This window comes from Cognatiluteimonas sedimenti, assembly GCF_022808325.1.
Taxonomy (GTDB): domain Bacteria; phylum Pseudomonadota; class Gammaproteobacteria; order Xanthomonadales; family Xanthomonadaceae; genus Cognatiluteimonas; species Cognatiluteimonas sedimenti.
This window is the reverse complement of sequence record NZ_JALGCL010000001.1, coordinates 271,971-495,677: the sequence shown is the minus strand read 5'-3', so window position 1 is coordinate 495,677 and position 223,707 is coordinate 271,971. Positions and strand designations below refer to the sequence as shown.

The 223,707-nt window shown below is 68.8% G+C and carries 213 protein-coding genes, 7 tRNA genes and 2 pseudogenes (2 of these 222 running past the window's edge); 91 read left to right on the top strand and 131 right to left on the bottom strand.

Annotated elements, in window-relative coordinates; all coding sequences use genetic code 11:
* The 12 genes from MQC88_RS02415 to MQC88_RS02360 form a co-directional block, all read left to right on the top strand.
* Positions 1-174 carry the 3' portion of a hypothetical protein gene (locus MQC88_RS02415; protein WP_243318899.1) on the top strand. It extends 537 nt beyond the left edge of the window, so 174 of the gene's 711 nt are visible here — the last part of the coding sequence; its start codon lies beyond the left edge, outside the window; the stop codon is at positions 172-174.
* 66 nt (positions 175-240) lie between these two features.
* Positions 241-1,641, top strand: coding sequence for a replication-associated recombination protein A (locus MQC88_RS02410; RefSeq protein WP_315857056.1), 1,401 nt, complete (start codon positions 241-243; stop codon positions 1,639-1,641).
* Positions 1,642-1,651: 10 nt separating this feature from the next.
* Complete coding sequence (gene crcB, locus MQC88_RS02405) at positions 1,652-2,047, top strand: fluoride efflux transporter CrcB (RefSeq protein WP_243318898.1); 396 nt, start codon at positions 1,652-1,654, stop codon at positions 2,045-2,047.
* Positions 2,048-2,049: 2 nt separating this feature from the next.
* Positions 2,050-2,373 carry a DUF190 domain-containing protein gene (locus tag MQC88_RS02400; RefSeq protein ID WP_243318896.1) on the top strand — a complete coding sequence of 108 codons (324 nt, stop codon included), beginning with the start codon at positions 2,050-2,052 and terminating at the stop codon, positions 2,371-2,373.
* A gap of 10 nt (positions 2,374-2,383) precedes the next feature.
* On the top strand, positions 2,384-2,773 hold the full coding sequence (locus tag MQC88_RS02395) for a hypothetical protein (RefSeq protein ID WP_243318894.1): 390 nt from the start codon (positions 2,384-2,386) through the stop codon (positions 2,771-2,773).
* A gap of 144 nt (positions 2,774-2,917) precedes the next feature.
* The gene (locus MQC88_RS02390; protein ID WP_243318892.1) at positions 2,918-4,327 is read left to right on the top strand and encodes a NarK family nitrate/nitrite MFS transporter; all 1,410 of its coding nucleotides are present in this window, start codon (positions 2,918-2,920) and stop codon (positions 4,325-4,327) included.
* A gap of 88 nt (positions 4,328-4,415) precedes the next feature.
* A complete protein-coding gene (locus MQC88_RS02385; RefSeq protein WP_243318890.1) occupies positions 4,416-8,159 on the top strand; it encodes a nitrate reductase subunit alpha in 3,744 nt (1,247 codons plus the stop codon).
* Complete coding sequence (gene narH / locus MQC88_RS02380; protein WP_243318888.1) at positions 8,159-9,709, top strand: nitrate reductase subunit beta; 1,551 nt, start codon at positions 8,159-8,161, stop codon at positions 9,707-9,709. Before MQC88_RS02385 ends, narH begins: the two co-directional genes overlap by 1 nt.
* A complete protein-coding gene (narJ, locus tag MQC88_RS02375; RefSeq protein ID WP_243318887.1) occupies positions 9,706-10,389 on the top strand; it encodes a nitrate reductase molybdenum cofactor assembly chaperone in 684 nt (227 codons plus the stop codon). Before narH ends, narJ begins: the two co-directional genes overlap by 4 nt.
* Positions 10,386-11,093, top strand: coding sequence for a respiratory nitrate reductase subunit gamma (gene narI, locus MQC88_RS02370; protein WP_243318885.1), 708 nt, complete (start codon positions 10,386-10,388; stop codon positions 11,091-11,093). The genes narJ and narI overlap by 4 nt, the downstream gene beginning before the upstream one ends.
* Positions 11,094-11,096: 3 nt before the next feature.
* On the top strand, positions 11,097-11,996 hold the full coding sequence (locus MQC88_RS02365; protein ID WP_243318883.1) for a peptidylprolyl isomerase: 900 nt from the start codon (positions 11,097-11,099) through the stop codon (positions 11,994-11,996).
* Positions 11,997-12,070: 74 nt separating this feature from the next.
* The gene (locus tag MQC88_RS02360) at positions 12,071-13,408 is read left to right on the top strand and encodes an MFS transporter (protein ID WP_243318881.1); all 1,338 of its coding nucleotides are present in this window, start codon (positions 12,071-12,073) and stop codon (positions 13,406-13,408) included.
* 161 nt (positions 13,409-13,569) lie between these two features.
* On the opposite strand, the gene MQC88_RS02355 is transcribed toward MQC88_RS02360, so the two are convergent.
* The 3 genes from MQC88_RS02355 to MQC88_RS02345 form a co-directional block, all read right to left on the bottom strand.
* Positions 13,570-14,652: a tellurite resistance/C4-dicarboxylate transporter family protein gene (locus MQC88_RS02355; protein WP_243318879.1), complete on the bottom strand. Its 1,083-nt coding sequence runs from the start codon at positions 14,650-14,652 to the stop codon at positions 13,570-13,572.
* Positions 14,653-14,688: 36 nt separating this feature from the next.
* Positions 14,689-15,024, bottom strand: a complete 336-nt coding sequence (locus MQC88_RS02350; RefSeq protein ID WP_243318876.1) for a hypothetical protein — start codon at positions 15,022-15,024, stop codon at positions 14,689-14,691.
* A gap of 64 nt (positions 15,025-15,088) precedes the next feature.
* Positions 15,089-15,499, bottom strand: coding sequence for a ribonucleotide reductase subunit alpha (locus MQC88_RS02345; protein ID WP_243318874.1), 411 nt, complete (start codon positions 15,497-15,499; stop codon positions 15,089-15,091).
* Positions 15,500-16,044: 545 nt separating this feature from the next.
* Here MQC88_RS02345 and MQC88_RS13035 point away from each other — a divergent pair.
* A complete protein-coding gene (locus tag MQC88_RS13035) occupies positions 16,045-16,314 on the top strand; it encodes a BPSL0761 family protein (RefSeq protein ID WP_315857054.1) in 270 nt (89 codons plus the stop codon).
* Between the two features lie 99 nt (positions 16,315-16,413).
* On the opposite strand, the gene MQC88_RS02340 is transcribed toward MQC88_RS13035, so the two are convergent.
* Positions 16,414-17,820 carry a hypothetical protein gene (locus MQC88_RS02340; RefSeq protein ID WP_243318871.1) on the bottom strand — a complete coding sequence of 469 codons (1,407 nt, stop codon included), beginning with the start codon at positions 17,818-17,820 and terminating at the stop codon, positions 16,414-16,416.
* Positions 17,821-17,962: 142 nt separating this feature from the next.
* On the opposite strand from MQC88_RS02340, the gene MQC88_RS02335 reads away from it, so the two are divergent.
* Complete coding sequence (locus MQC88_RS02335; protein ID WP_243318870.1) at positions 17,963-18,412, top strand: Tn7 transposase TnsA N-terminal domain-containing protein; 450 nt, start codon at positions 17,963-17,965, stop codon at positions 18,410-18,412.
* 217 nt (positions 18,413-18,629) lie between these two features.
* Here the strand turns inward: MQC88_RS02335 and MQC88_RS02330 are convergent, their stop codons facing one another.
* Positions 18,630-18,926 (bottom strand): hypothetical protein, encoded by a 297-nt coding sequence (locus MQC88_RS02330; RefSeq protein WP_243318868.1) that lies wholly within the window; start codon positions 18,924-18,926, stop codon positions 18,630-18,632.
* Between the two features lie 177 nt (positions 18,927-19,103).
* Between MQC88_RS02330 and MQC88_RS13105 the strand changes: the two genes are divergently transcribed.
* The 6 genes from MQC88_RS13105 to MQC88_RS02305 all read left to right on the top strand — a co-directional run bounded on the left by MQC88_RS13105 (position 19,104) and on the right by MQC88_RS02305 (position 24,559).
* Positions 19,104-19,520: a CopL family metal-binding regulatory protein gene (locus MQC88_RS13105; protein ID WP_425491527.1), complete on the top strand. Its 417-nt coding sequence runs from the start codon at positions 19,104-19,106 to the stop codon at positions 19,518-19,520.
* A gap of 115 nt (positions 19,521-19,635) precedes the next feature.
* Positions 19,636-21,444: a copper resistance system multicopper oxidase gene (locus tag MQC88_RS02325; protein WP_243318866.1), complete on the top strand. Its 1,809-nt coding sequence runs from the start codon at positions 19,636-19,638 to the stop codon at positions 21,442-21,444.
* A 5-nt stretch (positions 21,445-21,449) separates the two neighbouring features.
* Positions 21,450-22,511, top strand: coding sequence for a copper resistance protein B (locus MQC88_RS02320; protein WP_425491583.1), 1,062 nt, complete (start codon positions 21,450-21,452; stop codon positions 22,509-22,511).
* A 28-nt stretch (positions 22,512-22,539) separates the two neighbouring features.
* On the top strand, positions 22,540-23,601 hold the full coding sequence (locus MQC88_RS02315; protein ID WP_243318860.1) for a c-type cytochrome: 1,062 nt from the start codon (positions 22,540-22,542) through the stop codon (positions 23,599-23,601).
* Between the two features lie 11 nt (positions 23,602-23,612).
* Positions 23,613-24,131 (top strand): DUF411 domain-containing protein, encoded by a 519-nt coding sequence (locus tag MQC88_RS02310; RefSeq protein ID WP_425491582.1) that lies wholly within the window; start codon positions 23,613-23,615, stop codon positions 24,129-24,131.
* Positions 24,132-24,205: 74 nt separating this feature from the next.
* A complete protein-coding gene (locus tag MQC88_RS02305) occupies positions 24,206-24,559 on the top strand; it encodes a four-helix bundle copper-binding protein (RefSeq protein WP_243318858.1) in 354 nt (117 codons plus the stop codon).
* Positions 24,560-24,605: 46 nt separating this feature from the next.
* Here the strand turns inward: MQC88_RS02305 and MQC88_RS02300 are convergent, their stop codons facing one another.
* On the bottom strand, positions 24,606-24,959 hold the full coding sequence (locus MQC88_RS02300; protein WP_243318856.1) for a DUF305 domain-containing protein: 354 nt from the start codon (positions 24,957-24,959) through the stop codon (positions 24,606-24,608).
* Positions 24,960-25,104: 145 nt separating this feature from the next.
* Here MQC88_RS02300 and MQC88_RS02295 point away from each other — a divergent pair, with 145 nt between their 5' ends.
* The 6 genes and pseudogenes from MQC88_RS02295 to MQC88_RS02275 all read left to right on the top strand — a co-directional run bounded on the left by MQC88_RS02295 (position 25,105) and on the right by MQC88_RS02275 (position 30,228).
* On the top strand, positions 25,105-25,503 hold the full coding sequence (locus MQC88_RS02295) for a heavy metal-responsive transcriptional regulator (RefSeq protein ID WP_243318854.1): 399 nt from the start codon (positions 25,105-25,107) through the stop codon (positions 25,501-25,503).
* Positions 25,500-27,923: a heavy metal translocating P-type ATPase gene (locus MQC88_RS02290; protein ID WP_425491525.1), complete on the top strand. Its 2,424-nt coding sequence runs from the start codon at positions 25,500-25,502 to the stop codon at positions 27,921-27,923. Before MQC88_RS02295 ends, MQC88_RS02290 begins: the two co-directional genes overlap by 4 nt.
* A 28-nt stretch (positions 27,924-27,951) precedes the next feature.
* A complete protein-coding gene (locus tag MQC88_RS02285) occupies positions 27,952-28,248 on the top strand; it encodes an EF-hand domain-containing protein (protein ID WP_243318852.1) in 297 nt (98 codons plus the stop codon).
* Between the two features lie 68 nt (positions 28,249-28,316).
* Positions 28,317-28,796, top strand: a complete 480-nt coding sequence (locus tag MQC88_RS02280; RefSeq protein ID WP_243318851.1) for a DUF305 domain-containing protein — start codon at positions 28,317-28,319, stop codon at positions 28,794-28,796.
* A gap of 21 nt (positions 28,797-28,817) precedes the next feature.
* A pseudogene (locus MQC88_RS13030) lies at positions 28,818-28,937 on the top strand (GDCCVxC domain-containing (seleno)protein); the annotation flags it as partial.
* Between the two features lie 13 nt (positions 28,938-28,950).
* Positions 28,951-30,228, top strand: coding sequence for a hypothetical protein (locus tag MQC88_RS02275; protein WP_243318848.1), 1,278 nt, complete (start codon positions 28,951-28,953; stop codon positions 30,226-30,228).
* Between the two features lie 35 nt (positions 30,229-30,263).
* On the opposite strand, the gene MQC88_RS02270 is transcribed toward MQC88_RS02275, so the two are convergent.
* The 19 genes and pseudogenes from MQC88_RS02270 to MQC88_RS02180 all read right to left on the bottom strand — a co-directional run bounded on the left by MQC88_RS02270 (position 30,264) and on the right by MQC88_RS02180 (position 57,444).
* Positions 30,264-31,367, bottom strand: coding sequence for a hypothetical protein (locus MQC88_RS02270; RefSeq protein WP_243318847.1), 1,104 nt, complete (start codon positions 31,365-31,367; stop codon positions 30,264-30,266).
* A 19-nt stretch (positions 31,368-31,386) separates the two neighbouring features.
* Positions 31,387-33,459 (bottom strand): heavy metal translocating P-type ATPase, encoded by a 2,073-nt coding sequence (locus MQC88_RS02265; RefSeq protein WP_243318845.1) that lies wholly within the window; start codon positions 33,457-33,459, stop codon positions 31,387-31,389.
* A gap of 116 nt (positions 33,460-33,575) precedes the next feature.
* Complete coding sequence (locus tag MQC88_RS02260; protein ID WP_243318843.1) at positions 33,576-35,168, bottom strand: ABC1 kinase family protein; 1,593 nt, start codon at positions 35,166-35,168, stop codon at positions 33,576-33,578.
* A gap of 25 nt (positions 35,169-35,193) precedes the next feature.
* A complete protein-coding gene (locus MQC88_RS02255; protein WP_243318841.1) occupies positions 35,194-37,656 on the bottom strand; it encodes a phosphoketolase family protein in 2,463 nt (820 codons plus the stop codon).
* Complete coding sequence (locus MQC88_RS02250) at positions 37,653-38,567, bottom strand: ribose-phosphate diphosphokinase (protein ID WP_243318839.1); 915 nt, start codon at positions 38,565-38,567, stop codon at positions 37,653-37,655. Before MQC88_RS02250 ends, MQC88_RS02255 begins: the two co-directional genes overlap by 4 nt.
* Positions 38,564-40,075: a thymidine phosphorylase family protein gene (locus tag MQC88_RS02245; RefSeq protein ID WP_243318837.1), complete on the bottom strand. Its 1,512-nt coding sequence runs from the start codon at positions 40,073-40,075 to the stop codon at positions 38,564-38,566. Before MQC88_RS02245 ends, MQC88_RS02250 begins: the two co-directional genes overlap by 4 nt.
* Positions 40,072-41,457 (bottom strand): MBL fold metallo-hydrolase RNA specificity domain-containing protein, encoded by a 1,386-nt coding sequence (locus MQC88_RS02240; protein WP_243318833.1) that lies wholly within the window; start codon positions 41,455-41,457, stop codon positions 40,072-40,074. Before MQC88_RS02240 ends, MQC88_RS02245 begins: the two co-directional genes overlap by 4 nt.
* Complete coding sequence (locus MQC88_RS02235; protein ID WP_243318829.1) at positions 41,454-44,594, bottom strand: efflux RND transporter permease subunit; 3,141 nt, start codon at positions 44,592-44,594, stop codon at positions 41,454-41,456. Before MQC88_RS02235 ends, MQC88_RS02240 begins: the two co-directional genes overlap by 4 nt.
* 1 nt (position 44,595) lies before the next feature.
* Positions 44,596-45,975 (bottom strand): efflux RND transporter periplasmic adaptor subunit, encoded by a 1,380-nt coding sequence (locus MQC88_RS02230; protein ID WP_243318826.1) that lies wholly within the window; start codon positions 45,973-45,975, stop codon positions 44,596-44,598.
* Positions 45,972-47,201, bottom strand: a complete 1,230-nt coding sequence (locus MQC88_RS02225; RefSeq protein WP_243318823.1) for a TolC family protein — start codon at positions 47,199-47,201, stop codon at positions 45,972-45,974. The genes MQC88_RS02230 and MQC88_RS02225 overlap by 4 nt, the downstream gene beginning before the upstream one ends.
* Before the next feature lie 223 nt (positions 47,202-47,424).
* Positions 47,425-47,847: a hypothetical protein gene (locus tag MQC88_RS02220; RefSeq protein WP_243318821.1), complete on the bottom strand. Its 423-nt coding sequence runs from the start codon at positions 47,845-47,847 to the stop codon at positions 47,425-47,427.
* Between the two features lie 9 nt (positions 47,848-47,856).
* Positions 47,857-48,135: pseudogene (locus MQC88_RS02215) on the bottom strand (hypothetical protein); the annotation flags it as partial.
* A 575-nt stretch (positions 48,136-48,710) separates the two neighbouring features.
* Positions 48,711-50,981: a heavy metal translocating P-type ATPase gene (locus MQC88_RS02210; protein WP_243320221.1), complete on the bottom strand. Its 2,271-nt coding sequence runs from the start codon at positions 50,979-50,981 to the stop codon at positions 48,711-48,713.
* 67 nt (positions 50,982-51,048) lie between these two features.
* Complete coding sequence (locus tag MQC88_RS02205) at positions 51,049-51,465, bottom strand: heavy metal-responsive transcriptional regulator (RefSeq protein ID WP_243318817.1); 417 nt, start codon at positions 51,463-51,465, stop codon at positions 51,049-51,051.
* Between the two features lie 58 nt (positions 51,466-51,523).
* Positions 51,524-52,024, bottom strand: a complete 501-nt coding sequence (locus MQC88_RS02200; protein WP_243318814.1) for a DUF411 domain-containing protein — start codon at positions 52,022-52,024, stop codon at positions 51,524-51,526.
* 39 nt (positions 52,025-52,063) lie between these two features.
* A complete protein-coding gene (locus tag MQC88_RS02195; protein ID WP_243318810.1) occupies positions 52,064-53,176 on the bottom strand; it encodes a copper resistance protein B in 1,113 nt (370 codons plus the stop codon).
* The gene (locus MQC88_RS02190; protein WP_243318806.1) at positions 53,104-54,855 is read right to left on the bottom strand and encodes a copper resistance system multicopper oxidase; all 1,752 of its coding nucleotides are present in this window, start codon (positions 54,853-54,855) and stop codon (positions 53,104-53,106) included. Before MQC88_RS02190 ends, MQC88_RS02195 begins: the two co-directional genes overlap by 73 nt.
* 101 nt (positions 54,856-54,956) lie before the next feature.
* Positions 54,957-55,376: a CopL family metal-binding regulatory protein gene (locus MQC88_RS02185; RefSeq protein ID WP_243318804.1), complete on the bottom strand. Its 420-nt coding sequence runs from the start codon at positions 55,374-55,376 to the stop codon at positions 54,957-54,959.
* Between the two features lie 55 nt (positions 55,377-55,431).
* Positions 55,432-57,444, bottom strand: coding sequence for an LTA synthase family protein (locus MQC88_RS02180; protein WP_243318802.1), 2,013 nt, complete (start codon positions 57,442-57,444; stop codon positions 55,432-55,434).
* A 152-nt stretch (positions 57,445-57,596) separates the two neighbouring features.
* On the opposite strand from MQC88_RS02180, the gene MQC88_RS02175 reads away from it, so the two are divergent.
* The 4 genes from MQC88_RS02175 to MQC88_RS02160 all read left to right on the top strand — a co-directional run bounded on the left by MQC88_RS02175 (position 57,597) and on the right by MQC88_RS02160 (position 59,827).
* A complete protein-coding gene (locus tag MQC88_RS02175; RefSeq protein WP_243318800.1) occupies positions 57,597-58,298 on the top strand; it encodes a response regulator transcription factor in 702 nt (233 codons plus the stop codon).
* Complete coding sequence (locus MQC88_RS02170) at positions 58,291-59,562, top strand: sensor histidine kinase (RefSeq protein WP_243318798.1); 1,272 nt, start codon at positions 58,291-58,293, stop codon at positions 59,560-59,562. The genes MQC88_RS02175 and MQC88_RS02170 overlap by 8 nt, the downstream gene beginning before the upstream one ends.
* 45 nt (positions 59,563-59,607) lie before the next feature.
* Positions 59,608-59,683 (top strand) — tRNA-Ala (locus MQC88_RS02165).
* Between the two features lie 68 nt (positions 59,684-59,751).
* Positions 59,752-59,827, top strand: a tRNA-Glu gene (locus tag MQC88_RS02160).
* 68 nt (positions 59,828-59,895) lie between these two features.
* Here MQC88_RS02160 and MQC88_RS02155 read toward each other — a convergent pair.
* A complete protein-coding gene (locus tag MQC88_RS02155) occupies positions 59,896-60,375 on the bottom strand; it encodes a DUF1249 domain-containing protein (protein WP_243318796.1) in 480 nt (159 codons plus the stop codon).
* A 125-nt stretch (positions 60,376-60,500) separates the two neighbouring features.
* Positions 60,501-61,322, bottom strand: a complete 822-nt coding sequence (ppsR, locus tag MQC88_RS02150) for a posphoenolpyruvate synthetase regulatory kinase/phosphorylase PpsR (RefSeq protein WP_243318794.1) — start codon at positions 61,320-61,322, stop codon at positions 60,501-60,503.
* 122 nt (positions 61,323-61,444) lie between these two features.
* Between ppsR and ppsA the strand changes: the two genes are divergently transcribed.
* Both ppsA and MQC88_RS02140 read left to right on the top strand, forming a co-directional pair.
* Complete coding sequence (gene ppsA / locus MQC88_RS02145) at positions 61,445-63,835, top strand: phosphoenolpyruvate synthase (protein WP_243318793.1); 2,391 nt, start codon at positions 61,445-61,447, stop codon at positions 63,833-63,835.
* A gap of 90 nt (positions 63,836-63,925) precedes the next feature.
* Positions 63,926-64,855, top strand: a complete 930-nt coding sequence (locus MQC88_RS02140) for a mechanosensitive ion channel family protein (RefSeq protein WP_243318791.1) — start codon at positions 63,926-63,928, stop codon at positions 64,853-64,855.
* 18 nt (positions 64,856-64,873) lie between these two features.
* Here MQC88_RS02140 and orn read toward each other — a convergent pair whose 3' ends face one another.
* The 5 genes from orn to folD all read right to left on the bottom strand — a co-directional run bounded on the left by orn (position 64,874) and on the right by folD (position 70,112).
* Positions 64,874-65,443 carry an oligoribonuclease gene (gene orn, locus MQC88_RS02135; RefSeq protein WP_243318789.1) on the bottom strand — a complete coding sequence of 190 codons (570 nt, stop codon included), beginning with the start codon at positions 65,441-65,443 and terminating at the stop codon, positions 64,874-64,876.
* 65 nt (positions 65,444-65,508) lie between these two features.
* Complete coding sequence (gene tadA / locus MQC88_RS02130; RefSeq protein ID WP_315857050.1) at positions 65,509-65,997, bottom strand: tRNA adenosine(34) deaminase TadA; 489 nt, start codon at positions 65,995-65,997, stop codon at positions 65,509-65,511.
* The gene (gene guaA, locus MQC88_RS02125; protein WP_243318787.1) at positions 65,988-67,571 is read right to left on the bottom strand and encodes a glutamine-hydrolyzing GMP synthase; all 1,584 of its coding nucleotides are present in this window, start codon (positions 67,569-67,571) and stop codon (positions 65,988-65,990) included. The genes tadA and guaA overlap by 10 nt, the downstream gene beginning before the upstream one ends.
* A 97-nt stretch (positions 67,572-67,668) precedes the next feature.
* The gene (gene guaB / locus MQC88_RS02120) at positions 67,669-69,129 is read right to left on the bottom strand and encodes an IMP dehydrogenase (protein ID WP_243318784.1); all 1,461 of its coding nucleotides are present in this window, start codon (positions 69,127-69,129) and stop codon (positions 67,669-67,671) included.
* 92 nt (positions 69,130-69,221) lie between these two features.
* Positions 69,222-70,112: a bifunctional methylenetetrahydrofolate dehydrogenase/methenyltetrahydrofolate cyclohydrolase FolD gene (gene folD / locus MQC88_RS02115; protein ID WP_243318782.1), complete on the bottom strand. Its 891-nt coding sequence runs from the start codon at positions 70,110-70,112 to the stop codon at positions 69,222-69,224.
* A gap of 79 nt (positions 70,113-70,191) precedes the next feature.
* On the opposite strand from folD, the gene MQC88_RS02110 reads away from it, so the two are divergent.
* On the top strand, positions 70,192-70,497 hold the full coding sequence (locus MQC88_RS02110; protein WP_243318780.1) for a DUF1244 domain-containing protein: 306 nt from the start codon (positions 70,192-70,194) through the stop codon (positions 70,495-70,497).
* A gap of 22 nt (positions 70,498-70,519) precedes the next feature.
* Complete coding sequence (locus tag MQC88_RS02105; protein WP_243318778.1) at positions 70,520-70,726, top strand: hypothetical protein; 207 nt, start codon at positions 70,520-70,522, stop codon at positions 70,724-70,726.
* On the opposite strand, the gene MQC88_RS02100 is transcribed toward MQC88_RS02105, so the two are convergent.
* From MQC88_RS02100 to ndk, 11 genes are all read right to left on the bottom strand, one after another.
* Positions 70,712-71,722 (bottom strand): DUF2272 domain-containing protein, encoded by a 1,011-nt coding sequence (locus MQC88_RS02100; RefSeq protein ID WP_243318777.1) that lies wholly within the window; start codon positions 71,720-71,722, stop codon positions 70,712-70,714. The genes MQC88_RS02105 and MQC88_RS02100 overlap by 15 nt on opposite strands.
* A 53-nt stretch (positions 71,723-71,775) precedes the next feature.
* Positions 71,776-72,930 (bottom strand): molybdopterin-synthase adenylyltransferase MoeB, encoded by a 1,155-nt coding sequence (gene moeB, locus MQC88_RS02095; protein ID WP_256451739.1) that lies wholly within the window; start codon positions 72,928-72,930, stop codon positions 71,776-71,778.
* A gap of 12 nt (positions 72,931-72,942) precedes the next feature.
* Positions 72,943-74,193 carry a molybdopterin molybdotransferase MoeA gene (locus MQC88_RS02090; protein ID WP_243318773.1) on the bottom strand — a complete coding sequence of 417 codons (1,251 nt, stop codon included), beginning with the start codon at positions 74,191-74,193 and terminating at the stop codon, positions 72,943-72,945.
* Entirely contained in the window at positions 74,190-74,789 is a 600-nt protein-coding gene (mobA, locus tag MQC88_RS02085; RefSeq protein ID WP_243318771.1) for a molybdenum cofactor guanylyltransferase, read from the bottom strand. The genes MQC88_RS02090 and mobA overlap by 4 nt, the downstream gene beginning before the upstream one ends.
* The gene (der, locus tag MQC88_RS02080; RefSeq protein WP_243318769.1) at positions 74,786-76,186 is read right to left on the bottom strand and encodes a ribosome biogenesis GTPase Der; all 1,401 of its coding nucleotides are present in this window, start codon (positions 76,184-76,186) and stop codon (positions 74,786-74,788) included. The genes mobA and der overlap by 4 nt, the downstream gene beginning before the upstream one ends.
* 105 nt (positions 76,187-76,291) lie before the next feature.
* Positions 76,292-77,449 carry an outer membrane protein assembly factor BamB gene (gene bamB / locus MQC88_RS02075; protein ID WP_243320217.1) on the bottom strand — a complete coding sequence of 386 codons (1,158 nt, stop codon included), beginning with the start codon at positions 77,447-77,449 and terminating at the stop codon, positions 76,292-76,294.
* Between the two features lie 53 nt (positions 77,450-77,502).
* The gene (locus MQC88_RS02070) at positions 77,503-78,138 is read right to left on the bottom strand and encodes a YfgM family protein (protein ID WP_243318767.1); all 636 of its coding nucleotides are present in this window, start codon (positions 78,136-78,138) and stop codon (positions 77,503-77,505) included.
* Between the two features lie 83 nt (positions 78,139-78,221).
* Positions 78,222-79,061: a helix-turn-helix domain-containing protein gene (locus MQC88_RS02065; RefSeq protein ID WP_425491524.1), complete on the bottom strand. Its 840-nt coding sequence runs from the start codon at positions 79,059-79,061 to the stop codon at positions 78,222-78,224.
* Positions 79,062-79,874: a type IV pilus biogenesis/stability protein PilW gene (pilW, locus tag MQC88_RS02060; RefSeq protein WP_243318763.1), complete on the bottom strand. Its 813-nt coding sequence runs from the start codon at positions 79,872-79,874 to the stop codon at positions 79,062-79,064.
* Complete coding sequence (gene rlmN, locus MQC88_RS02055) at positions 79,861-81,153, bottom strand: dual-specificity RNA methyltransferase RlmN (protein ID WP_243318761.1); 1,293 nt, start codon at positions 81,151-81,153, stop codon at positions 79,861-79,863. The genes pilW and rlmN overlap by 14 nt, the downstream gene beginning before the upstream one ends.
* A gap of 17 nt (positions 81,154-81,170) precedes the next feature.
* Positions 81,171-81,596, bottom strand: a complete 426-nt coding sequence (gene ndk, locus MQC88_RS02050; RefSeq protein WP_243318759.1) for a nucleoside-diphosphate kinase — start codon at positions 81,594-81,596, stop codon at positions 81,171-81,173.
* 232 nt (positions 81,597-81,828) lie between these two features.
* Between ndk and MQC88_RS02045 the strand changes: the two genes are divergently transcribed.
* The 4 genes from MQC88_RS02045 to MQC88_RS02030 all read left to right on the top strand — a co-directional run bounded on the left by MQC88_RS02045 (position 81,829) and on the right by MQC88_RS02030 (position 86,689).
* The gene (locus MQC88_RS02045; protein WP_243318757.1) at positions 81,829-82,476 is read left to right on the top strand and encodes a TetR/AcrR family transcriptional regulator; all 648 of its coding nucleotides are present in this window, start codon (positions 81,829-81,831) and stop codon (positions 82,474-82,476) included.
* A gap of 5 nt (positions 82,477-82,481) precedes the next feature.
* On the top strand, positions 82,482-84,854 hold the full coding sequence (locus tag MQC88_RS02040) for a 3-hydroxyacyl-CoA dehydrogenase/enoyl-CoA hydratase family protein (protein WP_243318755.1): 2,373 nt from the start codon (positions 82,482-82,484) through the stop codon (positions 84,852-84,854).
* A 115-nt stretch (positions 84,855-84,969) separates the two neighbouring features.
* Entirely contained in the window at positions 84,970-86,175 is a 1,206-nt protein-coding gene (locus MQC88_RS02035; protein WP_243318753.1) for an acetyl-CoA C-acyltransferase, read from the top strand.
* A gap of 34 nt (positions 86,176-86,209) precedes the next feature.
* Positions 86,210-86,689 carry a hypothetical protein gene (locus MQC88_RS02030; RefSeq protein ID WP_243318751.1) on the top strand — a complete coding sequence of 160 codons (480 nt, stop codon included), beginning with the start codon at positions 86,210-86,212 and terminating at the stop codon, positions 86,687-86,689.
* 28 nt (positions 86,690-86,717) lie between these two features.
* Here MQC88_RS02030 and galU read toward each other — a convergent pair whose 3' ends face one another.
* From galU to cmk, 8 genes are all read right to left on the bottom strand, one after another.
* Entirely contained in the window at positions 86,718-87,635 is a 918-nt protein-coding gene (galU, locus tag MQC88_RS02025) for a UTP--glucose-1-phosphate uridylyltransferase GalU (protein ID WP_243318749.1), read from the bottom strand.
* Positions 87,635-89,545 carry a polysaccharide biosynthesis protein gene (locus MQC88_RS02020; RefSeq protein ID WP_243318747.1) on the bottom strand — a complete coding sequence of 637 codons (1,911 nt, stop codon included), beginning with the start codon at positions 89,543-89,545 and terminating at the stop codon, positions 87,635-87,637. Before MQC88_RS02020 ends, galU begins: the two co-directional genes overlap by 1 nt.
* Entirely contained in the window at positions 89,542-90,543 is a 1,002-nt protein-coding gene (locus tag MQC88_RS02015; RefSeq protein ID WP_243318746.1) for an MraY family glycosyltransferase, read from the bottom strand. Before MQC88_RS02015 ends, MQC88_RS02020 begins: the two co-directional genes overlap by 4 nt.
* 2 nt (positions 90,544-90,545) lie before the next feature.
* A complete protein-coding gene (gene lapB, locus MQC88_RS02010) occupies positions 90,546-91,724 on the bottom strand; it encodes a lipopolysaccharide assembly protein LapB (protein WP_243318744.1) in 1,179 nt (392 codons plus the stop codon).
* 2 nt (positions 91,725-91,726) lie between these two features.
* Positions 91,727-91,981, bottom strand: a complete 255-nt coding sequence (locus MQC88_RS02005; protein ID WP_243318742.1) for a LapA family protein — start codon at positions 91,979-91,981, stop codon at positions 91,727-91,729.
* Between the two features lie 92 nt (positions 91,982-92,073).
* A complete protein-coding gene (locus MQC88_RS02000; RefSeq protein ID WP_243318741.1) occupies positions 92,074-92,376 on the bottom strand; it encodes an integration host factor subunit beta in 303 nt (100 codons plus the stop codon).
* Positions 92,377-92,462: 86 nt separating this feature from the next.
* Complete coding sequence (gene rpsA, locus MQC88_RS01995) at positions 92,463-94,163, bottom strand: 30S ribosomal protein S1 (RefSeq protein ID WP_243318739.1); 1,701 nt, start codon at positions 94,161-94,163, stop codon at positions 92,463-92,465.
* 173 nt (positions 94,164-94,336) lie between these two features.
* Complete coding sequence (cmk, locus tag MQC88_RS01990; protein WP_243318738.1) at positions 94,337-95,020, bottom strand: (d)CMP kinase; 684 nt, start codon at positions 95,018-95,020, stop codon at positions 94,337-94,339.
* Positions 95,021-95,174: 154 nt separating this feature from the next.
* On the opposite strand from cmk, the gene ykgO reads away from it, so the two are divergent.
* From ykgO to MQC88_RS01965, 5 genes are all read left to right on the top strand, one after another.
* Positions 95,175-95,300: a type B 50S ribosomal protein L36 gene (gene ykgO, locus MQC88_RS01985; RefSeq protein ID WP_010342887.1), complete on the top strand. Its 126-nt coding sequence runs from the start codon at positions 95,175-95,177 to the stop codon at positions 95,298-95,300.
* Between the two features lie 190 nt (positions 95,301-95,490).
* Positions 95,491-95,817, top strand: a complete 327-nt coding sequence (locus MQC88_RS01980) for an outer membrane protein assembly factor BamE (RefSeq protein ID WP_243318736.1) — start codon at positions 95,491-95,493, stop codon at positions 95,815-95,817.
* A 7-nt stretch (positions 95,818-95,824) separates the two neighbouring features.
* Positions 95,825-96,928, top strand: coding sequence for an agmatine deiminase family protein (locus MQC88_RS01975; protein WP_243318734.1), 1,104 nt, complete (start codon positions 95,825-95,827; stop codon positions 96,926-96,928).
* Positions 96,928-97,815, top strand: coding sequence for a carbon-nitrogen hydrolase (locus MQC88_RS01970; protein WP_243318733.1), 888 nt, complete (start codon positions 96,928-96,930; stop codon positions 97,813-97,815). The genes MQC88_RS01975 and MQC88_RS01970 overlap by 1 nt, the downstream gene beginning before the upstream one ends.
* Positions 97,778-99,046, top strand: a complete 1,269-nt coding sequence (locus tag MQC88_RS01965) for a TraB/GumN family protein (protein WP_425491523.1) — start codon at positions 97,778-97,780, stop codon at positions 99,044-99,046. Before MQC88_RS01970 ends, MQC88_RS01965 begins: the two co-directional genes overlap by 38 nt.
* Positions 99,047-99,142: 96 nt before the next feature.
* On the opposite strand, the gene MQC88_RS01960 is transcribed toward MQC88_RS01965, so the two are convergent.
* Genes MQC88_RS01960 through MQC88_RS01950 form a run of 3 tightly spaced genes read right to left on the bottom strand, consistent with a single transcriptional unit; the run spans position 99,143 to position 106,922 of the window.
* The gene (locus tag MQC88_RS01960) at positions 99,143-102,247 is read right to left on the bottom strand and encodes an efflux RND transporter permease subunit (protein WP_243318729.1); all 3,105 of its coding nucleotides are present in this window, start codon (positions 102,245-102,247) and stop codon (positions 99,143-99,145) included.
* Positions 102,244-105,762, bottom strand: coding sequence for an efflux RND transporter permease subunit (locus MQC88_RS01955; RefSeq protein WP_243320216.1), 3,519 nt, complete (start codon positions 105,760-105,762; stop codon positions 102,244-102,246). The genes MQC88_RS01960 and MQC88_RS01955 overlap by 4 nt, the downstream gene beginning before the upstream one ends.
* 17 nt (positions 105,763-105,779) lie before the next feature.
* The gene (locus tag MQC88_RS01950) at positions 105,780-106,922 is read right to left on the bottom strand and encodes an efflux RND transporter periplasmic adaptor subunit (RefSeq protein WP_315857048.1); all 1,143 of its coding nucleotides are present in this window, start codon (positions 106,920-106,922) and stop codon (positions 105,780-105,782) included.
* A gap of 267 nt (positions 106,923-107,189) precedes the next feature.
* Here MQC88_RS01950 and MQC88_RS01945 point away from each other — a divergent pair, with 267 nt between their 5' ends.
* Positions 107,190-107,630 carry a c-type cytochrome gene (locus MQC88_RS01945; RefSeq protein WP_425491579.1) on the top strand — a complete coding sequence of 147 codons (441 nt, stop codon included), beginning with the start codon at positions 107,190-107,192 and terminating at the stop codon, positions 107,628-107,630.
* A gap of 11 nt (positions 107,631-107,641) precedes the next feature.
* The gene (locus MQC88_RS01940; protein WP_243318725.1) at positions 107,642-108,094 is read left to right on the top strand and encodes a c-type cytochrome; all 453 of its coding nucleotides are present in this window, start codon (positions 107,642-107,644) and stop codon (positions 108,092-108,094) included.
* A gap of 192 nt (positions 108,095-108,286) precedes the next feature.
* Here MQC88_RS01940 and MQC88_RS01935 read toward each other — a convergent pair whose 3' ends face one another.
* Both MQC88_RS01935 and MQC88_RS01930 read right to left on the bottom strand, forming a co-directional pair.
* Positions 108,287-109,981: a hypothetical protein gene (locus MQC88_RS01935; RefSeq protein WP_243318724.1), complete on the bottom strand. Its 1,695-nt coding sequence runs from the start codon at positions 109,979-109,981 to the stop codon at positions 108,287-108,289.
* Between the two features lie 25 nt (positions 109,982-110,006).
* Positions 110,007-110,600, bottom strand: coding sequence for an NfuA family Fe-S biogenesis protein (locus MQC88_RS01930; protein ID WP_243318722.1), 594 nt, complete (start codon positions 110,598-110,600; stop codon positions 110,007-110,009).
* A gap of 109 nt (positions 110,601-110,709) precedes the next feature.
* Here MQC88_RS01930 and MQC88_RS01925 point away from each other — a divergent pair, with 109 nt between their 5' ends.
* A complete protein-coding gene (locus MQC88_RS01925; protein ID WP_243318721.1) occupies positions 110,710-111,051 on the top strand; it encodes a 4a-hydroxytetrahydrobiopterin dehydratase in 342 nt (113 codons plus the stop codon).
* A 42-nt stretch (positions 111,052-111,093) separates the two neighbouring features.
* Here the strand turns inward: MQC88_RS01925 and MQC88_RS01920 are convergent, their stop codons facing one another.
* Complete coding sequence (locus MQC88_RS01920; RefSeq protein WP_243320214.1) at positions 111,094-112,020, bottom strand: RluA family pseudouridine synthase; 927 nt, start codon at positions 112,018-112,020, stop codon at positions 111,094-111,096.
* 483 nt (positions 112,021-112,503) lie between these two features.
* Between MQC88_RS01920 and rne the strand changes: the two genes are divergently transcribed.
* On the top strand, positions 112,504-115,581 hold the full coding sequence (gene rne, locus MQC88_RS01915) for a ribonuclease E (RefSeq protein WP_425491522.1): 3,078 nt from the start codon (positions 112,504-112,506) through the stop codon (positions 115,579-115,581).
* A 28-nt stretch (positions 115,582-115,609) separates the two neighbouring features.
* On the opposite strand, the gene MQC88_RS01910 is transcribed toward rne, so the two are convergent.
* A complete protein-coding gene (locus MQC88_RS01910) occupies positions 115,610-116,257 on the bottom strand; it encodes a response regulator (protein WP_243318718.1) in 648 nt (215 codons plus the stop codon).
* A 170-nt stretch (positions 116,258-116,427) separates the two neighbouring features.
* Between MQC88_RS01910 and MQC88_RS01905 the strand changes: the two genes are divergently transcribed.
* Positions 116,428-116,517, top strand: a tRNA-Ser gene (locus MQC88_RS01905).
* Positions 116,518-116,862: 345 nt separating this feature from the next.
* Positions 116,863-117,393 (top strand): lipocalin family protein, encoded by a 531-nt coding sequence (locus MQC88_RS01900; protein WP_243318716.1) that lies wholly within the window; start codon positions 116,863-116,865, stop codon positions 117,391-117,393.
* Positions 117,394-117,481: 88 nt separating this feature from the next.
* Here the strand turns inward: MQC88_RS01900 and MQC88_RS01895 are convergent, their stop codons facing one another.
* From MQC88_RS01895 to MQC88_RS01795, 21 genes are all read right to left on the bottom strand, one after another.
* Complete coding sequence (locus MQC88_RS01895) at positions 117,482-118,855, bottom strand: cryptochrome/photolyase family protein (protein WP_243320210.1); 1,374 nt, start codon at positions 118,853-118,855, stop codon at positions 117,482-117,484.
* Positions 118,856-118,880: 25 nt separating this feature from the next.
* Positions 118,881-119,402 (bottom strand): lipocalin family protein, encoded by a 522-nt coding sequence (locus MQC88_RS01890; RefSeq protein WP_243318713.1) that lies wholly within the window; start codon positions 119,400-119,402, stop codon positions 118,881-118,883.
* On the bottom strand, positions 119,399-120,481 hold the full coding sequence (locus MQC88_RS01885) for an SAM-dependent methyltransferase (protein WP_243318711.1): 1,083 nt from the start codon (positions 120,479-120,481) through the stop codon (positions 119,399-119,401). The genes MQC88_RS01890 and MQC88_RS01885 overlap by 4 nt, the downstream gene beginning before the upstream one ends.
* Positions 120,478-121,260 (bottom strand): DUF1295 domain-containing protein, encoded by a 783-nt coding sequence (locus tag MQC88_RS01880; RefSeq protein WP_243318709.1) that lies wholly within the window; start codon positions 121,258-121,260, stop codon positions 120,478-120,480. The genes MQC88_RS01885 and MQC88_RS01880 overlap by 4 nt, the downstream gene beginning before the upstream one ends.
* Positions 121,257-121,796, bottom strand: coding sequence for a DUF2878 domain-containing protein (locus MQC88_RS01875; protein WP_243318707.1), 540 nt, complete (start codon positions 121,794-121,796; stop codon positions 121,257-121,259). The genes MQC88_RS01880 and MQC88_RS01875 overlap by 4 nt, the downstream gene beginning before the upstream one ends.
* A gap of 1 nt (position 121,797) precedes the next feature.
* The gene (locus MQC88_RS01870) at positions 121,798-123,072 is read right to left on the bottom strand and encodes an SAM-dependent methyltransferase (protein ID WP_243318705.1); all 1,275 of its coding nucleotides are present in this window, start codon (positions 123,070-123,072) and stop codon (positions 121,798-121,800) included.
* A complete protein-coding gene (locus MQC88_RS01865; RefSeq protein WP_243318702.1) occupies positions 123,069-123,866 on the bottom strand; it encodes a DUF1365 domain-containing protein in 798 nt (265 codons plus the stop codon). The genes MQC88_RS01870 and MQC88_RS01865 overlap by 4 nt, the downstream gene beginning before the upstream one ends.
* Positions 123,836-125,134, bottom strand: coding sequence for an NAD(P)/FAD-dependent oxidoreductase (locus MQC88_RS01860; protein ID WP_243318700.1), 1,299 nt, complete (start codon positions 125,132-125,134; stop codon positions 123,836-123,838). The genes MQC88_RS01865 and MQC88_RS01860 overlap by 31 nt, the downstream gene beginning before the upstream one ends.
* A complete protein-coding gene (locus MQC88_RS01855) occupies positions 125,134-126,105 on the bottom strand; it encodes an acyl-CoA desaturase (protein ID WP_243318698.1) in 972 nt (323 codons plus the stop codon). Before MQC88_RS01855 ends, MQC88_RS01860 begins: the two co-directional genes overlap by 1 nt.
* Before the next feature lie 177 nt (positions 126,106-126,282).
* A complete protein-coding gene (locus tag MQC88_RS01850) occupies positions 126,283-126,945 on the bottom strand; it encodes a ChrR family anti-sigma-E factor (RefSeq protein ID WP_243318695.1) in 663 nt (220 codons plus the stop codon).
* Positions 126,942-127,457, bottom strand: coding sequence for a sigma-70 family RNA polymerase sigma factor (locus MQC88_RS01845; protein ID WP_243318693.1), 516 nt, complete (start codon positions 127,455-127,457; stop codon positions 126,942-126,944). The genes MQC88_RS01850 and MQC88_RS01845 overlap by 4 nt, the downstream gene beginning before the upstream one ends.
* Before the next feature lie 173 nt (positions 127,458-127,630).
* On the bottom strand, positions 127,631-128,236 hold the full coding sequence (hisIE, locus tag MQC88_RS01840; protein WP_254713186.1) for a bifunctional phosphoribosyl-AMP cyclohydrolase/phosphoribosyl-ATP diphosphatase HisIE: 606 nt from the start codon (positions 128,234-128,236) through the stop codon (positions 127,631-127,633).
* The gene (hisF, locus tag MQC88_RS01835; RefSeq protein WP_243318691.1) at positions 128,233-129,003 is read right to left on the bottom strand and encodes an imidazole glycerol phosphate synthase subunit HisF; all 771 of its coding nucleotides are present in this window, start codon (positions 129,001-129,003) and stop codon (positions 128,233-128,235) included. The genes hisIE and hisF overlap by 4 nt, the downstream gene beginning before the upstream one ends.
* Positions 128,997-129,731, bottom strand: a complete 735-nt coding sequence (gene hisA / locus MQC88_RS01830) for a 1-(5-phosphoribosyl)-5-[(5-phosphoribosylamino)methylideneamino]imidazole-4-carboxamide isomerase (RefSeq protein ID WP_243318689.1) — start codon at positions 129,729-129,731, stop codon at positions 128,997-128,999. Before hisA ends, hisF begins: the two co-directional genes overlap by 7 nt.
* Positions 129,728-130,330, bottom strand: coding sequence for an imidazole glycerol phosphate synthase subunit HisH (hisH, locus tag MQC88_RS01825; RefSeq protein ID WP_243318687.1), 603 nt, complete (start codon positions 130,328-130,330; stop codon positions 129,728-129,730). Before hisH ends, hisA begins: the two co-directional genes overlap by 4 nt.
* Positions 130,327-131,400 carry a bifunctional histidinol-phosphatase/imidazoleglycerol-phosphate dehydratase HisB gene (gene hisB / locus MQC88_RS01820; protein WP_243320206.1) on the bottom strand — a complete coding sequence of 358 codons (1,074 nt, stop codon included), beginning with the start codon at positions 131,398-131,400 and terminating at the stop codon, positions 130,327-130,329. Before hisB ends, hisH begins: the two co-directional genes overlap by 4 nt.
* A gap of 2 nt (positions 131,401-131,402) precedes the next feature.
* The gene (hisC, locus tag MQC88_RS01815) at positions 131,403-132,491 is read right to left on the bottom strand and encodes a histidinol-phosphate transaminase (RefSeq protein ID WP_243318685.1); all 1,089 of its coding nucleotides are present in this window, start codon (positions 132,489-132,491) and stop codon (positions 131,403-131,405) included.
* Complete coding sequence (gene hisD / locus MQC88_RS01810) at positions 132,488-133,786, bottom strand: histidinol dehydrogenase (protein ID WP_243318683.1); 1,299 nt, start codon at positions 133,784-133,786, stop codon at positions 132,488-132,490. The genes hisC and hisD overlap by 4 nt, the downstream gene beginning before the upstream one ends.
* Positions 133,783-134,697, bottom strand: a complete 915-nt coding sequence (hisG, locus tag MQC88_RS01805) for an ATP phosphoribosyltransferase (protein ID WP_243318681.1) — start codon at positions 134,695-134,697, stop codon at positions 133,783-133,785. Before hisG ends, hisD begins: the two co-directional genes overlap by 4 nt.
* Before the next feature lie 8 nt (positions 134,698-134,705).
* The gene (locus tag MQC88_RS01800; protein ID WP_243318679.1) at positions 134,706-135,029 is read right to left on the bottom strand and encodes a YerC/YecD family TrpR-related protein; all 324 of its coding nucleotides are present in this window, start codon (positions 135,027-135,029) and stop codon (positions 134,706-134,708) included.
* 353 nt (positions 135,030-135,382) lie between these two features.
* Positions 135,383-136,345 carry a LysR substrate-binding domain-containing protein gene (locus tag MQC88_RS01795; protein WP_243318678.1) on the bottom strand — a complete coding sequence of 321 codons (963 nt, stop codon included), beginning with the start codon at positions 136,343-136,345 and terminating at the stop codon, positions 135,383-135,385.
* A gap of 122 nt (positions 136,346-136,467) precedes the next feature.
* Here MQC88_RS01795 and MQC88_RS01790 point away from each other — a divergent pair, with 122 nt between their 5' ends.
* From MQC88_RS01790 to MQC88_RS01745, 10 genes are all read left to right on the top strand, one after another.
* Positions 136,468-137,046, top strand: a complete 579-nt coding sequence (locus tag MQC88_RS01790; protein ID WP_243318675.1) for an FMN-dependent NADH-azoreductase — start codon at positions 136,468-136,470, stop codon at positions 137,044-137,046.
* 171 nt (positions 137,047-137,217) lie between these two features.
* Entirely contained in the window at positions 137,218-138,621 is a 1,404-nt protein-coding gene (gene hemN, locus MQC88_RS01785; protein ID WP_243318672.1) for an oxygen-independent coproporphyrinogen III oxidase, read from the top strand.
* A 31-nt stretch (positions 138,622-138,652) separates the two neighbouring features.
* On the top strand, positions 138,653-139,405 hold the full coding sequence (locus tag MQC88_RS01780) for a helix-turn-helix domain-containing protein (RefSeq protein ID WP_243318670.1): 753 nt from the start codon (positions 138,653-138,655) through the stop codon (positions 139,403-139,405).
* 100 nt (positions 139,406-139,505) lie between these two features.
* Entirely contained in the window at positions 139,506-141,782 is a 2,277-nt protein-coding gene (locus MQC88_RS01775) for a nitric-oxide reductase large subunit (RefSeq protein WP_243318668.1), read from the top strand.
* A 132-nt stretch (positions 141,783-141,914) separates the two neighbouring features.
* Positions 141,915-143,141, top strand: a complete 1,227-nt coding sequence (locus MQC88_RS01770; protein ID WP_243318666.1) for an NnrS family protein — start codon at positions 141,915-141,917, stop codon at positions 143,139-143,141.
* Positions 143,142-143,165: 24 nt separating this feature from the next.
* Positions 143,166-143,564 (top strand): SirB2 family protein, encoded by a 399-nt coding sequence (locus MQC88_RS01765; RefSeq protein ID WP_243318664.1) that lies wholly within the window; start codon positions 143,166-143,168, stop codon positions 143,562-143,564.
* A 72-nt stretch (positions 143,565-143,636) separates the two neighbouring features.
* Positions 143,637-143,789, top strand: a complete 153-nt coding sequence (locus MQC88_RS01760) for a hypothetical protein (protein WP_243318662.1) — start codon at positions 143,637-143,639, stop codon at positions 143,787-143,789.
* A gap of 4 nt (positions 143,790-143,793) precedes the next feature.
* The gene (locus tag MQC88_RS01755; RefSeq protein WP_243318660.1) at positions 143,794-144,033 is read left to right on the top strand and encodes a hypothetical protein; all 240 of its coding nucleotides are present in this window, start codon (positions 143,794-143,796) and stop codon (positions 144,031-144,033) included.
* A 7-nt stretch (positions 144,034-144,040) separates the two neighbouring features.
* Entirely contained in the window at positions 144,041-145,966 is a 1,926-nt protein-coding gene (locus MQC88_RS01750) for a pyridoxal phosphate-dependent decarboxylase family protein (protein WP_243318658.1), read from the top strand.
* Complete coding sequence (locus MQC88_RS01745; RefSeq protein ID WP_243318656.1) at positions 145,899-147,014, top strand: PLP-dependent cysteine synthase family protein; 1,116 nt, start codon at positions 145,899-145,901, stop codon at positions 147,012-147,014. Before MQC88_RS01750 ends, MQC88_RS01745 begins: the two co-directional genes overlap by 68 nt.
* A 111-nt stretch (positions 147,015-147,125) precedes the next feature.
* Here the strand turns inward: MQC88_RS01745 and MQC88_RS01740 are convergent, their stop codons facing one another.
* From MQC88_RS01740 to fabA, 7 genes are all read right to left on the bottom strand, one after another.
* Positions 147,126-147,575 (bottom strand): DnrO protein, encoded by a 450-nt coding sequence (locus MQC88_RS01740; protein WP_243318654.1) that lies wholly within the window; start codon positions 147,573-147,575, stop codon positions 147,126-147,128.
* A 60-nt stretch (positions 147,576-147,635) separates the two neighbouring features.
* On the bottom strand, positions 147,636-148,967 hold the full coding sequence (locus MQC88_RS01735; RefSeq protein WP_243318652.1) for a sensor histidine kinase: 1,332 nt from the start codon (positions 148,965-148,967) through the stop codon (positions 147,636-147,638).
* Positions 148,964-149,641, bottom strand: a complete 678-nt coding sequence (locus MQC88_RS01730) for a response regulator (protein ID WP_243318650.1) — start codon at positions 149,639-149,641, stop codon at positions 148,964-148,966. The genes MQC88_RS01735 and MQC88_RS01730 overlap by 4 nt, the downstream gene beginning before the upstream one ends.
* A 102-nt stretch (positions 149,642-149,743) precedes the next feature.
* Positions 149,744-150,358 carry a cytochrome b/b6 domain-containing protein gene (locus MQC88_RS01725; RefSeq protein ID WP_243318649.1) on the bottom strand — a complete coding sequence of 205 codons (615 nt, stop codon included), beginning with the start codon at positions 150,356-150,358 and terminating at the stop codon, positions 149,744-149,746.
* Positions 150,359-150,368: 10 nt separating this feature from the next.
* Positions 150,369-150,647, bottom strand: coding sequence for a PepSY domain-containing protein (locus MQC88_RS01720; protein WP_243318647.1), 279 nt, complete (start codon positions 150,645-150,647; stop codon positions 150,369-150,371).
* Positions 150,648-150,918: 271 nt separating this feature from the next.
* Positions 150,919-152,136, bottom strand: a complete 1,218-nt coding sequence (gene fabB / locus MQC88_RS01715) for a beta-ketoacyl-ACP synthase I (RefSeq protein ID WP_243318644.1) — start codon at positions 152,134-152,136, stop codon at positions 150,919-150,921.
* A gap of 1 nt (position 152,137) precedes the next feature.
* Complete coding sequence (gene fabA, locus MQC88_RS01710; protein ID WP_243318642.1) at positions 152,138-152,653, bottom strand: 3-hydroxyacyl-[acyl-carrier-protein] dehydratase FabA; 516 nt, start codon at positions 152,651-152,653, stop codon at positions 152,138-152,140.
* Between the two features lie 373 nt (positions 152,654-153,026).
* Between fabA and nirK the strand changes: the two genes are divergently transcribed.
* From nirK to MQC88_RS01695, 3 genes are read left to right on the top strand one after another with little or no spacing between them, the layout of a single operon-like run.
* Positions 153,027-154,559, top strand: a complete 1,533-nt coding sequence (nirK, locus tag MQC88_RS01705; RefSeq protein ID WP_243318640.1) for a copper-containing nitrite reductase — start codon at positions 153,027-153,029, stop codon at positions 154,557-154,559.
* A gap of 6 nt (positions 154,560-154,565) precedes the next feature.
* The gene (locus MQC88_RS01700; protein WP_243318638.1) at positions 154,566-155,345 is read left to right on the top strand and encodes a formylglycine-generating enzyme family protein; all 780 of its coding nucleotides are present in this window, start codon (positions 154,566-154,568) and stop codon (positions 155,343-155,345) included.
* Entirely contained in the window at positions 155,342-155,917 is a 576-nt protein-coding gene (locus MQC88_RS01695) for an SCO family protein (RefSeq protein ID WP_243318637.1), read from the top strand. The genes MQC88_RS01700 and MQC88_RS01695 overlap by 4 nt, the downstream gene beginning before the upstream one ends.
* Positions 155,918-155,975: 58 nt before the next feature.
* On the opposite strand, the gene serS is transcribed toward MQC88_RS01695, so the two are convergent.
* A complete protein-coding gene (gene serS / locus MQC88_RS01690; protein ID WP_243318635.1) occupies positions 155,976-157,268 on the bottom strand; it encodes a serine--tRNA ligase in 1,293 nt (430 codons plus the stop codon).
* A 112-nt stretch (positions 157,269-157,380) separates the two neighbouring features.
* Here serS and MQC88_RS13015 point away from each other — a divergent pair, with 112 nt between their 5' ends.
* Entirely contained in the window at positions 157,381-158,052 is a 672-nt protein-coding gene (locus MQC88_RS13015) for an energy transducer TonB (RefSeq protein WP_261347357.1), read from the top strand.
* 9 nt (positions 158,053-158,061) lie between these two features.
* Here the strand turns inward: MQC88_RS13015 and aroA are convergent, their stop codons facing one another.
* The 3 genes from aroA to MQC88_RS01665 are packed head-to-tail and all read right to left on the bottom strand — an operon-like array spanning position 158,062 to position 161,331.
* Entirely contained in the window at positions 158,062-159,342 is a 1,281-nt protein-coding gene (gene aroA, locus MQC88_RS01675) for a 3-phosphoshikimate 1-carboxyvinyltransferase (protein WP_243320202.1), read from the bottom strand.
* Between the two features lie 23 nt (positions 159,343-159,365).
* Entirely contained in the window at positions 159,366-160,451 is a 1,086-nt protein-coding gene (serC, locus tag MQC88_RS01670; RefSeq protein WP_243318634.1) for a 3-phosphoserine/phosphohydroxythreonine transaminase, read from the bottom strand.
* Positions 160,452-160,509: 58 nt separating this feature from the next.
* On the bottom strand, positions 160,510-161,331 hold the full coding sequence (locus MQC88_RS01665; RefSeq protein WP_243318632.1) for an FHA domain-containing protein: 822 nt from the start codon (positions 161,329-161,331) through the stop codon (positions 160,510-160,512).
* 100 nt (positions 161,332-161,431) lie between these two features.
* Here MQC88_RS01665 and MQC88_RS01660 point away from each other — a divergent pair, with 100 nt between their 5' ends.
* On the top strand, positions 161,432-161,704 hold the full coding sequence (locus MQC88_RS01660) for a polyhydroxyalkanoic acid system family protein (protein ID WP_243318630.1): 273 nt from the start codon (positions 161,432-161,434) through the stop codon (positions 161,702-161,704).
* 33 nt (positions 161,705-161,737) lie between these two features.
* On the opposite strand, the gene MQC88_RS01655 is transcribed toward MQC88_RS01660, so the two are convergent.
* Entirely contained in the window at positions 161,738-162,466 is a 729-nt protein-coding gene (locus MQC88_RS01655; protein WP_243318628.1) for a DUF8198 family protein, read from the bottom strand.
* Between the two features lie 87 nt (positions 162,467-162,553).
* Here MQC88_RS01655 and MQC88_RS01650 point away from each other — a divergent pair, with 87 nt between their 5' ends.
* The 3 genes from MQC88_RS01650 to MQC88_RS01640 all read left to right on the top strand — a co-directional run bounded on the left by MQC88_RS01650 (position 162,554) and on the right by MQC88_RS01640 (position 165,774).
* Positions 162,554-163,810 carry a patatin-like phospholipase family protein gene (locus MQC88_RS01650; protein ID WP_243318626.1) on the top strand — a complete coding sequence of 419 codons (1,257 nt, stop codon included), beginning with the start codon at positions 162,554-162,556 and terminating at the stop codon, positions 163,808-163,810.
* A gap of 127 nt (positions 163,811-163,937) precedes the next feature.
* Positions 163,938-164,552: a phasin family protein gene (locus MQC88_RS01645; protein WP_243318623.1), complete on the top strand. Its 615-nt coding sequence runs from the start codon at positions 163,938-163,940 to the stop codon at positions 164,550-164,552.
* Positions 164,553-164,790: 238 nt separating this feature from the next.
* The gene (locus MQC88_RS01640) at positions 164,791-165,774 is read left to right on the top strand and encodes a restriction endonuclease (RefSeq protein ID WP_243318621.1); all 984 of its coding nucleotides are present in this window, start codon (positions 164,791-164,793) and stop codon (positions 165,772-165,774) included.
* 127 nt (positions 165,775-165,901) lie between these two features.
* Here the strand turns inward: MQC88_RS01640 and MQC88_RS01635 are convergent, their stop codons facing one another.
* Positions 165,902-167,893 carry an SDR family oxidoreductase gene (locus tag MQC88_RS01635; protein ID WP_243318619.1) on the bottom strand — a complete coding sequence of 664 codons (1,992 nt, stop codon included), beginning with the start codon at positions 167,891-167,893 and terminating at the stop codon, positions 165,902-165,904.
* A gap of 150 nt (positions 167,894-168,043) precedes the next feature.
* Here MQC88_RS01635 and MQC88_RS01630 point away from each other — a divergent pair, with 150 nt between their 5' ends.
* From MQC88_RS01630 to arsC, 5 genes are all read left to right on the top strand, one after another.
* Positions 168,044-168,301 (top strand): acyl-CoA-binding protein, encoded by a 258-nt coding sequence (locus MQC88_RS01630; RefSeq protein ID WP_243318617.1) that lies wholly within the window; start codon positions 168,044-168,046, stop codon positions 168,299-168,301.
* A 9-nt stretch (positions 168,302-168,310) separates the two neighbouring features.
* Complete coding sequence (locus MQC88_RS01625) at positions 168,311-168,937, top strand: TetR/AcrR family transcriptional regulator (RefSeq protein ID WP_243318615.1); 627 nt, start codon at positions 168,311-168,313, stop codon at positions 168,935-168,937.
* Between the two features lie 89 nt (positions 168,938-169,026).
* On the top strand, positions 169,027-169,878 hold the full coding sequence (locus MQC88_RS01620) for a hypothetical protein (protein WP_243318613.1): 852 nt from the start codon (positions 169,027-169,029) through the stop codon (positions 169,876-169,878).
* A 233-nt stretch (positions 169,879-170,111) separates the two neighbouring features.
* Positions 170,112-170,186: transfer RNA gene (locus MQC88_RS01615), tRNA-Val, on the top strand.
* A gap of 68 nt (positions 170,187-170,254) precedes the next feature.
* A complete protein-coding gene (gene arsC, locus MQC88_RS01610; RefSeq protein WP_243318611.1) occupies positions 170,255-170,608 on the top strand; it encodes an arsenate reductase (glutaredoxin) in 354 nt (117 codons plus the stop codon).
* A 112-nt stretch (positions 170,609-170,720) separates the two neighbouring features.
* Here arsC and MQC88_RS01605 read toward each other — a convergent pair whose 3' ends face one another.
* The 25 genes from MQC88_RS01605 to MQC88_RS01485 all read right to left on the bottom strand — a co-directional run bounded on the left by MQC88_RS01605 (position 170,721) and on the right by MQC88_RS01485 (position 192,915).
* Positions 170,721-172,343: an FMN-binding glutamate synthase family protein gene (locus MQC88_RS01605; protein WP_243318609.1), complete on the bottom strand. Its 1,623-nt coding sequence runs from the start codon at positions 172,341-172,343 to the stop codon at positions 170,721-170,723.
* 61 nt (positions 172,344-172,404) lie between these two features.
* On the bottom strand, positions 172,405-173,685 hold the full coding sequence (locus MQC88_RS01600; protein WP_243318608.1) for a nucleotide sugar dehydrogenase: 1,281 nt from the start codon (positions 173,683-173,685) through the stop codon (positions 172,405-172,407).
* A gap of 76 nt (positions 173,686-173,761) precedes the next feature.
* A tRNA-Leu gene (locus MQC88_RS01595) sits at positions 173,762-173,848 on the bottom strand.
* Between the two features lie 53 nt (positions 173,849-173,901).
* Positions 173,902-173,975, bottom strand: a tRNA-Cys gene (locus tag MQC88_RS01590).
* 100 nt (positions 173,976-174,075) lie between these two features.
* Positions 174,076-174,151 (bottom strand) — tRNA-Gly (locus MQC88_RS01585).
* A complete protein-coding gene (gene pgsA, locus MQC88_RS01580; RefSeq protein ID WP_243318607.1) occupies positions 174,142-174,786 on the bottom strand; it encodes a CDP-diacylglycerol--glycerol-3-phosphate 3-phosphatidyltransferase in 645 nt (214 codons plus the stop codon). The genes MQC88_RS01585 and pgsA overlap by 10 nt, the downstream gene beginning before the upstream one ends.
* Positions 174,783-176,684: an excinuclease ABC subunit UvrC gene (gene uvrC, locus MQC88_RS01575; RefSeq protein ID WP_243318606.1), complete on the bottom strand. Its 1,902-nt coding sequence runs from the start codon at positions 176,682-176,684 to the stop codon at positions 174,783-174,785. The genes pgsA and uvrC overlap by 4 nt, the downstream gene beginning before the upstream one ends.
* Entirely contained in the window at positions 176,681-178,105 is a 1,425-nt protein-coding gene (locus MQC88_RS01570; protein WP_243318605.1) for a thioredoxin-like domain-containing protein, read from the bottom strand. The genes uvrC and MQC88_RS01570 overlap by 4 nt, the downstream gene beginning before the upstream one ends.
* A gap of 31 nt (positions 178,106-178,136) precedes the next feature.
* The gene (locus MQC88_RS01565; protein ID WP_243320200.1) at positions 178,137-178,604 is read right to left on the bottom strand and encodes a low molecular weight protein-tyrosine-phosphatase; all 468 of its coding nucleotides are present in this window, start codon (positions 178,602-178,604) and stop codon (positions 178,137-178,139) included.
* A gap of 30 nt (positions 178,605-178,634) precedes the next feature.
* On the bottom strand, positions 178,635-179,402 hold the full coding sequence (gene kdsB / locus MQC88_RS01560) for a 3-deoxy-manno-octulosonate cytidylyltransferase (protein ID WP_243318602.1): 768 nt from the start codon (positions 179,400-179,402) through the stop codon (positions 178,635-178,637).
* The gene (gene lpxK, locus MQC88_RS01555) at positions 179,399-180,409 is read right to left on the bottom strand and encodes a tetraacyldisaccharide 4'-kinase (protein ID WP_243318601.1); all 1,011 of its coding nucleotides are present in this window, start codon (positions 180,407-180,409) and stop codon (positions 179,399-179,401) included. Before lpxK ends, kdsB begins: the two co-directional genes overlap by 4 nt.
* On the bottom strand, positions 180,406-182,190 hold the full coding sequence (gene msbA, locus MQC88_RS01550; protein ID WP_243318598.1) for a lipid A export permease/ATP-binding protein MsbA: 1,785 nt from the start codon (positions 182,188-182,190) through the stop codon (positions 180,406-180,408). The genes lpxK and msbA overlap by 4 nt, the downstream gene beginning before the upstream one ends.
* A complete protein-coding gene (locus MQC88_RS01545; protein ID WP_243318597.1) occupies positions 182,187-182,624 on the bottom strand; it encodes an ExbD/TolR family protein in 438 nt (145 codons plus the stop codon). Before MQC88_RS01545 ends, msbA begins: the two co-directional genes overlap by 4 nt.
* A gap of 9 nt (positions 182,625-182,633) precedes the next feature.
* Positions 182,634-183,311 (bottom strand): MotA/TolQ/ExbB proton channel family protein, encoded by a 678-nt coding sequence (locus MQC88_RS01540; protein WP_243318594.1) that lies wholly within the window; start codon positions 183,309-183,311, stop codon positions 182,634-182,636.
* 214 nt (positions 183,312-183,525) lie between these two features.
* Entirely contained in the window at positions 183,526-185,964 is a 2,439-nt protein-coding gene (locus MQC88_RS01535; RefSeq protein WP_243318592.1) for a DNA internalization-related competence protein ComEC/Rec2, read from the bottom strand.
* 2 nt (positions 185,965-185,966) lie between these two features.
* On the bottom strand, positions 185,967-186,692 hold the full coding sequence (gene lolD / locus MQC88_RS01530) for a lipoprotein-releasing ABC transporter ATP-binding protein LolD (RefSeq protein WP_243320198.1): 726 nt from the start codon (positions 186,690-186,692) through the stop codon (positions 185,967-185,969).
* 19 nt (positions 186,693-186,711) lie between these two features.
* Positions 186,712-187,968, bottom strand: a complete 1,257-nt coding sequence (locus MQC88_RS01525) for a lipoprotein-releasing ABC transporter permease subunit (RefSeq protein ID WP_243318590.1) — start codon at positions 187,966-187,968, stop codon at positions 186,712-186,714.
* 24 nt (positions 187,969-187,992) lie between these two features.
* Positions 187,993-188,445, bottom strand: coding sequence for a hypothetical protein (locus MQC88_RS01520; RefSeq protein ID WP_243318588.1), 453 nt, complete (start codon positions 188,443-188,445; stop codon positions 187,993-187,995).
* Positions 188,396-188,653, bottom strand: a complete 258-nt coding sequence (locus MQC88_RS01515) for an FAD assembly factor SdhE (protein WP_243318587.1) — start codon at positions 188,651-188,653, stop codon at positions 188,396-188,398. Before MQC88_RS01515 ends, MQC88_RS01520 begins: the two co-directional genes overlap by 50 nt.
* Positions 188,650-189,069: an MAPEG family protein gene (locus MQC88_RS01510; protein WP_243318585.1), complete on the bottom strand. Its 420-nt coding sequence runs from the start codon at positions 189,067-189,069 to the stop codon at positions 188,650-188,652. Before MQC88_RS01510 ends, MQC88_RS01515 begins: the two co-directional genes overlap by 4 nt.
* A 76-nt stretch (positions 189,070-189,145) precedes the next feature.
* Complete coding sequence (locus MQC88_RS01505; protein WP_243318583.1) at positions 189,146-189,982, bottom strand: succinate dehydrogenase iron-sulfur subunit; 837 nt, start codon at positions 189,980-189,982, stop codon at positions 189,146-189,148.
* Positions 189,983-190,088: 106 nt separating this feature from the next.
* Complete coding sequence (gene sdhA / locus MQC88_RS01500; protein WP_243318581.1) at positions 190,089-191,879, bottom strand: succinate dehydrogenase flavoprotein subunit; 1,791 nt, start codon at positions 191,877-191,879, stop codon at positions 190,089-190,091.
* Between the two features lie 6 nt (positions 191,880-191,885).
* The gene (gene sdhD, locus MQC88_RS01495) at positions 191,886-192,281 is read right to left on the bottom strand and encodes a succinate dehydrogenase, hydrophobic membrane anchor protein (RefSeq protein ID WP_243318579.1); all 396 of its coding nucleotides are present in this window, start codon (positions 192,279-192,281) and stop codon (positions 191,886-191,888) included.
* Positions 192,278-192,670, bottom strand: coding sequence for a succinate dehydrogenase, cytochrome b556 subunit (sdhC, locus tag MQC88_RS01490; RefSeq protein WP_243318577.1), 393 nt, complete (start codon positions 192,668-192,670; stop codon positions 192,278-192,280). The genes sdhD and sdhC overlap by 4 nt, the downstream gene beginning before the upstream one ends.
* A gap of 68 nt (positions 192,671-192,738) precedes the next feature.
* Positions 192,739-192,915 (bottom strand): DUF1674 domain-containing protein, encoded by a 177-nt coding sequence (locus MQC88_RS01485; RefSeq protein WP_243320195.1) that lies wholly within the window; start codon positions 192,913-192,915, stop codon positions 192,739-192,741.
* A 39-nt stretch (positions 192,916-192,954) separates the two neighbouring features.
* On the opposite strand from MQC88_RS01485, the gene ygfZ reads away from it, so the two are divergent.
* A complete protein-coding gene (ygfZ, locus tag MQC88_RS01480; protein ID WP_425491518.1) occupies positions 192,955-193,821 on the top strand; it encodes a CAF17-like 4Fe-4S cluster assembly/insertion protein YgfZ in 867 nt (288 codons plus the stop codon).
* A gap of 10 nt (positions 193,822-193,831) precedes the next feature.
* On the opposite strand, the gene MQC88_RS01475 is transcribed toward ygfZ, so the two are convergent.
* From MQC88_RS01475 to MQC88_RS01455, 5 genes are all read right to left on the bottom strand, one after another.
* Positions 193,832-196,132 (bottom strand): thiamine pyrophosphate-dependent enzyme, encoded by a 2,301-nt coding sequence (locus MQC88_RS01475; protein ID WP_243318573.1) that lies wholly within the window; start codon positions 196,130-196,132, stop codon positions 193,832-193,834.
* A 44-nt stretch (positions 196,133-196,176) separates the two neighbouring features.
* Positions 196,177-196,830, bottom strand: a complete 654-nt coding sequence (locus MQC88_RS01470; RefSeq protein ID WP_243318570.1) for a glutathione S-transferase family protein — start codon at positions 196,828-196,830, stop codon at positions 196,177-196,179.
* On the bottom strand, positions 196,827-197,378 hold the full coding sequence (locus MQC88_RS01465) for a GNAT family N-acetyltransferase (protein ID WP_243318569.1): 552 nt from the start codon (positions 197,376-197,378) through the stop codon (positions 196,827-196,829). The genes MQC88_RS01470 and MQC88_RS01465 overlap by 4 nt, the downstream gene beginning before the upstream one ends.
* A 55-nt stretch (positions 197,379-197,433) precedes the next feature.
* Positions 197,434-198,597, bottom strand: a complete 1,164-nt coding sequence (locus MQC88_RS01460; protein WP_243318566.1) for an acyl-CoA dehydrogenase family protein — start codon at positions 198,595-198,597, stop codon at positions 197,434-197,436.
* A gap of 225 nt (positions 198,598-198,822) precedes the next feature.
* The gene (locus tag MQC88_RS01455) at positions 198,823-199,626 is read right to left on the bottom strand and encodes a glycine zipper 2TM domain-containing protein (RefSeq protein WP_243318564.1); all 804 of its coding nucleotides are present in this window, start codon (positions 199,624-199,626) and stop codon (positions 198,823-198,825) included.
* A gap of 170 nt (positions 199,627-199,796) precedes the next feature.
* Here MQC88_RS01455 and MQC88_RS01450 point away from each other — a divergent pair, with 170 nt between their 5' ends.
* Together MQC88_RS01450 and MQC88_RS01445 are read left to right on the top strand one after the other, a co-directional pair.
* Positions 199,797-200,027: a DUF6116 family protein gene (locus MQC88_RS01450; protein ID WP_243318562.1), complete on the top strand. Its 231-nt coding sequence runs from the start codon at positions 199,797-199,799 to the stop codon at positions 200,025-200,027.
* 2 nt (positions 200,028-200,029) lie between these two features.
* Positions 200,030-200,836 (top strand): TatD family hydrolase, encoded by an 807-nt coding sequence (locus MQC88_RS01445; RefSeq protein ID WP_243318560.1) that lies wholly within the window; start codon positions 200,030-200,032, stop codon positions 200,834-200,836.
* Between the two features lie 72 nt (positions 200,837-200,908).
* Here the strand turns inward: MQC88_RS01445 and MQC88_RS01440 are convergent, their stop codons facing one another.
* Positions 200,909-201,703, bottom strand: a complete 795-nt coding sequence (locus MQC88_RS01440; protein ID WP_243318558.1) for a tRNA threonylcarbamoyladenosine dehydratase — start codon at positions 201,701-201,703, stop codon at positions 200,909-200,911.
* A 95-nt stretch (positions 201,704-201,798) separates the two neighbouring features.
* On the opposite strand from MQC88_RS01440, the gene MQC88_RS01435 reads away from it, so the two are divergent.
* From MQC88_RS01435 to MQC88_RS01410, 6 genes are all read left to right on the top strand, one after another.
* Complete coding sequence (locus MQC88_RS01435; RefSeq protein WP_243318555.1) at positions 201,799-202,236, top strand: cytochrome c; 438 nt, start codon at positions 201,799-201,801, stop codon at positions 202,234-202,236.
* Positions 202,237-202,540: 304 nt separating this feature from the next.
* The gene (locus MQC88_RS01430; protein WP_243318553.1) at positions 202,541-203,035 is read left to right on the top strand and encodes a glycine zipper 2TM domain-containing protein; all 495 of its coding nucleotides are present in this window, start codon (positions 202,541-202,543) and stop codon (positions 203,033-203,035) included.
* A gap of 196 nt (positions 203,036-203,231) precedes the next feature.
* The gene (locus MQC88_RS01425; protein ID WP_243318551.1) at positions 203,232-204,332 is read left to right on the top strand and encodes a M35 family metalloendopeptidase; all 1,101 of its coding nucleotides are present in this window, start codon (positions 203,232-203,234) and stop codon (positions 204,330-204,332) included.
* A gap of 115 nt (positions 204,333-204,447) precedes the next feature.
* Positions 204,448-204,939 carry a DUF456 domain-containing protein gene (locus MQC88_RS01420; protein ID WP_425491517.1) on the top strand — a complete coding sequence of 164 codons (492 nt, stop codon included), beginning with the start codon at positions 204,448-204,450 and terminating at the stop codon, positions 204,937-204,939.
* A gap of 188 nt (positions 204,940-205,127) precedes the next feature.
* Positions 205,128-206,393: a phospholipase D-like domain-containing protein gene (locus MQC88_RS01415; protein ID WP_243318550.1), complete on the top strand. Its 1,266-nt coding sequence runs from the start codon at positions 205,128-205,130 to the stop codon at positions 206,391-206,393.
* 504 nt (positions 206,394-206,897) lie between these two features.
* Positions 206,898-208,052 carry a phospholipase A gene (locus MQC88_RS01410; protein WP_243318549.1) on the top strand — a complete coding sequence of 385 codons (1,155 nt, stop codon included), beginning with the start codon at positions 206,898-206,900 and terminating at the stop codon, positions 208,050-208,052.
* 18 nt (positions 208,053-208,070) lie between these two features.
* On the opposite strand, the gene MQC88_RS01405 is transcribed toward MQC88_RS01410, so the two are convergent.
* Together MQC88_RS01405 and MQC88_RS01400 are read right to left on the bottom strand one after the other, a co-directional pair.
* Positions 208,071-208,466 (bottom strand): hypothetical protein, encoded by a 396-nt coding sequence (locus MQC88_RS01405; RefSeq protein ID WP_243318547.1) that lies wholly within the window; start codon positions 208,464-208,466, stop codon positions 208,071-208,073.
* Complete coding sequence (locus MQC88_RS01400; protein ID WP_243318545.1) at positions 208,466-209,980, bottom strand: fumarate hydratase; 1,515 nt, start codon at positions 209,978-209,980, stop codon at positions 208,466-208,468. The genes MQC88_RS01405 and MQC88_RS01400 overlap by 1 nt, the downstream gene beginning before the upstream one ends.
* Before the next feature lie 231 nt (positions 209,981-210,211).
* Between MQC88_RS01400 and MQC88_RS01395 the strand changes: the two genes are divergently transcribed.
* The 5 genes from MQC88_RS01395 to MQC88_RS01375 all read left to right on the top strand — a co-directional run bounded on the left by MQC88_RS01395 (position 210,212) and on the right by MQC88_RS01375 (position 215,233).
* On the top strand, positions 210,212-210,571 hold the full coding sequence (locus MQC88_RS01395; RefSeq protein ID WP_243318543.1) for a hypothetical protein: 360 nt from the start codon (positions 210,212-210,214) through the stop codon (positions 210,569-210,571).
* A gap of 44 nt (positions 210,572-210,615) precedes the next feature.
* Positions 210,616-211,173: a hypothetical protein gene (locus MQC88_RS01390; RefSeq protein WP_243318541.1), complete on the top strand. Its 558-nt coding sequence runs from the start codon at positions 210,616-210,618 to the stop codon at positions 211,171-211,173.
* Positions 211,174-211,209: 36 nt separating this feature from the next.
* Complete coding sequence (locus tag MQC88_RS01385) at positions 211,210-213,081, top strand: ABC transporter ATP-binding protein (protein ID WP_243318538.1); 1,872 nt, start codon at positions 211,210-211,212, stop codon at positions 213,079-213,081.
* 172 nt (positions 213,082-213,253) lie between these two features.
* On the top strand, positions 213,254-214,414 hold the full coding sequence (locus MQC88_RS01380; RefSeq protein ID WP_243318536.1) for a PQQ-dependent sugar dehydrogenase: 1,161 nt from the start codon (positions 213,254-213,256) through the stop codon (positions 214,412-214,414).
* A 57-nt stretch (positions 214,415-214,471) separates the two neighbouring features.
* A complete protein-coding gene (locus tag MQC88_RS01375) occupies positions 214,472-215,233 on the top strand; it encodes an NYN domain-containing protein (RefSeq protein ID WP_243318535.1) in 762 nt (253 codons plus the stop codon).
* A gap of 51 nt (positions 215,234-215,284) precedes the next feature.
* Here the strand turns inward: MQC88_RS01375 and MQC88_RS01370 are convergent, their stop codons facing one another.
* A complete protein-coding gene (locus MQC88_RS01370; RefSeq protein WP_243318533.1) occupies positions 215,285-215,869 on the bottom strand; it encodes a DUF488 domain-containing protein in 585 nt (194 codons plus the stop codon).
* 65 nt (positions 215,870-215,934) lie between these two features.
* Here MQC88_RS01370 and MQC88_RS01365 point away from each other — a divergent pair, with 65 nt between their 5' ends.
* The gene (locus MQC88_RS01365) at positions 215,935-217,641 is read left to right on the top strand and encodes an ABC1 kinase family protein (protein ID WP_425491516.1); all 1,707 of its coding nucleotides are present in this window, start codon (positions 215,935-215,937) and stop codon (positions 217,639-217,641) included.
* Positions 217,642-217,660: 19 nt separating this feature from the next.
* Here MQC88_RS01365 and MQC88_RS01360 read toward each other — a convergent pair whose 3' ends face one another.
* Positions 217,661-218,497, bottom strand: a complete 837-nt coding sequence (locus tag MQC88_RS01360; protein WP_243318530.1) for a universal stress protein — start codon at positions 218,495-218,497, stop codon at positions 217,661-217,663.
* Between the two features lie 136 nt (positions 218,498-218,633).
* Between MQC88_RS01360 and MQC88_RS01355 the strand changes: the two genes are divergently transcribed.
* The 3 genes from MQC88_RS01355 to MQC88_RS01345 are packed head-to-tail and all read left to right on the top strand — an operon-like array spanning position 218,634 to position 220,442.
* Positions 218,634-219,182 (top strand): GNAT family N-acetyltransferase, encoded by a 549-nt coding sequence (locus MQC88_RS01355; RefSeq protein WP_243318528.1) that lies wholly within the window; start codon positions 218,634-218,636, stop codon positions 219,180-219,182.
* A gap of 30 nt (positions 219,183-219,212) precedes the next feature.
* Positions 219,213-219,983 (top strand): SDR family NAD(P)-dependent oxidoreductase, encoded by a 771-nt coding sequence (locus MQC88_RS01350; protein WP_243318526.1) that lies wholly within the window; start codon positions 219,213-219,215, stop codon positions 219,981-219,983.
* A 36-nt stretch (positions 219,984-220,019) separates the two neighbouring features.
* Positions 220,020-220,442, top strand: coding sequence for a universal stress protein (locus MQC88_RS01345; protein ID WP_243318524.1), 423 nt, complete (start codon positions 220,020-220,022; stop codon positions 220,440-220,442).
* 8 nt (positions 220,443-220,450) lie between these two features.
* On the opposite strand, the gene MQC88_RS01340 is transcribed toward MQC88_RS01345, so the two are convergent.
* Positions 220,451-221,692, bottom strand: coding sequence for an MgtC/SapB family protein (locus tag MQC88_RS01340; protein ID WP_243318522.1), 1,242 nt, complete (start codon positions 221,690-221,692; stop codon positions 220,451-220,453).
* Positions 221,693-221,787: 95 nt separating this feature from the next.
* Between MQC88_RS01340 and MQC88_RS01335 the strand changes: the two genes are divergently transcribed.
* Positions 221,788-222,597 (top strand): ferredoxin--NADP reductase, encoded by an 810-nt coding sequence (locus MQC88_RS01335; RefSeq protein WP_243318520.1) that lies wholly within the window; start codon positions 221,788-221,790, stop codon positions 222,595-222,597.
* Positions 222,598-222,700: 103 nt separating this feature from the next.
* Here MQC88_RS01335 and MQC88_RS01330 read toward each other — a convergent pair whose 3' ends face one another.
* The 3 genes in view from MQC88_RS01330 to MQC88_RS01320 are tightly spaced (at most 21 nt apart) and all read right to left on the bottom strand, a layout consistent with a single transcriptional unit that may run on beyond the window.
* The gene (locus MQC88_RS01330) at positions 222,701-223,126 is read right to left on the bottom strand and encodes a hypothetical protein (RefSeq protein ID WP_243318518.1); all 426 of its coding nucleotides are present in this window, start codon (positions 223,124-223,126) and stop codon (positions 222,701-222,703) included.
* Between the two features lie 21 nt (positions 223,127-223,147).
* Positions 223,148-223,543, bottom strand: coding sequence for a hypothetical protein (locus MQC88_RS01325; protein ID WP_243318516.1), 396 nt, complete (start codon positions 223,541-223,543; stop codon positions 223,148-223,150).
* Positions 223,540-223,707 carry the end of a glutathione peroxidase gene (locus MQC88_RS01320; protein ID WP_243318513.1) on the bottom strand. Its footprint extends 315 nt past the window's final position, so the window shows 168 of its 483 coding nt (coding positions 316-483); its start codon lies off the right edge, out of view; it ends in the stop codon at positions 223,540-223,542. Before MQC88_RS01320 ends, MQC88_RS01325 begins: the two co-directional genes overlap by 4 nt.

Here is a 223,707-nt window from a genome sequence, read left to right as displayed (position 1 = left end):
TACCAGCAGTTGCAGGCGAACGGGGTCGCGGATTTCGGTGCCGAAGGTCGCGCTGCGGCCGGGGTGCAGGCACTGTACGACCCGCGCAGCGGCCAGTGGCTGCACGTGCGTTACGAGCTTGGCGCCAGCGCCAACCGCGAGGCCACCCTCGACCGGGCCGTCGCCCGCCGCTGACCAAAGCGCGCCGTGCGGGCGCGCTCTTGCTATCGTGTCGCCGCATCCGCAAGGGATCCCCATGCCGTGGCACGGCGCAGCAACCCGCCCCCGGTCGAATCCGACCTGCTGAGTGTCGACAACGATGCGCTGCGGCCGCTGGCCGAGCGCATGCGTCCGCGCACGCTGGACGAAATGGTCGGCCAACGCCGGCTGTTGGCGCCCGGCTCGGCGTTGCGGCGCGCGATCGAATCCGGCCGCGTGCATTCGATGGTCCTGTGGGGGCCGCCTGGCTGCGGCAAGACCACGCTGGCGCTGCTGCTGGCGAAATACTCCGACGCCGAGTTCCGCGCCATTTCCGCGGTCCTGTCGGGGCTGCCGGAGGTCCGCCAGGTGCTGGCCGAAGCCGGCGCACGCTTCGCGCAGGGTCGCCGCACGGTGCTGTTCGTCGACGAGGTGCATCGCTTCAACAAGGCGCAGCAGGACGCCTTCCTGCCGCACATCGAGCACGGCAGCATCCTGTTCGTCGGCGCGACCACCGAGAATCCGTCGTTCGAGCTCAATTCCGCGCTGCTGTCGCGTTGCCGCGTGCACGTGATGGAGGCGCTGTCGGTGGACGACATCGTGCTCGCGCTGCGGCAGGCCCTGGATGACGACGAACGCGGCCTGGGTGGCCGCGGATTGCAGGTCGGGGGCGCGCAGCTCGCGCTGATCGCGCAGGCCGCCGACGGCGACGTGCGCCGCGGCCTGACCCTGCTGGAGATCGCGGCCGGGCTGGTCGAAGACGGAGCAGGGGAGGGCGGCACGCGCCGCGGCGGCACGATCACCGACGCGACGCTGGCGCAGGTCCTGGCCGACCGCAGCCGCCGCTTCGACAAGGGAGGCGAGCAGTTCTACGACCAGATCTCGGCCTTGCACAAGTCGATCCGCAGCTCCAATCCCGACGCGGCGCTGTACTGGTTCGCGCGCATGCTCGATGGCGGCGTGGATCCGGTCTACCTGGCGCGGCGACTGACGCGGATGGCGGTCGAGGACATCGGCCTGGCAGATCCGCGCGCGCTGCAGATGGCAACCGAAGCCTGGGATGCCTACGATCGCCTCGGCAGCCCCGAAGGCGACCTGGCGCTGGCGCAGGTGGTGATCTACCTGGCCAGCACGGCCAAGTCCAATGCCGCCTACAGGGCCTTCAACGCCGCCCGCGCCGACGTCGGGGAGCACGGTACCCAGGAGGTACCGCTGCACCTGCGCAATGCCCCGACGCGGCTGATGAAACAGCTGGGTTATGGCAGCAACTACCGCTACGACCACGACGCCGAAGGCGGGATCGCGCTGGCGCAGACCGGATTCCCGGAAGCGCTCGGCGAGCGCGTCTACTACCGACCGGTCGAGCGCGGCCTGGAGCTGAAGCTCAAGCAGAAGCTGGACGCGCTGCGCGCGGCGCGCGAGCAGGCGCGGGGCGCGACTGGCGGCGACGGCACCCAGGAGTGATGATTGCCGGATGAACGGGAATGCAGACATGGGCGGTTTCGTCGCCGTCGGCGCTGGCGCCGCGATCGGCGCCTGGGCGCGCTGGGGCCTGGGCCACTGGCTCAATGCAACGCTGCCGCAACTGCCGCTCGGCACGCTCGTGGCCAACCTTGTCGGCGGCTACCTGATCGGGCTGGCGCTGGGCTGGTTCGCGCTCAACGAGGGCGTGCCGCCCGAGCTGCGGTTGCTGATCGTGACCGGCTTGCTCGGTGGCCTGACCACGTTCTCCACGTTCTCGGCGGAGGCCGTGGGCCTGCTGGCGCGCCAGCAATACGCCTGGGCGATGGCGCACATCGGCCTGCACCTGGGTGGATCGCTGCTGGCCACGGTGCTCGGGTTCGCCACCTTGCGACTGCTGAGGGCGTAACCATGGACGACGGCGTCTACTTGAAGTTCTTCGTGCTCGAAACCCAGCAGCATGCCGGGCAACCCCTTTATCAGTGGCTGCTGCGGGAAGCATCGCGGCTCGGCATGCCGGGAGGTTCGGCGTTCCGCGCGGTTGCCGGGTTTGGCCGCCACCACAGGCTGCACGAAGCGCATTTCTACGAGCTCGCGGGCGAATTGCCGATGGAGGTCGTGTTCGTGGCTCCGAAGGGCGAGGCCGAACGGTTGCTCGCCGCGGTCGCGACGGCCAACCTGTCGCTGGTGTACTGGATGCTGCCGGTGCAGTCCGGTGTGACCGGCACCCGTTGAGGCAGCAGGATTGCAGCCGGGGAGGGATCGCACGTCCATGAAACTGCAAATCCATGGCCAGAGCATGAGGCTGCGCATCGACGAAGCGGAACTCGCGCGCCTGCTGGCGGGCGAAACGATTCTCAATTCCACCATGTTCGCGCCGGAGCGGATTTTCGCGCAGTCTCTTGCCCTGCATCCGGCACCGCTCCCGCTGCTTGGCCCCGTGGCGGATGGCTGGGCGCTGCGCCTGCCGCGGGCGGCCGTGGCCGACTATGTGCTGCGACTGCCTTGCCGGGAGGCGCTGGCGTTCGAATTGCCGTTGCCTGGCGATGCCAGCCTGTCGCTGCGCTTCGAGGTGGACGTGCGCGACAGCCTGCAGGCGCGCGGCCCGCGCCGCCGGGCATTACCGGCCGGCTGAGCGGGCGCAGGCTCCCGAGGACCATCGCCCGGGATTGACGCAGGTCAACGCCTGCCGCGGCGATCGCGCCTATTCTGTGACGATGGTCCGCCTGGCCATGCCAGCGCCGGTTCGCGTTCTTCCAGGATTGCACGGAGATGCGGCATGACGGTCACGACCGGGCCACGGCCCCCAGGCAGTCCGCGCATCCTCGACGACTGGCGCCCCGAGGATCCCGGGTTCTGGGAGCAACACGGGCGCAGGATCGCCAACCGCAACCTCGCCATTTCGATCCCGGCCCTGTTGCTGGCATTCGCGATCTGGATGGTGTTCTCGGCCGTCATCGTGAGCCTGCCCAAGGTCGGCTTCGGCTTCACCACCGACCAGTTGTTCTGGCTGGCCGCGTTGCCGGGGCTATCGGGTGCAACCCTGCGCATCTTCTATTCGTTCATGGTCCCGATCTTCGGCGGGCGCCGCTGGACCGCGATCTCGACCGCCCTGCTACTGGTGCCGGCGCTGTGGCTCGGGTTGGCGGTGCAGGACCCTGCCACGCCGTTCTGGCAGTTCGCGATGATCGCGTTCCTGTGCGGGTTGGGAGGCGGCAACTTCGCCTCGTCCATGTCCAACATCTCGTTCTTCTTCCCCAAGTCGCGTCAGGGTTATGCGCTGGGCATGAACGCGGGACTGGGCAACCTCGGCGTGTCCGCGGCGCAGTTCGTGATCCCGCTGGCGATCACCGTCGGCATTTTCGGCGCGATCGCCGGCGCGCCGCAGCAGATGGTCGATGGCGGCGTGCTGTACCTGCAGAACGCGGGATTCGTCTGGGTTCCGTTCCTGGTCGCATGCGCCATCGCCGCCTGGTTCGGCATGCACGATATCGCCAGTGCGCGCTCGAGCTTCGCCGAACAGTCGGTGATCTTCCGGCGCAAGCACAACTGGCTCATGTGCTGGCTATACACCGGCACGTTTGGCAGCTTCATCGGCTACTCGGCCGGATTCCCGATGCTGATCAAGACCCAGTTCCCGGCGGTGGATGCGCTGGGCTATGCCTTCCTCGGGCCATTGGTGGGCGCGCTGGCGCGGCCGTTGGGTGGCTGGCTGGCCGACAAGGCGGGTGGCGCGATGCTCACGTTCTGGGTGTTCGTGCTGATGGTGGCGGCCGTGTTCGGAGTCCTGCATTTCCTGCCAGGTAGCGGGTCGGAAGGCAGCTTCATCGGCTTCCTGGCGATGTTCATGCTGCTGTTCGTGCTCACCGGGATCGGCAATGCGTCGACTTTCCGGATGATCCCGGTCATCTTCCGCACCATGCGCGAGCGCGAGTTGGGGCCGGACGCGGGCGAAGCGCAACGGGCTGCGAGCGCGCGCCAGGCCGGCATCGAATCGGCGGCGGTGATCGGTTTCTCCTCCGCGGTGGCGGCCTATGGCGGCTTCTTCATCCCCAAGAGCTACGGCTCGTCGATTGCGCTGACCGGCGGCCCGGAGATGGCGCTGTACGGCTTCGTCGCGTTCTACGCGACCTGCATCGCAATCACGTGGTGGTGGTATTACAGGCGTGGCGCGGAGGCGCCATCCTGACGTTTGCTATGGTTGGACCTGCTGTGGTTTCCGCGAACCCGGCATCGCCAGTGCCTGTTCGCCTCGTAGCTTCCATGAGGACGTCCAGATGAGCTATTTCCTCGACCGGCTGCAGTTCTTCAAGCGCGAAAGGACGACTTTCGCCGACGGCCACGGCACCACCCGCAGCGAGGACCGGCGCTGGGAAGACGGCTACCGTGCGCGCTGGCAATACGACAAGATCGTTCGCTCCACGCACGGCGTGAACTGCACCGGCTCGTGCAGCTGGAAGATCTACGTCAAGAATGGCCTGGTCACCTGGGAAACGCAGCAGACCGACTACCCGCGCACGCGCCCGGACCTGCCCAACCATGAGCCGCGCGGCTGTCCGCGCGGCGCCAGCTATTCCTGGTACCTGTACAGCGCCAACCGCCTGAAGTACCCGCTGGTCCGGGGTGCGCTGCTGCGGATGTGGCGGCAGGCACGCAAGAGCATGTCCCCGGTCGAGGCCTGGGCCAGCATCGTCGAGGACCCGGACAAGGCGCGCGAGTACAAGACCCGGCGCGGCATGGGCGGCTTCGCCCGCGTGCGCTGGGACGAGGCCAACGAGATCATCGCCGCGTCCAACCTGTACACGGTCAAGCAGTACGGCCCGGACCGGGTGATCGGCTTCTCGCCGATCCCGGCGATGTCGATGATTTCCTACGCCGCAGGCGCGCGCTACCTGTCGCTGCTCGGCGGCGCCTGCCTGTCGTTCTACGACTGGTACTGCGACCTGCCGCCGTCGTCGCCGCAGGTCTGGGGCGAACAGACCGACGTGCCCGAATCGGCGGACTGGTACAACAGCCGTTACATCATCGCGTGGGGTTCCAACGTCCCGCAGACGCGCACGCCCGACGCGCATTTCTTCACCGAAGCGCGCTACAACGGCACCAAGACCGTGGGTATCTGCCCGGACTACTCCGAGTTGGCCAAGCACACCGATCACTGGCTGCATCCCAAACAGGGCACGGACGCGGCGCTGGCGTTCGCCTTCGGCCATGTGATCCTGAAGGAATTCCATGTCGACCGGCCGTCGCAGTACTTCACCGACTACTGCCGGCAATACTCCGACATGCCGCTGCTGGTGCGGCTGGACCGGCGCGCCGATGGCCGCCTGGTGCCGGAGCGGTTCCTGCGTGCCAGCGACCTCGGCGGCCTCGGCGAGGACAACAACCCGGAGTGGAAGACGCTCGCCTACGACGAGAACAGCGGCGGGCTCGTCGTTCCCGGCGGCTCGGTAGGGTTTCGCTGGGGCGAGAAGGGCAAGTGGAACATCGAGGAAAAGGACAGCGCCGGCCGCGACACCCGCCTGCGCCTGAGCTTAGAGGGCTTCAACGAAGGCGTCGAAGCGGTCAGCTTCCCGTACTTCGGCGGCATCGAGCACGAGCATTGGACCGCCTCCCGGTTCGACGAGGTGCTCGAGCGCAATGTCCCGGTGCGCAGGCTCACCCTGGCCGACGGCAGGGAGTGGGCGGTCGCGACCGTCTATGACCTGCTGCTGGCGCAGTACGGCGTGGACCGCGGCTTCGGCGGCGGCAACGTCGCCGCCAGCTTCGACGACAACATTCCGGGCACGCCGGCCTGGCAGGAAACGATCACCGGGGTGCCGCGCGAGGACGTGATCGAGATCGCCCGCGAATTCGCGCGCACCGCCGACAAGACCCATGGCCGCAGCATGATCATAGTCGGCGCCGGCATGAACCACTGGTTCCACAACGACATGAACTACCGCGGCCTGATCAACATGCTGGTCATGTGCGGCTGCGTCGGCCAGACCGGAGGCGGCTGGGCGCATTACGTCGGCCAGGAGAAACTGCGCCCGCAGACTGGCTGGATCCCGCTGACCTTCGCGCTCGACTGGAGCCGCCCGCCGCGGCAGATGAACGGCACCTCGTACTACTACTTCAACACCGACCAGTGGCGCTACGAGAAGCTCAAGGTCGAGGAACTGCTGTCGCCGCTGGCCGACCCGAAGAAGTACTCCGGTTCCATCGCCGACCTCAACCTGCGCGCGGTGCGCATGGGCTGGCTGCCGTGCGCGCCGCAGCTCGACCGCAATCCGCTGCAGGTGGCGCGCGATGCCGCGCAATCCGGCCAGGCGCCCGCGGACTACGTGGTCGACAAGTTGAAGTCGGGCGAGCTGGATTTCGCTTTCGCCGATCCGGACTCCCCGCAGAACTTCCCGCGCGCGATGTTCGTGTGGCGCTCCAACCTTCTCGGATCCTCGGGCAAGGGCCACGAGTACATGATGCGGCACATGCTCGGCACCCGGCACGGCCTGCAGGGCAAGGACCTGGGCGAGATGGGCGAAGTCAAGCCCGAGGAGATCAAATGGCGCGAGCAGGCGCCGGAAGGCAAGCTCGACCTGCTGGTCACCCTCGACTTCCGCATGTGCACCACCGCGCTGTATTCGGACGTGGTGCTGCCGACCGCGACCTGGTACGAGAAGAACGACCTCAACACCTCGGACATGCATCCGTTCATCCACCCGCTGACCAAGGCGGTGGACCCGGCCTGGGAGTCGCGCAGCGACTGGGACATCTTCAAGGGCATCGCGCACGCGGTCAGCGAGATGGCGCCCGGCGTGCTGGGCGTGGAGCAGGACGTCGTGCTGGTGCCGACGCTGCACGACACCCCGGGCGAACTGGCGATGCCGTTCGACGTGCGCGACTGGAAGAAGGGCGAGTGCGAACCGATCCCGGGCAGGACCATGCCGTCGATCGCCGTGGTCGAGCGCGACTACCCGAACCTCTACAAGAAGTTCACCTCGCTGGGACCGCTGCTCGAGAAGCTCGGCAACGGCGGCAAGGGCATGCAGTGGGATACCCGGGAGGAAGTCGAGTTCCTGGGCAAGCTCAACCACGCGGTGCGCGACGAGGGGATCAGCAAGGGGCGTCCGCAGGTGGAATCGGCGATCGATGCCTGCGAGGTGGTGCTGCACCTGGCGCCGGAGACCAATGGCCACGTCGCGGTCAAGGCCTGGCAATCCCTGGGTGGTTTCACCGGCCGCGACCACACCCACCTGGCCAAGGGCAAGGAGCACGAGGCGATCCGCTTCCGCGACATCGTCGCGCAGCCGCGCAAGATCATCTCGTCGCCGATATGGTCGGGGCTGGAAGACGACCACGTCAGCTACAACGCCGGCTACACCAACGTCCACGAGTTGATCCCGTGGCGCACGCTGACCGGGCGCCAGCAGTTCTACCAGGACCACGAGTGGATGGTGGCCTTCGGCGAAGGCTTCATGGGCTACCGGCCGCCCGTCGATACCAAGACCGTCAAGCCGCTGCTCGCCCAGCGCGGCAACGGAAACAAGGAGATCGTGCTCAACTGGATCACCCCGCACCAGAAGTGGGGCATCCACAGTACCTACAGCGACAACCTGATCATGCAGACGCTGTCGCGCGGTGGCCCGATCGTGTGGATCAGCGAGGACGACGCGCGGGCGGCGGACATCGTCGACAACGACTGGATCGAGCTGTTCAACGTCAACGGCGCGATCACCGCGCGTGCGGTGGTCAGCCAGCGGGTGATGCCGGGGATGGCGATGATGTACCACGCCCAGGAACGCATCATCAACATCCCGGGCTCGGAAATCACGGGCACGCGCGGTGGCATCCACAACTCGGTCACCCGCGTGGTACTCAAGCCGACGCACATGATCGGTGGCTACGCGCAACTGTCCTACGGCTTCAACTACTACGGCACCTGCGGCACCAACCGCGACGAGTTCGTGATCGTGCGGAAGATGAAGATGATCGACTGGCTCGACGGCGAAGCGCCGGCCATGGCCGCCGAGGAGATCGGGTGATGAAAGTACGCGCGCAAATCGCGATGGTCCTGAACCTGGACAAGTGCATCGGCTGCCACACCTGCTCGATCACCTGCAAGAACGTGTGGACCTCGCGCGAGGGCGTCGAGTACGCATGGTTCAACAACGTCGAGACCAAGCCGGGTATCGGCTACCCCAAGGAATGGGAGAACCAGGACAAGTGGAACGGTGGCTGGGTACGCACGCGTGGCGGCAAGCTGGTGCCGCGCGCGGGCGGGCGCTGGCGGATGCTGGCCAAGATCTTCGCCAACCCCGACCTGCCGCAGATCGACGACTACTACGAGCCGTTCGACTACGACTACCAGCACCTGCACGAGGCGCCCGACGTCAAGCACCAGCCGACCGCCAGGCCGCGCTCGCGCATCACCGGCCAGCGGATGCAGAAGATCCACTGGGGCCCGAACTGGGAGGAGATCCTCGGCAGCGAGTTCGAGAAGCGTTCCCGGGACGTCAACTTCAACGGCGTGCAGAAGGAGATCTACGGCGCGTTCGAGAAGACCTTCATGATGTACCTGCCGCGCCTGTGCGAGCACTGCCTGAACCCCGCGTGCGTTTCGGCGTGCCCCTCCGGCGCCATCTACAAGCGCGAGGAGGACGGCATCGTCCTGATCGACCAGGACAAATGCCGCGGCTGGCGCATGTGCGTGTCGGCGTGCCCGTACAAGAAGATCTACTACAACTGGAAGAGCGGCAAGTCGGAGAAGTGCATCTTCTGCTACCCGCGCATCGAGATGGGCGAGCCCACCGTGTGCTCGGAAACCTGCGTCGGGCGCATCCGCTACCTCGGCGTGATGCTGTACGACGCCGACCGCATCCAGCACGCGGCGTCGGTCCCGGCCGAGAAGGACCTGTACCAGGCCCACCTGGACATCTTCCTGGACCCGTTCGACCCCGCGGTGATCGAGGCCGCGCGCAAGGAGGGCATCCCCGACAACTGGCTGGAAGCGGCCAGGGCGTCGCCGGTGTACAAGCTGGCGATCGACTGGAAGCTGGCGCTGCCGTTGCATCCGGAATACCGCACCCTGCCGATGGTCTGGTACGTGCCGCCACTGTCGCCGATCCAGTCGGCGGCCGAACGCGGCCACGTCGGCATGTCCGGGGAACTGCCGGATATCGCCTCGCTGCGCATCCCGGTGCGCTACCTGGCCAACATGCTGACCGCCGGCGACGAGGCGCCGGTGGTGCGCGCGCTGGAGCGGATGATGGCGATGCGCGCCTGGCGCCGGGCCAGGAACGTCGACGGCGTCGAGGACACGAAGGTGCTCGAACAGGCCGGCCTGACACCCGCCCAGGCCGAGGACATGTACCGCTACCTTGCCATCGCCAACTACGAGGATCGCTTCGTCATCCCGACCGCGCACCGCGAATATGCCAACGATGCCTACGGCGAGCGCGGCGGCTGCGGCTTCACCTTCGGCAACGGCTGCAGCGGCGACAGCCCTGCGGACCTGTTCGGTGCGCGTCGCATCACCAGCTATGCCGTGCCGCCCCCGCGGCAGGAGAAGGAACACGAAGAGGTCGTGCCGTGAGCCTGCTCAAGCTGCTCGGCGTGCTGCTCGATTACCCGCGCGACGAGATCTGGGAGCATGGCGACGAACTGCTGGCCGCCGCCGACGACCCCGGGCTTCCGCCGCCGCGTCGGCGCGCGCTGGTCGAGTTCGTGCAGCGGCTGCTCGACACGGACCCGCTCGTGGCCCAGGACGGATGGCTCAGCCTGTTCGACCGCGGTCGCTCGATGAGCATGCTGCTGTTCGAGCACATCCACGGCGAGTCGCGCGACCGCGGCCAGGCGATGGTCGACCTGATCGAGGCCTACCGCAAGCACGGTTTCGAGCTGGCGGCCCGCGAGTTGCCGGACTACCTGCCATTGTTGCTCGAGTACCTTTCGCAGCGGCCCCAGGCCGAGGCCCGCGACTGGTTGCACCATGTCAGCCACATCGTGGGACTGCTGGCGGCTCGCGCCGCCGAACGCGGCAGTCCGCATGCGCTGCTGTTCGAACTGCTGGTCGAGCATGCGGAGGGCGAGCTCGAACTGGGCGCGCTGCGCCGCCGCGCGAGCGAGGAGCCGCGGGACGACACCGCCGAGGCGATCGATGCGCTGTGGGAAGAGGAGGCGGTGCGCTTCGGCAACCAGGCACCGGATGAGAACTGTTCGCCGAAGGGCCCGCAGCATGCGCGCCCCGGTGACATTCGCGAGGCACGGTCATGAACCATTCCTTCAACCTGTTCGCCTTCCAGGTCTATCCGTATGTCGCGCTGGCGGTGCTGTTCACCGGCAGCTGGCTGCGTTACGACCGCGCCATGTACACCTGGCGCACGGGCTCGAGCCAGCTGCTGTCCAGCCGCGGCATGCGCATTGCCAGCAACCTGTTCCACGTCGGCATCCTGGCGATCCTGGGCGGCCACCTTGTCGGCCTGCTGACGCCACACTCGGTCTACAGCGCCCTCATCACCGCGCCGCAGAAGCAGTTGCTCGCGATGTGGGCGGGCGGGGTGTTCGGCGGCGTCTGCCTGGTGGGGCTGGTGATGCTGCTGTGGAGGCGTCTGTTCAACCCGCGCGTGCGTGCCACCGGCACCCCGGCCGATACCGTGGTGCTGGTGCTGCTGCTGGCTCAGCTGCTGCTTGGCTTCTACACGATCGTGCAGTCCACCAACCACCTGGATGGCAGCGTGATGATGCTGCTGGGCAGCTGGGCGCAGCACATCGTCACCTTCCGCGGCGGCGCGGCGGAGTTCATCGCCGGCGTGCACTGGGTCTACAAGGCGCACGTGCTGCTGGGCCTGACCCTCATCCTGGTCGCACCGTTCACGCGGCTGGTGCACATCTGGAGCATTCCGATCAGCTACCTCTGGCGTCCGTACCAGGTGGTGCGCAGGCGCCAGCCGCCGCTGCGCTACGGTCCCAGGAGCTAGGCGATGGCTGCGCAGACGCAACGGGTGCTGCCGATCACGGTGATCGACTCCGACAAACCGGTCCCCGAGGACGCCCACCACCACCACGGCAGCGACGGTGACGGCCCGCGCAGCCTCGGCCAGCCGGCGCCCTGCATGCTTTTCGTCGCCGACACCGCGATCAGCGAAGCCGACATCGCGCGCGAGATGCAGCACCATCGCGCGTCCAGGCCCGAGCGGTCCCGCGCCGACGCCGCTCGGGCGCTGGTGGTGCGCGAGTTGCTCCGGCGCGAAGTCGAGCGCCTGGGGCTGGCCGGAACTGCCGCTCCGATCGGTCGCGAGACAGCCGAAGAGGCGGCGATCCGCATCCTGCTGGAACGCGAGCTCGAGCGCCGCGTCCCCACCGAGGAAGACTGCCGACGTTACTTCGAACAGAACCGCGAGCGCTTCCGCTCGCCGGACCGCGTCCGCGCGAGCCACATCCTGCTTGCCGCGCCGGCCGACGACGTCGATGGCCGCTTCAAGGCGCGCAGCGAGTGCGAACGCATGATCGCGGAACTGCAGGCAAACCCGGCGTTGTTCGCCGACTTCGCCATGCGCCATTCGCACTGCCCGTCGAGAGAGCAGGGCGGCGAGCTCGGCTGGCTCGAGCGCGGGCAGACCACGCCGGAATTCGAGCGGCAGGTCTTCCGCCTGCGCGTCGGGTTGGCGGCGTACCCGGTCGAATCGCGCTGGGGCTACCACGTGGTGGAGGTCAAGGAAGCCGCATCCGGCGAGGCGCAGGACTTCGGCGCCGTGCGCGAGCGGATTTCCGACTACCTGGAGTTGCAGGTACAGCAGCGCGAGCTGCAGCACTACCTGCTGGAACTGCAGCAGCGCCACGGCGTGCGCGGGCTGGAGGAAATCGAGGCCGCTGCGGGCTGACGACGGCCGCGCGCGACGAAGGCGGCCCGCGCCGACGCCGGGCCATCCGCGACCCCACGAGCGAAGCGAAGACCATGCAGGATTCCGACATTGCCTCGCCGGCGCAGCAACAGCGCGCGTTGTGGCTCAGCACCTTCGCCTTCACCGTGTGCTTCGCGGTGTGGACGATATTTTCGATCATCGGCATCCAGGTCAAGCAGGACCTTGGCCTCAACGAGACCGCGTTCGGACTGCTGATCGCCACGCCGATCCTGACCGGGTCATTGACGCGCCTGTTCCTGGGCATCTGGGCGGAGCAATACGGCGGTCGCCGCGTGCTCACCCTCGTGATGCTGGCTGCCGCCGTGGCAACGTGGGCGCTGACCTGGGCCCATACCTATCGGCAGTTCATGCTTGCTGCGCTGTTCGTCGGCCTGGCGGGCGGCTCGTTTTCGGTCGGCGTGGCCTATGTCTCGAAATGGTTCCCGCCGGGCCGGCAAGGCACCGCGCTGGGAATCTTCGGCGCCGGCAACGTCGGCGCCGCGGTAACCAAGCTGCTGGCGCCGATGGTGATGGTGGCGGCGGGCTGGGCGATGGTGGCCAAGGTCTGGGCGGTCGGGCTGGCGGTCGTCGCGGTGCTGTTCTACCTGCTCGGCCAGGACGATCCGTCGCTGGCGCAGCGGCGCAGGACCGGCGCCAGGCCGATGTCGTTCCGCGAACAGATGCAACCGCTGAAGAACATCCAGGTCTGGCGCTTCTCGCTGTACTACTTCTTCGTGTTCGGCGGGTTCGTGTCGCTGGCACTGTGGCTGCCGCACTACCTCACCGGCGCCTACGGGCTGGACGTCAGGACGGCGGGCCTGGTCGCCGCCGCCTACTCGATCCCCGCGAGCCTGTTCCGCATCGTCGGCGGCTGGCTCTCCGACCGATTCGGCGCCCGCGTGGTGATGTACTGGACGTTCGGCGTTTCGAGCCTGTGCACGTTCCTGCTGTCCTATCCGGATACGCACTACGTGGTCAGGGGCATCGACGGCGACATCGGCTTCGACCTGGCGATCGGACTGGTTCCCTTCACCGTGCTGGTGTTCGTGCTGGGCTTCTTCATGTCGCTGGGCAAGGCTGCCGTGTACAAGCACATCCCGGTCTATTACCCGGCGCACGTGGGCGCGGTGGGCGGCGTGGTCGGAATGATCGGGGGGCTGGGTGGCTTCCTGCTGCCGATCGCATTCGGCGCCATGAACGACCTGACCGGGGTCTGGACCAGCTGCTTCATGCTGCTTTTCGTCGTGGTGGCCGCGGCGCTGGCGTGGATGCACTACGCGATCCGTCGCATGGAGCGCGCGCACTTTCCGCAGATCGGCCGCGAGACCGACCTGCCGGAGATCATCGATGCGGCCGTGGCCGCGCAGGTGCCGGTCGGCACGCGGCGCTGAGCCTCACGGGCGTGCATCCGACCGGTCGTTCGGCCTGGCGAAAGGGGCAGGGCAGGAGGCCGCCGCGCATCGGCTGGCCCCGTGCGGACATGACTTGGCCGCCGTCTCTCCCGCGTGCCGGGCACGGCTGTCATCGACCAGGCAAGGCTGGTCCGGTGGCCTCATCCGGGCGAAGGTTGGCGAACGGCGGAAAGCGCCCGCGATGCCGCGCGCAACATGCCGACGAACGCACCCATCCACGCGCCGAGGCCCAGCACCAGGAACACCCACGGCAGCCACCCCAGGAACGCGAATCCCAGCGCCCCCAACATCGCGTGCGTCGCGGCCGCATACATGCCCAGCGGGAACACCGCACCCCAGTACAGCGGGTCGTAGCGCAACGGGAACCGCCGGTACACGTGCCGCCACAGCGCCAGCACCAGCAGCATCGGGATCCACCAGGTACCCGTGGCCCAATAGAACACCGTGAAGCCCTTTATGAACGGCTGCAGCGATTGCAGGAACGGCGCGTGCGCGACGTTTGCGATCAGCAGGGCCCCTGCCAGCGCCGAGATCGCCATGGCGCCCATGTTGATCCAGTACGGCGGCGACAGGTCGCCGGGCTCGAAGGTAAAGAAGGCGTAGCGATAGAAGATGAGCGACATCATCCAGATGTAGAGCATCCCGCCCCACAGCCACATCGACAGCGCGAAGAAGTTCATTTCCAGCTTCCACGGCTGGCCGACGTGCGCGGCCAGCAGCGCGCCCAGCACCGCGACCGACTGCGTCGCCACAACCGCCAGCAGCCAGCCGCCGTTGATGCCGCGTTCCAGCGGAGGCTTGCTGCGCTTGACGGTGAGGATGGTGAAGATCGCGTACGTCAGGCCAGTCCACAGCACGATTGCCAGGCCCCACAGCACCAGCGCCAGCCCCAGGTTGCGGCCGAGCAGCAGCACCTGGCTGCCAAGCACGCTGGTGGCGACGACCACGGTGAAGAATCCCGGGCCACGCAGGTGGTCGGCGATATCGCTCATCATCGCGCGCGGAAACCACAGCAGGCGCAGCGCGAACAAGGTCCACAGCACGACGTAGAACGCGATGTTGAGCGCGAACAGCGCGTGCGCGACGGCCGCCATCCCGAGCCGGAACGAGGCCACGGAAAGGATGCCGGTCGACATCACCAGCGCGAAGTAGGCCGGGGAAAGTTCCTCCAGGCCGGGCAGCAGCCGCGCCAGTCGCCCGTCCGGATGCCGGAGGCCTTTCACGTCTTGCACCACGGATGCGAGGCGTCCGGCACGGATTCAGAAGGGCAGGATGACCTTGCCCAGGTGCCCGAGGAACAGGAATATCGACACCATGACCGCGTTGAGCGCCCACGCCACGGTCAACCAGCGCGCAAGGTAGCCCCACATGTCGTTCCTGACGTTGAGGGCATCCACCCAGATGGTGCGCATGATCCATGCCGTGTACAGCAGGAAGGCCCCCAGCATCAGCGCCAGCACCATGGCATCGACCCGCCGGTAGAAATACAGGATCGCACCGAAGAAAACCTGGCTGACCAACACGCCGTAGATCCAGAAGGCCACCCACAGGCGGGTACGGCCGCGCGGCTCGAGGGGTAGCGACTGCGTGTTCATGGCTGGCTCCACTGCAGGGAAGGGCGGTCGTGGGGAAGGCGGGCGCGGGTCAGGTGGCGGCGGCTCATTGGCGTTCCAGCTGCACCAGCTCACCGTGGCGGTCGACCGCGAGGAACTCGCCGATCCTGCCGCCCTTGATCGCCTCGACCATCAGTTGCAGCGGCTGCGCTGCTTCGTCGCTGCTGGGCGGATGGCCGCCGCGTCCCGACATCGCCGCGACGAACAGGATGTCCCAGTCGATTCCGGTGAGCAGCGACTCCTCGGCCAGCGCGGCGAAGTCGCGGATCTCGTCGGGCGACTTGTCGACGCACAGGGCCGGCGCCAGGGCGCCACCTTCGCCACGTTCGAATCGAAGCCGTTCCTCGGCCGTCGCGTCGGCCGGCAACTCCGCCGATGCGAACACCAGCAGCAGGCGTTGCGGCTCGGCTTGCGTGCGCGCCGCCTGCAACAGGCCGGAAAAGTCGTGCAGCGACATGGACGCAACCTCCGGTACCGGAACGTGAGCACGGGAACCTCCGGCCATTGTCCCCGATCCTCAGGATCGTGGGCCTGTCCGCGGCCCATGGCATTGATCCAGGTCATTCCCGGGCCGCGCTTCGGCGTCGAGGGAACGAGATGTCTGCCGCGCATCCGTCATCCGCGCCCGCCGGTAAAGTCGACATGTTCAGTCCGGAGGGCGCCTGGCACCTGCAGGGGTTCCCGCCAGCTGTCGGGGCCCCTTTGAATTTGGCGCGCCCCGCAATCGACTGATAAGCCCATGATTTTTTGGGCCATTTTTGCCGCTCGACCAAGTCGCGCTGACCTATGCCCTGCAAGGGCGCGCCACTTTCAGAGGGGCATTTGTCGGGAAACGACAGGTTCTGAGGGGCAAGCCGACCCACCCACGGACCACGTCGGCCAAGACCACGACGAGGCGGCATAGCTCCATCTCCGAACCTGGTTCTTGGGGCCGTCAGGGGGTCGCAATCGCTGCGACGGTGCCAGCCAACCCTGACCGAACCGCACGTAGAGGACCAGCCGATGACCATGCCAGACGAACGTTCCAGGGCCCTGGTCTGGGCGGGCGGCTTCCTGATTGAGCTAGCGCGGGACAAGTCGCTTCCTCTTCAGACCAGGCGACGCGCAGTCGGCATCGCGCGACATTTTCCGACCATCGAGCAGTTGGACTCGATGGCGATCTCGGATCCGGCCTGTGGGCTCGAGCCCCCATCCAGGCACCCCTCGTGGGTTGAGCAGTGCAGATTCGGTCCCCTCCGGTACAGCACCGGGTTTACCTGGCCCGACGAATAGGGAAGTAGCCGGGTCCTGACGGGGAGCCTCCGTTGGAGGAGCCATCGGACGGAAATGACCGCTGCGACGGCGGGTTCCCTCCATGAAGGTCGTGTGGTTTTATCCATGGGCGAGGTGGCCAAACAGGTCCCCGGTGTGCATGTCTCTCGGCATTCGAAGCCGATCGGGCACCCGGAACGCGTTTTCGTCTTCGGTTTGGTCGCCCTTGAGGTTGACCCCGCCTGATCGTGGAAGGATTCGAAGAACGGGCCCCGTTACGCACCATCCGGCAGCTTCCTGGACATCGAGCACATGAGCGCCTTGCTGCAGGAGATCTCGCGCCTTGCCCAGGCGCATCGAGGAGGGGCTATAGGCGTGTAGATGCTGCCCTTCCATGAACCGCCGAAACGCGTGTTTCCATCTTGCGGAAGTCCATGCGCCTCCTCCCTTTGCGCGAAAGAGTGGGCCGCCTTCGCCTGGCCAAAGGAGGATCGAACGTTCGAGCCACGCCATGGTCGCCTGCGACAGATGCACGCTGCGTTTGCCCTTGCCTCTGGAGTCGGGCTGAAGATGAATCATGCCCCCCTTGCGTAGCCGGCACAGGTCATTTCGGCTTGCTGGAGGAACGATCCACTTTCCTTCAAATTTGAAGCCGAAGATCTGATCGTTCCGAGCCATCGTTTCATAGCAGAGCAACAGCGCCGCGAGTGTTCTGACCTCTTCAGCTGAATATTGGTTGGTCAGCGAAATAGTTCCTTGAATCTGCTGCCAACCCAGCGGAGTAACCAGGCGCGGTTGGAGCTTGCGCGTTTCGTTTGCATACCCGGATGCTCGCCGAACGCGCCGCACCACGGGCTCGGCCGCCGGGTCCGGCCAAGACAAAACCCCGAGCACGCGCCCGATGGCCCAAACGCGGGGCCCCACCAAGGCAGGGAGAGTCCCTTCCTTATCCTGATGGGCGATGTACGCCTCAATCGCGGCGGGCGTTCCCGCCAAGCCACTGCGCTTCTGGGCGTGCCACCAACCCATCCAGTGCCGAAGGTATGTCGCCAGGCTCCGGCGGGTTCGCAGCCCGAGGCCCCGGCAAAGCTCCTGCTGGAGCGAGGCAGACAATTCGTCGGGCAACGTCTGGCCGGTGCAACGCTGATACGCCAGCGCGAAGACTGCGCCCAGTCGATCGGATAAAGATTCCATGTGCCCTCGTTGCGCGTAGCTGGGCATCAACGGAACCATGGATTTGGGCACGACAAAGTTAGACGCGCTCGTTTGCGCCGCATCGCCGTTGACAGTTCCCGCGAAAAATAGGCGTAGATTCGCGGCCGCCAGCCGCCCCTCAGGCCGCTGCCGGGCCCCGCGCTCCGGATCTCGGGCCTCATCCATGACCCGGCGTGCCTCCGCAAAGGCATGCGTTTTCTCGACCGCGTCTAACTTGCCCGCCGCTTTGGATGGGCCAGGGTGGCTGTCCCTCGACGCCGCCGCGGCAAGCAGATTCACGCGCTTGCCGGAGACCTTCGTCGAGTAGCTCAAGGCTGAGCGATCCGCGGCGGATAGGCCGCGCGGAATCCGACATGGACGCCTCTTCAGGAAGGGGAACACCCATGCACATCTAACCGATGGTCAATCTCGGCCCGATTTCGATCGGCTCAATTCCTTTGTCTGAGAAATCATCATGAATCATCAATCGAAAGCTGCGGCGTCCAGCACGGACCCCCGCATTACCTGGTGCGCCCGCAAGATCCCGCTCTCGCACGCACGTCATCTCTGCGGTCGCGTGCCGTGGCGCCCCCCGAGTCAGTCCATCGATGTCGAGAGCGGCCTTGAGGCTCGGGCCACGAGGTTGCTGACGCGTACGCCTGGCCTGATCGCTTTGCACAGCCAGCCGTTCACGCTGACCTACTGGGACGAGGAAAAAGGCCTGCGGCGCCGTTACACCCCGGACCTGCTTGCGGTGTTCGTGGACCAGCCGTCCTGGCTGGTCCGCCTTGGATTCGATCGCTGGACGGTGATCGAAGTCAAACCCGAGTCCAAGCTGGACGACGTCGCTGCGGACCTCGCCCGGCACCACCGCGCGATCCGGGAGCAGCTCGGCTTCGCCACAGTCATCCTCACCGAGTATTGATCCTCGCAGGAGGTTCCCTTTTCACCGCGGCTGTAATGGGGCGGCCGGCTTTGCAATGTCATCAGGCATGGAATGATGCCTTCATGGCGCTCGCGGACTCGCCGGACATGACGCCCAGCGACCGGGAACAATTGCTCGAGGCGCCGAAAAATTCCGTCGCGTGTCAGAAGACCGAAAGTTTCGCCCATCTCCTGGGGTACTAGGGCGAGGAGGCTTGCTAGAACAAGTCCGAAATGTTCTTGCCATCCTCAAAGACGTAGTCCCTGGTCATTTCAATGCTTCGCCGTTCTCCAGTACTTAGCACGACAGTGACAGCGAAACCGCCGGATACAAGCCGGTTTCTGACCTCTTGGAGGATCAGGTAATAAGCGGCAACATTGCCGGCCCTGGATGCTGTTATCAGCCCTGGAAATTGTTTGAACTCCAGACCGAGCCTTCGAACTTCCGGTGCGCCGTTAAGTTCCTTCAGATCATCGATCTGCGTGTTCCAGCCTTCAAAGTCTATTCGCCCCATGTTTTCATCCCAAGCACCTCGAGAGGGTGCGCAACCTGTGCAAATACTCGTTTCCTTGGGCCTGTTACCGACGCTCCAAACTAGACGTTGCCGGCATCGTCGGCCCAAACCCTTGAGGTCATCCAGACTTCATCCGGCCTGTACCCTCCAGGGCGAGACGTGGGATAGAGTAAGCCGATGAAAGCTTGGCCGACCTTGCTGCGTGTGCTTGTCAGCATCGCCCTTATCCTGAATGGGGTAGGGGGCGCGGTGGCGGCCACCCGCATGCATGTTGATCAGGTATCCACGGCGGAGCACGCAGCGTCGCCCAAAGTGGCGAGCACCGGAATGCCGTGTCACGAGCATCAGGTCGCTCAAACGGCCGCCGACACCCAGCACGTTCCCAGTGGCCCTCTTCCGTCAGGAAAGGCCCCTGTTCCGGACTGCTGTAAATCCGGCGCTTGCACCTGCGCGTGCGCGCACGTCGCTGCCGTGGCGCTCCCCTCGCTTCAGCGAGCTGCGCCCGTTCCGAATCGCAATCTCGCGATCCGGCGGCTGCCGATGTCCCATGCAGCCCCCGCGCTGCCGCATCTGATCCGACCTCCCATCGGCTAAGCGTCCCTTCGGCGTCCCTTGGCGCCTGATCATCCCTGTCCGCTCGCGGTATCGCCGTGCGGGCGGGGATCCCCGTAAGGCTCGTCCAGAGCCTGATGCTTTCCGCGGAGTTTCCATGTCATCCGACTTCTCCGGCCGCAAGGCCAATGGTCCCTCTGGGGTTTCCAGGCGCCGTTTCGTCCAGGGCCTGGCGGCCGGCGGGGCAATCGCCGGTCTCGGACTCTGGCCCAAGGCCATCTGGGCGATGAAATCGCCCGGCCAGCTCACTGTCCTCGCTGGCACCGAGTTCGATCTGGCTATCGGCGAGACGCCGGTGAACTTCACCGGGCGCACCCGCCCGGCCATCACGGTAAACGGTTCGTTGCCAGCGCCGCTGCTGCGCTGGCGCGAGGGCACGACGGTCAACCTGCGGGTCTCCAATGCGCTGCCGCCAAACTCGATCCACGGCCACGAAACCTCGATCCACTGGCATGGGATCCTGCTGCCGGCAAACATGGATGGGGTCCCCGGCCTCAGCTTCGCCGGCATCCATCCGGGCGAGACCTATCACTACCGCTTCCAGGTCCGGCAGGCCGGCACCTACTGGTACCACAGCCATTCGGCGTTCCAGGAGCAGGCGGGCCTTTACGGACCATTGGTGATCGATCCGATCGATCCGGAGCCGTTCGCCTTCGACCGCGATTACGTGGTGATGCTGACCGACTGGACGGACCTGGATCCCACCGCGCTGTTCTCGCGCCTGAAGAAAATGTCGGATTACGACAATTACGCCAAGCGCACTGTCGGCGACTTCTTCGACGATACGCAGCGCGACGGGCTGGCCGCTACCGTTGCTGATCGCCGGATGTGGGGTTCGATGCGGATGACGCCGACCGACCTGTCGGACGTCAACGGCAACACCTATACCTACCTGATGAACGGCACGACCTCGCTGGGCAACTGGACCGGCCTGTTCCGTTCCGGCGAGAAGATCCGCCTGCGCTTCATCAACGGCTCGTCGATGACCCACTTCGACGTGCGCATCCCCGGATTGAAGATGACCGTGGTCGCCGCCGACGGCCAGTATGTGCATCCGGTGACGGTCGACGAGTTCCGGATCGCGACCGCCGAAACCTTCGATGTGATCGTCGAACCGTCAGGCCAGGATGCCTTCACCATTTTCGCCCAGGACATGGGCCGCACCGGCTACGTCAGCGGCACCCTGGCCGTGCGCGAGGGACTGCGGGCGCCGATCCCGGCGGTCGACCCACGGCCGATCCTGAGCATGGGCGACATGGGGATGGGTGGCATGGACCATGGCGGCATGTCCGGCATGAGCGAGGGGCACGACATGGCCTCGATGCCGGGCATGACGCATGCCATGCCGTCGATGCCCGGGATGGCCGTGGGCGCCATGGCGATGCAGCAACACCCGGCCAGTGAAACCGGCAATCCCCTGGTCGACATGCAGACGATGGCGCCGACCCCGAAGCTCGAGGATCCCGGCATCGGCCTGCGCGACAACGGCCGCACGGTCCTGAGCTACGCCATGCTGCGCAGCGCGTTCGAGGATCCCGACGGCCGGGACCCTGGCCGCGAGGTCGAGCTGCACCTGACCGGGCACATGGAGAAGTTCGCCTGGGGGTTCGACGGCAAGAAGTTCTCCGATGCCGAACCGTTGCGTTTCAACTATGGCGAGCGCCTGCGGATCGTGCTGGTCAACGATTCGATGATGACCCACCCGATCCACCTGCACGGCATGTGGAGCGACCTGGAGGACGAAGGCGGCAATTTCCACCTGCGCAAGCACACCATCGACATGCCGCCAGGCAGCAAGCGAAGCTACCGCGTGCGCGCCGACGCCCTGGGCAGCTGGGCCTACCACTGCCATCTGCTCTACCACATGGAAGCCGGAATGATGCGGCAGGTACGGGTGGAGGAATGAACACCATGCGCGACTTCAAACCGTCCGGATGCCACTACGCGTTGGCCGCCGTCCTGGGTGCGTTGCTGGTGCCGCTCCCCGCGCTGGCACAGCACGCCGGCCATGCCGGCATGCAGATGCCCATGCCTGCGCCAGCACCTTCCCCGGACAAGCGGTCCGTAGACCAGAAGAAGAAACCGACGGCGTCAGTGCCTGTGACGCAGGCACCGGTCGAGCAGGCAACGCCGCCGGCCGCGTCGACGCAGGACATGCCCATGGACCACAGCGCCATGGGGCACGACATGGGCACGATGGACACGGGTGGCATGACGATGCCGATGGATCACGGCGCCATGAACATGTCGGCGCCCACGCAACCGCGTACGCCGATCCCCGCGCTCACCGATGCCGATCGAGCCGCCGCGGAGCCACCGCCTGCCGACCATCCTGTCCACGACAACACGGTCCAGTCCTACGTCCTGTTTGATCGCCTGGAAGGTTGGTCGGCCGACCCGGGCACGGGCCTCGCATGGGAAGGCCAAGCCTGGTTCGGCACCGACCTCAATCGCCTGTGGCTGCGTAGCGAAGGCGAGCAGGTCGATGGCCGCCTGGAATCGGCCGATCTCGAGGTGCTGTATGGCCACAGTTTCAGTCCCTGGTGGGATGTGGTCACTGGCGTGCGCCACGATTTCAAACCCGGCGGCGCCCAGGATTTTGCCGCCATTGGCGTCATGGGACTGGCGCCGTACAAGTTCGAGGTCGCCGCGACCGCCTATCTGGGGCAGGGCGGGCAGACGGCTGCCCGACTGGAGGCCGAGTACGAAACCCTGTTCACCAATCGTCTGATCCTGCAGGAGCGGGTCGAAGCGAACCTCTACGGGAAGGACGATCCGCGCCGCGGCATTGGCTCCGGGCTGAGCACGTTCGAAGCCGGCTTGCGCCTGCGTTACGAGTTCACGCGCCGGTTTGCGCCCTACATCGGCATCGTCCATGAGCGTGCGTTCGGCGGCACGGCCGACCTGCGCCGCGCAGAGCACGAGTCGACCGAAGACACCCGCATCGTCGCAGGCTTGCGCCTGTGGTTTTGACACGACACTTTCAATGGGGATCATTGCCATGAAGAACCATCAGCGTCACCTACTGGCTGCCGGCATCGCTATCGGCGTGCTCGCCATCGGCATTGGCGGCTTCGTCTGGTCCGGCCTATACAACATCGGTGCGGACGATCCGCACTGGGCACCGACCCGCATGTTGATCGACAACCTGCGCGAACACTCCATCGGCGCGCGGATGGTGGATGTCGCCGTACCCAACCTCGAGGATCCGCAACGTATTCGACTCGGCGCCGTGAACTACAGCGCCATGTGCACCGGTTGCCACCTGGCACCCGGCGTGGAGGACACCGAGATCCGGCCCGGGCTCTATCCGATGCCGCCGAATCTGACGACGCTCGCAAACCAGGACCCGAAACGCAGCTTCTGGATCATCAAGCACGGCATCAAGATGTCGGCCATGCCGGCGTGGGGGAAGACCCATACCGACGATCAGATCTGGGACATGGTCGCCTTCCTCCAGAAGCTGCCCGGCATGACCCCTACGCAGTACGCGGCGCTCGGCGGCAAGCCGCCGGCGGAGGACGAGGACCACATGCATGCCGGCATGGAGGACGAACACGCTGGCGGCGGCGAATCCCATGGCGAAAGCGAACAAGACGGTCATGCGCACGAAGCAGGCGACGCCGGCCATGAGGCATCGGACCCGGCCGCGTCGACCATTTCCATGGCTGGATTGGCGGCGAACGCCGTGCCGGCCGCCGAATCGGCCGCCAAAGCGTTCCACGAGGCGCTCAAGCGCGGCGATCGCCAGGTTGTCCTGGCGCTACTCGCACCCGAGGTAGTCATCCATGAAGGCGGCGAGACCCAGTCGCGAGAGGCCTACGCCGCCAGTCACCTCAATCACGACATCGCCTTCCTGAAGGATGCCGATATCCGGCCCGTCGACATTGGCTCCATGGCCATGGGCGACACCGCAATGGTCGGCAGCCGGAGTCAGGTGCGAACCACGCACCACGGCGAACCGGTGGCCGTGCTCAGCAGCGAAATGCTCACCCTTAAAAAAGCGCCGAATGGTTGGCTCATCACACAAGTGGACTGGGTTTCCCAGCCGCTCCAGCCATGAGGGAGATGGACATGCAACGACGATTTCTCCTCACCGCCGTCGCGCTTGTCATTACGGCGAGCACCGCGTGCACGCGATCGCCGCAATCGCCGGGCCCCGCAACAAACCAACGGTCGCTGCTCGGGGCTGTTCCGGTGCCCGCCGTGCAGGGGCAGTGGCCAGTGATGGTGGTCACCAAGAACGCCAGTTGCGGCTGCTGCGGCGCTTGGGTCGAGCGCATGCGTGCAAACGGGTTCCGCGTCGAGGTCCACGATGTGGATAACCTGGACCTGATCAAGACGCGGCTGGGCATCCCGGCGGGCAAGGGCTCCTGCCACACCGCCGAAATCGGCGGCTATTTCGTCGAGGGCCACGTGCCGGCGGCGGATATCAAGCGATTGCTGGCGGAACGACCAGCCGCCAAAGGACTGGTGCTGCCCGGTATGCCGTTGGGATCACCCGGCATGGAGGTTCCTGACGGAAGCGCGCAGCCCTACACGGTGGAACTCATCGGCCAACAGGGGGAGGCCACCACCTTTGCACAGCATTGAGTGGCCAGTTGTACCGGGGACGGTGACGCGAGCGCGCCGCATTACGCCCGTTTTCGACATGAAAGGAAAACAACATGACGCACCATTCCGCAGAACACCGGCCCCAAGCCATGAACGACTGCATCGACAACTGCACGCAGTGCCATGCGATCTGCCTGGAGACGATCAATTACTGCCTCGAAAAGGGAGGTAAACACGCGGCGCCAGAGCACATCGCATTGCTGACAAGTTGCGCCGATATCTGTGCCACCAGCGCTTCGGCGATGCTGCGTGGGTCCGCGGTACATCCCGTGATCTGCGGGGCCTGCGCGCAGGTGTGCGATCAGTGTGCCGCCGACTGCGAAGCCATGGCCGATCCCGAGATGACGCACTGCGCGGAGATCTGCCGACGTTGCGCCCAGAGCTGCGCGGCCATGGCAGCACAATAGTCGTGAATCGCCTCGTGGTCGGACTTCCGCTACGAGGCGCCTTTGCCTATTTTTTGTGCGGAGCCATTTCGATGATTTCCTTCTGCTGCGCCTGCTTCATGTGCTGCGCCAGCGCCCTGAGTTCGGCGTCATCGCCATGCTGCAGGTAAACATCGATCATGGCGATCGCCTGGCGGTGATGCATGGTCATCATGGTCGCGAAGTCCTTGTCGACATCTCCGGTCATCGGCATCGACATCGACTGGCCTTGCATCATGGCCTTGCGCATCTCCATCGACGCCGCGTTGGACTGGCTCGACAAGGGCGGCGATGCCTTGGTCTGCTGCTGGGCACAGGCAAATGTCCCGAATACGGTCGCGATCAGCAGCACCGCGGCGACGAGGTTGGTCCTAGTGGTCATGGTGTCGGCTCCTTCAGTGGGAAAACATCTCTTCTCACGCAGGACTTGGAGACCGAATGAATCTCTGGCAGCCAGGGCTTGACTCTGGACCATGGTCCAGACTACAGACTACTGGCCTCACCACTGCCAAGGCCCTGAGGTCCACATGAAAATCGGCGAGCTCGCGCAACGCGCCGGCGTCAGCATCGACACCGTGCGGTATTACGAACGCCAGGGATTGTTGCCTGAGCCTGCACGTCAGGCATCGGGTTACCGGAGCTATGTGTCGGGCGACGTGGGGCGTCTTCAGTTTGTGCGCCGCGCCAAGGCGCTGGGATTCACGCTGGAGGAGATCCGCGATCTCCTGGCGCTCTCCGGGCGCCGCGATGACGACATGGGCGGCCTGAAGACGGCAGCGACCGAGAAGCTGGCCGATGTCGAGACCAAGCTTACCGAACTGACGCGTATTCGCGACGGCCTGCAAACGCTGATCACAGCCTGCCCGGGGCATGGCGCCCTGGAACGTTGCCCGATCCTGCACGCCCTGGTGGAGGAACAGCCGTGAACGCTTCGAACCACACCAGCCACGACCACGAGCACGCGGGCCACAGTTGCTGTGCAACAAAGCAGCAAGCGTCGGCAGACATTCCAAAGGTGACCGATCCGGTCTGCGGCATGCAGGTCGATCCGGCCACGACGCCGCACCATGCCGAGCACGTCGGTAGCGAGTACCACTTCTGCTCGGCGCGTTGTCGTGAGAAGTTCATCGCAGATCCGGAGAAATACCTCTCGCCGTCCAAGGAGCCGGCCGCCGCTGCGCCGGCCACGGCGGGCACGATCTACACCTGCCCGATGCACCCAGAGATCCGCCAGGAAGGTCCCGGAACCTGCCCGATCTGCGGCATGGCGCTCGAACCCGAGATGCCGAGCCTGGAGGATGAAGAGAATCCGGAGCTGCGCGATTTCGGCCGCCGCTTCTGGTGGACGTTGCCGCTGAGCGCCACCGTGCTGTTGCTCGCCATGTTCGGCCATTACGTTCCGGCACTGACGACGCCTGCACGGACGTGGCTTGAGTTCGCCCTGAGTGCGCCAGTGGTCCTCTGGGCCGGCTGGCCATTCTTCGAGCGCTGCGTGCAGTCGATCCGCAACCGCAGCCCCAACATGTTCACCCTGATCGGCATCGGCGTGGCCGCGGCGTTCGGTTACAGCGTGGTCGCCACGATCGCGCCGGACCTGTTCCCGGCCTCGTTCCGCGAGCACGGCCGGGTCGGTGTCTACTTCGAAGCTGCCGCGGTGATTGTGTCGCTGACCCTGCTGGGACAACTCCTGGAGCTGCGTGCGCGCTCGAAAACCTCGGCCGCGATCAAGGCGTTGCTCGGACTCGCGCCGAAGACCGCGCGCCGCCTCAATGCCAACGGCACCGAAGACGACATTCCGCTCGAGCATGTACACGTGGGCGACCGCCTGCGCGTCCGCCCGGGCGAGAAAGTGCCGGTGGATGGCGTGGTGGAAGAGGGCAGGTCGAGCATCGATGAATCGATGCTCACCGGCGAGCCCATCCCAGTCGAGAAGACCGCGGGCGACAAGGCGATCGGCGCGACCATCAATGGCACCGGTAGCCTGGTCATCCGCGCCGAGAAGGTCGGTTCGGACACGGTGCTGGCGCAGATCGTGCAGCTGGTCGCACAGGCACAGCGTTCGCGGGCGCCGATGCAGCGCATGGCCGACAAGGTGTCGTTCTGGTTCGTGCTCGCGGTGCTCGCCGCGGCGGTGGCCACCTTCTTGGGCTGGGGCCTGTTCGGACCGGAGCCTTCCTGGACGTACGCGGTACTCAATGCGGTCTCGGTGCTGATCATCGCCTGTCCGTGCGCGCTGGGCCTGGCCACGCCGATGTCGATCATGGTGGCGACCGGCCGTGCAGCGCATGCCGGCGTGCTGTTCCGCGATGCCGAAGCGATCGAGCGGCTGCGGACGATCGACACGCTCGTGGTCGACAAGACCGGCACCCTGACGGAGGGACGGCCGGCCTTCCGTGAAGCGGTTGCCAGCGCAGGATTCGACGAGACGGAAGTGCTGCGCCTGGCCGCCAGCCTGGAACAGGGGAGCGAGCATCCGCTGGCCGCGGCGATCGTCGCCGAGGCCCGACGCCGCGGGCTGCCGTTGTCTTCGGCTGAAGCGTTCGACTCCGTCACCGGCATGGGTGTGCGCGGCGACGTTGAAGGCCGGGCCCTGGCCTTGGGCAATGCCGCCCTGATGGCAGAGGCCGGCGCCAATCCCGCTCCGCTGCAGGACGATGCGGATCGGCTGCGCGGGCAGGGCGCCAGTGTCATGTTCCTGGCGGTCGACGGGCACCTGGCCGGAACCATCGCGGTCGCCGACCCGGTCAAGGCGTCGACCTTGCCGGCACTTAATGCACTGCGTGCCGAGGGGTTGCGCATCGTCATGGCCTCCGGCGACGCCGAGGCGACAGCCCAGGCCGTCGGACGTACGCTCGGCATCGACGAGGTGCACGGCGGCGTCCGCCCCCAGGACAAGGTCGCCCTCATCCAGCGCCTGAAGGCTGAAGGCCGGCGCGTGGCGATGGCTGGCGACGGCATCAACGACGCGCCCGCGCTTGCGGCCGCCGACGTCGGTATTGCCATGGGCAGCGGCACGGACGTCGCCATGTCCAGCGCCCAGGTGACTCTGGTCAAGGGCGATCTGCGGCGCATCCTGCAGGCGAGAGAGATCTCCGAGCAGACCGTGGCGAACATGAAACAGAACCTTGGCTTCGCCTTCCTCTACAACGCGATCGGGGTGCCGGTGGCCGCCGGCGTGCTGTACCCCGCGTTCGGCCTGCTGCTGAGTCCGATGATTGCCGCGCTGGCGATGAGCTTGAGCTCGGTCTCGGTCGTGACCAACGCCTTGCGTTTGGGCCGTGTCCACGCATCTTCCCCGCAAAGTTCTGCGCGCCCCGAACCGGCACGCAGCGGCTCCTGTCACTAGGTTCGCTTTCCCCCAATGGAGTTCATCGATGAAACAGGTTTCACTTTTGCTGCTGACCATGGTGTTTTCCACCGGAAACGCCATCGCATCCCCGCAATCGCACGCCCATGCGCATGCAGCCCCGACGGGGAATATCGCGGCGCCGACCCCCACAGGGTCCGACGACATTGCCAAGGCGTTCGATGCGCTCGACACGAACAAGGACGGCCAGCTGTCCAAGGAAGAGTTGGTCAAGCATCCGATGGCCGCTCATGCGTCCATGGTTGATGCCGACAGGAACGGCAGCCTGAGCCGCGAGGAGTTCACGGCTTTGCAGAAGATGTAGGTCGAGCGGGGCGGTGATCCTTCGGGATTGCCGCCACGCTATTACTTCAACGACACAGGAGGTGGGTCATGCAGCAGCACATGCACGAAGAAATGCAGGGCAAGCAAGGGCACTATGGGCGTTTGATCGCGATGGTGTTGTTGTCGTTCATCGCCATGTACATCCTCATGTACGCGATGGTGAATCGCTTCGAGAACGTCTTCAACAGCGTCAACCAGGCCTACATGGCGGGGCTGATGGCCGCGCCGATGCTGCTCATCGAATTGGCGCTGATGGCGCGGATGTATCCGAACAAGCGTCGCAATGCCTTGCTGGCTGGGGGCGCCGTGGTCCTCATGGTCGGGTGCTGGTTCGGCATCCGGCAGCAGGCCGGTGTCACCGACCGCCAGTTCCTGCGATCGATGATCCCGCACCACGCAGGCGCTATCCTGATGTGCGAGCAGGCCAGGTCGAGCGACCCGGAGATCCTGCGGCTGTGCCAGGAGATCGTCATCTCGCAACGGGCCGAGATCGCGCAGATGAAGGCAATGCTGGCGAAGGGGCAGTAGGCCGATGGCCCGAGCGCAGTAGCAGAGTGCGTCGACTGCGGGACAGTACTGCGCCCGCTGACGGTTGACTGCTGTGTGTTCTGCTCGTTCGGAACAGTGCCATGTCCGCCGATCCAGCAGCACAATTCATGTTGTGGTTGACCGGACCCCGATAATGACTGCACAGGCAGGCTGCGATCTCGACTGCGCCACCTTGGTGGGTGCGCTGCTCAACCAGCGGTGCGCATGCGAAGTGGTCGACATCCTTGGTCTGCACGAGTCGATTCGGGGTGTGTTTCCTGCGTTCACGACAGATCCAAAAGTGCACGCGAACCTGTTTTCACCCTACGCCCTGTTCGTTGACCGCGCGGCGTTGGACGCCATGGGGCGAGTCGCGGCGGCGGTCTTCGACGCCGCCGCCACTCCGCGATACCGCCAGCACGTCCTGCAATGGGCCCCCGAAGTCGCAATACACGATCCGGGCTCAACGGGTGGTGTCCTGGGGCTGGACTTTCACTTGACCGCCGACGGTCCGCGGCTTATCGAGATCAACACCAATCCGGGCGGGTTGCTCCTCAATGCAGTGCTGCTCAATGGCGTGCGGTCTTGCGCGCCGGCTGCGTGGACCACCTGGACAACGACGGCGAAGGCCCGCAACGCGGCTGTCGCCGCCTGGCTGGACGATGCCCGGCAGCAGTTCGGCCGCGCGCCTGCGCGTCAGGCGATCGTGGACAGCGCCCCGCGGGAGCAGTTCCTTTACCCGGAGTTCGAGTTGTACGCGGACGCATTCCAGGAGCATGGGGTGGACTGCGTGATACGCGCACCCGAGGAACTGAGCCTTGGCCCGGACGGGCTTGCAGATGCCCATGGCCGGATCGACATGGTCTACAACCGGTTGACCGATTTCGCGCTCGAGGAAGCTTCGCATGCAAACCTTCGTCAGGCTTACCTGGCGGGGAACGTCGCATTCACCCCGCATCCACGTGCGCACGCGTTGTTCGCCGACAAGCGCAACCTTGCGGTGCTTGGAGACCCGACCTTGATCGGCGGGTTCGGGGTGGATGCGGGCTCGGCGGACCTGCTGGCCCAGGTGATCCCGCCCACGGTTGAAGTGGTGCCCGGAAACCGGGATGCGCTGTGGGTAGCGCGCAACGGCTACTTCTTCAAGCCTGCAGCAGGGTTCGGCAGTCGCGGGAGTTATCGGGGCGACAAGCTCACCCGGCGGACGTGGGAGTCGATGGCGTCGGCGACCTACATCGCACAGGCCTTCTCGCCACCGAGCATGCGGATCGTGCATGGGGGCCAGTCCCTCAAGGCGGATGTGCGCTGCTTCGCGTCCGAGGCGGGTGTGCTGCTGTTCGCGGCCAGGTTGTATCAGGGCCAGACCACGAACATGCGTACCCCCGGCGGTGGATTCGCAGCAGTGCTGACGACGCCACTGATCGGCGAGTGATCGTCGCCTGAGCGGGCGCTGGGATTGTGCCGGGGCTAGAACCAGGCCAGCGCGGATTCAGCCAGTTCGCGCTCCTCATCGATCGCGACGTTCCATATCACCGGTCCGATCCCGCTGTGGATCCTCACGGCTCCAACCTCATTGTCGGCAGGAGCCAGCGCCAGGCCGAGCCAGCTCAAGCGCGCGACGATGCGAGCCCGCAGAACCGGCGCGCGATGGCCGATGCCGCCGGAAAAGACGACATGGTCGAGTCCGCCGATTCCCGTGGCCATGGCCGCGATCGACTGCGCAATCCGGACTGCAAACAGCTCCACGGCAAGCTGGGCCTGCGGGCTGGGATCGGCGAGCAGCACGCGCATGTCGCCATGCCCGGCGATTCCGGCAAGACCTGCAGTGCGGGAAAGGCGATCTTCAATGGCCTGCGCATCCAGACGCGCGTGCCGCAGCAGGTACAGCAACACACCCGGATCGAGATCCCCGGAGCGGGTAGGGCTCGGGATTCCACCCAACGGCGTAAGCGCCATGGTGGTGTCGCGGCTCTGGCCGTCCTGGACGGCGCAGACGCTGCAGCCGCCCCCCAGATGGACGAAGACGGCGCGGCTCGTCAGGATTCCGGCGTCGTGGCTGGCTACGATTCGCAGCGCGGAGGCAAAGGCGAGTCCGTGAAAACCGTAGCGGCGGATGCCGAGCCCATCCCATGTTTCCGGGATGGGCAGGCGCCGACTCCAGGGTGCGAGTGAAGCGTGGAAGTCGGTGTCGAAGGCCACGCCTTGGCGGGCTCGAGGCCATTGCAGACGCGCGGCACGTGCGAACGCAAGGGCTACGGGTTGGTGCAGGGGTGCGAACGGCACCAATGCATCCAGTTTCGCGAGCACGTCTTCGTCGAGTTCGCGCGCCTCGTGCAAGTCACCGCCATGTACGATCCGATGGACCACCACGTCGGGGCCGAGTGCGGGCTCAGACAATGTCTCGAGCAAGGTGGCAAGGCGCTCCTGCGCATCCATGCCGACTGGGATCTCGGCCCGGGAGCGCTCGACCAGACGAGACTGCGCGCCGGTTCCCTCGGCGTTGAACAGATAGGACGCGCCCTTGAGGGTGGACGAGCCCACGTTGAGCGCAAGAAGCCGACGCGTGGTCACAGATGTCGCCAAGTCATGTTCATCGGGACGGCACGGCCCGGCGCAAGAGCTGCGCATTGATCGCCACGACAATGGTACTCAGCGACATGAGCACCGCCCCGAGCGCGGGTTGCAGCAGGATCCCCCATGGGGCGAGAACGCCAGCCGCCAACGGAATGGCGACAACGTTGTAACCGGCAGCCCACCACAGGTTCTGGATCATCTTGCGATAGGTCGCCTTGCTCAATTCGATGATCGCCGGCACGTCGCGCGGGTCGCTGCGCACGAGTACGACGTCGCCGGCCTCGACCGCGACGTCCGTCCCTGTGCCGATGGCGATGCCGACGTCGGACGTGAGCAGCGCCGGCGCGTCATTGACGCCGTCACCCACCATGGCAACGCGCTTGCCCTGCGCCTGCAGCTCCTCGATCTTCGCCACCTTGTCCTCGGGCAATACCTCCGCAAAGACGGTGTCGATATTGAGCTCTTTCCCGACCGCGTTGCCGACTGCCGTGGAATCACCAGTCAGCAGGACAACCTCGAGTCCGCCGTCGTGCAGACGCTTGACGGCCTCGAAGGATTCGGGACGGATGGCATCAGCGATCGCAAACACGGCGAGCACCCGGTCACCTTCCACCAGATAGGTTGCAGACTGACCATCGGCCGCCGCGGCTTCGGCGGCCCGTCGCAGTGTCTCCGGCGGTTCGACGGCGAGCATCCTCAAGAGCCCCGGTCCGCCAACGTGCAGCGGACGCCCCTCGACGACTGCGCGCACGCCGCGTCCCGGCATGGACTCGAAACCTTGCGACATCGGAATGTCGATGCCGTGTTCCTTTGCACTGGTCATCAGCGCCTGCGCGATCGGATGTTCGGCGTCGCGCTGGACGGACGCGGCCACGCGAAGCACCTCGTCGTCGGTGAGGCCATCGGTGGCAGTGGTCTTCACGACGCGGTGCGACCCGAGGGTGAGCGTACCGGTCTTGTCGAATACCACCGTGTCCAGGAGACGAGCCTCTTCGAGGCCGCGTCGATCGCGCACGAGCAGGCCGTTGCGTGCGCCAATCGTGGTCGAGATGGCGGTCACCAGCGGGATGGCCAGGCCCAGCGCATGGGGGCAGGCGATCACGAGCACGGTCACGACGCGCTCGATCGTGAAGCTCCACGGCCGACCGAGGAGTGGCCAGGCGATGGCGGTGATGGCGGCGGAGACGATGGCGATGATCGTGAGGTAGAACGCCGCCCGGTCCGCCAGGGCCTGGGCGCGCGAGCGAGACGTTTGCGCCTGCTCGACGAGGCGCATGATGCCCGCGAGCGCGGTCTCGTCGCCGGTTCCCGTTACCTCGATACGCAGCGAGCCCTGTCCGTTGACGGTGCCGGCGATCACCTGGTCGCCGGCAGACTTGTCCATCGGCTTGGACTCACCGGTGATCATGGCTTCGTTGACGGCACTGGTCCCTTCCTTCACTACGCCGTCGGCAGGAACACTCGCGCCGGGCCTGATGAGCAGCAGGTCGCCGCGTTTCAGGTCTGCGACAGGGACCTCCTTCGTGTTGCCGGCCTCATCCAACCGAACCGCCATGTCAGGCAGCAGCTTTGCTAGCTCCTTGAGAGCGCCCTGTGCCTGGTTGATCGAACGCATCTCGATCCAGTGGCCAAGCAACATGATCGCCACCAGCGTCGCCAGCTCCCACCACAGGTCCAATCCCTCGACAACGCCGAGCGTGACCAACGCGCTGTAGAGGAAGGCGACGGTGATCGCCAGCGAGATCAGCGTCATCATTCCGGGCAGGCGATTTCTCAGCTCGTGGTATCCGCCGCGGAGGAACGGCGAGCCGCCGTAGAAGTACACGATCGTGCCGAATATCGCCGGGATGTACACCGACCCCGGGAACCGTGGTGCGGTGTAGTCGAACCAGTGCTGGATCATTCCGCTCCAGATCACAGTGGGAATGGTCAGCAGCAGCGTGAGCCAGAACTTGTCGCGGAAACTCGCCACGCTGTGGCCGGCATGCTTGTCGTGCCCGGCATGGACGTCGCCATCAGCACCCCTGCGGGAATGCGGCGGTTGCTCGCCACGCGTCTGATGATCTTGATGATGATTGTGTTGCGTCATGGGTCTGCCTTCCTGGATGCACTGATGCAGTGGGCATCAGCGGGGAGTTAGATCAGTGGTTCTATAACAGGCTGCCGGGAGGTCGGGCCATTCCCGATGTTCCGTGCTACGGCTGGTCACAGATGCCCCGATCTGGCGATGGCCGCGACCAGCCGCAGCGAGAGCAACCCTGCCGCGGTGAAGGCCACGACCGCCAGGAAAGGCATGTGGCCGAATACCTGCGGGCCGTCGGAATGCAGGCTCAACAGCGCGCCGCTCACGTAGAGGCCCAGGGTGATCAGTGCCAGCGCGAGCCGGTTGCCGGTGCGCGCGAGTGCCTCCTGCGTGGAGGTCAAGCCATGATGGTGCACGGAAAAAGCGGGCCTTCCGTCGCTCAGCTGCGCCTGCCGCAATAGGTCGGTGGCGATCTGTGGAAGCTGGCGCGCAGTGCGGGCCAGCCGCATGGCGAGCGGCCTGTTGCCGCCGGGGCGGCTGGCATCGGCGATGTCGGCGATCCCGGCAGCCTGTGCCGACAGCGTCCCCAGCAGGTCCAGATCCGGATCCAGTGCCCGCAGCGTGTTCTCGACCAGGAACAACGTCCGGATCAGGGACAGCAGGTGGGCCGGAAGCCGGAAGCCGGCACCTTGCCCAATGCGTGCCACGCGCCAGATCGCCTCGGCAATGGACCACTCCGCCAGCGGGCGGCTGGCCATTTCGGACAGGATCAGATGGATCTCGCGCACATGCGAGCGTCGCTCGACCTGCGGGGGGAAGAAGCCAAGCGCGATCGCCGCATCCAGCACGCCTTCGGCGTCGTCGGCGGCGATGGCCTCGACCATGCTGCCAAGCGCGAGCCGGGATGCCGGGTCGAGCACGCCGATCGAGCCAAAGTCATGCAGGCACAGGCGACCGTCGCCGAAGAAGAACAGGTTCCCCGGATGCGGATCGGCATGGAATACGCCGGCGCCGAAGAGCTGATGCACGTAGGCATCGAGCAGCGCCCTTGCCAGCGCGGGCGCGGCCGCCGTGCCGTACGCGGCCTTCAGGCGGGTGCCGTGGCTTCGATCCTGGACCAACACGTCGCGGCTGGCGTATGGCTCGACGACATGCGGCTGGGTGATGCCGGGCAGGGTATCAAGCACCCTGGCCATGCGCCGCATGTTCTGCGCCTCGTGGCGCATGTCGATCTCGTCGCGCAGGAATGCGCCCAATTCGTCCACGAGTTCGAGCGGGCGGTGTCGCTTCAGTGGCGGCCAGAGCCATTGGGCGACGCGCATCGTGCGCCGCAGGAGCCGCAGATCGGCCTGCACCTGGGCATGAATGCCAGGGCGGGTGATCTTGACGACGACGTCCCGACCGTCATGCATGCGCGCAGGGTGGATCTGGGCCACCGACGCCGCGGCCAAGGGCCTGTCATCGAAGCTGGCGAAGAGCGCGTCGACCGGTGCACCAAACGCCTGTTCGACCATGTGTCTGGCCTGGTCCGCAGGAAATGCCGGCACGTCGCTGTGCAACTGCGACAGCGCATTGCGATAAAGTGCCGGCAGCAGGTCCCAGCGCAGGCTCAAACCCTGGCCCAGTTTGACGAAGGTGGTACCCAGCCCCACCAGGGTGGCGCTGACGTAGGCGGGAAGCCGGTCAGGTGCGCGTCGGCGCAGGCGCAGCACGGCGACTCCGAGCTTGAGTCCGGCCCAGGCGATCTGCCCTCCGCGTCGCACGGTGCCCGCCATCAGCGCGAGGCCCTGGCCGGCCGGCTCACGATGCCGGACCCATTGCAGGGCGCAGGATGGTGGCCGGATCGCCCCGACCATCCACTGCCGCCAGCTCCGCTTCGGTCAACAGGCTGCCACGGGACTTGCCGAGTACGCCTGCGGCCGCGTCGACCACGTGCGCCCAGGTACTGCGGTTGGCGAACAGCAGCCCCGGCACGTCCAGCGTGCCGCCGCGGTTGACGAAGCCCAACGCCGCGGTGGTGGCCGGGCCGGTGTCAAGCCGGCGCAGCGCACCGAGGAAGGGCTCGGGGCGGGTGTGGGTGACGAATACGCGCGGCCGTTCCGCCGGGAACAGCGCCTGGACCGCGCTGTCGGAGTGCACGTACCGCGCCTCCTCCGGATCGCGTGGCGTGCGGAACCGGCCGGGCTCGCCGAGATAGAGGATCGCTGCCGGCACACTGCGTTCGGCCAGACGCACCTGCGCGCGGTGCACTTCCTGCAGCTGATACGCGCCGGTGGCAACCAGCAGGATCGCCGCCGTCGCCGGATCGCCGGCCAGGCACGTCGCTCCGGTATCGGCCAACGCCTTGGCCTGCTGTGGTGTCAACTCATGGGGCACAGGCCGCTTCGGGACCACCAGGGCGGTGACCGTGCCCCGCTGAGCGTAGGCGCGGGCGAGGGCTGCAGCGGCGCCGTTGGCGTCCGGGGGAAACACCACGCGCGAGATGTCGGCCATTTCGCCCAGGAGCGCCTCGGCCATGGTCGGATCCTGGTGGGACTGTTCGTTTTTTGCGTTCTCCCAGGTGTGGGAAGTCAGCACCAGCGGGACGCCCAGCCAGCCGGGCGGTCGCCCCGCCTGGGCCTGATGACGGGCGAAGATCAGTTCCTGGCGCACGGCGCCGAGCATCTTCGGCGCGAACGCCTCGTAGGTCACCACCAGGTTCAGCCCGCCCTTGTTGCCGAGCGCCGCGCAGACGACGGCTTCCTCGTTGAGCGCGGTGATGACCGCGCCGGTCGGCGATTCGGCGACGCCGGGTTCCGGTTCGTGCACCCGGTGCTTCATCGTGTCCAAGGTGCGGTCGAGCTTGTTGCTGCGCAGCTCGTCGGGATTGCCCACGCGCACGCGCAGCCCCGGGTTCGCTTCGGCGATGGCGACGAACTGCTCGTCGAGCGCGATCATTGGCGAGCTCTCACCGCCGACGGTGCGGTCGGCAATCGCCGGAACGCGGGGCGGGTCCACCTGACGATCGGCCAGCGCATGGTCGCGTTCGCGCACGCGCTGCTGGAGATCGTGGCTGTTGAGTGCGGCCACAGCCTCCCCGAGCTCGGACGCGGCCACGAACAGTGCCGCAGCGCCTTCATTGAAGAGTGCGCGTGCCCCGGCATCAATCGCCGGATTCCCGGGCAGCGGCAGGTTGTGCGAGGCGTTTGTGCCTGCGCCGGGGAAGCCGAAGCCCTTCATGGTCTCGGCGATGCCATAGGGTAGCCGCACGTCGGCATCGGGGACGGCGCCCGCCTGCAGGCGCGACTCCATCACGTGGATGCCCCACGCGATGCTGGCCGGATCGCGCCCGTCCAGCGCGATCGGATCAAAGCCGTTCAGTCGCAGGTGCCGGTCCAACCAGCGCTCGCCGCCCTGCTGCGTGATCTGGCTGCGCTGTTCGATGCGCCGCCCGTTGAGGATGATGATGGGGCTGACCAGTCCACTGTCCTCGGCACGCCACCAGCGCGGCGCCCAGTCGCTGCCACGCTGTTCCTCGAACGCACCATCGCTGAGGAACGCCACCAGGCGTTCGTCCTTCAGCGGCGCATGCACGTACTGCAGCTCGGCAAAGCCGAGATAGCCGCCTTCCATCACGCCCCCGGCGGTGTGCGCATTGACGTGGGATCCCAGGGGCGACGCCGGCGTTCCGTCCGGATTGAGGGCGTAGGCGTAGAAGTCGCCGACAAACCGGCTCAGCCCCGCGTCGGACCGGTCGTAACGTTCGGCGTGCCGGTCAGTCATGTTGCCAACCAGCAGGTTCAGCGCGTCGATAGCGGCCACGCAGTGCCCCTGGCCCATTATCCACGCGCGGGTGACGCCATCCAGAGCGTCCATCAACAGGTAGCCGGCATAGGCGGGCACCATGTTGAGGGACCCGCCGGTGTGGCCTTCGGGCGTGGGCTTGAAGTCATCGGCCTCGAGGGCCGCACCGTCGGTACGGACGCGCTGGCTGTAGGTCATGTGCGCCACCAGCCACATGCCGGCGCTGGTGACACGGTCGGCCGCGGCAAGCCGCTGCCATGCGGTGCCGGGATCGGGCGTGCGGCCCAGGACGACCAGCTCGTGCACCATCTGGCGGACGCGCAGCTGGGTAAGCGGGTCATGTCGGATCACCCCGTAGCCGGCCGCCCAGTGAGCGAACTGCGGATCGGCCTGCCGGTGGGCGTCGGCGAGTTCAAGGATCCGCTGGCGCTCGGCGGCCGACAGCTGGTCGGCGGTGCAGCAGTTGAGATGCAGGTTCATGGGTCCTCCGGGGAATCGGTCGAAGCAGTCATCAGGCTCGATGCCGCGGCGGCGAGGTCCGCACCCAGCGCGATCGCGTTTGACGGGTGGGCAATGGTGTCGGTGCTCACGATGCGGGCCAGGCCCGCTTCCTGCAGACGGGTATAGGCATCGCCCGCGAACACCGGATGGATGGCGACCAGCAACGGCGGCGGCAGCGACAATCGACGCAGGTGCGCGAGGGTTTCCAGGATCGTGTTGCCGGACGACACGATGTCGTCGATCAGGACCGGGGTACGGCCGGCCACCGCCTGCGGGTCGGGCAGGCTCACGCGCACGTCGTAGTCGCCATAGCGTTCCTTGGCCAGCACCTGCCAGGGCATGCCGGAGCGGGCGGCGATGTCCTCGACCCATTGCTCGCTCTCGCTGTCGGGGCCGATCAGCACCGCGTCGGGGACCGTCTCTGCGATCCAGCGGGCCACGGCCGGCGTCGCCGACACGTGGGCCGTCGGAATCCGGTACAGCAACTGCAGGCGCTCGACGCGATGCAGGTGCGGGTCCACGGTCACCAGCCAGTCGAAGGCCTCTTCGAGGAACTGCGCGAACAGTGGCGTACTGACCGCCTCGCCGGGATGGAAGCGGGTGTCCTGGCGCATATAGCCCAGATAGGGTGCGATCAAGCCGACCGAGCGCGCCCCGAACTCGCGCGCCGTCCTGGCGGCGAAGCGCAACGGGAGGGCCTGGGCATCTGCGTGGCGCAGGCTGGCCAGGATCGCCACATCGGCGCCGCCCAGCGCGTCGTCCAAGGCGACCAGCGACTCGCCATCGGGGAAATGCCGCCAGGCCACTGGTGAAACCCGCGCGTGCAAGGGCGTGGCGAAGGTACCCGCCAACGCCGCATCGGCCGGGAACGGCATCAGTACACGGTTCATGGGATCTCCGCGAGGGCAAAGGGTTGCAATGTCGGAGCGTGCTCAAGGGCGTAAGCCAGTTCTCCCGGAGACTCCGCATGCAATGTCATCAGGGGCTGTCCGCGCTCGACCATATCGCCGACGCGCAGACCGGTCTCGAGGCCGGCCGTGGGGGAAGTCGGTGCGCCAGCCAGTTTGGCCAGCTTGGCCAGGCTACGGTTGTCGATCGCCGCGATCCGGCCCGATGCGGTTGCCGGAACGTCGGCGGTGAATGCTGCGCGTTGCGGTTCGCGGAAGCCCCCCTGGGCCTCGCAGATCGCCAGGAATTTGGCCAGCGCCGCCCCGGAATCCAGCACGCTGCGCGCGCGCTCCAGTCCGGTGGCGGCGTTGCTGCCCGGTGCCATGTCCAGCAGCGCCGCGGACAGCGCAAGTGCGCGTTCGCGGAGGTCTGCGGGGGCATCGGCGGCGTTGCGCAGCACCTTGAGCACATCGTGCGCTTCAAGCGCCGGACCGATTCCCCGACCCACCGGCTGGGTACCGTCTGAGCGATGGATGCCCATGTGCAATCCAAGCGCGTCCGCGGTGTGTGCAAGCCGTGCGCCAAGGCTGTGCGCCGCGGCCTCACCACGCACCTTGGCGGTCGGCCCTACCGGCATGTCGATCAGCACGTGAGTTGAGCCCGCGGCGATCTTCTTCGACAGTACGCTGGCAACCAGCTGGCCGTCGCTGTCGAAGTCCAGCGGCCGCTGGACCCTGATCAGGATGTCGTCGGCCGGGCTCAGGCGCACGTTGCCGCCCCAGACGATGCAGCCGCCCTCGCGCTCCACCACCCGCTGCATCGCAGCCAGGTCGAGCGCCACCGGCGCCATCACTTCCATCGTGTCGGCGGTGCCCGCGGGCGAGGTGATTGCGCGCGAGGACGTTTTTGGAATGCGGTAGCCCAGCGCAGCCACGATGGCCACCACGATCGGGGTGGTGCGATTGCCCGGCAAGCCGCCCACGCAGTGCTTGTCCAGCACCGGGCCTTCGCCCCAGTCCAGGCGTTGGCCGACAGCGATCATCGCCCGCGTCAGCGCCGTGGTTTCCGCGTGGTCCAGGCGGTCACCCGCACTGGCCGTGACGAACGCGGCAAGCTCCAGGTCCGACAACCGGCTTTCCATCACGTCCTGCACCAAGGCGAGGTACTGCGTGTCATCCAACCGCGCCCCGAACACTTTGGCACGGAGCGCGCCTACCGACGACGCGGGTTCCGCATGCCGCACCGAGGCGAGGGCATCGGACACGGGATCGAGCAGCGTCCACGCGGCCTCCGACAGGGCCACCTCGTCCAGACCAAGCCGGGCGTCGACGACCACGTTCAGCGTCGCCACCAGCGTGCGCGTACCGACGGCCAGCCTCACGCGCGTCATCGCGACAAATCCTTCCGAACGGCAGACTTCGCAGTCGCGGTGCATATAGACCACCGGCTGCTGGTAGGTGTCGATGCCGGCACGGGTGACGCGCAGGCGGGTGTGGCCCGGCGTCGTCACCGCACATCCTCCAGGCCAACCTGCTCCAGGTGCTCCGGCACGCGCGCGCGCCAGCCCAGCTCGCGCTGCACGCGCCCGCGCAGCGTGTCGGCTGCGTCGGGCTCGCCGTGGGTGAGGTAGACGACGCGCGGCGCGGACGGCGCGGTGCGCATCCAGTCGAGGAGTTCCCCGGCGTCGGCGTGGCCGGAAAAGCCCTCCAGCTGCACCACCTCGGCACGAATCGGGATCTCGCGGCCGAACATGCGCAAGGTGCGCTTTCCCGCCGCCAGTGCGGCACCGCGTGTTCCGCCGGCCTGGTAGCCCGCCAGCAGGATCGCGTTGCGGTCATCCTGGCCGAATGCCTCGATGTGGTGCAGCACGCGCCCGCCGGTGATCATGCCGCTGGCCGAGATGATGATCATCGGCCCGCGCTGGCGGTTGAGTGCCTTCGACTCATCCACCGTGTTGACGAAAGTGGCCACGTCGAACATCCGCTGGCAGTCCTCTTCGGACACGTGGTGGTCGGAATGATGGGCGTGGTAGTGCCGGGTCGCGTTGATCGCCATCGGGCTGTTGAGGTAGACCGGCACGCGCGGGATCTCCTTGCGCTCACGCAACCGGGCGATATGCAGCATGAGCGCCTGGGCGCGTCCGATGGCAAAGGCGGGGATGACGATCACACCCCCGCGGGCTGCGACGCGGCGGATGATGGGAGCCAGCTCCGCCTCCTGGTCGATCGGAACGTGTTCGCGATTGCCGTATGTGGACTCGCAGACCAGGACGTCACAGGCGGGCAGGGGCGTTGGCGGATTCATCAGCGACTCCTGCTGTCGCCCCAGGTCGCCACTGAAGTGCAGGCGCTGGCCCTGGACGTCCAGGCTGACGTGGGCAGCGCCCAGGATGTGGCCGGCAGGATGGAAGCGGACCGAGACGCCTGATGCGATCTCGATGTCGCGACCATAATCATGTCCAGTGAGCTGCTTCAGGCTGCGGCGTGCGTCATCCTCGGTGTAAAGCGGTCGTGGTTCCTTGTGCTTGGAGTAGCCCTTGCGGGCCGCATACTTGGCCTCTTCTTCGAGCAGGTGTCCGCTGTCGGGAAGCAGCAGGCCGCAGAGGGCCACGCTACCCTGGGTGCAGTGGATCCGGCCGCGGAACCCCTGCTTGACCAACGCTGGGAGGTAGCCCGAATGATCCAGGTGCGCGTGGGTAAGGACCACCGCATCGATTGACGCCGGATCGACCGGAAACGGGGCCCAGTTGCGCTCGCGCAGCTGCTTGTAGCCTTGGAACAGGCCGCAGTCCACCAGCACGCGCTGGCCGTTGGCCTCGACCAGGTAGCGCGAGCCTGTGACGGTGCCCGCGGCACCGAGGAACTGGAGGGTGGGGTTGGTTTCGTTGTTCATGGACTACTCCTGTGGATTGGTGGCGTCCTGGCCAGTTGCCGCTGTTTGATCAGCGAGTACAGCGCCGGGATCACCACCAGCGTCAGAACCGTAGACGAGACCATGCCGCCCACCATCGGCGCGGCGATGCGACGCATGACCTCGGAGCCTGTGCCGCTGCTCCACATGATCGGCAGCAGGCCGGCCATGATCGCGACCACGGTCATCATCTTCGGGCGCACGCGGTCGACCGCGCCTTCGATGATCGCCTCGCGGAGGTCGCGTGCATCCAGAGAGCGGCCTTCGGCCCGACGCTGCGCGGCACGCGCCTCGAGCGCGTGGTCAAGGTAGATCAGCATCACCACGCCGGTTTCCGCGGCGACGCCGGCCAGCGCGATGAAGCCCACGATCACCGCGACGCTGACGTTGTAGTCGAGCAGCCACATCAGCCACACGCCGCCGACGAGTGCGAACGGTACCGACAGCATCACGATCAGCGACTCGGTGACGCGGCGGAAGTTGAGGTACAGCAGCAAGAAGATCAACGCCAGCGTCACCGGGACGACGACGCGCATCTTTTCGGCGGCGCGCTGCATGTACTCGTACTGCCCGCTCCAGGTCACGTAGTAGCCGGGTGGGAACTGCACCTGTTCGGCGACCGCATTCTGCGCAGCCTGCACGTAACGACCCAGGTCGCTTTCGCGCGTATCGACGTAGATGTAGGCCGCCAGCATCGCGTTTTCGGTGCGGATGCTCGGCGCCCCTTTCGTGACCTCGATTCGCGCCAGCTCGCCGAGGGGCACCTGCGCGCCGCCGGGCACGGGCACCAGGACTTGGCTGCCGATACGGTGCGGGTCGTCGCGCAGCTCGCGCGGATAGCGCACGATTGCGCTGAAGCGCTCACGGCCCTGGAGGATGGTGGTGACGATCTCGCCGCCCAGCGCGGCTGCCACCACGTCCTGGACCTCGCCCAGGGTCACGCCGTACTGGGCCAGGCTGTGCAGGTTGGGGGTGATGTCGAGGTAGTAGGCGCCGGTCAGGCGTTCGGCGAATGCGCTGGTCGTCCCCGGCACCTCGCGCACGACCGCTTCGATCTCGGTCGCCAGGGCATCGAGCTGCTCGAGGTCGGTGCCGAAGAGCTTGATCCCGACCGGCGTGCGGATGCCGGTGGCCAGCATGTCGGTGCGCGCCTTGATCGGCATCGTCCACGAGTTGGCGACCCCCGGGAACTTCAGCGCCTCATCCATCTCGGCGATGAGCTTGTCGGTGGTCATTCCGTCGCGCCATTCGCCCTCGGGCTTGAGGTTGATGGTTGTCTCGAACATCTCCAGGGGCGCGGGGTCGGTCGCTGTCAGGGCGCGCCCGGCCTTGCCGAAGACGGATTCCACTTCCGGGAAGCCCTTGATGATCCGGTCCTGCTGCTGCAGCAGCTCCGATGCTTTGGTCACCGACATGCCTGGGAGCGATGCCGGCATGTACAGGAGCGTGCCCTCGTTGAGCGTGGGCATGAACTCGCTGCCCAGGCGCGACGCGGGCCACAGGCTGGCGAACAGGGCGACCAGCGCGATCGCGATCGTGGCCATCCGGTGCCTGAGTACGACATTGATCACCGGGCGGTAGAGCGCGACCAGGAACCGGTTCACTGGATTCTTCTGCTCGGGCACGATCTTGCCGCGCACGAACAACAACATGAGCACGGGGACGAGCGTCACCGACAGCAGGGCTCCACCCGCCATGGCAAACGTCTTGGTGAAAGCCAGAGGCTTGAACAGGCGGCCTTCCTGCGCCTCCAGGGCGAACACCGGAAGGAAGGAGACGGTGATGATCATCAGGCTGAAGAACAGCGCCGGCCCGACCTCGCGGCAGGCGTCGATGATCACCTGGGCCCGGCTGCGGGAGCCGTCGGAGCGTTCGATGTGCTTGTGCGCGTTTTCGATCATCACGATCGCCGCGTCCACCATCACGCCGATCGAGATCGCGATGCCGCCCAGGCTCATGATGTTGGAGTTCATGCCCAGCGCACGCATCGCGATCACCGCGATCAGCACGCCGACCGGCAGCATGACGATCGCGACCAGCGCGCTGCGCGCATGGAACAGGAACAGCAGGCACACCAGCGCGACGATCAGACTCTCCTCGAACAGTGTCGTGCGCAGCGTCTTGATCGCACGCACGATGAGGTCGGAGCGGTCGTAGACCGCCTGGACGCTGACGCCTTCGGGCAATCCTCGTGCAAGTTCCGCGATCTTGTCCTTCACCCCACCGATCACGGCCAGGGCGTTCTCGCCGAATCGCGCAATGACAATCCCGGCCACGACATCGCCGTCGCCGTTCAGGTCGGCGATGCCACGGCGCTCGTCGGGCACCAGTTCGACCCGGGCGACGTCGCCGATCAGCACCGGTGCGCCTCCTTCGGCGCGCAGCACCAGGCTCTCGATGTCCTTGATGCCGCGCAGGTAGCCACGGCCCCGCACCATGTACTCGGTCTCGGCCATCTCGATCACGCGGCCGCCGACGTCGCGGTTGCTCTCGGCGATCACCTCGGACACCCGTGAAATCGGGATGTCGAACTCGCGCAGCCGGACCGGATCAACGGTGATCGAGTACTGGCGCACGAAGCCGCCGACGCTGGCGACCTCGGCCACGCCGGGCGCGGTAGTGAGCTGGTAGCGCAGGTACCAGTCCTGCATGGCGCGCAACTCGTCCAGCGAGTGGCGGTCGCTCTTGAGGACGTACTGGTAGACCCAGCCTACGCCTGTGGCGTCGGGGCCCAGTGCGGGTGCCACGCCGGCCGGCAAGTTCTTCGAGGCGACGTTCAGGTTCTCGAGCACGCGCGAGCGCGCCCAGTAGAGATCCGTCCCTTCCTCGAAGATGACGTAGATGAACGAGGCACCGAAGAACGAGAAGCCGCGGACGTCCTTCGACTTGGGCACCGAGAGCAGGGCGCTGGTCAGCGGGTAGGTGATCTGGTCCTCGACCACCTGGGGCGCTTGTCCCGGATACTCGGTGAACACGATCACCTGGACATCCGACAGGTCCGGTTGCGCGTCCAGCGGGGTCTGCATCAGCGCGTAGATGCCGCCGGCCACGATCGCCAGCGTCATCACCAGCACCAGGAAGACGTTGCGGACCGACCATTCGATGAGACGGGCCAGCATGTCAGTGCCCCTCGTGGCCGGTGGGGGAGCGCGGAGTCTCCTCCTGGGTGGCCGGCATGGAATGACCTGCGTGCGGATCGGAGACGCCATCGCCGGACTCGGGTTGTGAATCCTCGCTGGTGCCCGAGGGCGTGCCATGTCCTGCATGACCGCCAAGACCCTCCAGCGCCGACTGCAGGTTGCTTTCGGCGTCGATCAGGAAGTTCGCGGAGACCACGACCTGCTCGCCCTCGGCCAGTCCGTCGAGGATCTCGATCCGATCGCCACCGCGGCGACCCAGGGTGACATCTCGCGGTGCGAAGCGGCCAGGACCGGTTTCGATCAGCACCACCTGGCGCGTGCCGCTGTCGAGCACGGCGGAGCGCGGGACGGTCAGGACCGGCCCCGCCCCCGGCTCCTCAAGCAGCACCGTTCCGTAGAGCCCGGGACGCAGGTCGCCGTCGGGGTTGGGCAGGGCAATGCGCACATCCACGGTGCGCGTCTGCGCATCGATGACGGGCTGCACGAAGGTGACTTCGCCCTCGGCCACCTGGCCGGGCAGGGCCACGGTTTCAAACCGGGCCGCCTGGCCGGGCTTGATGCCCGCGGCCTGCGCTGCCGGGACCTTGGCGATCACCCACACCGTCGACAGGTCGGCCAGGCGCAGGATGGTCTCGCCGGGCTCGAAGCGCGCGCCCTGGACCACCGGCTTCTCGATCACGACCGCGTCCGCCGGTGCGGTGAGCACCAGTCCCGTCTTGCCGAGCTGCGCGTCGCTGATTTCCCAGTTTCGCAGACGGGTGCGGGCGGCGGCGCGCAGCCGGACCATCGAGGCCGCGCTCGCGGGGTCGGATGCCGCCAGCCTGCGGGCGGTCTCGTCGGCCAGCCGATATTCCTGCTGCGCCGCGGCCAGCTGCGGGCTGTAAACGGACAGCAGCGGTTGCCCCGCGTGGACCCGCATGCCGGTCTGGTTCGCGTACAGCCGTTCGACCCAACCTTCGAAGCGCGGCGCGATCGCGTACTGCCGGGTCTCGTCGACCTCGACGGTGCCGCTGGTGCGCACGGTCGCAGCCAAGACTGCGTGCCGGACCGCTTCGGTACGCACGCCCAGCGCCTGCACCTTGTCGGGTGGCATCACCACCGTTCCCGGCGTCGCGGCAGGCGCGTCGCCGGCGTAGACCGGGACGTAGTCCATGCCCATCGGGTCCTTCTTCGGCACCGGTGAGGTGTCGGGGAGGCCCATGGGATTGCGGTAATAGAGCACTTTGCGTTCCGCGGCCGGCGCCTCGGCGGACGTGGCTGCGGTCGGGGAATCGTTCGTCGCGCGGCCGGCCATCCAGCCGACGACGAGGGCGGCGAGTGCGACGCCGATGGCGAGCGACAGGGTCTGGACACGGGTCATCGGATATCTCCTTCGATGGCGCGCACGGCGGCGGCGCCCAACAATTCGTCACGCAATGCATCGACCCGTGCGAGGTCGGCGCCCTGCCATTCATTGAGTGCTTCGAGCAGCGTCCCGAAGTCGACTTCGCCGACTTGGTAGCTGGCCAGTGCGGACTGCCAGGTGGCGTCGGCCTGCGGCAGCAGCGTGTTCTCGATCAGCCCGCGGCGCTCGCGTGCGCTGGTCCACTGCGCCCAAGCGGAGGCACCGCGTTCTTCGACGGCGCGCAACGTGGCATCCCTGCGGGCCAGGGCCGCTTCTTCGAGCAGGCGCGATTCGCGCTCGCGTTCGCGGCGTGCACGCTGCTGGAACGGGATCTCGACCTCCAGCATCAGCTCGGTGCTTTCGAGGCCGTTGCCGAGTTGCATTGCGCCCACGCCCACGGTGATGTCGGGAAAGCGGTTGCGACGCTGCAGCACCACGTTCGTGTGCGCGGATTCGGCGCGGGCCTGCTGCGAGCGCACAGCGGGGTGCGCATCGGCGCCATCCAGTGCCGCGGCGAGCGAGGCGCTGTGGACGACGAGGCGCGGCGCCTCATCGGGAGTCGCCAGCGGTGCATCGGACCGGCGCCCCAACACCGCGTTCAAGGTGGCAGCCGCCTCCTGCTTGGTCGCGAGGCGTTCGATCCGCTCGCGCTGGAGGCTGGTCTGCTCGACCTGGGCGCGGATGGCATCTTGCTGCGCCGCGCGGCCCAGGGCGTAGCGCACGCCGGCCATCTCTTCGACCTGGCGGAGCAGGGCGATGCGGCGATCGAGTACAGCCACGGCCTGATCGGCATGCCAGTAGCGTGCGTAGGCCGTCTCGGCGTCGGCCAGCAGGTCGCGCGCAGTTGTGAGGCGATCGAGCCCGATCGCGACCGCGTCCTGGCTGGCCGCGGTGCGTGCCAGGCCGCGCTTGCCCCAGAGGGGGAAACGCTGGCGTACCGCGTAGTCGACCTGGCGCTCGGCACCGGCGGTGCGCCAGGGCTTGTCTGGATCCAGGCCGCGGAATCCAACGGAGGCCATCGGGTCGGGCAGGGCGCCCGCCGGCAGAATCCGTGCTTCGGCGGCTTGGGCCTCGAAGTCCAGTGCCCGCAGCTCGGGGTTGTGTTCGAGGACCCAGGCGCGGATCGACTCGAGACTGTGCCCTGGGACGGGTTCGGTTGCGGTAACGGGCAGCGCCAGCGTCCACAAGGCGCCGGCGAGCACGCAGGGAAGCAGGTGCCGGAGCGGTGGCCGGCGGCGGAACAGCGGGCGAGGGTGCAGGCGCCCGGCCTGCAGTCGATCGAACGGGGATGCCATATCAGTGTCCTTTGGCCGGCGCGACGCAGGTCGCTCGGACGAGGGCAGGAACACATGCCGTGATGCAGCCACGGCGCGAACGCACAGGACTGCGCCGCACGGACGTGCGGAGCAGTCAGCGTCCCGGGCATCAGATCAGCAGGAGCGCCGCTGGATGGGCGGTAGGTCGGTGCCAGGCGGGTCTGGGCGGCGAATCCACCCATGTAGCCGTGACACTTGGCGCAGCATCCGCAATCGCGGCGATTGCAAGCCAGGAGAACCAGGCTTCGGCGAGCAGCGGCGGAATCAAAGGGATGCGTCCACTGTCCGCCGAGAGGTCACCCTCGGTGCAGTGCGCGTCGCACAGTGCCTTGCTCGCCGAGGGGAGCTCGGCATCGCAGCCGTGGCCATGGTCGTGCTGGGTGTCGGTGGCGGCAGCCACAAACGCCGCCGGCGTGCCTGGGAGATCCAGGCACTCGCCGTGGCCTGCAAGCACGAACTGGGACCAGAGCAGCGCCGCCATCGCGAGGAGGGCGGTGCGCTGGAACCAGTTCCGATGGCGGATGCGGACCATGGCGTGAGCTTACCTCTTACCAGAACCGATGCAATTGATCCAAGTCAGTCCTTGGCCAGGCGCAGGGGCCGGCGCGGCACAGATGTGGTCGGCGAGGACGGTACGGCGGTCGACTTGAAGGCGAAGTGCATTGGCCACCACCGATACCGAGCTCAGGCTCATGGCCAGCGCCGCAACCATCGGGCTCAGTAGCAGGCCGAACACTGGGTAAAGAACGCCGGCGGCGATCGGCACTCCGACGGCGTTGTAGGCGAATGCAAACCCGAGGTTCTGTTTCATGTTTCCAACCGGGCGACTGGCGTCATCGACACGATCTCGCACGAAGGTCGGCGATCGAATCACGTTCGAGTTTTCCGCCTCGGGAATGACCGCCCGTCTTACCCAACTTCGACGCGAATGAAGTCAGGCAGGCACGCCGCCCCAAGCCACGGAGTGCCGCCGGAAATTGGGCAAGGGACGCGCCACGTTCAAGGGATTCTTTCGGGCAGCGAAAACGGAAGGCGCCATGTTCACGGGTGCAATCCGACCACAAAGGACGCGCCACGATTACGGGACGCGACACAATCAAGGGAGGGGCGCCAACATGTCCTGGCACCATCTGTTCCACCAGGTATCCGCAACTCGTTGATCTAACCGGGGGCGGGTGTAAGGACGCGCCAGCAACTGGGGTCACGACACGATCAAGCGGGCAGCGCCATCAATGAGGGGACGCCGACACGGCCAAGATCGGACGATCTGTTATCATGCTTTACATAATAGGCATTATGCGAAGTTTCATCAGCCCCCGATCAGGCATGGCAAGTGGTCCGCCAGCAGGAACCGCCGCCCCCGCCGTTCGCGCGGCGGCGAGCTCGGTCCAGGCCTCAGGCGTCAACCCGAGGCCCCGACGCATCCCGCCCCAGGCGCAAGGCATTGGCCACCACCGAGACCGAACTGAGGCTCATCGCCAGCGCCGCGATCATCGGGCTGAGCAGCACGCCGAACGCCGGGTACAGGACGCCTGCGGCGAGCGGCACGCCGATCGCGTTGTAAAGGAAGGCAAAGCCCAGGTTCTGCTTCATGTTGCCCACGGTGTCACGGGAAATCCGGCGCGCGGTGACGATCCGCCGCAGGTCGCCCTTGACCAGGGTCACCTGCGCGGTCGACATCGCCACGTCGGTACCGGTGCCCATGGCGATGCCGACATCGGCCGCCGCGAGCGCCGGCGCGTCGTTGATGCCGTCGCCGGCCATCGCCACGCGCCGGCCCTGCGCCTGCAGTCGCCTGACCAGGGCGACCTTGTCGCCGGGACGGACTTCGCCATGCACCTCGTCGATGCCGAGCGCGTCGGCGACAGCAGCCGCGGTGCCCTGCGCATCGCCCGTCGCCATCACGATGCGTATGCCGTCGGCGCGCAACGCGGCCAGTGCCGCCGGAGTGCTCTTCTTGACCGGGTCGGCCACCGCGACCACGCCCCGGGCGCGGCCATCGGCGGCAAGGAACATGACGCTTGCGCCCGCGCGCCGTAGCGCTTCCGCGCGTGCGCTCAACTCCGCGACATCGATCCCCGCGTCCCGCATCAGGCTGCCGTTGCCCAGCAGCAATGCCTGCCCCGACACCCGGCCGCGTACTCCCTGCCCGGTGACCGAATCGAACTCGTCCACCGGCGACAGCGCCATGCCGCGATCCCGCGCGGCGGCGACGATCGCTTCGGCCAACGGATGTTCGCTGCCCTGGTCCAGGCTGGCGGCCAGGCGCAGCACATCGTCCGCATCGATGCCCGGTGCCGGCAGCACTTCGCGGAAGGCAGCGCGGCCTTCGGTCAGGGTTCCGGTCTTGTCGACCACCAGCGTATCGATTGCCCGCAAGCGCTCGATCGCCTCGGCGTCGCGGAACAGCACGCCGCCGTGCGCGGCGCGGCCACTGGCCACCATGATCGACATCGGCGTGGCCAGTCCGAGCGCACAGGGACAGGCGATGATCAGCACCGAGACCGCGTTGAGCACGGCATAGGTCCACGATGGATCCGGGCCGAACAGGCCCCATGCCACGAACGTCGCCAGCGCGACCGCGAACACGGCCAGCACGAACCAGTATGCGACCTTGTCGGCCATGCGCTGCATCGGCGCGCGCGAGCGCTGGGCCTGCGCCACCATCTGCACGATCTGCGCCAGCACCGTGGCCGAACCGACCTGCTCGGCGCGCATCACCAGCGCGCCGGTGCCGTTGAGGGTGGCGCCGATGAGCTGGTCGCCCTCCCCCTTCCCCACCGGGATCGGTTCGCCGGTGAGCATGGATTCGTCGATGCTGGAGCGGCCTTCGAGCACGGTGCCGTCGACCGGCACCTTTTCGCCGGGACGTACGCGCAGCCGGTCGCCGACGTGCACGTGCTCGAGCGGGATGTCGGTTTCGCTGCCGTCGGCTTCGATGCGCCGCGCGGTCTTGGGCGCCAGCCCAAGCAACGCCTTGATCGCGGCCGATGTCTTCGAGCGCGCGCGCAGTTCCAGCAACTGCCCCAGCAGGGTCAGCGACACGATCACCGCAGCGGCCTCGAAGTAGACGCCCACGCGCCCGTGCTCGTGGAACGAGGCCGGGAACAGGCCCGGCGCCACGGTTGCGACCACGCTGTAGCCGTAGGCGGCGCCGACGCCGGTGCCGATCAGGGTCCACATGTTGGGGCTGCGGTTGCGGATCGATTGCCACCAGCGCTCGAAGAACGGCCGGCCAGCCCACAGCACCACCGGCGTGGCCAGTGCGAACTCCAGCCAGGTGCGCGCGGCGGCGTCCAGCGCCGGGAAGTGCTGCCCGAACATCGCCAGCACCAGCACGATGGCGCTCAGCGGCAGCGTCCACCAGAAGCGGCGACCGAAGTCCCGCAGTTCCGGGTTCTCGCCGTCGTCCAGGCTCGGCATCTCCGGTTCCAGCGCCATGCCGCAGATCGGGCACGTGCCCGGACCCGGCTGCCGGATTTCCGGGTGCATCGGGCAGGTGTAGGTGGTGCCGGCCGGCGCGGCCTCCACAGGTTGCGAATCCCGCGGAGCCAGGTATTTGCCGGGCTCGGCAACGAACTTCTCGCGGCAACGCGGATTGCAGAAGTGGTATTCCAGGCCTTCGTGGGTCGCGTGGTGCGGCGTCTTCGCCGGATCCACGGCCATGCCGCACACCGGATCGATCGTGGTGGCGTGCTCGTGGCCATGGCCATGATGGTGGTGGGCGTGCGGGTCACTCATGTCGTTCTCCGGCGGGCCGGTCACCGGCCAGCGCATCCAGGATCGGGCAGTGTTCGAGCGCGCCGTGTCCCGGGCAGGACGCCACCAGCGCCTCCAGCCCGGCACGCACGCGTTGCAGTTCGGAAAGTTTTTCGTCGATCCCGGCGAGCTTCTGGATCGCGGCCGCCTTCATGCCGGCCATGTCCACGTCGCGGCGGCCGGAAAGGTCCAGCAGTTCGCGGATCTCCTCGAGGGTGAACCCCAGCCCCTTGGAGCGGCGAATGAAACGCAGCCGCGCGACGTCGTCCTTCCCGTGCTGGCGATATCCGGACGCACTGCGCTGCGGCGGCGGCAGCAGTCCCTGCCGCTCGTAGTAGCGCACCGTGTCGATGGCGACCCCGGCTTCCCGGGCCAACGTTCCGATCTTCATGCGTGCAGTCTGCACCCTTGACCATGGTCCAGAGTCAAGCCCTGCGCACCCGGTCGCTTCAGTGCCGGGAAAACGCCGATGTGCCGCCATCGAAACCGACCAGTTCGACCGTGTACGGCTGGCTGCGGCCGTCCGGCGATTCCATGCCCGGCGATCCGATCGGCATGCCCGGCAGGACCAGGCCCCTGGCTGCGGGGCGTTCGGCGAGCAGTCGCTTGATGTCCGCTGCCGGTACATGGCCTTCGACGAAATAGCCGTCAACCTCGGCGGTGTGGCAGGAGCCCTTGCCGAGCGGCACGCCGACCCGCTCCTTGATCGGGTTCAGGTTGACCTCGTTGCGCACCTGTACCCGGAAGCCGGCCGCGCGCACGTGCTCGATCCAGTCGTTGCAGCATCCGCAGGATGCGTTCTTGTGGACCACCACCAGCGGGAGTTTTGCGGCGGCGGTGACGGGCCGCGCGTCGTCGCTAGTGCTGCCCGGCGCGGCGGAGGTTGGCGTACAACTCGCCAGGGCCAGGGCGAGGCCGAGCAACGCGGGTGCAAGCGCGAGGCTTTTCATGTCAGTGATCTCCATTGTTCGTCCCGATATCGCCGGGTGTCAGAACCAGATGCGCACGCCCGCTACAAGGCGGGTATCGTCGGCGCTTTCGCCTTCCGCGCGGCGCAGGTCGGCGGTGCGCCCAAACGCGCGTTCGTGGACCAGCCCGACGTACGGGGCGAAGCGGCGGGTGAATTCGTAACGCAGCCGCAGCTCCGCTTCGACCGTTCCAAGCCCGGAGCCGATACCGCGCCGCGCGTCGTCCTTGCCGAAGACATTGACCTCGACCAGCGGCTGCAGGATCAATCGGTTGGTGAGCAATGACTCGTATTCGACTTCGATCCGGGCCTCCGATTGCCCGGCCTGGCCGATATAGGCGGTCGCCGACACTTCGAACTTGTAAGGCGACAATCCCATCACGCCGACCGCCAGGAAATCCTGCGCAGAACCCGGCTTGAAGTCGTGGCGGATGCCGGCGACGAAGTCCCACCAGGGACTGATGGCGTGTCCATACAGCGCCTCCAGGTCAGCCGAGTGCAGGCGCCCATGGACCTGCTCGCCTTCGCTGCGCAACCACAGCCGGTTGAGGTCGGTGCCAATCCAGCCCTGCCCTTCCCACGCCAGCCCGCTTCCGGGATCGGCATCCCAGGTTTCGAGCCGGTTGAACAGCAGATAGCTGTAGATGCCGTTGTCGTGCACCGGATGGTCGGCGGGTGGAGGTACGGCGGCGGCGCGATCGGCGTCGGTGACCTGCGGGATGGGCGTTATCGGCCTGGTCTGTGCGATGGCGGGCATGGCATCCATGTCGTGCCCCATGGCCGCGTGGTCCATGGTGGCGTGGTCTGGCACGGCCGTTGCGGCCTGGTCCTTTGCCGCATCGTCCGCTGCAGCATGCTCCATTGCTGCATGATCCATCGTGGCATGGTCGGGCACCGGTGCGGGTTGCGTGACTGGCGTCACCTGCGGCGCAGCCTGCGGCGGCGTCGGCATGGACATGGTGGCGTGATCGACCTGCGCCATCGCCGTGAATGGCAGCAGGGCCAGGAGCGCGGCGCCCGGCATTGCCGCCCGGCTTGTCTTTGCGGATGCGTCCATGGCGTTCATTCCTCCACCGACACCTGCCGCATCATGCCGGCTTCCATGTGGTACAGCAGGTGGCAGTGGTAGGCCCATTGCCCGAGCGCATCGGCACGCACGCGATAGCTGCGCCTGCTGCCCGGCGGCATGTCGATGGTGTGCTTGCGCACGTGGAAGTTGCCGCCTTCGTCCTCCAGGTCGCTCCACATGCCGTGCAGGTGGATCGGATGGGTCATCATGGTGTCGTTCACCAGCACGATCCGCAGGCGCTCGCCGTAGTTGAACCGCAGCGGTTCGACGTCGGAGAACTTCCGGCCATCGAAGCCCCAGGCGAACTTTTCCATGTGGCCGGTGAGGTGCAGCTCGATCTCGCGACCTGGCTCGCGGCCATCGGGATCGTCGAAAGCGCTGCGCAGCATCGCGTAGTTCAGTACCGTGCGGCCGTTGTCGCGCAGGCCGATCCCCGGGTCCTCGAGTTTGGGCACCGGCGCCATCGTCTGCATGTCGACCAGCGGGTTGCCGGCCTCGCTCGCCGGGTGCTGCTGCATCGTGGCCATCGCGTGGCCGGCGTGGTCCATGCCCGCCATGTCGTGGCCGCCCTGCCCCATCCCGCCATGGCCCATGTCCGACATGCGCAGGATCGGGCGTGCATCCAGCGCCGGCACCGGCGCGCGCAACCCCTCGCGCACCGCCAGGGTGCCGCTGACATGGCCGGTGCGACCCATGTCCTGGGCAAAAATGGTGAAGGCGTCCTGCCCGGAAGGCTCGACGATCACGTCGTAGGTCTCCGCCGTGGCGATGCGGAATTCGTCCACCGTCACCGGGTGCACGTACTGGCCGTCTGCGGCGACCACGGTCATCTTCAGGCCGGGGATGCGCACGTCGAAGTGGGTCATCGACGAGCCGTTGATGAAGCGCAGGCGGACCTTCTCGCCGCTGCGGAACAGGCCGGTCCAGTTGCCGAGCGCGGTCGTTCCGTTCATCAGGTAGGTGTAGGTGTTGCCGTTGACGTCCGACAGGTCGGTCGGCGTCATCCGCATCCGCCCCCACATGCCGCGGTCGGCCAGCGTTGCCCGCAACCCCTCCTTCGAGGCGTCGCGGACGAAATCGCCGACGGTGCGCTTGTAGTAGTTGTCGTAGTCCGACATCTTCTTCAGCCGCGCGAACAACGCGGTGGGATCCAGGTCGGTCCAGTCCGTGAGCATCACCACGTAGTCGCGATCGAACGCGAACGGTTCCGGTTCGACCGGATCGATCACCAGCGGGCCATAAAGCCCCGCCTGTTCCTGGAACGCGGAATGGCTGTGGTACCAGTAGGTTCCCGCCTGTTTCACGGTGAAGCGGTAGTGGTAGGTCTCGCCGCGGCCGATGCCCGCGAAACTCAGCCCCGGCACGCCGTCCATGTTGGCCGGCAACAGGATGCCGTGCCAATGGATCGAGGTCTCGTGGCCGTGGATCGAACCGGCGGGCAACGCGTTGGAGACGCGCAGGTTGACAGTCGTGCCTTCGCGCCAGCGCAACAGCGGCGCCGGCAGCGAGCCATTGACGGTGACTGCCGCGCGCGTCCGCCCGGTGAAGTTCATCGGGGTTTCGCCGATGACCAGGTCGAACTCGGTGCCGGACAACACGCCGGGCTGGCCGCGCGTGCCGAGTGCCCATGCGGGGCCGGGCCACAGGCCGAGGCTGGCGACGGCACCGCCGGCGGCGATGCCTTGCACGAAGCGGCGTCGCGACGGCAGGCGCGGCCCGTCGTGACTCAACAGGGTGGATGACATGGGAACTCCGTTACAGCATCGGGGTGTCGATCTGCGCGCAGCGACGGCAACCATCGCGGATGCGCGCAGGCGGATGAGCGCCGGTCGGCGCTGCACCATACCTAGGCAATCGGAGGCCGGATCGGGTGGCGCAACGCGGGAGCGCCGTGGGCCAGTGGCAACGCGCCGCTGGCCAATCGAGGGCGGACCCGCTCCAGCGTCATCGCAAGCGCCGGCAGCGCGGCCTGGCCGGGATGCACGCAGGCGCAAGCGCAGGGGCCCGGCGCGCAGCTGTCCGGAGCAGGTTGCGTCGTGTCGTCGGGCGCCGGCATGGCCGCCGACGGGGCAGCCGCGCTCGCGACAGTTGCGTGCCGTTGCTGGTGGCATGGCATGCGCGCCGCCGCCCCATCGCCATGGGCCGCGACGGTCGCTGGCTGTACCCGTGCCATCGGCACGCTGGTCGACGCCGCAACCGGCGCCACCGCGTTCACGACGAGGGCGAGGCTGAGCAGCACGCGCGACAGGAACGGCCAGGGCGACATGCCGCCACTCTAACCGCGGGCCCGGCGCGTCGCTACGTGGACCCGGGCCCAGCCTTCAGCGCGAACTTCCGCGCACGCCGAGGGCCGTCGCCTCGCCTTCCTCGCGCGCCACCCGTGCCGCGCCGCTGTCGTCTGAGGTGTCCACGCCCATGAGCCCGCGGGCGAAGCGGAAGCTGGCAGTCTGGTAGTAGCGCACGGCCTGCCCGGCAAGTTCTGGATCGATTGCGACCGGCGGCTGCTCCCTGTCGTCGACGTAGTCCGGCCGCACCTCGCGCACGCTCTGGTTGGGGCCCAGTTCGACCAGGCGGTCGTGGCTGAGATAGCCCAGTTGCTGGTAGTTGCCGATGAAGGCACGCTCGCGCCCCGGCTCCAGCGCGAACACGTCCTGGCCGTAGAAGCGGGTGGTGTAGTCGAAGCCGAGCAGCCCGAGGATCGTCGGCGGGATGTCGATCTGGCTCAGCATCCGCTCCACCCGTCGCGGCGCGATATGCGCGGGCGAATAGATCCACAAGGGGATGTGGTAGCGGAAGGTCGGCAGCGTTGCGATGCCGCCGCTGGAAGCGCAGTGGTCGGCGGTGATCACGAACACCGTGTCCGCGAACCAGGGCTTGCTGCGCGCGCGCTCGATGAAATCGCCGAGCGCCCAGTCGGTGTAGGCCACTGCGCTGTCGCGCTTGCCCTGCGGGTAATCCACCCTGCCCTGCGGGAACGTGTACGGGCGGTGGTTGGAGGTGGTCATGACGTGGGCGAAGAACGGGGTGCCGCCGGCATGCAGGCGATCGAACTCGCCCAGCGCCATGGTGTAGAGGTCTTCGTCGGCCACGCCCCAGATGTTGGCGTGGTGGATGCTCTTGGCGGGGATGCTCTCGCGGTCGCGGATCAGGTAGCCGTTGTGGGCGAAGAAATAGTTCATGTTGTCGAAGGCGCCGTAGCCGCCATACAGGAATTCGGACACGTAGCCCTTGCGGTTGAACACGCTGGCCAGGCTGAACAACCCTTCGTTGTGCGGGCGCTTGACGATCGATTCGCCCGGGGTCGGCGGCACCGACAACGACAGCGCTTCCAGCCCGCGCACGGTGCGGGTGCCGGTTGCGTACAGGTTGTCGAACACCAGGCTTTGCCTGCCCAGTGCGTCAAGCTGCGGGGTCAGGTCGAGGTTGCCTCCGAAATCCTTCGAAAAGCTCGCCGACAGGCTTTCGACGCTGACCAGCACCACGTTGAGCCGTCGTTGCGGGCGCCGGGCATGGATGCGGCGGGTGATGTCGTAGGGATTGGCGCTGGTGAAACTGCTGTCCGGGGACCTGAGCTGCGCGCGCAGGCCCTCGAACGCCTCCCGGTCGGGTTGGCTGCTGTAGAACTTCGCGTAGTCGATGCTGGCGCTGCGGTAGGCGGCGAAGAACTGGTAGATGCCGTTGCCGGCGAGCGCGTTGACGTACTCGTTGCCGGAACGGTTCTTCATGTCGGCGTCGACCAGCCAGGTGCCGAGCAGGGTGGCCGCCAGCCACGCCAGCGTCACCAGCGTGCGGCGGCCCAGGCGCATGCCGTCCCCGGGCCGCGGCAGCAGCCAGGCCCGACCCCACCAGCACAGCGCGCAGGTCGCCACGAACAGCACCGCCAGGATCGCCGGCACGGGGTAGGACTCGCGGATGTTGCCGATCACCTCGGTGGTGTAGACGAGGTAGTCGACGGCGATGAAATTGAAGCGGGTCTGGAATTCCTCCCAGAACGTCCACTCCGCGACCGCGATGAACAGGCAGGCGGCGACCAGCAGCCAGCCCAGCGCGGCCACCGACCAGCGTCCGGGGCGCGCGCCGTACCAGCGCCGCGGCAGCAGCCACAGCAGCAGCACCAGCGGCCACGCGAAGTAGACGAAGGTCAGCAGGTCGTATCCCAGGCCGATCCCGAACACCGACAACCAGTGGGCCGCACTCGGCGCCACGCCCGCCCCGGTCCGGACCAGCAACACCAGCCGGGTCAGGGTCGAGGCCAGCAGGAACACGCCCAGCAGCCAGGCGAGCGGGCGGTAGCGCGTGGCAAGCGAACGCGCGAAAAACAGGCGCAGCGGCATCGGGCAGGTCCGGGTGGGCGGCGCGTGCGGTGACGCGGCTTCCCGCAGCTTGGCGACTGCGCGGTAAGCTGTTCTCAGGCGAATCTCAGCCGCGCGTTAACCCGCATCGCGACGCCACTGCATCCTTTCCCGCCGACCGCCAGTCTTCCTACATGCCGTCAACCGCAAGCGCGCCGATCGGGCGTGTCCTGGTCGTCGAGGACCAGCACGACATCGCCGCAAACATCTGGGACTTCCTCGAGCGCCGCGGCTACGAGGTCGACCATGCCGCCGACGGTGCTTCGGGGCTGCTGCATGCGATGCGCGGCACCTTCGACGTGATCGTGCTCGACCTTGGCCTGCCGAGGCTGGACGGCCTGGACCTGTGCCGGCGCTTGCGCGAAGCCGGGCGCGGCACGCCGGTGCTGATGCTGACCGCGCGCGACACCCTGGACGACAAGCTCAAGGGTTTTGCCGAGGGCGCCGATGACTACATGGTCAAGCCGTTCGAGCTGAAGGAACTGGAAGCGCGCATCGGCGCCCTGCTCCGTCGCGCCCGCCCACCCGCCGACGCGGCGATGATGGTCGGCGGGCTGCGCTTCGACCCGGCGTCGATGATCGCCACGCGCGGCGGCCGTTCGATCCCGCTGACGCGGGCGCAGGCGGCGATCCTGGAACTGCTGCTGCGCCGCTCGCCCGGCGTGGTCTCGCAACGCGCGCTGATGGAGCAGGTCTGGCCACGGCACGACGGCGACGCGCGCGCGCTGCACACGCACATCTACGAACTGCGTGCGCTGGTGGACAAGCCGTTCGACGGCGCCCTGATCCAGACCGTGCACGGCATCGGTTACCGGCTGGTGGGCGACCATGCTTAGGCGCGCGCTGGCCCTGCCCCTGCGGATGCGGGTCACCCTGCTGTTCATCGTGCTGGGGCTGCTGATGAGCGTGCTGTTCGCGGCGATGGTGTCGTTCATCGCCGAACGCTACGAGCTCCTGCTGATCGAGGAAATGCTCGGCAGCCAGGCGGAGGACTACGCCGCGCGCCTGCGCGGCGAGCCCGACGCGATCCTGCCGCGCAGCAGTCGCCTCAATGGCTACGTGCGCCACAAGGACGGTAGCGGTCAGGTGCCCGACGCGCTGGCGGCATTGCCGCCGGGCGTGCACGAATCGCTGCACGAGGACCAGGATGGCCTGCACATGGGGGTCTTCGATACCGATGTCGGGCGGCTTTACTTCGTCATCAACATCTCCGACATCGAGCGGCTGGAGCGCTACATCGAGGCGGTACTGGGCGCGATCGTGGTGCTCGGCACGCTTGTCGGTGCGTGGCTGGGCTGGCTGTTGTCGGGAGCCGTGGTCGGACCGGTGCGCCGGCTCGCGGACGTGGTCGAAGGATTGCCGACCGCACCGGCGCGCACCGACCTGGCCGCCGGGCTGCCGCGCGACGAACTCGGGCGCCTGGCCAGGGCCATCGACGATTACCAGGCCCGGCTGGTGGATGCGCGCGATGCCGAGCACAGCTTCTTCGCCGACGCCAGCCACGAATTGCGCACCCCGGTCGCGGTGGTGCGCGGTGCCACCGAGCTGCTGGTCGAGGACGCAGCCGGGATGCCGGCGTTGCGGCCGCGGTTGCAGCGGCTGGATCGCGGGGTACGGCAACTGTCGGAGCTGCTCGACGCGTTGCTCGGCCTGGCGCGGCGCCGAGTCGGCGCCAGCGAAACCGTGGCCCTGCGCGACTGGGTGCGCGATCGCCTTGCGGCCGCCGACGCGACCCGCGACGGCCACCTGCATCCGCAGGTCGATGGCCAGGGCGAACCGGTCGTGAGCCTGCCGCCGCGCGAAGCCTCGCTCGTGCTGAACGGGATCGTGCGGCGACTGGTGCCCCCGGGCGTCCCGGGGCACCTCCTCGCCCATGTCGACGCTGCCGCGATCACGCTGGAATTCGTGGCCGGGGATGCCGATGTCGCGCTATCCCCGGAAGTGTCGGGTGATGGCGATCGCGGCCTCGGCATGACCCTGGTCGGCAGGCTCGCGACGCAGATCGGTTGGCGGCTGGAAGAGGACCCGACGCGGAGGTTGCTGCGGATACACCTGCCGGTCGACCCGGCCGCCACCGATCCGGGTGCGTACGCGGCTTGACGCTGGCCGAGGCGGCCGGATAGACTTTCCCGCTTTCCAGCGCGTGGGGCCATAGCTCAGCTGGGAGAGCGCTACAATGGCATTGTAGAGGTCGCCGGTTCGATCCCGGCTGGCTCCACCAATACTGTGAAACCCGTTGCAACGACCCGGCTACGGCCGGGTTTTTGAACTCAACGATCGATGCATCAGGTCCCCATCGTCTAGAGGCCTAGGACACTGCCCTTTCACGGCGGCGACAGGGGTTCGAATCCCCTTGGGGACGCCATCTGCGACATCGACGGGCCCGCTTCGGCGGGCCCGTTTTTTTTGCGCCGTCGTGCGACAGGGACAGGCTCAGGCCGCGCTGAGCGTGCCGATGCGCTGCAGTGTTGCGACACCGTGGCCGCGTTCACCCAGGTAATGCAGCCACTTGCCCAGGAACGTATTCATCCGCATGCGATGGTCGAGCACCGCCGCGGGCGGCGGGTACATGCCGATCACGTCCTGCCAGCGCCGCCCCAGGTAGCAATGGGTGGCCTCGACCTGGCGCGCATCGCGGTACAGGCGCAAAAACGCCGAAGGATCCGCCTCCCCGGTGACCGGGTCTCGCAATGCATAGGTCATCCGCAGCTCGGTGGTGTAGGCGTGTTGCGCCACCAGTTCCAGCCGAAGGTCCAGCCCGTCGCCGATGCTGGACAGGTAGCTGCCGGCCGCCAGGTCCGCCGGTTCGAACAGTCGCGTCAGCAGGGTGAAGTTCTCCGCGTACAGCCCCATCAACCAGCCGAAACGGCTGATCGTGGGGATGCGTGCGACGCGGGAAAGTACCTGGGCCATGGCCCGATCCTACACGCGAAAAAGCGGCTCCGGCAGCATTGACGGATCACGTGCGCGGGCCTAACGTGGCGTTCTATGGCGGTGCAATGCCGCGACTGGCCACGGCACGCAAACGCGGCTCCCCGTCAGTACATCTCGCGGTTGATTCCCAGCACTTCCAGCACCCGGCTCGATATTTCCTCGATCGAGGCATGCGTGGTGCTGAGTGTCTGTATGCCCTCGGTACGCAACAGCGCCTCTGCCTGGGCGACCTCGCGCTTGCACGTATCCAGTTGCGCGTAGCGCGAATTCGGCCGGCGCTCCTGGCGGATCTGCTGCAGCCGCACCGGGTCGATGGTCAGTCCGAAGATCTTGTTGCGGAACGGCCGCAGCCTGGCCGGCAGGCGGTCCGAATCCAGGTCTTCCTCGGTCAGCGGATAGTTCGCCGCGCGCACGCCGTGGTGCAGCGCCAGGTACACGCAGGTGGGGGTCTTGCCGGCGCGAGACACCCCGACCAGGATCAGGTCGGCCTCGCTGTAGTCCATGCTGACGCCGTCGTCGTGCGCCAGCGCGTAGTTCATGGCGTTGATGCGGCGGTGGTAGCTCTCGAAATCGACCATGCCGTGCGCGCGCCCCACCTGCGACTGCCGCTGCATGCCCAGTTCGCGCTCCAGCGGCTCGATGAAGGGCGCGAACACGTCCAGCATCAGCGCACCGCTTTCGGCGAGCACGGCATTGAGCGCCGGGTCCACGCAGGAATTCACCACCACCGGGCGCCATCCGGCCTGCGCCCCGGCCTCGCGGATCTTCGCGGCCGCGGCCTGCGCCTTGTCCAGCGTGTCCACGAACGGGATGCGATCGGTCGCGAAACGGACGTTGGCGAACTGGGTCAGCAGGCTGTGGCCGATGGTCTCGGCCGTGATGCCGGTGCCGTCGGAGACGTAGAACACCGGGCGCAGGTCGGACATGTGGACTCCAGGGGTGGTGCGGCGAGCGCCGCGGCGGGCCGGGTTGCTAAAATAGCGGCTTGGCCGGCGCCTGTCCGGCCTTTCCGCCGCAGCATCCCCGCCTCGACCCCTGGAGTTACGCCTTGAGCGCCCCCGCTTCGAGCAACAACATCCGCTGGCTGCACGACCTGCGCCTGACCGACCTCGCCCAGGTGGGCGGCAAGAATTCCTCGCTCGGCGAGATGATCGGCGAACTCGCCGGGCTTGGGGTTTCGGTGCCCGGCGGGTTCGCGACCACCGCCGACGCCTTCAAGGCCTTCATCGCCCACAACGACCTGCACCAGCGGATCTTCGATCGGCTCGCGTCGCTGGACGTCGAGGACGTGCCCGCGTTGACCGCGGCCGGTGGCGAGATCCGCGGCTGGGTGATTGATGCGCCGCTGCAGCCGGAACTGGACCGCGACATCCGCGACGCCTATGCACGGCTGTGCGCGGACAACGGTGGCGGCGAGGTCGCGGTCGCGGTGCGTTCCTCGGCCACTGCCGAAGACCTGCCCGATGCCTCGTTCGCCGGCCAGCAGGAAACCTTCCTCAACGTCACCGGCGCCGACGACGTCGTGCGCAAGGTCAAGGAAGTCTTCGCCAGCCTCTACAACGACCGCGCCATCGCCTATCGCGTGCACCACGGCTTCAAGCACGAGGACGTGTTCCTCTCGGCCGGCGTGCAGCTGATGGTGCGTTCGGACGTCGGCGCGTCCGGCGTGCTGTTCACCCTGGACACCGAATCCGGCTTCCGCGACGTGGTGTTCATCACCGCCAGCTACGGCCTGGGCGAGATGGTCGTGCAGGGCGCCGTCAATCCCGACGAGTTCTACGTCTACAAGCCGACCCTGCGCCAGGGAAAGCCCGCGATCCTGCGCCGCTCGATCGGCGCCAAGCAACTGCGGATGGTGTATTCGGACCAACCCGGCGAGCGCGTGCGCACCGAGGAGACACCGGCGGACCTGCGCGGCAGCTTCTCGATCAGCGACGCCGACGTGCACGAACTGGCCAGGCAGGCGCTGGTGATCGAGCAGCATTACGACCGCCCGATGGACATCGAATGGGGCAAGGACGGCGTCAGCGGCAAGCTCTACATCCTGCAGGCGCGCCCCGAGACCGTGAAGTCGCGCGGCCACGCCAACCAGATCGAGCGCTACACGTTGCAGCAGCGCGGCGAAGTCGTCGCCGAGGGCCGCGCCATCGGCCAGAAGATCGGCAGCGGCGTCGCCCGCGTGGTGCGCTCGCTGGAGGACATGAACCACGTCCAGCCCGGCGACGTCCTGGTCGCCGACATGACCGACCCGGACTGGGAGCCGGTGATGAAGCGCGCCGCCGCCATCGTCACCAACCGCGGCGGCCGCACCTGCCACGCGGCGATCATCGCCCGCGAGCTCGGGGTGCCGGCGGTCGTCGGCACCGGTGACGCGCTCGAGCGGATGACGGACGGCGCCACGGTCACGGTCAGCTGCGCCGAGGGCGACACCGGCTACATCTATGCCGGCGCCCTGCCCTTCGAGCGCACCACCACCGACCTCGGCAACATGCCGCCGGCGCCGTTGAAGATCATGATGAACGTGGCAAACCCGGACCGCGCCTTCGACTTCGGCATGCTGCCCAACGCAGGCATCGGCCTGGCACGCCTGGAGATGATCATCGCAAGCCACATCGGCGTGCATCCAAAGGCGCTGCTGGAATACGACCAGCAGGACGCGGCCATGCGGCAGAAGATCGACGCGAAGATCGCAGGCTACGCCAGCCCCGTGGACTTCTACGTCGACCGCCTCGCCGAGGGCATCGCCACCATCACCGCATCGGTCGCGCCCAAGCCGGTGATCGTGCGCCTGTCGGATTTCAAGTCCAACGAATACGCCAACCTGCTCGGCGGCGCGAAATACGAGCCGCACGAGGAAAACCCGATGATCGGCTTCCGCGGCGCAAGCCGCTACGTCGACCCGTCGTTCAAGGACGCCTTCGCGCTGGAATGCCGCGCGGTGCTCAAGGTCCGCAACGAGATGGGGCTCGACAACCTGTGGGTGATGATCCCGTTCGTGCGCACGCTCGACGAGGGCCGCAGGGTGATCGAGGTGCTGGCCGAGAACGGCCTGCGCCAGGGCGAAGCCGGACTGAAGATCATCATGATGTGCGAGGTGCCGTCCAATGCGCTGCTGGCGGACGAGTTCCTCGATATCTTCGATGGTTTCTCGATCGGCTCCAACGACCTGACCCAGTTGACGCTGGGCCTGGACCGCGATTCGGCGATCGTCGCCGGGTTGTTCGACGAACGCGACCCGGCGGTGAAGAAGCTGCTGTCGATGGCGATTTCCACCGCGCGCGCGCGTGGCAAGTACGTCGGCATCTGCGGCCAGGGTCCGAGCGACCATCCGGACCTGGCGCAATGGCTGATGGATCAGGGCATCGAATCGGTGTCGTTGAATCCCGACACCGTGGTCGATACGTGGCTGGCGCTGGCGAAGTCCAAGGCAGCGCGATGACGCCAGCGCCGCAAGCATCGCGCTGACCCGGCGCGATCGACCAGCGCCCCGCCCCGCGGGGCGCTGCAGCATACGAACGAGGAGCACGACTTGGAGAGCTGGCTGGATTCCGTGCAACCGGGCAACTGGCACACCCTCGCGATGGGCTGGGGCGTGCGCGCCCTGCTTGCCTTGCTGCTGTTGCTGGTGGGGATGCGCGTGGCGCGCTGGATCGCCGGGATCGCGGAGAAAGGCCTGGCCCGGGCCGAGGTGGAGCCAACCGCGGTGCTGTTCCTGCGCAAGGTCGCCTACGTGGTCCTGCTGGTGGTGCTGGTGCTGGCGTCGCTGCAGGTGATCGGGGTGCCGATGACCTCGATGATCGCGGTGCTCGGCGCAGCCGGCCTGGCGATAGGCTTGGCGCTGAAGGATTCGCTGTCCAACATCGCCTCGGGCGTGATGCTGGTGTCGCTCAAGCCATTTCGTGTTGGCGACATCGTCACCATCGCCGGCGCGACCGGCAAGGTCGAGCAGGTCAGCATCTTCCAGACCCGGCTGCGTGGCGCCGACAACCAGGCCATCGTGCTGCCCAACAGCCTCATTACCGCCGACTCGATCGTCAACCTGACGCCAGACACGATGCGCCGGATCGAACTGGTGGTCGGCATCGGCTACCAGGACGATATCGAGGCCGCGCGCGCCGCGGCGCTGGCGGTGATGCGCGGCGACCCGCGGGTGCTGCCCCGGCCGGAGCCCGACGTCCTGGTCTACGCGCTGGGCGACAGCAGCGTGCAACTGGGCATCCGCTGCCATGTCAGCAACGACGACCATTTCGTCACCAGGTGCGAGCTGACCGAGCGGATCAAGCACGCCTTCGACGATGCCGGCATCAGCATCCCGTTCCCGCAACGCGACGTGCACATGTTCCACCACGCTGCCCCCGACGCGGCCGGCGGCGGCCAACCTCGGCTGTTGCGCGGCGACCGCGCCGAGCGCACCGGGCTCGACAGCCCGCAACACCGCCCGGCTGCCGACCCGGAGTAGGCCCGGGCGCAGACGCGGCTACGGCCCCGCGAAGGCCCCCATCGCGGCGCGGTAATGGCGCAGCTCGTCGATCGAATCGTGCACGTCGCTCAGTGCCGTGTGCGCGGCTTCCTTCTTCACGCCCGCCAGCACCTGCGGCGCCCAGCGCCGTGCCAGCTCCTTGATCGTGCTGACGTCGAGGTTGCGATAATGGAAGAAGCGCTCCAGCGCCGGCATCTGCCGGTGCAGGAAGCGGCGGTCCTGGCAGATCGAGTTGCCGCACATCGGCGAGGCATTGGCCGGCACCCATTGCGCGAGGAACGCCAGCGTGCGCGACTCGGCGTCGGCCATCGCAACACCCTCCTCCAGCACCCGCCGCCACAGCCCGGACTTGCCGTGCTGCCTGCGGTTCCAGTCGTCCATCGCTTCCAGCGCCGCCAAGGGATGGGCGATCGCCAGTTCCGGCCCTTCGGCCAGCACGTTGAGCTGGGAGTCGGTGACCACGGTGGCGATTTCCAGGATCGAATCGCGGTCGGTATCGAGCCCGGTCATCTCCAGGTCGATCCAGACCAGGCGTCCTTCGTGGCTGCTTCCGTTCGGTGTCTGCATGGGCTCGCGGTCGGTGTCCCGGGTCGCGGCATCATACCGCTGCCTCCATGCGCGGCTGCCGCGACTCACGCTCCAGGCTTGGCGCGCTTGCGGCGGAAGTAGCCACTCAGGCGCGTGCCCGCTTCCTTCGCCAGCACCCCGCCCCGTACCTGCACCCGATGGTTGTGGCGCGGGTCCGCGAGCAGGTCGAAGACGCTGCCCGCGGCACCGGTCTTCGGGTCGGGCGCGCCAAACACCACGCGCGCGAGCCGCGCATGCACCATCGCCATCGCGCACATCGCGCATGGCTCCAGGGTCACGTACAGCGTGCACTCGAGCAGGCGATGGTTGCCCAGGCGCAAGCCGGCCTGGCGCAGTGCGACGATCTCGGCGTGCGCGCTGGGGTCGTGCTCGGAGATGTTGCGGTTCCAGCCCTCGCCCAGCACGGCGCCGTCGGGCCCGACCAGCACGGCGCCCACCGGGATCTCGTCGTCCTCGTGCTCGGCGCGATCGGCCAGCGCCAATGCCTGCCGCATCCAGTGCTCGTCGTCGGCCACCAGCGCGCCTACTCCCACTCGATCGTGGCCGGCGGCTTGCCGCTTATGTCATAAACAACGCGAGATATACCACGCAACTCATTGATAATCCTGTTGGAGACCCGGCCCAGGAACTCATACGGCAGGTGCGCCCAGTGCGCTGTCATGAAATCGACCGTCTCCACCGCCCGCAACGCGATCACCCATTCGTAGGCACGCGCATCGCCGACCACGCCGACCGATTTCACCGGCAGGAAGACGGCGAACGCCTGGCTGGTGCTGTCGTACAGGTCGGCCTTGCGCAATTCGTCGATGAAGATGGCGTCGGCCTTCGCCAGCAGCTCGGCGTATTCGGGTTTCACTTCGCCGAGGATGCGCACGCCCAGGCCCGGGCCCGGGAACGGGTGCCGGTAGACCATCTCGCGCGGAAGGCCGAGTTCCACGCCCAGGCGGCGCACCTCGTCCTTGAACAACTCGCGCAGCGGTTCCACCAGGCCCAGCTTCATGTCCGCCGGCAGGCCGCCAACGTTGTGGTGGCTCTTGATGACGTGGGCCTTGCCGGTCCTGCTTCCGGCCGACTCGATCACGTCGGGGTAGATCGTGCCCTGTGCCAGCCACCTGGCATTGGCCAGCTTCGATGATTCCTCGTCGAAGATCTCCACGAACAGGTTGCCGATGATCTTGCGCTTGGATTCCGGGTCGGAAACGCCCTTCAGCTTCTCGAAATAGCGGTCGGCGGCGTTGACGCGCACGACCTTGATGCCCATGCCGCCCTTGTCGGCTTCGTTGGCGAACATCGCCATCACCTGGTCGCCCTCCTGCCAGCGCAGCAGGCCGGTGTCGACGAACACGCAGGTCAGCTGGTCGCCGATCGCCTTGTGCAGCAGCGCGGCGACCACCGAGGAATCGACGCCGCCCGACAGGCCCAGGACCACCTCGTCGTCGCCGACCTTCTCGCGTACCCGCGCGATCTGGTCCTCGATGATGTGCTCGGCGGTCCACAGCGTGGCGCAGCCGCAGATGTCGACCACGAAGCGGCGCAGCAGCGCCTGCCCCGAGCGGGTGTGGGTCACCTCGGGATGGAACTGCACGCCGTACCAGCGTTTCGCCTCGTTCGCCATCGCGGCGACGGGGATGCGTTCGGTGCGCGCGGTGACGATGAACCCCGGCGGTGCCACGGAAACGTGGTCGCCATGGCTCATCCACACGTCCAGCCGCGGTGGCGAGCCCGGCTGGTCCTTGAGGCCCTCCAGCAGCGAATCCTGTGCGACCAGTTCCACCTGCGCGTGGCCGAACTCGCGCTGGTCGGCGGCCTCGGTGGCGCCGCCGAGCTGCGCCGCCAGCGTCTGCATGCCGTAGCAGATGCCCAGGATCGGCAGGCCGGCGTCGAACACCTGCTGTGGCGCCCGCGGCGCGCCCTGCTCCGTGGTGGACTCCGGGCCGCCCGACAGGATGATGCCCTTGGCACCGAACGCCGCGATCTCGGCGGGGTCATGGTCCCAGGCCCAGATCTCGCAATACACGCCGATCTCGCGGATTCGCCGCGCGATCAGTTGCGTGTACTGCGCACCGAAATCGAGGATCAGGATCTTGTCGCTGTGCAGGTCGGTCATGGACGCCTTGGGAGCGGCTTCCGCCGCGAACTCTCGTTGCGATGGTGGTGTCGGGAACGGCTCGCGGCTGGCGCCGCCCCGCACGGACGTGCCGGCCTCAGCTGGCGCGATAGTTCGGTGGTTCCTTGGTGATCTGCACGTCGTGCACGTGGCTCTCGCGGGTGCCGGCCGCGGTGACCTTCACGAACACCGGCTTGCTGCGCATGTCGTCGATGGTGGCGCAGCCGACATAGCCCATGGTCGCGCGGAGGCCGCCGGCAAGCTGGTGGACCACGCCGCTGAGCGGCCCGCGGTACGGGACGCGGCCTTCGATGCCCTCGGGTACCAGCTTGTCGGCATCGCTGGCATCCTGGAAATAGCGATCCTTGCTGCCCTTCTCCATCGCCCCCAGCGACCCCATGCCACGGTAGCTCTTGTAGCTGCGGCCCTGGAACAGCTCGGTTTCGCCCGGCGATTCCTCGGTGCCGGCGAACAGGCCGCCGACCATCACCGTCGACGCGCCGGCGGCGATTGCCTTGCCGATGTCGCCCGAATAGCGGATGCCGCCGTCGGCGATCAGCGGGATGCGGTCCTGCAACGCGGAGGCGACCATGTCGATGGCGGTCACCTGCGGCACGCCGACGCCGGCGACGATGCGGGTGGTGCAGATCGAACCGGGGCCCACCCCGACCTTGACCGCGTCCGCGCCCGCGTCCATCAGCGCCAGTGCGGCATCGCCGGTGACGATGTTGCCGCCGACCACCTGCAGCTGGCTGAAACGCTTCTTTGCCCAGGCCACGCGGTCGATCACGCCCTGCGAATGGCCATGCGCGGTGTCGACGATGATCACGTCCACGCCCGCGGCGACCAGCGCTTCGATCCGTCGCTCGGTGTCGCCGCCCACCGCGACCGCGGCGCCGACCAGCAGGCGTTCGCTGCTGTCGTAGGCGGCGTTGGGATTGTCCTGCTTCTTCTGGATGTCCTTGACCGTGATCAGGCCGCGCAGCTCGAAGCCGTCGTTGACGACCAGCACCTTCTCGATCCGGTGCTTGTGCAGGAGGCCCAGCACTTCGTCGTCGGAGGCGCCCTCCTTCACCGTGACCAGCTTGTCGCGCTTGGTCATGATGTGGCGCACCGGATCGTCGAGCTTCTTCTCGAAGCGCATGTCGCGGCCGGTGACGATGCCCACCAGGTGGCCGTCGCCGTCGACCACCGGCACGCCGGAGATGTTGCGCGCGCGGGTGAGCTTGAGCACCTCGCCGATGGTGGTCTCGGGGCCGACGGTGAACGGGTCCTTGATCACCCCGGCCTCGAAGCCCTTGACCCGCGCGACCTCCGCGGCCTGGCGCTCGACCGGCATGTTCTTGTGCAGGATGCCGATGCCGCCCAGCTGGGCCATGGCGATCGCCAGGCGTGCTTCGGTCACCGTGTCCATCGCCGCGGACACGATCGGCAGGTTCAGGCGCAGGTTGCGGGTCAGGCGCGTGGCGAGCGAGACGTCCCTGGGCAGGACGACCGAATGCGCGGGAACGAGGGACACGTCGTCGTAGGTGAGCGCTTCAGCCTGGATGCGGAGCATGGCCGGTCCGGAGTGGATGAAGCGCGTCATTGTAGCGCTTCGCGGGCAGGCCGGCGCGCATCGCCGGCGTTGCCCGCGCCCGCAAGGAGGACCTAGTTGCCGTCCCAGGCCTCGGCGGCTTCCAGCGTGTTCTGCATCAGCGTGGCCACGGTCATCGGCCCGACCCCGCCCGGGACCGGCGTGATCCAGCTCGCCCGCCGGGCTGCGGCGTCGAAACCGACATCGCCGACCAGGCGCCCATCGTCGAGGCGGTTGATGCCGACATCGATCACCACCCCGCCGGGCTTGACCCATTCGCCCGGGATCAACGCCGGGCGCCCCACCGCGACCACCAGGATGTCGGCGCCGCGCACCGCGGCCTCGAGCACCGCCGGCGGAGTGAACTTGTGGCAACTGGTGGTAGTGCAGCCGGCGATCAGCAATTCCAGCGCCATCGGCCGCCCGACGTGGTTGCTCACGCCCACGATCGTGGCGCTCTGCCCGCGCACCGGCCGGTCGGTGTACGCCAGCAGCGTGGTGATCCCGCGCGGGGTGCACGGGCGCAGGCCGAACTGGCGCAACGCCAGGTGGCCGACGTTCTCCGGATGGAAGCCGTCGACATCCTTGCGCGGGTCGATGCGATGGATCAGGCGAGTCGCATCGCGATGCCCGGGCAAGGGCAGTTGCACCAGGATGCCGTGCACCTGCGGGTCGGCATTGAGCTTGTCGACCAGCGCGAGCAGTTCGGCGTCGCCGGTGTCGGCCGGCAGGTCGAAGTCGATGGCGCGGATCCCGACCTTCTCCGCCGCTCGGCGCTTGTTGCGCACGTACACCGCCGAAGCCGGGTCGTTGCCCACCAGCACCACGGCGAGGCCGGGCCGCGGCTTGCCGGACGCGATCCTGGCGTCGACCTGCGCCTTGAGGGTGTCGAGCAGGTCCTCGGCGATGCGCTTGCCGTCGAGGATGCGGGCCATGTGCTCGGGAACCATCATGCGGTCGGGCATCGCCGGAAGCCTGGATAGGGCATTATCGCCCATACGCATACGCGTGCTACACGACGCCCCGCATGGGCAGGCGGCCAGCATGACCCAGATCGATCACGAGACCACGCAGGTCGAGGCGGCCGCCTTCCGCCGCCTGCTGCGGCACCTGCTGCACGAGCGCGCGGACGTGCAGAACATCGACCTGATGATCCACGCCGGCTTCTGCCGCAACTGCCTGGCGGACTGGTATCGCGAGGCGGCGCAGGCGCGCGGCATCGAGATGACCCGGGACGAGGCACGCGAAGCGGTCTACGGCGAACCGTTCGTGCAATGGAAGCAGCGCCACCAGAAGGACGCGACCCCGGAACAGCTGGCGGCATTCGAGGCCGCCAGGCAGCGGCAGTGAAACGACACGAGGGGGAACAGGCATGTCGATCGCGGGACTGTGCCCGAAGTGCGGGCAGCGGGTATTGCATGTCGACGTCGAGAGCGTCGTCGGGCTGGTAGGCGGGGAAAGCAAGGCCCGCTGCCTGAGTTACAGCTGCATCCATTGCCACGCGGTGCTGGGCGTGGAGATCGATCCGCGCGCCAAGCCGCGGCCGCGGCGTCGGCCGACGACTTCAGCGCCCGGGTAGCAGGCTGCGGCCGGCGCCCTGCGCAGGGCAGCGCGGCACCCCGGAACCGACCACGCAGTTCACGCAGCATTGCGTCGTCGGCGGCTGCGGAAGCGGCGCGCTGCGCAACGGCTGCAGCGGCTTGAGCTTGAGCAGCACCGCCCAGTTCTGGCGGTTGAAGCTGCAGCTTGCTTCGCTGCCGGGCGCGCACCCGAGGTTGCTGCCGCGCGGCAACGCCCAGAACAGGCCGTTGCGATTGAGCGGCAGGGTACGCAGGGTGACGCCCTGCAGCACGTTGCCGCCGACCAGGTAGAGCTTGTCCCGCGCCGGGCTGGCGGCGACGGCGATGTCGCAATGCATCGCCAGCCCCCCATTCGGATCGGCACCGAGGAAGGCCGTCAGGCCGGCGTATCCGGCCACCGTGCTGCTCCCGCGCACGTAGCACAGCAGGTCGCCGATTGCGGGCGCGGTCGTATCCGGGTCGGCGAACGTGTACGGGCTGCTGTCCGGATGCACGTAGGCATCGCGAACGTAATCGACGTGGCTGGCCGAGGGCCGGAATCCCGGGACTCCGGCCTGCACCATCACGTACGAGACGAATGCCGCCGACCACGGCTTGTCGACCAGGAACGCACGGCAGGCCGGCGACGGATAGCCGTCGTTGGTGGCGTAGCCGCATTCCGATGCGCCGGCCGAATTACCCATGCCCCAGAGCAGTCCGCTGCCACGCCAGTAGTCGGCGACCCGCTTCCAGGCGGGGGTGGCGCCGTCGTCCAGGCGCGCGGTCTCGGCTTCGGACACGGTCATGCTGGCCATGCGGCCCTGCGCGTCGATGAAGGGGCTGAACCAGAGGGTGTTCTCCCGGCAGGCGATCGCGGCGATGCGCGCGGCCAGGCTGTCCGGCGTTGCCGGCGCCTGCGTGCACACGCCTGCGGCGGTGGCCTTGCCCGCCGCCAGTGACAGCATCGCCAGCAGCAGCAAGGCTGGAAGAATGCGATGCACGCGGAGCATTTCCATGCGATCTCCTCCCTGAGACGGGTGCGTGGGCAGATTCCCGGCGCACCGATTGGTCACTGCCCGGAACAGAACCTCGCGTAATCAATATAGCCGGGGAACGGCCTGCCGGCCGCGCAGACCGGGCAATCGGGATCCGGCGCCAGCCGCGTTTCCCGGAAACGCATCGCCAGGGCATCGAAATGCAGCAGGCGCCCGGCCAGTGATTCGCCCAGCCCCAGCGCCAGCTTGAGCGCCTCGGTCGCCTGAAGCATGCCGATCACGCCGGGCAGGACGCCGAGCACCCCGGCTTCGCTGCAGTTGGGCGCGGCCTCCGGTGGCGGCGGGTCCGGGAACAGGCAGCGATAGCACGGCGCCCTTCCGCGCTGGCGGCCGGCGTCGAACACGCTGACTTGGCCTTCGAAGCGATGCACTGCACCGTGCACCAGCGGCTTGCCCAGCTTCACGCAGGCATCGTTGAGCAAGTAACGCACCGCGAAATTGTCGCCGCCGTCGAGCACCACGTCGACGCCGTCGAGCACGCGCTCGACGTTGTCGCTGCTGACGCGCTCGGCGAGCGGCTCGACCCGGGTCCGTGGATTGAGCGCCGACAGCGCGGCGGCGGCGGATTCGACCTTGGCCACGCCGATCCGCGCCTCGGTGTGCAGGATCTGGCGCTGCAGGTTGCTGCGATCGACCACGTCGTCGTCGACAATTCGCAGCGTGCCGACCCCCGCGGCCGCCAGGTAGAACGCGGCCGGAGAGCCCAGGCCACCGGCGCCGAGCAGCAGCATCCGCGTCGCCTCCAGCCGCTGCTGGCCCTGCAGGCCCACCTCCGGCAGGCGCAGGTGGCGCGAATAACGTTCGCCGAAATCGGCATCGATCCCGGGGCGCAGCATCGGCAAGTCCGCGGTTTCCCAGGCCGCGGTGCCACCGGCAACCGAGCACAGGTTGCGGTACCCGCGGGCCGCCAGGGCTTGGGCGGCGAGCTGCGAGCGGCGACCGCCCTGGCAGATCAACACGATCTCCGCATCCGGGTCGGGCAGGTACTGCCCGGGCGCGGCTTCCAGTTCTTCGCGGGCGATGCCGCGGGCGCCCGCGGCCATGCCCAGCGCGCGTTCGTGCCCGGCGCGCACGTCGACCAGCAGGGCACCGGCGTGCAAGCGTGCCAGCGCCTGGGCGGGGCTGAGTTCGCGGATCTCCATGCCGGCATTATCCGCCGTTCGGCGCAGGCGTGGCCGCCGTCAGTACGGCAGCACTTCCACCAGTTCGCCGGCGACGAACGCGTGCTCTCCTTCCGGCAGCACGATCAGCGCGTCGGACTGCGCCGCGGCAGCGAGCCGATGCGAACCATCGGCGGGATTGGGCGCCACCTGCAGCGTGCCGTCCGCGCCCGGAAGCAGGCGCCCGCGCAGGAACTCACGCCGCGCGTGGCGCTTGTCGAACGCACTCGCCAGTCGCGCGTGCCAATGCGGGCGCGGTTCCAGCCTGCCCTGCAACCCGTCCAGCAGGGCGCGGCCGAACGTCAGGTACGTCGCCAGTACCGATACCGGGTTGCCCGGCAGGCAGAGCAATTGCGCGCGCTCGAGCTGTGCGAACAGCAGCGGCATGCCGGGCTTCATCCGTACCTTCCAGAAATGCATGCGCCCCCGCCCGGCCGCGGCCTGGTGTTGCAGCAGGGCCGGGATGTGATCCTTCTCGCCGGCCGAAACCGCGCCACAGGTGATCACGACATCGAAGCTCGACGCGGCATCCTGCAGCATCGAGGCCACGCGCGCGGGATCATCCGCCAGGCTCGGCCAGGCGGTCGGCTCCAGTCCGTCCCCACGCAACAGTCCCATCAGCAGTTCGCGGTTGGAGTTGTAGATCTGGCCGGGTTGCAGCGCCATGCCCGGTTCGACCAGCTCATCGCCGGTGGTGAACACCGCGACCGTCGGCCGCCGCGCAACCTCGAGCTGCCCGATGCCCAGCGACGCGGCCAGCGCGATCCGCGCCGGGCTCATCACCCAGCCGGCCTCCAGGACGCGGTCGCCGGCACGCACGTCTTCGCCAGTGCGGCGGACATGCGCGCCAGGGCGGACACTGCCGGCGGGGACGACGACCCGGTTCCCGTCGACGCACGCGCTCTCCTTGATCGCGATGGCATCGGCGCCAGCCGGCAAGGGCGCGCCGGTGGTGATCCGCAGGCATTGGCGCCGGCCGATCGCAAGGCCGAGCGAATGGCCCGCGAACTGTTCGCCCACCAGTTGCAGCGCGCTGTCCGCGTCGGTGGCGAGGTCCGCGTGGCGCACCGCGAAACCATCCATTGCACTGTTGTCGAACGACGGCAATGCCATCGGCGCGACCACGTCCTGCGCCAGCACGTGGCCGTGCGCGCGGGCCAACGCCAGCGTTTGCGAGGGCAGCCGCTGCGCGGCGGCGACCGCGGCCACGATCGCGCGGGCCTGCTCGAACGGCAGGCCGCTGGGGAAGTCAGGGACGATGCTTGGATTCATGGCAGGGGGATGCCCGCTGCGCGCAGGTCATCGGGCGTGTTGAGGTTGCCGAAGCGTACGCCGGCGAAGCGGACGCAGGCCATGCCGAGGCCAGCCTGCAAGCGATGGACCGCCCACTGCCCGGCTTCCAGCGCCTGTCCTGCGGCATCGCGCAGCGCCTGTGTCCGCCACAGTGCCACCAGCGGCTGCAGGCCATCGTCGTCCTGCGCGAACGCACCGTTCCCGCCGGCGCCCGCATGCAGGCTCTGCAAGAGGCATTCGTTGACGCCGACAAGGTCCACAGGCAGGGTCAACAGCCACGGCGTCGTGCACGCGTGCGCCAGCGCGTCGAGCCCCGCAAGCGGGCCACCTTCGCCCGCACGATCGGCTACGACCCGCAGGTCCTGCGCCGCGTAGGCCGCCGGACCGGCATTGGCGCTGGCCAGCACTTCATGGACCTGCGCTGAGAAATGGCGTTGCCAGCGCACGACCTGCGGCACGCCGTCCCGTTGCAGCCACGCCTTGTCGCGGCCACCGAGGCGAGTGGCCCGGCCGCCGGCAAGAATGCCCAGGGTGACCGCGTGCGGCGCCAGCGCCGCCTGGCCGGGCGCGCTCATTTCCCGCGCTTGGCGTGCCGGATCAGGCGTTGCTTCTTCGCCACCTGGCGTTCGCTCAGCACGTTCTTCCGGTCCTTGTAAGGGTTGTCGCCCTCCTTGAACACGAACCGCACCGGCGTCCCCACCAGCTTGAAACGCTTGCGGAAGAAGTTTTCCAGGTACCTGCGATAGCTCTCCGACAGCGTGCGCAGGCGGGTGCCGTGGACGATGAACGTCGGCGGATTCTCGCCGCCCGGATGCGCGAAGCGCAGTTTGGCGACATGCCCGCGCACCACCGGCGGGGGATTGGTTTCGTAGGCGATCTCCAGCGCCTTGGTGACGTCGGCGGTGCTGAACTTGCGCGTCGCCGAGGCGTGGGCGCGATGGATCGCCTTGAACAGCTCGCGCAGGCCGGAGCCGTGCAGCGCGGAAATCCGCACGGCCTCGGCCCAGTCGACGAACGCGAGCTTGCGCGCCAGCAATGCTTCGGTCTGCTGCCGCGTGTAGTCGCTCTGACCGTCCCACTTGTTGACCGCGACCACCAGCGCGCGCCCGGCATCGAGCACTGCGCCGAGCACGGTCGCGTCCTGGTCGGTCACGCCTTCGCCGGCATCGAGCATGATCACCGCGACCTGGCACTGCTCGATCGCCTGCAGCGTCTTGAACACCGAGAACTTCTCGACCGCCTCCTCGACCTTGCCGCGGCGGCGCAGGCCGGCGGTGTCGATCAGCCGGTACTTGCGGCCGTCGCGTTCCAGGTCCACCGCGATCGAATCGCGCGTGGTGCCCGGGACGTCGGAGGCGATCATCCGCTCCTCGCCGAGGATGCGGTTCACCAGCGTGGACTTGCCGACATTGGGGCGCCCGACGAAGGCCACGCGTATCCGTTCGGGATCGTCGTCGAGGATTTCCGCGTCGCCATCGGCCGGCAGTTGCGCCAGCACCTTCGCCAGCAGCGCATCGAGACCCTGCTTGTGCGCCGACGACACGGCCAGCACGTCCTTGATCCCGTAGCGCGCGAATTCCGCGAGCGCGGCCGGGACATCGATGCCGTCGGTCTTGTTGACGACCAGGAAGGTAGGCTTGGCCACCTTGCGCAGCCACGCGAGGATGTCGTCGTCGATGGTCGAAGCGCCTTCGCGGCCATCGACGATGAACAGGATGAGGTCGGCTTCCTCGGCCGCCGCGCGCGACTGGCGTGCGGTGGCCCCCTGCAGGCCCTCGTCGACGCCGGCGATGCCGCCGGTGTCCACCAGCGCGAAGGGCCGCGATTCGTCCAGCCGGCAAACGCCGTAGTTGCGGTCGCGGGTCACGCCCGGGGCGTCGTGCACCAGCGCGTCGCGCGTGCGCGTCAACGCGTTGAACAACGTCGACTTGCCGACGTTCGGGCGTCCGACCAGGGCGACCAGGGGCAACATGACAGGGGTGCGTTCCGGAAAGTGTGGGACGAGAACGATGCGGTTGAAACGCGCGACCCCGGGCGGCAACGGCGCCCGGGGTCGCGATAGACCAGCCTGGGGCGGTTACTGCCCGAGGCGCCAGGCGCTGAGTTCGCCGCCTGTGCTCTGCACGACCAGGATGCCGTCGACCACGACCGGGTTGGCGCGGATGGCGTCGCCTGCGGCGTCCACGCGCGCGGCGAACGCACCATCGGCGAGCCTGAGCCAGTGCAGGTAGCCGTCGTAGTCGCCGACCACGGCGTAATCGCCCTGGATCGCCGGCCCGGTGACGTTGCGGCGCGCGAGCGCGGCCTGTTGCCACAGCGCCGCGCCGCTGGCCTTGTCCAGGCCCCAGACCGTGCCGTCGCGATCGGAAACCACCACGCGATCCGGGGAGACCGCGGCGCGCCCCGAACCGCCGGCGTCATGCGCCCAGACCGGCTGCCCGCTGGGGCCGTCGATTGCCATCGTCTGCTTCTTGTAGCTGGTGGCGTACAGGGTGGTGCCGTCGAGCACCGGGGTGCCGTCGACATCGGCCATGCGGTCCAGTTCGCTGCGGCCTTCGTCGGCGGCCACCGTCTGTTCCCAAAGCATCCGGCCGTCGACCAGCGCCAATGCCGACAGCGTGCCGTCGTCGTTGCCGACGAAAACCAGGCCCGGGCCAAACAGCGGCGCGTCGTTGCCGCGGACGCTCAGGGTCGGGGTCTCCTTTTCCCAGAACCAGCGACGCTCGCCGCTGGCCTCGTCGAAGGCGGTGACGCGTCCATCGTTGGAGCGCACCAGCACCACGCCCTGCCCCACGGCCGGCGCGGCGACCACTTCGCTGCCGACCTTGGCCGTCCACTTCTGCGTGCCGGTCGCGGCATCGAGCGCGACCACGTCGCCCTCCAGGCTGCCAACCACGACCACGCCGTCGCCCACGCCGGGGCCACCGGACAGCGGCAGCTCGCTTTCGTAATGCCACAGGGCCTGCCCTGTCTGCAGGTCGAAGGCGCGCACTCCACCGTGCACGGCGGCGGCATAGACATGCCCATCGGCAATCGCCGGGCCCTGGCGTGCGCCGAGCAGGCCTTCGCCCTCGCCGGCGCTGGCGGACCACAGCTTCCCGACGGTCAGCGTCGGCGTGAACTCCGTAAGCTTGGCGGGCTTCAGCGCATCGCTGCTCTTGCCGCCGAACCAGCCCTTTACCGTGCTGCAGCCACCCAGCGCTACCACGCCGGCGAGCAGCAGCGCGAGGCCCATCCTGGAACCGGAGAACTGCGGGTGCGATGTGGAATGCGTGTCTGCGGGCTTCATCAACTGCGGGCCTCGGGCTTGGCCGGCATGCCGCCGACCTCGGAAAGTTTGAGTTCGACCACGTTGCGTTGCGGCGAGCCGACTTCCAGCCCGGTCAGGGCCTGGGCGTAGGCGGCCTGCGCCTGCAACTGCTGGCCAAGCGCGCTGTAGGCGTCGCCACGGACCTGCAGGGTTTCCGGATCTCGGCTGTCGGCGGGCAACATTGCCAGTGCGTCCTTGGCCTTGCCGGCATCGATCAGGAGCCGCGCCAGGCGCTGGCTGATGATCGCCGCCATGCCCGGATCCTTCGCCTTGGCCGCGCGCAGCGTGGCAATGGCGTCGTCGCGCTTGCCCGCGGCCAGTTGCGCCTTCGCCAGCGCCATCGCCGCCAGCGTGCGGTAGGTGCCTTCGGGCAATGCCGCGACCTGTGGCTGCGCCTTCGCCAGGTTGCCTGCCTTGAGGGTGTCGATCGCGGCCTGGTACTGCACGCCGGCCTGCATGCGCTGGTGCTCGCGCTGCTGCTGCCACCACTGCCAGCCCCAGATCAGCGCCAGCCCCAGGGCCACGCCGCCGATCAGGCCGGCGCCGTTGTCGCGCAGCCAGCCGCGTACGCGCTCGCCCTGTTCGTGTTCGTCGAGAAGATCGTCGATTGCCATGCGGCTGCCATGCTGCCTGTTGGCCGGCGCAGGCGGCTGCTGCCGGGGGTGGACTGGACTCGCGGCCGTGGGCCGCGACGGACTCAGTCGGCGGCGGGCGCGAGGGAACCGTCAGAGGATACCGTAAAGCGCGCAACGTTCGCGCGCAGGTACGGCGCCAGGTCCGCCTTGTGGCCCTGGTTGCGGACCTCCACCGCGGCGGCATCGCCCAACACGATGCGGGCGACTTCGCCGGCGTCGTAATTGCGCTGCTCGCCGGCGCGCAGCAGCCCCTGCTCCAGCACGCGCCCGTCGCGGGCGGTGACTTCCACCCAGCTGTCTCCACCCAGGCGCAGCGACAGCGTCGGCGCGGTCGCCTCCCGGGCCGGCAGCGGCGCCAGCGACGCCACCAGCGGATGCGGATCGTCCGCGACTGCACCGCGGTCGCCGGGTTCGGTGACGGCGCCGAGCGCCGGTACGTCGAGTGGCGCGGCATCGTGCGACACCACCGCCAGGTGCGGGCGCGTCGCCAGCCACACCGGGATCGCGATCGCGATCGTCATCACGATGTAGACGAAGCGGCGCGCGGCCTGCTCGGCGAAGCGTTGCAGCGGGCGCGTGTAGGTGCGCGGGGTGAGCGTTGGTGGCTCCACCGGTGCCACGCCGGACGCCTCGAACATGGGCGAGGTGGTCAGGCCAAGCAGTCGCGCGTAACTGCGCAACTGCCCGCGCACGAACACCGGCGCGCCGAGGCGGCTCCAGTCCTCGATCTCGAGCGAGTCCACGACCCGCAGTGGCATCTTCAGCCGCGCAGCGACTTCGGCCTGGCTGAGGCCGGCGGCTTCGCGGGCCTTGCGCAGGCGCGCACCGCAGCCGCGGTCCCCCTCTGGCACCCTGTCATCCGGCCGGAATTCTCCGGGCTGGCTCGGATTTTCCTGGCTCATCTATTGCCCCAGATCCCCTGACGGCGTCCGCGCTTGCGGAAACTCCGTCCTGATTCGCTGAACATAACGAGCGGCCGCGGTCGTGTCGCCGAGTTTCTGCTCGATTTGTGACGCAAGTTGCAACACCTGCGGCGTGGCTGGTGCAGCGGCGAGCCTGCGCTCGGAGAAGGCGCGCGCCTGCAGGTAGTCCCCGGCGCGGTACTGGAGCAACGCCAGCGCCGCCAGCGCGGTCGGACTCTCGGGGTCGTACTGCAAGGCGCGGCGCAGGTCCCGCTCGGCACGCGCGCCCTGCCCCGCCGTCAACGCGCAGGAACCGGCATTGGCCAGCGCCGCGCCGGGCGTGCGGTAGCCGGGGTCGGCAAGGGCGCGGTCGAACAGCGCCAGCGATTCGCCGGCACGGCCGTTGCCGCAGAGCCATGCCCCGTAATTGTTGAGGACCGTACCGCTTGCCGGGGCCAGGTCCCTGGCCTTGGCGTAATGGGCTCCGGCGTCGACGGCGTTGCCACGCTGCTCGGCGATCATCGCCAGCAGCGTGTGGGCATCGGCCGATGCCGGGTCGGCCCTGAGCGCGGCATTGGCTGCGGCTTCCGCCTGCTCGAGCTGGCCATTGCGCAGGTGGAGTTCGGCCATCGCCACCTGGTCCATCGCCGCCACCCGCTTCTGCTCCCCCGGAGCGGCCCGCACGGTGTACTCCGGTGCCACTCGGGTGTACTCGCCGCGCTCGAGCTTGGGCCTGACGAAGGTCAGTCGCGAGCAGCCGGAAACGACAATCCCGACCAGCACCAGGCAGGCCAGCAGCCTATGCAGCCGCATCACGACCTGCTCCGTCCGGATCGATGCCCTGGGCGGCGAGCTTGTTGCGGAATTCGGCCTGGCGGCGGGTGCGGTCCATGACCTGCCCCTTGAGCTGCCCGCAGGCGGCGTCGATGTCGTCGCCACGGGTGCGGCGCACCATGGTGAGCACCTGCGCGTCGAGCAACAGCTTCTGGAACGCGCGGATGTCGCTTTCCGGTGATCGCTCGAAGCGTGTGCCGGGGAACGGATTGAACGGGATCAGGTTGACCTTTGCCGCGTCCTTCATCTGTACGGCATTGTCGAACTGGCGCATCAGCCTTGCCAGTTGCCGCGCGTGCGCCGGCTGGTCGTTGACGCCCTTCATCAGGGTGTATTCGAAGGTGATCGACGAGCGCGGCTTGCGCTGCACGTAGCGCTGGCAGGCGGCCATCAGTTCGGCGATCGGGTACTTCCTGTTGAGCGGCACGAGTTCGCTGCGCAACTCGTCGTTGGCTGCGTGCAGCGAGACCGCCAGCGAGACGTCGCTCTCCTCGCCGAGCCGGTCGATCATCGGCACCATGCCGGCGGTCGACAGCGTCACCCGCTTGTTGGCCAGGCCGTAGCCGAGGTCATCGCGCATGATGCTCATCGCGCGAACGACGTTGTCGAAGTTCATCAACGGCTCGCCCATGCCCATCATCACCACGTTGGTGAGCTTGCGCTGCAGGTGCGGGACGTTGCCCAGGTGGCGCGCGGCGACCCAGACCTGGCCGATGACCTCGGCGGTGGTGAGGTTGCGGTTGAATCCCTGGGTGGCGGTCGAGCAGAACTGGCAGTTGAGCGCGCAGCCGACCTGGCTGGACACGCACAGCGTGCCGCGCCCCTTGTCGGGGATGAACACCGCTTCGATCGCGTTCCGGGGGTCCATGCCCAGTAGCCATTTATGGGTGCCGTCGGCCGATGGCTTGTCCAGAAGAACCATCGGCGCGCGCACTTCGGCATGCCGTTCGAGCTTGGCGCGCAGCGCCTTGCCCAGGTCGGTCATGTCATCGAACTGCGTGACGTGGCGGTGGTGGATCCACTTCATGACCTGGTGGGCGCGATAGCGCTTCTCGCCCAGCGTCTGCTCGAAGAAGTCCTCCAGCGAAACGCGGTCGAGGTCGAACAGGTTGGTCCGGGCGCCGGCCGGAGCCGGCACCGGGTTGTTGCTGGCCGAATCCGCCAGGCCGTTTCCGGCCTGGTCGAGCACGCGCGCAGGCGACTGCTTCGCCTCGTCGGCGAAGGCAGCGGCTGCCGGGATGTCGCGCGTGGTGGTCATGCCCTCTCGTAACGTGGTCAGCGTGCGTAGACGGCGGTGGCCGGGAAGAAGTATGCGATCTCGATCGCGGCGTTCTCCAGCGAATCGGAACCGTGCACCGCATTGGCGTCGATGCTGTCGGCGAAGTCGGCGCGGATCGTGCCTGGCGCGGCATCCTTGGGGTTGGTGGCGCCCATCAGGTCACGATGCTTGAGCACGGCGTTCTCGCCTTCCAGCGCCTGGATCATTACCGGGCCGGAGCTCATGAAGTTCACCAGCGCGCTGAAGAACGGGCGCTCGCGATGCACCGCATAGAAGCCTTCTGCTTCCTGCCTGGAAAGATGCTTCATCTTCGCGGCGACGACCTTGAGGCCGGCCTTTTCGAAACGCGAATAGATTTCGCCGATGACGTTCTTGGCGACGGCATCGGGCTTGATGATCGAGAGGGTGCGCTCCAGCGCCATGGGGAATTTCTCCGGGCAGGCGGGCCGCGGACAGGCCCCTGCAATCCTGGCAGAGACGTCCGCAACCCAGAGGATAACAGAAAAACCCGCGTCGAAACGCGGGTTTAGCCGACATGGCTGCGGTAATTGTAACGGATGCAACACGCGTCCTGCACGTGTTTTCGACAACGACGATTGACTGGCCCGGGCCCCGGGACTAGCATCAAACAAGCGTTTGATTCAGGATGCCACGATGTCCGCCACCGCCCAGTTCTCGACCAAGGACCGCATCCTCGGCGCCGCCGAGGAACTATTCGCCCAGCATGGCTTCGCCGGGACTTCGCTGCGCCAGGTCACTACCCGCGCCGACGTCAACATCGCCGCCGTCAATTACCACTTCGGCAGCAAGGAGAACCTGGTCAACGAGGTCTTCCGCCGGCGCATGGACGAGATGAGCGGGCGTCGCCTGGCCCAGCTCAAGGCGGCGCTGCAGCAGCACCCGGGCGAACTGGAGCCGGTGCTGGCCGCGTTCGTGGAGCCGGCGCTGGCAATGGCCCAGGACCGCCACGGCGGTGGTGCCTTCATCCGCGTGATCGCCCGCGCCTACGCCGAGAAGAACGACAGCCTGCGCAAGTTCCTGTCCGACCAGTACGGCCATGTGCTGCGCGATTTCGCCAAGGCGATCGCCGGCTGCGTGCCCGCACTGGGCAAGGAGCAGCTGTACTGGCGGCTGGATTTCCTGTCGGGCGCGCTGACCTACGCGATGGCCGATTTCGGCCTGATCAAGCGGCCGGCCGGCTTGCCGGAAGCGGCACACCGCGCGCGCGCCGCACGGGAGCTCATCCGGTTCGCTGCCGCCGGCCTCCAGGCCGACACGACTGATTCACATTCAAAGGCTTGAAGCACATGTCGAAGAATTTGCTTGTACGCAAGGCCGCGGTCCTCGGGGCCGGGGTCATGGGCGCGCAGATCGCGGCCCACCTGACCAATGCCGGCGTGGACACGGTCCTGTTCGACCTCCCGGCCAAGGACGGCGACCCCGACGGCATCGTGCTCAAGGCGATCGCCAACCTGGGCAAGCTCAGCCCGGCACCGCTGGCCAGCAAGGCGGTGGCCGCAGCGATCACGCCGGCCAACTATGCCGACGGGCTCGAATTGCTGCGCGGCTGCGACCTGATCGTCGAAGCGATCGCCGAACGCATGGACTGGAAGCAGGACCTGTACCGGAAGATCGCGCCGTTCGTGCCGGCCCATGCGGTGCTGGCCAGCAATACCTCGGGCCTGGGCATCAACGCGCTGGCCGACGTGCTGCCGGAGCAGTTGCGCCCCCGTTTCTGCGGCGTGCACTTCTTCAACCCGCCGCGCTACATGCACCTGGCCGAGCTGATCCCGGCGCGCACCACCGACGCGGCCGTGCTCGAGGGCCTGGAAAGCTTCCTCACCACCACCCTGGGCAAGGGCGTCGTCTACGCGCGCGATACGCCCAACTTCATAGGCAACCGCATCGGCGTGTTCTCGATACTGGCGACGATGCACCATACCCAGGCTTTCGGGCTGGGCTTCGACACCGTCGATGCATTGACCGGCCCGGCGATCGGCCGGCCCAAGTCCGCGACTTTCCGCACCGCCGACGTGGTCGGCCTGGACACGATGGCGCACGTCATCAAGACCATGGCCGACACGCTGCCCGCGGATCCCTGGCACGCCCATTTCAGGTCGCCGATATGGCTGGAGGGGCTGGTCGCGAAGGGCGCGCTCGGGCAGAAGACCGGCACCGGCATCTACACCCGGCGTGGCAAGGACATCCTCGTACTCGACCTCGAGGCCCAGGACTACCGCGCCAGCGCGGGTGAGATCGCGCCGGAGGTCGGCGCGATGCTGAAGGAAAAGGATCCCGCGAAGAAATTCGCCGCGCTGCGGGCCAGCACGGACACGCAGGCGCAGTTCCTGTGGGCGGTATTCCGCGACCTGTTCCACTACAGCGCCTTCCACCTCAGCGACATCGCCGAGACCGCCCGCGATGTCGACCTCGCCATCCGCTGGGGTTACGGCTGGTCGCTCGGCCCGTTCGAGACCTGGCAAGCCGCCGGCTGGAAACAGGTGGCCGAATGGATCGCCGAGGACATCGTCGCCGGCAAGGCGATGAGCGACGCCCCGTTGCCGGACTGGGTGTTCGACGGCCGCGACGGCGTGCATGGCGCCGAAGGCAGCTACAGCCCGGCCAGGAACGCCAAGCTGCCGCGCTCCGCGCTGCCGGCGTACAGGCGCCAGCGCTTCCCCGATCCGCTGCTGGGCGAGCGCGCGGACCCCGGCGAGACGGTGTTCGAAAACGACGGCATCCGCCTGTGGCACGACGGCGACGGCATCGCCGTGGCCTCGTTCAAGACCAAGCTGCACACGGTCAACGACCATGTGCTCGATGGCCTGCAGCACGCCATCGGCATCGCCGAACGCGACTTCCGCGGCATGGTGCTGTGGCAGCCGAAGGAACCGTTCTCCGCGGGCGCCGACCTCGCCGGCGCGCTCGGCCTGCTGCAGGCCGGCAACCTCGCCGGCTTCGAGGCGATGGTCGCGAACTTCCAGGCCACCAGCCAGCGCATCAAGTATTCGCTGGTGCCGGTGGTGTCCGCGGTGCGCGGGCTGGCGCTGGGCGGCGGTTGCGAATTCCAGATGCACGGCGCGCGCACGGTGGCGCACCTGGAAAGCCACGTCGGCCTGGTCGAAGCCGGCGTTGGCCTGTTGCCGGCCGGCGGCGGGCTGAAGGAACTGGCCGTGCGTGCCTCGCAGGCCGCCGGTCCGGGCGGCGATGTATTCGCACAACTGAAGCGGGTGTTCGAGACCGTGGCGATGGCCAAGGTCGCCACTTCCGCCGTGGAAGCGCAGGAGTTCGGCCTGCTGCGCGATGGCGATGTGGTCGTGTTCAACGCGTTCGAGTTGCTGCACGTCGCCAGGCAGCAGGCGCTGGCACTGGCGGAAACCGGTTACCGCCCGCCGCTGCCGGCGAGGCGGATCCAGGTCGCCGGCGACGTCGGCATCGCCACGTTCAAGATGCTGCTGGTGAACATGCTCGAAGGCCGCTTCATCAGCGAATACGACTTCGAAATCGCCACGCGCATCGCCACCGTGTGGTGCGGCGGCGAGGTCGATCGCGGTTCGCTCGTGGACGAAGACTGGTTGCTGCAACTGGAACGCACCCATTTCATCGAACTCGCGCAGCAGGAGAAGACCCAGTCGCGGATCGCCCACATGCTCAAGACCGGCAAGCCGTTGAGGAACTAGGAAACAGCCGGAGCGGCTTCGGCCGCGAGTCTTTCCACGCGTGCCTGCGCCCAAACGGCGCAAGGCGCAAACCGTTCCCACCGAAGCCGTGGCCTGAATTCCAGAGAGAAGCGCAATGAGCAGACAAGTCCAGGACGCCTACATCGTCGCCGCCACCCGCACCCCGGTCGGCAAGGCCCCGAAGGGCGTGTTCCGCAATTCCCGCCCCGACGACATGCTGGCGCACGTGCTGCGCAGCGTGGTCGCCCAGGCGCCGGGCATCGACCTGGGCCGAATCGACGATGCGATCATCGGTTGCGCGATGCCCGAGGCCGAGCAAGGCATGAACGTGGCACGTATCGGCGTGCTCCTGGCCGGCTTGCCCGACACCATCGCCGCCCAGACCATCAACCGCTTCTGCTCTTCCGGCCTGCAGGCGGTGGCATTGGCGGCCGACCAGATCCGGCTGGGCAACAGCGACCTGGTACTGGCCGGCGGCACCGAATCGATGTCGATGGTGCCGATGATGGGCAACAAGGTCGCGCTCTCGCCTTCGGTGTTCAAGGACGACCACGTGGCCATCGCCTACGGCATGGGCATCACCGCCGAGAAGGTCGCGGAGGAATGGAAGGTGTCGCGCGAAGACCAGGATGCGTTCGCCCTGGGGTCCCACCAGAAGGCGATCGCGGCAATCCAGGCTGGCGAGTTCCGCGACGAGATCAGCCCGTACCAGGTCGTTTCGCATCTCCCCGACCTGGCCGGCAACACCGTCAGGCTGCAGCGACGCCTGGTCGATACCGACGAGGGCCCGCGTCCGGACTCGACCATCGAAGGGTTGGCGAAGCTGAAGCCGGTATTCCGCAATGGACAGTTCGGCGGCACAGTCACCGCCGGCAACAGTTCGCAGATGTCCGATGGTGCCGGCGCGGTGCTGCTGGCCTCGGCACAGGCGATCAAGGACTACGGCCTGGTGCCGTTGGCGCGCTTCGTGAGTTTCTCCGTCGCCGGCGTGCGCCCGGAAGTGATGGGCATCGGCCCGATCGCGGCAATCCCCAAGGCCTTGAAGCAGGCGGGCCTCGGCAAGGACCAGATCGACTGGATCGAGCTCAACGAAGCATTTGCCGCCCAGGCGCTGGCGGTGATCCGCGACAGCGGGTTGGACCCCGCCAGGGTCAACCCGCTCGGCGGTGCGATCGCGCTCGGCCATCCGCTCGGCGCCACCGGCGCCGTGCGCACCGCAACCATCGTCCACGGGCTGCGCCGGCGCCAGCAGAAGTACGGCATGGTGACGATGTGCATCGGCACCGGCATGGGCGCGGCCGGAGTCTTCGAGGCGCTGTAACGGGCCGGAGGGGCGGCGGACGGCAGCACTCGGATTGCAGACCGGCGATCTGTACAACATGGCGCATGCCGCGCCTGATGCGAGCATGGAAATCCACCGCGCCGATCCGTCCTGCCGCAACCGGACGCTGTTGTTGCTGGCGCTGACGGTCTTGCTGTGCGCGGTATTGTTGCTGCTGCTCGATGCCTGGCTGGGGCGCGTCAGTGGCGGATTGGGCAAGAGTGATCCCGACACCTTGAGGAGCTGGCTGCGTGGCTTGCTGGCCGGCGTCGGGATTGCGTTGGCGGTGCCCGCTGCGTTGCTGGGGAGCGGCCTCCGGCGATTGGGCCTGGCGTCGCGGATCGAAGGTCGCTTTCCGCCCCAGGCCTGGAAAACCCTTCGCGATGTCCGCGTGCTGCGCGATGCAGCGGCATCACGCTGGGCGCGCCGCACCGAGCTCGCGGGGCTGGTCGCGATTGCCTTTGCGACGCTGTTGCTGCCCTGGTCGGGCTGGGTTTGGTGGCGATTCGCGTGACCAAACGCAGCTGCAACGGCCAAGCCGGTTATTCCTGATCCACCACGCCCATTTCGCCCAGCGCGCTCTGCATCATCTGCCGCGCCGCGTCGCTGAGCACCTCGTGGTCAAGTGCGTAGCGGATGGTCGCTTCCACCAGGCCGATATGGGTGCCGCAATCGAAGCGGGTACCCTGGAAACGATAGGCCAGAACGGGCTGTTCGCGCAGCAGCGCGGAGATCGCATCGGTGAGCTGGATCTCGCCGCCCGCTCCCGGCGCGGTCGCTTCCAGCAGGTCGAATATCCGCGGGGACAACACATAGCGACCGACCACGGCGAGCGTGCTCGGCGCACTCGCGGGATCGGGCTTCTCCACCATCGCCGTGATCCGTCCCTGGCGCCCGCGGAAATCGTCGGTGGCGACGATGCCATAGCTGCCGGTCTGCGCGCGCGGCACGTCCTGGGTTGCGATCACGCTGGCGCCCGAAGCCTGCGCGGCATCGGCCATCTGCTTCAAGGCGCCCGGGCCGCGATTCCAGATCAGGTCGTCGGGCAGCAGCACCGCGAACGGCTCGTCGCCGATCACGGGGCGGGCGCACAGCACGGCATGCCCCAGCCCCAGTGCCTCGGCCTGGGTGACGAAGACCGCGCGCACGCCTTCGGGCAAGACATGGCGTACCAGTTCGAGCTGCTCGGTCTTGCCTGCGCGTTCGAGCTTTTGTTCCAGCTCGTAGGCCTTGTCGAAATAGTCCGCGACCGCATGCTTGTAGCGGTTGGTCACGAACACGAGGGTGTCGCACCCTGCCTCGATGGCTTCGTCGACCGCGTACTGGATCAGCGGCCGGTCGATGATCGGCAGCATTTCCTTGGGCACCGTCTTGGTCGCCGGCAGGAACCGGGTGCCGAGGCCCGCCACGGGAAACACCGCCTTGCGGATGCGGCGGCCGGCTGGGGGTGCCTCAGCCATCAGGTCTTCCTGGCATTGCGCGCCGGAAATGCAACCACGGTCGCCGAATCCTGTTCGGCGGCGGCATTGTCAACCGGCGCGAACTCGGGCACGGCCTCGCGCAACAACGACGCGAGCTCTTCCAGGTCATAGCGCGCGACCGCGTCGCGCATGCGCAAGCTGGCCGACGCCACCCGCTCGGCGGCGATGCTGCGGGCTTCGGCCTGGAGGATCTTGGTGTGCATCGTGGGGCGATAGCGCTCGTCGGCATGGAACAGGTTCTCATGCAGCTTCTCACCAGGACGCAAGCCGGTGTACACGATGGCGATGTCGCGCTCGGGCTGCTTGCCCGCGAGCCGGATCATCTGTTCGGCGAGCAGCTTGATCGCGACCGGCTCGCCCATGTCCAGGGTGTAGACCGCGTGCTGCGAACCCATCGCGGCAGCCTGCAGGATCAGCTGGCAGGCCTCGGGGATCGTCATGAAGTAACGCGTCACTTCCGCATCGGTGACCGTCACCGGACCGCCGTTGCGGATCTGTTCGCGGAACAGCGGGACCACGCTGCCGGCCGAATCCAGCACGTTGCCGAAACGGACCGTCACCGATCGCGTGGCATGCGGTTCGGCCAAGGCCTGGCACACCATTTCGGCCAGGCGCTTGGTCGCGCCCAGCACGTTGACTGGATCCACTGCCTTGTCGGTGGAAATCAGGACGAAACTGCCGACCCCGGCGCGCTGGCTTTCGCGGGCCACGACTTCGGTCGCAAGCACGTTGTTGCGCACCGCTTCGCGAAGTTGCGTCTGCAGCAGGGGGACCTGCTTGTAGGCGGCGGCGTGGAAGACCGCTTCGGGGGACGAGCACTCGAGCGCATGCCGCATCACCGCGGGGTCTCCGCAATCGCCCAGCACCGGGACGCAACGGACCTGCGGGAAGTCGCGCCGCAATTCCGACTCCATGGTGCTCAGCGCCAGCTCGTCTATTTCCACCAGGGTGATCTGGCGGGCGCCGTGCCGCGCGCATTGGCGACACAGTTCGGATCCGATCGAGCCGCCGGCGCCGGTCACCAGGATGCTGCGCCCGCCCAGCCATCCGTGGATCGCCTTCCAGTCGGGCGTGACCGGCTGCCTGCCGAGTAGGTCTTCGATCGCGACTTCCCGCAGTTCGCCCGGTAGGGACCGTCCTTCGAGCAGGTCGTCCAGCCTGGGAACGCGGCGGAAAGGCAAACCCGTGCGCTCGCATGCCGCCACGATCCGCCGCATCGACGCCGCATCCAGCGAAGGCATGGCGATGACCAGCAATTGCGCGGCGGTCTCCGGCGCGATGCGCTCGATATCCTCGATCCGTCCCAGGACCGGGATGCCCTGCAGGTGGCTTCCGCGCAGTTTCGTGGCATCGTCGAGGAAACCGACCGGTTGGTACGCACCCGCGCGATGCAAGTCACGCACCAGGGCTTCGCCGGCCTGCCCCGCGCCCAGGATGAGTACCCGCAGCACCGCCTGGTCCGAATACGACAACTGGTGGTCCTTCCACGCGCGGTACAGCAGCCGGGGCATGCCCAGCAGCGCCGTCAACAGGACGGGGTAAAGCAACAGGACCGTCCGGGGCACCTGCTCCAGGCGGTTGTAGAGGAACAATCCGATGACGATGGCGAGCAGGCCGAAAACGCAGGCCTTGAGGATGTTGACCAGGTCGGGAACGCTGGCGAAGCGCCAGATGCCGCGATACAGGCCCACGCGCCAGAACACCAGGCCCTGGGCCAGCAGCACCAGGGCGACTTCCGCGGACCAGGGGGACAGGGGCGAGGGCTCGGAGCGCATCGCGTAGCGGAACAGGTGCAGGCCGGTCCATGCCAGCCACACCATGCAAAGGTCGTGCACGACGACCGCCGCGCGAGGCAACCCGATGCCGATGCGATCCTTCCAGCCTGTCATTCCCTGCTTCCCTCCGTGCTGCCAGCCATCCCTTGCAGCTTCCACCACGCCACGGCGGAAAGCAGGTATCCGACTCCGACGGTCGCCATTATAGCCACGGGCGACCAATGCCTCGCGACGAGCATGGCTGCCACGGTGATCGCGGTCCATGCGAAATAGGCGCTCGCAGCGGTGCCATGGCTGCCGATCCTCCGTGTCCAGCGCTGGTAGGCATGTTGCGCATGGGGCGTCCACCAGCGTTCCCCGCGCACCATGCGAGCCCCCAATGTCAACGTCGCGTCAACGGTGAACGCGCCAAGGGGAAGCAGGAGGACAGGCGCGTGAAGCCAGTCCAGCTCGAGCGCAAGCATCGAAAACAGCGCGGCCAATGCAAATCCAAGCGCCCCGCTGCCGACATCCCCAAGAAAGATGCGTGCCTTGGGCAGGTTGAACGGCAGGAAGCCCGCGCACGCGGCGAGCAGTGCCGACCCCATCCATGCCACCGCGCCGTTGCCCGAGAACGCGGCATATCCGAACGCCACCAGGCCCGCCTGGCTGGCCGCCAGGCCATCGATGCCATCCATGAAATTCCAGATGTTCACCAGCACCACGGCCAGGACGAAGGCCATGGCAGCGGTCGCCAGCCCTGCCCCGGCGGCAATCACACCCCAGGCGAGGATCGCTGCCGCGACCGCATGCGTGGCGAGCCGCAGCCACGGCGACAACGGTCGATGGTCATCGATCCAGCCGATCCCGGCGACCAGCACGAGGCCGATGCCGATGGCGACATGCAAGGGCGCCGGCCCCGCGTCGGACAGCGCCAGCCAGGCGAGCGCGAGCAGCAACGACGCGACAATCGCGATCCCGCCGCCACGCGGCGTCGGCGTGTCGTGGCTGCGACGTTCGCCGGGCTGGTCGATCAGCGCATGCCGCATCGCATAGCCCCGCGCCAGCCACGTGCCGGCCAGTCCGATCGCGAAATGCAGTGCGAGCCACCCCGCCATGCCGGGCTCGGGCACTTTCACACCACCGCGTAGTTCAGCAGCGGCTTGACCGTGCCCCATTCCTTGCAGCTCGGGCACTGCCAATGGTGGCTGCGCGCACCGAAGCCGCATCGACCGCAGCGATAGCTCGGATTGCGCACCAGCAACTGGTCGGTGATGTGCTTGAGGTCGTGCAGGGTCGCGACCGGATCGGCGTTTTCGACCAGGGTCAGGTCGATCAGCGCCGCTTCACCGCGCACCGAAGGCCGGTCCTTGAGTTGCTGCGCCAGGTAGGCGCGCGCGGCCCCGACGCCCTCCTCGCCCTCGACCAGCCGGGTCAATGCCAGCACTGGCGAGACGCCGCGATAGTGTTCGGCCATCTCGGCCAGGAATGCACGCGCGCCGGTGGTATCGCCCACGCGCGCGTAGCTGGCCAGCAGGGCCGGCAACAGTTCCGGCAGGTAGTCGGGGTCATGGCGGGCGGCGCGCTCGAAGGCACGTATCGCGGCGGCATCATTGCCGGCCTCCACCTCGATCCGTCCCTCGAGCATGCCGGCGCGCACGGACGTCGAATCGGCGGCGTAGGCGCGCGCGATCGCGGCGCGTGCCGCTTCGATCTCGCCCGCCGCGCGGTGGCGATCGGCCAACTCGCACTCGAACTGCGCGATCAGCTTGCCCATGGGTTCGCCGGTCGCGGCCTCGAAGCGGCTCGCGTTCTCGATCGCCTTCGGCCAGTCGCGTTCGGACTGGTAGATGCCGATCAGGTGCTTCAGTGCCTGCGGCGCGCGCTGGTCGATCCTGGCCAGGTCCGTGAACACCGTCTCGGCGCGATCCAGCAGGCCGGAGCGCATGTAATCCTCGCCCAGCGCGAGCAGCGCCTGCACCTTCTGCGCATCGCTGAGGTCGTGGCGCTGGACCAGCGACTGGTGCAGGCGGATGGCGCGATCGACCTCGCCACGGCGGCGGAACAGGTGGCCGAGCGCGACCTGGGTCTCGAAGGTGTCCTTGTCCAGTTCCGCGATGTGCAGGAACAGTTCGATCGCCTTGTCCGGCTGTTCGTTGAGCAGGTAGTTCAGGCCGCGGAAATAGGTGGTGGAGAGCTTGCTGACCTGGCTGTCGCTGTGGCGCTCGCCGCCACGGCGGCCGATGACCCAGCCGCTGAGTGCTGCCAGCGGCAGCAGCAGGACATACCAGATCCACTGGTCGAGGAAGGCCATGTTCAGCGCTCCGTCCTTGCGTCCGCGGCCGCGAGGGCCTTGCGCAGGCGCTGCCGCAACGGCAGCACGACGCTGGCACTCAGCACCAGGCCGCCCACGACGACCCCGGCCAGCAAGGCCACGAGCACGCTGACGCCCAAGGTCGAACGCCAGGCGGCGAAACCCAGGTCCAGCACGACCGGTTGCGGGTTGAGCCCGCCGACCGCCAAGCCCACGGCAAGGAAAAGGATGGCGAGCAACAGGCGGATCAGGCGCATCGTTCGGCTCCGGGTGCTGCGCTAGCTTAGCCGACGTGCCCCGCGATATTCAGCCGGCGGCCGCTGGCGGCCCGGATCGGGCGCCGATCGACTCAGTCGTCGACGGCCAGGGGCATCGCGCCACTGACGCGTTCGCGCAGTTCCTTGCCCGGCTTGAAATGCGGGACATGCTTGCCGGGCAGCGCGACGGCGTCGCCGGTCTTGGGATTGCGCCCCGTGCGAGGCGGCCGGTAATGCAGGGAAAAACTGCCGAAGCCGCGGATCTCGATGCGTTCGCCATGGGCAAGCGCACCGCCCATCATCTCCAGCAGCGACTTGACCGCCAGATCGACGTCGTCCGCCTTCAGGTGGCCCTGGCGTAGCGTGAGGAGCTCGATCAGTTCGGACTTGGTCATGGGTTCGAAGGCCTTGGCGCGAATGGCTCGCGGTGCAGCAGTGGCCCGGCGACGGATCGCCGGGCCGCTGCAGGTTGCCTTGGTGCTTACTCGGACTTGCTCTCGAGTTGCTCGCGCAGCAGAGCACCGAGCTTGGTGGTGCCGCTCGACGCATCGGCCGCCGACTTGTTGTACTCGGCCAGCGCTTCCTGGGTCTCGGCTTCGTCCTTGGCCTTGATCGAGAGCTGCATCAGGCGGCTCTTGCGGTCGGTGCCGACGATCTTGGCCTCGACTTCATCGCCGACCTTGAGCTTCTGGCTGGCGTCCTCGACCCGCTCGTGGGCGATGTCGCGCGCGGCCAGGTAACCCTCGACGCCGTCGCCCAGGTCGATGGTGGCGCCACGCGCGTCGACTTCCTTGACCGTGCCCTTGACGATCGAGCCGCGGGTGTTGTTCGCCTGGAACTGGCCCATCGGGTCCTGCTCCAGCTGCTTGACGCCCAGCGAGATGCGCTCGCGCTCCGGATCGACCGCCAGCACCACGGCTTCCAGGGTGTCGCCCTTCTTGTAGTTGCGGGCGATGTCCTCGCCGGTGGAGTTCCAGCTGATGTCGGACAGGTGGATCAGGCCGTCGATGCCGCCGTCCAGGCCGATGAAGATGCCGAAGTCGGTGATCGACTTGATCTGGCCCTCGACCTTGTCGCCCTTCTTGTGGATCGCGGCGAAGGTCTCCCACGGGTTGCTGGTGACCTGCTTGATGCCCAGCGAGATGCGGCGACGCTCCTCGTCCACGTCCAGCACCATCACCTGGACCTCGTCGCCGACCTGCACGACCTTGGACGGGTTGACGTTCTTGTTGGTCCAGTCCATCTCGGACACGTGCACCAGGCCTTCGACGCCCGGCTCGATCTCTACGAACGCGCCGTAGTCGGTGACGTTGCTGACCTTGCCGAACACGCGGGTATTGGACGGGTAGCGGCGCGCGATGTTGTCCCAGGGATCCTCGCCCAGCTGCTTCAGGCCGAGGCTGACGCGGTTGCGCTCCTTGTCGTACTTGAGCACGCGGATATCGAGCTCCGCGCCCACTTCCACGACTTCGGACGGATGGCGCACGCGCTTCCAGGCCATGTCGGTGATGTGCAGCAGGCCGTCGATGCCGCCGAGATCGACGAACGCGCCGTAGTCGGTGAGGTTCTTGACCACGCCCTTGAGCACGGCGCCCTCGACCAGCTTCTCGAGCAGCTGCTCGCGCTCTTCCGAATGCTCGCTCTCGACCACCGCGCGGCGGGAGACGACCACGTTGTTGCGCTTGCGGTCGAGCTTGATGAGCTTGAACTCGAGCTCCTTGCCTTCCAGGTACACCGGGTCCCGGACCGGGCGCACGTCGACCAGCGAACCGGGCAGGAACGCGCGCACGTCCTTGATGTCGACGGTGAAACCGCCCTTGACCTTGCCGCTGATGCGGCCGGTGATGGTCTCGTTCTTCTCGAGGGCTTCCTCGAGCTCGTCCCACACCATGGCGCGCTTGGCCTTCTCGCGCGACAGCACGGTTTCGCCGAAGCCGTTCTCGAGCGAGTCCAGCGCCACCTTGACGGTGTCGCCGATGCCCACGTCGATTTCGCCGGCGTCGTTGCGGAACTGCTCGATCGGGACGATGCCCTCGGACTTGAGGCCGGCGTTGATGACGACCACGTCGGAGCGCACGTCGACCACGGTGCCGGTGACGATGGCGCCCGGCTTGAGCTTGGAGAGGAACGCCTGGCTCTGTTCGAACAGTTCTGCGAAGGATTCGGTTGCTACGGCTGTCATGTTGGTTCTCTGGTGGATACACGGGCCGGGGCCGCCGTCGTTGGCGGAGCGTCCGACCCACCTTGGGTCTGGCGTGGCGCTTGCCCGGGAAAACCCGCGCGAAGCTGGCGCCATGTGTGGTGGTGTTGACCCGGCCGCGGGATTGCGGACGGGACGTGCCTGCTGCGCGGACGCTAGCGCCGGGTTGCCGGCAACAATGCCAGCACGCGTTCGACGACCGTGGCGATCGGCAGGCCGGTGGTGTCGATGCGGACGGCGTCTTCGGCCGGCCGCAAGGGCGCCACCGCGCGGCTGGCGTCGCGGGCGTCGCGGGCGAGAATCTCCCGCAGCAGACCCGCCAATGTAACGGAAACCCCTTTGTCCTTCAACTGCTTATAGCGTCTTTCGGCCCGTTCCTCGGCGCTGGCGGTGAGGAAGACCTTGAACGGGGCATCGGCGAAGATCACCGTCCCCATGTCGCGGCCGTCCGCGACCAGGCCCGGTGGCTGGCGGAAGGCGCGTTGCCGGTCCCGGAGCGCGGCGCGCACCTCAGGGATGGCGGCGATGGCCGAGGCCGCCGCGCCGGCGGTTTCGGTGCGCAGTTCATCGGTGGCATCGTGGCCGTTGAGCAGCACCCGCAGCTCGCCGTCGCCGGCCTCGCGGAAGGCGATCTGCGTATCGAAGGCGCAGCGCACCAGGGCGCCGGCATCATCCAGGTCCAGCCCGGCCCAGCCGGCTGCGACGCCCACTGCGCGGTAAAGCGCACCCGAGTCCAGGTAGTGCCAGCCCAGGTGCTGCGCCACGAGCCGGCTGATGGTGCCCTTGCCCGAGCCCGAAGGGCCATCGATGGTGAGGACGGGGGCGGCGGTGTCGGTCATGGCGTCTCCAGCGGGGTCCCGGCGATTGTAGCCGGCCTGCCGTGGGCGAAGCCTCGCAAGCACTTGAACGGACGAGGAAATCCCACGTACAATGCGCGGCTGGCGTTTTTGCGCCCGAATCCTGTCCCCAATCCAACCGTTGCCGAGGTTCCCCATGAAGGTCCTGTCCTCCCTGAAGTCGGCGAAGGCCCGTCACCGCGACTGCAAGGTGGTCCGCCGTCGTGGCAAGGTCTTCGTGATCTGCAAGTCCAACCCGCGCTTCAAGGCGCGCCAGCGCTGAGCCAGCGCCGGGCGACCAGGCCGCAGGCCTGGCGTGCGGGATCCGGGAGGCCGCAGCGATGCGGCCTTTCGCGTTTGTCGGGCATGCGCACTGGCCGCAGGCTGGTGACGCCGTCGATACCCGTCCCGGCGTAGCCTGCTGCCGATCCGATCTGCTACAACGCACCGTCCACCGCCCGAGGAGCCGCGCCATGAACCGCCTTCGCATCGCATCGCTGCTGGCCCTGCTCACGCTCGCCGGCGCAGCGTCGGCCGAAACCCTGCTGATCGACCGGGTACAGCAGGAGAACAAGGCCGCGTTACCCACGCGCGGCATGACCATGGCCCAGGTCCAGGCCCGCTTCGGCGCCCCGGCCGACCGCCTGGACCCGCGCGGCGGCCAGAAACAGCAGTGGCCGACCATCAACCGCTGGAGCTATCCCGGCTTCACCGTGTATTTCGAGAAGGACAAGGTGGTCGACGCCGTCGCCAACAAGGCCGACGAGACCGAAATCGGCCCCAAGCCGGCGATCCGCTGACGAGACGATGAGCCAGCCTGCATTGCGCTTCCCCGCGGAGTGGGAACCCCAGTCCGCGGTCCTGCTCGCGTGGCCGCATGCCGGCACCGACTGGGCCGAGCGGCTCGGGGAGGTCGAGGACACCTACATCGCGCTGGTCGCGGCGATCACGCGCTTCGAGCCGGCGCTGGTGTGCGTGGCCGACGACGACGTGGAGGCGTACGCCCGCGCCCGCCTGTCCTCGGCACGCATCGACATGGCGCGCGTGACCTTCGTGCACGCACCCTACGACGACACCTGGCTGCGCGACAGCGGCCCCATCACCCTGGTCGCCGAAGGCGGCCCGCAAGCCCCCGTCGCCCCGCTCCGCCGGGAGAAGGCGCCCGCGCAGCGGGCGGATGAGGGGCGGCGGGCATTCCGCCTGCTCGATTTCCGCTTCACGGGATGGGGCGGCAAGTTCGAGGCGAGCCGCGACGACCTGCTGGTGGAGCGCCTGGAGCAGGCCGGAATCTTCCTCGACAGTGAACGCCAGGCGATCGATTTCGCGCTGGAGGGCGGCGCGATCGAAACCGACGGCGACGGCGCCCTGCTGACCACCTGGCAGTGCCTGCACGAACGCCATCCAGGCGCATCGCGCGAGGAGCTGTCGCGCAGGCTGGCTGGCTGGCTGCGACAGGACCGGGTGCTGTGGCTCGACCACGGCTACCTCGAAGGCGACGACACCGACGCCCATATCGACACCCTCGCCCGCTTCGCCGCGCCGGACGCGATCGTGTTCCAGGCCTGCGACGACCCGGCCGACTCGCATCATCCGGAACTGCAGGCGATGGCCGCCGAACTCGCCGCGCTGCGCACCCGCGACGGCCGGCCCTACCGCCTGTTCCCGCTGCCATGGCCGCGGCCGCTAATGGATGGCGGACGCCGGCTGGCCGCCAGCTACGCCAACTTCCTGGTCGTCAACGGCGCGGTGCTGATGCCGGCGTACGGCGACGACGCCGATGCGATGGCCGCAGCGGTGCTTGAAAATGCCTTTCCCGGCCGCGAGATCGTGCAGGTCCCGTGCCGTCCGCTGATCTGGCAGAACGGCAGCCTGCACTGCCTCACCATGCAACTGCCCGAAGGACTGGTGTGATGTCCAAGCCCAAGACGCTTCCTGTTGCCCTGGTCCAGGAACGCAACCATGGCGATGCCGACGCCAACCTCGCCGTCATCGAGCAGCGAGTGGCCGAGGCCGCGGCGCAGGGCGCCAGGCTCGTGCTGCTGCAGGAACTGCACAACAGCGCCTACTTCTGCCAGCACGAGTCGGTGGATGAGTTCGACCTCGCCGAACCCATCCCGGGCCCAAGCACGCAGCGCCTCGGGGCGCTGGCGAAACAGCACGGCGTGGTGCTGGTCAGTTCGCTGTTCGAGAAGCGCGCAACCGGCCTGTACCACAACACCGCGGTGGTCTTCGATGCCGACGGTTCGACCGCCGGCAAGTACCGCAAGATGCACATCCCCGACGATCCGGGCTTCCAGGAGAAGTTCTACTTCACCCCCGGCGACCTCGGCTTCACCCCGATCGACACCAGCGTCGGCCGGCTCGGCGTGCTGGTGTGCTGGGACCAGTGGTATCCGGAGGCGGCGCGGCTGATGGCGCTGGCGGGCGCGGAGCTGCTGCTGTACCCGACCGCGATCGGCTGGGATCCCGGCGACGGGCAGGCCGAGAAGGATCGCCAGCGCAACGCCTGGATCCTCAGCCACCGCGGCCACGCGGTCGCCAACGGGCTGCCGGTGCTGTCGTGCAACCGCGTCGGCCACGAACGTTCGCCGCTCGGCGCGGCGGGCATCGATTTCTGGGGCAACAGCCACGTGCTCGGGCCGCAGGGCGAATTCATCGCCGAGGCTGGCGGCGAGCCGCAACTGCTGCTGGCCGAGGTCGACATGCAGCGCAGCGAACACGTACGCCGCATCTGGCCGTTCCTGCGCGACCGTCGCATCGATGCCTACGGCGACCTCACGAAGCGCTACCGTGACTGACGCTGACGACGCGGCCACGCCCGCGGCCACGACCATCGATTGGCGCTCGCAACCGCACGCGGTCGTCGAGCGCGATGGCGTGCGCTACACGCTGCTCGGCACCGCCCACGTCTCCAGCAGCAGCGTCGAGGCCGTACGCGCGGCGATCGACGGCGGCGGCTTCGACACCATTGCGGTCGAGCTGGACCCGCAGCGGCTGCAGTCGCTGACCGACCCCGGCGCCCTGGCCAAGCTCGACCTGGTGCAGGTGATACGGTCCGGCAAGACCTCGCTGTTCGCCGCCAACCTCGGGCTGGCGGCCTACCAGCGCAGGCTCGCCGAACAACTGGGCATCGAGCCCGGCGCCGAGCTCAAGGCCGCCGCGGTGGACGCGCGCGCGCGCGGGCTTGCACTGCACCTGATCGACCGCGACGTGGGCATCACCTTCAAGCGCGCCTCGCAGCGGCTGGGCTGGTGGGGCCGGGCGAACCTGATGGGCGGGCTGATCGCGGCCCTGTTCGGCGACGAGGACGTAGGCGACGACGAGATCGAAAAGCTGAAGCACGGCGACATGCTGGAAGCCAGTTTCGGCGAATTCGCCGCCGGCAACCCGGCGCTGTACGAAGCCGTGATCGCCGAACGCGACCGCTACATGGCCGCGCGCCTGCGCGAGTCGGCCACCGCCGCCAGCGGCGCGCGGGAAGTGCTGGCGGTGGTCGGTGCCGGGCATCTGCGCGGCCTGGCGCAGCACCTGCCCGAAGGCCACGAGGAACCGACCGCGGCCCGCGTCGAGCTGGAAACGGTGAAGGAAAAATCCTCGATCCCGTGGTTCTCGGTCATGCTGGCGACGTTCGTGCTCGGGGGCTTCGCCTGGGGCTTCTGGCGCGGCGGCATCGATGTCGGCGCCGACCTGCTGCTGTACTGGGTGCTGCTGACCGGAACGCTCGGCGCGATCGGCTGCGCGGTCGCCGGCGGCCACCCATTGAGCATCCTCGCCGCCTTCCTTGCCTCGCCGATCACGCCCCTGCACCCCGCCCTGGCATCGGGCACGATCAGCGCGCTGGTCGAGGCCTGGGTGCGCAAGCCGACGCATGCCGATTTCATGGCACTGCGCAACGACGTCGCCACCATCCGCGGCTGGTGGCGCAACCGGGTGGCGCGCGTGTTGCTGAATTTCTTCCTCACCAGCCTGGGCACCGCGATCGGCGTCTGGCTCGGCGGCGCCAGGATGCTGGGCAAGCTGCTCGGCTGACCAGGCCCGGTCACGACGGCAGGCGGCATTGCCCCGGGCCGGCTGCCGCACGGCCGCACTCCGGGAACCGGGCGGGCACGAGGCCCGCCCATCGCATCATCCAACCGTGTCGGCCGCGACGACACCAGCCGGAACGGCCGCATGCATGCCGCGCGCCTTGCGCAGCAGTCGCGCGCTGCCGTGGCGCAGGTCGTCCAGGATCGCGTAGATGGTCGGCAGGAACAGCAGGCTGACCACGGTCGAAAACGCCAGTCCACCGGCGATCGCGCGCGCCATCGGGTAGTACGCCGGCCCGTCGCCGGCCATCTGGGTGTTGCCGATCGCGATCGGCACCATCGCCAGGATCGCCGTGCCCATGGTCATCAGGATCGGCCGCAAGCGCTCGCGCCCGCCGTTGACCAGGGCCTCGGTCCGGTCCATGCCGCGCCGGCGAAGGTTGTTGATGTGCTCGACCAGCACGATGCCGTTGTTCACCACCACGCCCATCAGTACCAGGATGCCGATGAAGGCCATGATGTTGAACTCGGTCCCGGTCAGCCAGAACAGCCAGTACACGCCGAACACCGAGAACAGCACGCCGCTCATGATCGCCGACGGGAACAGCAACGATTCGAACACCGCCGCCATCACCACGTAGATCATCACCAGCGCGATGGCGAGGTTGAACATCATCTGCTTCATCGCCTCGGCGTCGTCCTGGAAGCCGCCGCCCTCGAAGCTGTAGCCGTAGCCGGCCGGGAACGCCACCGCCTTCAGCGTCTCCTCCATCGCCTTGCGCGCATCTGGCATGGTCACGTCCTTGCCCAGGCCCGCCTGGATCGTGAGCGTGGTCTGGCGATCGTTGCGCTCGATCTCGGTCGCCGACGGCTGCACCGCCACGTCGACCATCGCCAGCAACGGGACGCTGCGGCCGTCCGAGGCACGGACGGTGAAGTCCTGCAGGTCGGCGGCGCCGAAGTGGTCGGCGCCGGCGAAGCGCACCGTCACCGGCAGTTCGTTCTCGCCCTCGCGGAACTCCCGCAACGGCGCGCCGCGCAGCGCCAGGCCGACGAACTGCGCCACTTCCTGCGCGCTGAAACCGAACGCCGCCGCGCGTTCGCGATCCACCCGCACGGTGAGCTCGCTGTTGCTGTCGCCGCTGTCGACCCGAACGTCGCGCAGCTCCTTGCGCCGCGACAGGATCGGCACGACCTCTTCGGCCAGCTCCTGCAGGGTCTGGGTGGAATCGCCCACCAGCCGTACCTCGACCTCCTTGCCCGGGCCGCCGCCGGCGCCGGGCCCGCCCTGGTCGCCGATGCCGATGTTGGCGCGCGCGGACTTGGGCATGCCCTTGCGCAGGGCCTCCGTCACCGCCGTGGCCTGGGCGCGGTCCTTGCTGTCGAGCTTGAGCTGGGTCCGCGCCCAGCCCTGCTCGCTGTAGCGCGAATACACCTGGGTGACGTGGAAGCGCTCGCGATTGGCGTTGACGTAGGCTTCCACGCGCCCGACTTCCTCGCCCATCTGTTCCTTGGAATAGGAACCGTTCCACTGGTAGAAGATGTCGATCTCGCCGGCGTCGTCGCCGCCGAACATGTTGGTCTTGGTCATGGTCATCGGCACCACGCTCACGGCCACGATCAGCAGGATGCCCAGCACGCTCCAGCCGCGATGCTCCAGGGTCCAGCGCAGGAAGCGTGCGTATCGCTGCTGCATGCGCGGGATCAACCCGTTCTCGTTGCGCACCGCGGGCGGGGTCTTCAGCCGCGCCGACAGCATCGGGATCAGGCTGACGGCCACCAGCCAGGACGCCAGCAGGGACACGGAAATGGTGATAGCGATCTGCGACAGGTAGATGCTGATGAAGTTGCGCTCGCCGAACAGCGTCGGCAGGAACACGATGCAGTGGCACAGGGTGCCCGCGGAAAGCGCGATCGCCACGTGCCGGGTGCCGACGATCGAGGCCAGCCGCGGCTGCCCCGGCATCCGTTCCCGTTCCTGGTAGATGCTCTCCACCACCACCACCGCGTTGTCGACCAGCATGCCGATGGCCAGCAGCAGGCCCATCATCGACAGGATGTTGAGGGTCACGCCGAAGAAATACATGAAGCCCAGGGTGATCACGAAACAGATCGGGATCGCCAGCGTCACCATCAGGGTCGAGGCCCAGTGGCGCAGGAAGAAGAACAGTACCGCGATCGACAGCAGCAGGCCGATCGCGCCGGCTTCCGCCAGCTCCAGCAACGAGCTGGTGACCGCCTCGCCCTGGTTGTCGGTGACTTCGACGTCGATCCCGGCGACCGACGGCTCCGCCTTGATCCTCTCGACCTCGTCGAGCACGCCGCGCGCCATCGACACCAGGTTCGCGCTGCGCTCCTTGTAGATGTCCAGGCCCACCGACGGACGGCCGTCGACGAGCCGCGCGTACGTCAGCCGCTCCGGCTTCAGGTCGATCGCGGCGATGTCGCCCAGCCGCGTGCCCTTGCCGTCGATCACCAGGTCACGCAGTTGCTGCAGGTCGGTCAGCTCGCCGACCGGCTGCACCCGCAGGCGCCGCCCCGCATCGGTGATGCGCCCGGCGGACACCGAGAAATTCTGGCTCTGCAGGCGCGCGGTCAGGGTATTGAGGCCGATCCCGTGCGCGGTCAGGCGGTCGGGGTCGATGGCGATCTCGACTTCGTTTTCCGGCACGCCCTCGACCTCGACCCGGGCCACGCCTGGCAGCCGCTCCAGGCGGCGCTTGAATTCGCGCTCGATCAGGTCGTGTTGCGCCACCATGTCCGCGCCGGTCAGCCGCAACTCCACCGCCGCCTGGTCGTTGGTCGACCACTTGAACACGTCGTAGCGGCGCAGGTCGTCGGGCAGTTCGCCGAGGATCGCGTCGATGCGTTCGCGCGCCTCGGACGCGGCGATCGCGCTGTCGCGTTCCCAGTCGGTGAAGGTGATGAAGATGCCGGCGCCATCGGACCGGGCGCTCGATTCCATCGCCTTGATGCCGCTCATCGTCGCCAGCGCATCCTCCACCGGGCGCAGCAGGCTGCGTTCGACTTCCTTCGGGGTCGAGCCCGCGTACGGCAACGACACGTAGATGAACGGCGGCGTGACCTCCGGGAACAGTTCCAGCGGCAGCCGCACCGCCGCGATCAATCCGATCACGAACAGCGACACGAACAGCATCACCGTCGTCACCGGGCGACGGATGCTGCGTTCTGCGATCGTGGTCATGCCGGCTCCGCCCCGCCGCCGTGCAGCCCGCCCTGGCCTTCGTCGAGCGGGTCCTGGTCGTGGCTGAGCCGCTCCGCGGTAGCCGCCGCGTCGACGCGGGCGCGCCGGGCGCGTTCGCTGTAGTAGCCGTCGGGCTTGCGATCGAGCAGGTCGTACACCACCGGGATCACCACCAGCGTCAGCAGGGTCGACACCAGCAGCCCGCCGATCACGGTCACGGCCATCGGCGAGCGCACCTCAGCGCCCTCGCCCAGCGCAAGGGCCAGCGGCAGGAAGCCGAACAGGGTGCAGGTGGTGGTCATGATGATCGGGCGCAACCTGGAGCGCGCGCCTTCGACCAGCGATTCGCGCTTGGGCATGCCCGCCTCGCGCAACTGGTTGACCTTGTCGATCAGGATGATCGCGTTCTTCACCACCAGGCCCACCAGCAGGATCAACCCGATGAACACCACGACCGACACCGGCGAGCGGGTCAGCAGCAGCGCGAGCACCGCGCCGACCAGCGCCAGCGGGATGGTGAACAGGATCACGAACGGATGCAGCAGCGACTCGAACTGCGAAGCCATCACCAGGTACACCAGGAAGATCGCCAGCCCGAACGCGAACACCAGCGAGCGCAGCGATTCGCCGAGTTCCTCGCCCTGGCCGCCGATGTGCATGCCCACGCCGGCGGCGAGCGGATCGCGCGCGACCATGTCGCGCACTTCCTGCACCGCCCCGCCGAGGTCGATGTCGCGCAGGTTGGCCGAGACGATCGCCACGCGCACCTGGTCGGCGCGATGGATCTCGCTGGGGCCGGTGGTGGCGACGATGTCGGCGACCGACTCCAGCCGCACCGGACTGGCGCTGCCGGGATTGACGATCAGCTGGCGGATGTCCTGCAGCGAGGCGCGGTCGGTTTCGCGTGCGCGCACCAGCACGTCGATCTTGCGGTCGCGGAAACTGTAACGGGTGGCGACGTTGCCCTTGACCTTGTTGACCACGACGTCGGCGATCTGCCGCGTCGTCAGCCCGAGCGCGCCCGCGCGGACCTGGTCGAAGCGGATCTGGATCTCCGGGAAGCCCTGCTCCACCGTCGACTTGACGTCGGCGTAGTGCGGGTTTCCGCGCAGCAGCGTCGCCATCTTCTGGCCGGCCACCCGCAGCGTCTCCAGGTCCTGGCCGCGCAGCTCGATTTCCAGCGGCGTCGACAGGCTGACCAGTTGCGGGCGGCTGAAGTCGACCTGCACGCCGGCGCGGTCGCGCATCGAGGCGCGCAGCTTGTCGGTTTCGCTGGCCTCGAGTTCCTCGCTGCCGCCATCGGCCATCACCACCGTCAGCTTGCCGATGTTCTCGCCGCTTTCGGTCGGGTTGGCGTCCAGCCGGGTGCCGCTGCCGCTGACGCCGTACAGCGCGCGGATGCCGGGATCGCCGGCGTGCCGCGCCTGCAACTGGCGTACCAGCGCGTCGGTCTGTTCCAGCGGCGTCCCGGGGGGCAGTTTGACCGTCATTTCGAAGCGGTCCTGCGCCAGCTGCGGGATCAGGTCCGCACCCAGCAGCGGCACCGCCAGCACCGTCAGCGCAAACGCCGCGGCCGCCGAACCGAGCACCAGCCAGGGCCGCTTCAGGGCCGCCGGAAGCAGGCGAAGGTAGCCGCGCTCGGCTCGGCCGTAGGGCGCCATCGCCAGGTCGCTGGCCTTGCGCATGACCGGCCCCACGACAGCGACCAGGGCCCGCCACGCGCGCACCACCAGCCAGGCGATGCCGAAGAAGGCGCCGCGGATCACCGCGCCGACCCCGCGGCCAGCGTAAGCGGCGGGCTTCTGCCAGCGCGCGCCCGGCCGCCAGCTCGGATGCGGCGGCTCTTCGGGGAAACCCATCGGCGGGCGGCCCTTGAGCGCACTCAACATCGGGATCAGGGTCATCGCCACCGCCAGCGAGACGCCGATCGCGATCGCCACGGTCAGCGCCTGGTCGCGGAACAACTCGCCGGCGATGCCCTGGACGAACACCAGCGGCAGGAACACCGCCACCGTCGTCAGGGTCGAGGCCACCACCGCCATGCTGACTTCGCGGGTGCCGGTGATCGCCGCCTCGAGGATCCCGAGCCCGCGCTCGCGCGCCTTGGCGATGGACTCGAGCACGACGATCGAATCGTCGACCACCAGGCCGGTGGCCAGCGCGAGGCCGCCGAGCGACATCACGTTGAGGCTGAGCCCGAGCTGGTCCATGAAGAAGAACGTGGTGATGATCGAGACCGGCAGCGACAGGCCGATCACGAACGTGCTCCAGCCGTCGCGCAGGAACAGGAAGATGATCAGCACCGCAAGCAGGCCGCCGATCACGGCGTCGAGCTTGACGTCGGAGATGGCATGGCGGATGAACTGGGACTGGTCGTCGATCGTGGTCAGCTGCGCGTCCGGAGGGACCTCGGCCCTGATCTGTTCGAGCCGCTTCTCGATGGCGTCGGCGGTGGCGACGGTATTGGCATCGCCCTCCTTGTAGATCGCCAGCTCGACCGCTTCCTTCCCGCCCAGGCGGATGATCGCTTCGCGCTCCTTGAAGCCCTGGCGCACGCTGGCGACATCCTTCAGCCGCACCGGCACGCCGCCGGCCGCGGCGGCGCTGTCCGACGAGGACGCGCTCTGCACCGAAGCGGCCGCCGCCATCGCGCTGGCGTCGCCGGTCGCGGCCGCGACCCGCGCCATCTGTGCGGCCGCGCTCGCGGCGGCGCCGCCGCCGGCCGACTGCGTCGTCACCAGCATGTTGCGGATCTCGTCCACGCTGGCGAACTGGTTGACCGTTCGCACCAGGTAACGCTGCGATCCTTCCTCCAGGTTGCCGCCGGAGATGTTGATGTTCTCCTGCTTCAGGCGGTTGATCACGGTGTCGATCGGGAGGTTCAGTTGCGCCAGCTTCTGCTGGTCGATGTCGACCTGGATCTCGTCCTCCAGGCCGCCGCCGACCTTGACCGCGGCCACGCCGGGCACCGGTTCGAGCTTCTTCTTGAGGTCGTCTTCGGCGTAGCGGCGCAGTTCGATCAGGCGGCGCCGGGCATCGGCCTCGCTGCCCTGCGCGCCCTTGTCCGACAGCACCAGGCGCAGGATCGGCTCGGTGGACGGGTTGAAGCGCAGCAGCACCGGCGCCTTGGCCTCGAGCGGCAACTGCAGCGCCTCCATCTTGTCGCGCACCTCCAGGCTCGCCTGGTCCATGTCGGTGCCCCACGCGAACTCGAGCACCACGTCGCTCTGGCCCGGGCGCGACACCGACTTCAGCTTGCGCAGGTTCTTGACCACGCCGACCGCTTCCTCGACCGGCTGGGTGATCAGGGTCTCGATCTCCGACGGCGCCGCACCGGTGTATTCGGTGCGCACGGTCAGGGTCGGATAGCTCAGGTCGGGAAGCAGGTTGACCTTGAGTCCGCCCAGCGCGATCAGGCCGAACAGCACGAAGGTCAGCGTCACCATCGCCACCGTCACCCGGCGGCGCGTGGCGAACTCGACCAGGTTGAACCCGGGTGGCGCGGTGCCCGGCATGCCCGCAGCGGGCGAACTCACTGCTTGGTGTCCTTGCCCGCCGCCGTCGCCGGCGTCGCCGCGGGGGCGCCGTGCGTGATCACCTGCACCGGGCTGCCCTCGCGCAACGCGACCTTGCCGGCAGTGACCACCGGGTCGCCCAGCTTGAGGCCGCTGCGCACTTCGACCCATTCGCCGTCGACGTAGCCCAGCGTCACCGGCGCGCGCGCGGCCTTGCCGTCGCGCACGGTGTACACCGCCGGCTGCGATTCGTCGTCGAGCAGGGCGTTGCGCGGGATCACCAGCGCATCGGCGCGCTGGTCGTAGTTGATCTGCAGTCGCCCGAACATGCCCGGCTGCAGCACGCCGCCGCTGTCGAAGGCGCAGATCACGCGGAAGGTGCCGCTACCGGAATCGACCACCGGTGCGACCCGGTCCACGGTCCCGGCGAAGTCGCGCCCGGGCAACGCGTCCACCCGCAACGTCACCGGCAAGCCCGCCTTCAGCGTCGCCAGCTCGCGCTCGGGCACGTTGAGGGTCGCCTCCAGCTTGTCGGTGTCGACGATGCGGAAGATCGGCGTGTTGATCTGCACGAAGTTGCCCGTCTTGATCGAACGCGTGGCCACGATGCCGGAGATCGGCGCGGTGACGTTGGCGTAGGACAACTCGAGGTTCGCGAGGCGATTGGCGGCGCGGGCATTCTCGAGGTCGTAACGGATCTGGTCGATGTCGTTGGCGCTGATCAGCTTCTGCTCGGAAAGCTGGCGCGAGCGGGCGTAGTTGGCCTCCAGCTTGCGCATCTGCGCCGCGGTCTGCGCGGCCTGCAGGGCGGCCCTGGCCGAATCCAGCCGCACCAGCACCTGGCCCGCGCGCACGCGTTGGCCTTCCTCGGCCAGGACGCCCAGCGCAACGCCCGAGGTCTTGGCCACGACCTGCGATTCGGCGCGCGCCTCCAGGGGTGCGGTGCCGGCGTAGCTGGCGGCGATCGCGCGCCGACCGACCTTGGTGACCTCGACAGGGACCGCCTCGGGCCCCTTGTCGGCCTCGCCATCGGCAGCCTTGGCGCCGTCGCCGCCGCGCTTGCAGGCGCCCAGGGCGAGCAACCCGGGCAGCAATGCGCACAACAGCAATGGCACCAGCAGGCGCGATCGGCCACTCGTGGGGTCGGTCGTACGGGTCATGGGAGGGGCTCGTAGTGGGGTGTTGTATGTAGGTATATCACCCAAGCCGGAATCGCCCATCCGCCAGAGGTCATGGTCACGTTTTCCTTTCGCCCGGTTCGAACCCGTCGCGTCCGCGCGTGCGGCGCCGGGGCCAGCACCCAACGGATACGGCGTACCGCGATTGGGTTGCGCGCGCGACGTCGCTATACTGATGCGATTGTGCGTTGCAGCGCCTGCACGCCAGCGCATCTCTCGATTCGTCTTCCGATTACGGACAAGCCCATGATCCGATCGTTGTTGATTGCCTCCTGCCTGACCCTGGCCACCACCGGTGCGCTGGCGCAGGACACCGCCGCCACGCCAGCCGCGACGGCAACTCCCGCGACTGAAGCCGCGGCCGGCGAAGCCGCGCCGGCCGTCGACGCACCCGCCGCCGCGCCTGCGGTCGCCGCGGTTGCGGTGCCAGCCGCGCCGGTCGGCGATGCCGCCAGGGGCAAGCAGCTGACCTACACGTGCCAGGGTTGCCATGGCGTCACCGGTTACAAGAACGCCTATCCCAACTACCACGTGCCGAAGATCGGCGGGCAGTCGCCGCAGTACCTGGTCAACGCCTTGAACGAATACCAGCAGGGCAAGCGCAAGCACCCGACGATGCAGGCCCAGGCCGAGAGCTTCTCGGCGCAGGACATCGCCGACATCGCCGCCTTCCTGTCCGGCCTGAAGTGAGCAGACCTCCCATGACGAAAACCACCCTCGCCATCGCCCTGCTTGCCGCAACGGCTGCCCTGGTCGCCTGCTCGCCCGCGGGCCGGACCCCGGCCGAGCACTCCTCCGCCGATCGCAACGCGGGCCATACCACTTCGTCGGCCGGTCTCCCCGCAGGCCATGCCGCCGCCGGCGAAACACTCGCCGGCACCAAGAACGCCAAGACCGGCCAGGCCTGCGTCGATTGCCATGGTGCCGGCGGCAACGCGCCGATCGACCCGACCTATCCCAAGCTCGGTGGCCAGTACCACGACTACATCGCGCACTCGCTGCAGATGTACCGCGACGGCGAGCGCGCCGGCAGCCCGACCAGCGACCTGATGGCCGGGCAAGCACGCGACCTCAGTGACCAGCAGATCGCCGACCTTGCCGCCTACTTCGGTTCCCAGCCGGCGCAACTGCGCGACCTGCACGGCATCCACTGACGCGGGCAATCGCGCAGGAAATCGCGCCAAGACGGTTGACGAAGAACCCGGCCCTGGCCGGGTTTTTCCTTCCCTGCCCCCCGCACCCCCAGCCCGTCGGGCGGCGACTACGCGAGCCTGTAGGCGCGAGCTTCGGCTGCTCTTGATCCTTGGGCACCGGGCAAGGTCGCGACATGTTTCGCCCGGCTTGCGCTACGGCGAATCGGTCGGCTGGCGCAGCGCGTCCTGGTCTTCCTGCAGTTCTGGCTTGAACGGAATGTCCGGCGGCGGGCGCGCGACGGCTTCCTGGTCCTGCATGTTCGGATCCTCGATGCCGCAGCCGCCGCCCAGCTGCAGCAGGGAGACCACGCAACGCAGCTTCTTCGAGCTTCCGGGAATCGGAATCGCGATTTCGCGGATGTTGCGACGCACCCAGTTTTCCAGCAGCGTCTCGCTGGGCACCCAGAACTTGTCGAAACGGGTGGGCGTGTAGTTGATCGGCGGCCGCTTGAGCCAGGTGCCCGCGTGATCCAGGTCGGCGATGTTTTCCTCGACCATGCCCGGCGGCAGCCCCCCACCGGCTTCCGCCCGATTGCCGGGCGGCAGGCGCGGCCGGCCGTTTTCGTCGAACAGGCCGGGCTTGCCGGACTGCCCACCGGGGCGGTTGCGATCCGAAAGCCCCCAGTCGTCGCCCGCCTGCGCGGTGGGCCACGCGCCAGGCCTGGCAGCCGGCTTGGGGCCGGCGCCGGCGCCTGCCGGGTTGGCCTGGGCACCGCTGCCGGTCGAGGGCGGTCCGCCGGCTTGCGCCGCCGTCGCGCCGGGTGTGTTCCCAGGAGTTGGCGCCTTGCCGCTGGTCGCGGCTGGTGCGCGCCCGGCATCTTCTGCCTGTGCACTGCTGGTGCCCGCCGGCGACGAGGCTGGCGATGGCAGCGACGCGACGGTCGCCTGCAGGCCAGGCACCCGTACCTGCGCCTGCGGCAGTTGCGGCTGGCGCGCGCTGGCGTCGGGCAAGGGCGGCAGCGGCGACGGCAACGTTTCAGCCTGGGCCTGCAATTCGGGAACCACGACCCGGGCGCCCGGCAGCCGTGGGCGGATCTGCTGTACAGGCGCAGGCATGGGCGCCGGCACTTCAACGACTTCGATCGCGCGAGGGGATTCCCGCAGCTCCGGCACCAGGACCTGCTGCCGCGGGATGCTGATCGCACGCGGTACCGGTGCCGGCAATACGAAGCTGCTGTCGGGTTGCGGTGTCTGCGTCACCTGCAGCGGTTGCGCGGGCGGCACGTTCCGGCTCGCCGGCGTCGGCTCGATCGCGGGGCGGGCCGCCTGGGCGGTGGCGGGCACGGCGGACGAAGGGGTTGCCGGAGTCTCCGGCGCGTGCGCGGCGCGGCGCGCGGCCCGTGCCGGCGCGGCCAGCGCCGGCTTCGCCACGGGTGTCGAAGGTGCACCACCGCCCTGCTCCAGCGGCGTGCCCTGGCCGATGAACTCCACCTGCACCACGTCCTCGCCCCGCGGCATCGGTTCGCCGCCGTAGCGGGCATAGGCCAGCCACAGCACGAACAGCGAAAACAGCAGCTGCACCACCAGCGTGATCGCCAACGCCATGATGCGCTGGCGCCGATCCTCGGGTTCGGGCGGTTGCCATTGCTGGCGCCACAGCGTGGCGAAAGCCTGCCAGCGGTTGAGTTCGCCGCTGCGCCGCGGCGCCGGCAACGGCTCGCGCTGCAGCAGGATCGCGACGATCGCATCGCTGCTGGCGCCGGTGATCGCGCCGATGCGCTCGCGCAGCAACGCGAACCAGTCGCGCCACCCCGGCGGGAATTCGCCCGGCGGCCGCTCCGGGCGCAGCGACTTGCGCGTGCGCCGGCGCAGGGCCTCGATCAGTTCAGCGGAGGAGAATGCCGTCACGGGGCCGCTTCTCGCCGCGGCCCGCTTATGCCGTATCGCGCGCGATGTAGGGCGCCTGCCCGGACGCGTGGTCCGTGGCATCGCGCACCGCGGTCACGCCGGGAACCTTGGCCAGCAGCGTCTTCTCGATCCCCTGCTTGAGGGTGACATCGACCATGCCGCAACCATGGCAGCCACCGCCGAAGCGCAGCACGACCACGCCATCCGCGGTGACCTCCTGCAGCGCCACATGGCCGCGATGCTGCGCCAGTTGCGGGTTGATTTCGTGCTCGATGAGCCAGGCAACGCGTTCGACCAGGGACGCTGATTCGGCCGGCACCTCGCCCTTGATCTTCGGCGCGCGGATCTGCAGCTGCCCGCCGGTGGCCTGTTGCGCGTAATCGATTTCCGCGCCGTCCAGGAAGGGCACGCTGGCCGCATCCACCCACACCGTGAAGCCTTCGCAGTCCACCGCCCATTCGTCGCCGCTGAGGTCGCCCGGTTCGGCGAACTCCAGGCGCACGTCGGCCTGCATCGTTCCCGGCTGCCGCGCCGCCAGGCGCACGCCGAGGCCAGGCAGGTCCTCGCGCGCGATCAGCTTGCGGAAATGGGCCTGGGCGGATTCGGAGATCTGGATCATCGGGCTATTCTAGCGGCCTGCGCGCGAGCGGTCGCCGCAGCTCCACCCGCCGCCAACGCCGGATGTGTTTTCGTTCATCGGCGCGCCGCATCCAGCAGGAACCCATGCCATGAACGACCTCGTCCCCCTCGCCCAGGCCCATTGCATCGCCCGCCGCGGCAGCGAACATCGATTGCCCGAGGCCCGGATCCGCGAGTTGCTCCCCGACGTGCCGGGCTGGGAACTGGCCGAGGAAGGCAAGGCGCTGGTGCGTAGCTTCGCCTTCAAGGACTACTACCGCACGATGTCGTTCGTGAACGCGCTGGCGCACATGGCCAACCGCGAGGACCACCATCCCGACCTGTCGGTGCATTACGACCGCTGCGTGGTGCGCTATTCCACCCACGACGTCGGCGGCCTGAGCGAAAACGACTTCATCTGCGCCGCCCGGGCCTCGGCGCTCGCGGGCTGAGTCGCCGGCTGCGCGTGGCGGGAAACCGGCCAGCGCCGGACTTCACCGCAGGCGATCGAGCGCGTCGAGCAGTTCCGGCGGCAACGGCGCGGACAACAGGTACGGCGTGCGGCCGGCGTCCAGTGCGAATTCCAGCGAAGCGGCATGCAGGAACAGGCGCTTGAGCCCGATCTGCTCGCGCAGGCGACGGTTGACGTCGGGATCGCCGTATTTTTCGTCGCCGGCCACGGGGTGGCCGATGTGGCGGGCGTGCACCCGGATCTGGTGGGTGCGGCCGGTGTCGATCCGCACCTCGCAGTAGGAGTGCCCGCCGCGGCGCTCCAGGACCCTGAAATGACTCAGCGAGGGCTTGCCCTCGGGCCGGACCTGGACGTGGCGTTCGCCGCCCTGGCGCAGGCCCACGTGCAGCGGCGCATCGACGCTCATGGTGCCGTCCGGCATGCGCCCGGCCAGCAGCGCGAGGTAGCGCTTGCCGATGCCCGAACGTCGTCCGGCGCCATCCTCTTCGCGCAGCAGCGCCTGCAGTTCGGCCAGCGCCGAGCGCTTCCGGGCCACCAGTAGCAGGCCGGAGGTGTCGCGGTCCAGCCGGTGCACGAGCTCCAGGGTCTCCCGCGGCCGCAGCGCGCGCAGGGTCTCGATCGCGCCGAATGAAATTCCGCTGCCGCCGTGGCTGGCCACGCCCGAAGGCTTGTTCAGCGCCAGCAGGCGCTCGTCCTCGTACACGATGGCGGCCTGGATGGCGTCCAGGAACCCCTGCGGCGGGCTGCCCTTGTCGCCGGGTTCGTCGATCCGGACCGGGGGAATCCGGACCATGTCGCCGGCTTCCAGCTTGCGCTCGGCCTTGACCCGGCCGCCATTGACCCGGACCTGGCCGGAGCGCAGCAGCTTGTAGACCAGGCTGCGCGGCGCGCCCTTCAGGTAGCCCAGCAGGAAGTTGTCGATCCGCTGGCCATCGCGGTCCTCGGCGATACGCACGTTGCGGGCCGCATTGGCCGGGCGTTCGGGCGAGTCTGAATGGGTCACGGGCATCCTTGATCTGCTACACTCGCCGGGCGAGATAAGGGTTTGATTTCGCAGGGAGTTGTTTCCGGCCGCCGTGGCGACCGGATTCGAGGCAAACGGGCCGAAAGCCCGCCTCCCGCGCGATATCCGGATGCAGCGCGCGACCACCGCCCCCGGGGCGGCCATGTTAGCGGCTCGCCGGCAGGCCCGGCCATCGCCCGGTGCGTCAGACATCGGCGCTGAACATGACCCGCGTGTCGCGCTTGCCAGCGCGACGCCGGCCCGCAACACACAGAACGAGACAAGCGCTCCCGCGGCCCGCCGTGGTGTCGTAGCGCTGGAAAACTTGAAGCCCGCCGCGCGAGTCGATCCGCGCAGCAGGCTTCGCGGTATCCAGAGGCGAAACGCCCACGGCGTCGTCGCGTGCCCAAGCGCGCGAGGAACGCCAACATGAAACGCATGCTGATCAATGCGACGCAGGCAGAAGAACTGCGCGTCGCCATCGTCGATGGCCAGGCCCTGTACGACATCGACATCGAGCAACCCTCGAAAGAGCAGAAGAAGTCCAACATCTACAAGGGCCGCATCACCCGGCTCGAGCCTTCGCTGGAAGCGGCCTTCGTCGAATATGGCGGACAGCGCCACGGCTTCCTGCCGCTGAAGGAAATCTCCCGCGACTACTTCCAGGCCGGGGTCGACCACAACAAGGCGGGCCTCAAGGAACTGCTGCGCGAAGGCCAGGAAGTGGTCGTGCAGGTGGACAAGGAGGAACGCGGCAACAAGGGCGCCGCCCTGACCACGTTCATCTCGCTGGCCGGCCGCTACATGGTGCTGATGCCCAACTCGCCCACTGCCGGCGGGGTCTCCCGCCGGATCGAGGGCGACGACCGGGCCGAGCTGAAGAAGGCGATGGACGCGCTCGCCATCCCCGACGACATGGGCGTGATCATCCGCACCGCGGGCGTCGGCCGCGACGCCGAAGAGCTGCAGTGGGACCTGGATTACCTGCTGAGCGTCTGGAAGGCGGTGGCCGAGGCCGCGCTGAGCAAGCCGGCGCCGTTCCTGATCTACCAGGAATCGCGGCTGATCATCCGTGCCCTGCGCGACTACATGCGCCCGGACATCGGCGAGATCCTAGTCGACACGCCGGAGATGTACGAGGAGGCGCGCGAGTTCGTGCAGCAGGTCATGCCGCACAACCTGCGCAAGCTCAAGCACTACACCGACGACGTGCCGCTGTTCAACCGCTTCCAGATCGAATCGCAGATCGAAGGCGCCTACGAGCGCGAGGTGCGGCTGCCCTCCGGCGGCGCGCTGGTGATCGACCAGACCGAGGCGCTGACCGCGGTCGACGTCAACTCGGCACGCGCCACCAAGGGCGGCGACATCGAGGAGACCGCGTTCAACACCAACCTGGAAGCCGCGGAGGAAGTCGCGCGCCAGATGCGGCTGCGCGACCTGGGCGGCCTGGTGGTGATCGACTTCATCGACATGGATTCCAGCAAGCACCAGCGCGAGGTCGAGCACCGCCTGCAACACGCGCTCAAGTCCGACCGCGCGCGCGTGCAGCTGGGCCGCATCTCCAAGTTCGGCCTGCTGGAAATGTCGCGCCAGCGCCTGCGCCCGTCGCTGGGCGAGTCCAGCCAGCTGGTCTGCCCGCGCTGCGAAGGCCACGGCCGGATGCGCAGCATCGAGTCGCTGTCGCTGTCGATCGTCCGCGTCGCCGAGGAGCACGCGATGAAGGACAACACCGGCCAGGTGCTGGTACAGGCGCCGGTGGAGATCGCCAACTACCTGCTCAATGAGAAGCGCCGCGCGCTGGCGGAGATCGAGCAGCGCCACGACGCGCCGATCGTGATCGTCGCCGACGACCAGTTGCAGACCCCGCACTACGAGGTCACCCGCATCCGCGAGAACGAGCTCGGCGAGGAAACCGGCCGCCCCAGCTACCAGCGCGGGACCCCGCGCAAGCTGGCGACGATCGCGCTGAGCAAGGCCAACCTCAACGTGCCGGCAGCGCCGGCCGTGACCAACGTGCGCCCGGCACAACCGGCACCGATCCGGGAGCCGCGCGAGGAGCCGCCGGTGGTGGCGCCTGCGGCGGTCGCACCCGCGACGGTGCAGTCGCCCGGCCTGGTGGAACGCATGATGCGCTTCTTCCGCGGTACCGACGCCGCGCCGGCCACGCCGGCGCGCCAGCAACCGGCGCGACCGCAGGACGGCCGTGCCCGTGGCGAACGCAACGAGCGCAACGAGCGTGGCGAACGCAACGGCCAGCGCCGGGACGGCCGCGATGGCCGTGGTGGCAAGAACCGCGACGGCCAGCGCCGCAACCCGCCCCAGGGCAAGTCGCAGGACAAGCCGGCGCAGGACAAGGCGCGCAACGAGCAGTCGCAGAAGCAGCGCCAGAACCCGCCGAAGCAGGCCCGCGCCCAGGACGACGCCCGGCAGGCCAGCCCGCAGCAACAGCAGCCGCAACAACAGCCCAGGCCGCCGCGGCCGCCGCGCAACGAGCCCGCCGAAGCCAACGGCAAGCCGCAGGTCGCCGTCGTCGATGCCGACAAGCCGATCGGCGCGACGCCGGTGGCGGTCGCAGCACCGATGGTCGATACCGATGCCGGCACGCGCGCCGCGCCACTGCCCGAGGTGGCCGCGGTGGCCAATGGCGCTACCCCGGCACACGGGGACGGCGAAGCGGGCGCCGAAGGTTCCGGCGAAGCCGGTGGCCGCCGCCGCCGTGGTCGCCGTGGTGGCCGCCGTCGCCGTCGCGGTGGCGCCGAAGCCGGAACCGCCAGCGAAGGTGGGCAGGACGAAGGCGTGGAGCACGACGATGCCCTGTCCGGCGAAGTCGCGGCTGCACGGCGCTCGCAGCCAGAGTTCGATTTCGAGGACGATGAAGCGGGGGCGGTGACGCCGCCGTCCGCACCGCCCCCCGCAGCGGACACGAAGCCCTCCGCTGCCTACCTCGCGCCTGCCGCAATGGCCGCCGCCAGCATCCCGGATGCGGTCACCCCTGCGCCCCGGGGCACGACTGCGACTGCCGACGCGCCAATGGAGCCCGCGGCCACCCCGATCCCGGCCGCAGGCGCTGCCGCGCCGGACGAATCGGTGTCCGAGGCTGGCGAGGTCCGTTCCGTGGACGTGCAGGCGGGCGTGGCCCGAACCGAAGCCGCGCAGCCAGCCGACGATGTGGCTGCGTCCTCAGCCTTGGCGGCAGCCGCTCCGGTGGCGCCTGGGTTCGATGCCGGCGTCGCGGACGCCCTCCCCGGCCTCGCCAGGGTCGGCGCCCCGGACACGGCACCGGCGCCTGCGGCACCTGGCTTGTTCGATGCCCTGCCGGATGCGGCGCAGGCCGTCGTCGGCGACAGCCCGGCCGAAGCCGCGGCCGATGCCAGGGCGCGGATCGCGTTGGCGCAGGACGTGCCTGCCGAGGATGCCGTCGAGGTTTCGGTCGACGACCAGGACGCAGGAATCGCCGGCACCAGCCACGTCGACGAGCACGGGCGCGAGCGCACGCACGACGCCTGATGGCCGGGGCATCACCCGCGCACGCGGTTCACAGCGCGTGCGCGGGATCCGCCAGTCCGTATTGCCCGGCAAGACGCGCCAGCGCGATGCTGTCCTGGATGCGCAGCTTCTCGAACAGCCGCGTCTTGTGGGTGTTGACCGTCTTCGCGCTCAGGCTCAGGCGCCTGGCGATGTCTTCCTGGCGCAGCCCCTGGGTCAGCAATAGCGCCACCTCCAGCTCGCGCGGCGACAGCATGTCGAAGGGCGAAGCGTCGCCGCCGATCCCGGACAACGCGAGGTTCTGCGCGATGTTGCTGGCGAGGTAACGCTTGCCGCGCGCGACGTCGCGCACCGCCCGCAGCAGTTCGCCGGAATCGCCGCCCTTGCCCACGTAACCCGATGCGCCGGCTTCGATCAGGCGCTTGGGCATCGGCCCGTCCTCGAGTACCGAGACAACGATGACGCGCGTGCCGTGGTCGCCGCGCACCACGCGCTCGGTGACCTCCAGGCCGCTGACGCCCGGCAGGTGCAGGTCGCACAGCACCACGTCGGGCTTGAGCCGGCGGATCTGCGGCAAGGCCTCCTCGCCGGAATCGGCCTCGCCGACCACCTCGATATCGGTCTCTCCCGCGAGGATCATGCGCATGCCCGCGCGCACCAGCGCGTGGTCGTCGACCAGGAAAACGCGGATCGTCATGCGGCCGTCCCCTGCCCGCTCCCCCGAGCGGTTGTCGCCAGCCTAAGCGGGCCCGATCACGCGGACAAGCGCGCGGATCCCGCGTCTCCGTGTCGGTAAATTCCGATCCCGCGCCGGAAACGGTTCCAGTCGCCCTCGGCTAGAATGCAGCGTCCGCGGCGGCATCCCGTGGAGAGGTGGCCGAGTGGTTTAAGGCAGCGGTCTTGAAAACCGCCGTGGTAGAGATACCACCGTGGGTTCGAATCCCACCCTCTCCGCCACACGCAAGGTGTCCGCGGTGGCGTTGCGATCGCACGCTGCACGTTCGCCACGCAGCACGTGACCGGCGTGGCTGCTCGACCGCGCCTCCTGCGTCGGGGCCCTGATCGGTTTCGCGGATCCCCGGGAAGTGCCCGAAGAGTGCCTTCGCGCCCATTGACCAGCCCGCGCGAGCGCCACCGAAATCGCGAGCCACCGGCACCGATGGCGCCAGTGCCGCTTTGGCCAACGGTGTGCATTGACCAGGCGGGCCCGCACCAGGAAACGCCGCAGTGATGGCGCCGGACTTCTCACGTGGCCCACACGACATCCCCTGCAGGCTACCGTGAATCGATGAAGGGACGGATATGAAGAACCTGCTGGTTGCGCTGACCTTCGCCACGACGATCGCGGGAAACACGGCAGTTGCCCAGGTGCAGACCGTTGCCGCGGTCGACCTGGAATCGTACATGGGAACCTGGTACGAGCAGGCCCGCCTGCCGATGTATTTCCAGAGGAAATGCGACAGGAACACCACTGCGAATTACAGCTTGCGTCCCGATGGCCACGTCGACGTCCTGAACAGTTGCGAGGCCGATGATGGAAGGAAAATCGTCGCCCAAGGCGTCGCCAGGAAAGTCGGAAACAGCACCTCCAGGCTGGAGGTCCGTTTTGCACCGGCGTTCCTCTCGTTCCTCCCCTTCGTGTGGGGGGACTACTGGATCATCGGGCTGGATGAGGGCTATCGCTGGTCTGTCGTGGGCTCGCCGGATCGCAAGTACCTGTGGATCCTCTCGCGCGAGAAGCAGCTTCCCGACGAAACCTATCGCCAGCTTGTCGACCTCGCCAAGGCACAGGGGTTCGATACATCCAGGCTCGTCCGCACCAGGCAACTCTGACCTCCCTGCGTTCTCCCCGGCGCGCAGGTACCCGCTACGCGCCGGGGCATCTGCAACCGGAAAATGCGCACGGACGATCCGGGCCGGCTCAGCCCGACACCGATTTCAGGCGGGCCAGCGCCGCCGCGCGACCTGCGGCGAGATCGACCATGGGGCGTGGGGGGTATCCACGGGGGACATGTCCTGCCTCCCACGGTGCATGGATCGCGACGTCGTCCAGCAGCGCAAGTTCGGGCAACCATCGCCGCAGGTACAGGCCCCGGGGGTCGAACCTGCGTGATTGGGTAACGGGGTTGAATATGCGGAAGTACGGCGCCGCGTCGACACCGGTTCCCGCGACCCATTGCCATCCCAGCGCATTGTTCGCGATGTCGGCATCGACCAGGGTTCGCATGAACCATGCGGCCCCGTCGCGCCAATGGTGGCCCATGTGCTTGGTCAGCCACGATGCCACCACCATGCGGACGCGGTTGTGCATCCATCCCTCGTGCCAGAGCTGGCGCATTCCAGCATCGACCAATGGCACGCCGGTGCGCCCGCGCTGCCAGGCATCCAGGGCGGCCGGATCGTGACGCCAGGCCAGGCCGTCGAATCGGCGGTTGTGGTTTTCCTCAACGCTGTCCGGCCAATGGTGCAGGACGTAGTAGGCGAATTCGCGCCACCCCAGTTCCGCGATGAACTTGTCGGCGCCGTTGCCACCGTGCGCGCGCGCCGCATCCAGTGCGCGCCCCACGCTGATTTCGCCGAAGTGCAGGTGCGGAGACAGCCGTGAAGTGCCATCGATCGCCGGAACGTCACGCTCGGCGGGATAGGCATCCAGTCGTTCCGTGAACGTGTCCAGGCGCCTTCGCGCTCCCGTTTCGCCAGGCGTCCAGGCCTGCCAGAACCCCCGGTCCCACCCCGGCTGCGGAGCGGCAATGGGACTGAGCGCGCCGGCAAGCGAAGCGGGCAGTTCGAGGCAGCGGAAGCGCCCGGGTGCGACGCGCGATCGATGGCGCCAGGCGGGTCGTGCTGCCTTGAAGAATGGGGTGAATACCCGGTAGGGGGCGTCGTCCCGGGTCCGCACGAGGTCCGGATCGGTCAGCAGGCGCCCCCCTGCGCGACGCAGGGCCACGTTATCGCGCGCCAGCATCGCGGCGAGCCTGGCATCGCGTGCGTCCGCGTCGGGTTCCTGCATCGCCGAGACGTGTACCGCTTCGGCGCCACTGGCCGCGGCGAGCCTGGGCAGGAGACTGTCCGGGTTGCCGGCCAGGACGTGCAGCGTTCCACCGCGTTCGCCGATATCCGCCGCCAGGGATTGCAGCGACCTCGCCAGCCATGCACGCCGGGCGTCGTAGGGTTGCTTGCGGTCGTCGTCGATGTAGACCAGCAACAGCTTCTCGTGCGAAGCGCAGGCACGATCAAGCGCCGGGTTGTCCGCCAACCGGAGGTCGCGCCGGAACCAGAAGATGCCCGGACTCATCCACTGCCCCGCGCGTCGCGCGCGATCACCTGGCGCCCGACTGCGGGACCATGCGCAGCTTCGAAGTGTCGTATCCCAGTTCACGGATCCGGGCGATCGCGGCGTCCAGTTCCGATCCGGGCAGTTGCGGCGTGCGCGCCATCAACCAGACGTAATCACGCTTGCTGCGGCCGACGATGGTGCGGGAATACCGCCGATCCAGGTCCACGATGACGAATTCGGCCTTGATCGGCCACACGAATTGCATGCCCCACACCGCGTTGTTGGTGCCGGGCACGACGGTTCCGACCGGCTCCATTGTCTCCAGCGGTGCATCGAAGGCGCCCTTGCGGAAGCGGAACGTGGTGCGGATGCGGCCGTCTTCTCCGAGCCGGTAGGACTCCACGGCATCGTAGGCGTCGCGTTCCCGGAACGACGGGATATGCGCGATCACGTACCAGTCGCCCATGTAACGCGGCAGGTCGACTTCGGCCACGGGTGGTATGGACGGGTTGGTGGCGCAGGCGGACAGGACTCCCACGGCAAGCACGGCGAGCAAGCGCGTCATGAAGCCCCCTTCGCGAAGCGATAGTGGCCCACCATCCACTCGCGCCCGTCCTGGTAGCCGAACAGTTCGGCGCAGGCCATCCAGAACATCCTCCAGCGCTGGAACCACAAGGACGCCGCGTCGCCATAGACCGGGCGCAGGATCGCCATGACCTCTTCCCCGTGGGCATCCTGGTTGGCCAGCCAGTGGTTGGCCGTGCGCTGGTAATGGGTACCATCGACCAGCCAGCGGTCCTCGATCCGCAGCGAGCCCTGGAACCACAGCAGGGTGTCGGCCGCCGGCATCAAGCCTCCGGTGAAGAAGTGCCGGCCCATCCAGTTGTCCTCGCCCTCGGTCTCGAACGGGTACGCCAGCGTGCGATGGCAGAAGATGTGGACGAACAGCTTGCCTTCGTCGCGCAACCAGCCGCCGATGCGATCGAGCAGGATCGCATAGTTGCGCATGTGCTCGAACATCTCGATCGAGACGCACCGGTCGAAGGATCCGGCCGGCAGTTCGAGCCGGTTGACGTCGCAGGTGAGCACGCGCACGTTCGCAAGGCCTTGTTCGCGGCATCGCGCTTCGATGAATTCCCGCTGCGACGCCGAGTTGGAAACCGCGGTGATGTGCGCATACGGATACTGGCGCGCCATCCAGAGCGTCAGCGAACCCCAGCCACATCCAAGCTCCAGGATGTCCTGGCCATTTGCCAGCTGCGCCCGTTCGCAGTAGAGGGCCAGCATTGCTTCCTCGGCCTGTGCCAGCGTCTCGTTGCCGGTGGGGTAGTAGCAGCCGGAGTATTTCAGTCGCGGGCCGAGGCAGAGCGCGAAGAAGCCGGGTGGCAATTCGTAGTGCTGGCTGTTGGCGACGTCGGCATGGATGGCGAGCGGACTTCGCCGCAGGTCGGCAATCAACCCGGCGGTGCGACGCGCTGCGGCGTCGGGGTGGCTCGCGTGCTCTTGCTGCAGGCGCTGCGTGCACAGGCGCCGCATGCCGGCGCGCAGCAGGATGTCCGGCAGCCATCCGCGTTCGGCCAGGCCCAGGACGCCAGCGGCTGGCCGGTCGCGGGCTGGCTCGATGGCTTCGGCGGTAGCGTTCATCGGTCCTCCTTGGGGAACCATGGGAACAGCATGGGAGTGGTGCGCTGGTAGCGCGCGTAGTCATCGCCCCGACTGCGCAGCGCCTGTTGCTCGGCCCAGGGGACGCCGCTGATCCAGCGCAGGAACACGTACATGACCAGCGGCCCCGTCCACGCCAGCCACCACAGGGGTGAGTGGGCGGCCAGCAGCACGTAGGCGAACCAATGCAGCCATTCGAAGAAGTAGTTCGGGTGCCGCGAATAGCGCCAGAGCCCGGCGCGACAGGTCTTGCCTGCGTTGGCGGGATCGTGGCGGAAGCGGGCGAGTTGGCGATCGGCGACGGCCTCGCCCGTGACGCTGGCGATCCAGATGCCGATGCCAGCGATGAAAAAGGCGTTCCAGTGGCCCACCGGATTGGCGGCAACCGACAGGAACGGCAGCGAGAACACGGCGATCAGCAGCGCCTGGAACTGGAACATGGCGAGCCACGTGAGCGGTGCATCGCCCCAACGAAGGCGCAACTGCGCGTAGCGTCCGTCCTCCGCCTCGCGGCGGACCCGCCGCCACAGATGCAGGCCCAGGCGCAGACCCCATGCGCCGCCCAGCATCGCAAGCAACAGGCGCGGCAGCGTGGCGCCCGCGCCGGTGGCGGCAACCAGCGCCGCCGCGCCCGCCAGGCCCAGCGCCCACGCCACGTCGACGATGCCTGCATTGCGGGTGCGCTGCTGCCGTGCCCAGGCCACGCCCTGCAGGATTGCGGCCAGCGTCCACACCAGCAGGAGTTGCTGCCAGGGCGTCATGTCCGGGCCCTGGGGGCGAGGGGCTCGGCAACACGGCGGTCGGTGGCCACGCGCAGCAACCACGGCAGTGCGATCTCCCATGCGACGGCAAGGCAGGCCAGGCCGCGCCAGGCGGGCGTGGCGAAGGTTACGGCGCCGAAGCCGCGTGCGGCGCCGATGTAGGCCAGTGGGCCACCGAGGGCACCCAATCCCGCCGCGACGAGGCGATGCGACGCGAACCACGGCATCGAATGGTTCATCGTCATCGCGAACGCCGCCCACAGGAACAGGATCCATTCCGGCGCGGGCAAGGCGTGGCCCGGCGAGGCGTAGACCAGCAGGCCGCTGGCCGCGAGCGAGCCGTCGACCACCAGCCCACAGGCGGCTGCCGCCAGCAGCGCGCGGCCATCGGCAGAGCGCGTGCGCGACAGCAACCCCTGCATGGCGATGAACAAGACGGAGGCGGCCATGCCCACCCAGGCGCGCCCCTGCCCTGCGCTCCAGACCACCGCCAGCCACGTGGCCTGGTACCCCAGCAGGTTCGACCAGGGCCGCACCTCAGGCCTCCAGCAGGCCGGGGAGATAGGGTTCGCCGCGATAGCCCGGCTTCGCCAACAGCAGGTGAGCCACGCCAATCGAGCGTTCCAGGAATCCGCCCTCGCAGTACGCAAGGTAGAACTCCCACATCCGCAGGAAGCGCTCGTCATGGCCCTGTTCGCGGATGGCATCGCGATTGCCCAGGAAACGCCTGCGCCACTCATTCAGGGTGCGCGCGTACGACGACCCGAAGTCTTCGAGGTGAAGCAGGGCCAGGTCGGTGCTGCGCGTCTTGGCGTCGAGCATTGCGGTGATGGACGGGATGAAGGAACCGGGGAAGACGTGGCGCTTGATGAAGTCGACGCTGCGCAGCGCCTGCCGGTAGCGGTGGTCCTCGATGGTGATCGCCTGCACCAGGGCCAGGCCGTCGGGCTTGAGCAGCCGGCCCATGGTCGCGAAATAGGTCTCCAGGTATTGCGCCCCGATCGCCTCGATCATTTCGATCGAGACCAGCTTGTCGTACCGGCCCTGCAGGTCGCGGTAATCGGACAGCAGCACGGTGACCCGTTCCTGCAGGCCAGCCTCTGCCACGCGCTGCTGCGCAAGTGCGTGCTGCTCGCGCGAGATGGTGGTGGTGGTGACCCTGCAGCCACGGGAGCGCGCGGCATGCACGGCGAACCCTCCCCAGCCCGTTCCGATCTCCACCACATGGTCGTCGGCGGTCAGCTGCAGCTTCTCGCAGATGCGGTCCAGCTTGCGCGTGGAAGCGGCTTCGAGCGTATCGTCCGCTCCCGCGTAGATGGCGGACGAATACATCAGGTCTTCGGAGAGGAACAGGCGGAAGAACGGATTGCCGAGATCGTAGTGGGCGGCGATGTTGCGACGCGCCCCGGCGCGGGTGTTGCGTCGCATCGCATTCCAGCCACGCAGGGCCAGGCCGCCCAGTCGTGCCGGCCCGCGTTCCATGGCGTCGAGCAGGTTGCGGTTCCGCACCAGCAGGCGCACCAGCCCGACCAGGTCGCTGCAGTCCCATTCGCCGTCCATGAAGGCCTCGGCCGCGCCGATGCTGCCGTTGCCGGCCAGCGCTCGGTAAAAGCCCGCACCATGGACTTGCAGGCGGATCGCCACGGCGGCGCCGGCCTCGCCCACGCGCACGGTGCCAAGCGCGTCGGTCAACTCCAGCTCGCCGCCACGCAACTTGGCGAGCCGGCCCAACAGGCGACCACGCAGGAAGCGGTCCATCGCGCCCGGTGCCGCCTCCGCAGTGGACGCGACTGGGCGGACGATGCTGGTCATGCGGCTCTCTCCTGCCTTGAGGGGTGGTCGTGGACGGGCGTGCCCTTGAGCCACAGGCGCAGCGCCTGCCAGTGGATCGCGGCGATCACCTGGGTGGTCATCAGCGGGTACCGCCACAGCACGCGCGCCATGGCGTGTCGGTCCAGTGGCTTGCGCTGCAGCGACAGGCTGGCATCGAACTCGCGCGTGCCGCCCCCAAGAACATCCATGTGCACGCGCAGGTCGTCGCCCGGCACCGTGAAGGACCATTCATAGCGGCGTTCCATCGGCAGGAACGGAGAGACGTGGAAGGCCTTGTCGAAGCGCCAGTGCAGCGCCCGCCCGCGCTGCGTGGCATTGGCCAGCGGGAGCACGTAGGCGTGTCGCTGCTTCCAGGGCGTGTTCGTGATCTCGGCAACGATGCTGTGCAGCGCGCCCGTGCCGTCGTGGCAGTAATAGAAGCTGACGGGGTTGAAGCTGTAGCCGCCATAGCGCAGGTGGGCCAGCAGCCGCACCGGACCGGCGGGTCGCTCCCCCGTCGCAGCCTCGACGCGGGCGCGGACGGCATCGCCCAGCGGTTGCCCGGGGTCCCCGAGGAAGTCGGCGCGCCGGAACGACGCGACGTTGGGACGCTCCAGCGACCACAGCCAGCGGTCGCGGAACACCGACTCGATTTCATCCAGGTCCAGGTACAGCTGCGCGAGCCGGTACGAGAACGCATGCGCATGCGGCAGGTGGCGGCGGTGGCGCACCGTGCCTTCGTACAGGGCACTGGCCATCGCGCTCACGCCGCCACGCTCAGCGATCGTTCGCATCGCGCCGATGCGACCGCCGCCGCCCCCGGCCAGGCTACGCCAAGCGCGCCGGCGACTTCCACGCCGCTTCGCATGCCGTCCTCGTGGAAGCCCCAGCCCCAGTACGCGCCCGCGAACCAGGTTCGATCCATGCCCTGGATTTCGTGCTTGCGCGCTTGTGCGGCCACCATGGCGTGGGTGTAGACGGGGTGGCGGTAGGACCTGCGCACCAGCATCGTGGCGGGGTCGATGTCGTCCGTGCGGTTGAGGGTGACCACGAGCGGTTTGGCCGCTTCCAGCCCCTGCAGCAGGTTCATGCAGTAGCTGACCGTGCAGCCTTGGGCGGGATCCGCCGGGACGTGGGCATTCCAGGCCGCCCACGCCTTGCGATTGCGTGGCAGCAGCGCCGCGTCGGTGTGCAGCACGGTGTCGTTGGCCTGGAAGGCGAAGGCGCCGAGGATTTCACGCTCGCCCTGGCCTGGATCATCTAGCAGGGCCAACGCCTCATCCGCATGGCAGGCCAGTACCACCTGGTCGTATCGCTCCACGCCGTGGTCGCAGCGCACCCTCACCCCATGCGCATCGCGCGCGATCCCGCGCACCGGTCTGCGCAGGCGCACCTGTACCCGCCAATCCGAGGCCATCGCCTCCACATAACTGCGCGAGCCGCCCTCGACCACCCGCCATGCCGGTCTTCCCGTCAGTTGCAGCATGTGGTGGTTGGCCATGAACCGGACGAGGTACTTCGCAGGGAAACGCATGATCGCCGCCGCGGGCGAGGACCAGAGCGCGCTCGCCATCGGCACCAGGTGCAGGTCGCGGAAGGCCGCGCCATAGCCGTTTTCATCCAGGTAATCACCCAGCGACGGGCCGCCGCCGGCATGGTCGAGGAGGCCGGGCGCCGCGCGGTAGAAGCGCCGCAGGTCGCGCAGCATCCCCCAGAAACGCGGCGACACGAGGTTTCGCCGCTGGCAGAACAGCGTGTCCAGCGACGTGGCGTTGTACTCGAGCCGGCTGCACGCATCCTGCACCGAGAAGCTCATGGTGGTCGCCTTGCTGGCCACGCCAAGCTCGTCGAACATGCGGCTGAGCAACGGGTAATGGACCGGGTTGTGGACGATGAAACCGGTGTCCACGCGCACCACGCGCCCGTCGACCGCGACCGCATGGGTGTCGGTATGGCCCCCGAGGTAATCGCTGGCCTCGTACAGGACCACGTCGTGCCGGCGCGACAGCAGCCAGGCCGCAGAGAGCCCTCCGATCCCGCTGCCGACGACGGCGATACGCATCAGCGTCCAACCTCGTGGGCACCGCGCGTTGCCAGTACCCACGCGGGCACCGGCTTGAGCGCGCGGACCAGGCCGAGCGCCTGCATCATGCGCAGGCCGTACCAGGTCAGGTCGATCTCCCACCAGCGGAAGCCCTGGCGCGCGCTGCCCGGGAAGAAGTGGTGGTTGTTGTGCCAGCCCTCGCCGAAGGTCAGCAGGGCCAGCCACCAGTTGTTGCGGCTGTCGTCCCGGGTTGCATAACGACGGCTTCCCAGGCGATGCGCCAGTGAGTTGATCGTCACGGTGGCGTGGAACAGCACCACCGTCGACACGAAGAAGCCCCAGACCAGCAATTGCACGCCGTTCGTGCCCAGTCCCGGCGCCCGCCGCGCCAACGCTTCGCCGACGGCGAACAGCAGCACCGCAAGGGCGACCGGAACGGCAGTGTCGTAGCGATCGAGCCAACGCAATTCCGGGAACTTCAGCAGGTCGCCGATCCGCGAGGTGTCCGTGCGGAATCCGGCACGGGTCAGGAACCAGCCGGCATGGCTGCGCCAGAACCCGTTGCGCGGGCTGTGCGGATCGGCCTGCGTGTCCGCATGCACGTGGTGGTGGCGATGGTGCGCCGCCCACCACAACGGCCCGCGCTGTACCGCCGACGCGCCAAGCACCGCGAAGGCGAACTGGACCGGGCGCGAGGTCCGGAACGTCCGGTGCGAGAAATAGCGGTGGTAGAAGCCGGTGATGGCGAACATGCGCGCCGCATACAGCCCGAGCGCAACCCAGAGCGCCGTGGCGGAGACCCCGGCCCAGAACACGCCCAGGCATGCGAGGTGCATCCCCGCGAACGGCAGCGCCCGCAACCAGTCGACGCGCTCGTCCAGCGCCGGGTCGACGTCGGCGGACGACGCACTGGTATCGAACCAGCGCATCACGGCGGCGATACCGCGTGCTGGCGATGGCTGCCGCTGCGGTGCGACCTCACTCTGCATTGCATCCTCCCGTAGGCTGCGACTCCTACGTGCGGAGCATTGGATTGGATGCAGGGCGGGCCGGCCTCGATGGGTCGCATGGACGCCGCGGCCCCGCCGGCCGAACGAACTGGCGAGCGATCGCCCTCGCGGCCAGTTCCATCGTCGGCCGGCCAGGGGGCGCAGGAGCGGGTGCGCTCAGATCCCGAAGGCGGGTTGCAGGGTGCGCGCCAGCCAGCCGGGAAAGCGCAGTGGCGCATCCAGCGCGGACACGCAGATGCAGGAGGAGCCGGCAGACGTCACCGGCTGGTGCTCGGTCTCGGCATCGAGGTCGGCGACATCACCGGCAGCGAAATGGCCAAGGTCGTCGTCGTATGCGCCACGCAGGATCTGCGTGAGCTCGCTGCCCTGGTGGCCGTGAACGGGCATGCGCTTGCCGGGGGCGATGCGCAGCATCAGCATGGTTCCCCCGGTCGGGCCGACCGTGCGAATGAAATGCATCCCCGGCCCCATCCAGCGCCATTTCAAGGCGCGATACGAGGTGCCGAAGTAAGGCTGCAACGGCGTCGGCAGGCGGTCCGGATCGATCGGTGCGTCCGGCGGTGCGTGTGCGGGCGGCAGCGGCGCCGCCGCTTCCAGGCGTTCCAGCATCGCCGCGCGCAACAGCGAGTGGCGCGGTGTCGCTTGTGGTTGCTGCTGCCCCAGGAGCGCGCCGCCGATGCCGTCGGCCCGGGCCACGGCGCGTCGGCATTCGACGCAGCCTGCCAGGTGGGTGGCGACGATGGCCGACATTTCCGGCGAGAGGGCGCCGGCGGCATGGCTGACCACGGTGGCGGGATCGAGGTGATGGCGAGGGGTCATGGCGTCGCTCCCAACTCTTCCTGCAACCGCAGGAACGCACGGCGCAGGTGGGACTTCACGGTGCCCAGGGGCATGCCAAGCTCGCCGGCGATCTCCTGGTGGCTCTTGGCTTCGAAGTAGGACATGCGTATCAGGCGTGCCTGGACCGAGGAGAGCGAGTCGATGCGACGCTGCAGCTCGACGTGGTCGGCGAATTCCTCGGCGGTGCAGGCAGCCCGGTCCGGTTCGGCGTCGATCTCGTCGACCGGGGCGGACGACCAGCCGGATTCGCGCCGCAGGCGGTCGATGTGCAGGTTTCGCGCGATCCGGAACAACCATGTGCTCAAGGCGCTGCGTCCGGGACTGTAGCCGGCCGCGTTCTGCCACAGGCGCAGCATCGCTTCCTGCGACAGCTCTTCAGCCATGCTTTCCGGCGTTCCCATGCCGCGCAGGTACAGGCACAGGCGCGGCATGAAATAGTCGTAGATGCGCAGGAAGCTTTCGCGATCCGCGCGGCTCGCAACCGCAGCCATTTCCGCCGACCAGTCACCCGCATTCCCGATGAGCCTGCCAGCGCTGGACATTCGGCTGGACGCCTTGGCGGGCGGCCTTGGTCCCCGGATCGAAGTGATGGGCATCGTACACGCTTGCTGTGGTTTTCCAGCCGGCTATACGCCCGTCCGGGGCAATTGGATGCAGGCCTGGATCAAGCGACCCTGGCCGCCAGCACGCGCCGGGCATCGCCCAGCGACGCTCCCCGCGCGCGCAGCAGCACGGCCAGGTGGTAAAGCAGGTCGGCGGCTTCGCCCAGCAGCGCGTCCTCGCCCTGGGCGACCGCCGCCAGCGCGGTCTCCACGCCCTCCTCGCCCACCTTCTGCGCGATACGGCGGACGCCATCCTCGAACAGTCGCGTGGTGTAGCTGCCCTGCGGGCGCTCGCGTTCACGCTGCGCGACCAGGGCATCGAGCTCCACAAGCCGGTCGGCGGGCGCGGACGGGAAGCAACTGGCGCGCAGCAGGTGGCAGGTCGGGCCGCGCGGATGCGCCTGCAGCAGCAGGGCGTCGTCGTCGCAGTCCGTCTCCACGGACACGAGTTCGAGCGTATGGCCGGAGCATTCCCCCTTCGTCCAGAGCCGACCCTTGCTGCGGCTGTAGAACGTGACCTTGCCGCTGGCCAGCGTGGCGACGAGCGCTGCGCGGTCCATGTAGCCCAGCATCAGCACGCGCAATGTGCAGGCATCCTGCACGATGGCGGGCAGCAGGCCGTCCTGCTTGCCCCAGGCCAGGGTGTCGATGTCGATCCCGGGGCTCAAGGCCGCACCTCGATTGCCTGCCCACGCAGGTATTGCTTGAGCTGCGGGATCGCGATGGCACCGGAATGGAACACGCCGGCCGCCAGCGCGGCGTCCACGTCCGCCTCGATGAAGGCGTCGGCGAAATGCGCCATCGCGCCCGCGCCGCCGGATGCCACGAGCGGCACCGCGCAAAGCGGGCGCACGGCCTGCAGCTGCTCGAGGTCATAGCCGCCGCGCACGCCGTCGCTGCCCATGCAGTTGAGCACGATCTCGCCGGCGCCCAGCCGCTGTGCCTCGACCAGCCAGTCCAGCGTGCGCCTGCCGGGTGCGCGCATCGCGTTCGCGTTGCCGGTATGGCTGCGCACCCGCCACTGGCCGTCGTCGTCGCGCACCGAGTCGATGCCCACCACCACGCACTGCACCCCCAGGGCATCGGCCAGCTCGGAGACCAGCGCGGGGCGTTCCAGCGCCGGGGTATTGATCGAAATCTTGTCGGCGCCGGCGCGCAACACGGCGCGCGCATCCTCGACGCTGCGGATGCCGCCGGCCACGCAGAACGGGATGTCGATCAGCCGCGCCACGCGCTCCACCCAGTCGCGCGCCACGCTGCGCCCCTCCGGACTGGCGGTGATGTCGTAGAACACCAGTTCGTCGGCGCCGGCATCCCGATAGCGCAGCGCCAGTTCCTCGATGTTGCCCATGTCGACGTGGTCGCGGAAGCGCATGCCCTTGACCACGCGGCCATCGCGCACGTCCAGGCAGGGAATGATGCGGCGGCTCAGCATGCCAGCGCCTCGCGCAGGTCGATGCGGCCTTCCAGCAGCGCCCTGCCGAGCACCGCGCCGGAACACCCGGCCGTGCGCGAGGCGTGGAGGTCGGCCATGTCGCGCACGCCGCCGCTGGCCTGCACCCGCAGGCCGGGGTGGCGCTCGCACAGGCGGCGATACAGCTCGAGATTCGGCCCGGCCAGCATGCCGTCGCGGGCGACATCGGTGCACAGCAGATGGACCAGGCCAGCGTCGGCATGGCGCGCCAACACTTCCTCGAGGGTCTCGTCCGCGACCCGCGTCCAGCCGTGCACCGGCAAGCGCCACGTGCCGGCGGCGTCCTGCCGCGCATCGAGCGCGACGGTGATGCGATCGCGGCCAAAACGCGCGAGCCATTGCGCCACGGTATCGGGTTCGCGCACCGCCAGCGAGCCGACCACCACCCGCGCCGCGCCGGCGGCGAGCAGCGCCGCCACGTCCTCGCGCGAACGCACGCCGCCGCCGGTCTGCACCTGCAGCCCGGTGTGCGCGACGATCGCGTCCAGCAGCGGCAGCAACGTGTAGCCGCCCGCCCTCGCCGCGTCCAGGTCGACCAGGTGCAGCCAGCTCGCGCCGGCCTGCGCATGGCGCACGGCAAACGCCAGCGGATCGTCGCCATAGCGCGTCTCGGCGCCGTAGTCGCCCTGGCGCAGTCGCACCACGCGGCCGTCCCGCACGTCGATGGCGGGATAGAGGGTGAAGCTCATGACGGCTTCCATTGCAGGAAGTTGCGCAGCAGCCGTGCGCCGGAGACGGAGGAGCGCTCCGGGTGGAACTGGGCGCCGGCAATGCGTCCACGCGCAACCACCGCCGCGAAGCGTTGGCCGTGCGTGCAGGCGGCGACGCAATCGCCGGTCACCGGCGCGGCGTAGCCGTGCACGAAATAGGCATGTTCACCACTTCCGATGCCCTCCGCCAGCGGCGATGCCGCGACCTGCTCCAGGGTGTTCCAGCCGATGTGCGGGACGCGCAGGGCCGGCCCGCCGACGAGTTTGCGCACCCGCCCGGGCAGCAGGCCAAGGCACGCCACGTCGCCTTCCTCGGAAGAATCGAACAGCAGCTGCATGCCCAGGCAGATACCCAGCAGCGGCTTCCGCAATGCCGGCAGCACCTCGGCGAAACCGCGCTCGCGCAGCAGCGTCATCGCCGGGCCGGCCGCACCCACCCCGGGCAGCAACACGCGCGGCGCATCGGCGAGGCCATCGGCATCGCGCACGATGCGCGGACGGGCGCCGTGGCGTTCCAGCGCGTAACAGACCGAGCCGAAATTGGCGCCGCCCGCATCGATGACGGCGACGTCCGTCACAGCATGCCCTTGGTGGACGGCAACTCCGCCCCTTCGCGCCGCATCGCCTGGCGCAGCGCCCGCGCCAGGGCCTTGAAGCAGGCCTCGATCTGGTGGTGGTCGTTCCCGCCCCGCGCCTCCAGGTGGAGGTTCAGGCCCGCGGCATCGCAGAGCGATCGGAAGAAGTGCGGCACCAGTTCAGTGGGCAGGTCGCCCACGCGCTCGCGGCGCAGCGCGCCGTCGAACACGAAGTACGGCCGTCCGCTGAAATCCAGCGCGGCGCTGGCCAGGCATTCGTCCATCGGCAGGGTGAAGCCGTAGCGCCCGATCCCGCGCTTGTCGCCCAGTGCTTCGCGCAGCGCCTGGCCCAGCGCCAGCGCGGTGTCTTCGACGGTGTGGTGCTCGTCGATGTGCAGGTCGCCGTCGCAGCGGATGCGCAGGCCGAAGCCGCCGTGCTTGCCGAGTTGTTCGAGCATGTGGTCGAAGAACGCCAGCCCGGTGGAGACCTCCGGATCGGCCACGCCGTCCAGGTCCACCTCGACGCGGATGCTCGTCTCTTTCGTGTCGCGAACCACCACCGCGCAACGCGGCGCGTCGGCCAGCGCATGGGCGATGCCGGCCCATTCCCAGTGGCCGCCGAACTGCGCGGTGGCGAGCTGGAAGCCGCGTATCCGCAGGTTTTCGGCGAACTGGAGATCCGTCGTGCGGTCGCCGACCATCGCGCTGCGCGCCCAGTCGACGCTGCGGTCCTGCAGCCAGGCCGTCATCATGCCGAGGCCCGGTTTGCGGTTCGGGCTGTTGTCCGCCGGCAAGCTGCAGTCGATCAGTTCGTCGCGGAACACGATGCCCTGGCTTTCGAACACCTGCCGCATCAACGCGTGCGGGCCGTCGAACGCGGTGCGCGGGTAGCCATCGCTGCCCAGCCCGTCCTGGTTGCTGACGATCACGAACTGGTAGCCGGCGTCGCGCAGCTTCAGCAGCGCGGGGATCACGCCCTTGACGAAGCGCAGCTTCTCGAACGTGTCGATCTGGAAATCGGCGGGCTCCTCGACCAGGGTGCCGTCGCGGTCGACGAACAGGATCGGTTGCAGGCTCATGGCGCCTCGGCCCGCGATGTTTCAAGCGCGGCCAGCACGCGCCGGCAATCTTCGGCGGAGCCGACGGTGATGCGCAGCGCATCGCCCAGCTGCGGCATCGCACGCATGTCGCGCACGACCACCCCGGCCGCAAGCAGTGCGGCGAAGGCCGCGGTCGCGTCGAAGAACCGTACCAGCAGGAAGTTCCCGAGCGAAGCATGGACCCGGCGCACCTGCCGCAGCGCGCGCAGGCCGTCGGCCAGCCGCGCGCGCGCGTCCCGCACCGCCGCCATGCGGCTGCAGGTCAGCGCCAGCGCCCGTGGTGACAGCGCCCCCAGCGCCGCTTCGACCACCGGCTGCGGCAGCGGATACGGGGCCTGCACGCGGCGCAGCGCCGTGATCAGCGACGGAGCGCCCAGCACGCAACCCACCCGTGCCGCGGCCAGCGCATGCGCCTTGGACAACGTGCGCAACACGGCGATGTTGTCGCGGTCGGCGAGCAACGCGATGGCCGAGGGCGCGTCGGCATACTCGATGTAGGCTTCGTCCACGATCACCAGGCAACGCCCGCGCAGGCGTTGCGCAAGTTGCGCGATGGCGCCCAGCTCCAGCAGCTCGCCGGACGGGTTGCCGGGCGAGCACAGGAACAGGAGCGAGGCGCTGCCTGCCAGCGCGGCGTCGCCCATCGCCGGCAGATCCGCACGCAGCCCGGCCGCGGCGTCGCGCAGCGGCACTTCGATGACCTCGGTACCGTGCAGGCGCGCGCACACCGCGTACATGCCGAACACCGGCGGCGCGATGACAACCGCACCGCGACCGGGCATGCAGAACGCACGCAGCAGCAGGTCGATGCCCTCGTCGCTGCCGCGCCCGACCAGCAGTTGCGGCGGAGCCACGCCGTACAGCGCCGCCAGCCTCGCGCACAGCGCCTCAGGCTGCGGCTGCGGGTAGCGGCGCAGGCGGCCCTCACTGTCGCTTCCGTTCGCCCAGGCCGATTCGTTGGCATTGAGCCAGACCGAGCCGTCCAGCACCTCGCTGCGCGCGGACCTGTAGCCACCGAAATCGCGCAGGTCCTCGCGCAGCAGGAGATCCACCGTGGCGCTCATGCCGCCTGCTCCAGCCGCAGCTCCACCGCCCGCGCATGCGCCTGCAGGCCTTCGGCATGCGCCAGCGTGGCGGCGCAGGGGCCGGCATTGACGATACCGGCGCGGGTGGCTTCCTGCACCGTGATCGCCTTCTGGAAACTGGCCACCGACAGCCCGCTCCACGCCCGCGCCGCGCCGCCGGTGGGCAGCACGTGGTTGCTGCCGCTGCAGTAATCCCCCAGCGCTTCCGGAGTCCAGTCGCCCAGGAAGATGCTGCCGGCGTCATGGATGCGCCCCAGCCAGGCGCGCGGCTCGCGCAGCGCAAGGATCAGGTGTTCCGGCGCGTAGGCATCGCTGATGGCGATGGCCTGCCCGATGTCGCGCACCAGCACCAAGCGCGAGGCCTCCAGCGCACGGCGGGCGATGTCGACGCGCGGCAGCCGCGCCAGCTGCGCATCGACCTCCGCCGCCACCGCTTCCAGCAGCGCTGCGCTGTCGGTCAGCAGCAGTACCTGCGAGTCCGGGCCGTGCTCGGCCTGTGACAGCAGGTCGGCGGCGACGAAGGCGGGATTGGCGCCGGCGTCGGCGATCACCAGCACTTCGGAGGGACCGGCGGGCATGTCGATGGCGGGTCCGCCCGGGCGCAGCGCAGCCTGCCGCTTGGCCTCGTCCACCCATGCATTGCCGGGCCCGAACAGCTTGTCGCAGCGCGGGACGCTCGCCGTGCCCAGCGCCATCGCCGCGATGGCCTGGGCGCCGCCGAGCTTGAACACCCGCACGCCGGGCGCCTGCCGCGCCGCCAGCAGCACGGCGGGGTCGGCGCTGCCGTCCGCGCGCGGCGGCGTGCACAGGATGATCTCGGCACAGCCGGCCAGCCGCGCCGGGATGCACAACATCAGCGCGGTCGAAGGCAGCGGCGCACTGCCCGCCGGCACGTACAGCCCGACCCTGCGGATCGCCCGCTGCACGCGCTGGCAAGCCAGGCCCGGCGCGGTCTCCACTTCATACGGTTGCGCGATGCCGGCGCGGTGGAAGGCTTCGATGCGCACTGCCGCCTCCAGGATCGCGGCCTGCACCTCCGTCGGCACGCGAACGGCGGCGGCTTCGGACTCGTCCGCGCCCACCCCGAACCCGGCAAGCGTCACCCCATCGAACTTCGCGGTGAAGTCGCGCAGCGCGTCATCGCCACGGGCGGCCACCGCCTCGAAGATCGCATGCACACCCGCGCGCAATGTTTCCGACACCGCCTGCGCCGGCCGTCGCAGTACCGCGGCGCGTCCATCCTCGCCGAGCGCGTTCCAGTCGATCCGCTTCATGCCAGCATCCGCTCCACCGGCAACACCATCAGGCCCCGCGCGCCCGCGCGCTTGAGGTCTTCCAGCCGCTGCCAGGTCATCGCACCGTGGCACAGCGCCTGCAGCGCCAGCGTCTCGCTTCCATCGACCACGCACATCGTCGGCGGCTCGGCATCCGGCAGCAGCTGCATCACCCGCTCCAGCGCATCGCGTGCCGTGTGGAACAGCAGCAACTTGCTGTCGCGGATGCGCAGCACGCCGTCGATGCGTCGCAGCAGCAGGTCGGCCAGCTCGGCGCGGGCGTCGCCGATCGGCTGCACCGGTCCGGCCAGCACCGCCTCGCTGTACAGGATGTCGACCACCGGCTTGAGCTGGTTCGCGGCGAGCGTGGCGCCGCTGGACACCAGGTCGCAGATCAGGTCGGCCTGGCCCAGTCGCGGCGCGATTTCGACCGAGCCGCTGAGCACCACGACATCGGCCTGGACGTCCTGCGCGCGCAGCCAGGCGCGCAGCTGGTTGGGATAGGTCGTGGCGATGCGCTTGCCGGCCAGCTGCGCCGTACCCTGCCAATCCCAGGCCTCCGGCACCGCCAGCGAAAGCCGGCAGCCGCCGAAGCCCAGCGCGCGCCACTCGCGCGAGCTGGCGGGCCTGCGGGCTTCCTCGCGCTCGCCGGCCTGCTCCAGCAGGACGTTGCGACCGACGATGCCCAGGTCGCAGACGCCGTCGGCGATCAGGCCGGGAATGTCGTCATCGCGCACCAGCAGGAGGTCCACGGGCAGCGACTCGCCGTGGCAAAACAGCTTGTCGCGGCTCTCGCACCAGGCCAGGCCTGCGGAGGCGAGCAGCGCGCGTGCCGGCTCGCCGAGGCGGCCGTTCTTCTGGATGGCGATGCGCAGGCGATCGCGCCCGCGGGCAGTGCTTGCAAGGGTCATCGACGGACTCAGGTAGAGGTGTGAACGAAGCCCATCCGCCGCGCGGCAAGCCGGTATCCGCCCGCCCCGCGCTCGAGGCAGCGCGCCACCCGGCCGACGGTGGTGACGCTGACCTTGGTGCGCTCGTGGATTTCGCGATACGGGATGCCCTGCAGCAGTGGCGGCACCACCCGCCAGCGGTCGGCCATGGCTTCGAGCTCCGCCGGCGTGCACAGGTCATCCAGGAAGGCCCGGATTTCACCTGCGCTCTTCAGCCTGGCGAGCGCTTCCGTCAGCGCGCCGATCGCACTGGCGGCATCGCGCGCCGGCAGCGGCTCGGGACGATGTTTCATGACTACCTCCGGGGCCATTGCGGGTATCGATTCGCCCGCCTGGCTGGTTGTTAATGTATTAGCGCGTTAATACATTAAAGCACGCAGGACACACCGTCAATCCCGGGCATGCAGGACAATCCTCGAGATAGACGAGAAATCACCGAATGAGGCGAAAGAACGCGCAGTGGCCGGGATCGGGATCGACGCTTCCCAGGTGCGTGCGCTTCATCCCCCGCAACTCCCGGCTCGGGACGAAGGATTCATTCGCGGAAAGCCCGCTGGGCTGGAAGCTGCTGCCACCACAAGCGCGGACACTCGCGCCAGCCGCTCGGCAAGTTCCGCAAGCGCCGCATCCAGGCCACGCATGGCCCCTACTTGCGCTTCACCCGCACACCGCCCTTTCCCGTGCAGTCCACGCAATCCAGCTGCGCGGCCTGCAGCAACGGTGGCAGCTTCTCGGCAAGGAAGTCGATGAACACCCGCACTGCCGGCAGCAGCCCGCGGCGTGACGCGAACACGGCATGGCAGATGCCCTGCGGCAGCCGCCATTGCGGCAGGACGACCTCCAGCGCGCCTTCGCGCACCAGGTCGGCGCACAGCGTTTCCGGCAACAGGGTGATGCCGACGCCCTGCTGCGCCAGCGAACGCAGCATCGGGAAATCGAAGCCCGCCACGCGCGGCTTGAGCTCCACCCGCCGCACGACGCCATCGGGCCCATGCAGCTCCCAGCGCTGTCGTGCTTCGTCCTCGCCCATGCTCAGGGTGACATGGGCAGCGAGATCGTCCGGATCCCCCGGGCGGCCCATCCCGTCCAGGTATTTCGGGCTGGCCACCAGCAATTCCTGGATCTGGCCGAAGCTGCGCATCACCAGGCTGCCGTCGTCATCGAGTTTCGAGCGCACGCGCAGGGCGACGTCGAAGCCCTCGTTGATCAGGTCGACGCGGCGATTGCTGACGTGCAGCTGCAGCCTCACTTCCGGATAGCGGGCGAGGAACTCGGGCAGCAGCGCCGGCAGTTGCTGCTGCGCGAGGCTGACCGGCAGGCTCACCCGCACCACGCCGCGCGGCTGCGCGCTGAGCCGGTCGACCACGTCGCGCGCGGCCTGGGCCTCGGCCAGCATCGTCTGGGCGTGCCGGTAGACGCTGTTGCCGACGTCGGTCACCGCGAAGCGGCGCGTGGAGCGCTGCAGCAGGCGCACGCCGAGATCGGCCTCGAGCTGGGTGATGCGGCGGCTCAGGCGCGACTTGGGGATGCCGAGCGCGCGCTCGGCGGCGGCAAACCCGCCGTGATCCACGACCATCGCGAAGTAATACAGATCATTGAGGTCCTGCATGGGCGTTCCCGGAGGCGGTTCCATATTCGGAACACTGAGGGGTATTTGAAGCTCTTTATCCCAAACAGGCAACACCCAACCTTGATCCGGGTCGCGGCGCATCGCCGCATCCGGGGCATCCCATGAAACTCCTGCACGTCGATTCAAGCATCCTGGGCCAGAACTCGGCCAGCCGCGAACTCAGCGCCGCGATCGTGGGCCGCTGGCGGGACGCGGTGCCCGGCCTGGAAGTGGCCTATCTCGACCTCGACGCGACGCCGCTGCCGCACCTGTCCGGCGCGTCGCTGGCCGCCGCCGACCCGGCCGAAGCCGAGGCCGCGGCGCAGGCATTGCAGGAGTTCCTCGACGCCGGGATCGTGGTGGTGGGTGCGCCGATGTACAACTTCGGCATTCCCTCGACGCTCAAGGCCTGGATCGACCGCCTGGCGGTCGCCGGCAAGACCTTCCATTACACCGAGCAGGGCGCCAGGGGCCTGGCCGGCGGCAAGCGGGTGATCGTCGCCAGCAGCCGGGGTGGCTTCCACGCCGGCGCGGCGTCGGACTTCCAGGAACCGTACCTGCGTTTCATGTTCGGCTTTTTCGGCATCGTCGATGTCGAGTTCGTGCGCGCCGAGGGCCTGGCGGTTTCGCCGCAGCATCGCAGCGAAGGCCTCGCCGCCGCGCATGCATCCATCTCCGCACCGCTTGCCCAAGCCGCCTGACGACACCACGCGGCCCGGTGGCCTGCCGCCGGCACGGACGCCGGCGCGCCGTGCAGTATTCCGGCCAGGGCGGACGGCGGTCTGCAGCCGTGCCTTGCCACAGCGCGCGACCACCTGCGTGGTTGACCGGGGTCAAGGCGTCCACGCAATCGGATCCGCACACTGCGGCCCATGATCGCCAATCCCCGCTTCGATGCCGAGCTGCTGCGCCGCTACGACCGGCCGGGGCCGCGCTATACCTCCTACCCCACGGCACCGCAGTTCCGCGCCGACTTCGGCGAGGAAGCATTGCGTGCTGCGGCCGCGGCCAGCAACGGCGATCCGATCCCGCGCCGGCTGTCGCTGTACGTGCACGTGCCCTTCTGCATGAGCCCGTGCTTCTACTGCGGCTGCAACCGCATCATCACCCGCGACCTCGCCCGTGGCGAAACCTACCTGGTGCGCCTGTACCGCGAGATCGCGCTCGCGGCCGAGCTGTTCGACCGCGACCGCGAAGTAATCCAGCTGCACCTGGGCGGCGGCACGCCGAACTTCCTGTCGCCCGCGCAGCTGCGCGACCTTGTCGACACGCTGCGCAGCCATTTCCGGTTTTCCGACTCGCCACACCGCGACCTGTCGATCGAGCTCGACCCGCGCTTCACCAATGCCGCCGACGTGCTCGCGCTCGGTGCCATCGGCTTCAACCGCGCCAGCTTCGGCGTGCAGGACTTCGACCCCGAGGTGCAGCAGGCGGTCAACCGCATCCAGTCGGTGGAGGAGACGCGCGCGGTGGTGGATGCCTGCCGCGAAGGCGGCTTCCGCTCGGTCAACATCGACCTCATCTACGGCCTGCCGAAGCAGAATGCCGCGGGCTTCTCGCAAACCCTCGATACCGTGCTGGAAATGCGCCCCGACCGCCTCGCGGTCTACAGCTACGCGCACCTGCCGGAATTGTTCAAGGCGCAGAAACACATCAACGCCGAGGACCTGCCCGACGCCGCGACCAAACTGTCGCTGCTGCAACTGGCGATCGAGAAGCTCACCGCCGCGGGCTACGTGTACATCGGCATGGACCACTTCGCGCTGCCGGACGACGACCTCGCCCAGGCCCAGCAGCGCGGCAGCCTGCACCGCAACTTCATGGGTTACACCACCCACGCCGACAGCGACCTGCTCGGCCTGGGCGTGAGCGCCATCAGCCATATCGGCGACAGCTTCAGCCAGAACCCCCGCGACCTGCCGTCCTGGCAGATCGCGCTGGACCAGGGCCGCCTGCCGGTATGCCGCGGAATGCGCCTGGAGGAGGACGACGTGCTGCGCGCCGACCTGATCCAGCAACTGATGTGCCAGGGCGAGATCCAGGTGGCCGCGCTGGAACGGCGTTACGACATCGATTTCGCGGAGTACTTCGCCGGTTCGCTGGAGCGGCTGCACCCCTTGCTGGACGACGGCCTGGTCCGGGTCGAGCCCGACCGGATCCTCGCCACTACGCAAGGCCGGCTGTTGTTGCGTAATATTGCCATGTGCTTCGACCGATACCTCGACCAGCCGGCGGACGACAACCGGGCCGCAACGCGGTTCTCGCGGGCGATCTGACCCGTCGTTTCCTCCAGCCGGGGAGCCGGGCATGAGCGGCGTCGCCTTCCCGCGGCTGGACCGCAGCGTCCTGGCCGACGACGGCGACGCGCTGACCTTCTGTTCCACCTGCGCCTTCTCCCAGGTCTGCCTGTCGCAGGGCATGGACAAGTCGTCGCTGCAGGACCTGCACATGCTGGTCGAGCACGTCGGCCCGCTGCACGCCGGCGAGCACGTGTTCCGCGAAGGCGACCCGTTCGAGGCGATCGCCGCGGTCCGCGCCGGTACCGTCAAGACCTACTCCGTCGACCGCGACGGCCGCGAGCACGTGCTCGGCTTCCACCTGCCGGGCGAAGTGATCGGCCTCAACGCCATCGACGGCGACCACTACCCGTGCAACGCGGTGGCGCTGGACACGGTGATGCTCTGCCGGTTCTCGTTTCCGAAGATCTCGGTGCTGGCCGCGCGCCTGCCGGGGCTGCAGCAGACCCTGTTCCGCCTGCTCAGCCGCGACATCGGCAATGCCTCGCTGCTGGCCGGCGACTGGTCGGCCGACGAGCGCATGGCCGCGTTCCTGATCGGGCTGTCGCGGCGGCTGGCCGCGCGCGGCTTTTCGCCCGACCGTTTCCAGCTCACCATGGCCCGCACCGACATCGCCAATTACCTGCGGCTGGCGCCGGAAACCGTGAGCCGCGTGCTCAAGCGTTTCCAGGACGAAGGCATGGTCCGGGTCGATCGACGCGAACTGGAGATCACCGCACGCGCGCGCCTCGAGGGCCTGGCCGGCGCGATCCTGAGGGGCTGAACGTCGCGCGACGCACGGGGTGCACGGGACTTGATTCAGGTCAGGGCCGCGGATGACGCGATCGCGCAGCATGCCGACCAAACTCCAAGGGGAATGCCGAATGGACACCACGCGAAAGCTCTGGCTCGGACTCGCCGCATTGATGATCGCCGGCTTCAGCGTGTTGCTGGGGATGGGGTGGGACATCCACCAGCAGGCGCCGCCGATGCCCGAACGGGTCGTCACGCAAAGCGGCCACGTGGTGTACACGCGCGCCGAGATCGAGCAGGGTCGCCAGGTCTGGCAGAGCATCGGCGGACAGCAACTGGGGTCCATCTGGGGCCATGGCGCGCTGGTGGCGCCCGACTGGTCGGCCGACTGGCTGCACCGCGAAGCCGAAACCATGCTCGAACTCGGCGCGCGCGCCGAAACCGGCGCGGCCTACGCCCAGCTGGACCCGGGGGAACAGGCCGGCCTGCAGGCCAGGCTGAAGCCGCTGATGCGCGGCAACACCTGGGACCACGCGCGCAAGGACATCGTCGTCAGCGATCGCCGGGCGCTGGCGATCTCGCAGGTGGCCGCGCATTACGACAGCCTGTTCTCCAACGACCCGGCGACCGCGAAGCTGCGCGAAGGCTACGCGATGCGCGAGGACACCATCCCCGACGCCGGGCACCGCCACGCGTTGACGGCTTTCTTCTTCTGGACCTCCTGGGCGGCGACCACGCAGCGGCCGAACGACAGCAAGACCTACACCAACAACTGGCCGTACGAGCCCCTGGTCGGCAATGCGCCGACTTCAAGCACCTTCATGTGGACGATGTTCAGCATCCTCTTCATGATCGCCGGCATCGGCCTGCTGGCCTGGCACTACGCGGTCTGGCACCGCAACGAAGAACACGTCCCGCCGCCGCTGCGCGACCCGCTCGCGTCGATCGTGATCACGCCGTCCATGCGCGCCACCGCCAAGTACTTCTGGCTGGTGCTGGCGTTGTTCCTGGTGCAGATCCTGCTCGGCGCGACCACCGCGCACTACCAGGTGGAGGGCCAGCAGGCCTACGGTTTCGCGATCTCCGAATACCTGCCCTACTCGCTCACGCGCAGCTGGCATACGCAGCTGGCGGTGCTCTGGATCGCGACTGCATGGCTGGCCACCGGCCTCTACATCGGCCCGGCGGTATCGGGGCATGAGCCGAAGTTCCAGCGCCTGGGCGTCAACTTCCTGTTCGGCTGCCTGATCGTGATCGTGGTCGGCGCCTTTGCCGGGCAATGGTTCGCGGTGATGCAGAAGATGGGCCTGCAGTACAACTTCTGGTTCGGCCACCAGGGCTGGGAATACACCGACATCGGTCGCTTCTGGCAGATCTTCCTCTTCATCGGGCTGCTGTTGTGGCTGCTGCTGATGGGTCGCGCACTGTGGCCGGCGCTGCGGCGCAAGGACGAGATGTCCTCGATCGTCGGCCTGCTGTTCCTGTCCACGGTCGCCATCGCGCTGCTCTACGCGGCCGGCCTGATGTGGGGCGAGAAGACCTCGCTGTCGATCGTCGAATACTGGCGCTGGTGGGTGGTGCACCTGTGGGTCGAGGGCTTCTTCGAGGTCTTCGCGGTCGCGGTGATCAGCTTCCTGTTCGTGAAGCTGGGGCTGGTACGCGGCAAGACGGCGACCATCAACGTGCTGTTCGCCACCATCGTGTTCATGGCCGGCGGCATCTTGGGTACCTTCCACCACCTGTATTTCGCCGGCACCACCACCGCCGTGATCGCCCTGGGCGCGAGCATCTCGGCGCTGGAGGTCGTGCCGCTGGCGCTGATCGGCATGGAGGCCTACGAGACCTGGCGCCACAGCCGCGCCACGCCGTGGATGGAACGCTACCGCTGGCCGATCATGTTCTTCCTCGCGGTCAGCTTCTGGAACCTGGTCGGTGCGGGCCTGTTCGGATTCCTGATCAACACGCCGCTGGCGCTGTACTACATGCAGGGCCTGAACCTCACCGCGCTGCACGGGCACACCGCGTTGTTCGGCGTCTACGGCATGCTCGGCATCGGCCTGATGCTGTTCTGCCTGCGCGGCCTGCGGCCGGACAAGGTCTGGCTGGAAGGCCCGCTGCGCGGCGCGTTCTGGTCGCTCAACATCGGCCTGACGCTGATGGCGGTGCTGACCCTGCTGCCGATGGGCGTGCTGCAACTGCAGGCGGCGCTGGAACACGGCTACTGGTATGCGCGTTCGGCGGAGTTCATGGGCCAGCCGCTGATCCACATGCTGGTGTGGATGCGGGTACCGGGGGACACGCTGTTCGCGATCGGTGCGTTCCTGGTGACGCTGTTCGTGGCGTCGCTGTGGATGGGCAAGCGGTCGTTGCAGTCGCGCGGCAAGGCGCTGCAGGCCGAAGCCGACTGACGGGCTTAACGGGGAGGGACGCGGGGCGGATGGCGCAAGCCATCCGCCCCGTTTCTTTCTTGCGACCCGTTCGCATCGGCGATGCTGACCTGGATCAAGGCGAGGCGGCGGCCCGGCGCCGACAATGCCATCATGGACAACATGCAGGCAGGCAACGTGCTCTCCCCGAAGCTGCTGGCGGCCGCGCCGCACCGGTTGCTGTTCTTCGTCGGCGCAGCCAACGTGCTGCTGGCGATGGCATGGTGGACGCTGTGGCTGGTCGACATCCGCTGGCACGCGATCGGCCTGTCGCAGCCGCAGGTCTATGGCGGCTGGCTGCATGCGATCGTGATGCAGTACCAGGTGCTGGCACCCTTCATGTTCGGCTTCCTGCTGACCACGTTTCCGCGCTGGATGGGGCAGCCCGACCTCACCCGCTGGCACTACGTCCCGGTGGGCCTGGGGCTGTTCGGCGGCCAGTTGCTGACACTCGCCGGCGCATTCGGCCCGGCGCACCTGCTGCACATCGGCGCGGTGATGACGCTCGCCGGCTGGACCACCGGGCTGGTGTTCCTGCTGCGGCTGGTGTGGCGCGATGCCGGCAAGACCTGGCATGCGGTGTCCTGCGCGGCCGCGCTGCTGCTGGGGCTGGTGGGTTTCGCGCTGTACGCGGCGTTCCTGCACGTGTCCGATGCGCGGCTGATGTTCGCGGCGATCAAGTTCGGCGGGTTCGGCTTGCTGCTGCCGGTGTATTTCACCGTCGCCCACCGGATGTTCCCTTTCTTCGCGGGCAACGTCGTGCCGGGCTATCGCGCATGGCGGCCCCTGTGGGTGCTGGGCGCATTCTGGCCGCTGGTGCTGCTGCACCTGGGGCTGGAACTGGCGCATGGCTACGCCTGGCTGTGGCTGGCCGACCTGCCGTTGCTGGCGCTGGCGTCGACCTGGCTGTGGCGCAACTGGCCGCGCGGCCCGGCGCCGTTGCTCCTGCGGGTCCTGTTCATGGGCTACGCATGGCTGCCGGTGGCGATGGTGCTCTACTCCGTGCAGAGCCTGATGTACGCGGCCAGCGGCGATTTCATGCTTGGGCGCGCGCCGGCGCACGCGCTGTTCATCGGTTTCTTCGGCAGCCTGCTGGTGGCGATGGTGACGCGGGTGACGCAGGGACATGCAGGGCGCCCGCTGGTCTTTGGCGGCGTCGCAACTTTCGCCTTCGTCGTGATCCAGGCCACCTGCGTCACTCGCATCGTGGCCGAGCTGGTGCCCGACCAGATGGCATGGCAGGCGGTCGCGGGAGTCGGCTGGTTGCTGGCATTCGCGCCCTGGGTGCTGCGCTCGTTGCGGATCTACCTCGTGCCGCGCGCCGACGGCAAGCCGGGCTGAGCCGCAGCCGGGCCCGGGACACCGATGATCGAGTTCTATCCGCAGATCCGCTTCGTCCACATCCTCGCCATCTCGCTGAGCGGCAGCCTGTTCGCGTTGCGCGGCATCGGCGTCCTGGCCGGCGCGCGTTGGCCGCAGGCGGCGCTCGTGCGCTACCTCAGCTACACCATCGACACGGTCCTGCTGACGGCGGCGCTGATGCTGGTGACGATCCTGCCCTCCGCGATGTTCGCCAACCACTGGCTGACGGTGAAGCTGGTGCTGGTCGTCGCGTACGTGGCGCTGGGCGTGTTCGCGCTGCGGCGCGGCCGCAGCCGCGGGACCCGCGCCGCCTGTTTTGCCGCTGCGTTGCTGGTGTTCATCGCGATCATCGGCATCGCCCGCATGCACCATCCGCTGGGCTGGTTGCTGCCCTGGGCTTGACCCAAATCAGGGCGAAGGGGTAACGCGAAGCACAGAATTTCCTCCGACGAAAACCCACTGTCGGAGTCCTTGATGAAAGCCCTGCTGCAACGCAATCCGCTGGTTGTTTCCATCGTGGTCGTGGCGCTCGTTGCGCTCGCCGCCACCGGCTATGCCATGGCCGTCGACATGGGCAGCCACGCCGTCACCGTGCAGGCGCAGCCGCCGTTGATGATGCCGTTCTGACTGCATGGAGTTCCACATCCAGATCACCGGTCCCGCGCCCGACCCAGGGGCCATCGAGGACGCCATACGGGACCTGGATCCCGCGGCGCTGGTCGACATCGACCCGTCCGCTCCCACGCTGCGCATCGCCACTTCGGTCGGTGCGCAGCAACTGGTCGCGCTGATCGCGCAGGCCGGCTATCCGGTGGACCCGACGCAGGTCCGGCAACTTCCGTCCATCTGTTGCGGCGGCTGCAGCGGATAACCACATGATGAATGCCCCCGACCGCTCCGTGTCCGACCACGGCATGATCGACGCCTGCTTCCTCGGCCCTTATGCCGAGAACGACAACCTGCTCGAGAAGCTCGTGGTCGAGTTCCTGCGCGACCACGTCTACTGGCGCCGCAATTTCCATCCCGCCGATCCCCCGGCCATCCCGACCCATGCCGCCAGCGGCATCGGCTACCAGCGGTTCGAGTCGCGCATGCGCCACGAACTGCACCAGCTGTCGGCGGCGCTGAAGCAGTCGGTGCCGTTCCACAGCCCGCGTTACCTCGGCCACATGGTCTCGGACCTGCTGCTGCCGGGCCTGGCCGCGCAGATCCTCGCCCTGCCCTACAACCCCAACAACGTCAGCGAGGATGCCGCGCCGATCACCGTCGACCTTGAAATCCAGGTCGGCCTGCAGCTGGCGCGCATGCTCGGCTACCGGAACGACCCGCGGCAGTCGGACTGCGCGTTCGGCCACCTCACCTCGGGCGGTACCGTCGCCAACTTCCAGGCGCTGCGGCTCGCGCTCGCGCTGAAGGCATTCCCGGTGGCATTGCGCGCGGCGCGCGTGCCGGGCCTCGAGTCCGGCCACGACGATCGCGAGGCGTTCAACCTCACGCCGAAGGCGTCGATCGCGCTGTTGCGGCAATGGCAGCAGTGGCTGGCCACGCTGCCGCCCGGCGAACGCACGCAATGGCAGGCGCGGGTGGAGGCACAACGGCTGGAGCAACTGGGCCTGGGCGCTTTCATGGCCCGGCACCCGCTGTTGCGCACGCCGGTGGTGCTGGCGCCCGCCAGCGCGCACTACTCCTGGAGCAAGGGGATGAAGCTGCTGGGCCTGGGCCGCGCGCAGCTGCTGCCGTTGCGCCAGCGCGGCATGCGCACCGACCCGGAGGCGCTGGAGGCGCAGGTGCGCGCGTGCGAGCGCGACCAGCAACCTGTGCTGGCACTGGTCGCGGTACTGGGCACCACCGAATACGGCAGCATCGACCCGGTGGACGCGTTCTGCGACGTGCGCGACGCCGCCGCTTCCCGCGGACTGGGGACCTGCGTGCACGTGGACGCGGCATGGGGCGGCTACCTGGCGACCCTGTTCCGCAATCCCGACGGCAGCCTGCGCGGCCGCGACGAAGTGGGCGGGGACTTCAAGCGCTTCCCGGCGCCGGAAGTCCATGCCGCGGTCGCCGCCCTGGGCCGCACCGATTCGATCACGGTCGATCCGCACAAGCTCGGTTACCTGCCCTATGGCGCCGGCGCGTTCGTCTGCCGCGACCACAATGCGATGGCGTTGCTGTCCGAAGGCGCCGACTACGTCTTCCATGGCGGCGAAACCGGGGACTACCTCGCGCGCTTCCGCAGCCTGGGCCGCTACACGCTGGAGGGGTCGCGCCCGGGCGCGATGGCCGCGGCCGCCCACGTCGTCCACAAGGTACTGCCGCTGGACCACCGCAACTTCGGCCTGCTGCCGCGCGAATCGATCCGCAACGCCGAGGCGTTCCACGACGCGGCCCTGCGCTTCGCCGCGGAGATCTCCGGCATGGCGCACGCCTGCGTCCCGTTCCCGCCGGACAGCAACCTGGTCTGCCTGGCGATCAACCCGTGCGGCAACAGCGATATCGGCAAGGCCAGCGCGTTCGTGCGCGAGCTGCACGACGAGCTGCGCTGCGATCCCCAACGCCCGTTGCAGACGCGCGAGTTCTTCGGCTCGGCGACGGTGCTGCAGCTCGATGCGCTGGACGGCGAGGACGCCGCGCGCCTGCTGGCCGCGCTGTCGCTGCAGCCGCCGGCAGCCGGCAGCGATGCCGGACTGGTGATCCTGCGCCACACGTTGATGAACCCCTACCTGGTCGACCATGAGAATGGCATCAGTTACATCGAGCTCTACTTCCAGCACCTCGCCCGTCGAATCGGCGCTCTGCGCGGTTGACGGCGGCCGGGCCTGGAGCGTCGAGGCGCTCGCGTGCCTGCGGCGCGAAGCCGCGCGTTCGGCCGATACCCACCTGCTGCAGTTGCGCTTCCCGGCGTACCCGGGAATCGACTTCTACTTCAAGGACGAGGCCGCGCATCCCAGCGGCAGCCTCAAGCATCGGCTTGCGCGCTCGCTGTTCCTGTACGCGCTGTGCAACGGACGCCTGCAGGCCGGGCAGACGGTGGTCGACGCTTCTTCGGGCAGCACCGCGATCTCCGAGGCGTGGTTCGCGCGACTGCTGGGGCTGCCGTTCGTGGCGGTGATGCCGGCGTGCACCGCGCCGCCCAAGATCGAGGCGGTGCGCGCGCTCGGCGGTCGTTGCGAGCTGACCGATCCCGGTACCTGCCCGCAGCAACGGGCCCGGGAAATCGCGGCCGATGGCGCCTGCTTCCTCGACCAGTTCGGGCTGGCCGAACGCGCCACCGACTGGCGCGGCAACAACAACATCGCCGAGTCGATCCTCGGACAGATGGCGCAGGAGCCGCATCCGGCGCCGGCCTGGGTGGTATGTGGCGCGGGCACCGGCGGGACCTCGGCCACGATCGGCCGCTACCTGCGTTACCGCGGCCTGCAGACGCAGTTGTGCGTCGCCGACCCTGCCGGCGCCGCATTCGCGCGCGGCTGGAGCACGCGCGACCGCGGCGCCTGCGCGAGCCAGCCGACCCTGGTCGAAGGCATCGGCCGGCCGCGGGTGGAGCCGTGCTTCCTGTTCGAGATCGTGGACGAGGTGGTCGAAGTCGCCGATGCAGAATCCATCGCCGCGACCTGGCTGCTGCAGGACCTGCTCGGGCGACGCTACGGCGGATCCTCCGGCACCAACCTCGTCGCCTGCCTGCAACTGGCCTCGCGCATGCGCGAGCATGGCGCACGCGGCAGCATCGTCAGCCTGCTGTGCGACCGCGGCGAGCGCTACCACGACACCCTGTTCGATCCCGGGTGGCTCACGCGGCACGGCATCGATATCCAGGGGCCGCTGGCCACGCTCCGCGACTCGCTGCACCGCTGAACGGGCTCCTGGCCTCGCAGGGAATGCGGGTGGTAGCGGGACCGTCGGGAAGTCGACGGCAAGGCCCGCTCCATCACGTCGATGGAACGGGCCCGCCGGTCAGAGGCGCACTCAGCTGCCGATGCCCGGATCGTCGAACTGCGTGGCGTACGTGTCGAGCGCCGCGCGCAGCGCCGCCACCGCGCCCGCCGCCTTCGGATCGGACTTGAGCTTGTCCGCGTTCAGCGCCAGCGAACCGATGATGCCGTGCAGCGCGGCATCGGCGTCGGCCGGCAGCTTGCACTCGGCGACAATGTTGCCGATGTCGCCCTGGATGCCGGTGGCCAGGGTCGCCACCTGGGTGGCGTCCAGGTGCCCGTGTTCGCCGTGCTCCAGCGCCGCCACCCTTGTGCGGATGGATTGCATGTACTTGCGCAATGGCGCGTCGGTGGCAAAGCGCTGCGCCGGCGTGGCGGCCGCTGCCGTGGCGGCGGGCGCGGGATGGTGTTCGTGTTGGGCGAACGCCAGCGGTGCGGACAGCACCAGCACGGCGGCAAGGGTGATGGCGGAAATCCTGGGCATGGCAAACCTCGTTGAATGGCCGGAATGGCCGTGGTGGGGGAAACGATGGAGCGAACTTCATCATGGCGGCAGCACCGCGGGAAGGCGCAGCACCACCCGCGCGCCACCGGACGCCGCGCGCGCGAGGACGATGTCGCCGCCGTGGAGGGCCGCGATCGCCTGCGCGATCGACAGGCCGAGGCCGCTGCCGCTGCCCGACCCGCGCAGGAAGCGCTCGCCAAGGCGCGCAGCCTGGTCGTCGGCGATGCCGGGGCCGTCGTCCTCCACCGCAAGTTCGACCCAGGCGCCGTTGCGCGAAACATCGATGGCGACCTGTCCGTGCCGCTTGCCGTGTGCGATCGCGTTGTCCACCAGGTTGCCGAGCGCGATTTCCAGCAAGCCGGCGCTGCCGCGCACGCGCAGGGCATCGTCGGCCTGCAGCGAAAGCACGACCCCTCGCGGGGCTGCGCGCTCGCCGGCGCCTGCCAGCACCTCGCGCGCCAAGCGTCCGGGGGAGAGCGCGGCGGTGTCGTCCAGGTGATCGAGCGATTCCACCCGCGCCAGCGTCAGCAACTGCGCGACCAGCCGCTCCATCCGCTGCAGGCCGTCGCGCGCGCGCTGCAGGTGCGCGCGCGCGCCGTCGCCATCGGCGGTACCGGCCAGGTCCAGCTCGAGTCGCAACACCGACAGCGGGTGGCGCAGCTCGTGCGCGGCGTCGGCCGTGAAGCGGCGTTCGCGGGCGAGCGCGGAATCGAGGTTGGCGACCAGCGCGTCGAGCGCGCGGGTCAGCTGCAGCAGTTCCGACGGCACGTCGTCGCGGGTCAGCACCGGCGGCCGCGCGGGCTGCGCGGCGATCGCGCGCGACAGCGCGCGCAGCGGCGCCAGCCCCCGGCGCAGCCCGAGCCAGGTCGCCAGCGGCAGCAACAGCAGCAGCCCTGCCAGCGGCACCAGCAAAGCACGGATGTGCGCGGCCAGCAGCTGGTCGCGATCGTGCAGCGGCGCGGCGACCTGGATCCAGAGGCGATCGCCTGCATCCCGGCGCTGGAACACGCGCCAGCGATCGCCCTCGTGCACGATCGTGTGGAAATGCGGCGCATCCGGACCCGCGGGCAGCGGCGGCAACACCGATGCATCCAGCAGCAGCCGGCCGCCGCGATCGCGGACGACGATCTCGCCGCGCGGGCCTTCGTCGTCGTGGATATCGTCCAGCTCCGCCTCCCGCAGCGAGGCCACGGGGACCGACGCCAGCACCACGAGCACGCTGGCCGCGGTGCGCTCGAGTTCGCGGTCGAACATCTCCCCGGTCTCGTGCGCTGTGCGCTGGCCGAGCCAGAGGCCGGCGGCCAGCCACAGCCCCGCCACCGGCAGCCCGACCAGCCACGACATGCGCCGCTGCAGCGAAGGCGCGCTCATGGCGCCATGTCGTCCGGTGGCGGGTACAACGCGTAGCCGACGCCGCGCAGGGTGCGGATCCAGTCGGCGCCGAGCTTGCGCCGGAGGTGGTGCACGTGCACCTCGATGGCGTTGCTGGCGACTTCCTCGCCCCAGCCGTATACCGATTCCTCCAGCTGGCTGCGCGACAGCGCGTGGCCCGGGCGCGCGGCCAGCGCCTCCAGCAGTGCGTACTCGCGCGGCGACAGGTCCAGCGGCACTTCGCCCAGGCTTGCGCTGCGGCTGCTCGGATCGATCGCCAGCGCCCCGACCTGCTGCAGCGGCACCGGATTGCCCTCCGCACGCCGCAGCAACGCGCGCACCCGGGCGGCCAGCTCTTCCAGGTGCACGGGCTTGACCACGTAGTCGTCGGCACCACTGTCCAGCCCCTGCACGCGATCGTCGAGTGCGTCGCGCGCGGTCAGCAGCAGCACCGGCGTGCGGTCGCCGCGACGGCGCAGGCCGGCGATCACCTCGATGCCGCTCATGCGCGGCAGGTTCCAGTCGATGATCGCCGCGGCATAGTGGGTATCGGCCAGCGCATGCGCGGCGTGTCGGCCGTCCTGGACCCAGTCGACCGCCTGGCCGAGGTGGCGCAGGCCGTCGACCAGGGCGCGGCCCAACGCACGGTCATCCTCGGCGAGCAGCAGGCGCATGGGTCCAGCCTGGACGCAACCCGCGGCCGTCGCCTTGACTTGGGGCAACCCCGCGGCTGGCAGTCATGGCCGGGCCATGCATGCGCCCGCGGAGGGCGGCGATCACGGCTGCCCCGGGGACTTGCCCGCGACGTCCGCAGGCAGTGCGCGCTTGCGGCCGTGGACCATGGCCGCGATGAGGTTCTCGCGGTAATGCATGCTCTCCACGAACGCTGCCACCACGTGTGCTCCGATGAAGGCGAGCAGCCCGTAGGCCAGCGCCTCGTGCAGTTCTTCCAGCCGATCGGCGCCCCGGAAAGCGTCCCAGGTCTGCATCCAGCCGGTGAACCCGACCGCGGCGACGCCCGCCAGCAACACCAGCACCATGACCGCGCCGGCGGGGTTGTGGCCGAGCCTGCGCTGCGAGGTGCCGGCCAGGCGTTCGCGCAGGTAGCGGCCGACGGCGCGCGGACCGCGCACGAAGTCGGAGAAGCGTGCGTGGCGGCTGCCGACCACGCCCCACAGCAGCCGGAACGCCACCAGCCCCAGCGCCGTGTAACCCAGCAGCCGGTGCGCCGTATCGCCTTCCTCGACCAGGAAGGCGCCAAGGATGCAGGCCGCCAGCGACCAGTGGAACAAGCGCACCAGCGGATCCCAGACCTTGACCATGGGTGCTTCGCGGCCGGCCTCCGCGCCGGCCGCGGGGCGGAGGTTCGCCCGGTTCGGATAAACGCTCATGCGCGCCTCCTCAGTCGTCGTTGCCGCGGCGCTTGACGATGCTCCCGTCGGTCGGGTCGAAATAGATCTCGACATCGTTGCCCTTGCTGTCCCGGCCGTAGATCTCGTAGCACTGGCCGGACACCTTGAACTTGTCGATCTTGTAGCCGTCCTCGAGGATGCGGTCCTTCATCTGCTGCTGCGGCATCCACTTGCTGCGCGGCGCGTCGGTGCACCTGGGGCCGGCAAAGGCGCCGAAGGACACGAGCGCGGCGGTGCCGGCCAGGGCCAGGGTGGCGAGGGTCTTCATGGGGTGTCTCCAATGCGGGGCGGATTGCCCACGGCCCGCATTGCAGCGCCGCCGCCTTATGCGCCGCTTAAGGGGGATCCCCGGCGACGCTCGCCCAAGCCTGCCCGCCGACAAGCCCGGGGACGGACCACCGCATGTCGCGGTTCGCCGCGGCTGCGGATCAAGGCGCAGGCGGCGTCGATGCGTCCGTGACGCCGGATCGCACCCCAACGCTTCCTGGCCAGGCGAGGGCCGCGGGCCAGGCGCCGCCTCCGCCCAGGCGCTGACGGCGCTACAGCTTCCGGAACACCAGGGTGCCGTTGGTGCCGCCGAAGCCGAAGCTGTTGGACATCACCGTGCGCAGCGCGGCATCACGGCTCTCGCGCAGGATCGGGAAGCCTTCCGTCTTCGGGTCGAGCTCGGTGATGTTGGCCGAGCCGGCCATGAAGCCGCCCTGCAGCATAAGCAGGCAATAGATCGCCTCGTGCACGCTGGCCGCGCCGAGCGAATGCCCGGACAGCGCCTTGGTCGAGGACAGCGGCGGGATCGCGGCGCCGAACGCCTCGCGTACCGCTTCCAGCTCGATGATGTCGCCCAGCGGGGTCGAGGTGCCATGGGTGTTGAGGTAGTCGACCGGCGTATCGACGCCTTCCATCGCCATGCGCATGCAGCGCACGGCCCCCTCGCCCGATGGCGCGACCATGTCGACGCCATCGCTGGTCACGCCGTAGCCGACCAGTTCGGCATGGATGCGCGCGCCGCGCGCCTTCGCATGCTCGTAGTCCTCCAGCACCAGCATGCCGCCACCGCCGGCGATGACGAAGCCGTCGCGACCGGTGTCGTATGGCCGCGAGGCGGTTTCCGGGGTGTCGTTGTGGTGGGTGGACAACGCGCCCATGGCATCGAACTGGGCGGTCATGCCCCAGTGCACTTCCTCGCCGCCCCCGGCGAACATCATGTCCTTGGCGCCATGGCGGATCATGTCGGCTGCCGCGCCGATGCAATGGGCCGAGGTCGCGCAGGCGGCCGAAATCGAGTAGCTGATGCCACGGATCCCGAACGCCGTCGACAGCGCCGCGGATACGGTCGAACCCATCGTGCGCGGGACCATGTACGGCCCGACCTTGCGGATGCCGCGGTTGCGCAGCAGGTCGCCGGTCTCGATCTGCCACTGCGGCGAACCGCCACCGGAACCGGCGATCAGCCCGGTGCGTGCGCCGTGCAGCAGTTCGTCCGGCACGCCGGCGTCGGCGATCGCATCGCGCATGGCGACGTAGCTGTAGGCGGCCGCGTCGCCCATGAAGCGCTTGAGCTTGCGGTCGATCTGCGCGTCCAGGTCGATCTGCGGCACGCCCGCCACCTGGCTGCGCAGGCCCAGTTCCGCGTACTCGGGGATGAAACGGATGCCGGGGCGCAGCTCGCGCAGGGACGAACCGACCGCCGCGGCATCGTTGCCCAGGCAGGACACGATGCCCATGCCGGTGACGACGACGCGCTTTCCTTCCTTCATGTCAAAACGCCTCCGTGGACCCAAACAGCCCGACCCGCAGGTTCTCCGCGACGTAGATCTCGCGCCCGTCGACGAAGGTGCGGCCATCGGCGATCACCATCCGCAGCTTGCCGCGCAGGACCCGGTGGATGTCGATCTCGTAGCTCACCAGTTTCGCGTCCGGCAGGACCTGGCCACTGAACTTGACCTGGCCGACGCCCAGCGCGCGCCCGCGCCCCGGCTCGCCCAGCCACGGCAAGTAGAACCCGGCCAGCTGCCACATGGCGTCAACGCCCAGGCAGCCGGGCATCACCGGGTCGCCCTCGAAATGGCAGGCGAAGAACCAGAGGTCCGGGTGGATGTCCAGCTCGGCCCGGATCACGCCCTTGCCGAAACGACCGCCCTCGGTGGAAATCTCGGTGATGCGGTCGAACATCAGCATCGGCGGTGCCGGCAGGCGCGCGTTGCCCGGGCCGAACATCTCGCCCCGGGCGCAGGCGAGCAGCTGCTCGCGGTCGAGCGAGGAAGGTCGTGTCATTGGGTCGGTTCGTGTTTGCGAAAGCGGCAAGTTTGCCCGAGTTGGGGTGCCGGTGTCGCCAACCCGCGGCGCAGCGCGGGCGTCGACTGGCGGCACCGGCCCGCGACGGGCCAATCCGGGCGGCGATGGCACGGCCGCCTGTCAATGCCGTCGGGGCCCGGCCGGGCCGCAGGATGCCAAGCGCGGCGCGCGGACGCGTTGCGCCTTCCGTTCCGGCAGCCGGCCAAGGCCCGCACCACGCGCATTGACGCGGATCAAGACCCGGCGCTGCGGACAGGATTCAAACACTCAATTGATCCATGTCACCATGCCGGCACAAGAGCTGCTGCATCCTGTGTACATTCGAAGCGCATACCAACGAGGGGAACCTGCAATGAGGTCAAGCATCCATGTCCTGTGCGCGGCGGCGATCGCCCTGCTCGCGCTGTCGGGCTGCCGCGCCGACAAGGCGGAGACCGCAGCCGCCGAAGCCGCCAAGGCTGCGGCGACCAACGGGACCGGCGGTTCGCTCAAGGGCGACTTCGGCCCGCCGCAGGGGCAGCCGGTCAACGCGATCCTGACCAGTCCGCCGCACGTGCCGCCGCCGACCGGGCGCACCAAGCCGGCCAAGGTGATCGTCGAGCTGAACGTGGTCGAAAAGGAGATGCAGATCGCCGAAGGCGTCAGCTACACCTTCTGGACCTTCGGCGGCACGGTGCCCGGCAGCTTCATCCGCGTTCGCCAGGGCGACACGGTGCAGTTCCACCTTCGCAACATGCCCGACAGCAAGATGCCCCACAACATCGACCTGCACGGCGTCACCGGGCCCGGCGGCGGCGCGGCGTCGAGCTTCACCGCGCCCGGCCACGTCACCCGCTTCACCTTCAAGGCGCTCAATGCCGGCCTGTTCGTGTACCACTGCGCGACCGCGCCGGTGGGCATGCACATCGCCAACGGCATGTACGGCCTGATCCTGGTCGAGCCGCCGGAAGGCATGCCGCCGGTGGACCGCGAGTACTACGTGATGCAGGGCGACTTCTACACCACGGGCAAGTACCGCGAGAAGGGCCACCAGAACTTCGACATGCAGAAGGGCATCGACGAGAACCCGACCTACGTGCTGTTCAACGGCGCCGAGGGCGCGCTCACCGGCGACAACGCGCTCAAGGCCAACACCGGCGAGAACGTGCGCCTGTACGTCGGCAACGGCGGCCCGAACCTGGTGTCCAGCTTCCACGTGATCGGCGAGATCTTCGACAAGGTCTGGTTCGAAGGCGGCACCCGCTTCAACGAGAACGTGCAGACCACGCTGATCCCGTCCGGCGGCGCGGCGATCATGGACTTCCACCTCGAGGTGCCGGGCAGCTACGTGCTGGTCGACCACTCGATCTTCCGCGCCTTCAACAAGGGCGCGCTGGCGATCCTCAAGGCCGATGGCGCCGAGCGTCCCGACATCTACTCGGGCAAGGAAGTCGACGCGATGTACATCGGCGACCAGGCCAATCCCAACCTGGCCGCGGTCGGCGCGGCGGCGAAGGCCGCATCGACTGGCGACCTGACCGTCGAGGACCAGATCAAGGCCGGCGAGGCGTTGTTCGCGGGTACCTGCTCCACCTGCCACCAGGCCAACGGTGAAGGCATGCCGGGGGTGTTCCCGCCGCTGGCCAAGTCCGACTTCATCGCCGCCGATCCCAAGCGCGTGGCCACGATCATCACCCACGGCCTGCAGGGCCCGGTGACGGTCAACGGCAAGGACTACAACTCGGTGATGCCGCCGATGGCGCAGCTCACCGACGATGAAGTCGCCAACATCAGCACCTACGTGCTCAACAGCTGGGGCAACCCGGGCGGCCACGTCACCAAGGAGGAGGCCGCCGAGATCCGCAAGGGCCCGGGCATCGGCACCGGCGGCGGCGAGGGCCACTGAGCCGCCATGCGCCTGAAAGCCGCCAGCGCCCTGCTGTTCGCCCTGCCCGTCGCCGCCGCGCTCGCGGCCGGCGGCGCGGCATGGGTGAAGCTGCCCGGAGCCAGTTTCCGCTCGGCGCTCAAGTACGAGGACGCGCCGACGGTGAAGGTGGCGCCGTTCGAACTGCAGAAGCGCCCGGTGACCAACGCCGAGTTCCTCGCCTTCGTCCAGGAGCACCCGCAGTGGCGGCGCGACAAGGTCGCCCGGGTGCTCGCCGAACCGCGTTACCTGCAGCATTGGGCCGGCCCTGCTGCCCTGGGCGCCAAGGCGCAGGCGCAGCAGCCGGTGGTCAACGTCAGCTGGTTCGCCGCGCAGGCCTACTGCGAAGCGCAGGATGCGCGACTCCCTACCTGGAGCGAGTGGGAATACGCCGCGGCCGCCGACGAAACCCGGCGCGACGCACGCAAGGACCCGGCGTGGCGCGAACGCATCCTTGGCTGGTACTCGCGCCCGTCCAGCGGACCGCTGCCGCGTGCCGGCCTGCAGGTGCCCAACGCCTACGGCGTGCAGGACGTGCATGGCCTGGTGTGGGAGTGGACCGACGATTTTTCCTCGTTGCTGGTCGATCCGGAAAGCCGCAACCAGGGTGACCCGGACAAGAGCAAGTTCTGCGGCGCCGGCGCGCTGTCGATGGACGATCGCGACAACTACGCGGTGCTGATGCGGGTTGCGATGCTGTCCTCGCTGCAGGCCCGCGACACCACCCCCAACCTCGGCTTCCGTTGCGCCAGGACTCCAGGCAAATGAAACCCGTGACCTTCCTCGCCTCCCTGCTGCTGGCCGTCGCCGGCAGCCTCGCCGCCGCGCCGGCCAAGGCGCCGCCACTGCCGGCCGACTCGGTCTACCAGCTGCCGCTCAGGCTCACCGACCAGCACGGCAAGACCTGGGACTGGGGCCGCAAGCGCGGCCAGCCGCAGCTGGTGTCGATGTTCTACAGCTCCTGCCAGTACATCTGCCCGTTGATCGTGGAGAGCGGCAAGGCGGTCGAACGAGCCTTGACGCCCGCGCAGCGCGCCAGGCTCGGGGTGATGTTGATCAGCATGGACCCGGCGCGCGATACGCCGGACACGCTGGCCAGGACGGTCCGGCAGCGCCACATCGACGACAAGCGCTGGTCGCTGGCCAGCCCAAGGGCCGATGCCGTGCGCAGCGTCGCCGGCGTGCTCGACGTGCGCTATCGGCAACTGTCCGACGGCGAGTTCAACCACACCAGCGTGTTGATCCTGCTCGACGCCGACGGCCGCATCCTCGCGCGCACGGAGAAGATCGGCAGCGACATCGACCCGGCGTTCGTCGCCAAGGTCAAGGCCGCGCTCTGACCGGCGCGCCGCAGGCCGCACGAGCGGCTCGCATGCAGCGGTGGTGTGGGAGATGGCGTCAGGCGATGACGTCGAGGCCGCCCATGTAGGGGCGCAACGCCGCGGGTACGGCGATCGAGCCATCGGCCTGCTGGCAGTTCTCCATCACCGCGATCAGCGCCCGGCCGACGGCGACGCCGGAACCGTTGAGGGTGTGCACCAGTTCCGGCTTGCCGCTGTCCGGGTTGCGCCAGCGCGCCTGCATGCGCCGGGCCTGGAAATCGCCGCAGTTCGAGCACGACGAGATCTCGCGGAACGCCTGCTGCGACGGCAGCCAGACTTCCAGGTCGAAGGTCTTGCGTGCGGAGAAACCCATGTCGCCGCTGCACAGCAGCATGCGCCGGTACGGCAGGCCCAGCTTCTCCAGCACCACTTCGGCGCAGCGGGTCATGCGCTCGTGCTCGGCGTCGCTGTCCTGCGGGCGCGTGATCGACACCAGCTCGACCTTCTCGAACTGGTGCTGGCGGATCATGCCGCGGGTGTCGCGGCCGTAGGCGCCGGCCTCGGCGCGGAAACATGGCGAATGCGCGGTCATGCGCAGCGGCAGGCGCTGCGCCTCGACGATCTGGTCGCGCACGGTATTGGTCAGCGGCACTTCGGAGGTGGGGATCAGGTACCGCCTGCTCGCCGCCTCGCCTTCGCCGACCACGGTCGCGAACAGGTCGTCCTCGAACTTCGGCAGCTGCCCGGTGCCGCGCATCGATTCGGCGTTGACCAGCAGCGGCACGTTGGTTTCCTCGTAGCCGTGCTCGCCGGTATGCAGGTCGAGCATGAACTGCGCCAGCGCGCGATGCAGCCGCGCCAGCTGCCCGCGCAGCACGGTGAAGCGTGCGCCGGACAGCCTGGCCGCGGTGTCGCCGTCGAGCCAGCCGTTGCGGGCACCGAGTTCGACGTGGTCGCGGACCTCGAACTCGAACGTGCGCGGCGTGCCCCAGCGGCACTGCTCGACGTTGCCCGCCTCGTCCGCGCCCGCCGGCACCGACTCGTCCGGCAGGTTCGGGATGCCGAGCGCGATAGCCTCGATCTGCGCGCGCAGCGCGTCCAGCCGCGACTCCCCCGCCTTCAGCTCGTCGCCGAAGCCGGCGACCTCGGCCAGCAGCGCCGCCACGTCCTCGCCCTTCGCCTTGGCCTGGCCGATCGCCTTGCTGCGGGTGTTGCGCAGGTTCTGCAGCTCCTGGGTGCGGACCTGCAGCGCCTTGCGCTGGCCTTCCAGGGACTCGAGCGCGGCGACGTCGAGGGTGAAACCGCGGCTCTCGCGCAGGCGTGCGGCGGTCTCAGTGGGCTGGGTACGGAGCAGGACGGGATCGAGCATGGGACGGCCGACAGCTTGTGGAAGCTGAATTATCGCGTGTTTGTGCGACGCGGTGCCGCGGGCCCGCGCCGGCCCCGTGCCAGAATGCGGGTTCCCCGAGCTGGAAGCGCCGATGTCCGCCCCTTCCCCCGAGACCGATCCTTCGCTGCGACCCGCGCGCCAGGGTGCCGAACCCCGCCCCGGCTGGTGGCCCTCGCGCAAGGCGCTGCTGGTGGCAGCCATCGCGTTCGCCGCCGGCCTGCTGCTGTTCCTGCTGCTGTGGCTGGACCAGCGCAACAACAACAATTTCTATCGCGCCGACGGCATCCCGAGCAGCGCCGAAGGCCAGCGGTTCGAGCCGTTGCCGGCGCCGCTGCCGGCCGCCGAAGGCCGCGACAACGCCAGCGGCATGGGCGATGCCGGCCCCGACCCGGTGGACGGTGAGCCGCCGCGCATGGTCGAGGCACCCCAGGCCCCGGTCGCGCCCGCCGCGCCGCCTCCGCCGCCGGCACCCGCCGCCACGATCGCGGACAGGACCGTGCCGCAGCCGCTGAGCTCGCCCGCGCCACGTTATCCGCGCGACGCCCAGCGCCGCGGCGAAACGGGCACGGTGCTGTTGCGCGTCCACGTGGGCCCGGATGGCAAGCCCTACTCGGTCGACCTGGTCCAGGGCAGCGGTTCGCGCGCGCTCGACCGGGCGGCCAGCGATGCAGTGCGGCGCTGGCGCTTCCGGCCGGCGGTCCGCAACGGCGAGGCGGTCGCGGGCGCGGTGCAGGTACCGATCACCTTCAACCTGCAGCGCTGACGGCTGCCTTCAGGCGTTGCGCAGGCCGAAACCGGCCTGCCGCGCCAGCGCGTCGAAACCCGGGAACGACGTCGCCACATTGGCGACATCGCCGATCCGCACTTCGCCATCGGCGGCCTGCGCGGCAACCGCGAACGCCATCGCGATGCGGTGGTCGCCGCGGCTCTCGATGCTGCCGCCGTGCAGGCGGCCGCCGTGGATCACCGCGCCATCGGGCAGTTCCTCGACCGTGACGCCCAGCGCGCGCAATCCCGCGACCATCGTCGCGATGCGGTCGGATTCCTTGACCCGCAGTTCCGCGGCGCCGCGGATCGTGGTGGTGCCCTGCGCGCAGGCCGCGGCGGCGCACAGCACCGGGAACTCGTCGATCATGTCGGCGACGTGGGTGACCGCCACCTCGATTCCGCGCAGCGGCGCATGGCGCACGCGCAGGTCGGCGACCAGCTCCCCGCCCTCGCCCTGCGCATCGATCGATTCGATGTCCGCGCCCATCGCCCGCAGCACGCGCAGCAGCCCGGTGCGCCGTGGATGGATGCCGATCCGGCGCAGGCACAGGTCGGAATCCGGGACCAGGCTTGCGGCCACGAGGAAGAACGAGGCCGAAGAGAAGTCTGCCGGCACCGCCACGTCCGTCGCCCGCAGCCGATGGCCGCCTTGCAGCCGCGCTTCGCCTTCACGGCAGGCCAGCGGATAGCCGAAGGCCTGCAGCATGCGCTCCGTGTAGTCGCGGGTCGCCTGCGCCTCCCGCACCACGGTTTCGCCGCGCGCGTACAGCCCGGCCAGCAGCAACGCCGACTTCACCTGGGCGCTGGCGACCGCAGGCGCGTGTTCGATGGCGTGCAATGGCTGGGCGCCGTGGATCCGCAACGGCGCGTGGCCATCGTCGGCGTCGATGCGCGCGCCCATGGCCGCAAGCGGTTCGGTGACCCGCCGCATCGGCCGCCCCGACAGCGAGGCGTCGCCCACCAGCACGCTGTCGAAGCGCTGGCCCGCCAGCAACCCCGCCAGCAGGCGCATCGCGGTGCCGGCGTTGCCACAGTCCAGCGGGCCCGCGGGCGCGTGCAAGCCATCGATGCCCACGCCATGGACGATGCGCACCCCGGGCTCCGGGGTTTCGATGCGCACCCCCAGCTGGCCGAAGATCGCCGCCGTCGCGCGCGTGTCCGCGCCTTCGAGGAATCCGTCGATCCGCGACACGCCGTCGGCCAGCGCCGCCAGCATGATCGCGCGGTGCGAAACCGATTTGTCGCCGGGAATCGCGAGCTCGCCGCGCAACGCGTCGCCGCGCATCGCGATCCAGTCGCGCCGCGGCGTCACCCGTGCCGCGTCCTGAAATCGCCCATGAAATCGACCAGCGCCTGCACCCCCGCTTCGGGCATGGCGTTGTAGATCGAGGCGCGCATGCCACCGAGGGCGCGATGGCCCTTCAGCCCGATCAGGCCCGCAGCCCGGGCTTCCTCCAGGAAGGCCTTGTCGAGCGCGGCATCGTGGAGGAAGAACGGCACGTTCATGCGCGAACGCACCGCCGGCGACACCTCGTTGCGGTAATAGCCGTCGGATCCGTCGATGGCCGCGTACAGCGCCGCCGCCTTGCGCGCGTTGCGGCGGGCGAATTCGGCCACGCCGCCTTCGTCGAGCATCCACTTCACCGTCAGCCCGAGCAGGTACCAGTTCCAGGTCGGCGGGGTGTTGAGCATCGATTCCTTGGCGGCGTGGGCGCGGTAATCCAGGATCTCGGCGCGCGGCTGGCCTTGGCGCCCCAGCAGGTCGCGGCGCACGATCGCGAAGCTGATCCCGACCGGACCGAGGTTCTTCTGCGCGCCGCCATAGACCACGCCGAAACGGGAGATATCCAGCGGCTCCGAGGCGATCGAGGAACTGAAGTCGGCGAACAGCGGCACGCCGCCGACATCCGGGACCTCGCGGAACTCGACGCCGTGGATGGTTTCGTTGGCGGTGATGTGCACGTACGCGGCGCCGTCGGACAACTGCCACGCGTCGCGCGCCGGGAGATCGCGGAAGCCGCCGGCTTCGCTGCTGGCGGCTATGTTGGCGGCCACGCAAGGCCTGGCCTGCTTGATCGCGGTCTTGCCCCAGTGGCCGCTGAGCACGTAGTCCGCGGCCTGGCCGGGCGCGGCGAAGTTCAGCGGCAACAGCGCCTGCAGCATGGTCGCGCCGCCGGACAGGAACAGCACCGCGTAGTCGGACGGGATCGACAGCAACGTCCGCAGGTCGGCCTCGGCCTGGGCCGCGACCTGGAGGAATTCCGGGCCGCGATGGCTGAGCTCGACGATCGAGGCGCCGGCCCCATGCCACTCGAGCATTTCCTGCTGCGCCTGGCGCAGGACCGGTTCGGGCAGGGTCGCCGGACCCGCGCTGAAGTTGTGGGCACGCGACATCGACGGCATCCGCAAGGTGGGGAATCCCAGTATGCCGCAGCGCGATTGGAGCGTGGGCTCAGCCCGCCACGCCGAACAGCAGCAACGCGCTCAGCGCGGCGGCCAGCAGCAGCGCGGCCAGGAGCAACCATGGCAGCCGCCGCGCCGAATGGCTGAGCGCCTGCCGCGCCTCGCGCGCGTGTGCGACGTGCTCGTCGGCCTCGTCGTCGTCGAACACCGGCATCGACTCATCACGCTGCGACGCGCGCGCCGGCGCCTCGATCACGAAGCGGTGGTGGGCATCGAACACGATCTGGTCGCCGGGCTGCAGCACCGCGTCGCGCAGGGTTTCGCCGTTGACCACGCTGCCGTCCACCGAACCCAGGTCGCGCAACACCACCAGCCCGCCCTGCAGCCCGATCCGGGCATGGCGCTCGGCGAAGGCCGGATCCTCGATGCGAACGTCGGCATCGGCTGCGCTGCCGACCACCCGCGGCCGGTCCAGGGTGAAACTGCGGCCGTGGTAGCGGCCACCGACGCCGCGCAGGACCATGCGCGGATCATCCGCGCCGGTCTCCGGGAACGGCTCGGCTGGCGGCGGCGCCGGCGGCGTCCGGCTCGCGGCCAGCACGATCTCGTTGCCGTCGAAGAACACCGTGTCGCCCATGCGCAACATCGCCATGCGCCGCACCGGGCGGCCGTTGACGTGCACGCCGCGGGCATCCTCGGCCACCGTCAGCCACACCCCGCGGCGATCCGCGCAGAAGCGCATGCTGGCCCCGGCCGCATCGCCGAGCACGCGCAGCGCGCCGCCGATGGTGCGGCCGATGCCCTGCACGCCGTTGCCCAGCGGCAGCGGTGCGATGTCGGTCCCGGGGAATCGGAGGGTGATCTCGTCCACGCGGCGCAATCTAGCAGATGCGTGCGCCGGCGAAGCGCGGCGGTTGGCGGGCGCCGCCACTGGCCGCACAATGGGCCGTGTCACCGCAACGGGAACCGGCATGTCCACGATCGATATCCGCCACGCGCATTCGCTGCCGCTGGCCCAGGCACGCAAGGCGGTCGAGGGCGTGGCGACCAAGCTGGGCGACAAGTTCGGCATGGACTACCGCTGGGAGGGCGACGTGCTGCACTTCGTCCGCTCCGGCGTGGACGGGCACATCGCGCTGACGCCGCAACAGGTGCAGGTGACAGCGAAACTGGGCTTCCTGCTGTCGGCGATGAAGGGCCCGATCGAAAGCGAGATCCGGCGCGTGCTGGACGAGCGCTTCTAGGCGCCGGGACGCCGGGCTGGACGCATTCGGGCGCTAGCCGGGCGGCGCAGGCCGGAACGGGTCGGGATCGCCCGCGAACACGCGCCGCATGACATCGCGCTCGCCGCGCTCGATGTCGGCCAGGAACGCATCCACGTTGCCAAGCCTGGCGAATGCGTCGAAGCCGTGCTCCAGGAACAGCTGCAGTTCCGCCAGCCCGGCCGCACGCGCCGGCCCGCGCGCCAGCTTCAGCAACATGCGGATGCCCGGCTTGCGCACCGCCGCGCCCAGCCCCGCGCCGACCTTGCCGATCAGCACGATCTGGCGCAGGCGCAGTCGCGGCAGCCCGACCGCGCGATACGCCTGCGCGTACAGGGCCGCGTCCACCCGTCTGCGCCGCGGCGCGATCCGCTGCAGCGCTTCGGCCATGCGCAGGTCGAAGGCCTGGGTCAGCACCCCCAGTTCGATGCCGTCGGCGACCGTGTCCAGCAACGCTGCCGGCAACAGCCCCTGCATGGTCGGCAGCACGCGGGCGATGTCGGCGTCGCGGCGGCTGAAATCGTGGTCGCCATAGACATCGGTCAGGAAGAAGCGCGCCGCCGGGCGGCGTTGCGGGTCGTCCAGGAAGCGCCGGAAACTGGCCTCAAGCCGCGCCGCCTGCCAGTGCCGCAGCGCCGGCAGCCAGTGCAGGCGGTTGCGCGGTTCCCGCTGCGGATCATGCAGCGCCTGGTGGCAGGCCAGGCGCCGCTGCAGGCGGCTGGACGCGGGCGGACGACGCGGCATCGCCGCATCATCGGGACTGCATCACGCCCCCGCAACCCGCAACGGCGGCTCGGCTACACTCGCGATACCCCCGTCGCGCGGCCCGCCATGCTGTCCCTCCATTCCGCCCGGAGCCGGGCCAGCCATCCCGGTCGCGACCCGCGCATCGGCCTGGCCATCGCCGGTGGCGGCCCGATCGGCGCCATGTACGAGCTGGGTGCGTTGCGTGCGCTGGACGAGGCCTGCGACGGACTCGACCTCACCCGCATGGATTGCTACGTCGGCGTCAGCTCCGGCGCGTTCCTCGCCGCCGGGCTCGCCAACCGCATGGATACGGCGCAGCTGTGCCGCGTGTTCATCACCGGCGACAGCACCGACGTGCGCTTCCGCCCGGAAACCTTCCTGCGCCCGGCGCTGACGGAATATCTGCGCCGGCTCGGTGCCGCGCCGCGGCTGGCGGGCGGGCTGGCGCGCGACCTGCTGCTGGGGCGCGGCGACTCGCGCTGGTCGGACCTGCTTACCCGCATCGGCGGGCTGGTGCCGACCGGCCTGTTCGACAACGCCGAGGTCGAGCACTTCCTGCGCGACGTGTTCAGCCGTCGCGGCCGCAGCAACGACTTCCGCAAGCTCGAGCGCCCGCTGTACGTGATCGCGGTCGACCTGGACAGCGGCGAGGCGGTGCGTTTCGGCGGCGAGGGCTGGGACGACGTGCCGATCTCGCGCGCCGTGCAGGCCAGTGCCGCGCTGCCGGGGCTGTATCCGCCGGTGGCGCTGCGCGGGCGCCAGTTCGTCGATGGCGCCCTGCGGCGGACGATGCACGCCTCGGTGGTGCTGGACCGCGATGTCGACCTGATGATCGGCATCAATCCGCTGGTGCCGTTCAATGCCGGGGGGCGCCGCCGCGCCGGCCGCGGCCAGGCCGGGCGCCGGATCGCCGACGGCGGCCTGCCGGTGGTGCTGTCGCAGACGTTCCGCACGCTGCTGCAGTCGCGCATGCAGGTGGGCCTGGCACGCTATGCGCAGCAGTACCCGGGCATCGACCAGCTGGTGTTCGAGCCCAATCCCAGCGACGGCGAACTGTTCTACACCAACGTCTTCAGCTTCGCCGCACGCCGCCGCGTCTGCGACCTCGCCTACCGCAACACCCTGGCCGACCTGCGCACGCGCGCCGGTGAGCTGCGCCCGTTGCTGGCCGCGCATGGCATCGAACTGCGCGACGAGCTCATCGCCGACGAAGGCCGCTCGATCCTCGATGGGCTGCTGCCGGCGCCGCGCCACAGCGACACTACCGCACGCCTGCAACGCGCGCTGGACGACGTCGAACGCCACATCACCCGGCGGCAACACCACGCCGGCCATCCTTGAACGGCCGTTGTGCGCTGCCGGCGTTCCGGCGTGCGCGCGGTCGCCGCCGGGGACCGCGCGCTTGTGTGAATGCTCTAGTCCGCCGCGCAATGCTGACCCGCAATCCACCCCCCGCCGGGAGACCCGCATGGCCAAGTTCAAGAAAGCCGCAGGCAGCACCAGCGCCCGCAAGCGCACCACTGCCAACGCCGGCGTGCAGGACCAGGCCGAACGCCTGTCCCGGACCCTGAGCGAATCCGCGCAACAGATCTGGCTTGCCGGCGTCGGCGCGTTCGGCCGCGCCCAGGCCGAAGGCAACAAGCTGTTCGAGGCGCTGGTCAAGGAAGGCCTGAACCTGGAGCAGAGCGCGCGCAGGTTCGCCGGCGGCCGCGCCGATGAAGTCCGCGGTGCCGTCGAGAGCCGCGTTGGCCAGGCGCGCGAACGCGCCGCCGATACCTGGGACCGCCTCGAGAAGGTGTTCGAGGACCGCGTCCAGCGTGCGCTGGTGAAGCTGGGGGTTCCCGGCCGCGGCGATCTCAGCGACCTCAGCCGCCGGGTGGAGGGCCTGACCGCCGAACTGCGGCGCCAGAACGGCGCAACCGCCCGCAAGCCCCGCAGCACGCCCGTGCGCAAGACCGGCAAGGCTGGGACGAGCCGGGCCACGGCACGCAAGGCAACCGGCCCCGCCGCCACCAAGCCTGCCGTCGCGAAGCGCGCGCGCAAGGCCGCCAAAGCCACCAAGGCCGCGAAGACCACGAGCTGACCCGAGCCACCGCAGCCACGCTTCAACGCCCGCCAGTCCGTATCCCCACCGTATGCTCCCCTCCCCTTACGGTTCCGGACTGGCGGGCATCTTCTTTCACACGCCCCCACGGGCGCCGAACCGGCGCGCCCGCCTTCTTCATCCGACGGCGCCGGCGGCTTGCACGCCGCGCGGTTGACCGCGGCGCATCGGCTTTCGTCTATCCTGCGCGGGTTGATCCATGACAGGGAGCGGCGGCATGGCAGGGGGCAGTTTGCTGGTCGCGGTCCTGGCATTCGTGCTGGTCGGCGGCGCGACCACGTTGTACCTGCGCACCATCCGCCTGCCGCGCGAGGAAACCGTGGCCGGGATCGCCGCGCTCGCCGGCATGCGCTGGCGCGATTTCATCCACCTGGTACTCGACGCGTTGCACAAGCGCGGCTACGAACGCGTGTTCGATACCGAAGCCACCAGCGACGAAAGCGACTACATGCTCGAACGCAACGGCCAGCGCTGGCTGCTGTCGTCCAAGCACGGCGCGGCCTACGTGCTGGGATCGACCGCGATCGCCGAGTTCGCCAACAACATCCGCATGCGCGGCGCCGATGGCGGGCTGCTGGTAACGCCGGGGCAGTTCGCTCCAGAAGCGGCCAGGCTGGCCGCGGCGCAGCGCATCGAACTGCTCGATGGCACCCGGCTGTGGCCGGAGCTGCGCCCGCTGCTGCCCGAGGCACAGCGCGTCGCGGTGTCGCAGCCCGCGCTGGCCAACATGAAACGCTTCTTCGCCCTGGCCTGGGTTGGCGCGCTGGCGTTCGCGGTGGTGCTGTACGCGCTGTCCGCGCACGATGCGCCGGCACCGGCGGCCTCGGCGCCGACCACGGCCGCGACCCCGGCCACGCCCGCAACGCCGGCCGACGTCGCAGGCGCCCCGGGCGCCGCCCCAGCCGCGCCTGCCACCAGGGATGGCGTGGCGGTGCTACCGGCCCCGACCGATCCGGCGCAGCTGGAGCAACGCCGCCAGGAAGCCACCCGCGCGATCTCCACGCTGGCGCACGTCGACCGCGCGCTATGGTCCACCCAATCGACCTTGCTGGTGTACCTGGCCGACCCGGACGGCGACCCGATGGCCGATATCTGCCCGCTGCTGGAGCACTACGACGAGCTGCGCGCGTCCCGCATCCAGCTGCAACCGCCGCCGGGCAGCACCCGCCCGGTGCGCTTCCTGCAGTGCCGGTCGTACTGAGCGCCCGCGTCGCCGCCCCCTGCAAACGCCGACCGCAGGAGCGGCTTACAGCCGCGAGCTTTCCACCGCTGCCAGCGCCGCGTCGCATCCAGCCCATGCGGCCAATCGACGCACGACGCAGCCGCGCCTACCAGTGCACGCCGCGCATCAGCGAGGCGAAGGCGATCTGCTCGTTGCTCGGTTGCGTCTCACCCTTGAGCGCCTGCCGGTCGCCCTTGGCCGCGGCGGAGTCCGGGAACAGCTCGAACGCGGTGCTCATGATCACCTCGTAGGCCTTGGGCGCGATCGCATTGATCAGCGCCGAGAAGATGCCCAGGCGCGTTGCGATCCGGCCCGGGCGCTCGATGATCCCCTGCACCACCAGGTCGGCGGCTTCCTCCGGCGTCAGCGTCGGCACGCTGTCGTACATCCGCGTCGGCGCGATCATCGGCGTTTTCACCAGCGGCATGTTGATGGTGGTGAAGGCGATGCCCTTGCCCGACAGCTCGCCCTGCGCGCAGCGGCTCCACGCGTCCAGCGCCGCCTTGGAGGCGACGTAGGCCGAGAACCGCGGCGAATTGGCCAGCACGCCGATCGAGCTGATGTTGATGACGTGGCCCTTGCGGCGATGGGTCATGGCCGGCAGGAAACCCATGATCAGGCGCAGCGAGCCGAAGTAGTTGAGCTGCATCGTGCGCTCGAAGTCGTGGAAACGGTCGTAGCTCAGCTCGATCGAGCGCCGGATCGAGCGCCCGGCGTTGTTGACCAGCACGTCGACGTGGCCGTGCTCGTCCAGCACCGCCTTGACCAGCCGGTCGCAGTCCGCCATGTCCGACAGGTCGGCGGTGTAGGCGAACACCTTGCCGCCCTCGGCCTTCATCGCGTCTCGCGCCTTGAACAGCTCCTCCTCGCCGCGCGCGACGATGATGGTGACGGCGCCGGCCGCGGCGACCTTCTGCGCCGTCGCCAGGCCGATGCCCGACGAGCCGCCGGTGATCACCACCACCTTGTTGCGGACCTTGCCCTTGAGCGTGTGGTCGATGAACAGGTCCGGGTCCAGGTGCCGCTCCCAGTAGTCCCACAGCCGCCAGGCGTAGTCGTCCAGCCGCGGTACCCTGATGTCGCTGCCCTTGAGCGCGCGCTCGGTTTCGCGGTTGTCGAAGCGCGTGGGATAAGTGATGAACTTCAGCGTCGATTTCGGGATGCGGAAATCGCGCAGCAGCATGCCGACGAAGCGCCGCACCGGCGGCAGGTTGCCGACCGCCATGCGGATGCCGCCGGGGACGAAGGCGAACATGCGCGCGTCGATCCGCATCGTCATCTCCGGCGCGTGGCCGGCGCGGGCGAAGGTGTTGAGCACCTCGCCCACGCGCTGCGGCTCCGGGTCGGTGAGGTGGAAGGTGTGGCCGTCCAGGCGCGGCTTGTGCGCGATGTGGTCGAGCGCGTCGGCGACGAAATCCACCGGCACGATGTTGATGCGGCCGCCCTCGATGCCCAGCGTCGGCATCCATGGCGGCAGCATCTGCCGCAGCTTCTTGAGGAAGGTGAAGAAGTAGTACGGGCCGTCGATCTTGTCCATTTCGCCGGTGCGCGAATGGCCCACCACCATGCCGGGGCGGTACACCCGCCATTTGATCCGCTTCTCGCCGCGCACCAGCCCTTCGGAGTCGTGCTTGGTGCGCAGGTAGGGGTCGTCCAGTCCCTCGGCTTCCTCGAACATGTCCTCGCGGAAGATCCCCGGGTACAGGCCCGCGGCGGCGATCGAGCTGACGTGGTGGAAGCAGCCGGCCTCGATCGCCGCGGCCAGGTCGAGCGCATGCTGCGTGCCGTCGACGTTGGCGATGCGCTGCGATTCGGCACTGGCCGCCATGTCGTAGATGGCGGCGAGGTGGAAGAAATGCTTCACCTTGCCCTTGAGCTGGCGCACCTGCGCGGCGGTCAAACCGCAGCGCGGCTGGGTCATGTCGCCGACCACCGGCACGATCCGCTTCATGTCCCAGCCCATGCGCTTGCCGATGGCGTCGAGCTTCTTCGCCGAGTCCTTGCGCACCAGCACGTGGATGGTGCCCTTGCGCTCGAGCAGGTTGGCGACCAGGAAGCGGCCGATGAAACCGGTGGCGCCGGTGACGAAGTAGCTCATGGGGCGGGCTCCGATGGCTGTCGGCGCCGCAAGCGGGCGCCGTTCACGCGGCCTACGGTGCCAGAGCCCGCGGGGCGCGACAATTCCCCACCGTATTGACCACCCCGGGAGCGCGTGCTGTCATGGCCGCAACCTACCGGAGACGCCGCCATGTCCGACCTGCAAAGCCGTTTCGAACAGGCCACCAGGGATATCCAGGCCCTGCCCGAGCGCCCGGACAACGACACCCTGCTGCGCCTGTACGCGCTGTACAAGCAGGGCGCCGAGGGCGACGTCAGCGGCGACAAGCCGGGCTTCTTCGACTTCGTCGGCACCGCCAAGTACGAGGCCTGGAGCAAGCTCAAGGGCACGGCACAGGACGAGGCCAAGCAGAAATACGTCGAGCTGGTGCAGAAGCTGACGGCCTGAGCCGCACCGATGGCGCGGCAGACCCGGCAGCGCATCCTCGACTGCTCGCTTGCGATGTTCAACGCGCAGGGCGAGCCCAACGTCACCACCAACCACATCGCCGACGAGCTGGAGATCAGCCCCGGCAACTTGTACTACCACTTCCGCAACAAGGACGACATCATCGAGCACCTCTTCGGCCGCTACGAAGAGCGCATCGATGCCGCGCTGGCGGCGCCCGCCGGGCGCCTGCCGGGGCTGGAGGACGTGTGGCTGCAGCTGCACCTGGTGTTCGAGTGCATCTGGGACTACCGCTTCCTGTACCGCGACCTGGTCGACATCCTCAGCCGCAACCGCAGGCTGCGGTTGCGCTTCGCCCGCATCCTCAAGCGCGGGGACGCGCAGGCGCACACGGTGATGCGCGGGCTGTCGCAGGCCGGGGTGATGCGCGCCTCGCGCGACGAACTCGACGCCGCCGCCACCAACGTGCTGGTGATCTCCACCTTCTGGATGAACTACGCCGCCGCCCGTGGCGACAAGGACGAGCAGCGCTCGATCCGCGACGGCATCGTGCAGGTAATGATGCTGCTGGCGCCGTTCCTGCGCGACGCCGAGCGCGTCCACCTCAACACCCTGACCCGCGCCTACCTCGATTGAGCATGCCAGCCGGACGTGCGCGCGCCCACCAGGCTGCGCCACCGGGCCAGCACAGCAATCAACGCCCATTCCACCAACGGATCCCGATGATGGCCACCAAACCCCGCTGGGCCCCCTTTCCGCACGACGCCAAGGCCTACGCCCATGCCGGCGACGCACTCAGGAAGGCCTGGCCGAAGCTGCACGCCGGCGACTGCGAACCCTACCCCGACGCCAAACGCGCCGCCGCCCTGCTCAAGGCCGCCGGCAAGGCCGCGCCCAAGCTCGATGCCGACGCCCTCGCGGCGGCGCTGCAGGACGCCTGGCGCGCCTTCCACCGTGGCGATTTCCAGGCCGCGTTCGAGTCCGGTGAAGCGCTCGGCCCGGTCGGCGCTTCGGTCGCGACCAAGGCGCTCGGGATCCACGCGACATACCTGGTCAAAAGCGACGCCGACAGGCTCAAGCGTTTCGAACAGGCCGCCGCGCTGGCCGAAGCCGCGATCGCGGCCCTGCCCGCCGACGCCAACAGCCATTACCGCCACGCCTTCGCGCTGGGCCGCTACAGCCAGGGCCTGAGCATCGCCAAGGCGCTCAAGCAGGGCATCGCCGGCAAGGTGCGCGCCTCGCTCGACGCCGCGCTGGCGCTGGCGCCCAAGCACGCCGAGGCGCACACCGCGCTGGCCCTGTACCACGCCGAGATCATCGGCAAGATCGGCGCCATGATCGGCGGCCTCACCTACGGCGCCAGGGCGAGCGACGCCGAGGCGCACATCAAGAGCGCGCTCAAGCTGACCCCGGACTCCCCGATCGCCCACATCGAGCACGGCAACGTGCTGATGCTGCTGGACGCCCGCCGCAACGAGGACGCCGCCGCGGCCGCCTACGAAAAAGCCGCCAAGACCAAGCCGCACGACGCGATGGAAGCGCTGGACGCCGCCTACGCCCGCGAGCAGCTCGAGTAATCCGAGATCTTCCCCGGGCAAGGGGGGAGAAGGAATGACATCCTCTGCGTCCATTGGCGGGTAGAACGTGCATGCAGGCAAGCCTGGCATCGCTGCCTCCCTGCCCCTGCTCCGCCACCCCGGGGAGCGACGGGCGCGCGCGGCAATCACGGAAAAAAGGGGCCCGGGACGTCCGCCCCGCCCGGGATGTTGGCGAATCGCCCGGCAGTCCCGCTATAATCCGCGGCCGACCCGGGCGGTTAGCTCAGCGGTAGAGCATTGCCTTCACACGGCAAGGGTCGCAGGTTCGAACCCTGCACCGCCCACCAGGTATCCCGCGAAGGCCGGCGCAAGCCGGCCTTCGTCTTTTCGCGGCGACGCGATCCCGGAGAGGGTGATGGCCGACATGCAGTACTTCCACAATGCCCGCTGTTCCAAGTCGCGGGGCGCGCTGGAACTGCTGCGCGAGCGCGGCATCGAGCCGCACGTCGTGGCCTACCTGGAACAGCCCCCGTCGGCCGCGCAGTTGCGCGAACTGCTGCGCAAGCTCGGCATCGATGCCCGCGGCCTGTTGCGGACGGGCGAGCCGCAATACGCGGCACTGGGCCTGGCCGACCCGACGCTCGACGACGAGGCGCTGATCGCGGCCATGGTCGCGCATCCGGTGCTGATCGAACGGCCGATCCTCGTGCGCGGCGAGCGCGCGGTGATCGGACGGCCGCCGGAGCGGGTGCTGGAACTGCTGGCGTAAAAACGCCCACCCGGCTTTTGTGGGAGCGGCTTTTGTGGGAGCGGCTTCAGCCGCGAGCTTTTTGCGACTCAGGTAATACCGTCGAAGGAAGAGCTCGCGTCTGAAGCCGCTCCTACAACGCCTTCTCGCCACGCAGCGCCTGGACGCGCGCCGGCGGCGCGAACGAATCGCTGCGCGCCCCCGCCCAGAAGTTGCGGAATACCGCGTGTTCCGGCACCCGCTCCAGCAGCTCACCGGGCTCGAGGAAGCGGTACAGCGCCGCCAGCGAACGCACCTCCACCGCCGAGACCCGCCGCAGGATGTGTTCGGGCCCGAGCTGGTCGGGGTGCTGCAGCCCGCTCGCGCACAGCAGGTCGCGCAGCGCATGCAGGGTGTTCTGCTGGAACATGAACACCCGCGTCGCCTTGTCGGCAACGTCCAGGTGCTTCCAGCGCTGCGGATCCTGGGTGGCGATGCCGGTCGGGCAGCGGTCGGTATGGCAGCTCTGCGACTGGATGCAGCCGAGCGCGAACATGAAACCGCGCGCGGCGTTGCACCAGTCCGCCCCCAGCGCCAGCGTGCGCGCGATGTCGAACGCACTGGTGATCTTGCCTGCGGCGCCGACCTTGACCTTGTCGCGCAGGTCCAGCCCGACAAGGGTGTTGTGCACCAGCATCAGGCCTTCGTGCATCGGCACGCCGACGTGCTCGATGAATTCCGCGGGCGCCGCACCGGTGCCGCCCTCGGCACCGTCGACGACGATGAAATCCGGCAGGATGCCGGTCTCGTGCATCGCCTTCGCGATCCCGAACCATTCCCACGGATGCCCGATCGCCAGCTTGAACCCGGCCGGCTTGCCGCCCGACAGTTCCCGCAGGCAGGCGACGAATTCCAGCAGCCCGGCCGGCGTCGAGAATTCGGAATGCCCTGCCGGCGAGATGCAATCCACGCCTTGCACCACGCCGCGCGTGAGCGCGATCTCCGGGCTCACCTTGGCCGCCGGCAGCATGCCGCCGTGGCCGGGTTTGGCGCCCTGCGACAACTTGACCTCCACCATCCGCACCTGCGGCGTGCGCGCGCTGTCGGCGAAGCGCTCCTCGCTGAAGCGACCCTCGGCGTCGCGGCAGCCGAAGTAGCCCGAGCCGATCTCCCACACCAGGTCGCCACCATGCTCGCGGTGGTACGGGGAGATCGAGCCTTCCCCGGTATCGTGGTAGAAGCCGCCGCGCTTGGCCCCGGCGTTGAGGGCGCGGATCGCGTTGGCCGACAGCGAACCGAAGCTCATCGCCGAGATGTTGAACACGCTGGCGTCGTAGGGCAGCGCGGCCTGGGCACCGACGCGGATGCGGAAGTCGTGCGACTCGATGAAGGACGGCACGATCGAATGGTTGATCCATTCATAGTCGACGTCATAGACATCATGTTCGGTGCCGAACGGCACCACGTCCATCACGCTCTTGGAGCGCTGGTACACCAGCGCGCGCTGCTGGCGCGAGAACGGCACTTCCTGGGTATCGGCCTCGATGAAGTACTGGCGGATCTCCGGGCCGATCGACTCCAGCCCGTAGCGCAGGTGCGCGAGCAGCGGGTAATTGCGGCGCAGGGTGCTCTTGCGCTGCAGCAGGTCCCAGGCTCCCAGCAGCGCCAGCGCGCCGAAGACGGCCAGGCCCCAGCGCCAGTCCGGGAAATCACGCATCCGCCAGGCGGAAAACAGCGCGAGCACCAGGCTCGCGGCATAGGCGGAATAGCGCAGCATCGGCCGCTCCATGATGGCAACGGCACGAGGATACCGTGCGCGCCGCCGCACGCCAGCGCGGCTACAGGCGGCCGTCCACCTTGTCCTTCGGGAACAGGCCCTTGATGTCGTACACGACCGCGCCTTCGCGGCCGAGGCGGCGGACCGCGTCGATGCCGAGGTCGCGGTATTCGTCGTGGGCCACGGCCAGCACGATCGCGTCGTAGTTGTCGCTTTCGGGCAGCCTGGGCAACAGCTCCAGGCCGTACTCGCGGCGGGTCGCTTCCGGGTCGGCCCAGCTGTCGTGGATGTCCACGTGCGCGCCGTAATCGCGGAACTGCTCGGCCAGTTCCACCACCCGCGTGTTGCGCAGGTCCGGGCAGTTTTCCTTGAAGGTCAGGCCGAGGATCAGGATCCGGGCATCGGCGACGTTGGACTTGCGCCGGATCATCTCCTTGATCACCGCCGCGGCCACGTGCCGGCCCATCGACTCGTTGATCCGGCGCGAGGCCAGCAGGATATCCGGGTAGTAGCCGGCGGACTGCGACTTCTGGATCAGGTAATACGGGTCGACGCCGATGCAGTGGCCGCCGACCAGGCCCGGCTTGAACGGCAGGAAGTTCCACTTGGTGCCGGCGGCGTCGAGCACGTCGTGGGTGTCGATGCCCAGGCGCTGGAAGATCAGCGCCAGCTGGTTGACCAGGGCGATGTTGACGTCGCGCTGGGTGTTCTCTATCACCTTGGCGGCCTCGGCGACCCGCAGGCTCGGCGCCTTGTGGGTGCCGGCGGGGATGATGCTGCGGTACAGGGCGTCGACGAAGTCGGCCGTTTCCGGGGTCGATCCGGAGGTCACCTTGGGGATGTCGGGCAGCCGCCGCTGGCGGTCGCCCGGGTTGATGCGTTCCGGGCTGTAGCCGACGAAGAAATCGCTGTTGAAGCGCAGGCCCGACGCGCGCTCGAGCTCCGGCACGCAGATCTCCTCGGTCGCACCCGGGTACACGGTGGACTCGTAGACCACCACGTCGCCGCGCTTCAGGGTGCCGCCTATGGCGCCGCTGGCCTGGATCAGCGGGGTGAAGTCAGGGTGCTTGTGCTCGTTGATCGGGGTCGGCACGGTGACCACGTAGACATCGCGGTCGCGCAGGTCGTCGAGCGATGCGCTCAGCCGCAGGCGCGTGGCCGCCGCCAGTTCGGCATCGTCGACTTCCCGGTTGCTGTCGCTGCCACTGCGCAGGGCCGCGACGCGGGCGGCATCGATGTCGAAGCCCAGGGTGTCGTGCTCCCGGCCGAAGGCCAACGCCAGCGGCAGCCCTACATAGCCCAATCCGATGACCCCGATGCGCGCGTCGTCCGGATTTCGCATGTGTTCCCCTGGATGTACCACAGTTGGAAAATTGCTGAAGCGGCCGGATGGACGCCCGGTCTGGGCCGTGTCCTGCTGGTGCCCGGGGTGGGGGTCGAACCCACATACCCTTTCAGGTGAGGGATTTTAAGTCCCTTGCGTCTACCGGTTTCGCCACCCGGGCCCGCGGCCATGGTACGAAAAAGCCCCGCCTGTAAGCGGGGCTTTCGTTCGATCTGGAGGCCGAGGTCGGAATTGAACCGGCGTACGCGGATTTGCAGTCCGCTGCATAACCACTCTGCCACCCGGCCGGTGACGTTCTGGATTGTTCCATATCGCGGCGCGATCGCGCGACCGGCACGAACAAACCATGAAAAAACAAACCCCGGCGGGGCCGGGGTTCGTGGAACCTGGAGCGGGAAACGAGACTCGAACTCGCGACCCCGACCTTGGCAAGGTCGTGCTCTACCAACTGAGCTATTCCCGCGCTGAGCCGGCAATTTTACTGCCCGCGGCGGGGCTGTCAACTACCGGCAGCTCGCCATCGCGCAATGCCGGCCAGGCCGCGCGCAGGTATTCGAAGCCGGACCACAGGGTCAGCAGCGCCGCAGCGGCCAGCAGCCAGTCGCCGACATGGAAGACCAGTTCGCCCATCCACGGCATCGGGTGCGGCGGCCTGGCCGGGGAAACCGAATACAGCAGGCAGGTCAGCGCGACCATCTGCGCGATCGTCTTGATCTTGCCGACCGTGGCCACCGCCACCCGCTTGCGCTGGCCGAGGATGGCCATCCACTCCCGCAGCGCCGAGACGGCGATCTCGCGGCCGACGATCACCGCCGCCCACAGCGCCATCCACGCGCTCGGGTGCCCCTGCACGATCAGGAACAGGGCCGTGGAGACCATCAGCTTGTCGGCGACCGGGTCGAGGAAGGCGCCGAACGCCGAGTACTGGTTGAAGCGCCGGGCGATCCAGCCGTCCAGCCAGTCGGTGGCCGAGGCCAGCGCGAACACCGCCGCGGCGGCGAAATTGGTCCAGTTCTGCGGCAGGTAGAAGACGGCCGCCAGCACCGGGATCATCGCGATCCGCAGCAGGGTCAGCATCGTTGGAACCGTCAGCTTCATTCCCCGTTCCCTTGCGTGGTCGTCCCTGCCCCGGGCAGCCCGTGCAGGCTGGCCCAGATCCGTTCGGCAAGCGCGGCATTGATGCCCTCGACCCGGGCGATCTCTTCCGCGCCGGCGGCCTTGAGCCCGCCCAGGCCGCCGAAATGCCGCAACAGGTTAGCGCGTCGGCGCGGGCCGATGCCGGGAATGTCCTCCAGCCGGCTGGTGTTGCGGGCCTTCTGGCGGCGCCCACGGTGGCCGGTGATGGCGAATCGGTGCGATTCGTCGCGCACCTGCTGCACCAGCTGCAGGCCGGGGGAGTCCGGGCCCGGGCGCAGCTCGCGACCCGGCTTTCCGTCAACGCCAGGCAGCAGCAAGGCCTCGTGCCCTGCGCGCCGCCCCTCGCCCTTGGCGACGCCGACCAGGACAATGCCGTCGATGCCCAGGTCGGCGAGCACGCTGCGTGCCTGCGCCACCTGCCCGGCGCCGCCATCGATCAGCAGCACGTCCGGCAGCACCCCGCCCTCCTCCGCGGCGCGGCGGAAGCGGCGCTCCAGCGCCTGGTGCATGGCGGCATAGTCGTCGCCGGGTTCAATCCCGGAGATGTTGTAGCGCCGGTACTGGCCGCGGACCGGACCGTTGCGGTCGAACACGACCTGCGAGGCCACCGTGGCCTCGCCCATGGTGTGGCTGATGTCGAAGCACTCGATCCGCTGCGGCGCCTCGGCCAGGCCGAGCAGTTCCCGCAGCGAGTCCTGCCGCGCCTGCTGCGTGGCCTGGCTGCCGAGGTCGGCCGCCAGCGCAAGTTCGGCGTTGCGCCGGGCCAGGTCGAGGTAGCCGGCGCGCTCGCCGCGCACGCTGGCCTTGAGCAGCACCCGCTTGCCGCTGGCAGCCGACAGGGCCTGCTGCAGCAGTTCGCGGTCATCGATCTCGCGGTCGAGCACGATCTCGCCGGGCGCCTGCTGCTCGGCGTAGTGCTGGGACACGAACGCCGCCAGCACCTCGGCGGGGTTGTCTGCGCCGTTGGTCCGCGGGAAGAAGGCGCGGGTGCCGAGGTTGCGGCCGTCGCGGAACGCCAGCAGCAGCACGCAGGCATGGCTGCCGTGCATCGCGCAGGCGAGCACGTCCAGGTCCGCGGCGCGGCCGTCGACGTACTGCCGCGCCTGCAGCTTGCGGATCGCGGCGATCAGGTCGCGCACGCGCGCGGCCTCCTCGAAGTCCAGGCGCGCACTGGCGGCCGCCATCGCCTGCTGCAGGTCGTCGCTGAGCTCGTCGCTGCGCCCGTCCAGGAACATCTCGGCGCGGCGCACCGATTCGGCGTACGCCAGCGCATCGATCAGGCCCACGCACGGCGCGCTGCAGCGCCCGATCTGGTACTGCAGGCAGGGCCGCGTGCGATTGCGGAACACGCTGTCCTCGCAGCTGCGCAGCTTGAACAGCTTGTGCATCAGGTTGAGCGTCTCCCGCACCGCGCCGACGCTGGCGTAGGGGCCGAAGTAGCGGCCCGGGATCGAACGCGGACCGCGGTGCATCGTCAGCCGCGGCCAGGCCTCCTGGGTCAGCAACACGTACGGGTAGCTCTTGTCGTCGCGCAGCAGCACGTTGTAGCGCGGCTTGAGCGACTTGATCAGCTGGTTCTCCAGCAGCAACGCCTCGGTCTCGGTGCGGGTGACCGTGACCTCCATGCGCGCGACCTGCGCCAGCATCGCCATCGTCCGTGCGCTCTTGGGCGTGGCGCTGAAATAGCTGGCCACGCGCTTCTTCAGCGCGCCGGCCTTGCCGACGTAGAGCACGCCGTCGTCGGCCGCGTACATCCGATAGACGCCGGGCGAGGTGCTGAGCCGGGCCACGTAGGCCTTGCCGTCGAAGGCGGGCTTTGTGCCGGCGCTGGGTGCCGGGTTTTGCGGCGCTTCCGTCATTCGCCGATCGGGACGTGGTGCAGTGCGCCGCTGTGCGGGTCCAGGCGCAGCACCGCATGGGCGTCGGTATCCGCGATCCAGACCACGCCGCGGTCCACCGCCAGCCCGCACGGGTTGTGCAGGCGCTGCGGCAGCGCGTAGGTGCTGAGCTCGCCACCGCCCAGGCGCAGGCTGCGCAACTGGTCGTTGCCGCGGTCGGCGATCCATAGCAGCGGCGCATCCGGATCGAGCGCGATCGCCTGCGGATCCTGCAGCCGGGCATCGCTGCGGGCGCCGTCGGTGCGGCCGTAGTTCCAGGGATCCTCCCCGACCAGGGTGGTCACCTTGCGACTGCGCACGTTGAGCGTGCGGATCGCCGACCCGGCGCCGTCGCACACATAGACGCGCTGCTGCACCGTCGCCAGCGCGACCGGCTCGGCGAACGCGGCCTCGGTACCCGTGCCGTCCACCACCGCGAGCGCACCGGAACCCGCCACCAGCGACAGGTCATGCCTTCCCAGGTCGTACTTCCAGATGCGGTTGTCGCCGCAGCAGGCGACCAGCAGCGCGTCGCCGGCCAGCGCGACCGCGCGTGGCTGGTCCAGCGTGACCGCGCGCGGATCGGCGATCGGTCCTTCGACCGGGGCACCGGGGCGGCCCGCGCCGCACAACGTGCCAACGTCGCCGCTGCGCAGGTCGATGCGGCGCACGGCATGGTTGCCACTGTCGACGACATACAGGGTGCCGCGTTCCAGGCACAGCCCGTGCGGACGGCTGAACGCGGCCAGTTCCGGCGGGCCATCGATGAAGCCGGCGCCGCCACTGCCGAACTGGCGCAGCACGCGGCCGGCCTGGTCGCATTCCAGCACCCGATGATGGCCACTGTCGGCGACGTACAGGTATTGCCCGTCGATCGCCAGCCCGCCCGGGAAACGCAGCGGCATTGCCGGCTCGTTGTGCCGCCGCACCTGGAGTTCGGTGTTGCCGCCGGGCGCCATGCCCTGCTCCGCGCACAGGCTCGCGGCGCGGGCATCGAGTTCGCGCAACGGCCCATCGCCGACGATGCGGTCGCGGATCCGGCCCTTGCCGTCGATCAGCACCACCGTCGGCCACGCCTCGATGCCGAACTGCTGCCACAGCGTCCAGTCCGGATCGTGCGCGACCGGGAACTCGATGCCCTGGCGGCTGAGGTGCTTGGCGATGCGGCGACCGTCGCGCTCGTGGTCGAAACGGGGCACGTGCACCGCCAGCACCTGCATGCGCTCGCCATGGCGTGCCTGCAACTGCGCCAGGTCGCGCATGCGCTGCAGCGACCAGGCCGAGCCGGCATTGACGAACGCCAGCGCGCAGACGCGGCCACCGAGCCCGGCCATGCGCAGCGGCGACGGCAGGTTGAGCCATTCCATGGTCGGCGGGAATTCCGGGGCGAGCGTGGTGTCCATGCGCGGAGCCAGTCAGCCGGGTCGGCCCCGATTATGCGTCACCCGGGCGCTGCTGCAGCATCGCCACGATCGCGGCCGCCGCGGCATCCACCAGCGACCATGCGCGTTCGAAGTCCGCCGTGCTCCCGGCGTAGGGATCCGGGACTTCATCGCCTGCGTCGCCGGTCCCGCTCCAGGCCAGCAGCAGCGCGCTGCGGGCGCGCGCGTCGGTCGGCGCCGCGGCGCGCACCGCATGCAGCACCTGGGCATCGGCGCACAGCAGCAGGTCGAAGTCGTGGTGGTCGGCATCGCGCAGGCGGCGCGCGCGTTGCCCGCCGATGTCGACGCCATGGCGCGCGGCGCAGGCGATGGCGCGGGCGTCGGGCGGTCGCCCGGCATGCCAGTCGCCGAGGCCCGCGGAGTCGACTTCCACGGCCGTGGCCAGGCCCGCCGCGTGCAGGCGCGCGCGCAACGCACCCTCGGCCATCGGCGAGCGGCAGATGTTGCCCAGGCACACCATCAACAGGCGCTGCGCCGCGGCCACGCGCGCTCAGCCCGCGAAGCTCGCCAGCTGGCTTTCGGCGCGCGCCAGGTCCTCCGGGGTATCCACCCCGGGCGGGAACGGCGCCGGCGTGATCCCGACGGCGATCCGGAAACCCGCTTCCAGCGCGCGCAACTGTTCCAGCGCCTCGATCCGTTCCAGCCGGCCCTGCGGCAATGCAGCGAAACGCTTCAGGAACCCGGCGCGGTAGCCGTAGATGCCGATGTGGCGCAGCCAGGCCTCGCCGGCCGGCAACTGCGTGCGGTCGGTGGCGAATGCATCGCGCGGCCACGGCACCGGCGCACGGCTGAAATACAGCGCATCGCCGTTGCCTGCGCGCACCAGCTTGACCGCGTTCGGGTCGAACAGGGTCGCGGCGTCGGTGATCAGCGCCGCCAGCGTGCTCATCTCGGCGCCCGACGCGAGCAGGGTTTCGGCCACCGCGCGGATCCCGGCAGCGGGTGCGAACGGTTCGTCGCCCTGCAGGTTGACCACCACGGTGGCGTCGTCCCAGCCGGCCATGGTGGCGCATTCGGCGAGCCGATCGCTGCCCGACGCGTGCGACGGCGAGGTCATCGCGATGCGGACGCCGCTGCCGGCCAGCGCCGCGGCGATGCGTTCGTCGTCGGCCGCGACCCAGACCTCGCGTGCGCCGGCCGCCAGTGCGCGCCGTGCCACGTGCAGCACCAGCGGTTCACCGCCGAGCAGACGCAGCGGCTTGCCCGGCAGGCGCGATGCGGCATGGCGCGCGGGGATCGCCACGACGAAATCGCTCATGCCGGTGCTCCCGGCCGATGCGGCAGGCGATCCAGCAGCGCAATCCAGAACGCCTCCGGCAGTTCAGCGCGGATCGGCACGCTGTAGTGGCGGTCGCCGACGAATGCCGTGCACTTGACCGCATCCTTTTCGGTCATCAGCACCGGCAGGTCGCTGCCGAACTGGAAGTCATCTGCCTCGAAGCGATGGTGGTCGGCGAAAGCGTGCGGCACCACCGCGATCCCGAGCCCGCGCAGCATCGCGAAGAATCGCTCCGGATCGCCGATCCCGGCGACCGCGTGGACGCGTTGCCCGGCAAACGACGAGAGCGGTTGCGGGCGCCCACCGAGCAGCGGCAGCGCATGCCCGGACAACAGCCGCATCGGCCATTCGCCGAAGCCCACGTTGGCATCGCCGTCGCCGGCATTGGCCACGTGGAAATCGCAGGCCGCTGCGCGTTCGACCGGTTCGCGCAGCGGCCCGGCCGGCAACAGCCGGCGATTGCCATGGCGACGGTGCGCGTCGAGCACCTCGATCTCGAGGTCGCGCGCCAGCCGGTAGTGCTGCAGGCCGTCGTCGCAGACGACGATGTCGCAGCCTTCCGCGACCAGCGCGCGGGCCGCGGCGAGGCGGTCGCGGTCGGCGCGCACCGGGGCGCCGGTGCGGCGCGCGATCAGCACCGGCTCGTCGCCACCGCGGACGGGGTCGGTCTGTGCGTCCACCCACAACGGCGTCGCGCTGTCGTCGCGGCCGTAGCCGCGAGTCGCCACGCCGGGCGTCCAGCCGGCCGCGCGCAGGCGCTCGACCAGCGCGATGACCAACGGCGTCTTGCCGCTGCCGCCGGCGACCAGGTTGCCGACCACCAGCACCGGCACGCCTGCCCGCCGCCGGCGCAGCAGTCCGCCGCGGTACAGCGCCAGCCGCGTCCTGATCGCTGCGCCGTAGATCGCGGACAATAGGCGCGCCACGAAAGGCGGCTCGCGACCGGCGTCGTACCACCACGGCGGTGGCGCGCGGTGCGCGCTCATGCGTCCGCGGGCTCGCGGAACTGCATCCGGTGCAGGTGCGCGTAAAGGCCGCCACGCGCCAGCAGTTCGGCGTGGGTGCCCTGCTCCACCAGCCGGCCATGGTCGAGTACCAGCACCTGGTCGGCATGCTCGATGGTCGACAGCCGGTGCGCGATCACCAGCGTGGTGCGGTCGGGCATCAGCCGGTTGAGCGCGTCCTGCACCAGGCGCTCGGATTCGGTGTCCAGCGCGGCGGTGGCTTCGTCGAGGATCAGGATGGGCGCGTCCTTGAGCATGGCGCGCGCGATCGCCAGGCGCTGGCGCTGGCCGCCGGACAGCAACGAACCGTTCTCGCCGATCGGCGTATCCAGCTGTCCTGGCAGGCGCTCGATGAATTCCCAGGCGTTGGCGGCCTCGGCCACCGCGCGCAGCTGCGCCGGCGTCGCCTCGCTGGCGTAGGCGATGTTGGCCGCGACGCTGTCGTCGAACAGCATCACCCGCTGCCCGACCAGGGCGATCTGCCGGCGCAGGTCGCCAAGGCAGTAATCGCGCAGCGCCACGCCATCGAGGCTGATGCGGCCGGCACTCGGCTCGTAGAAGCGCGGCACCAGTCGCACCAGGCTGGTCTTGCCGCTGCCGGAACGGCCGACGATCGCGGTCACGGTGCCCGGCCTGGCGCTGAAGCTGATGCCCTCCAGCGCCAGGCGCGAGGCATCGCGCTCGTAGCGCAGGCTGACGTCGTCGAACACCAGCTCGCCGCGCGCGCGTTCGATCGAGATGTTGCCCTCGTCGGCTTCCTCTTCGCGGTCGATGATGGCGAACAGCCGTTCGGCCGCCGCCACGCCGCGCCCGATCACGCTCTGCACGTTGGTGATCCGGCGCAGTGACGGGATGATGCCCATCATCGCGGTCATCAACTGGACGAATTCACCGGCGTCCAGCCGCGACTGCAGCGCCTCGCGCGTGGCCACCCAGACGATCGCCGCCAGCGCCAGCGCCGCCAGCATCTGCACCAGCGCCGAGCTGCCGGCACGGGTGCTCTCGACCTTCATGTTCAGCCGCAGCATGCGGTTGACGAGGCCGGAATAACGCGCCTGCTCGAACGCCTGGGCGCCGTACACCTTGACGTCCTGCTGCGCCGCCAGCGACTGTTCCGCCGACTGCGCCAGCTGGCCCATGCCGTCCTGGATGCCGCGGCTGATCCGGCGGTAGCGTTTGCCCACGTACCAGACCAGCACCCCGATCAGCGGCGTGATCAGCACCATCGCCAGCGTCACCTTGGCGCTGACCCAGAGCATGATCGCCAGCAGGTAGATGATGGTCAGGCCGTCGGTGACGATGGTCTTGACCGCATCGGTGCCGGCCTGGGTCACCTGTTCGGTGTCGAAGTTGAGGCGGCTGACCATCGCCGGCACCGATTCGACGTCGAAATGCGAACTCGGGAGGCGCAGGTACTTGCCCAGGATCTGTTCGCGCAGGTCGCGCACCACGCTGCGGCCGGCGCGGGCCATGCCGTAATCGGTGACGAAGGTGGCGATGCCGCGCAGCACGAACAGGCCGACGATCGCCAGCGGCAGCAGCACCGCCATCTCCGGCTTGGGGTCGACGAAGCCGTCGTTGACCAGCGGCTTCATCAGTTGCACGAAGGCGCCGCCAGCCAGCGCCTCGACCACCATGCCGACCGATGCCGCCGTCAGCAGCGGCCAGTAGCGCCCCGCATAGCCGAGCAGGCGCCGGTAGATCGGCCATGCCGCCGCGTGCTGGCCCTCGCTGCGGTTGCCGGCGGCTGCGGGTTCGCTCATCGCGCCGGTTCCGCGGCGCGCGGCTCGGGCGCCGTGGCGATGGCGATGTTGCGGAATCCGAGCTGGCCGAGGGCATCGAGCGCGGTCACCACCGCCTGGTGCGGGGTACGGGCATCGGCGCGCAGCAGCACGCCACGGCCGCGGTCGTCGCCCGCGACCTCGGCGATCGTGCGCTTGAGCGAATCGACGTCCGTGCGCAGCGCCTCGCGGTCGCCGACGAAATAGCGGCCGTCGGCGTTGACCAGCACGCTCAGCGCCTTTTCCTGGGCCTGCGTCGGCTCGCCCTCGGCACGCGGCAGTTCCAGCTTCAGCACCGAACGCGATTCAAAGGTGGTGGTGATCACGAAGAAGATGATCAGGCACAGCACCACGTCGATCAGCGGGATCAGGTTGATCTCCGGCTCGTCGTCGGCGCGGTGGTCGCGGATGCGCATCGCCCGGCCTCAGCTCGCATCGAGCGGCGGCGTGATGCCGTGCGCGCCCGGCGCGACCTGTGCCGAGGCGGGGCGCAGGCCGGGACCGCGGGCGTCGAGGGTGTCGAGCAGCTGGATCGCCTCGTGCTCCATGTCGACGATGTAGCCGGCGATGCGGCCGCGGAAATAGCGATGGAACATCAACGCCGGGATCGCGACGATCATGCCGGTGGCGGTGCACACCAGCGCCTTGCCGATGCCGCCGGCCAGCTGGTTCACGTCGCCGACGCCGTGGTCGAGAATGCCGAGGAACATCTGGATCATGCCGACAACGGTGCCGAACAGGCCCAGCAGCGGCCCGGCCGCGGCGATCGTGCCAAGGCTGTTGAGGTAGCGCTCCATGCGGTGCACGAGGTGGCGGCCGACGTCCTCGATGCGTTCGCGCACCTGGTCGCGCGGGCGCTGGCGCACATCCAGCGCCGCGGCCAGCAACGCGCCAAGTGGCGAGGTGCCGCGCAGCGATTCGATGTGCGCCGGATCGAGCTTGCCGCGTGCGGCCCAGGCCCGCACCTCGCCGCCGAGGCCGGGAGGCAGCACGGCCTTGCGCCGCAGCGTCCAGAAGCGCTCGACGACGATCGCCAGCCCCACCGCCGACAGCAGCAGCAGCGGGATCATCGGCCAGCCGCCAGCCTTCACCAGTTCCAGCACGCGCGATCCTCCGGCCTTGCGGCCACCTTCGTTCCGGTCGATAGGATAGCCGCGCGGCGGCGATCTCACACACCCGGTGGAATCGGGCCCCGTCACGCGCCGTGGGAGCAGTCACGCGTGCTTACGGAACGATCGCCTTGACGATCAGGACGGGGCCGCGGGGCATGGCCTGCCTGGAAGTCAGGCGCGTAACTGCCCCCGGGTCGACGATCGCTTATCCGGACGTTTCCGGCCCTTTCCGGGCCGGGCCGTCGCGGCGTGCGGCGGCATCCCACAGGTGGGGATGCGTGGCGCGCTCGCCGCCGAACGTGATCCCGGTCGGATCCAGGCGCACGCGCTGTGCACCGCTGTCCAGGGTGGCGCGTACCTGCGCACCGGCATTGCGCCAGCGCGCGACGGCATCGGGGGCGGGATGGTGGAATCGGTTCCCATAGCCCGCCGACACCAGCGCCCAGCGCGCGCCGGTCGCGGCGACGAAGTCGCGGTCCGAGGATCCGTGGCTGCCATGGTGCGCGACCAGGACCACCTGCGTGCGCACGCCCGCGCGGTCGCGTCGCAACAGGTCGCGCTCGATCACCTCGCCGATGTCGCCGGCCAGCAACACCGCGCCGTGCGCGCCCTCGACCCGCAGCACGCAGCTGGATTCGTTGTCCAGGTAGGGGAAATCGCGCACCGGATGCAGGAACCGGAACTCGACCCCGTCCCAGCGCCAGTGCGTGCCCGCGATGCAGGCATGTCCCTGCGGCAAGGGCGGCGCGCCGGCCGGCGTCAGCGACAGCCGCGGCGGGAAGACGCGTGCAACCGCGCGAAAACCGCCTGCATGATCGTTGTCGCCGTGGCTCACCACGACTGCATCGAGCTGGCGCACGCCCAGCGCATGCAGGGCCGGAACCACCACCTGCTCGCCGGCATCGAAGCCTTCCGGCTGCGCCGGCCCGGTGTCGTACAACAGCGCATGCCGCGCCGTGCGCACGAGGACCGACAGGCCCTGGCCGACATCGACGACGACGACCTCCACCCCGCCTTCTTCGGGAAGGCCGCGTTGCGGCCACAGCAGCGGCAGCCACAGCAGCAGCGCCAGCGGCTTGCCCGGCAGCCCGCGCGGCAGCAGCAGCCAGAATCCGCCGGCCAGCGCCAACGGCAGCGCGAACCACGCCGGTTGCGGGAGCCACCACAACGCCAGCGGGCTGTGCGCCAGGCGCTCGAACCATGGCCAGGACAGGTCGAAGGCGGAGGCCGACAGCCGCCACGCCCAGCTGCCGGCGCCCGCATGCAGCGCTTCCAGCGCGGTGCCGCACAGCGCCAGCGGCACCACTACCAGGCTCCACCACGGGATCGCGGCCAGGTTCGCCAGCGGCCCGGCCAGCGAGGCTTGCCCGAACAGCACCACCGTCAGCGGCAGCAGGCCGACCGTCGCCACCGCCTGCGCGCCGAGGAATTCGCGCAGCCTCGCGCGCCACGTGCGTCCCGCGGCCTGCGGCAGGCACCACAGCAGCCAGGCGACGCCGGCGAAGCTCAACCAGAACCCCGGCGCCAGGACCGACAACGGATCCACCGCCAGCACGGCGATCGCGGCCAGCGCCAGCGCATCGACCGCGCGCTGCGCGCGCCGCAGCAGGCGCGCGGCCACCACCACGCCGATCATCAGCAGCGTGCGCACGGTCGGCAGCGCGAAACCCGCGATCGCCGCATAGCCCATCGCGCCTGCCAGCGCAGCGAGTGCGGCGGCATGGGCGCGCGGCAGGCGCCGCCCCAGCGACGGCAGCCACCACCACCCCGCGGTCGCCAGCAATGCGAAGAAGCCGGCGACCAGGCCGACGTGGAAGCCGGAGATCGCGATCAGGTGGGTCAGGCCGATTGCGCGCAGCGATTCCCAGTCGGCATCGTCGAGCGCGCGGGTGTCGCCCAGCGCCAGCGCGCGCACGAACCGCGAGGATGGCGACGGCACCGCGCGCGCGATCCGCGCCGACATGCGGCCGCGCCAGGCGTCCAGGCCGCGCCCGCGTTGAAGCTGCCGGGCGGCATCGGGATCGCGGACGTATCCGGTGGCGGTGATGCGGTCGGCCAGTGCCCGCTTTTCGCTGTCGATGGTGCCAGGGTTGCGCAGGCCTCGCGGCGCGCGCAACCGCAACGGCAACCGCCAGTGGCTGCCAGGCTGCAGTTGCAGCCGCGGGCCGGCGATGTGCAGGGCCGCGGCATCGCGATCGTCGTACCACGACAACTGCAACAGGCGAGCGCGCAACGCCGCGGGTTGCGAGGCGTCGCCATCGACGCGAAACAGGAATCGCGTGCGCCGCGGTTCGTGGCGCGGCAGTTCGACGATCCTGCCGCTGACCGCGAAGTCGTGTCCCTCCAGCGTCGCGGGCAACTGCAAAGCCAGCGCCACGGCGGCATGCAGCCCGGCCAGCGCGACCCCGCACAGCAGCGCACCGGCGATGCGCGTTCCCGCTCGCGGCGGACGCAACCACGTGGCGAACCCGACCACGAATGCAAGTGCCAGCCACGGCCAAGCCGGCAGCGCCGGCAGCCAGAGGCACACGACCACGCCCGCCAGCAGGGCCGCCGCCACCGACGGGCCCAATGGCGGGGTCGCCAGCGGGCCAGCTTCGGCCTGCGGGGAGAGATCCGGCGGCGTCCTTGCCGCGTTGTCCATTGCTACACCTCGTCTGGCGGCAATTCCCTGAGCCGGCCTTCGTGCAGTTCCAGCACGCGGTCGAGCCGTCGCGCCAGCCTGCGGTCGTGGGTCACCAGCACCAGGCTGGTGCGCTGCGCGCGATTGAGCTCGAGCATCTGCTCGAACACGGTCGCCGCGGTCTTCTCGTCGAGGTTGCCGGTGGGTTCGTCGCCGAGCACGCAGGCCGGCCTGTTGACCAGCGCCCGCGCCACCGCGGCGCGCTGGCGCTCGCCACCGGACAGTTCCCCGGGCTTGTGCTGCAGGCGATGGCCGAGGCCGACCGATTCCAGCAGCGCCTGCGCGCGCGCAGAGGCGTCGGCCACCGCGGTGCCGCTGAGCAGCACCGGCAGCATCACGTTCTCCAGCGCGGTGAACTCCGGCAGCAGGTGGTGGAACTGGTAGACGAATCCGAGTGCGCGGTTGCGCAGGCGGCCCCGCTCGGCATCCGACAACGCGCTCATCTTCTGCCCGGAAACGTAGACCTCGCCCGCGGTGGGCGTGTCGAGCCCGCCGAGCAGGTGCAGCAGCGTGCTCTTGCCGGCGCCGGAGGCGCCGAGGATGGCGACGGTCTCCCCGGCGCGCACGCTGAAGTCCAGGCCATTGAACACCGGCGTGTGCAACGTGCCCTCGGCATAGGTCTTGGCGAGCTTCTCCGCGCGCACCACCTCGCCCGCATGCACGTGCTCCGGACCCTCCAGGCCAGCCATGGTCGATCGCGGATCAGGGCTACTCATAGCGCAAGGCCTCCGCCGGTGCGGTCCGCGCCGCGCGCCAGGCCGGGTAGATGGTCGCCAGGAACGCCATGGCCAGCGCCACGATGGCGATGATGGTCACGTCGCTGGCTTCCAGCTGGGTCGGCAGGCCGGTGATGTAGTACACGTCCTCGGGCATCAGTTGCACCGCGAGCACGCGTTCGATCGCGCGCAGGATGTGCTCCAGGTTCAGGGTCAGGACGATGCCGCCGACCACGCCCAGCACGGTGCCGATCACGCCGATCATCGAGCCCTGCACCATGAACACCTGCATCACCCCGCGCGGCGACAGCCCCAGCGTGCGCAGGATCGCGATGTCGGCCTGCTTGTCGGTCACCAGCATGACCTGGGAGGACACCAGGTTGAACGCGCCCATGGCGATGATCAGCGACAGCAGGATCGCCATCATCGTCTTCTCCAGCTTGAGCGCGCGGAACATGTTGGCGTTTTCCTGCTGCCAGTCGGTCACGCGATAGACCTGGTCCAGGCCCAGGCCACGGAGCCGCAGCGCCAGGTCGCGGGCGACGTCGAAGGCCATGTCCATGTCGTGCATGCGCAGGCGCACGCCAGTGACGCCATCGCCCATGCGCGTGAGCCGCTGCAGGTCGCGCATGCTGACCACGGCCAGGCCGCGGTCGTATTCCTGGTAGCCGGCCTCGAACAGTCCGCTGACGGTGAAGCGCTTGAGCTGCGGGATCGCGCCCATCGGCGTGGACTGGAAGTCGGTGGTGACGACCACGCTGTCGCCGACGCCGACGCCGAGCCAGGTGGCCAGTTCGCGCCCGAGCACGATGTTGTAGCTGCCGGGGACCAGTTGCTCGAGCTTGCCCTGCACCATCTTCTGCGCCAGCACCGAAACCTTGCCTTCGTCGGCGGGGACCACGCCGCGAACGATCGCCGGCTGCCGGCGCGGGCCGGCGAGCAGGGCCTGGGTTTCGACGTACGGCGCGGCACCGGCGACGCGCTTGTCGCTGCCTGCCGTGGCGACCGCCTGCTGCCAGTGCTGCATCGCGTCGCCGTCGGCGGTCACGGTGGCATGGGCGGCCATTTCCAGCATGCGGTCGCGGATTTCGCGCTGGAACCCGCTCATCACCGCCAGCGTGGTGATCAGCGCGGCGACTCCGATCGCGATGCCGAGGATCGAGGCCATCGAAATGAAGGAAATGAAACCGTTGCGGCGCTTGGCGCGGAGATAGCGCAGGCCGATGGCGACGGGGATGGGCTTGAACATGGGCTCGGTTCGACGAGGCAGCGGCTATGGTGCCATTGATGCCGCTGGCCGCGCAGCCGTGCGCGCCCGCGCGGCCAGCCGCAGTTCACGCCGCCGCGCCGAGGGCAGCGTGTCCGGCCACCAGTCCAGGCGGCCAACCCGGCCATCGGGGCCACGCCAGCGCAGGAACGCGAGCGGACCGCGCCAGTGCAGCTCGGCCAACTGCAATGGCTGCCCGTCCAGAAGGACCGGTGCGTCGCCCGGAGGCCAGGAGAGTTGCCGCGCCGCCTTGCCGGCCTCGCGCCGTGCCACCCATGCGCCGCAGGCGCAGGCGATCCCCGCCAGCGGCCAAGCCGCCACGCGCGGCATTTCGCTGCCGAGCACGGCCCATGGCGCCAGTACCGCCAGCAGACATTGCGCGCCGATCACCCAGCGCGAAGGGCGCCACTCAAGGCGGCAGGGTGCGGATGTACTGGACCAGTGCATCGAGTGCGGCATCGGGAGCGGTTTCATGGCCGAGGAACCAGCGCCAGAGCCTATCGTCCTCGCAGTCCAGCAGGCGTAGGAAAACGCCGCGCCCTTCTTCGGAAGCCGACGCCCACTCGCGCTCCAGCCATCGCACCAGCAGGTCGTCGAGTTCGCGCATGCCGCGGCGGCAGCGCCAGCGCAGGCGCCGCAGCTCGATCGCGTCTTCGGCCTGGCTCATGCGCGCAGAAGGCCGACGGCCAGCACGGCCCACAACAACCACAAGGCGATGCCGCCGGCCAGGTATGCCAGGAAGCGGTGCATGACCTTGTTGTAGCCGCAGTGGATCGCGCTGTGGACGACGCGCAGGGCCACGAACAGCCATGCCAGCACCAGCACCGGGACGCTTGCCTGCGCGGTCAGCGCGGCCACCACCAGCGCCAGGTAGAACAGCACCGGCAGCTCGAACAGGTTGCGGAAATTGTCGGCGGCGCGGGTGTCGTGCAGGCGCGCGGCCATCTGTGCCGAAGTCGCCACCGCCTGCGGATGGACGCGTTCGCGCTTCATCTCGCCGATGCGCGAAAAATACATCCGCAGCCAGACGACGAACGTCAGGGCGACGAGCGCCACCGCTGGAAGGAAGATGGCGTGGGTCATCCGGGAACGCTCCTGGTCCGCCCGCGGGGGGCGCCTGCTCCCCGGTGGATCGGGGAGCGCATTGCAGCCGCGGCGATCAGCCGCGGCGCTCGAGCATGAGCTGCTTGATGCCCGCGATCGCCTTGGCCGGGTTCAGGCCCTTCGGGCAGGTGCGCGTGCAGTTCAGGATGGTGTGGCAGCGATACAGCTTGAACGGATCCTCGAGGTCGTCCAGGCGCGCGCCGGTGTCCTCGTCGCGGCTGTCGACGATCCAGCGATAGGCCTGCAGCAGCACCGCGGGACCCAGGTAGCGGTCGCCGTTCCACCAGTGGCTGGGGCAGCCGGCGGTGCAGCACCCGCACAGGATGCATTCGTACAGCCCGTCGAGCCTGGCGCGGTCCTCCTTGGACTGCAGCCGCTCGCGGTCCGGCGGCGGCGCGCTCTGGGTGCGGATCCACGGTTTGATCGACGCGTACTGCGCGTAGAAGTGGGTCATGTCCGGGACCAGGTCCTTGACCACCCGCATCGCCGGCAACGGATAGATCGCCACCGCGCCCTTGCCCTTGACCGCCGGCCTCTGCGGCAAAGGATCGAGCGCGCCCTGCGGTTCGCCGGCCTCCTCGATCGCGCAGATACAGGCCAGCGTGTTGGTGCCGTCGATGTTCATCGCGCACGAGCCGCAGATGCCTTCGCGACAGGAACGGCGGAAGGTCAGCGTCGGGTCGACCTCGTTCTTGATCTTGATCAGCGCGTCCAGGACCATCGGCCCGCACTTGTCGAGGTCGATCTCGTAGGTGTCCAGGCGCGGGTTCTCGCCGTCGTCCGGACTCCAGCGATAGATCTTGAATTCGCGCGTGCGGGTGGCGCCGTCCGGCGCGGCGTAGCGCCGCCCCGGCGTGACCTGCGAATTCTTCGGGAGCTTGAATTGGGCCATGGGGATTCCGTGATCCGTCAATGGTGGTGGCTGGTCGCCGGAAGCGGGGTCGCGGTGCAACGGATCTTCATGCGAATCGTCGAAGGCGGGCCGGCAACCACGGAAATCAATACACGCGCGGCTTGGGCGGCACCACCCCGACATCGTCGTCGAGGGTGTAGAGATGGACCGGGCGGTACTCGATGCTGGTGCTGCCGTCCTCGCCCACCCGGCACAGGCTGTGCTTCATCCACTCCCCGTCGTTGCGCTCCGGGAAGTCCTCGCGCGCATGCGCGCCGCGCGACTCGGTGCGGTTGGCGGCCGAGGTGATCGTCGCCAGCGCCTGGCCAAGCAGGTTCTGCAGCTCGAAGGTTTCGACCAGGTCGGAGTTCCACACCAGCGAGCGGTCGCTGACGCGCACGTCTGCGAACGAGGCATGGATGTCGCGGATCTTCGACACGCCCTCGGCCAGGGTCTCGCCGGTGCGGAACACCGCGGCGTCGGCCTGCATCGTGCGCTGCATCCGGTCGCGGATCACCGCGGTCGGGGTGCTGCCGTTCGCGTTGCGAACCTTGTCCAGGTTGGCCAGCGAACGGTCGCAGGCGTCGCCGGCGAGGCGGCCGTGTTGCTGGCTGGGCTTGATCGTCTCGGCGCAGCGGTTGGCAACCGCGCGGCCGAACACCACCAGGTCGAGCAGCGAATTGGAGCCCAGGCGGTTGGCGCCGTGCACCGAGACGCAGGCGGCCTCGCCGATCGCGTACAGGCCCGGCACCACCGCGTCAGGATCGCCGCCGCGCAGCTGCACCACTTCGCCGTGGTAGTTGGTGGGGATGCCGCCCATGTTGTAGTGCACGGTCGGGATCACCGGGATCGGCTGCTTCTCGACGTCGACGCCTGCGAAGATCCGCGCGCTCTCGGCGATGCCGGGCAGCTTTTCGTGGATGTCGGCCGGGTTGAGGTGGGTCAGGTCGAGGTGGATGTGGTCCTTGTGCTCGCCGACGCCGCGGCCTTCGCGGATTTCCAGGGTCATCGCGCGGCTGACCACGTCGCGCGAGGCCAGGTCCTTGGCGTTGGGCGCGTAACGCTCCATGAAGCGCTCGCCACTGGCGTTGCGCAGGATGCCGCCTTCGCCGCGCACGCCCTCGGTGATCAGGCAGCCGGCGCCGTAGATGCCGGTGGGATGGAACTGCACGAACTCCATGTCCTGCAGGCCAAGGCCGGCGCGCAGCGCCATGCCGCCGCCGTCGCCGGTGCAGGTGTGCGCCGAGGTGCAGCTGAAGTAGGCGCGGCCGTAGCCGCCGGTGGCCAGCACCGTGCCGTGGGCGCGGAACAGGTGCAGCGTGCCCTCGCTCATGTCCAGCGCCAGCACGCCCTTGCAGGCGCCGTGCTCGTCCATGATCAGGTCGAGCGCGAAGTACTCGACGAAGAAGCGCGCGTCGTGCTTGAGCGACTGCTGGTACAGCGTGTGCAGGATCGCGTGGCCGGTGCGGTCGGCGGCGGCGCAGGTGCGTTGCGCGGTGCCCTTGCCGTAGTCGGTGGTCATGCCGCCGAACGGGCGCTGGTAGATCCGGCCGTCCTCGGTGCGCGAGAACGGCACGCCCTGGTGCTCGAGCTCGATGATCGCCGGGATCGCCTCGCGGCACATGTACTCGATCGCGTCCTGGTCGCCGAGCCAGTCCGAGCCCTTGATCGTGTCGTAGAAATGGAAGCGCCAGTCGTCCGGGCCCATGTTGCCCAGCGCCGCGGAGATGCCGCCCTGGGCGGCCACCGTGTGCGAGCGGGTCGGGAACACCTTGGTGATGCACGCCGTCTGCAGGCCCTTCTGCGCCAGCCCGAAGGTGGCGCGCAGGCCGGCGCCGCCGGCGCCGACCACGACCATGTCGTACTTGTGTTCGGTGATCTTGTATGCGGTTGTCATGTCGTCTCAGGCCAGCAATGCGATACGGCCGATCGCGTACAGCGACGCGAGCGCGCCGAGCACGCAGGCCAGGGTAACGACCAGCTGCAGCGCGATCTCGGCGGCGCGCGCGTGCACGTAGTCCTCGATCACCACCTGCAGGCCGAGCTTGGCGTGCCAGAACAGCAGGATCGCGAACAGCGACAGCGCGATCGCGTTCCAGGGGCGGGCGATCGCCACCTGCACCGTGGCCAGGTCGGCGCCGACGAACGACACCAGCAGGCCCAGCAGCCAGGCCACCAGCGGCACCAGGAAGATCGCGGTGACGCGCTGCCACCAGAAATGGCCGGTGCCGGTCTTGCCGGACCCCAGCCCGCGCGCGCGCTGCAGCGGATTGCGGAAGTCGTCGTGGCGCGCGTTCATGCCGCACCTCCCTGCAGGGCAGCGAACCAGATCGCCGCGGTCAGGATCACGGTCAGCACCGCCACGGTCCAGCCGGAGCGGTAGAACTCGGGGATCTCGAAGCCCATTCCCGCGTCCCACAACAGGTGGCGGATGCCGTTGAGCAGGTGGTAGACCAGCGCCAGCGAGAACCCGAACAGCAGCAGCATGCCCAGCGGCGACGCCAGCAGGTCGGCCGCGCGCAGGTAGCTTTCGCCGCCGGCGGCGACCGCAAGCAGCCAGCAGGCCAGGGCGAATGCGCCGACGCAGAGGATCACGCCGCTGGCGCGGTGCAGGATCGACATGGCCATCGTGATCTGCCAGCGATACACCTGCAGATGCGGTGACAGGGGGCGTTCGCGGGTCGCCATGCGCGGCTCGTCCTTGCGTTGGGGCGGCGCGGGCGCCGCGGACAATCGGAACAGCGTTCTCGAAAAGCTCAGAAATCGATGCAGCGGCCGTTCTTTTCCCAGTCGCCGTAACGGACCGGATCCAGGCCGCCTCGGCCGCCGATTTCCTCTGCCACTGGCGTGTCCGGGACGGCGATCGCGGCAGGGTCGCCGGGCGCGACGGCGGAATCGACCGCATCGGGCTCGGTGGGGGTTTGGCCTATCATGATCGTGTTCACAGCCCCGCAAGTCTAAGTCCCGCCCCCATGTCCGACAACCCGCAGCCTGCCCGGGACGCCTTCCGGCCCCTGCCCGGCCATCGTGTCCTGGCGTTGTCCGGCCGGGATTCGGCCGCGTTCGCGCAGGCGCAATGGATGAATGACGTTGCCGGCCTGGCGCCCGGGCACTGGCAATGGAACGGCTGGCTGACGCCGAAAGGGCGGCTGCTGGCGCTGTTCGCGCTGCTCAAGCTCGACGAGCAGACCTTGTGGCTGCTGCTGCCCGATGCCGACCCGGTAGCCCTGGCCGCGCAACTGCAGCGCTACGTCTTCCGCAGCAAGGTCGCGTTTGCCGTACGCGACGACCTGTGCGTCGCGGGTGCGTTCGCCGCGCCGGTGCGCGCGTCGCAGTCAGGCATCGATGGTGGCGCCGAACACGGGCTGGAACTGGATTTCGGCGGCGAAGGCGGCCCGCGCACGCTGCGCATCGACACGCACGTAGCGAACGCCGACGATGCGGACTTCGCCACCCGCTGGACCGCCTTCGACCTCGAGCACGGGTTGCCGCGACTGGGCGACACCCAGGCCGGGCAATGGACGCCGCAACAGTTGTCGCTGGACCGGCTGCAGGCCTACAGCGTCAAGAAGGGCTGCTACCCGGGCCAGGAAATCGTCGCGCGCACGCATTTCCTTGGCCAGGCCAAGCGTGGGCTGGCGCTGCTGGATGCCGACGGCCCATTGCTCGTGGGCAGCGAGGTGGGCGACGGCGAACGCGCGCTCGGCACGATCGTGAGCAGCGTCGGCGGACTTGCGCTGGCGGTGCTGCCGCTGGAACGCAATCCGGCTGCCACGCTCGCGGTCGCCGGCGTGGCCGTGCGCGAACGCGCGCTGCGCGACGGGCTGGCGCGCGCCTAGCCCGCCGCGATCATGCCGCCAGGCTGTCGGCCGCGGCGATGATCTGTTCGTCCGACGGGATCACCAGGAACGCTGCGCCGGCCAGCGGCGTGAACGTGTCGGCGCCGACCACGCGCCGGAACGGCCGCGCACCGTAGCCGCCCTCGACGATGGCGGTGATGATGCCCTCGCCGACCCCGGCGCTGCGGCGGCCTTCGTCGACGATTAGGATGCGCCTGGCGCTGGCCGCTTGCTCGCGGATGAAGGCCTCGTTGAGCGGCACCAGCCAGCGCAGGTCGACCACGCGCACCTTCCACTGGTGTTTCGCTTCGATGGCACGGGCCGCACGCAGGCTCATAGGCACGCCGTTGCCGAAGGTGAAGATCACCAGGTCGTCGTCGCCGCGCCGCTTGGACGAAGACGGATAGACCCTGCCCTCGCCCAGCGGCATCGCCTGGTCGGGCGCCGGGTACTCGGTAAGCCAGCCGCCGTCGCCCGGCGCGTACAGGTCCTTGGCCATGTACAGCGCGATCGGCTCGAGGAACGCGCACACGCGCCCGTCGACCTTGGCGAGCGCCGCCAGCGTACGCAGCATGGTCGCGGCGTCGTCGCCGCGCGACGGGCAGCCGACCACGAGGCCGGGGATGTCGCGCAGCGCGGTGATCGAGTTGTCGTTGTGGAAATGCCCGCCGAAGCCGCGCTGGTAACCGAGCGATGCGATCCGCACCACCATCGGATTGCGGTACTGGTCGTTGCTGAAGAACTGCAGGCTCGCGGCCTCGCCGCGGATCTGGTCGGCGGCGTTGTGGAAATAGGCCAGGTACTGGATCTCCGGCAGCGGCAGCATGCCCATGTTGGCGAAGCCCTGCGCCAGGCCGAGGATCACGGTTTCGTCGAGCAGCGTGTTGAATACGCGCCGACCCGAGAAGGCCTTCTGCAGCCCCTTGGTGACCGTGTACACGCCGCCCTTCTGGGCAACGTCCTCGCCGAACAGCAATGCTTCGGGGTACTTGGCGAACAGGTCGTGCAGGGCCTGGTTGATCTGGATGGCGAGGTGCCTGGCCGGCTGCTTTTCCGGCAGCTTCGCTTCTCCGCCGAAAGCCTTGATCCGTGCCTCGCGCGCGGGCACGCGCCCGGCCTCGGCCTTGACCGCGTCCGGGGTGTACGGCGCCAGCGGCGCCATCACCTCTTCCAGCGAGGACAGTCGCGGACGCCGATCGGCCTCCTCGGCGGCGGCGAAGCACTTCCTGCGCGTGTCCTCGTACAGTGCCAGGACTTCGTCCTTCGACATCAGGCCCGACTCGAGCGCGATCGCCGCGCTGCGCAACAGGGGGTCGGTCGCCTCGACCGCGCACAACTCCTCGATCGAACGCCATTCGATCTCGAAGTCGGTGCCGGCGTGGCCCATGATCCGGGTCGTGCGCAGGTGCAGGAAGGTCGGGCGGCGGGTGCGGCGGCAGTGCTCGACCGCGCGCTCCACGTCGCCGTAGCCCGCGGCAAGGTCGAGGCCGTCGGCGGCGAAGTAGTCCAGGTCCGCGCGCTGCGCGAAATTGCGCGCCACCCAGCCGTCCGGGGTCTTCACCGAAATGCCGATGCCGTTGTCCTCGCACACGAACAGCACCGGCGCCGGCAGCTTCTGGTACGCGGTCCATGCGGCGGCGTTGAACGCGGTCTGCGCGGTGGCGTGGTTGCTGGACGCATCGCCGAAGGAGCAGATCGCAATGCTGTCGTCGGGGATCGGCAGCTGGTGGCCGATGCGGCGCGCCTGCTCGATCGCGATCGCGGTGCCGAAGGCCTTGGGCAGGTGCGAGGCGATGGTGGACGTCTGCGGCAGGACCCATAGCGGCTTGCTGCCCCAGACCTTGTGGCGGCCGCCGCTGGCCGGGTCATCCTTCGATGCCGCGAACGACAGCGCCGAATCCATCACCGGATCCATGCCCGGCAGCTTGCGGAAGCGCTCGGCCATGAAGCCGCCGGAGCGGTAGTGCAGGAACGCCGGATCGGTGTGGCGCGTGAGCCGCGCGACCATCGCGTTGCCCTCGTGGCCGCTGGAACCGATGGTGTAGAAGACCTTGTTCTGCACCCGCAGCACCCGCGCCATCAAGTCGAGGTGGCGGCTGACCAGTTGCGACTCGAACAGTTCGCGAAAGCCGCGCGCGTCCAGTGCGCTGCCATGGAGGATGGCTTCGCCGGCCGCGGGCCGGGTGCCAGGCCCGCCCATGCCGTCATGGGGCCGCCAGTCGCGCACGAATTCCTGGAAGTTGACGTCGCAGATCTCGGCGCGGTTGAGGCCGCGCATGCGGGCGGGGATGGGCTTGGAGGTGGCGGACATCGGGGGCTCCGCGCTGCCTGCCGGCAACGCTCAGGGAAATCGGATCAATCGGTGCTTGCGATGCGGGCCGCGGCCTCGGCCGACGGCGGCGGCATCGGCACGAACCCTGGCGTCGCCCGGACCCGCGCCAGCCAGTCGCGGATCGCCGGGTACGGCGCCAGGTCGAAGCCGCCCTCCCCGGCCACGTCGGTGTAGGCGAACAGCGCGATGTCGGCGATGCCGTAGTCCACGCCGGTGAACCAGGGCGCGGACAGCAGGTGCCGCTCCATCACCGCCAGCGCCTGGTGGCCGCGTTCGCGCAGGTTCGGCAACTCGGCGCGGCGCGGCGAACCGGCCGGCGTCCAGCCGCGGATGAAGCGCGCCACCGCGATGCAGGGCTCATGGCTGTACTGCTCGAAGAACATCCAGCTCAGCGCCTGGGCGCGCTGCCAGGCATCGCCGGTGAAGTACGGCGTCCCTTCGGCGAGCCAGCACAGGATCGCGTTGGATTCGGCCATCCGGCGACCATCGTCCAGTTCGATCAGCGGCACCCGCCCATTGGGATTCTTCGCCAGGAACGCCGGGGTGCGGGTTTCGCCGCGGCTGCTGTCGATCTCGATCCAGCGGTAATCCTTGTCGAGCCTGCGACCAAGCTGTGCCAGCAGCAATTTCAGCTTGTGGCAGTTGCCGGACGAGGAGAAGCCGTAGACCGTGATCATGCCGCCGCCCCGACTCGGCGCGCGCGCCACTCGTCGCGGCCCTGCCCCCAGATCTCGTTGGGCGAATCCTCGTAGGGCGCCGGCAACCGCGCCGGCCCCAGGTTGCGCGAACCGAAACGCATCGCCAGCTGCTGCGAGGCACGGTTGTCGGGATGGATGCAATGGATGATGTCGTCCCAACCGAGGTTGTCGAACGCCCAACCGATCGCGGCCGCGCCGGCTTCGGTGGCATAACCCCTACCCCAGGCATCGGGATGGAACGACCAGCCGACCTCGTTGCCCGGCCAGCCTTCGGGTTTCCACGGGCCGATCTGACCGAGCCAGCGACCGCTCGCCTTGTCCACCACCGAGAACATGCCGAAGCCCTGCAGCGACCATGCGCCCGGCATCTGCAGGAAGCGGCGCCAGGCCGCGGCGCGCGACAGCTGGCCGCCGATGTAGCGGGCGGCCTGCGCGTCGCCCAGCAGTTCGGCGTAGCGCTCGAAGTCGCCGATCCGCGGTTGCCGCAGGATCAGGCGTTCGGTTTCGAGTTGGATGCTTTCGGCCAAGGGAACCCCCTCATCCGCCCGTCTGGCACTTTCGCCCACGGGCGGAAGCAGGCATTCAGAACGCGTTGATGCCGGTCAGCTCGCGGCCGATCACCAGCTGGTGCACGGTCTCGGTGCCCTCGTAGGTGATCACCGATTCCAGGTTCAGCGCATGCCGGATCGCGGCGTGCTCGGTGGTGATGCCGGCGCCGCCGAGCAGGTCGCGGCACTGGCGCGCGATGTCGATGGCCATGCGGCAGTTGTTCCACTTCGCCAGCGACACCTGCGACGGCTGCATCGTGCCGGCGTCCTTGAGGCGGCCGAGTTGCAGCACCAGCAGCTGCGCCAGGGTGATGCGGCGGGCCATGTCGGCGAGCTTGAGCTGCGCGGACTGGGTCGCGGCCACCGGGCGGTCGAACAGGATCCGCTCCTTGGAGTAATTCAGTGCCTCATCGAGGCAGGCGACGGCGGCGCCGATCGGGCCCCAGGTGATGCCGTAGCGCGCCTGCGTCAGGCAGCCCAGCGGGCCCTTCAGGCCTTTCACGTTGGGCAGGCGATTGCCCTCGGGCACGCGCACGTTGTCGAAGAACAGCGCGCTGGTCACCGACGCGCGCAGGCTCATCTTGTGCTTGATCTCCTGGGCGTTGAATCCGGCCATGCCCTTCTCGACCACGAAGCCCTGGATGCCGTCCTCCGTCTGCGCCCAGACGATGGCGATGTCGGCCAGGTTGCCGTTGGTGATCCACATCTTGGAACCGTTGAGCACCCAGTCGCCGCCATCCTTCCTGGCATTGGTCTTCATGTTGGCCGGGTCCGAGCCGCCCTGCGGCTCGGTCAGGCCGAAGCAGCCGATGACCTTGCCCGCGGCCATCCCGGGGAGCCAGCGCATGCGCTGTTCCTCGGTGCCGTAGGCGTAGATCGGGTACATGCACAGCGAGCTCTGCACCGAGACGAAGCTGCGGATGCCGCTGTCGCCGCGTTCCAGTTCCTGGCAGATCAGGCCGTAGCTGACGCCGTTGAGCCCGCCGCCGCCGTATTGCTCGGGCAGCGAGGAACCGAGCAGGCCCAGTTCGGCGATCTCCGGCACCAGTTCCTTCGGGAAGCGGCCCTGGTCGAAGGCATCGCCGATGATCGGCAGCACCCGTTCGTCGGTGAAGCGGGCCACGGTGTCCTGCACCGCGCGCTCCTCCTCCGAAAGCAGGGAGCGGACGTCGAACAGGTCGTAGGGGTGGAGGGCCATGGCGGTGACGGGCCTTTCTTCGGGCGGCGGGAAACCGCCATTGTATCGGCCGGCGCCGGCGGCGACACCCTGCCCCGGCGTGGTCCCGGAACGCCCGGGGATGGCCCGGCGGAAACGACAACGGCCCGATGCGGAGCGCGAAATCAACAAGGGGCCCGGCATTGCCGGGCGCCCAAACGACAAGGGCCCGGCAATGCCGGGCCCCGGGGGTCACGAACGCCGCTGTTACTGGCGCGACGTGTCGCTGCTGCCGTCGACCGCGGCGACCTGGGTCACCACCTGGCCGTCGATCACCGGCAGGCGCTCGCCCGGCTTGTCTTCCATGCGCACGGTGCGGTCCTGGCCGTCGTAGCGGTAGGTCACGTCGTAGGCAACCGGCACGTCCTCGCTGCCCAGCGCGATGCGGCTGCCCGGCTTGCTGCCGGTACGCATGGTGCCGGTGGTGCCGTCGGGATTGCGGTAGGTCACGTTGTACGCAACGGTACGCGAGGACTGCGACGTCGAGGTCTCGGTATGGCACTGGCGCTGGGTGGTGTTGACCACCTGGCCGCCGACATGGCGGCGATCGATCTCGCGCCCGGCGAACCCGCCGCCGACTGCGCCGGCAACCGTCGCCAGCTTGCGGCCGTTGCCGCCGCCGACCTGGTTGCCGATCAGGCCACCGATCACGGCGCCGGCCACGGTGCCGCCGACGTTGCCGTCCCTCTCGGGCAGGCGTTCCTGCACCGCCACGTCGTTGCAGACTTCGCGCGGGGTCGAGGTGGTGCTGGTCTCGCGGACCGGCTCGGTCCCGATCACCTGCGCGTACAGCTGCTGCTTCTCGGTGACCGGATCGACCTTGATGACCTGCGCGTACTCGACGCGTCCGCCATCGGGGATCCCGTTGTCCATGGCCGCGACATCGCCAGCCGCCAGGCTGCTGTCGGCCGCGGTATCGAGGCTGGTGCCGCGGTTGTTCTGGAATGCGGCCACGGCCACACCGCCGACCAGCAATGCAGCCAGCGCGATCGCAAGGGTATTGTTCTTCATGTCGCCTCCTGGGGCGGTTGACCCGCACTTTCATGTGGACGGCGGCGATTGCAACATCGTCTACCTGAACGCGGCCCACATCGGCCGCGGCGGCGCGTGCGCACCGTGAACCCCGCCCGTACCGCCCCTGCTAGCGTGTGCCCTGCGCCTTGCATCGCCGGAGAACCTCGATGGCCAATCCCCTGCTTGCCCCCTTGCTGCGCTGGCTCGGCCGCTTGAGCTACCCCCGCCTCTTCCTGCTGGCGGCGGTCCTGTTCGTGGCCGATGTCGCCGTCCCGGACTTCATCCCCTTCGCCGACGAACTGTTGCTCGGCCTGGGCACCCTGCTGCTGGCGAACTGGAAGAACCGCAAGGCCGGCGCGCAGGAGGGACCCATCGAAGGCGACCTTCCGCGGCGCTAGCCATGCTGGTCGACAGCCACTGCCACCTGGATGCCGGCGAATTCGACGCCGACCGCGCCGCGGTCGTCGCGCGCGCGCGCGCGGCAGGCGTGGCGCGGCAAGTGGTGCCGGCGGTCGATGCCGCCGGCTGGCCGAAGCTGCGCGCGGTATGCGCGGCCTCGCCTGGCCTGTTTCCCGCGTACGGCCTGCATCCGGTGTTCCTGCCCGAGCACCGGCCGGCGCACCTGGAGGCGTTGCGCGACTGGATCGAACGCGAACGCCCGCTGGCGATCGGCGAATGCGGACTCGACTATTTCGTCGATCGCCTCGACCCCGACGCGCAGCAACCGTATTTCGAAGGCCAGCTGGCACTGGCCCATGAATTCGGCCTGCCGGTGATCGTGCACGCGCGGCGCGCGGTCGATGCGGTGATCGCGGCGATCCGGCGCGTCAACGCCGACCGGGGTGTCAGCCAGCGCCTGCGCGGCGTCGTCCACAGTTTCTCGGGCAGCCGCGAGCAAGCCGGGCAGTTGTGGAAACTCGGATTCCTGGTCGGGCTCGGCGGCCCGGTCACCTACGAACGCGCCCAGCGCCTGCGCAGGCTGGCCGCGGCCCTGCCGATCGAACAGTTGCTGCTGGAAACCGACGCCCCCGACCAACCGGATGCCGGCATCCGCGGGCAGCGCAACGAACCGGCGCGGTTGCCGCAAGTGCTGCAGACCATCGCGCAACTGCGCGGCGAGGACCCGGGAACCGTCGCATTAGCGACCACGCGCAATGCGGAACGCCTGTTCGGCTTGCCAGCCACTCCCATCGCTCCGGCTTTGTAGGAGCGGCCAATAGCCGCGAGCGCTTTCCGACATGGCATCGCCATCGCAAAAGGTCGCGGCTATAAGCCGCTCCTACGCTGCCTTGGGTCTGAGCAGCATCTCCAGCGCCTTGCCGACCGCGGCGAAGGCGAAAGCACCGGTGACGTGCGTGGCCGCGCCAAGCCCGGCGCCGCAATCCAGCTTCAGCGCCGCATCCTTCCCCAGTTGCGGGCGGATGCCGCAAACGCTGCCGTCGGCCTGTGGGTACCTGACATTCTCCAGCGAATACACCGCGGGCACGCCGAAATAGCGGTCGGCATTCTTCGGGAAACCGAATTCGCCGCGCAGTTTCTTGCGGATGAGGGAGAGCATCGCATCGTGCTCCGTACGCGAGAGGTCGCGCACCCGCACCTGGGCCGGATCGGTGCGGCCGCCCGCCGAGCCCACCGTTACCAGCGGGAGCTTGCGGCGCCGGCACCAGGCGATCATCTCGACCTTGGCGCGGAAGCTGTCGCAGGCGTCCAGCACCAGGTCGAAGCCGCCACCCAGCATCGGCTCCAGGTTGGACGGGGTCACGAAGGCCTCGACCGCCGCAACGTCCAGCGCCGGATTGATTGCCAGCGCGCGTTCGGCCATCGCGCGAGCCTTGTTGCGGCCGTACTGGCCGGCCACGGCCGGCAGCTGGCGATTGGTGTTGGACAGGCACAGGTCGTCGGCATCGATCAGCGACAGGTGGCCGACCGCGCTGCGTGCCAGCGCTTCGACCACCCACGAACCGACGCCGCCGAGCCCGACCACCGCGACCCGCGACTGCGCCAGCCGCATCACGGCGCCAGCGCCGTACAGGCGGTCGATGCCGGCGAAGCGTTCGTGCAGGTCCTTTCTCATCGGCGGATTGTAACGGGGGCCCGCCGAGGCAGCGGGCGCCGGCGCCGCGGCGACGGCGTGCTAACGTGCGGCCCAATCCACCAGGGGTCTTGCCGATGAATACCTCCGCAGCGAAGGCCGGCAATGCGGCCGCGCGTTATTTCTTCCTGTTCCTGATCGGCCTGGCCGTGGGCATCGTCGCCACGGTGATGGCGCTGCGCGCGCTGGACGCGCGCAAGGACCATTACCCGGAGAGCGTGATGCACGTGATGGACGCCCATGCCGGCGCCCTCAAGGCCAACATCGAGCAGAGCCGCTGCGCGGCCACCGACACCCTGCCGCACCTGCAGGCGCTGCGCACGATGGCCAACGACATCGAACCGGCATTCGGGGACCTGCGCGAGGACGCGCGCTTCGCCAAGCATGTCAGCGACCTGCGCGCGAGCCTGGACGGCACCTTGTCGAGCCCGCCGCTCAACTGCGCCGGGGTCGACGCGGCGCTCAAGGACATCGGCGGAAACTGCAAGGCCTGCCACCAGGATTTCCGCAACTAGCCAAGCGCCCGGCTTCGCCGACCGTTGCTGTCGTCCCGGCCGCTGCGAAGCGCCTGCACCAAGCGGCGAACAGACCGATCCCTTGCTGAAGACGGCAGCCGCGCAGCCGGCTGCACGCGCGCGTGCGGATGCCGTCCGTGGATGCGCGCGAGCCGAGCTGGTGCATGAACCGAAAGCCAATGCCATGCACGCACGCTGCGCGCGCGCTGCGCGATTGACTGCCTGTTCACGGTTCCGCGCCCACGATGGGCCTCGGCCACGGAGCATGCGCTCCCGCCCCCATGCTCATTTCCAGGAGAGTCGCATGAAGATTCGCCCGAACATCCGCCTGCTCGGCGCCACCGCGCTGGCTGCCAGCCTCGCCGCCGCCGGTTGCGCCACCACATCGCCGGGTTACGGCAATACCGGTTACGGCGCACCGCCTCCGTCCAGTAGCACCGCTTGCTACGACTGCGGCACCGTGACCCGCATCGAAGTCGCCGCCACCGGCACCAGCAGCGTGCCCAATGCCACCGGCGCCGTGCTCGGCGGCGTGGTCGGTGCCGCTGCGGGGCGCGAACTGGCCAAGAGCAACACCGACAGCAAGGGCCGCCAGAACACCGCCACGGTCGTTGGCGCGGCTGCCGGCGCCGTGATCGGCAATGCGATCCAGAACAACGCGCAGGCCAACAACGGCAGCTACAACGTGTACGTGCGCATGAACGACGGACGCACCACGGTCGTCACCCAGAACGACCTCGGCGGCATCCGCGAGGGCTCCTACGTGCGCGTCTACAACGGTCGCGCCTGGGCGCAGTAAGCACTGGCGTCGTTCCACGCCGGAAGCAGGAAGGCCCGCGCAAGCGGGCCTTCCTCGCATCCGGGCAGCACCGGCAAACGTGTAACCGCTTCCAGCGGCCGAGATGATGCAATGCAAGGTGCGCAAGGGGAAATCCGCAGGGTAAGGTCGCGTGTCCGCTGCCGCGGACGCCATCACTCCCGGCAGGAGATCCCCGATGAAAGCTCCGTTCGTGCAAGCCATCGCCGGCAGCGTCGTCATCGCCGGTGCCGTCGCAGCCGCCGTGGCTGCCGCGCCGCAGGCCACCAGCAATCCGCTGCGGGTCAGCATGTATGCCGCCGCCAACGGCGCGGTCGAGGTCACGATCACCAATACCGGGCGCCGTGCGGCGCGGGTGCCGTCCTGGCAGCTCCCTGGTAACGACCCCACCGCGAAGCTCTTCCAGGTCAGCCGTGACGGCGAACCGGTCGCCTACCAGGGCAAGCTCGCCAAGCGCGGTCTGCCGGGGCCGGGGGACTTCGTGGTGCTGCCACCCGGCCAGAGCCATCGCACGCTGGTCGACCTCTCGGCTTCCTACGACATGGGCAAGCGCGGCCAGTACCTGGTCACCCTCGCCTCGCCGCTGCAATACGCCTCGCTGTCCGACGGCAGCATGCTCAAGACCAGCCGCGGCCTGCCGATGCTGCTGCGCAGCGCGCCGATCAATGTCTGGAGCGACGGTGCGGCCGCCAAGGGCGGAGCCAGCAACAAGGGCAAGCCCTGCAATCCCAACAAGGAGGATTGCGGCGGCGGTGGCGGCGGCGGCAATATCAGTTTCGTTGGCTGCTCGGCGACGCAGAGCGCGACCGCGACCGACGCGGTCAACCAGGCCCGCGCCTATTCGGAGAACGCCAAGGGCTACCTCGCCACCGGCACGGTTGGACCGCGCTACGCCACCTGGTTCGGCGCCTATACCTCGTCGCGCTACGGCACCGCCAGCCAGCATTTCGCCGCCATCGACAGCGCCATGGACCAGAACAACGGCGAGATCAAGATCAATTGCGGCTGCAACCAGAATTACTACGCCTACGTCTATCCGTCCCGTCCCTACGAGATCTTCGTCTGCCGGGCCTTCTGGAGCGCGCCGCTGGCCGGTACCGACTCCAAGGGCGGCACCCTGATCCACGAGATGAGCCATTTCAATGTCGTTGCCGGTACCGACGACATCGTCTACGGCCAGACCGGGGCCAGGAATCTCGCAGCGAGCGATCCCGCCGGTGCGCTCAACAACGCCGACAACCACGAGTACTTCGCCGAGAACAAGCCGGCGCAGAACTGACCGGCGCAAGCCCCGACGCAACGGCCCGCTTCGGCGGGCCGTTGTGTTTTCCGGCAACCGTGGCGAACAATCCGCGCACCGCGCCATGCGCTTGCCGCATCCCATGGAGTTGCCAATGACCCTGCTCTACGTGCTTGCCGCCATCCTCGTCGTCATCGGCCTGGCCGGCGTGGTGCTGCCGGCCCTGCCCGGCCTGCCGCTGGTGTTCCTGGGCATGCTGCTGGCGGCGTGGGCTGGCGGCTTCGCCAAGATCGGCGTCGGCACCCTGGTGGCGCTCGGGGTGTTGACCCTGCTGTCGATGGCGGTCGACTTCTGGGCCGCGGCGATGGGCGCCAAGCGCGTGGGCGCAAGCCGCCTGGCGTTGGCTGGCGCAGTGCTGGGTACGTTCGCCGGGCTGTTCCTCGGCCCGGTGGGGCTGTTCGTGGGGCCGTTCGTGGGGGCTTTGGCCGGGGAGTTGTTGCACGGCCGGCGGCTGGACCAGCCTGGCATCGGCCAGGCCACCAAGGTCGGATTCGGCACCTGGATGGGGATCGTGTTCGGCATCGCGCTGAAGCTGATGCTGGCGCTGGCGATGCTCGGCCTGTTCGCGTGGTCGTGGTGGAATTGAACCGACGACAACGCCGCGCACGCCATTGAACCCCGCCGGTTGCATCGCGGCGCGAAGCCGCGACACCGGCTTCACGCATCGCTGAATGGCCCCCTGCGATCATGCCGGCACCCTGTCTGCGGCCGCGCAGGCATCGCCCCATCCCGTAATCCGGAGTTCCCGTGCTGCCACGCTGGAGCCGCAAACGCATGATCTGGACCATCGTCATCACCGCCCTGTTGACGACGCTCGTGGTCGTCATCTCGCTCAACTTCGCCACCCCGACCAAGCAGCTCGAGCGCAAGATCGAGCATCGTTACGCGGTGTCCGACCCGCAATTCCGGCGCGAGATGGGGGTGATGCTCGGCCCGTCGATCCTGCCGGGCAACCACGTCACGGACCTGGAGAACGGTGACGAGATCTTCCCGGCGATGCTGGATGCGATCCATGGCGCGCAGCATACGATCACCTTCGAGACCTACATCTACTGGTCCGGCCGCGTCGGCAAGCAGTTCGCCGATGCGTTGAGCGATCGCGCCCGCCATGGGGTCAAGGTCAACGTCACCATCGACTGGGTCGGCAGCGTCAGCATGGACGAGGCGCAACTCAAGGAGATGGAGGACGCTGGCGTCCACGTGGAGCGCTACCGCCCGCTGCACTGGTACAACCTGGCGCGGATGAACAACCGCACCCACCGCAAGCTGCTCGTGGTGGACGGCACGGTCGGCTTTACCGGGGGCGTGGGCATCGGCGATCCCTGGCAGGGCCGCGCCCAGGATCCGGACCATTGGCGCGACATGCACTTCCGCATCGAAGGCCCCGTGGTGGCGCAGATGCAGGCCGCCTTCAACGACAACTGGATCAAGACCACCGGCCGCATCCTCAACGGCGCAGAGTACTTCCCGCCGTTGCAGCGCACCGGCGACATGGACGCGCACCTGTTCATCAGCTCGCCGGCCGGCGGCGCCGAGAGCATGCACTTGATGTACCTGATGTCGATCGCCGCCGCGCAGCACAGCATCGACCTCGACGCCGCCTACTTCATCCCCGACGAACTGATCACCAAGGCGCTGGTCGCCGCGCGCCATCGTGGCGTGCGCATCCGCGTCGTCACCCCGGGCAAGAACACCGATTCCGACGCCGCGCGGATGGCCTCCAAGGCCGGCTGGGGGCCGCTGTTGCTGGCCGGCGTGGAAATCTACGAATACGAACCAACCATGTTCCACAACAAGTTGTTGATCGTGGACCGGGAACTGGTGTCGGTCGGCTCGACCAACTTCGACCTGCGCTCGTTCCGGCTCAACGACGAAGCCAGCCTCAACGTCTACGACCACGCCTTCGCCGAACGCATGACCAAGGTGTTCGAGGACGACCTGATACCCACGAAGCGCTACACCTACGAAACCTGGAAGAAGCGCCCGCTGAAGGAAAAGCTGTTCGAGAAGTTCATCCTGCCGATCAAGTCGCAGCTCTAGGGATGTCGGACGTCGGCTTGCGATAGTTGGGCCGCCAATTCGTAGTCACTTCGGTGTCGGGCTTCGGCCGGAGTCGCCGCCCGGCGGGCTGGGGGTGCTGCGCCCTCCTGACGACATCCTGTCTTTAAGTCGGGTCGCAGGCCATCCTTGGCCTGCTCTCCGCACCCCCAGCCCGCCGGCCGGCGACTGGCGAGTTTGGAGGTTCGGGGTTTCGGCTGCTCTTGCTCTTCAAGCGCCGACCTGGCTTGGAGAAGCAGGTGGCCCTCTGTTCGCGGGACCTTCGGCGACATGGATGTCGCCGATGAGCCTTCATGGACGTACTTGCGGCGTGTCCCGCGAACAGAGGGCCACCTGCTTCGCCACGGAAGTGTCCGCACCCAAAGATGTTTCCTGGTCTCATCCCAGGCCTGGTCCTGCCTGCGAAATTTCCTGGATCCGGGAGCGGATTCCCGTCGCGGCCGTGCACTGGTGCATCCTGTACGGGTCCCACGCCCGATTCCGCACATGACCCGCACCAGCGCCTTCCTGATCCTCGTTCCGCCCTTGTATTTCGTCGCGCCGGCGCATGCGCAGGAAACGGGAGCCCGCGCCGCGATCGACGCCTGCATCGCGATCGAGATCGACGCCGCCCGCCTGGCCTGCTACGACCAGGCCGCCGGCCGCCAGTCGCGCACCCCGCAACAGGCCGATGCCGCGGCAGCCAGCGCCCGCCAGTACCGCAAGGCGGTCGCGGCCCCGGCCGAATCCACCCCGCTGCCCAGGACCGAGCGCGCCCGGCGCGCCCTCAGCGACCTGTTCGACCAGGACTCGGATCCCGTCGATGCCGCGATCGCCAACGCCGGCAAGGGCTCGCTGCTGGACAGCCGCTGGGAACTGGCGCGCGACTCCAAGCTCGGCACCTTCAACTTCCGCGCCTACAAGCCGGTGTACCTGTTCCCGGCGTTCTGGAGCAGCAAGCCGAACGCAATGCCGCGATCGCCGAATCCCGACAACACGGTCGCCGCGCCGCAGGCGCTGGACGACGTCGAAGCGAAGTTCCAGATCAGCTTCAAGACCAAGGCCGTCGAGAACCTCTTCGGCGACAACGGCGACCTGTGGATGGCCTACACCCAGAGTTCGCGCTGGCAGGTCTACAACGGCGAGGCCTCGCGCCCGTTCCGCGAAACCAACTACGAACCCGAAGTGCTGCTCGCCTTCCGCACGGGCTACAGCCTGCTCGGCTGGAAGGGAAGGATGGCCGCGGTCGGCATCAACCACCAGTCCAACGGCCGCGCCGATCCCCTGTCGCGCAGCTGGAACCGGGTGATGTTCAACATCGGGCTGGACCGCGAAGGCTGGGCGTTGACGCTGCGGCCGTGGGTCCGCATCGCCGATGGCAACGACGACGACAATCCCGACATCTCCGATTACATGGGCCGCGGCGACGCCACCCTGGTGCGGGTGCTGCCCGACGGCCAGCAGTTCTCGCTGATGCTGCGGCACTCGCTGCGCGGCGGCGACCGCGCGCATGGCGCCGCGCAGCTGGACTGGGGCTTCCCGCTGCACGGCGGCTTCCGCGGGCACCTGCAGCTGTCGGACGGCTACGGCGAAAGCCTGATCGACTACAACCACCGCGCGACCTGGATCGGGCTGGGCGTGTCGCTCATGGAGTGGTACTGAACGCGCGCGCCGCCGGACTCAATCCACGCCGTACAGCAGCCAGCGCCGGGCCGCGTCCTCGTTGCTGAACACCATCACCCGGATGCCGTGGTCTGCGGCCAGGATCTCCGCGTGCTCGTTGCCGCTCACGTCGTCGCGCAATTCGACGAACGCGATGCGGATGCCCGCGAAGCCGAATCCGGCCATCGCGCGCACGATGCTGTCGATTTCGGCAAGCTCCACCGTGTCGGCCAGGTCCTCCAGCACCAGCAGCCGCCCGGCGCGGAAGAGCCGGCATTGCTCGCCCAGCAGCTTCCACATCGCGATCGAGACCTGCAGCGAATCGGTGCCGTCGAAGACATGCGCGCGCAGGTACCCCGCTTGCGGCTCGACCTGGACCTTGAACCCCTCGCCCTGCAGCAACTGCGCCGCCATCAGGCGACCACGACCGGGATCGCGCCGATCCGCGCCTGCCATTCGCGCGGCCCGGTCTGGTGCACCGACTCGCCGCTGCTGTCGACCGCCACGGTGACCGGCATGTCCTGCACCGTGAACTCGTAGATCGCCTCCATGCCCAGGTCCTCGAAGGCGACCACGCGCGCGGCCTTGATCGCCTTGGACACGAGGTAGGCCGCGCCGCCGACCGCCATCAGGTAGGCCGACCCGTGCTTGCGGATCGCGTCGATGGCGACCGGACCGCGCTCGGCCTTGCCGACCATGCCCAGCAGGCCGGTCTGGTCGAGTACCTGTTCGGTGAACTTGTCCATGCGCGTGGCGGTGGTCGGGCCGGCCGGGCCGACGACCTCGTCGCGCACCGGGTCGACCGGGCCGACGTAATAGATGAAGCGGCCGCGCAGGTCCACGGGCAACGGCTCGCCCTTGTCGAGCATGCCGACGATGCGCTTGTGCGCGGCATCGCGTCCGGTGAGCAACCTGCCGTTGAGCAGCAGGGTCTCGCCCGGCTTCCACGAGGCCACGTCTTCCCGGGTGACCGTGTCCAGGTCGACCCGGCGCGCGTTCTGCGGGCTGTAGGTCAACTTCGGCCAATCCTCCAGCGACGGCGGTTCCAGCATCACGGGGCCGCTGCCGTCGAGGGTGAAATGCGCGTGCCGTGTCGCCGCGCAGTTGGGGATCATCGCCACCGGCAGGTTGGCGGCGTGGGTCGGATAATCCTTGACCTTGACGTCGAGCACCGTGGTCAGGCCGCCCAGGCCCTGCGCGCCGATGCCCAGCGCGTTGACCTTGTCGAACAGCTCCAGCCGCAGTTCCTCCGCGCGACTGGATGGCCCGCGTGCCTGCAGTTCGGTGATGTCGATCGCCTCCATCAGCGATTCCTTGGCCAGCAGCATCGCCTTCTCGGCGGTGCCGCCGATGCCGATGCCGAGCATCCCCGGCGGGCACCAGCCCGCACCCATGGTCGGTACCGTCTTCAGGACCCAGTCGACGATGGAATCGGACGGGTTGAGCATCGCGAACTTCGATTTCGCCTCCGAGCCGCCGCCCTTGGCCGCGACGATCACGTCCAGCGTGTTGCCCGGCACCACCTTGACGTTGACGACGCCCGGCGTGTTGTCCTTCGTGTTGATGCGCTTGCCCGCCGGATCGGCCAGCACCGACGCGCGCAGCTTGTTGTCCGGATGGTTGTAGGCGCGGCGCACGCCTTCGTGGACCATCTCCTCCACGCCCATGGTCGCGTCGTCCCAGCGCACGTCCATGCCGATCTCGAGGAACACGGTGACGATGCCGGTGTCCTGGCAGATCGGCCGATGGCCTTCTGCGCACATGCGCGAGTTGATCAGGATCTGCGCGATCGCATCGCGCGCGGCGGGCGACTGTTCGCGCTCATGGGCCGCGGCCAGCGACCTGATGTAATCGACCGGGTGGTAGTAGCTGATGTACTGCAGTGCGTCGGCGATGGACTGGATCAGGTCTTCCTGGCGGATCGACACGGGCTTGGAAGCGATAGGCGGGTTGGCGGTCACGGCAGGCCTGGCAGGCGAAAACGCCATTTTACCTGCAGCGGCGTCCCGCCCCGGGTGCGGACCCGCGGGTCGCGCCTGGCGCCGTATTCCTGGGCCGTAAATTTCGCCGGCCTCGCCGCCGCGGGTCCCGCGGATGGCGTTACACGCGGCGCTCACCGCAGCCGCGGGAGGATCCAAGTTCCTTTCCCGGAAGCCGACATGGACGCGATCACGATGTTGCGGGCCGCCGTCGCCCTGTTCGCCATCGCCGCCCTGGGCGGCCTGCTGATGGCGGGAATCCGCATGTTCGCCAGCCGCAATCCCCCGGCCTGGCTCGCGATGCTGCACGGACTGCTGGCCGGAGCGGGCGTTACGCTGCTTGCGTATGCGGCACTCGCCGTCGGCGTGCCTTCGCCCGCCGGTTGGGCGTTGCTGCTGTTCGTGGCTGCAGCGGCGGGCGGCGCGGCGATGAACCTCCTGTGGCAATGGCGGCAGCGGCCCCTGCCGGTCGGATTGATGTTGGGGCACGCCATGATCGCGGTCGTGGCTTTCCTGCTGCTGTGCGTGGCGGCGTTCTGACACCGGCCTGGATCGTGGATCCGGATCCACACCTCGCAGGTTTGTTGTGGTCCCTCCTCGGCGGCGTGATCCTGCCGTTGTGGCTGCTCGCCGGGGTCGCCGACTACGTCGTCCACGCACGCACCGGCATTGCCTATACGTCCGGCGTCCACGAATCGGCGCTGCACCTGTTGCAGACCGCCGAGATCGGAGTGCCCATGCTGGCCCTGCTGTTCCTGGAGGCGACGGCCCCGGTGCTGCTGCTCGCGCTCGCGGGTGTCGCCGCGCATACGCTCACCGCGTACCGCGACTTGCGCTGGGCGGCGCCGCGGCGCCGGATCACGGTGTTCGAGCAATTCGTGCACGCGTTCCTGGTGGTCTTGCCGCTGGCCGCGTTCGCCCTGGTGGTGTTGCTGCACTGGACGGCGTGGCGGGCCTTGTTCCCGCCCTACGGTGGCGGGCTTGGCGACTGGGGGTTGCGCTGGCGGCAGCCGCAGTTCCCGCTCGCGACGCTGGCGGCGATCCTCTCCGCGTCGATGCTGCTGGGCGTGGTGCCAGGCGTGGCCGAGTTCGGCCGTACGCTGTCGGCACGGCGTCGCGGCGATGCGCCGCCAGCGGGTTGACGCTCCCGCCATCGCGTGAACCGGCACAATGGGCGCATGCCCAGTCCCACCGCTGATTCGCCCCGCGAGCCGCAACGCCCGAGCCTGCGCGAACGCGTCGGCGCGCTGCGCAACATCCCGCCGTTCCTGCGCGAGATCTGGGCCACCAGCAAGGGGCTGACCGTGGCCAGCCTCGGCTTGCGCCTGGTGCGCGCGCTGATGCCGATCGTCACCCTCTACATCGGCAAGCTGATCATCGACGAGGCGGTACGGCTGGTCGGCAGCGGGATCGGTTTCACCGACCTGGCCGGCGCCTGGCGCGATGGCGCCCTCGACCACCTGGCGCTGCTGCTCGGCGCCGAATTCGCGCTGGCGATCGCCTCGGACCTGTTCGGGCGGATGGTGAGCTATTGCGACGGGCTGCTGTCGGAGCTGTTCACCAACGCCACCAGCATCCGCCTGATGGAGCATGCGGCGACGCTGGACCTGGAGGACTTCGAGGATCCGGACCTGCAGGACAAGCTGGACCGCGCCCGGCGCCAGACCATGGGCCGCATGAACCTGATGAGCCAGTTGTTCGGACAGGCGCAGGACGCGGTCACCGTGGTCGGCTTCGCCGCCGGCCTGCTGGTCTATGCGCCGTGGCTGATCCTGCTGCTGGCGATCGCGCTAATCCCCGCGTTCGTCGGCGAAGCGCACTTCAACGCGCTCAACTACACCCTCAACTTCGCGTGGACGCCGGAGCGACGGCAACTCGAGTACCTGCGGCAGATGGGTGCCAGCGTCGAGACCGCGAAAGAGGTCAAGATCTTCAACCTCAACCGCTTCTTCATCGCCCGCTTCCGGCAGTTGTCGGACCGCTTCTACCTCGCCAACAAAGCGCTGGCGGGGAAGCGCGCGTTCTGGGGCACCCTGCTGGCGGGGCTGGGCACGCTCGGCTACTACGTCGCCTACGCCTACATCGCGTGGCGCACGGTGCGCGGCGATTTCACCATCGGCGACCTGACCTTCCTGGCCGGCAGCTTCCGCCGCCTGCGGCAATTGCTGGAAGGCCTGCTGGTCGGCTTTTCCCAGGTCGCGGGACAGGCGCTGTACCTGGACGACCTGTACTCGTTCTTCGAGATCGTGCCGGAGATCGCGTCGCGGCCGGGCGCGATCGCGGTGCCGCAGCCGATCGCGCGCGGCTTCGTGTTCGAGAACGTCGGCTTCCGCTACCCGGATGCCGCGCGCTGGGCGCTGCGCGGGCTGGACTTCGAATTGCGGGCCGGCGAAGTGCTGGCGCTGGTGGGCGAGAACGGCGCCGGCAAGACCACGCTGGTGAAGCTGCTGGCGCGGCTGTACGACCCGGACGAAGGCCGCATCCTGCTCGACGGCCGCGACCTGCGCGAGTACGACCTCGACGACCTGCGCGCTAACATCGGCGTGATCTTCCAGGACTTCGTGCGCTACCACCTGACCGTCGGCGAGAACATCGGCGTCGGCCAGATCGACGCCATGGACGATCGCCCCCGGATCGAATCCGCGGCGCGGCGCGCAGCCGCCGACGAGGTCGTGGCCTCGCTGCCGCTGGGTTACGACCAGGTGGTCGGCCGCCGCTTCAAGACCGGCGTCGACCTGTCGGGCGGGCAATGGCAGAAGATCGCGATCGCACGCGCCTACATGCGCGATGCGCAGGTGATGATCCTCGACGAGCCCACCGCGGCGCTGGACGCGCGCAGCGAGTTCGAGGTGTTCGAGCGCTTCAAGGAGCTCTCCGACGATCGCACCGCGGTGCTGATCTCCCACCGTTTCTCCAGCGTGCGCATGGCCGACCGCATCCTGGTGCTGGCCGAAGGCCGGCTGGAAGCCTCCGGCACCCACGAGCAACTGCTGGCGCAGAGTGGGCGCTATGCGGAGTTGTTCGAACTGCAGGCGGCGGGGTATCGCTGACCTGGCCGCCGTCGGCTTCGCCGGGTTCCCGGGAAGCGGCATCAGTCGCGAGCCTGCCCGGGCACTTCAAGTCTTGCCGGATACCGAGGCCGACGCCGCTTCCGCAACGACTCCGTAACGTCGCAGGCACGATGATCCCGGTTCCAGCACGACGCATCCGGGACCTGCCACCATGCGCCAGTTCGCCACCCTCGCCTTCCTCGCCCTCGTGCTCCCGGCCTGCAGTGCGCAGCCGCCTGGCGATGCCGCCGCACCCGCGCGCCAGCAGCAAGCGGCCGCCGCCCACGACGGCATCCGCGTCACCACGATCGCCTCGGGGCTGGAACATCCCTGGGCGGTGGCATTGCTGCCCGATGGCGGCTTCCTGGTCAGCGAACGCCCGGGGCGCCTGCGCCGCATTTCCGCGGACGGCAAGGTGTCGGCCCCGCTTGCCGGCGTGCCCGAAGTCTGGGCGCAAGGCCAGGGCGGACTGCTCGACGTGGTGCTTGCGCCGGATTTCGCGCGCAGCCGACGCATCTGGTTGAGCTATGCCGAACCCGGGCCGGAAGGCAGCGCCGGCACCGCCGCCGCCTACGCGACGCTGGGCGACGACGGCCTCGCCGACGTCCACGTGGTCTATCGGCAGCTGCCCAAGCTGGTCGGCCCCAACCATTTTGGTTCGCGCATCGCCTTCGACGGCCACGGCCACGTCTTCATCAGCCAGGGCGAACGCAACCAGAAGGCGCTGGCGCAGGACCTGGAAGTCCTGCAGGGCAAACTGGTGCGGATGAACGTGGACGGCAGCCTGCCGGCAGACAATCCCTTCGCCGCAAGCCCGGGCGTGCGCCGCGCGATCTGGAGTTACGGCCACCGCAACATGCAGGGCCTGGCGGTCGATCCGCGCACCGGCACGCTGTGGGAATCCGAGCACGGCCCGCGCGGCGGCGACGAGCTCAACCTGCCCCGGGCGGGCGGGAACTACGGCTGGCCGACCATCAGCAACGGCATGGACTACGGCAGCAACAAGCCATACCCGGAAACCATCGGCACCCGCGCCCCGGGGATGGAATCGCCGCACCACGCGTGGCCGAAGTCCCCGGGGCTGAGCGGCATGGCGTTCTACACCGGCCACCCGGCCTCCCCCTGGAACGGCAGCCTGTTCCTCGGCGCGCTCGCCGACCGCAACCTGATCCGGCTCAGCCTCGACGGCAATCGCATCGTCGCCGAGGAGCGCCTGCTCGACGACCTGGGCGCCCGCATCCGCGACGTGCGCGCTGGCGCCGACGGCAACATCTACGTGCTCACCGACGAAGCCGACGGCAAGCTGCTGCGGCTGCAGCCGCCCACGCGCTAGGCGCGGCATCCGGGTATCGTTGCCGACATCCCCGCACGACGCCCCGGAGACACCAGGATGGCTTCCAGCCCCGACCGCGAAGATCGCCTTGCGATCCTGATCGATGCCGACAACAGCAACCCGGCGCGCCTGCCGCAACTGCTGGCCGAGATCGCCAAGTTCGGCAACGCCAGCGTGCGCCGCGCCTACGGCAACTGGACCTCGGGCCACCTGGGTGGCTGGAAAAGCGGGCTGCTGACGCATTCGATCCAGCCGATCCAGCAGTTCAACTACACCACCGGCAAGAACGCCACCGACAGTGCGCTGATCATCGACGCGATGGACCTGCTCTACAGCGGCCATCTCGATGGCTTCTGCATCGTCTCCAGCGACAGCGATTTCACCCGCCTGGCCGCGCGCATCCGCGAGCAGGGGCTGACCGTGTACGGCTTCGGCGAACGCAAGACGCCGCAGGCCTTCGTCGCCGCCTGCGACAAGTTCATCTACACCGAGAACCTGGGCGTGGAGGACGACATCGAAGAGGGCGGCACCGGCAAGTCCGGCAAGCCGCAGCCGCGCAAGCCGGTCCAGCTCAAGCGCGACCGCAAGCTGGATGCGCTGCTGCACGAGGCGGTCGATGCCGCCGCCGACGACAGCGGGTGGGCGCACCTGGGCGCGGTCGGCAGCAACCTGGTGCGGCTGGCTTCGGACTTCGACCCGCGCAGCTACGGCTTCCGCAAGCTCAAGGACCTGGTGGCCGCACACCCGGGTTACCTGGTCGAGGAACGCGCCAGCGCGGACGGCAAGACCGGCACGATCTACCTGCGCTCGAAGAAGTAACCTTCTCGGAGTTCGCCGGCCACGACTGCGCAGCCGTGGCGCCGAATCGCCTCAGAACAGTGCACGCTGGCCGTCGCCCGCGGCCGGATAGCGCAATACGCCATCGACCATCCGCGCATCGGGGTTGGGCGGATGCGGTTGCGTCTTGCCCGGCGCCAGCAGGTGCAGCACTTCCCAGCCGCGCGCGCTGAAGTCGTCGGCGATCAGACGCCGGTGGCAGCGCCACCACACGGCTTCGGCGCACATCACCGCGCAATGGCGCTGTCGCCCCAGCGACATGAGGCGTTCGCGCGCCAACGCGAATTCCGCCGTCGCCATGTAGTCGGCGTAACCGCGGAAGGCGGCGACCCGCCAGGCGCCATTGCCGGAGTCGGGCCGCGGTGCGCGACGACCGCCGAACTCCGGCATCGGCAGGTAGTCGATGCCGGCGGCCTGCAACGCCGGCGCCATCGCCAGCGGCGAATACTGTGGATTGCGACGCGAGCCGGCGAAGCGGCGCACGTCCACCAGGCACTCGATCGCGGGCGGGCGCAGCAGCGCGAGGAACTGGTCCCATTCGCGGGTGGAATGCCCGATCGTCCACAGCGTGCCGTGGTACGGCCCGCCTCCCGCGCGCTCGCCTGCGTGCACTTGCATCCGGCCATGATGCCGCCGCGGCGATGAAGCCGCCTTGACGCGCGCGTCGCTACGCTGCACAGGCCATGCCATCCATGCCCCGGGACGCCCCCATGACCGACCAAGCCAGCGGCCTCGCCCGCACCGCGCAGATCCTGAGTTTCCTGTTCAAGTACCGGCGCGCAGGTGTGTTCACCGGCCTGGACCTGGACGCCGCCAACCTGGATCCGGCCGCGATGCCGGAGACCGAGGGCAAGCCCGAGGAATTCGTCGACGACCTCGAGGCGCTGGGGCCGACCTTCGTCAAGGTCGGGCAGGCGCTGTCGACGCGACCCGACATGGTGCCTGCGCCTTACATCGCGGCGCTGGAACGGATGCAGGACGATGTCGCCCCGGTGCCGTTCGAGCAGATCCGCGCGGTGGTCGAGGATGCGCTGGGCGTGCGCCTGGGCAGCGCCTTCGCCCAGTTCGAGGAGCAACCGCTGGGCAGCGCGTCGCTTGCGCAAGTGCACCGCGCCACCTTGCGCGACGGGCGCATGGTCGCGGTCAAGGTGCAGCGTCCCGGCGTCGTCGAGGTCGTGCGCGCGGACCTGGACACGCTCGCCGCGCTGGCCGGCAAGGCCGACCGCATGACCGATCTAGGCCGCCGCCTGCGCTTTTCCGACTGGGTGCACGAATTCCGCCGCACCCTGCTGGCGGAGCTGGACTACCGCGCCGAAGCCGAGAACCTGGAACGCTTCGGCGAGCACCTCCGCGGCTACCCCGAGCTGGTCGTGCCCGCGCCGCTGTGGGACCTGACCGCTGCCCGGGTCCTGACGATGGAACTGGTCGCCGGCACCAAGGTCACCGAGATTTCGGGCCTGCGCAGGACCGAACAGTCGATGGTGGACCTGGCCTCGGCGCTGATGCGCGGCTACCTCGACCAGGTGTTCGTGCACGGCGAGATCCATGCCGATCCGCATCCCGGCAACCTGCTGGTCACCGACGACGGCCGCCTGGCGCTGTTCGACCTGGGCATGGTCGCGCACGTGCCGCCGAAGCTGCGCGAGCGCCTGCTCAAGCTGCTGTTCGCGGCGGTCGACGGCCGCGGCGAGGAAGTGGTGAACGAGGCGATCGCCATGGGCACGCGGCTGGAGGACTTCGACGAGGAGCGCTTCGTGCGCGAGGCCGGGCAGCTGGTTTCGCGTTACGCGGCGCATGCCGGATCGCAGTCGCTGTCCGAGGGCCGGTTGATGCTGGAGCTGGTCGGGCTGTCCACCGCCTGCGGCCTGCGCACGCCACCGGAACTCAGCCTGCTGGGCAAGACCCTGCTCAACCTGGAGCAGGTCGCCAATGCGCTCGACCCGGCGCTGGACGTCAAGGCCGTGGTCGAAACCCACCTCGAACACGTCATGCGCCAGCGACTCAAGAAGTCGCTGTCCCCCTCCAACATCGCCAGCGAGATGATCGAAGTGCAGGCGCTGCTGCGCGAAGCCCCGCGCAAGGTCTCCGACCTGCTGTCGCTGCTGGCCGAAAACCGGATGCAGGTGCGCATGACCGGCCTGGAGGAATCGCACTTGCTCGAAAGCCTGCACAAGATCGCCAACCGGATCAGTGCCGGGCTGGTGACTGCGGCGCTGATCGTCGCCTCGGCGATGATGATGCGGGTACAGACCGACACCCGGCTGCTGGGCTATCCGGCGATCGCGCTGGTGCTGTTCCTGCTCGCCGCCGGCCTCGGGGTGGCGATCGTGCTCAGCGCGATGCTGCGCGACCGCAAGCCGCGGCCGCGCGAGGAACGCGGACCGCGCTGAGGCGGCATCCGCCCGTGGTTCAGTGCGAGAACAGCACCGGCACGGTCGCCTGTTCGAACAATCCGCGGGTCACGCCGCCGAACACCTGCTGGCGGATTCGCGAATGGCCATAGCCCCCCGCCACGATCAGGTGCGCGTCGACCTGGGTGGCATGGCGCAGGATGGCGGTCGTGGTGCTGGCGCCTTCGCGTGGCAGCGAGACCACGTTGACGTTGAGTCCGTGGCGGCTGAGGTGCGTGGCGATGTCCACCCCAGGCAACTCGCCGTGCGCCGTTTCGCCGACTTTCGGGTCGACCACCACCACGTCGACGCTGCGGGCGCTGCGCAGCAAGGGCAGCGCATCGTGCAGCGCGCGGCTCGCTTCCGGAGACGGCCGCCAGGCGACCACCACCTTCTCCGGCTGCGCCACCCAGCGCGCGTTCCGCGGCACCACCATGACCGGCCGCCCGGACGCCAGCAGCAGCGAGGAAAACACCGAGCGCTCGGCCTCGGCGGCGGCGTTGGCGGTGCGTCCGTAGACCACCAGGTCGGCGTAATGGGCGTGCAGCGTGGCCACTTCCGGCGCGGTCAGCCAGATCGAATCCGACACCCGGGACTCGCTGCTGGCCGCGTGCCTGGCCAGGCAGGCGTCGACCTGCGCGCGCAGGCGCTGCGATGCCTCGCGGGCCGCCGCGGCGAGGCTCTCGTAAACGGCCTCGGGGAAATAGTTCATGGCCTCGACCATGGGCGTGATGACGCTGATGCTGACCAGGCCGGTGACGTGACCGCCCTCCCCGCCGGCCATGCCGCAGGCCAGGTCGAACGCCTCCGGGCTGACCTCGCCCAGCACCACCGGAACCAACAGATCCTTGAACATCGCGATGCCCTCCGTCGGACCATGCCACCCTAGGTGCCCCGCATTGGCGCCGCATTGACCTGCATCAATGCGGTGCCCGGTAAACGGCCGATAGTCCGTTCCCGGAAGTACCCACCGCCCGAATGGAGAAACGGCCATGCGCCCTACCCCCGGACACGCCTACGTGGGTCCCGCCAACCCGCGCTGGACCGAAACCCTGCGAGACCGTCGCCAGGTGCTGCTGCGCCCGATCGAACGCCAGGATGCCCAGGCCGAGCGCGACTTCATCCAGGCGCTCTCGCCGGAGTCGCGGCGGGCGCGATTCCTGTACCAGATGAATTCCCCGAGCCAGGCCCTGATCGACTCGCTCACGGACATCGACTACATCAACGATGTCGCGTTCATTGCCGTGGTCCACGACGACGGCCGCGACCGCATGGTCGGTGCGTGCCGCTATGCCGTGGGCTCGGATCCCGAGCAGTGCGAAGTCGCCGTGGCCGTGCTCGACGACTGGCAGGAACAAGGCCTGGGGACGGCGATGATGCGGCACCTCATCGATGTCGCCCGCGACCGCGGCATCAAGCGGATGGTGTCGGTCGACGACGCCGGGAACCTGGAAATGCGCGACCTGGCGCGCTACCTGGGCTTCCACACCAAGTCATCGGACGACGATCCGTCGCAGGTCGTGCATACGCTCGCGCTCTGAAGCCTGGCCCATCAGCCATCGGGGATCGCCATGGAACGACTCAAGGACAAGGTCTGCATCATCACCGGAGCGGCGCTTGGAATCGGCCGCGCCTGTGCGCTGCGGCTGGCCGGCGAAGGCGCGCGCGTCGCCCTGTTCGACGTCCTCGACGACGATGCCCGGGCGTTGCGCGACGAGCTGCGCGCAGCCGGGCACGATGCCGACTGCTGGCATGTCGATGTCGCCGACGAGGCCCAGGTCCGCTCCGCGATCGACGCTGTCGCCGCCTGCCAGGGCCGCATCGACGTACTGGTCAACAACGCCGGCATCGCCGGCGCCAACAAGCCGACCGACCAGATCACCGAGGCCGAATGGGACAGGGTGCAGGCGATCAACGTCAAGGGCGTGTTCTTCTGCGTCAAGCACGCGATCCCGCACATGCGTCGCGCCGGCGGCGGCAGCATCATCAACCTGTCGTCGATCTATGGCCTCGTCGGCGCCGCGGATTCGCCGCCCTACCATGCCTCCAAGGGCGCGGTGCGGTTGATGAGCAAGACCGATGCGATGCTGTACGCGGGCGAAGGGATCCGGGTCAACTCGGTGCACCCCGGCTTCATCTGGACGCCGATGGTGCAGCACCACCTGGAAGCCGGCGGCGGCGACGTCGAGGCCCTGCGCGCGCAGGTCGCGGCGCTGCACCCGCTGGGCCACCTCGGCGAGGCCGATGACATTGCCTGGGGCGTGGTCTATCTTGCCAGCGACGAATCCAAATTCGTCACCGGCAGCGAGCTGGTGATCGATGGCGGATACACCGCGCGTTGAGTCGTTTCCACGCGCCTGGCACCCAGGGAGTTCGCGATGAAGGTCCTGTTGGCGGTTGACGGCAGCAAGAACAGCGAAGCCGCTGCAAGACACGTGGTCGCGCTCGCCAGGCAGCTCGCCTCGCCGCCCGCGTTGCTGCTGGTCAACGTCGACGTGCCGCTGATGCAGGCCGCGGCGGTCAAGATGGGCGCCAGGGCCGTTGCCAGGTATCACGCAGAAAACGGGGAGTATGCGACCACCGGCGCCCGGCGCATCCTCAACCGCGCCAAGCTGGCGTTCGACACCCAGCTGCTGGTCGGCGACGCCGCCGAACAGATCGCCGCGGCCGCGACCAGGCAGCGCGTCGACCTGATCGTCATGGGCTCGCGGGGCCTGACTGCATTCAAGGGCCTGCTGCTGGGCTCGGTCGCCAGCAAGGTGCTGGCCGCCTCGTCGCTGCCGGTGACGCTGGTCCGCTGAAGCGCGGATCAGCGCAGCCACAGCCCCAGCACGAACGCCACCACCATCGCGGCCACCCCGGTAAGCACCCGCAGGCCGTAGCCGCTACCGCCGCGCAGGAACGCGAACAGCAGCTTGAGCGACGAATTGGTCACCAGCGCCGCCACCAGGGGCCAGCGCGCGGCAGCCACGTCGACCTGGCCCACCCCGACGAGTTGCGCCAGCGACGCCGCGGCTGCGTGCACGTCCGCCAGACCCGCTGCGCCCGCCGCCCAGACCAGCCCCGCATCCCCGCGCCAGGCATGCAGCACCGCCGACAGCAGCAAGGCCGCGGCGACGATCGCAACGAAGGCGAGTGCGTGCAGCGGTTCGAACGGGCGCCCGAGCCGCCCCGGCTCCATGGCCGCCGGCGTCGCCAGCGCGCGCCAGCTCCACGCCGCTGCGGCAATGATGGCGACCACGCCGCTGGCCACCAGCGGCCAGGCGATCGACTGCAGCAAGGCCGGCGAAAACGCGCCGACCACGACCGCCAACTGCAGCACAGTGCCGACATTGGACAGCAACGCCGCGCTTGCGCAGGCCGGCGCCAGGGCCGGCGTCCCACGCGATCGCTCGCCCATCGCCGCGATGGTCGCGGTGCTGGACACGAAGCCGCCCGCCAGCCCGGCCAGCGCCAGTCCGGCACGGGCGCCGAGCGCGCGCAGGGCCACGTAGCCCATCGCCTGGATGCCCATCACCAGCACCACCAGCCACCACAACCGGCGCGGATTCAACGCCTGCCACGGATCGATGGTGCGGTTGGGCAGCAGCGGCAGCACGATCGCCGCGGCCGCAGCCAGCAGCAGGATGTCGTGCAACTCCTGCGTGGTCAGCACCTGGCGGGTGAACCGATGCAGGCGCGGCTTGCTTGCCAGCACCACCGCGACCGCCACCCCAAGCCCGGCGGCCAGCACCATCCGCTGCATCGCCAGCACCCCGAGCAGGTACACCAGCAGCATCGCCGCTTCGGTCGTCAGGCCAGGGTCCTGGTCGCGGCTGTAGCGGTAGCTCGCCAGCGCGGCCAGGGCGACGAAGGCGCCCCCCACGGCTACCGCCAGCGGCCCGAGCAGCTGCGCGACCGCGCCGGTCAGTGCCAGCAGCAGGAAGGTGCGCACGCCCGCGGCCGCGCGCGTCGCGCCGTCGCCCTTGCTGCGCTCGCGCTCGATGCCGACCAGCAGGCCAATGCCGGCGGCGACCGCGATCCCGGCCAGCTCGGTGGATGGTGCAGGCATGGCGCAAGCGTGCACCGCGGCCACCTGTACTGGCAAGGCGGGTCGCAGGCCGCCGTTCGCTACAATGGCCGCCCCCTCGCGTCACCGCTGCCCGCATGTCCTCTGCCTTCGGCGCCCAAACCGTGCTGGACGTCCGTCACTGGACCGACGACTACTTCAGTTTCACCACCACCCGCGATCCCGGCCTGCGCTTCGACAGCGGGCAGTTCGTGATGCTCGGGCTTCAGGTGCCGCAGCCGGACGGTTCGCAAAAGCCGCTGTTGCGCGCCTATTCGATCGCCAGCGGCAACTGGGAAGAGCACCTCGAGTTCTTCAGCATCAAGGTGCCGGGCGGGCCGTTGACCTCGCGCCTGCAGCACATCCGACCGGGCGACGAGGTGCTGGTGGGGCGCAAGCCGACCGGGACGTTGCTGATCCACGACCTGCATCCCGGCCGCAACCTGTACCTGCTGGGTACCGGCACCGGTTTCGCGCCGTGGCTGTCGATCATCAAGGACCCCGGAACCTACGAGCGTTTCGAGACCGTGGTGCTGTGCCACGGCGTGCGCCACGAACGCGACCTGTGCTATCGCGACGACATCCTGCAACTGCTGCCACGGCACGAATACCTCGGCGACCTGGTGCGCGGGCGGCTGCGTTATTACCCCGCGGTCACGCGCGAGGACTTCATCCACGAGGGCCGTCGACACCGCGGCCGCCTTACCGACCTCATGGCCAGCGGCCAACTCGCCGCCGACCTCGGCCTGGCGCCGCTCGATCCGGCCCACGACCGGGCGATGCTGTGCGGCAGCCCGGGGATGCTGGCCGATTTCCGGGCGCTGCTGGACGGCCGCGGCTTCACCGCCGCGCCGCGGATCGGGGTGCCCGGGCACTACGTGTTCGAACGCGCCTTCGTCGAGAAGTAGCGGCAGTCGGCAAGAGCGTCCATTCGCGCGCGTCGCCGCGGTGGACAGCAGCCTGGGCCTCACCTGTTCGAACGAGCGTTTTTCGCGAGGTCGCGGCCGCGCTTCAATCGGTGCCGTGGCGCAGCCACAGCAGCGCCGAGGCCTCGTCAGGGAACACGCGCGCATCCGCGCCCTGTTCCATCGCCAGCAAGGTCCCGAGTTCATCGATGCGATGGCGCTCATGGCGTGTCTGCACCAGGGCGACGCGCAGGCCGTGCAGGTCGAGGCGGCCAAGCTGCATCACGAGCTCGCCCAGCTCTTCCTCGCTGATCACGGGGCCCTGCAGGTCGCGGATCACCAGCAGGCGCTCCAGCCCTGCCGTACGCGCGCGCAGGATGTGGTGGCGCCAGCGGCGCAGCGCGGCACCGGCGTCGCCGCCGCGTCCATGCACGCGGACCCGCAGCACGCCGGGGATCTCGCGGTCGGCCTCCATCGTGACCGGGCCGAAGTCGTCATCGCGCACGGCGGCACCGATGCCTGGGCCTGCCACGATCGCGTCGATCCTGCGGCATCATGCGCCGCCGTAACGCAACCACAGGCGTGCGTTGGTCTCGTTGTCGAACACCCGGGCCTCCAGGCCGACCTCCCGGGCGTAGATCTCGCAGTGTTCGACGCTCTGCAAGCCGAGCGGCTTGACGTGGGCGATCCGCACCGTCTCCAGGCCCTGCTGCCGGGTTCCGTCCACCAGCGACTGCCACTCCCCGGCCGTGAGCGCCGGCCCCTGCAACTCATCGACCAGCAGCAGTCCGCCGGGCTTGCGCGCCTGCACCTCGGCCAGGATCTGCCGCCAGTAGTCGACGGTCGCGGCGTACGACCCGGCGCCGGTCACGCGGACGCGCAACAGCGGGCCGCTGGACTCGAATTCGATCCTGTATCCAGCGCAATCCCCGGGGTCGCCTGCCTTCATGCGAGGGCGGCCTCGATGTCCCGGGCCATGGATTCGGGCTTGTCGGTCGGCGCATAGCGCTTGAGCACGCGGCCATCGCGGCCGACCAGGAACTTGGTGAAGTTCCACTTGATGGCATCAATGCCCAGCAGCCCGCCCTTCTCGTCCTTGAGCCATTGCCAAAG

What these genes read in the sequence shown, in the direction of transcription:
- MQC88_RS02345 (WP_243318874.1), bottom strand. Translation starts at nt 15,499, where the DNA reads ATGTCGCTGCACGACTTTTCCGGCCTGTTGCAGGCGGCGCGCACGCAA.
- MQC88_RS01895 (WP_243320210.1), bottom strand. Translation starts at nt 118,855, where the DNA reads ATGAGTCCGGGCATCTTCTGGTTCCGGCGCGACCTCCGGTTGGCGGAC.
- MQC88_RS01980 (WP_243318736.1), top strand. Translation starts at nt 95,491, where the DNA reads ATGAACCGCCTTCGCATCGCATCGCTGCTGGCCCTGCTCACGCTCGCC.
- MQC88_RS01855 (WP_243318698.1), bottom strand. Translation starts at nt 126,105, where the DNA reads ATGCAGAGTGAGGTCGCACCGCAGCGGCAGCCATCGCCAGCACGCGGT.
- guaB (WP_243318784.1), bottom strand. Translation starts at nt 69,129, where the DNA reads ATGCTCCGCATCCAGGCTGAAGCGCTCACCTACGACGACGTGTCCCTC.
- MQC88_RS01645 (WP_243318623.1), top strand. Translation starts at nt 163,938, where the DNA reads ATGGCCAAGTTCAAGAAAGCCGCAGGCAGCACCAGCGCCCGCAAGCGC.
- MQC88_RS01565 (WP_243320200.1), bottom strand. Translation starts at nt 178,604, where the DNA reads ATGGTGTGCCTGGGCAACATCTGCCGCTCGCCGATGGCCGAGGGTGCG.
- lpxK (WP_243318601.1), bottom strand. Translation starts at nt 180,409, where the DNA reads ATGAGCGCGCACCGCGCGCCACCGCCGTGGTGGTACGACGCCGGTCGC.
- MQC88_RS02335 (WP_243318870.1), top strand. Translation starts at nt 17,963, where the DNA reads ATGAATCATCAATCGAAAGCTGCGGCGTCCAGCACGGACCCCCGCATT.
- rne (WP_425491522.1), top strand. Translation starts at nt 112,504, where the DNA reads ATGAAACGCATGCTGATCAATGCGACGCAGGCAGAAGAACTGCGCGTC.
- MQC88_RS02035 (WP_243318753.1), top strand. Translation starts at nt 84,970, where the DNA reads ATGAGCAGACAAGTCCAGGACGCCTACATCGTCGCCGCCACCCGCACC.
- MQC88_RS02110 (WP_243318780.1), top strand. Translation starts at nt 70,192, where the DNA reads ATGACCCAGATCGATCACGAGACCACGCAGGTCGAGGCGGCCGCCTTC.
- MQC88_RS01435 (WP_243318555.1), top strand. Translation starts at nt 201,799, where the DNA reads ATGAATACCTCCGCAGCGAAGGCCGGCAATGCGGCCGCGCGTTATTTC.
- MQC88_RS02280 (WP_243318851.1), top strand. Translation starts at nt 28,317, where the DNA reads ATGCAGCAGCACATGCACGAAGAAATGCAGGGCAAGCAAGGGCACTAT.
- MQC88_RS01650 (WP_243318626.1), top strand. Translation starts at nt 162,554, where the DNA reads ATGCTGTCCCTCCATTCCGCCCGGAGCCGGGCCAGCCATCCCGGTCGC.
- MQC88_RS02040 (WP_243318755.1), top strand. Translation starts at nt 82,482, where the DNA reads ATGTCGAAGAATTTGCTTGTACGCAAGGCCGCGGTCCTCGGGGCCGGG.
- MQC88_RS01355 (WP_243318528.1), top strand. Translation starts at nt 218,634, where the DNA reads ATGCGCCCTACCCCCGGACACGCCTACGTGGGTCCCGCCAACCCGCGC.
- MQC88_RS01890 (WP_243318713.1), bottom strand. Translation starts at nt 119,402, where the DNA reads ATGACGCGCTTGCTCGCCGTGCTTGCCGTGGGAGTCCTGTCCGCCTGC.
- MQC88_RS02385 (WP_243318890.1), top strand. Translation starts at nt 4,416, where the DNA reads ATGAGCTATTTCCTCGACCGGCTGCAGTTCTTCAAGCGCGAAAGGACG.
- MQC88_RS02090 (WP_243318773.1), bottom strand. Translation starts at nt 74,193, where the DNA reads ATGAATCCAAGCATCGTCCCTGACTTCCCCAGCGGCCTGCCGTTCGAG.
- bamB (WP_243320217.1), bottom strand. Translation starts at nt 77,449, where the DNA reads ATGGGCCTCGCGCTGCTGCTCGCCGGCGTGGTAGCGCTGGGTGGCTGC.
- MQC88_RS02170 (WP_243318798.1), top strand. Translation starts at nt 58,291, where the DNA reads ATGCTTAGGCGCGCGCTGGCCCTGCCCCTGCGGATGCGGGTCACCCTG.
- MQC88_RS01505 (WP_243318583.1), bottom strand. Translation starts at nt 189,982, where the DNA reads ATGGCCCAATTCAAGCTCCCGAAGAATTCGCAGGTCACGCCGGGGCGG.
- MQC88_RS02105 (WP_243318778.1), top strand. Translation starts at nt 70,520, where the DNA reads ATGTCGATCGCGGGACTGTGCCCGAAGTGCGGGCAGCGGGTATTGCAT.
- aroA (WP_243320202.1), bottom strand. Translation starts at nt 159,342, where the DNA reads ATGCGCGGCGACGCGTTGCGCGGCGAGCTCGCGATTCCCGGCGACAAA.
- folD (WP_243318782.1), bottom strand. Translation starts at nt 70,112, where the DNA reads ATGCCCGACCGCATGATGGTTCCCGAGCACATGGCCCGCATCCTCGAC.
- MQC88_RS02360 (WP_243318881.1), top strand. Translation starts at nt 12,071, where the DNA reads ATGCAGGATTCCGACATTGCCTCGCCGGCGCAGCAACAGCGCGCGTTG.
- MQC88_RS01655 (WP_243318628.1), bottom strand. Translation starts at nt 162,466, where the DNA reads ATGCCGCGTCGTCCGCCCGCGTCCAGCCGCCTGCAGCGGCGCCTGGCC.
- uvrC (WP_243318606.1), bottom strand. Translation starts at nt 176,684, where the DNA reads ATGACGGAAGCGCCGCAAAACCCGGCACCCAGCGCCGGCACAAAGCCC.
- MQC88_RS02305 (WP_243318858.1), top strand. Translation starts at nt 24,206, where the DNA reads ATGACGCACCATTCCGCAGAACACCGGCCCCAAGCCATGAACGACTGC.
- MQC88_RS02330 (WP_243318868.1), bottom strand. Translation starts at nt 18,926, where the DNA reads ATGGGGCGAATAGACTTTGAAGGCTGGAACACGCAGATCGATGATCTG.
- MQC88_RS02390 (WP_243318892.1), top strand. Translation starts at nt 2,918, where the DNA reads ATGACGGTCACGACCGGGCCACGGCCCCCAGGCAGTCCGCGCATCCTC.
- pilW (WP_243318763.1), bottom strand. Translation starts at nt 79,874, where the DNA reads ATGCGGCTGCATAGGCTGCTGGCCTGCCTGGTGCTGGTCGGGATTGTC.
- MQC88_RS01375 (WP_243318535.1), top strand. Translation starts at nt 214,472, where the DNA reads ATGGCTTCCAGCCCCGACCGCGAAGATCGCCTTGCGATCCTGATCGAT.
- MQC88_RS01640 (WP_243318621.1), top strand. Translation starts at nt 164,791, where the DNA reads ATGGCAGGGGGCAGTTTGCTGGTCGCGGTCCTGGCATTCGTGCTGGTC.
- msbA (WP_243318598.1), bottom strand. Translation starts at nt 182,190, where the DNA reads ATGAGCGAACCCGCAGCCGCCGGCAACCGCAGCGAGGGCCAGCACGCG.
- MQC88_RS01470 (WP_243318570.1), bottom strand. Translation starts at nt 196,830, where the DNA reads ATGATCACGGTCTACGGCTTCTCCTCGTCCGGCAACTGCCACAAGCTG.
- MQC88_RS01425 (WP_243318551.1), top strand. Translation starts at nt 203,232, where the DNA reads ATGAAAGCTCCGTTCGTGCAAGCCATCGCCGGCAGCGTCGTCATCGCC.
- sdhC (WP_243318577.1), bottom strand. Translation starts at nt 192,670, where the DNA reads ATGGCGACCCGCGAACGCCCCCTGTCACCGCATCTGCAGGTGTATCGC.
- MQC88_RS02065 (WP_425491524.1), bottom strand. Translation starts at nt 79,061, where the DNA reads ATGAGCCAGGAAAATCCGAGCCAGCCCGGAGAATTCCGGCCGGATGAC.
- MQC88_RS02220 (WP_243318821.1), bottom strand. Translation starts at nt 47,847, where the DNA reads ATGGTCCGCATCCGCCATCGGAACTGGTTCCAGCGCACCGCCCTCCTC.
- MQC88_RS01940 (WP_243318725.1), top strand. Translation starts at nt 107,642, where the DNA reads ATGACGAAAACCACCCTCGCCATCGCCCTGCTTGCCGCAACGGCTGCC.
- crcB (WP_243318898.1), top strand. Translation starts at nt 1,652, where the DNA reads ATGAACGGGAATGCAGACATGGGCGGTTTCGTCGCCGTCGGCGCTGGC.
- MQC88_RS01790 (WP_243318675.1), top strand. Translation starts at nt 136,468, where the DNA reads ATGAAACTCCTGCACGTCGATTCAAGCATCCTGGGCCAGAACTCGGCC.
- MQC88_RS02240 (WP_243318833.1), bottom strand. Translation starts at nt 41,457, where the DNA reads ATGAACAACGAAACCAACCCCACCCTCCAGTTCCTCGGTGCCGCGGGC.
- MQC88_RS01365 (WP_425491516.1), top strand. Translation starts at nt 215,935, where the DNA reads ATGCCATCCATGCCCCGGGACGCCCCCATGACCGACCAAGCCAGCGGC.
- MQC88_RS01730 (WP_243318650.1), bottom strand. Translation starts at nt 149,641, where the DNA reads ATGCGCCTGCTGCTCGCCGAGGATGACCGTGCGTTGGGCCGCGCCCTG.
- MQC88_RS01795 (WP_243318678.1), bottom strand. Translation starts at nt 136,345, where the DNA reads ATGCAGGACCTCAATGATCTGTATTACTTCGCGATGGTCGTGGATCAC.
- MQC88_RS01800 (WP_243318679.1), bottom strand. Translation starts at nt 135,029, where the DNA reads ATGAAACATCGTCCCGAGCCGCTGCCGGCGCGCGATGCCGCCAGTGCG.
- MQC88_RS01760 (WP_243318662.1), top strand. Translation starts at nt 143,637, where the DNA reads ATGAAAGCCCTGCTGCAACGCAATCCGCTGGTTGTTTCCATCGTGGTC.
- MQC88_RS01410 (WP_243318549.1), top strand. Translation starts at nt 206,898, where the DNA reads ATGACCCGCACCAGCGCCTTCCTGATCCTCGTTCCGCCCTTGTATTTC.
- MQC88_RS01395 (WP_243318543.1), top strand. Translation starts at nt 210,212, where the DNA reads ATGGACGCGATCACGATGTTGCGGGCCGCCGTCGCCCTGTTCGCCATC.
- MQC88_RS01605 (WP_243318609.1), bottom strand. Translation starts at nt 172,343, where the DNA reads ATGCTGCGCTATTCCGCCTATGCCGCGAGCCTGGTGCTCGCGCTGTTT.
- MQC88_RS01445 (WP_243318560.1), top strand. Translation starts at nt 200,030, where the DNA reads ATGCTGGTCGACAGCCACTGCCACCTGGATGCCGGCGAATTCGACGCC.
- lolD (WP_243320198.1), bottom strand. Translation starts at nt 186,692, where the DNA reads ATGGCTGGCCTGGAGGGTCCGGAGCACGTGCATGCGGGCGAGGTGGTG.
- MQC88_RS01720 (WP_243318647.1), bottom strand. Translation starts at nt 150,647, where the DNA reads ATGAAGACCCTCGCCACCCTGGCCCTGGCCGGCACCGCCGCGCTCGTG.
- MQC88_RS02185 (WP_243318804.1), bottom strand. Translation starts at nt 55,376, where the DNA reads ATGTCGCCCTGGCCGTTCCTGTCGCGCGTGCTGCTCAGCCTCGCCCTC.
- MQC88_RS01775 (WP_243318668.1), top strand. Translation starts at nt 139,506, where the DNA reads ATGGACACCACGCGAAAGCTCTGGCTCGGACTCGCCGCATTGATGATC.
- hisA (WP_243318689.1), bottom strand. Translation starts at nt 129,731, where the DNA reads ATGAGCTTCACCCTCTATCCCGCCATCGACGTGCGGGACGGCCGCGTG.
- mobA (WP_243318771.1), bottom strand. Translation starts at nt 74,789, where the DNA reads ATGAGCGCGCCCGGCCAGGCGGCGCTGGCGCCGCACGCGGTCACCCTG.
- MQC88_RS02325 (WP_243318866.1), top strand. Translation starts at nt 19,636, where the DNA reads ATGTCATCCGACTTCTCCGGCCGCAAGGCCAATGGTCCCTCTGGGGTT.
- MQC88_RS01725 (WP_243318649.1), bottom strand. Translation starts at nt 150,358, where the DNA reads ATGAGCGTTTATCCGAACCGGGCGAACCTCCGCCCCGCGGCCGGCGCG.
- MQC88_RS02265 (WP_243318845.1), bottom strand. Translation starts at nt 33,459, where the DNA reads ATGACGCAACACAATCATCATCAAGATCATCAGACGCGTGGCGAGCAA.
- rlmN (WP_243318761.1), bottom strand. Translation starts at nt 81,153, where the DNA reads ATGACCACCACGCGCGACATCCCGGCAGCCGCTGCCTTCGCCGACGAG.
- MQC88_RS01335 (WP_243318520.1), top strand. Translation starts at nt 221,788, where the DNA reads ATGTCCTCTGCCTTCGGCGCCCAAACCGTGCTGGACGTCCGTCACTGG.
- MQC88_RS02070 (WP_243318767.1), bottom strand. Translation starts at nt 78,138, where the DNA reads ATGGCAATCGACGATCTTCTCGACGAACACGAACAGGGCGAGCGCGTA.
- MQC88_RS02365 (WP_243318883.1), top strand. Translation starts at nt 11,097, where the DNA reads ATGGCTGCGCAGACGCAACGGGTGCTGCCGATCACGGTGATCGACTCC.
- MQC88_RS01885 (WP_243318711.1), bottom strand. Translation starts at nt 120,481, where the DNA reads ATGAACGCTACCGCCGAAGCCATCGAGCCAGCCCGCGACCGGCCAGCC.
- MQC88_RS01620 (WP_243318613.1), top strand. Translation starts at nt 169,027, where the DNA reads ATGGCCACCAAACCCCGCTGGGCCCCCTTTCCGCACGACGCCAAGGCC.
- hisG (WP_243318681.1), bottom strand. Translation starts at nt 134,697, where the DNA reads ATGACCCTTGCAAGCACTGCCCGCGGGCGCGATCGCCTGCGCATCGCC.
- hisF (WP_243318691.1), bottom strand. Translation starts at nt 129,003, where the DNA reads ATGCTGAGCCGCCGCATCATTCCCTGCCTGGACGTGCGCGATGGCCGC.
- MQC88_RS01535 (WP_243318592.1), bottom strand. Translation starts at nt 185,964, where the DNA reads ATGGACAACGCGGCAAGGACGCCGCCGGATCTCTCCCCGCAGGCCGAA.
- MQC88_RS01460 (WP_243318566.1), bottom strand. Translation starts at nt 198,597, where the DNA reads ATGGCCCTCCACCCCTACGACCTGTTCGACGTCCGCTCCCTGCTTTCG.
- MQC88_RS02310 (WP_425491582.1), top strand. Translation starts at nt 23,613, where the DNA reads ATGCAACGACGATTTCTCCTCACCGCCGTCGCGCTTGTCATTACGGCG.
- MQC88_RS01870 (WP_243318705.1), bottom strand. Translation starts at nt 123,072, where the DNA reads ATGACCAGCATCGTCCGCCCAGTCGCGTCCACTGCGGAGGCGGCACCG.
- MQC88_RS02005 (WP_243318742.1), bottom strand. Translation starts at nt 91,981, where the DNA reads ATGCGCCTGATCCGCCTGTTGCTCGCCATCCTTTTCCTTGCCGTGGGC.
- nirK (WP_243318640.1), top strand. Translation starts at nt 153,027, where the DNA reads ATGAGGTCAAGCATCCATGTCCTGTGCGCGGCGGCGATCGCCCTGCTC.
- MQC88_RS02230 (WP_243318826.1), bottom strand. Translation starts at nt 45,975, where the DNA reads ATGACCCGTGTCCAGACCCTGTCGCTCGCCATCGGCGTCGCACTCGCC.
- MQC88_RS02400 (WP_243318896.1), top strand. Translation starts at nt 2,050, where the DNA reads ATGGACGACGGCGTCTACTTGAAGTTCTTCGTGCTCGAAACCCAGCAG.
- MQC88_RS01740 (WP_243318654.1), bottom strand. Translation starts at nt 147,575, where the DNA reads ATGCCCAGGATTTCCGCCATCACCCTTGCCGCCGTGCTGGTGCTGTCC.
- guaA (WP_243318787.1), bottom strand. Translation starts at nt 67,571, where the DNA reads ATGACCGACCTGCACAGCGACAAGATCCTGATCCTCGATTTCGGTGCG.
- MQC88_RS02100 (WP_243318777.1), bottom strand. Translation starts at nt 71,722, where the DNA reads ATGGAAATGCTCCGCGTGCATCGCATTCTTCCAGCCTTGCTGCTGCTG.
- fabB (WP_243318644.1), bottom strand. Translation starts at nt 152,136, where the DNA reads ATGAAGGAAGGAAAGCGCGTCGTCGTCACCGGCATGGGCATCGTGTCC.
- pgsA (WP_243318607.1), bottom strand. Translation starts at nt 174,786, where the DNA reads ATGAAGCTGACGGTTCCAACGATGCTGACCCTGCTGCGGATCGCGATG.
- MQC88_RS02260 (WP_243318843.1), bottom strand. Translation starts at nt 35,168, where the DNA reads ATGGCGGGCACCGTGCGACGCGGAGGGCAGATCGCCTGGGCCGGACTC.
- MQC88_RS01695 (WP_243318637.1), top strand. Translation starts at nt 155,342, where the DNA reads ATGAAACCCGTGACCTTCCTCGCCTCCCTGCTGCTGGCCGTCGCCGGC.
- narH (WP_243318888.1), top strand. Translation starts at nt 8,159, where the DNA reads ATGAAAGTACGCGCGCAAATCGCGATGGTCCTGAACCTGGACAAGTGC.
- MQC88_RS01385 (WP_243318538.1), top strand. Translation starts at nt 211,210, where the DNA reads ATGCCCAGTCCCACCGCTGATTCGCCCCGCGAGCCGCAACGCCCGAGC.
- sdhD (WP_243318579.1), bottom strand. Translation starts at nt 192,281, where the DNA reads ATGAACGCGCGCCACGACGACTTCCGCAATCCGCTGCAGCGCGCGCGC.
- MQC88_RS01545 (WP_243318597.1), bottom strand. Translation starts at nt 182,624, where the DNA reads ATGCGCATCCGCGACCACCGCGCCGACGACGAGCCGGAGATCAACCTG.
- MQC88_RS01485 (WP_243320195.1), bottom strand. Translation starts at nt 192,915, where the DNA reads ATGATAGGCCAAACCCCCACCGAGCCCGATGCGGTCGATTCCGCCGTC.
- hisC (WP_243318685.1), bottom strand. Translation starts at nt 132,491, where the DNA reads ATGAGCGCCACGGTGGATCTCCTGCTGCGCGAGGACCTGCGCGATTTC.
- MQC88_RS01340 (WP_243318522.1), bottom strand. Translation starts at nt 221,692, where the DNA reads ATGCCTGCACCATCCACCGAGCTGGCCGGGATCGCGGTCGCCGCCGGC.
- MQC88_RS02020 (WP_243318747.1), bottom strand. Translation starts at nt 89,545, where the DNA reads ATGACAGGCTGGAAGGATCGCATCGGCATCGGGTTGCCTCGCGCGGCG.
- MQC88_RS02295 (WP_243318854.1), top strand. Translation starts at nt 25,105, where the DNA reads ATGAAAATCGGCGAGCTCGCGCAACGCGCCGGCGTCAGCATCGACACC.
- MQC88_RS01765 (WP_243318664.1), top strand. Translation starts at nt 143,166, where the DNA reads ATGATCGAGTTCTATCCGCAGATCCGCTTCGTCCACATCCTCGCCATC.
- ppsR (WP_243318794.1), bottom strand. Translation starts at nt 61,322, where the DNA reads ATGTCCGACCTGCGCCCGGTGTTCTACGTCTCCGACGGCACCGGCATC.
- MQC88_RS02350 (WP_243318876.1), bottom strand. Translation starts at nt 15,024, where the DNA reads ATGAACACGCAGTCGCTACCCCTCGAGCCGCGCGGCCGTACCCGCCTG.
- MQC88_RS02180 (WP_243318802.1), bottom strand. Translation starts at nt 57,444, where the DNA reads ATGCCGCTGCGCCTGTTTTTCGCGCGTTCGCTTGCCACGCGCTACCGC.
- arsC (WP_243318611.1), top strand. Translation starts at nt 170,255, where the DNA reads ATGGCCGACATGCAGTACTTCCACAATGCCCGCTGTTCCAAGTCGCGG.
- MQC88_RS01750 (WP_243318658.1), top strand. Translation starts at nt 144,041, where the DNA reads ATGAATGCCCCCGACCGCTCCGTGTCCGACCACGGCATGATCGACGCC.
- MQC88_RS01970 (WP_243318733.1), top strand. Translation starts at nt 96,928, where the DNA reads ATGTCCAAGCCCAAGACGCTTCCTGTTGCCCTGGTCCAGGAACGCAAC.
- MQC88_RS02175 (WP_243318800.1), top strand. Translation starts at nt 57,597, where the DNA reads ATGCCGTCAACCGCAAGCGCGCCGATCGGGCGTGTCCTGGTCGTCGAG.
- MQC88_RS02000 (WP_243318741.1), bottom strand. Translation starts at nt 92,376, where the DNA reads ATGACCAAGTCCGAACTGATCGAGCTCCTCACGCTACGCCAGGGCCAC.
- MQC88_RS01925 (WP_243318721.1), top strand. Translation starts at nt 110,710, where the DNA reads ATGAACGACCTCGTCCCCCTCGCCCAGGCCCATTGCATCGCCCGCCGC.
- MQC88_RS02205 (WP_243318817.1), bottom strand. Translation starts at nt 51,465, where the DNA reads ATGAAGATCGGAACGTTGGCCCGGGAAGCCGGGGTCGCCATCGACACG.
- MQC88_RS01745 (WP_243318656.1), top strand. Translation starts at nt 145,899, where the DNA reads ATGGCATCAGTTACATCGAGCTCTACTTCCAGCACCTCGCCCGTCGAA.
- MQC88_RS02235 (WP_243318829.1), bottom strand. Translation starts at nt 44,594, where the DNA reads ATGCTGGCCCGTCTCATCGAATGGTCGGTCCGCAACGTCTTCCTGGTG.
- MQC88_RS01370 (WP_243318533.1), bottom strand. Translation starts at nt 215,869, where the DNA reads ATGCAAGTGCACGCAGGCGAGCGCGCGGGAGGCGGGCCGTACCACGGC.
- MQC88_RS01865 (WP_243318702.1), bottom strand. Translation starts at nt 123,866, where the DNA reads ATGCGAACGATCGCTGAGCGTGGCGGCGTGAGCGCGATGGCCAGTGCC.
- MQC88_RS02200 (WP_243318814.1), bottom strand. Translation starts at nt 52,024, where the DNA reads ATGAAAAGCCTCGCGCTTGCACCCGCGTTGCTCGGCCTCGCCCTGGCC.
- MQC88_RS02190 (WP_243318806.1), bottom strand. Translation starts at nt 54,855, where the DNA reads ATGTCATCCACCCTGTTGAGTCACGACGGGCCGCGCCTGCCGTCGCGA.
- MQC88_RS01910 (WP_243318718.1), bottom strand. Translation starts at nt 116,257, where the DNA reads ATGACGATCCGCGTTTTCCTGGTCGACGACCACGCGCTGGTGCGCGCG.
- MQC88_RS01515 (WP_243318587.1), bottom strand. Translation starts at nt 188,653, where the DNA reads ATGAGCCAGGCCGAAGACGCGATCGAGCTGCGGCGCCTGCGCTGGCGC.
- MQC88_RS01755 (WP_243318660.1), top strand. Translation starts at nt 143,794, where the DNA reads ATGGAGTTCCACATCCAGATCACCGGTCCCGCGCCCGACCCAGGGGCC.
- MQC88_RS01510 (WP_243318585.1), bottom strand. Translation starts at nt 189,069, where the DNA reads ATGACCCACGCCATCTTCCTTCCAGCGGTGGCGCTCGTCGCCCTGACG.
- MQC88_RS02285 (WP_243318852.1), top strand. Translation starts at nt 27,952, where the DNA reads ATGAAACAGGTTTCACTTTTGCTGCTGACCATGGTGTTTTCCACCGGA.
- orn (WP_243318789.1), bottom strand. Translation starts at nt 65,443, where the DNA reads ATGCAGACACCGAACGGAAGCAGCCACGAAGGACGCCTGGTCTGGATC.
- serS (WP_243318635.1), bottom strand. Translation starts at nt 157,268, where the DNA reads ATGCTCGATCCCGTCCTGCTCCGTACCCAGCCCACTGAGACCGCCGCA.
- kdsB (WP_243318602.1), bottom strand. Translation starts at nt 179,402, where the DNA reads ATGAGCGATTTCGTCGTGGCGATCCCCGCGCGCCATGCCGCATCGCGC.
- MQC88_RS01430 (WP_243318553.1), top strand. Translation starts at nt 202,541, where the DNA reads ATGAAGATTCGCCCGAACATCCGCCTGCTCGGCGCCACCGCGCTGGCT.
- narI (WP_243318885.1), top strand. Translation starts at nt 10,386, where the DNA reads ATGAACCATTCCTTCAACCTGTTCGCCTTCCAGGTCTATCCGTATGTC.
- MQC88_RS01780 (WP_243318670.1), top strand. Translation starts at nt 138,653, where the DNA reads ATGAGCGGCGTCGCCTTCCCGCGGCTGGACCGCAGCGTCCTGGCCGAC.
- MQC88_RS01960 (WP_243318729.1), bottom strand. Translation starts at nt 102,247, where the DNA reads ATGACCACGATCGCAGAACGCAGCATCCGTCGCCCGGTGACGACGGTG.
- galU (WP_243318749.1), bottom strand. Translation starts at nt 87,635, where the DNA reads ATGGCTGAGGCACCCCCAGCCGGCCGCCGCATCCGCAAGGCGGTGTTT.
- MQC88_RS01845 (WP_243318693.1), bottom strand. Translation starts at nt 127,457, where the DNA reads ATGGCTGCGGTTGCGAGCCGCGCGGATCGCGAAAGCTTCCTGCGCATC.
- MQC88_RS01600 (WP_243318608.1), bottom strand. Translation starts at nt 173,685, where the DNA reads ATGCGAAATCCGGACGACGCGCGCATCGGGGTCATCGGATTGGGCTAT.
- MQC88_RS02045 (WP_243318757.1), top strand. Translation starts at nt 81,829, where the DNA reads ATGTCCGCCACCGCCCAGTTCTCGACCAAGGACCGCATCCTCGGCGCC.
- MQC88_RS01520 (WP_243318588.1), bottom strand. Translation starts at nt 188,445, where the DNA reads ATGCCGCACTCGATGCACTGGTCCAGTACATCCGCACCCTGCCGCCTT.
- serC (WP_243318634.1), bottom strand. Translation starts at nt 160,451, where the DNA reads ATGTCGCGTGCCCACAACTTCAGCGCGGGTCCGGCGACCCTGCCCGAA.
- MQC88_RS01450 (WP_243318562.1), top strand. Translation starts at nt 199,797, where the DNA reads ATGGCCAATCCCCTGCTTGCCCCCTTGCTGCGCTGGCTCGGCCGCTTG.
- ndk (WP_243318759.1), bottom strand. Translation starts at nt 81,596, where the DNA reads ATGGCGCTGGAGCGCACCCTCTCGATCATCAAGCCCGATGCCGTCGCC.
- MQC88_RS01475 (WP_243318573.1), bottom strand. Translation starts at nt 196,132, where the DNA reads ATGTCCGCCACCTCCAAGCCCATCCCCGCCCGCATGCGCGGCCTCAAC.
- MQC88_RS02255 (WP_243318841.1), bottom strand. Translation starts at nt 37,656, where the DNA reads ATGAACCTGCATCTCAACTGCTGCACCGCCGACCAGCTGTCGGCCGCC.
- MQC88_RS01770 (WP_243318666.1), top strand. Translation starts at nt 141,915, where the DNA reads ATGGACAACATGCAGGCAGGCAACGTGCTCTCCCCGAAGCTGCTGGCG.
- MQC88_RS02275 (WP_243318848.1), top strand. Translation starts at nt 28,951, where the DNA reads ATGACTGCACAGGCAGGCTGCGATCTCGACTGCGCCACCTTGGTGGGT.
- MQC88_RS02155 (WP_243318796.1), bottom strand. Translation starts at nt 60,375, where the DNA reads ATGGCCCAGGTACTTTCCCGCGTCGCACGCATCCCCACGATCAGCCGT.
- der (WP_243318769.1), bottom strand. Translation starts at nt 76,186, where the DNA reads ATGTTGCCCCTGGTCGCCCTGGTCGGACGCCCGAACGTCGGCAAGTCG.
- fabA (WP_243318642.1), bottom strand. Translation starts at nt 152,653, where the DNA reads ATGACACGACCTTCCTCGCTCGACCGCGAGCAGCTGCTCGCCTGCGCC.
- MQC88_RS02315 (WP_243318860.1), top strand. Translation starts at nt 22,540, where the DNA reads ATGAAGAACCATCAGCGTCACCTACTGGCTGCCGGCATCGCTATCGGC.
- MQC88_RS01965 (WP_425491523.1), top strand. Translation starts at nt 97,778, where the DNA reads ATGCCTACGGCGACCTCACGAAGCGCTACCGTGACTGACGCTGACGAC.
- MQC88_RS02195 (WP_243318810.1), bottom strand. Translation starts at nt 53,176, where the DNA reads ATGGGCCTACCACTGCCACCTGCTGTACCACATGGAAGCCGGCATGAT.
- MQC88_RS01420 (WP_425491517.1), top strand. Translation starts at nt 204,448, where the DNA reads ATGACCCTGCTCTACGTGCTTGCCGCCATCCTCGTCGTCATCGGCCTG.
- MQC88_RS01630 (WP_243318617.1), top strand. Translation starts at nt 168,044, where the DNA reads ATGTCCGACCTGCAAAGCCGTTTCGAACAGGCCACCAGGGATATCCAG.
- hisD (WP_243318683.1), bottom strand. Translation starts at nt 133,786, where the DNA reads ATGAAGCGGATCGACTGGAACGCGCTCGGCGAGGATGGACGCGCCGCG.
- MQC88_RS01380 (WP_243318536.1), top strand. Translation starts at nt 213,254, where the DNA reads ATGCGCCAGTTCGCCACCCTCGCCTTCCTCGCCCTCGTGCTCCCGGCC.
- MQC88_RS01850 (WP_243318695.1), bottom strand. Translation starts at nt 126,945, where the DNA reads ATGACCCCTCGCCATCACCTCGATCCCGCCACCGTGGTCAGCCATGCC.
- lapB (WP_243318744.1), bottom strand. Translation starts at nt 91,724, where the DNA reads ATGGCCTTCCTCGACCAGTGGATCTGGTATGTCCTGCTGCTGCCGCTG.
- ykgO (WP_010342887.1), top strand. Translation starts at nt 95,175, where the DNA reads ATGAAGGTCCTGTCCTCCCTGAAGTCGGCGAAGGCCCGTCACCGCGAC.
- MQC88_RS02320 (WP_425491583.1), top strand. Translation starts at nt 21,450, where the DNA reads ATGCGCGACTTCAAACCGTCCGGATGCCACTACGCGTTGGCCGCCGTC.
- MQC88_RS01900 (WP_243318716.1), top strand. Translation starts at nt 116,863, where the DNA reads ATGAAGAACCTGCTGGTTGCGCTGACCTTCGCCACGACGATCGCGGGA.
- MQC88_RS01975 (WP_243318734.1), top strand. Translation starts at nt 95,825, where the DNA reads ATGAGCCAGCCTGCATTGCGCTTCCCCGCGGAGTGGGAACCCCAGTCC.
- sdhA (WP_243318581.1), bottom strand. Translation starts at nt 191,879, where the DNA reads ATGACAACCGCATACAAGATCACCGAACACAAGTACGACATGGTCGTG.
- cmk (WP_243318738.1), bottom strand. Translation starts at nt 95,020, where the DNA reads ATGACCGACACCGCCGCCCCCGTCCTCACCATCGATGGCCCTTCGGGC.
- MQC88_RS01880 (WP_243318709.1), bottom strand. Translation starts at nt 121,260, where the DNA reads ATGACGCCCTGGCAGCAACTCCTGCTGGTGTGGACGCTGGCCGCAATC.
- MQC88_RS01405 (WP_243318547.1), bottom strand. Translation starts at nt 208,466, where the DNA reads ATGGCGGCGCAGTTGCTGCAGGGCGAGGGGTTCAAGGTCCAGGTCGAG.
- MQC88_RS02250 (WP_243318839.1), bottom strand. Translation starts at nt 38,567, where the DNA reads ATGAACCGTGTACTGATGCCGTTCCCGGCCGATGCGGCGTTGGCGGGT.
- MQC88_RS13015 (WP_261347357.1), top strand. Translation starts at nt 157,381, where the DNA reads ATGTCCGCCCCTTCCCCCGAGACCGATCCTTCGCTGCGACCCGCGCGC.
- MQC88_RS02300 (WP_243318856.1), bottom strand. Translation starts at nt 24,959, where the DNA reads ATGACCACTAGGACCAACCTCGTCGCCGCGGTGCTGCTGATCGCGACC.
- MQC88_RS01455 (WP_243318564.1), bottom strand. Translation starts at nt 199,626, where the DNA reads ATGAAGAACAATACCCTTGCGATCGCGCTGGCTGCATTGCTGGTCGGC.
- MQC88_RS13035 (WP_315857054.1), top strand. Translation starts at nt 16,045, where the DNA reads ATGACCATGCCAGACGAACGTTCCAGGGCCCTGGTCTGGGCGGGCGGC.
- MQC88_RS01955 (WP_243320216.1), bottom strand. Translation starts at nt 105,762, where the DNA reads ATGCCGGGCACCGCGCCACCCGGGTTCAACCTGGTCGAGTTCGCCACG.
- MQC88_RS01415 (WP_243318550.1), top strand. Translation starts at nt 205,128, where the DNA reads ATGATCTGGACCATCGTCATCACCGCCCTGTTGACGACGCTCGTGGTC.
- hemN (WP_243318672.1), top strand. Translation starts at nt 137,218, where the DNA reads ATGATCGCCAATCCCCGCTTCGATGCCGAGCTGCTGCGCCGCTACGAC.
- MQC88_RS01440 (WP_243318558.1), bottom strand. Translation starts at nt 201,703, where the DNA reads ATGAGAAAGGACCTGCACGAACGCTTCGCCGGCATCGACCGCCTGTAC.
- ygfZ (WP_425491518.1), top strand. Translation starts at nt 192,955, where the DNA reads ATGTCCGACAACCCGCAGCCTGCCCGGGACGCCTTCCGGCCCCTGCCC.
- MQC88_RS01950 (WP_315857048.1), bottom strand. Translation starts at nt 106,922, where the DNA reads ATGACCCGTACGACCGACCCCACGAGTGGCCGATCGCGCCTGCTGGTG.
- MQC88_RS01735 (WP_243318652.1), bottom strand. Translation starts at nt 148,967, where the DNA reads ATGAGCGCGCCTTCGCTGCAGCGGCGCATGTCGTGGCTGGTCGGGCTG.
- MQC88_RS01525 (WP_243318590.1), bottom strand. Translation starts at nt 187,968, where the DNA reads ATGTTCAAGCCCATCCCCGTCGCCATCGGCCTGCGCTATCTCCGCGCC.
- rpsA (WP_243318739.1), bottom strand. Translation starts at nt 94,163, where the DNA reads ATGACAGCCGTAGCAACCGAATCCTTCGCAGAACTGTTCGAACAGAGC.
- MQC88_RS01635 (WP_243318619.1), bottom strand. Translation starts at nt 167,893, where the DNA reads ATGAGCTACTTCGTCACCGGCGCCACCGGTTTCATCGGCCGCTTCCTG.
- MQC88_RS01345 (WP_243318524.1), top strand. Translation starts at nt 220,020, where the DNA reads ATGAAGGTCCTGTTGGCGGTTGACGGCAGCAAGAACAGCGAAGCCGCT.
- MQC88_RS13105 (WP_425491527.1), top strand. Translation starts at nt 19,104, where the DNA reads ATGAAAGCTTGGCCGACCTTGCTGCGTGTGCTTGTCAGCATCGCCCTT.
- MQC88_RS01930 (WP_243318722.1), bottom strand. Translation starts at nt 110,600, where the DNA reads ATGATCCAGATCTCCGAATCCGCCCAGGCCCATTTCCGCAAGCTGATC.
- MQC88_RS01360 (WP_243318530.1), bottom strand. Translation starts at nt 218,497, where the DNA reads ATGTTCAAGGATCTGTTGGTTCCGGTGGTGCTGGGCGAGGTCAGCCCG.
- MQC88_RS01860 (WP_243318700.1), bottom strand. Translation starts at nt 125,134, where the DNA reads ATGCGTATCGCCGTCGTCGGCAGCGGGATCGGAGGGCTCTCTGCGGCC.
- MQC88_RS01350 (WP_243318526.1), top strand. Translation starts at nt 219,213, where the DNA reads ATGGAACGACTCAAGGACAAGGTCTGCATCATCACCGGAGCGGCGCTT.
- MQC88_RS02210 (WP_243320221.1), bottom strand. Translation starts at nt 50,981, where the DNA reads ATGGCCGTGGATCCGGCGAAGACGCCGCACCACGCGACCCACGAAGGC.
- MQC88_RS01625 (WP_243318615.1), top strand. Translation starts at nt 168,311, where the DNA reads ATGGCGCGGCAGACCCGGCAGCGCATCCTCGACTGCTCGCTTGCGATG.
- MQC88_RS01325 (WP_243318516.1), bottom strand. Translation starts at nt 223,543, where the DNA reads ATGAAGGCAGGCGACCCCGGGGATTGCGCTGGATACAGGATCGAATTC.
- MQC88_RS01700 (WP_243318638.1), top strand. Translation starts at nt 154,566, where the DNA reads ATGCGCCTGAAAGCCGCCAGCGCCCTGCTGTTCGCCCTGCCCGTCGCC.
- MQC88_RS01570 (WP_243318605.1), bottom strand. Translation starts at nt 178,105, where the DNA reads ATGGACACCACGCTCGCCCCGGAATTCCCGCCGACCATGGAATGGCTC.
- MQC88_RS01660 (WP_243318630.1), top strand. Translation starts at nt 161,432, where the DNA reads ATGTCCACGATCGATATCCGCCACGCGCATTCGCTGCCGCTGGCCCAG.